Raw genomic sequence first — 230,686 nt, forward strand, 5'->3', positions numbered from 1 at the left:
GACACCGGTCCGCACCCCCGGCGCGCGGACCGGTGTCCGGGCCCTCCGGTGCGCCCCGGCCGCCGGCTCCGGCCTCGGCCTCGGCCTCGGCCGCCGGCCAGGCGTCGACCGCGCTCGGCCGGGTGCCGACCCAGAGCCGCCGCCCGCCCGTCGCCGTCGAGCCGCCGTACACCGACCCGGCCCGCGAACAGCGCCCGGCGCTGCGGGTCGGCCGTGGCGACATCGCCGCCATCCGCGCCGTCGGGGACCTCTTCCGCGCCCTGGACCACGCCTACGGCGGCGGCCACGCCCGCCAGGCGCTGGTCCGCTACCTGGAGAGCGAGGCCGAGCCGATGCTGCGCGGCCGCTACGGCGAGCAGATCGGCCGGGCGCTGTTCGGCGCCGTCGCCGACCTGACCAGGCTGGCAGGCTGGACGTCCTTCGACATCGCCGCGCACGGCCTGGCCCAGCGCTACTTCGTCCAGGCGCTGCGGCTCTCCCAGGCCGCGGGGGACCGCCCGCTCGGCGGCTACGTCCTGGTGACGATGAGCCAGCAGGCGGTGCACCTCGGCCACGGCCGGGAGGCCGTCCAGCTGGCCCGGGTCGCCCAGCAGGGCGTCGGCACCGCGGTGCCGGCCACCGTGCAGGCGCTGCTGCACGCCGCCGAGGCGCGCGGGCACGGCCTGCTCGGCGACGTCCGGGCCTGCACCACCGCGCTGGTCCGCTCCGAACGGTCGCTGGCCGCGGCCCGGGGCGGTGACGAACTGCCCTCCTGGGCACGCTACTTCGACGAGGCGCAGCTCTCCGACGAGTTCGCCCACTGCTACCGGGACCTCCAGCAGTGGCGGACGTCCGCCCAGCACGCCGAGAAGTCGCTGCGGCTGCGCTCGCCCGCCTACGCCCGGAGCCGGATCTTCTGCCGGCTGGTCCTGGCCACCGCCCGGCTCGGCATGGGCGACCTCGACGAGGCGTGCACCATGGCCACCGACGCCCTGCGGGCCGCCGGCGAGATGCGCTCGGCCCGCTCGCTGGAGTACCTGCGGGACTTCCACCGCCGGCTGACCCCGTACCGGGGCAGCCCGGTGGCCCGCGCCTTCGAGGAGACGGCCCGCCAGGCGGGGGTGATCTGAGGCGGGCGCGGCGGTCCGACGGACGACTACCAGCTCTCGGCGTTCACCCGCGGCCGGTCGCCCTCGGCGGCCGGCGGGCGGACGTCGCCGCGCAGCCGCTGGGCCAGCAGCGGGAAGAACAGCACCGAGAGCATGCCCGCGCCGACCAGCGCCGCCGCGGTGGACGAGGGCAGGTGTCCGGCGTCCACCTCGATCGTGGTGATCACCACGACCAGCGGCAGCGCCGTCGCGGCGTAGAGGCCGAGCGCGCCCCGGTCGCGCCGGCCGAGCCCGGCCGGGGCGAGGAACGCGGCGGGCGCCCCGCGCACCGCGAGGAACAGCAGCAGGAAACCCGGGACGAGCAGCAGGGTGCCGGGGCCGCCCAGCAGCGCGTCCAGGTCGAACTTCATCCCGCTGACCACGAAGAACACCGGGACGAGGAAGCCGAAGCCGATGGCCTCCAGCTTGGCCTCGATCACCTCCTCCTCGGCCTCGGGCACACCGGAGAGCATCAGGTGGGCGACGATCCCCGCGGTGAAAGCGCCGAGCAGCATGTCGAGGTCGAGCCGGAGTGCGGCGGCCACCATCGTGCCCAGCACCAGGATCACGGTGCGGATGGCGAACTGGCCGGAGGTGCGCAGGGTCCGGCGCATCAGCCCGGTCACCCAGCCGGGCCGGGGCCGCCGGGCACAGGCCACGGCGACCGCCGTGATGACCGCGAACACGCCGAGGATCAGCGCACTCCTGGCCGGGGCGTTGCCGCTGAGCAGGAGGGCGATCGCGACGATCGGCGCGAACTCGCCGACCGCGCCGGTGGCCATCACCAGCGAGCCGAAGGGGGTCGGCAGTTCCCCCGCGTCCCGCAGGATCGGCAGGATGGTGCCGAGCGCGGTGGTGGTGAGCGCGAGCCCGGCGAAGGTGCCGTCCAGCGGGACGCGGTTGGCCAGCGAACCGATGCCCAGTGCCACCACCAGGGTCACCAGCCACGCGGCGCCCGCCCGTTTGAGCGGGCCGCCGCGCAGCTTGGCGAAGTCGATCTCGTACCCGGCCAGGAACATCAGCATGGCCAGGCCGAACCGGGAGATCGCGTCGACCAGGCCGTCGACGTGCACCCAGGCCAGGCTGTCCGGGCCGATCAGTACGCCGAGCAGGATCTCGAACACCACGGTGGGGACGGCGATCCATCGCAGCAGCCGGTCGGCGATCAGCGGTGCGGCCACCGCGGCGGCCGGGATGAGGACCAGGGAGAGCGGCTCGACCTGGAAGTCGGCGCTCACCGGGCGGCCGGCCCCTGGCGGGGGACGGAAACCCTCCGAATAGCGGTCATATCGGCATACTGGCACGCGTTCGGTCACCGTCGCGGCAGCCGGTCCGCGTGTTCACGCCCTCACGGGCCGCGCCCCGGGCGCCCCTGCGACGAGCCCGCGGCCCTTGCGGCGGCGACCTCGCGGCGCCCCGGGAGGGGCCCGCACGCCCGCCCCCACGAGGAGCCCGCGAGCGTCCGGCGTCAGGCGGCCGCCTCGGCCTCCCGGGCGCCGGACGGCAGTCCGAGGTCGCGCACGACGGCCTGCGCCGCCCGCCGGCCCGAGACCAGCGCGCCCTGGGCGGTGCTGGTGTCCCGGTGGTCCCCGCAGACGTACAGCCCGGCCAGCAGCCGCACCGGGCGCCGGCTGTTGTGCGGCGGCGGCATGGCCGGCACCGCGTCGGGGACGTGGCGCACGCTGAGGAACTGCCAGCCCCGGGTCGGCGCGCCGTACAGCTCCGCCAGCCGCGCACGCACCGCCGGTTCGAGCGCGGCCGGCCCGCCGGCGTCGAAGGAGCGCCGCCCGAGCACCGTGGTGGCGACCAGTGCCTGGCCGGCCGGGGCGTACGAGGGGTGCAGCTCGCTGAGCACCACCGAGTGCGAGACCAACGGCGGCTGCCCGCCCGGCAGGTCGCCGTCCAGCAGCAGGACGGCCTCGCCGATCGGTGCCCGGTCGGCCGCGTGGTAGAAGGTCGTGACGGGGTGGAAGCCGGGCAGCCGCAGGCCCGGCAGCAGTCCGGCGGCGGACCGCGCACCCGTCGCCACCACCACGGCCTGGGCACCGATCCGGCCGTGCCCGGCGGTCTCCACACCGTCGGCCGCGATCGAGGTGACCTGCACCCCGGTGCGTACGGTCCCGGCGGGCAGGCCGGCCGCCAGCTGGGCCGGCACGGCCGCGATCCCGCCGGCGGGCAGACAGAGCCGGCCGCGCGCGTAGCTGCGCAGCACCAGGTCGGCGATCCGGCTGGAGGTGCCCAGGGCCGGGTCGCTGAGCAGGGCGGCGAGCAGCGGCCGCAGGAAGCCGTCGACGGTGCGCGGGGCGAGGCCGCGTTCCGCGAGCGCACGGGCGGCGGTGGTCTCCGGCCGGGCCTGGAGCCGGCCGGCCGGGGTGGCGGCCAGCCGGCCGAGCCAGCTGCCCAGCCGGGCCTTGTCCAGCGGACTGCCCAGCGGTGCGCGGGTGGTGGCCTGCCGGGCGGTGGTCAGTTGTGGGTCCCCGGCGCGGTACCGGCGGCCGCCGCTGTGCACGAGTACGCCGGGCGCGAGCGGGCGCAGTTCGAGGCGGTCCAGGTCGAGGACGCGGCGCAGTTCGGGGTAGGCGGTGTTGAGCAGCTGGCTGCCGTGGTCGAGCCGGAAGCCGTCCAGTTCGCGGGTGGCCATCCGGCCGCCGATGCGGTCCGTGGCCTCCAGGACGTGGACGGTCAGTCCGTGGCCGGTCAGCACGCGGGCGGCGGTCAGGCCCGCGAGTCCGGCGCCGACCACGACGACGTCCGGGTCGGACTGCCGGCGGGCGCGGCGAGTGAAGTCGTACGTGGGCACTGGCGTGCTCCCTCCCTGGTCCCGGAGCTTCGGCCGACGTAGGCAGCGGGGTGCCGGGACACGGTCCGACGATGTGATGCCCAGTCAGTAAGAGCATCAGACAAGTGCATCGGGCCGTATCCGGGGCCCGGGGAGGGTGTGGCCGCACGGGGTGGGGCGCCGTCACGGACTGTGTGCCCCAGCGGCCGGGATCGGGGGTCGGCGGGCGCGTACGGTCACCGGGGGCGTGCGACGCGCCCGCTTCATGCTCCCGTGCGCCCCCTGTCGGAGCCCCGACCGCCCCCTGTTCGGCATATGCCCCTGGCCGGGGCCGTCGCCGGGGCGGGCGTACGCGGGCCCACAACGGCCCGCCGGCACAGCAGGACCGGCAGGACCGGCGGAGCCCTCAGGACCCGCAGGCCCCGCAGACCCCGCAGACCCGCGGATCCTCGCAGACCCGCAGGACCCGCCGATCCGTGCAGAGCCCTCAGGACCCGCGGACCCCGAAGGACCAGCCCCCGCCCCGCTACAGCGCCGCCCGTACCGCCGAGTCCACGTCCGGGTGCTCGAAGCGGAAGCCCGCCTCCAGCAGCCGCTTCGGCACCACCCGGTGGCTGCCCACCACCTCGATCGCCAGCTCGCCCAGCACCGCCTTCAGCACGGCCGTCGGCACCGGGAAGGGCGTCGGCCGCTTCAGCACCCGTCCGAGCGCCGCCGTCAGCTCGGCGTTGGTCACCGGGTCCGGCGCGCTGAGGTTGAACGCGCCGCTCAGGTCGTCACGGTCGATCAGGAACCGCAGCGCCGCGACCTCGTCCGCCAGCGAGATGAAGCTCCAGTACTGCCGGCCGTCGCCGAGCCGCCCGCCGAGGCCCAGTCTGAAGAGCGGGAACAGCCGCTCGCCGGCCCCGCCCTTGGCCGAGAGCACCAGCCCGGTGCGCGGGTGGACCACCCGGATCCCGGCCCGCTCGGCCGGCCGGGCGGCGGCCTCCCACTCGACGCAGACCTCGGCCAGGAAGTCGTCCCCGGCGGGGGAGGCCTCGTCGATCACCGCGTCCCCGGTCTGCCCGTACAGGCCGACGGCCGAGCCGCTGACGAGGACCCGCGGCGGCTCCTTCAGCCCGGCCAGTGCGACGGCCAGCGTCTCGGTGCCGAGCACCCGGCTCTCCCGGATCTCCCGCTTGTAGGCGTCCGTCCACCGGTGGTCGCCGACCCCGGCGCCCGCCAGGTGCACCACCGCCTCGACCCCGGCCAGCCCGTCCAAGTCCACCTGACCGAGCAGTGGGTTCCAGCCGATCGCCGTCGTCCCGTCCGGCTGCGGGCCTGTCCGGGAGCGGTGCCGGACCAGCCGGACCACCTCGTGGCCGTCCGCCAGCAGTGAGCGGACGAGTGCCGAGCCGATCAATCCCGTGGAGCCTGTGACCGCGATTCGCATGGGGTCATCCTCGCAGTTCCCGGCGGCTGCAACTCCGTGTACAGCCCGCAGGTCGCTGATTAGCATGACGCGCATGCCCGACGAAGATCTGATCATCCGTCCCGCGCAGTCCGAGGACGAGAAGGAGCTCTCCGAGCTCAACCGCGCGGCCTGGTCCTGGCTGAGCGAGGTCGCCCCGCAGCCGCCGGAGGGTGACGGGGTGTTCGACGAGCGCCACACCCCGGACCAGTTCACGCTCGCGCTGCTCGGCGGCCGGATCGTCGGCTACATCCGGGTGGTCCGGCCCACCCCGCTGGTCAGCAACCAGCACGTGCGCCAGATCCAGGGCCTGGCGGTCGACGCCTCGGTCCGCGGCCGGGGCCTCGGCCGGGCGCTGGTGGAGGCGGCCTGCACGGCCGCCCGGGAGCAGGGCGCCCGCCGGATCACCCTGCGCGTGCTCGGGCACAACACCCCGGCCCGCCGCCTCTACGAGGTCTGCGGCTTCGTCGTCGAGGGCTCGCTGACCGAGGAGTTCCTGATCGACGGCCAGTACGTGGACGACGTCTGGATGGCCCGCTCGCTCACGGCCTGAACCTCCCGGCCCCGGGCCGCCGGCCGGGCCCGGGGCGCCGCGCCGCCGGTCACGCGCAGGCCCGCCCCGGACGGCCCGCACGGGGCGATCCGCACCGTGCGCACCACCCGTGCCACGGCCCTGACGACCCGCCGGAACCCGGGTACGGGTGGTAGCAGAGTCGTGACACACCCAACCTGTCTGGAGTAGCGCCACGCCGGGTACCGTACGGCCGTGAGCAACTCGACGCCTCCCGGGTGGTACCCGGTACCGGGTGCGGACGGCACGGCCGGTCATGAGCGCTGGTGGGACGGCGCCGCCTGGACCAGCGACGTCCGCCCCGTTCAGGCGGGCGGCGGCGGGCTCGCCGACGCCCCGACGCAGGTCTCCTGGCAGACCCCGCAGCAGTCGGCCCCCGCGCAGCCGCCCGCGTACGGCTACGGCGCCCCGCAGCAGGGCACGCCCGGGTACGGCTACCCGGCGCAGAGCCAGCCCGGCTACGGCTATCCGCAGGGTGGCTACCCGCCGCCCCCGAGTCCCGGGGGGACCAAGCCCGGCGTGGTCATCGGGATCGTGGCCGGGGTGCTGGTCGTGGTCGGCATCGTGGTCGCGCTCGTGGTCGGCAGCGGCGACGACACCCCGCAGGCGGACCCGACGCCGACGCCGACGGTCACCGTCACGGACACCCCGACCCCGACCCCGACCAAGCGCCCGTCCACCCCGACGCCGACCCCGACGCCCCCGCCGAGCCTGCCTCCGGTGCCGGTGGTCAAGGACACCGCCGCCGACACCCAGCACTCCATCACCGTGCCGATATTCCAGGGCTGGGACGCGCAGACCGACACCTCGCACTCGACGGTGTTCCTGGGCAGCGGCCGGTACACCTGCCCGACCGGCGGCTCCTGCATCCGCGGCCAGTTCTCGGTCGAGAAGGACACCATCCCCGGGAGCACGGCCAGGGCCGCCGCCGAGGCGGCGATGCCCACCTACGCGGGTGCGATCTTCACGGGGATCACCTCGCACACCGACGCAGGCTCCTCCAACACCACGGTGGCGGGCGTCTCCGGGTACGCGGTCCGCTGGCACATCACCACCTCGGACGGCACCAAGGGCTACGTGCTGATGGTGGCCGTCCCGGCCAAGGGCGGCGGCTACGTGGCCTTCGAGGGCGGCGTGGACGACGCCGCGGGCGCGCCGGACCCGGGCGTCCTCGACCAGATCCTCAAGGGCATCAAGCAGGACGGCAGCGCCTCCGGCTCCGGCACCTGAGGCACGGCCGTCCCGGCCCGGGGGTCAGTCCCCGTAGCGCTCCCAGAGCTTGGGGAAGCGTTTCGCCATCGCGTCCGGGTCGTCGAAGTCCAGGGCCGCACCGGACGGCCGCGCGGGCTGCCGACCGCCCACCTCGGGCAGCGGCAGCCCGGTCAGCTGCTCGTACGCCTCGTCGGCGGCGTAGCCGAGGTCCTCCGCCTCGCCGTCCTCCTCCTCGTCGAAGTCGGGGAGCAGGTCGGCGAGGTCGTCCGGCTCGTGGAGCCCGCCCTCGAAGACGTCCCGTCCCTGGCCGATCAGCCAGCAGCGGAAGTAGTCGAAGCTGTCCTCGGAGGCGCCGTCCAGCAGCAGGTACGCCGCGGCCCAGAGGTCGGTGCGGTAGGCGCGCTGGAACCGCGCCTCGAAGAGCCGGGCGAAGTCGATGACGTCGTCCGGGGTCAGTTGGACGAGCCGCTCCACCAGCCGTTCCGCCTGCTCGTCCGGGTCGCCGTCGGCGGCCTCCCGGGTGTCGTCGATGATCTGCCAGAAGTCGGTCTCGTCCATCACGGCTCCAGCATCCCCGTTCGCCCGCGCCCGCGCATGCGATGGGCCCGCGAAACGCCCGTTCTTCCGAAGCCCGGACCGCCGGGCGGTGACCGCACCGCCCGTCCACCCGCGGCCCGGGCCCGCCGGCCCCACGTCGGGAAGCGGGACCCGCCCGTGTCGGGAGGCGCGGAACCCCCCGCGCCGGGAAGCGCGGAACCCCGCGCCGTCCGGGGACGACGCGGGGTTCCGGGGTGTTGCCGGTGTTGCCGGGAGCCTTACAGGCCGAGCTCGACCTCGAACTCGCCGGCCTCCAGGATCTCCTTCACGGCCACCAGGTAGCGGGCGGCGTCCGCGCCGTCCACCAGGCGGTGGTCGTAGGAGAGCGACAGGTAGGTCATGTCGCGGATGCCGATGGCGGTGCCGCCGTCGGACTCGATGACCACCGGGCGCTTGACGGTCGCGCCGATGCCCAGGATGGCGACCTGGTTCGGCGGAACGATCACGGTGTCGAACAGCGCACCGCGCGAACCGGTGTTGCTGATGGTGAAGGTGGCGCCGGACAGCTCGTCCGGGGTGATCTTGTTGCCGCGCACCTTGCTGGCCAGCTCCGCGGTCTTCTTGGAGATGCCGGCGATGTTGAGGTCGCCCGCACCCTTGATGACCGGGGTCATCAGACCCTTCTCGGAGTCCACCGCGATACCGATGTTCTCGGTGTCGAAGTAGGTGATGGTGCCCTCGGCCTCGTTGATCCGGGCGTTGACGACCGGGTTGGTCTTCAGCGCCTGGGCCGCGGCCTTGACGAAGAACGGCATCGGGGACAGCTTGACGCCCTCGCGGGCGAGGAAGGCGTCCTTGGCCTTGCCGCGCAGCGACATGATCTTGGTGACGTCCACCTCGACCACGCTGGTCAGCTGGGCCTGCTCGTGCAGGGCCTTCAGCATGTTGTCGCCGATGACCTTGCGCATGCGGGTCATCTTGACCGTCTCGCCGCGCAGCGGGGACGGCGCGGCGGCGGCCTTCGGCGCTGCGGCCGGGGCGGCGGCGACGGGGGCCGGCGCGGCCTTGGCGGCCTCGGCGGCGGCGATGACGTCCTGCTTGCGGATCCGGCCGCCGACACCGGTGCCGGTGACGGAGGCCAGGGCGACGCCCTGCTCGGCGGCGAGCTTGCGCACCAGCGGGGTGACGTAGGCGTCCCCGCTGTCGGCCACCGGGGCGGCCGGCGCGACCGGGGCCGGGGCAACCGGAGCGGCGACGGGGGCCGGGGCAGCGACCGGAGCCGGGGCGGCGACCGGAGCCGGAGCAGCCGGGGCCACCGGAGCGGCCGGGGCGACCGGAGCCGGAGCGGCCACCGGGGCGGCCGGGGCGACGGGGGCCGGAGCCGGGGCGGGAGTGGCCGGGGCGGCCGGAGCCGGGGCGGCGACCGGGGCCGGAGCGGCCACGACGGCGCCCGCGGCGCCGATCAGCGCGAGCTGGGCGCCGACCTCGGCGGTCTCGTCCTCGCCGACCAGGATCTTCACCACGGTGCCCGCGACCGGCGACGGGATCTCGGTGTCGACCTTGTCGGTGGAGACCTCGAGCAGCGGCTCGTCGACCTCGACGGTGTCACCCTCGGCCTTCAGCCAACGGGTGACGGTGCCCTCGGTGACGGACTCGCCGAGCGCGGGCAGCAGCACCGGGGTGGCGTCGCCGGCCGGGGCGGCAGCCGGCGCGGCCGGGGCCTCGGCGACCGGGGCGGCGGCGACGGGCGCCTCCACGACCGGGGCCGGGGCGGCGGCCGGGGCCGGGGCGGCCTCGACGGCCGGGGCCGGAGCGGCGACCGGGGCGCCCGAGCCGTCGTCGATGACCGCCAGCTCGGCGCCCACCTCGACGGTCTCGTCCTCGCCGACCTTGATCGAGGCCAGGATGCCCGAGGCCGGGGCCGGGATCTCGGTGTCGACCTTGTCGGTGGAGACCTCGAGCAGCGGCTCGTCGACCTCCACGCGCTCACCCTCGGCCTTCAGCCAACGGGTGACGGTGCCCTCGGAAACGCTCTCGCCCAGCGCGGGCAGTGTTACTGAGACCGCCATGGTTTCAGCGACTCCTATCAAGTCTTGCGTACTGGAATGGGGGAAGGTGGGGCGCGATCAGTCGTGCGCGTGCAGCGGCTTGCCGGCCAGCGCCAGGTGCGCCTCGCCCAGGGCCTCGGACTGGGTCGGGTGCGCGTGGATGAGCTGCGCGACCTCGGCGGGCAGCGCCTCCCAGTTGTAGATCAGCTGGGCTTCGCCGACCTGCTCGCCCATGCGGGCGCCGACCATGTGGACGCCGACCACGGCGCCGTCCTTGACCTGGACGAGCTTGATCTCGCCGGCGGTCTTCAGGATCTTGCTCTTGCCGTTGCCGGCCAGGTTGTACTTGAGGGTGACGACCTTCTCCTTGCCGTACAGCTCGACGGCCTTCGCCTCGGAGATGCCGACGGAGGCGACCTCGGGGTTGGAGTAGGTCACGCGCGGGACGCCGTCGTAGTCGATCGGCACCGGCTTGAGGCCGGCCAGGCGCTCGGCGACCAGGATGCCCTCGGCGAAGCCGACGTGGGCCAGCTGCAGGGTCGGGGCGAGGTCGCCGACGGCGGAGATGGTGGGCACGTTGGTGCGCATGTACTCGTCGACGAGCACGTAGCCGCGGTCCATCGCGACGCCGTTCTCCTCGTAGCCGAGGCCGGCCGAGACCGGGCCGCGGCCGATGGCGACGAGCAGCAGGTCGGCGTCGATCTGCTTGCCGTTCTCGGTGGAGACGCGGACACCGGTCTCGGTGTACTCGACGCCCGAGAAGCGGGCCTTCAGCTCGAACTTGATGCCGCGCTTGCGGAACGCGCGCTCCAGCAGCTTGGAGGAGTTCTCGTCCTCCAGCGGGACGAGGTGCGGCAGCGCCTCGACGATGGTGACCTCGACGCCGAAGGACTTCCAGACCGAGGCGAACTCGACGCCGATCACGCCGCCGCCGAGGATGACGGCCGACTTCGGGATGAAGCCGAGCTTGAGGGCGTGGTCCGAGGAGATCACGCGGTCGCCGTCGATCTCCAGGCCCGGGATCGAGCGCGGAACCGAGCCGGTCGCCAGGACGATGTGGCGGCCCTCGATGCGCTGGCCGTTGACGTCCACCGAGGTCTGCGAGGAGAGCTTGCCCTCGCCCTGGATGAAGGTCACCTTGCGGGAGGCCACCAGGCCCTGCAGGCCCTTGTACAGGCCGGCGATGACGTCGTCCTTGTACTTGTGGACGCCGTTGATGTCGATGCCCTGGAAGGTGGCCAGAACGCCGAACTCGGCGGCCTCCTTCGTCTCGTCCGCGATCTCGGCGGCGTGCAGCAGCGCCTTGGTCGGGATGCAGCCGCGGTGGAGGCAGGTGCCGCCCAGCTCACCCTTCTCGATCAGGGCGACGCTCAGGCCCAGCTGAGCGGCGCGGAGCGCCGCGGCGTAACCGCCGCTTCCGCCTCCGAGAATGACTACGTCGAAAACGGTGCTGGCGTCGTTCGCCACGTCACGTCCTCCATGCAATGGGGTGGGTCGCCGGGCCGGTCGCGGTCCGGTGGGTCGGAAGCCTTTGTGGGGCGCCCAGTCGTGCCGGAAATACATCTTCGCACTTGTTCAAGGCGGCTGATGTCCGGGTCCACCCCGGGGGTGTCCCACAGGGTGGTCACCGGGGCGGGAACACCCCCGACCGAAGGGCATCGTCGCAGCTCAGGGCGGGGTTGACAGCGGCGCCAAGGGTGCTCGCGACGGGCTTCGGGCAGGCTGGTTCCGCACAGTGGAACAAAGTTTCGCCCGCAGCGAACAAGGGTGCGGGGTGGGGTTCCGTTCCTTACTCGCAGGTAACAGGGCCGCGGGTGTCCGGTGGCGTCCCGCCGGAGGCGCCGGCCGGGCACCCGGGAACGAGGACGGGGCCCGGCGCACACACGCGCCGGGCCCCGTCCGTCCGTTCCGGATCCCGGATCAGGCCTTGCCGCCCGCAGCGGTCTGCTCGGCGAAGCGGACCAGGGTGCGCACCGCGCTCGCGGTGCCGCCCTTGGGGGTGTAGCCGAACGGCGCGCCCTCGTGGAAGGCCGGGCCGGCGATGTCCAGGTGGGCCCAGTCGATGCCCTCGGCCACGAACTCCTTCAGGAACAGGCCGGCCACCAGGCCGCCGCCCATCCGGTCGCCCATGTTGGCCAGGTCGGCGATGGTCGACTCGGTCATGCCCTTGCGCAGCTCGGCCGGCAGCGGCATCGGCCAGGACTGCTCGCCGGTCTCGCCCGCGACGGTGTGCAGCGTCTCGCGCAGCTCGTCGTTGTTGGCCATCACGCCGAAGGTGCGGCTGCCCAGCGCCATCATCATCGCGCCGGTCAGCGTCGCGACGTCGACGATCACGTCCGGGTTCTCCTCGCCGGCCCGCACGATGGCGTCGGCCAGCACCAGACGGCCCTCGGCGTCGGTGTTCAGCACCTCGACGGTCTTGCCGCCGTACATCCGCAGCACGTCACCCGGGCGGGTGGCCGAGCCGGACGGCATGTTCTCCGCCAGCGCCAGCCAGGCGGTGACGTTGACGACCAGGCCGAGCCGCTTGGCGGCGACCACGGCGGCGAACACGGCGGCGGCGCCGGCCATGTCGCACTTCATGGTCTCGTTGTGGCCGGCCGGCTTCAGCGAGATGCCGCCCGAGTCGTAGGTGATGCCCTTGCCGACGAACGCCAGGCTGGCCTTGGCCTTCGGGTGGGTGTAAGCCACCTTCACCAGCCGCGGCGGGTTCGCCGAGCCGTTGCCGACGCCCAGCAGGCCGCCGAAGCCGCCCTTGAGGAGCGCCTTCTCGTCCAGCACCTCGACCTTGAGGCCGTGCTCCTTGCCGGCCGCCTGGGCGATCGCGGCGAAGCCCTTCGGGTTCAGGTCGTTCGGGGCGGTGTTGACCAGGTCGCGGGCCCGGTTCATCTCCTCGCCGACGACCAGGGCGCGCTCGACGGCGGCCTTGGCCTCCTTGCTGCCCTTGCGGGCGGCCAGCAGGACCAGCTCGCCGACCGGCTCCTTGCCGTTGCCGTTGCCCTTGTAGGCGCCGAAGGCGTACGAGCCGAGCAGGCCGCCCAGCGCGACCGCCTCGATCTCGTCGGCGGACTCGGCCGGCAGCGCCAGCGCGGCCTTCTTGCTGCCGGCCAGGGCGCGGGCGGCGACACCGGCGGCGCGGCGCAGCGCCTCCAGCTCGTAGCCGGCGTCGGCGGCCTCGCCGAGGCCGACCGCGAGGACGAGCGCGGCCTTCAGGCCGGCGGCGGAGGGCACCTTGACGGTCTCGCCCTCGGCGCCGGTCGCGCCCAGGGTGGTGAGGACCTCGGCCAGCTTGCCGTCGAACGCCTCGCTCACGGCCTCGGCGCCGGGGGCCAGCACAATGCCCTTGGGGCCCTTCGCGACACCGATCACCAGGGCGTCCGCGCGCAGCGAGGCGGCGGAGGAGGTGCTCACAGACAATGCAGTCACGTAATGCGTCCTGTTCTTTCGCGGTCACGACCGGTCGCGGCGTGGCTGCCGCACCGGTGCAGCCGACGCCGGCGCGGCGGGCCGCCCGGCCGGGCGGGCCGGGTCCGGGGCCCCTGGCGCGTGCGCCCGCCGGTCGCGGCGGCCGCACACATCAGAAGCCCCGGCTCCTCGACGCGCGTCGGCCGGGCAGGACCTGCGACGGTGCAGGGCTGCGGTGCTCCACGCATGGTAGTCCGCATGCTGGGATCACGCGCCGCCCGGTGTCCCACCGTTCGGTACGGGTACCGCCGGTGTGCGTCAGCCCAGCAGGGCGAGCGTCACCAGAGTGCCGGTCGCGGCGGTCTCCGCCATCGCGCCGAGGACGTCCCCGGTGATCCCGTCCAGCCGCCGGACGCAGCGCCGGAGCAGCAGCCAGGCGCATCCGAGTCCGGCCGCAACGGCCAGCGGGAGACGCAGAGCTGACCATCCGTCCGCCCAGCCGAGGGCGGCCGTCAGCAGCATCGACCCGGCCGTGGCCGCGACCGCCGCGGCGGGCGGTACCGTGCCCGCGACCACCGCCCCGAGCCCGCCCGGCCGGGCGGCCGGCACCGACCGCAGGCACCCCCAGGCGAGCGCGCACCGCGCGGCCGTCGCCGAGGCCAGCACCGCGAGCGCTCCGCGCAGCACCGAGCCGTCGAACTGCCCGGCCAGCGCGGCGATCTGGGCCAGCAGCACGAGGACCAGGGTCAGCACGCCGAACGGCCCGATGTCCGACTGCTTCATGATGCGCAGCGCGTCCTCGGCCGGCTTGCCGCTGCCCAGGCCGTCGGCGACGTCGGCCAGTCCGTCCAGGTGCAGCCCCCGGGTCAGCGCGGCCAGTGCCCCGGCCGCGGCCACCGCGCCGAGCAGTCCGCCCGCACGCCACGCGACCAGCGCCCCCACGCCCGCCGCCACCGCGCCGAGCACCAGCCCGACCACCGGTGCGGCCGTCATCGCCCGCCCCGCCGCCGCCCGGTCCCACCGCTCGACCCGCACCCGCAGCACGGACAGCGTCCCGAACCCGAAGCGCAGCCCGTCCGCCCAGGACGCGGGCACGGTCGAAGGCCCCTCCTGCACCCGCCGCTCCTTCGTCCTGATCACCGAGGTGCCCGTCAGGGCACGGGCACCGTGTACTGCCGGGTTGCCGCCGCTGCCCGGCCCGGGGGCCCGTCCGGGCACCCCGTCGGGCCTGCGCTACACCCGGCCCAGCAGCTCCGCCGCGGACGGCAGCTTCGGCTGCTCCTTCGGCACCGGCGCCGCGGTCGGCGCGGGCTTGTGCTCGGCCAGGGAGTCCGCCGCGGCCTGGAGCAGCGGCAGGGCCATCAGCGCGCCGACGCCCTCGCCCATGGTGATCCCCTGCTCCTGGAGCGGCGTCAGGGTGAGCCGGTCGTAGGCCTTCGCCTGGGCCGGCTCGCCGCTGGACTGCCCGGCCCGCCACCACTCGGGCGCCCGGAACGCGATCCGCTGGGCGACCAGCGCGCAGGCCGAGGAGACCACTCCGTCCAGGACGACCGGCAGCCTGCGGACCGCGGCCTGGAGCAGGAAGCCGGTGATCGCCGCGAAGTCGGCCCCGCCGGTGGCGCCGAGCAGCGCCAGCTGGTCGCCGAGCACCGGCCGGGCCCGCCGCAGCGAGTCCCTGATGGTCGCGCACTTGACCATCCACACCTTGTCGTCGATGCCCGAGCCGCGCCCGGTCACCGCGGCCGCGTCCGTTCCGCAGAGCGCGCCGACCAGCACCGCGGCCACCGTGGTCGAGCCGACCCCGAGGTCACCCAGCACCACCAGGTCGGTGCCGGCGTCGGCCTCCTCGTCGGCGACGGCCATCCCGGCGCGGAAGGCCTTGACGGTCTCCTCCGGGGTCAGCGCGTCCTCGCGGTCGATCCGGCCGGAGCCGCGCCGCACGCGGTGCGCGACCACCTCGTCGGGGAAGTCGGACGGGTCCGCGTCCACCGCGACGTCCACCACCCGCACCCCGGCGCCGAAGCGCCGGGCGAGCAGCGCGACCGGCGCGGTGCCGTCCAGGACCGCCCGGACCCGGGCGGCCGTGCCGCCCTGGGCGGGCAGCCGGGACACGCCGAGGGCCGCCACCCCGTGGTCGGCGGCGAACAGCAGCACCTTGGGCGCCGACAGCGGCTGCACCGGGGAACACCCCTGAACGGACGACAGCCAGCTGCCGAGCTCCTCCAGCCGGCCGAGCCCGCCGCGCGGCCGGTCCAGTGTGCGCCAGCGCTCCTCGGCGGCCCGCCGGGCGCTCTCGTCGGGGCGCTCGACGAGCGAGGAGAACGTGTCGAGATCCACGGTCGTGTCCATTTATCCGTTTCTCGCTCACACCGCGGGGCGCGGCGTACATTCGAGGTCTGCCCCAGGCAGCGGTCAGGGCTTGGCCGTCATGGGACTGCGCAAGCGGTCGAGTGAGAAACCGCCTCATCACCGAGGCGGAGGAGTCACCGCTCGGAAGGCTACACGCCAACCGATTTGATGGTCAGGGCTTGCCCCGCCACGACCAGCAGCACACGCTCCGAGGCGTCCGCCACGGCCATGTTCAGCCTTCCGAGCGTGTCCCGGAAGCGACGCCCGGCGGCGGTCGCCGGGACGACGCCCATGCCGACCTCGTTGCTGACCGCGATCACCTGACGGCCCGTCCCGGCCCACGCGGCGGCGAGCGCCTCGCAGCGGGCCTGCACCGCCGCCTCGCCGCCGTCCGTCCACACCGCGTCGTCCCAGGCGCCGCACTCGTCCATCACGGCGGTCAGCCAGAGCGCCAGGCAGTCGATCAGCACCGGTGCCGGGTCGGCGTCGTCGGCCAGGACGGCCTCCAGCGCGCAGGTCTCGGCGGTGCGCCAGCCCGCCGGGCGCCGGTCGCGGTGCAGGGCGACCCGCTGCGCCCAGTCGCTGTCGCCGTCCCGGGTGCCGCTGGTGGCCACGTACAGCACGTCCTCGTACCGGGCGAGCAGCCGCTCGGCCGTAGTGGACTTGCCGGAGCGCGCACCGCCGAGGACCAGCGTGCGGGGGAGTGCGGGATCGGTTGCCATGCCGCTCATCCTGCCGGACGAGGCATACGGAAGATCCCACCGGGCAGGCTAAGGTGCGCAGCACACAGGGTCTTACCGGGCAGGGCAGCACACAGGAGGAGCCGGGCATGGTGTGGACGTGGCGGTACGAGAAGGCGGACGGCACCGTGGTGGCCCCGGCCGGTGGCCAGGAGGAGGAGTTCGCCGGCCAGGGGGACGCCGAGACCTGGATCGGGGAGTCCTGGAAGGAGCTGGCCGAGGGCGGGGTGGACACCGCGGTCCTGCTCGACGACGGCCGGGAGGTCTACTCGATGAGCCTGCACGAGGCCTGAGTCCGCGTGGTCCCGTCCGTGACGGGGCCGCGCGACGGGGCTACTTGGCCCCGAACACGTGCAGCAGCGCGGCGACCTGCCGGTACGGGTCGGTGCGGCCGGCCCGTTCCTCGGCCTCCAGCAGCTGGGCCAGCTGCCGCCCGTCCACCGGCGGCGCCGCGTCGTCGGGCGCGTTGTCGGTGAAGACCCGGACGCCGTACCAGTGCCGCAGCGGCACGGACACCTCGGAGAGGGTGACGGCGAGGTCGGCGATCCGGTCGGCGCGGGCGGCCAGCCCCAGCCGGTTGTAGTAGCGGTCGCTCTCGAAGGCGTGCAGGGCGGCCCGCCAGTCGTCGGCGGCGGCGGGCCGCAGGGCCAGCGAGTCGCGGTTGCGGACGAGCAGGGAGAGCAGTCCGCCGGGGGCCAGCAGCCGGGCCAGCGAGGCGATCATGGGATCCGGGTCCGGCAGGTACATCAGGACGCCGTGGCAGAGCACGACGTCGAAGCTGCGGGGCCCGAACCAGCGCCCGCACTGGTGGCCGTCGCCGCTGAGCAGCTGGAGCCTGCCGCGGACCTCGGGCGGCTCCTCGGCCAGCGCCCCCTGGGCGACGCCGAGCGCCACCGGGTCGGAGTCGATGCCGGTGACGTAGTGGCCGGCCCGGGCCAGGCGCAGCGCCTGGGTGCCCTGGCCGCAGCCGATGTCGAGTACGCGCTGGGCGCTGCGTCCGGTGAGCTGCTCGGCGAGCTGCCGGGCGACCAGCTCCTGCCGGACGAGGTTGCGCAGGCTGCCGAGGCGGTCGAGCCACGGGCCGGTGCCGCCGGCGAAGGAGCCGCTGCGCGAGGGCAGCCGGCGCTCCTGGGCGATCCGGTCGTGGCCGCCGTCCCCCTGGCCCGGAAGCGCGTACAGGCCGGGCCCCTCCCAGGACGGAGGGGCCCAGCCGGAGTCCACCGGCTCGGCGGTCAGGGCTTCTCCCCGCGCCGCACCTGCGGCTTGGGCAGCCGCAGCCGGCGCATCTGGAGGATGCGCATCAGGCCGTAGGCGACCGCGCCGCGGGTGTTCTGGCCGGCGAAGCGCTCGCCGAGCTGCTTGCGCAGACCGAGGCCGAGGCGGACGAAGTCCAGGATCACCAGCACGAAGAAGAGCAGGAACAGCACGGTGGAGAGCAGCTGGAGGGCCGGCACCTTCACGATGCTGAGCACCAGGATGACCACCGCGGCGGGGAGGAAGAACTCGGCGAGCGACCAGCGGGCGTCCACGTAGTCGCGGGCGAACTTGCGCACCGGGCCCTTGTCACGGGCCGGGAGGTGGCGCTCGTCGCCCTCGAGCAGCGCGGTGCGCTGCTTCTCGCGCTCGGCCCGCATGCGCTCGCGCGCCTGCCGGGAGGCCTCCTTGCGGTCCTTGGGCACGGTCACCCGGGTACGCCGGTTGGCCTCGGCCTCACTGCGCTTGGGCGTGGGGCGGCCCTTCTTCGCCTGCGGGTCGCGGGCCTGGGTCGTCTCGTCCTGCTTCTCCAGCACAGCGGCGGAGGCGGCGGCATCATCTGAACGGCGTCGGAACACACCACCAGCGTACGGGGTGCGCGACCGCTTCTTCGGGTGTCCTTGGACCCAAACGCATATCGATCGCGTGCGGCCGGGCCGGTGCCGGGCTCCCGGGGGTCTTCCCGTAGGGGATCACCGCGGGGAACCGTGGAGGGGATGAGGGCCGGATCCACCCCGGGGATGAGGCAGTCGGGGGTGTCGCTGTAGCAGTCTTGTTGCAGGCAGGTGCACTGCGGCGAAGGGCTCGCTGCACATACACTCGTCGTGTCTGGTAACGAGATAGAGACCGCAGGCCGGAGAAGGGGGCACCCGAGGCCCATGAGCGACGGAATCATGAAGCGTATGGGGCTGATCTTCCGCTCCAAGGCGAACAAGGCCTTGGACCGGGCGGAGGATCCGCGTGAGACGCTGGACTATTCGTACCAGAAGCAGCTCGAACTGCTGCAGAAGGTACGTCGCGGTGTCGCGGACGTGGCCACCTCGCGCAAGCGGCTGGAACTCCAGCTGACCCAGCTCCAGCAGCAGTCCGCGAAGTACGAGGACCAGGGCCGCAAGGCGCTCTCGCTCGGCCGGGAGGACCTCGCGCGCGAGGCGCTGACCCGCAAGGCGAACATGCAGTCCCAGATCACCGACCTGGAGACGCAGTACCAGCAGCTCCAGGCCGAGGAGGAGAAGCTCACGCTCGCCTCCCAGCGGCTGCAGGCCAAGGTGGACGCCTTCCGCACCAAGAAGGAGACCATCAAGGCCACCTACACCGCGGCCCAGGCGCAGACCCGGATCGCCGAATCGTTCTCCGGCATCTCGGAGGAGATGGGCGACGTCGGTCTGGCGATCCAGCGGGCCGAGGACAAGACCGCGCAGATGCAGGCCCGGGCCGGTGCGATCGACGAGCTGCTGGCCTCCGGCGCGCTCGACGACGCCAGCGGGCTCGGCCGCAAGGACGACATCGAGGCCGAGCTGGAGCGCGTGGCGGGCGGCTCGGACGTCGAGTTGGAGCTGGCCCGGATGAAGGCCGAGCTGACGGGCGGTTCGCCGTCCTCCGGCCCGCAGGCGATCGAGCAGGGCGGTGCGCAGCCGCACGACGCCTCGCAGCAGGACACCCCGCGCATCAACTACAACAAGTGATCTGAGCTTCACCCCACCAACCAGGGAGACGCACGGCATGATCATGAGGGTCATGGGGGAGGGCCAGTTCGAGGTGGGCGAAGCCCATCTGAACCGGCTCAACGAGCTGGACGAGGAGCTCCTCGCCGCACTGGAGTCGGGGGACGACGATCACTTCAGGCGGGCGCTCGGTGAGCTGCTGGGCGCCGTCAAGAAGTTCGGGACCCCGCTGGCGGACGACTCGCTGGAGCCGTCCGACCTGATCCTCCCGGATGCCGACGCGACGATCGACGAGGTCCGGCAGCTGCTGCGGGCCGAGGGTGACGGCCTGATCCCCGGCATCCCGGAGTAGCCACCGTCTCGCGCCGGACGCCAGACGCGACAAGGGCGGGCCCCCTCCACTGCGGAGGGGGCCCGCCCTTTCGCGTCCGTGCGGTGCCGGCTACGGCAGGGCGAGCATCCGGTCCAGCGCCGCCTTGGCGTACTTCTCGGTCTCCGGGTCGACGCTGATCACGTTCGGCACCCGGCCCTCGACCAGCGACTCCAGCGCCCAGACCAGGTGCGGCAGGTCGATCCGGTTCATGGTGGAGCAGAAGCAGACCGCCCGGTCCAGGAAGACGATCTCCTTGTCCGGGTGCGCCTTGGCCAGTCGGCGGACGAGGTTCAGCTCGGTGCCGATGGCCCACTTGGAGCCGGGCTCGGCGGCGTCCAGCGCCTTGATGATGTACTCGGTCGAGCCCACCATGTCGGCGGCCGCGACGACCTCGTGGCGGCACTCGGGGTGCACCAGCACGGTGACGCCGGGGATGCGCGCGCGGACGTCGTTCACCGAGTCCAGCGAGAACCGCCCGTGCACCGAGCAGTGGCCGCGCCAGAGGATCATCTTGGCGTTGCGCAGCTCCTCGGCGGTCAGCCCGCCGTTCGGCTTGTGCGGGTTGTAGAGCACGCAGTCGTCGAGCGAGAAGCCCATCTCGCGCACCGCGGTGTTGCGGCCCAGGTGCTGGTCCGGCAGGAAGAGCACCTTCTGGCCCTGCTCGAAGGCCCACTCCAGCGCCCGCTTGGCGTTGGACGAGGTGCAGATGGTGCCGCCGTGCCGGCCGGTGAAGGCCTTGATGTCGGCGGAGGAGTTCATGTACGAGACCGGGACGGTCACGTCGGCTATGCCGGCGTCGGTCAGCACGTCCCAGCACTCGGCGACCTGCTCGGCGGTGGCCATGTCGGCCATCGAACAGCCGGCCGCGAGGTCCGGGAGGACGACCTGCTGGGCGTCGGTGGTGAGGATGTCCGCGGACTCGGCCATGAAGTGCACGCCGCAGAAGACGATGTACTCGGCCTCCGGGCGGGCGGCCGCGTCGCGGGCGAGCTTGAAGGAGTCGCCGGTGACGTCGGCGAACTCGATCACCTCGTCACGCTGGTAGTGGTGGCCGAGGATGAAGACGCGGTCGCCGAGTGCGGCCTTGGCCGCCCGTGCGCGCTCGACGAGGTCCGGGTCCGAGGCGGCCGGGAGGTCGCCGGGGCACTCGACGCCACGCTCGCTGTTCGGGTCGGCCTCACGGCCGAGCAGCAGCAGAGCGAGCGGCGTCGGGGTGGGGTCGACGCCGTAGGTCTCGGTGATGGTGGTGGTCACGGGCGGGTGCCCTTCTGTGCGGCCGATCAGTCGGTGCAGCCTTCTCGTCTATCTGACGCTATCTATGATAACCGGTTAGCGTCACAGTGACGATGGCCGTCCTGTCGATGTGACGAGAACCGCTCGCCGGTTCGGACGCTTCCCTGCGTGGCCGAATCGATATCCGGGGGCGTCCGGGTGAGGCTGGGCGCATGAAGGCAATCGCGATCCGCCGTTACGGCGGCCCCGAGGTGGTCGAGTACACCGAGCTGCCGGACCCGAAGGTCGGGCCGGACTCCGTACTGGTGCAGGTCCGGGCGGCGGGGGTGAACCCGGTGGACCGGCACCTCCGGGAGGGGCACCTGGACGGGCTGCTGGACGCCCGCTTCCCGCTGGTGATGGGCTGGGACGTGGCCGGCTTGGTCCGGGCGGTCGGCGGCGGCGTCACCGAGTTCGCCCCCGGGGACGAGGTCTTCGGCTACGTCCGCAAGGACTGGGCCGAGCACGGCACCTACGCCGAACTCGTCGCCGCGCCCGTGCGCACACTGGCCCGCAGGCCGGCCGCGCTGGACTGGACGCAGAGCGGCGGGCTGCCGCTGGCCGGGCTGACCGCGCTCCAGGGCCTGAAGGCGCTGCGGATCCGCCCGGGCGACACCGTGCTGGTGCACGCCGCGGCCGGCGGGGTCGGCCACCTGGCCGTCCAGCTCGCCAGGGCCTTCGGGGCCCGGGTGATCGGCACCGCGGGGGAGCGCAACCACGACTACCTGCGGGGGCTGGGCGCCGAGCCGGTGCGGTACGGCGACGGCCTGGCCGAGCGGGTCCGGGCGCTGGCCCCCGACGGGGTGGACGCCGCCCTGGACCTGGTCGGCGGCGGCGCCGCCGAGCTCTCGGCCGCGCTGGTCGCGGACCCGGGCCGGATCGTCTCGGTCGCCGACTACCGGGTGAAGGAGCTCGGCGGCCGCTACCTCTGGGCCCGTCCGGACGCCGCCGGACTGGCCGAGCTGGCCGCCCTGGCCGACGCCGGCCGGCTCACCGTCACCGTCGCCTCCACCTTCCCGCTCGCCCAGGCCGCGTCCGCGCAGGAGCTGAGCGCCGAGGGCCGCACCCGCGGCAAGATCGTCCTGCTCGTGGAGTGACGCCGCGGCGCCCGGCGGGCAGGTGACCCGCGCCGTACCCCGGGCCGTCATCCGCCAGAGGTGGACTCGGTCCTGTCATCCGCCAGAATGGAGCCGAACCGTTTCGGCGGCCGCCGCCTCCCCGCTGCCCGCCCGCCGATCCCGTACGACCCGTGGAGCCCCGCACCGATGAGCACCAGCCGAGCGCACGAGACGGTCGGGGCCGACCTGGACGAGACCGACCGTCTGCTGCTCGCCCGGCTGGCCAGCGACGGCCGCGCCTCCTACGCCGAGATCGGCCTCCAGGTGAACCTCTCCGCCACCGCCGTCCGCCGCCGGATCGACCGGCTGCGGGCGCGCGGGGTGGTCCGCGGCTTCACCGTCGTCCTCGACCCGTCCGTGCTCGGCTGGCAGACCGAGGCCTTCGTCGAGGTCTACTGCCGGGAGCGGACCGCCCCCGAGGAGATCCTGGCCAGCCTGCGGCAGTTCCCCGAGGTGGTGGCCGCCTGGACGGTCACCGGGGACCCGGACGCCCTGGTCCACCTGCGCGCCACCGACATGCACCACCTCCAGGCGGTGATCGAGCGGATCCGCAAGGAGCCCGGCGTCCAGCGCAGCCGCTCGTCCGTCGTCCTTTCCCAGCTCATCGGCTGATCGCCCGGAGGGCCCAACCCGGCCGACGGGCTCCACCGGGCCCGATCACGGGGCCCGGCCGGGGCAGGCGCAGGATTCCTGCGCGGACCGGGCCGAAGACGCCCGAATCCTGCCTCGCCGGCCGCGTTCCGACGCGCGGCGCCGGCCCCCCGCTGCCTAGGCTGATGAGGTCCGGCAACGCGGTGAGACGCCCCGCGCCGCCGGTCCTCCCCCCGACACCCCACAGCCGAGAGGGACCCCCGTGTCCGCAGCCCCCGACCGCATGCACCGGCCCGACAACGAGCTGGTCGACCTGGTATTCGACTACATGCGGGAGCGGCTGCAGTACGACCCAGTCCCGCTCGACCACCCCGGTGACGGCGAGCACCTGCGCGCCCAGCTGGCCGGCCTGCTCAACCCGGACGGCAACAACCCGGCCGACGTGCTCAAGCTCTACGACCACGAGCTGTCCCGCGCGGTGATCTCCGCCGACAGCCCGCGCTACCTGTCGTTCATCCCGTGCGCCCCCACCAAGGCCGCGCTCCTCTTCGACATGGTCGTCTCCTGCGCCTCGCTCCAGGGCATCTCCTGGCTGGAGGCGGCCGGCGCCATCGCCGCCGAGAACCAGGTGCTGCGCCTGATCGCGGACCGCGCCGGCCTGCCCGCCTCGGCCGGCGGCACCTTCGTCTCCGGCGGCTCGGCCGGCAACCTCTCCGCGCTCGTCGTCGCCCGCGACACCGCCCGCCGCAGGCTCGGCGTCGGCCCGGAGGCCCGGCTGCGGATAGCCGTCGCCGACCAGGTGCACTCCTCGGTCAAGAACACCTTCAACATCATCGGGGTCGAGGCCTTCAAGGTCCCGACCGTCGACCGCCGCTTCACCGGCGAGGCGCTGCGCGCCGCCCTGGCCGCCGATCCCCACCCGGAGACGGTGATCGCCGTCGTCGGCACCGCCGGCACCACCAACGAGGGCATCGTCGACGACCTCCAGGGCCTCTCCGAGGTCGCCCGCGAGCGCGACATGTGGTTCCACGTGGACGGCGCCTACGGCGGCGCCGGCCTCTTCGCCCCCTCGGTGCGCGAGCGCTACAACGGCATCGAGCACGCCGACTCGTTCGTGGTGGACCCGCACAAGTGGCTGTTCGCCCCGTTCGACTGCGCCGCGCTGGTCTACCGCAACCCCCAGCTGGCCCGCGCCGTGCACACCCAGGACGCCTCCTACCTGGACGTGCTGCACACCGAGGGCGACGAGTGGAACCCCACCGACTACGCCTACCACCTGACCCGGCGCGCCCGCGGCCTGCCGCTCTGGTTCTCGCTGGCCGTGCACGGCACCCAGGCGTACACCGACGCCATCGAGACCGGCCTCCAGCTGGCCCGCGACACCGCGCAGCTGATCCGCGACACCGAGCACCTGGAGCTGCTGTTCGACCCGCAGCTCTCCGCGGTCTGCTTCAAGCGCACCGGCTGGACCAACGAGGACTACTACCGCTGGTCGCAGCAGCTGCTCGCGGACCAGATCGGCTTCGTCACCCCGACCGGGTGGGACGGCGAGACGGTCGCCCGCTTCGCCTTCCTGCACCCGGGCACCACCATGGAGATGGTCAGGGAGATCCTCGACACCATGGTGTGACCGGTACGCCGAGGACCCCGCCGGAACCGCCCGGCGGGGTCCTCCGCCGTTCCTACAGCAGCCCGCCGTTCGGCACGTACGGCGCGGGCGGGCGCATCCCGCGCAGTCCCAGGTAGCCGCGGGTCTCCACGGTCAGGCCGACCTCCAGCCCGACGTCCAGCGCCCACTCCTGCTCCGCGGTCAGGGCCTCCACCCGTGCCTCCGTGCCCTCCGGGACCCGGGCCAGCGCCTCGCGCAGCAGCCGGGCGGCGATCCGCTTGGAGGTGGCGGCCAGCAGCTTCACCTCCCCGCCGTCCCGGTAGCAGTAGCCGCTGCCGGCCAGCGCGTCCGCGATCAGCAGTTCCTCGCAGTGGGCGAGCATCAGCTCGTGGTCCGGCCCGTGCGCGGCGCCGCGCAGCCGCCGGTCCACCGAGTCCAGCAGGTGCCGGTGGGTGGCGTTGCCCGGGTGGACCGGGATGTCCCCCGGATCGACCAGCCCGGCCCGGACCACCTGCCCGGTCAGCTGCATCGCCGGGTACAGGGTGAACCCGGCCAGCCGGTAGCGGCGGACGGCCGCGGGCGAAGGCGAGGCGCAGAGCATCCCGCGCAGGCACCCCCGCCCGTACGCGGTGGCCCGCTCCAGCAGCAGCCGCCCGACGCCCTTGCCCTGCACCCGGGGCAGCACCACGAGCAGCGCCAGCACCCAGGTGCCCTCACGGCGCAGCGAGAGCACCGCGCCGACCGGCTCGCCGTCCAGCTCGGCCAGCCAGCAGCCCTGCGGGTCGGTGCGCGCCAGGTGCCTCGTGCGGGCCAGCTGGTAGACGGGCGGCCGGGGCGGACCGGCGGGGGGCCGGGCGTCGGGGAGCGAGGCGAACGCGTCGCGGGCGATGAGCTGGACGGCCTCCGCATCGGCGGCGGAGTCCCTGACCTGTCGCAGGATCATGCCCTCCATCCTGGCCGCCGAGGGGCCCGCGCGAGGCCGGTTCGTCCGGATCGGCGGGCCGCGGCGGTGCCCGACCCGCGCCGGTTGTGCGAGCATGGGGAGCGTAGGGGAGCGGGTGGTACACCCGGCCCACGGAAATTCCGCCGCAGAAGACCGCCGAAACACAACGCCGTACCGGAAATGAAACCGGACGGCCGTCGGTTGGCACTGGCGGCAGACCGTCGTCAAGACCGGGAGAAAGCAGATGACCGTCCAGGACGAGACCACCGTCGAGAGTGGCATCCTCCTTACCGATGCCGCCGCGGCCAAGGTCAAGGGCCTGCTGGAGCAGGAGGGCCGCGAAGACCTCGCTCTGCGCGTCGCCGTCCAGCCCGGTGGCTGCTCGGGCCTGCGTTACCAGCTGTTCTTCGACGAGCGTTCGCTCGACGGCGACGTGATCAAGGACTTCGACGGTGTGAAGGTCGTCACCGACCGGATGAGCGCCCCGTACCTCGGTGGCGCCACCGTCGACTTCGTGGACACCATCGAGAAGCAGGGCTTCACGATCGACAACCCGAACGCCACCGGCTCCTGCGCCTGCGGCGACTCGTTCAGCTAGTCGGCAGACGGCGAAGGCGGCCCCGGGAGTTCCCGGGGCCGCCTTCGCCGTTTCCGCGGGCGTGCCCGCCGGCCGCTACCGGCCGCTGACGTCCGGGGTCGCCGGGTCGGGCCCGACGTGCGGGTCCGTCTCCAGCGGCACCTCCTGGCCGGTCGCGAGGTCGCTCACTCCCCGGCCCGCCAGCGGCTGCTTCAGGTCCACGGACACCGTCTGCCGCTTGGCCAGCTCGGCGCAGGCCTGCCCGGCCGGAACCGGCGCCGCCAGCGTGACCCGGACGTCCACCCGGCCCGGCTTGGACTCGTCGGCCTTCAGCGCGTACCGCTCGCAGACCCCGCCGTAGAACCAGACCGTCAGCTTGTTGCCGTCCGCCCGGTAGGAGATCGCGGGGCGGACCGCCTTCCCGGCCCCCTGCCCGTTCGGGTCCGGCTCACCGACCGCGATGCCGTTGCCCTGGGGACTGGCCGAGGGCGGCTGCGGGTCGGCCGGCTGCGCGGTCGACGAGGGCCCGGGGCCGGGCGTGAACGTCGACGGGCCGGACGACGGGGGCGTGGCCGGCGTGGTGGCGGCGGCGGAGGGCGCCGCGGGGGAGGACGGCGAGGACGGGCTGCCGGAGGACGGCGTCACAGCCGCCGCCGCGGGCTGCGCCGACCCGGTGGCCGAGTCGGAGGCCGACTTGCCGCTCCCGTCGCACCCGGCCACCGTGACCGCCGCCGCCAGCACCAGACCCGCCAGGGCCGCCGCCCGCCGCCCGCGCGACCGGACGGCGGGTGCACCGCCGGTGCGCCGGGGCGTCGGCTCCAGATCCAACAGATCCATCTGAACATCCTCCCGAGGGCTCAGCGGCACCGCCTCCTCGGCCGTACCGCGCGGATGTGACGTGCCCCGGACCAATCCGGTTCCCGTCCGTCCGCCGCTCCGTTCCGGCCCTTGCGCCGGCCCGTCCACGGGGCCGCCCCCCGGGGCGGTTCAGATGCCGTATTCGGCCATCCCGGCGACCAGCCGCTGCGCCCCGGAGGAGACCCGGAAGCCGGCCCGGGCGGGGGCGATCGGCTCGGGACCGGTGGCCAGCAGCGGCCAGAACCGCCGCAGCTGCCGGGAGGAGTCCACCAGCGCGTCCAGGGTCTCGCCGTCCGCGTCGCCCTTCAGGGCAGGCGGAACGCGCAGGTGGGAGTGGCCGGGCTGCAAGTGGTCACTGGGCATCATCGGCGATCGCTCCGATCCACGTGCCGCGGCCGCACTGCCACGGCTCGGACAGGGCCGGACCCGGCCCCTGGCAGCGACCCTAGGCCGACCACCCGGCCCCCACCAGAGCTACCCGGGGGTAGTACACGTTCGACGGTGGCCGGTGCCAATCCCGCCGGTCTTGCCGCCGCCCGCCCCCAGCCGGGTACCGTGGGTGGGTTCACCCCCTGCTTTCCGTGGCCACGCCGCCATCCTGAGGAGACCTTCCGTGCGTATCGCCGTCGCCGGCTCGATCGCCACCGACCACCTGATGACGTTCCCCGGCCGGTTCGCCGAGCAGCTCGTCGCCGAGCAGCTGCACACCGTGTCGCTGTCGTTCCTGGTCGACACCCTCGACATCCGCCGGGGCGGTGTCGCACCGAACATCGCCTTCGGCATGGGTGTGCTCGGGCTGCGTCCGATCCTGGTCGGGGCCGCCGGTGCGGACTTCGCCGAGTACCGCAGCTGGCTGGAGCGCAACAACGTCGACTGCCAGTCGGTCCACATCTCCGAGACGCGGCACACCGCCCGTTTCATGTGCACCACGGACGAGGACCACAACCAGATCGCCTCGTTCTACACCGGGGCGATGGCCGAGGCCCGCAACATCGAGCTGAAGCCGATCGCCGACCGCGTCGGCGGCCTGGACCTCGTGCTGATCGGTGCCGACGACCCGCAGGGCATGGTCCGCCACACCCAGGAGTGCCGCACCCGCGGCTACGCCTTCGCGGCCGACCCCTCCCAGCAGCTGGCCCGCCTGGACGGCGAGGACATCCGGGAGATCGTCGACGGCGCCGCCTACCTCTTCACCAACGAGTACGAGGCCGCGCTGATCGAGAGCAAGACCGGCTGGGACGCCGACGAGCTGCTCACCCGGGTCGGCACCCGGGTCACCACCCTCGGCAGCAAGGGCGTGCGGATCGACCGCAAGGGCGAGCCCCCGGTGATCGTCGGCTGCGCCCCCGAGGACTCCAAGGTCGACCCGACCGGTGTCGGCGACGCCTTCCGCGCCGGCTTCCTCGCGGGCCTCTCCTGGGAGCTGGACCTGGAGCGCTCGGCCCAGCTCGGCTGCATGCTCGCCACCCTGGTGATCGAGACCGTCGGCACCCAGGAGTACGAGCTGCGCCCCGCCACCTTCCTGGAGCGCTTCGAGGGCGCCTACGGCGCCGAGGCCGCCGCCGAGATCCGCGCGCACCTGGTCAAGTAGTCCGCGGGCCCGTGCGGCAGGCCGGCCGGCAGGCTCAGGCCGTGCGCCGCACCAGGTAGGCCGAGCCCCGGTCGCCGCCGTACCCGGCGGCCGGGGCCTCGCCCAGGTACTCCTGCCCGCGCATCCCGCACCAGGCCGGGATGTCCAGCCGGGCGGCCTCGTCGTCCGCCAGCACGGCGACCGTCCCGCCCGGCGGCACCTCGCCGATCCGCCTGGCCAGCTCGATGACGGGCAGCGGGCACCGCTTGCCGAGCGCGTCGACGACGAGCGTCGGCGCCTCCTCCTCCTCCGGCCGTGCGGCCGCCGCCGGGGCGGACAGGTCCAGCCCGAGCGGGGCGCGGACCCGGGCCACCACGTCCGGCAGGACGGCGAGGAAGCGCTCGACGTCCGCCTCGGCCGCGCCGAACGGCAGCGAGACCCGGACGTTGCCCTCGGTGAGGACGCCCATCGCCGCCAGCACATGGCTCGGCGTCAGGGTGGAGGAGGTGCAGGACGAGCCCGAGGAGACCGCGAAGCCGGCCCTGTCCAGCTCGGTCAGCAGCACCTCGCCGTCCACGTACAGGCAGGAGAAGGTGACGAGGTGCGGCAGCCGCCGTACCGGGTCGCCGACCACCTCCACCTCCGGCACCAGCCGGGGCACCCGGGCCCGGATCCGTTCGACGAGGGCGTGCAGCCGGGCGTTCTCCCGGTCGGCCTCGGCCCGGACGGCCCGCAGCGAGGCGGCCGCGGCCACGATCGCCGGGACGTTGACGTAGCCCGGTACCCGGCCGCTCTCGCGCTCGTCGGCCGGCAGCGGCGAGGCGTACCGGACGCCCTTGCGCACCGCCAGCACCCCGACCCCGGCGGGCCCGCCCCACTTGTGGGCACTGGCCGTCAGCACGGACCAGCCCGCCGGGACGTCCAGCCGCCCGGCGCTCTGCGCGGCGTCGACCAGCAGCGGCACGTCGCCGCAGAGCGCGGCCGTCTCGGCCACCGGCTGAACCGTGCCGACCTCGTGGTTGGCCGACTGCAGCACGGCGAGCGCGGTGTCCGGCCGCAGCGCCGCCGCGAACTCCCCGGGGGTGACCCGCCCGTGGCGGTCCACCGGGACCACCGAGACGGTGCCGCCGGCGGCCTCGTGCCGCTCGGCGGTGTGCAGCACGCTGGAGTGCTCGACGGCGGAGTGCACCAGGTGCCCGCCCCGCCGCCGGTGCCCGGCCAGCGCGCCGAGCACGCCCAGCTGCACCGCCTGCGTGCCGCTCGCCGTGAACGCGATCTCGTCCGGCCGGGCGCCGAGCACCCCGGCGACCGTCTCGCGGGCGGCGTCCAGCAGCATCCGGGCCTGCCGGCCGGAGCGGTAGAGCCGTGCGGGGTCGGCCCAGCCCTCGTCCAGGGCGGCGGTCAGCGCCTGCCGTGCGACGGGGTGGAGCGGTGCGGTGGAGGCCACATCGAAGTACACGGTCACATTTAACGACACACCCGGGTGTATTCCAGGCGCCTTCCCGCGCTCACCGGCCGTCAGTCGATCAACCCGAATGTCCGATTCGTCCGCATCCGACGGACCGTCACCCACGTTGCCCGAGGTCATCCCCCGGTCGGGTGTACGGACCTCGAATGCCTACGATGACCTGCGGCGCAGCCCTTGCCGGGCCTGATCGGGCGACCGGGCGGCGCGTTACCGGGACCTGCCCGTCAGCAGCGCATAAGGCTGGAGTAGGGTTTGGCCCGCATAAGCATTCAAACCGTGCCCGTGGACGGGTCGCCGGGGAGGCTCACAATCCTCCGCGGGGCGACGCGAAGGCGGGCGAGACTTCGGGAAGGCGCTACGTGAGTCCCAACGGCTCCGACCGCTCGCCGCGGCGCACGATGCGGCGGAAGCTGCCTCAGGCGCTGGCACTGGGCCTCGTCATCGCGACCGCCACCGGCTGCTCGGCCAACGACCTCCCCAGGCTTGGCATGCCAAGCCCCGTCACCGTGGAAGGACCCCTGGTCCTCCACATGTGGCAGGGGTCCTGGATCGCGGCACTGGTGGTCGGCGCACTGATGTGGGGTCTGATCATCTGGAGCGTGATCTTCCACCGGCGCAGCCGCACCGGCGTGGAGATCCCCCCGCAGACCCGGTACAACGTGCCCATCGAGGCGCTTTACACCGCGGTCCCCATCATCATCGTCTCGGTTCTGTTCTACTTCGTCGCCCGCGACGAGTCGAGGCTGACCTCCGTCTCCGAGAAGCCCCAGCACACGGTCAACGTGGTGGGCTTCCAGTGGAGCTGGGCGTTCAACTACGAGAACACCGAGAACCCCGACCCGGCCAACAAGGACGCCGCGTACGACGTGGGCACTCCCGCGGAGATGCCGACGCTGTGGCTGCCGGTCAACGAGTCGGTGCAGTTCCGGCTGACCTCGCGTGATGTCATCCACGACTTCTGGCCCATCAACTTCCTGATGAAGATGGACGTCGTGCCGGGCGTGGTGAACACGTTCGAGGTCACCCCGAACGTCAAGGGCGAGTACGACGGCAAGTGCGCCGAGCTCTGCGGCGTCGACCACTCGCGCATGCTGTTCAAGGTCAAGGTCGTCGACCGCGCCGACTACGACAAGCACCTGGCGGACCTGCGGGCCAAGGGCCAGACCGGCGCGTTGCCCTCCGGCATCACGACCATGGGAAGTGAAGAGAAGTGACCATCCTCAACGAGCCCGCCGCGGCCGGCGGGGGCGCCGGGGCCGTCACGGTCGGGGCGCAGCGGACCCGGAAGCCGGGTTCGACCATCATCAAGTGGCTGACCACCACTGACCACAAGACGATCGGCACGCTCTACCTGGGCACGTCGTTCGCCTTCTTCCTGATCGGCGGCATCCTCGCGCTGGTCATGCGCGCCGAGCTGGCTCGTCCCGGGACCCAGATCCTGTCGAACGAGCAGTTCAACCAGGCGTTCACGATGCACGGCACGATCATGCTGCTGATGTTCGCGACGCCGCTCTTCGCCGGCTTCGCGAACTGGATCATGCCGCTTCAGATCGGCGCCCCGGACGTGGCGTTCCCGCGTCTGAACATGTTCGCGTACTGGCTGTACCTCTTCGGCTCGACCATCGCGGTGGCCGGCTTCGTCACCCCGCAGGGTGCGGCCGACTTCGGCTGGTTCGCCTACTCCCCGCTGTCGGACGCCGTCCGCTCGCCGGGTGTCGGCGCCGACATGTGGATCATGGGTCTGGCCTTCTCCGGCTTCGGCACGATCCTCGGTGCGGTCAACTTCATCACCACGATCATCTGCATGCGCGCGCCCGGCATGACGATGTTCCGGATGTCGATCTTCGTCTGGAACGTCCTGCTGACCGCCGTGCTGGTCCTGCTGGCCTTCCCGGTGCTGGCCGCCGCGCTGTTCGCCCTGGAGGCGGACCGCAAATTCGGGGCACACGTCTTCGACCCGGCCAACGGAGGGGCGCTGCTCTGGCAGCACCTGTTCTGGTTCTTCGGCCACCCCGAGGTGTACATCATCGCGCTGCCGTTCTTCGGCATCGTGTCGGAGATCATCCCGGTCTTCAGCCGCAAGCCGATGTTCGGTTACTCCGGCCTGATCGCGGCCACCATCGCGATCGCCGGTCTGTCCGTCACCGTGTGGGCCCACCACATGTACGTGACCGGACAGGTGCTGCTGCCGTTCTTCTCCTTCATGACCTTCCTGATCGCGGTCCCGACCGGTGTGAAGTTCTTCAACTGGGTCGGCACCATGTGGAAGGGCTCGCTGAGCTTCGAGACGCCGATGCTGTGGACGGTCGGCTTCCTGGTCACCTTCCTCTTCGGTGGTCTGACGGGTGTTCTGCTCGCCTCCCCGCCGATCGACTTCCACGTCTCGGACTCGTACTTCGTCGTCGCCCACTTCCACTACGTGGTCTTCGGCACCGTCGTCTTCGCGATGTTCGCCGGCTTCCACTTCTGGTGGCCGAAGATGACCGGCAAGCTGCTGGACGAGCGCCTCGGCAAGATCACCTTCTGGACGCTGTTCATCGGCTTCCACACCACCTTCCTGGTGCAGCACTGGCTCGGCGCGGAGGGCATGCCCCGCCGCTACGCCGACTACCTGGCCGCCGACGGTTTCACCACCCTGAACACCGTCTCGACCATCGGCTCGTTCCTGCTCGGCCTGTCGATCCTGCCGTTCCTCTACAACGTCTGGAAGACCGCCAAGTACGGCGAGAAGGTCGAGGTCGACGACCCGTGGGGCTACGGCCGCTCGCTGGAGTGGGCGACCTCCTGCCCGCCGCCGCGGCACAACTTCCTCACGCTGCCCCGGATCCGCTCCGAATCCCCGGCCTTCGACCTCCACTACCCGGAGATCGCCGCGCTGGACTACCTGGAGAACCACGGTGAGCCGGCCAAGCACCTCGCCGGCGTGACCCCGGCCAAGTACGACGCCCCGAAGCTGGGCAAGGGCAAGAAGGAAGGCGACGCCTGATGAAGGAACAGGGCAAGATCTTCCTCGGCTTCGCGGTCTTCATCCTCGTGATGGCGATCACCTACGGCCTCTGGACGAACCACTCCGAGCACGGGATCGAGGCGGCCGGCACCACCGCGCTGTTCCTCGCCTTCGGGCTCTGCGCCTTCATCGGGTACTACCTCGCCTTCACCGCCCGCCGGGTGGACAGCGGCGCCGGTGACAACCCCGAGGCCGAGGTCGCGGACGACTCCGGTGAGCTGGGCTTCTTCGCCCCGCACAGCTGGCAGCCGCTCTCGCTCGCCATCGGTGGCGCGCTCGCCTTCATGGGCGTGATCTTCGGCTGGTGGCTGCTGTACTGGTCGATCCCGGTCATCCTGATCGGCCTCTTCGGCTGGGTCTTCGAGTTCTACCGGGGCGAGAACCAGAACCAGTAGTTCCCCCCTCTCGCACAGGGCCGGGCTTCCCGCACGGGATGCCCGGCCCTGTTGCGTCCCCGGAGTGAGGCCCTCACTCCGGTGGGTCAACGGCGGGTCCCCCGGATGTCGCTCTTCCGCCCCTCGTTCCTACGATCTGATCAATCGTGCGAACCCTCGGAGGCGGTCATGGCCGACAGGCGCGGAATCGCAGGCATAGGCAGCATCTCGCTGGCCCTCGCAGTGCTGGCCCCGCTGGCCGCCTGCACATCCGGCGGGGACGGCGCCGTGGGCACCGTCCACAAGGTCGACGCGGCCCCGCTGGTGCACCTCTCCGCCGAGGGCAAGGTGGACCCGTCCCAGCCCGTCACGGTGACCGCCGTGCCCGGCAGCCGGCTCACCGACGTCACGGTGCTCGGCCCGGACGGCCGGGTGGTGGCCGGGAAGCTCTCGGAGGACCAGCGCAGCTGGCAGACCACCGGGCGCCTCAAGGCGGCCACCGACTACACCGTCAGGATCGCCGCCGACGACGGCAACGGCGGCCGCGGCGAGACCACCGCGGGCTTCTCCACCCTCGCCGCCCAGCGGCTGCTCACGGCCAAGCTCGGCCCGGACTCCTCCGGCAGCGGCCTCTACGGTGTCGGCCAGCCGCTCACCGTGCAGCTCTCCGAGGCGGTGAAGGACCCGCAGGCCCGCCAGGAGGTCGAGCGCGCGCTGACCGTCACCTCGCAGCCCGCCGTCACCGGCGGCTGGTACTGGGTGGACGACAAGAACGTGCACTTCCGCCCCGAGGAGTACTGGCCGGCCGGGACGACGGTCAGCCTGGCCTTCGACGCCACCGGCAGCCGGATATCCGACGGCCTGTACGGCGGCGACCGTGCCGCCCTGGCGCTGCGGATCGGCGAGCGGGTCGAGTCGGTGGTGGACGCCGCCGCCCACGAGCTCACCCTGAAGCGCGCCGGCGAGGTCGTCCGGACGATCCCGGTGACCACCGGCAAGCCCGGCTTCGACACCCGCAACGGCATCAAGGTGGTGCTCGGCCAGGAGCGCCAGGTGCGGATGAGCGGCGAGACGATCGGCATAGCCGCCGGCAGCTCGGAGTCCTACGACCTCAACGTGGAGTGGGCCACCCGGGTGACCTGGAGCGGCGAGTACGTGCACGCCGCGCCCTGGTCGGTGGGTTCGCAGGGCGTCGCGAACGTCAGCCACGGGTGTACCGGCATGAGCACCGAGAACGCCAAGTGGTTCTACGACAACACCCGGGTCGGTGACCTGGTGACGGTGGTCAACAGCCAGGGCGCGAGCATGGAGCCGTTCGGCAACGGCTTCGGGGACTGGAACGTCACCTGGACCGACTGGGTCAAGCACAGCGCCCTCGGACAGCCCGTCAGCACGACCCCGCCGGCCTCCCGGGCCCCCGCCAGCGGGATCATCCGCCCGGAGATCTGACGGCCCCCGCGGGGGCGTTCAGCCCTCCCGGCCCGGCGCCTCCTGGTAGGCCAGTCGCAGCGCGGTCTCCACGGCCGCCAGGGCGTCCGCGTACGGCACCCCGAGGCGCCGGGTCCGCCCGGCGTACTCGGCGGCGGCCGCGGCGGCCAGCCGGTGGCCCGTGTCGCCGACGGCGGCGATCAGGGTGCCGCGCCGGCCGTGGGTCTCCACCACCCCGTCGCCCTCCAGCTCCCGGTAGGCCTTGGCGACCGTCCCCGCCGCCAGCCCCAGCTGCTCGGCCAGGGCCCGGACGGTGGGCAGCCGCAGCCCGGTCGGCAGCTCACCACTGCGGGCCTGCTCGGCGATCTGGGCCCGGATCTGCTCGAACGGGGGAGTGGCGGAGGCGGGGTCGACGAACAGCTCCACGAGGGCTCCTGACGATGGGGTGAGGGACGGGACGGATACGGCAAAGCCCGAGGGCCGCCGACCAGAACGGATTCTGGTCGGCGGCCCTCGGGGTGACGCGGGGTGCGTACGGGATCAGTGGTGGCCGTGGCCGCTGGTGATCTCGTGGTGCTCCTCGGCGGTCGGCTTGGGGATCTGGCTGCCCTCGCCGAAGTAGCCGCGGGAGAGCTTCGCCCGGGTGCGGGTGAGGACGCCGGCCTTGCGGGCCACGCCGTTCTCGTCCGTCTCGGACGGCAGCTCGAACGGCTGCTGCTGCTCGTGCGAGGTGAGCTTGTGCAGGTCGCCCTGCGGCAGCTGCGCGTGCACCTCGATGAACTCGCCGTGCGGCAGGCGCTTGATGACGCCGGTCTCGCGGCCGTGCAGCACCTTCTCCTTGTCACGGCGCTGGAGGCCGAGGCACCAGCGCTTGGTGATGATGAAGGTGAGGACCGGCACCACGAAGAAGCCGACCCGGACGAAGTACGTGACGTCGTTGAGCGACAGGTGCAGGTGGGTCGCGAAGAGGTCGTTGCCACCGGCGACCAGCAGCACCAGGTACAGGCTGATCCAGGCGGCACCCAGCGCGGTGCGGACCGGGGCGTTGCGCGGGCGGTCCAGGATGTGGTGCTCGCGCTTGTCGCCGGTGATCCAGCCCTCGATGAAGGGGTAGGCGGCGATCGAGACCAGGACCAGCGGGAAGACCACCATCAGCGGGATGAAGACACCCAGGTTCAGGGTGTGGCCCCAGAGGCTGATCTCCCAGCCCGGCATGATGCGGATCAGGCCCTCGGAGAAGCCCATGTACCAGTCCGGCTGGGCGTCCGTGGACACCTGGTCGGGGCGGTACGGGCCGTACGCCCAGATCGGGTTGATCGAGCAGACGGCCGAGATGACCGCGATCAGACCGAAGACCAGGAAGAAGAAGCCACCGGCCTTGGCCATGTAGACCGGCATCAGCGGCATGCCGACGACGTTCTTCTCGGTCTTGCCCGGGCCCGCCCACTGGGTGTGCTTGTGGTAGAAGACCAGGATCAGGTGCGCGACCAGCAGGCCGAGCATGATGCCCGGGATCAGCAGGACGTGGATGGTGAAGAACCGCGGCACGATGTCGTGGCCGGGGAACTCGCCCCCGAACAGGAACATCTGGATGTAGGTGCCGATCAGCGGGGTCGCCAGGACGGCGCCCTCCATGAACCGGATGCCGGTGCCGGAGAGCAGGTCGTCGGGCAGCGAGTAGCCGAAGAAGCCGTCGAACATGCCCAGGACCAGCAGCAGGAAGCCGAAGACCCAGTTGATCTCACGCGGCTTGCGGAACGCGCCGGTGAAGAAGACGCGCAGCATGTGCACGAGCATCGCGGCCACGAAGACCAGCGCGGCCCAGTGGTGGATCTGACGGACCAGCAGACCGCCGCGGACCTCGAAGCTGATGTCCATCGTCGACGCGTACGCCTCGGACATCGGGATGCCCTTGAGCGGGACGTACGAGCCGTCGTAGATGACCTCGCCCATCGAGGGCTTGAAGAAGAGCGTCAGGTAGACGCCCGTCAGGATGATGATGATGAACGTGTAGAGGCAGATCTCGCCCAGCATGAAGGACCAGTGGTCCGGGAAGATCTTCCGCAGGTTGGCCTTGGCGAGGGAGTAGATCCCCAGCCGGCCGTCCGTCCAGTCAGCGGCCTGCTCCCACTTGTTGGCGGGCTTGGCGCGCGTGCTGGCCGGCTTGGAGGCACCGGAGGTGGTGCTGCTCGCGCTACTCATCGAGCACGCTCCCAGTAGCTCGGGCCGACGGGCTCGTCGAAGTCGCCGTTGGCGACCAGGAAGCCCTTCTCGTCAGTGGTGATCTTCAGCTGCGGCAGCGGGTGGCCCGCCGGGCCGAAGATGACGCGCGCGCCGTCCGCCAGGTCGAAGGTCGACTGGTGGCAGGGGCAGAGCGCGTGGTGGGTCTGCTGCTCGTAGAGGCTGATCGGGCAGCCGACGTGGGTGCAGATCTTCGAGTAGGCGAGGATGCCCTCGAAGCCCAGCTCCGCGGACTTCTCGTCCTTGATGTCCTCCGGCGCGATGCGCACCAGCATCAGGGCGTCCTTGGCGATGCGCTGCTGGAAGTCCTCGTCGTGGGTGTGCAGGCCCTCCGGCATCGCGAAGGTCAGCGACCCCTGGATGACGTCCTCGGCCTTCATCGGCAGGTTGGTGTTCATGTTGATCAGCTGCAGCGGCTTGGCCGGGGTGGCCTCGATCCAGCCGGTGTGCTCCAGCTTGTCCTCGGGCAGCGGGCCCAGGTCGCGCAGCAGCACGACGCCGGAGAGCGGCACCAGGGCCATCGAGCCGATCAGGGTGTTGCGGATCATCTTGCGGCGGCCGAAGCCGGACTCGGCGGCACCGGTCTTGAACTGCTCGATGACGTCGTTGCGGACCTCGTCGTCGGCCTCGATCGGGTGGCGCTCGGCCGGGATCTCGTGGTCCGACATCAGGGTGCGGGCCCAGTGGACCGCGCCCGCGCCGATCATGAACAGCGCCACGCCCAGGGTCAGGCCCAGCGCGAAGTTCATCGCGCTGATGTGACCCAGCGGGAAGACGTAGATGATCTTGTCCGGGTCGATGGCCACGTAGGAGGCGATGAAGCCGATCGTGGCGAGCATCGAGACCACGAACATCAGCGAGACCTGGCGCTCCGCGCGCTTGGCGGCCCGCTCGTCGATGTCGGTGCGACGCGGTTCGTGGGCCGGCAGGCCCGGGTCGGCGAACGGATCGCCGTGGGCGGCCACCTCGTGGTGCCCTGCGGAGCCGTGCGACTCCGGGAGGTTCTCTGACATGTCGTGGCTCATGACTTCTTGGCCTTGGTGGTGTGGGCGGCGACCCAGATCGCGACCGCGATGAGCGCGCCGAGACCGAAGATCCAGCCGAACAGGCCCTCGGTCACCGGACCGAGGCTGCCGAGCGTGAGACCACCGGGGTTCGGCTCATCGTTGGTGGTGTGGCGGACGAAGGCCACGATCTGCTTCTTCTGCTCCTCGGGCATGGTGGTGTCCGGGAACGACGGCATGTTCTGCGGGCCGGTCTGCATGGCCTCGTAGATGTGCTTGGCGTCCACACCCTCCAGCGACGGGGCGTACTTGCCCTTGGTCAGGGCACCGCCCTGGCCGGCGAAGTTGTGGCACTGGGCGCAGTTGGTGCGGAACAGCTCGCCACCCTTGGACAGGTCCTCGGGGTTGGTCGAGGTGTACTGCTCCTCCCTCGGAATCACCGGGCCGGGGCCGAGCGAGGCCACGAAGGCGGCGAGCTGGTCGATCTCCGCCTGCGAGTAGATGTCCTTCTTGCGCGGCACCTGGGCGCCGGGCTGCTGGGCCGGCATGCGGCCGGTGCCGACCTGGAAGTCGACCGCGGCGGAGCCGACGCCGACCAGGCTGGGACCGTCGCTGCTGCCCTGGCCGTTCAGGCCGTGGCAGGAGGAGCAGCCCACGGCGAAGAGCTTCTTGCCCTCATCGATCGCGAGCGACTGCGCGGCGACGTCGGCCTGCGCCTTGTCGGCGGGCGCGAACGCGGCGTACAGCCCCCCGGTTGCCGCCAGGGCGAGAAGTAGGACGACCAGCGCCGCCAATGGGTGGCGCCGTCGTGCGGAGAGCTTTTTCACGGAATAACCCCGGTGTCAGGATCTGGTCGACTGGTGGGTGCACCCGGCGGCCGGTCTGGCCGGCACGAGGCTGCCTGTCTAGGGCTGCGCGCGCGGTCGGTCGGTGGGAGCGTCGGCACCGGCAAAGAGGCCCGTCGCCGGTGAGGGCGGGGGCCCGGCCGGTGGCCAGCGACCTGATCAGCTGGTTACTTGATCAGGTAGATGGTCGCGAACAGGCCGATCCACACGACGTCGACGAAGTGCCAGTAGTACGACACCACGATCGCGGCGGTGGCCTGCTCGTGAGTGAAGCGCTTGGCTGCGTACGTCCGTCCCAGGACCAGCAGGAAGGCGATCAGACCACCCGTCACGTGCATACCGTGGAAGCCGGTGGTGAGGTAGAACACCGTGCCGTACGGGTCGGAGGACAGCGAGAGGCCGTCCTTCTTGACCAGCTCGGTGTACTCGAAGATCTGGCCGCCGATGAAGATCGCGCCCATCACGAACGTGATGACGAACCACGAGCGGAGCTTCTTCACGTCCCCGCGCTCGGCGGCGAAGACGCCGAGCTGGCAGGTGAGCGAGGAGAGCACCAGGATCGTGGTGTTGACCGAGGAGAAGGGCACGTTGAGGGCGTGCGCCTTCTCGCTCCAGAACTCGGCTCCCTTGACGGAGCGGAGCGTGAAGTACATCGCGAAGAGGGCCGCGAAGAACATCAACTCGGAACTGAGCCAGACGATCGTTCCGACGCTGACCATGTTCGGCCGGTTGACCGATCCGTGCGCGTGCCCGGTTTCTACTGCTGTTGCTGTCGCCACGACGGACATTATGTCGGTCCCTTATTCCGTCTTCACGCCGGGGGGTGTCCCTCGGAGTGTCCGGTGCGTGCGGTATGCCCCAGTGGGACCCGACGGGGCGTCCGGATGGGGGCTGAGCAGCGGCGTGTCCCTTTTCTGACGGTTCCTCGAAGGCCCCTTCGACCCCGTTGCCCTGCGTGTCGCTGCACGGCCGCCGGGGCCGCGGGGGGTAAGGGGACCGGCCGTTGCGTCGGCCGTACGGGTGGACTGCACCGTCGGGGGTGACGCGAGGTCCTCCGGGCGGGTGAGTCCTGGGCGCGGCGGCTTGAGAACGATCGCGCGGGACGGCCTCGGCGGCCGGTGATCGGGAGTAGCATCCGGTGCAGGCGAACGTGGTCCGGATCACACTTTGAGGGAGCAGGGCCCATGGCGTACACGACCGACGAGACGCTGACCGTTCTCGTTTACAGCCACGACCGCAACACGCGCGAGCAGGTGCTGACGGCGCTCGGCCGCCGGCCCGCCGCGGATCTGCCGGAACTGACCTACCTGGAGTGCGCGACGACCCCCGCGGTGCTGAAGGCGCTGGAGAAGGGGGGCGTGGACCTCTGCGTGCTGGACGGCGAGGCGGTGCCGGCCGGCGGGCTGGGACTCGGACGGCAGCTGAAGGACGAGATCTACGGCTGCCCGCCGGTGCTGGTGCTGATCGGCCGGCCGCAGGACTCCTGGCTGGCCGCCTGGAGCCGGGCCGATGCGGCGATCTCCCGCCCGGTGGATCCGGTGGCGCTGGCCGAGGCCGCCGCCACACTGCTCCGGGCCCGGCTGGCGAAGCGGGCGCCGGCCACCCGGTAGCGACGGCCGACCCGCCGGCTCCGGCCACCCGTAAGAGGGGTCGCGGCACGGCGCGCATCTCACCAGGAGAGAAGAAGGGTCGCGGCGGGACGGCGGCGTCCCGCCGCTCGATAGGCTGGCTCCAACCCTACGGAGATCCCTTTCCGGGAAGCGACGAGAGCTGGAGTCAGCCATGGTGAACGTGAACCCTGCGAACGGCGGCAAGGACCCCGTGCAGGTGGTCCGCACCTGGCCGGACATCCTGTCCGCACTGCTGCGGGGCGAGGACCTGGCCCAGGCGGACGCCGCCTGGGCGATGGACCGGATCATGAGCGGCGAGGCCTCCCCGGCCCAGGTGGCCGGCTTCATGGTCGCGCTGCGGGCCAAGGGCGAGACGGTCGGCGAGATCGCCGGTCTGGTGGACGCGATGTACGCGCACGCCGAGCCGCTCTCCATCCCCGGCCCGGCGGTGGACGTCGTCGGCACCGGTGGCGACCGCGCCAAGACCGTCAACATCTCGACCATGTCGGCGATCGTCGCGGCGGCGGCCGGCGCCAAGGTGGTCAAGCACGGCAACCGGGCCGCCTCCTCGGCGAGCGGCTCCTCCGACGTGCTGGAGAAGCTGGGCATCGCCCTCGACCTGTCCGCCCGGCGGGTGGCCGAGGTGGCCGAGGAGATCGGGCTCACCTTCTGTTCCGCCGCCATGTTCCACCCGTCGATGCGGCACGCCGCGACGGCCCGGCGCGACCTCGGGGTACCGACCGCGTTCAACATCCTCGGTCCGCTGACCAACCCCGCCAGAGTGACGGCCCACGCGATCGGCTGCTTCGACACCCGGCTGGCCGGGCTGATCGCCGGCGTGCTGGCCCGGCGCGGCTCCAGCGCGCTGGTCTTCCGCGGCGACGACGGCCTCGACGAGCTGACCATCACCACCACCTCGCGGGTCTGGATCGTGCGCGGCGGCGAGGTCACCGAGACCACCTTCGACCCGCGCGAGCTCGGCATCGAGCTGGTCGGCATCGAGGCGCTGCGCGGAGCGGACCCGGCGTACAACGCGGACGTCGCCCGCCGGCTGCTGGCCGGGGAGCGCGGGCCGGTGCGGGACGCCGTCCTGCTGAACACGGCGGCGGCGCTGGTCGCGTTGGAGCTCACCGACGCGCCGCTCGCCGGGCAGCTGGCGGCGGGCATGGAGCGGGCCGCGGCGGCCGTCGACTCGGGCGCCGCGCTGGAGCTGCTCAAGCGCTGGTCGGAGGCGACCGGCAAGGCCTGACGGGTTGTCGGGGGCCCGCGGGAGGCTGCTCCCGCGGGCCCCTTCGCACGCTCCCGGCACCCGGGAACGGCGCTGTCCGGATGGTGGAACCCTGTTTGACCCCCCGACGGACGCGACCTAGAGTCGTCGCCAGGTCATGAGTGACAGCGTCAAGCCCCAGCTTGCTGTCCGGCAACCCTCCGTCCGTGGCGGGGTGCCCTGGGTGAGGACCGGGTCCCGCGGCAATCCGTCCGCGTGACAAGCGCGGACGCCGGCTGACACGCACTCCCGGGGTCCTCTCCCCAGAAGGAGTGCATCCTCATGTCCCTCGCCACCGAGATCTGCGCCCCCCTCGCCGTCCTGGGCCACGACGTCCAGGTCCCGCTCGCCAGCGGCGAGAAGGTCGGCTACGCGGCCCTCGACTACGCCGCCAGCTCCCCGGCGCTCCAGCGGGTCTGGGACGACGTCGCCGCCTACGCCCCCTACTACGGCAGCGTGCACCGCGGCGCCGGCTACCTCTCGCAGCTCTCCACCGACCTGTTCGAGCAGAGCCGCCGCACCGTCGCCGAGTTCCTCGACCTGCGCGAGGGCGACCAGGTGGTCTTCACCCGGGCCACCACCGACTCGCTGAACCTGCTGGCCGGCGCCGTCCCGGCCGGCACCCGGGTCTTCGCCTTCGAGACCGAGCACCACGCCTCGCTGCTGCCCTGGGCGCACGCCGGGCTGGACGTCACCTACCTGCGCGCCCCGCGGTCGCGGGCGGAGGCCGTCGCCGCCCTGGACGCCGCGCTCGCCGGGGCCCCCGAGGGCCCCAGGCTGCTCTGCGTCACGGGTGCCTCCAACGTCACCGGTGAGCTCTGGCCGGTCGCCGAACTGACCGCGACCGCCCACCGCCACGGCGCCCGGGTGGTGCTGGACGCCGCCCAGCTCGCCCCGCACCACCGGGTCTCGGTGCGCGAGCTGGACGTGGACTGGATCGCCTTCTCCGGGCACAAGATCTACGCGCCCTTCGGCGCCGGGGTGCTGGCCGGGCGCGCCGACTGGCTGGACGCGGCCGAGCCGTACCTGGCCGGCGGCGGCGCCACCCGTACGGTGGCCCGGGAGACCGACGGCTCGGTGGCCGTCCAGTGGCACACCGGCCCGGCGCGGCACGAGGCGGGCTCGCCGAACGTGATCGGCGCCTACGCCGTCGCCTCGGCCTGCCGGGCGCTGACCGAGGCCGGCTTCGACGCGCTGGAGGCCCGCGAGCAGCAGCTGATCGCGCGGCTGACGGCCGGCCTGGCGGAGGTCCCGCAGGTCAAGGTGCTGAACCTGTTCGGCGCCGGCTCCGCCCGGGTGGGCGTTCTCTCCTTCGTCGTCCAGGGCTGGAACAGCTCGCACTTCTCGGCCGCGCTCTCCGCCGAGTACGGCATCGGGGTGCGCGACGGCCTGTTCTGCGCGCACCCGCTGGTGCGCACCCTGCTCGGCGAGGAGTCCGGCGTTGCTCCCGGTCCGGTTTCCGCGTGCGGTGCGCCCGAGCCGTCGCTGCCGGGCGAGCGGAGCCTGAACGCGATCCGGGTCAGCTTCGGTGCCGGTACCCCGGACGAGCACATCGAGCGCTTCCTGACCGCAGTCCGCGAGCTGGTCACGGACGGCGCGGCCTGGAACTACCGCAACGAGGGCGGCCGGTGCGTCGTGGACACCCGCCGGGAGGGCTGAGGACCCGTCGGGAGGGGCTGAGCACCCGTCGGCCGGCCGGGCCCTACTCGTCGAGGCCGAGCGCGAAGGCGGCCTCCAGGTCGTGCTGGGAGTAGGTGCGGAAGGCGATCTGGGTCTCGGTGTGGGCCACGCCCGGGACCTTGTTCAGCCGGCCGGGGATCACCTCGGCCAGGTCGTCGTGCCGGCGCACCCGCACCATCGCCACCAGGTCGTAGCCGCCGGTGACCGAGTAGACCTCGCTGACGCCCTCGATGGCCGCGATCGCCTCGGCGATCTCCGGGATGCGGTCGACGCTGGTCTTGATGAGGACGATGGCGGTGATCACTGTTCGCGCTCCTTTGTGAGGTGCGGCCAGGGTATCGGGCGTCAGCCGGGCGGGCGCGGGGGGCGGGTGGCCAGCGTGCAGGCGTAGAGGAAGCCGGCCGAGAAGCCGATCACGTGGACCAGGTAGGCCACGCCCGGCCCGGCCGAGTGCACCGACCACCACTGCAGGGCGAACCAGAGGCCGAGCACCAGCCAGGCCGGGAACCGCAGCGGAAGGAGGAGCAGGAGCGGGACGAGCGTGGTGACCCGGGCGCGCGGGTGCAGCCGCAGGTAGGCGCCGAGGACGGCCGAGATCGCCCCCGAGGCGCCGATCAGCACCCGGGTCGCGTCCGGCGAGTGCGCCTCGGCCAGCGCGAAGCCGTACGTCGCCAGTGAGCCGGCGGCCAGGTAGAAGAGGGCGAAGCGGGCCCGGCCGAACCGTTCCTCGACGGTGGGTCCGAACACGTACAGGAAGAGCAGGTTGCCCAGCAGGTGCAGCCAGCCGGCGTGCAGGAACAGCGCGCTGAGCACGGTGAGCGCCGGGTGCTTGCCGGGGGTCGGGCGGGCCGGGCATCCGGGCACCGGGTCGGGGGCCTCGGCGAGCTGTCCGGCGGTCAGCGGGCGCCCGGCCAGCAGCTCGGCCGGGACGGCGCCCCAGCGCTGCTCGTACCGCTGCTCCGCGCAGACCCGGTCCTGGCCGCGCCCGTACAGCGGGTTGAGCCCGGCGGCCGGGCCGAGCAGGAACACCAGGGTGTTGAGCGCGATCAGCGCGTAGCAGACGGCCGGGACGGCGGCGGCCGGGCGCTCGCCCGGCGCACCGGTGTGGTCGAGGACCGGGATCGCCATGCAGCCAAGCATCCCTCCGCCCGGCCCGGGCGGCACGGGGCTTACGGCAGGTGGGCTAGGGGGTGTCCGGTACCCGCCGGGCAGGGGGTTCGCGGTCCTGCCGAGGGGGTCCAATGGTCGAAACCGGTGGCCGGGACGGTTGCCCCAGGCAATAGGCTTGGGGCGGGCATTCCCGCCTCCCGCCGCCGATGCCGGGGCTCCGGGGGGAGCGCCTGAGCCCACCCAGGGACCACCCGAGAGGACCCCCGATGACCGTCCCCGCCCTGACCGCCGAGACGCGCTGGCGCTGCACCCTGTGCGGCAACCTGACCCGCTTCGACGTGACCCGTTCCGCCCGGCTGACCGAGTTCCTCCACTTCGACCTGGCCGGCGAGTCCAAGGTCGAGGAGACCGAGGTGCTCAGCGAGACCATCGAGTCGGTGCGCTGCCGCTGGTGCAACGCGGTGGACCAGGTCGAGTTGGTGGCCCGCCCGGGGGCCGAGGAGAACGAGGCCTCGGAGCAGGGTTGATGCCCGGCCCGTGCGGCGGGCGGCGGTGCGGGGCACGGCCGCCCGCCGCACGGGACAATACAGACAGAGCGCACGGAGCGTGACGACGAGGACGGCCGCCGTTGGCCGTGCCGATGGACCAGGATCGGAGCCGAGGACGTGGTGGACGCAGCGAAGGAGCCCGCCGGGCCGCAGGGGCGGCAGCCCGCTGTGGACGCGCAGGCGCCGGACGCGGCCGAGACAGCCCCGGCAGGCGCCCCGGTGTCGGACGGGACGGCCGGTGCCGAGGAGCCCGGCGGCGACGAGCCGGCGGCAGAGCAGGCCGACGGGGGGGTCGCGGAGCGGGCGGCGGAGCGGCTCGACCGGCCGCTGCCCGAGGGCGTGCGCCGCCGGGTGGTCGGCCTCGCCGCGGACGCGCTCGGCGGGCTGCCGCCCGGCGAGCTGCCGCAGACGCTGCGCCAGTACGCCAAGTTCACCCCGGCCCGGCGGGCCAAGTACGCGGCCACCGCGCTGGCCGCCGCCCTGGAGTCCGAGCCGGCCTTCCGGGTGCGGATAGCGGAGCGGCTGCGGCTGGGCCAGCCCGATCTGGTCAAGGCGCTGGAGTCGGGCAGCGTGCCCGGGGCCGCCGATCCGCTGGACGTCGCCGCCGCCGCCTACCTGGTGCGCTCCGCGGGCTGGAGCCGGCTGGTCGCCGAGGCCGGCGAGGAGGCGGAACGGGCCGGTGCCGAGGGCGCCGCCGCCGAGGCGGCCCGGCTGGTGGAGAAGCTGCAGGCGGAGCTGGCCGAGGTGCGCTCCGCCGCCCGGGCCGATCTGGACCGGCAGCGGACCGAGTCCGAGGACGTCCGCAAGGAGGCGGACTCGCTGCGCCGCAAGCTCCGCTCGCTGGAGAGCGACACCCGCCGCGCGCAGGCCGAGACCCGCCGGCTCGGCGCCGAACTGGAGGCGCTGAAGGCGCAGTCCGCCGCCGAGCGCAGCGCGGGCGAGAGCGAGGCGCGCCGGCTGCGGCACCGGATCTCCGAGCTGGAGAACGCCGTCGAGCAGGGCCGCCGGTCCGCCCGCGAGGGGCGCAGCGTCGAGGACATGCGGCTGCGGCTGCTGCTGGACACGGTGCTGCAGTCGGCGCAGGGCATCCAGCGGGAGCTGGCGCTGCCGGTGTCACAGATCCGCCCGGCCGACCTGGTGGAGGCCGTGGTGCCGGGGTCGGCGTCGCCGCACGACGTGGCCCGGCGCGGGCTGGCGGAGGACGATCCGGCGCTGCTGGACCAGCTGCTGGCGATCCCGCAGGTCCACCTGGTGGTGGACGGCTACAACGTGACCAAGACCGGCTATCCGGCACTGCCGCTGGAGCAGCAGCGGATCCGGCTGCTGGGCGGGCTGGCGATGCTGGCCCAGCGCACCCAGGCGGAGGTCACCTGCGTGTTCGACGGGCAGGACCTGGACGTGCCGGTGATCATGGCGCCGCCGCGCGGGGTCCGGGTCCGCTTCAGCCGGACCGGGGAGACCGCGGACGAGCTGATCCGCCGCCTGGTGCGGGCCGAGCCGCAGGGCCGTCCGGTCGTGGTGGTCTCCACGGACCGGGAGGTCGCCGACGGCGTGCGGAAGGCGGGCGCGCGCCCCGTGGCCTCGATTCTGCTGCTGAACCGGCTGGCCCGGCCGTAGGCTGTTGCAGGCCCTTCGCGACGGGGATGACGCCTGGTCAGCGCCCGGTTTGCGGTGGTGTGGGGATCTTGTGAAGTCAGGGCGGCGGGCCGGAGTTCACGCCATCGGGGGAGTGGCGCAAAGCCTGGATCTTCACTAGGGTCTGGCGTCAAACCTATTTTCCGGATTCTCACTCGATCGGGTGAGTCCGTTGGAAGAAGGAGCCGGTCCTTGGCCTCCCACCGCCGTCCCAAGCAGCCGAGCCGCGCGCGGGTCTCCGTGCTCACCGCTGCCGCGGCGACCGCGGTCGCCCTGTCCGCCCAGGTCGCCGCCCACGCGGCGCCCAGCCCGTCCCCCAAGAAGGAGGACGTGAAGGCGCAGATCGACCAGCTCCAGGAAGAGGCGGAGCAGGCGACCGAGAAGTACAACGGCGCCAAGGAGCGGGCCGACCAGCTCCGCAAGCAGTCCGACCAGCTCCAGGACCAGGTGGCACGCGGCCAGGACCAGATGACCCAGCTTCAGGGCGGTCTGGCGGCGGTGGCCGGCGAGCAGTACCGCTCCGGCGGCATCGACCCGTCCGTGCAGCTGATGCTCACCTCCGACCCGTCCGGCTACCTGGACAAGGCCTCCAGCGTGGAGCAGGCCAGCTCCAGCCAGGCCGACGCGCTCAAGGGCCTCCAGGACCAGCAGCGCCGGCTGGACCAGCAGAAGGCCGAGGCGGCCGCGATCCTCGCCTCGCTGGACAGCACGACCAAGGACCTCAACCAGTCCAAGGCCGACGTCAACCAGAAGCTCAAGGCCGCCCAGGACCTGCTGAACTCGCTCAGCGCGGCGGACCGGGCCGCCCTGAAGGCCGCCCAGCAGCAGGAGGACCGGGCCTCGCGCGGCAGCGAGCGGGCCGACCTGGGCAGCCTGCCGCAGGGCAGCGGCATGGCCGGTGCCGCCGTCGCCAACGCGATGAGCAAGCAGGGTTCGCCGTATGTCTGGGGTGCCACGGGGCCGAGCGGCTTCGACTGCTCCGGCCTGATGGTCTGGGCGTACGGGAAGGCCGGCGTCTCGCTGCCGCGCACCTCGCAGGCCCAGGGCAACTACGGCACCCGGGTGCCCTCGCTCGCCGAGGCCCAGCCCGGCGACCTGATCATCTACCGCGACGACCGCAGCCACGTCGGGATGTACATCGGCAACGGCATGGTCGTGCACGCCCCGCACACCGGCGACGTGGTGAAGGTGATGAAGGCCGACGCGATGAAGATCAACACCATCCGCCGGGTCTGACGGACCGGCACGCCCGAGGGCCGGGATGCGGCCCTGTGATCCGCGCCACCTCCGGACGGGGGTGGCGTCGGCGTTTCCGGCCGCACGGTGACAAGCGATCAGCTCCGTGTGCGGCGCTGGTCACGCCCGGTCATATTCACAAATGAACTTGGGTATTCTCCCGTCTTTTTTCTGACAAGGATTTGAACGGATCACGGTTCTGTTACTAGGGTCGTGTCTCGAACCACCGCACAGTCGATCACCCAGCCTGGGTGGCGGCGGGGGTTTACCGCCGAGTTCGTCGAAGCAGCGGGACGGGTCGCACGACTCGTCCGACGGGGAGCCCCGTAGTCGGGGCGCTGTGGAGCGGAGCCGGGGAACCATGTTCCTCCGGGGTGAATCGGCGCCAGGTCGGCCGCTGGAGCGGCCGGTGAGGCGTCGTAGGGCATGCTTCCGGCCCGAACCCGTCAGCTCACCCGGTAGGCGGGCGTTGGAAGAAGGAGTCCGCCTTCGTGGCGTCCCATCGTCGTCCCAAGCCTGCCGGCCGCGCCCGGGTCTCGATCATGACCGGTGTCGCCGCGGCAGCCGTCGCCCTCTCCGCGCAGTCCGGCGCCCACGCCGACCCGACGCCGACCAAGGACCAGGTCAAGGAGCAGGTCGACCAGCTCAACGAGCAGGCCGAGCAGGCGACCGAGAAGTACAACGGCGCGCAGGCCAAGCAGCAGGAGCTGCAGAAGCAGGTCGGCGAGCTCCAGGACAAGGTGGCCCGTCAGCAGGCGTCGGTGATCGAGGCCCAGGGCGGCCTCGCCGAGATCGCGGGCGAGCAGTACCGCAACGGCGGCATATCGTCCACCGTCCAGCTGATGCTCTCGTCCAGCCCCGACAACTTCCTGAACCAGGCCGGCGCCCTGACCCAGGCCAGCAGCACCCAGTCCGGCGCGCTGAAGGACCTCCAGGAGCAGCAGCGCAAGCTCGACCAGGACCGCAACGAGGCCCAGGCGAAGCTCGGCGAGCTGGAGTCGACGACCCAGCAGCTGAAGGCGTCCAAGGAGGACGTCCAGGCGAAGCTGGCCAAGGCCCAGGACCTGCTCAACACGCTGACCGAGCAGGAGCGCCAGGCGCTGCGCGCGGCCGAGGAGAAGGCCGCCGCCGAGGCGAAGGCGAAGGCGGACGCCGCGAAGGCCGACGCCAAGGCCAAGGCCGACGCCGACCGCGCCTCCCGCGACAACGCCCGCACCGACCTCAGCGGTTCGTCGTCCTCGACGCCGGCGGCGAGCAAGCCCGCCGCGCCGTCCGCGCCCGCCGCCAACGGCTCGCGCGCCGCCGCCGCGATCGCCGCCGCCGAGAGCAAGCTCGGTGCGCCGTACGTCTACGGTGCCACCGGCCCGAGCTCCTTCGACTGCTCCGGCCTGACCGGCTGGGCCTACGCCCAGGCGGGCGTGTCGCTGCCGCGCACCTCGCAGCAGCAGGCCGGCGCCGGGACCAACATCGGCACCAACATCGCCAACGCCCAGCCCGGCGACCTCATCATCTACCGCGCGGACGCCAGCCACGTCGCCCTGTACGTGGGCGGCGGGCAGGTCATCCACGCGCCGAAGCCCGGCGCGGTGGTCCGGTACGAGACCGCCACCATGCTGCCGATCTCGGCCATCGTGCGCGTCTGATCCGCATCAGCCCCGGCAGGCCCGGTCTCCCTTCGCGGGAGGCCGGGCCTGCGGCTTTTCCGGTGGATCGGCCAAATATCCGATTGGGAGTCAAATATTCGGGTTGGGAGGGGTTTGGACTCGATCGCCCGGACTCGCTAACGTCTGCCACCGGACTCCCGCTCCAGAGCCGCCCGCCCCCGGTGCGGCGGCGGGGCCGGGCCGCAGGACAGGAGCCACCGTCGCATGGCCGTGCACCGCCGTTCCCCGCTGTCAGGTGCGCACGCGCTCGCCCGTGCGCTGGTGCTGACCGCGGCGGCCACCACCGTGCTCGGCATGGCCACCGGCGGCACGGCCCAGGCCGCGCCGGGCTCGCCCGACGCACCGTCCGGCCTCAAGGACGTCAGGACACAGGTCGAGCAGCTCTACGACGAGGCCGAACAGGCCTCGGAGCGGTACAACGCTGCGCTCGACGCACAGCAGCGGCTCCAGCACCAGACCGGCGACCTCCAGCAGCAGGTCGCCGTCGCCCAGGACGAGCTCAACCAGCTGCGCGGCGACCTCGCCACGGTGGCCGGAGCCGAGTACCGCGGCGGCGGCATGGCGCAGACCGCCCAGCTGATGCTCTCCGCCGACCCCGAGGGCTACCTCTCCAAGGCCCGCACGCTGGACCAGGCGGCCGAGCGGCAGAACGAGACGCTGCACGAGGTGGTGGCCCGTCAGCGCCGGCTCGACCAGCGCCGCGCCGAGACCTCCGCCAGGCTCGTCGAACTGGACCAGACCCGCCGCGCCCTCGCCGAGAGCAAGCAGCAGATCCAGCAGCGGCTGGCCAAGGCGCAGAAGCTGCTCAACAGCCTGGGCGCCGGCGAACGGGCCCGGATGGCCGCCCAGGACGCCCGCGAGGCCGAGCAGCGTGCCACCCGGGGCACCGACCGGCTCGACCTGGGCACCGCCCCGCCCGCGTCCGAACGCGGCGCCGCCGCGCTGGCCGCCGCCGTGAGGATGATCGGCTCGCCCTATGTGTACGGATCCACCGGGCCCCGCGCGTTCGACTGTTCCGGTCTGATGTACTGGAGCTGGCGGCAGGCCGGAGTGACCCTGCCGCGCACCTCGCAGGCCCAGGCGTACGCCGGCCGGCGGGTCGGCATCTCCGACGCACGACCGGGAGACCTGGTGATCTTCTACCGGGACATGCACCACGTCGGCATGTACGCCGGCGGCGGGGTGATCGTGCACGCCCCGTACCCGGGGGCGAAGGTCCGGTACGAGAGCGTCAACGCGATGCCCGTCGCGGGGGTGATCCGGCTCTGAGCCGGTCCGGCCCGACCCCCTCCTCCGCCGACGCCGGGGCACGCCGCTGCGCGCTGTCCCGGCGCGGTGCGCTGCTGCTCGCCGCCGGCGGGCTGGCGCAGCTCTCGCTGCCCGGGGCCGCCCCGGCGGCACCCGCCCGGGTGGCGGACCACCGGGCCGAGGTGGAGGCGCTGCTGGCCGCACGGGCCCGGGCGCTGGCCGCCGGGCCGCCCGCGCTGCCGCTGGCCGAGGCGGTCTACCGCAACCTCGTGCTCGGCCCGGCCGGCACGCCGGACCGGCTCACCGTCACCGCCGAGCTCGCCGTGCGGGTGGCCGGGTACGACGAGTACCCCGTGGTCCACCCCCGCCGGCTCACGCTGCTGCGCGCCGCCGACGGCTGGCGGGTCGAGCGGGAGGAGGGCGCGGGCGGACCGCCGCCGCTCTGGGACCTCGGCACCGTCACGGCGGTCCGCGGCGAGCGCGCCCTGGTGCTCGGCGTGGCCGGCGGGCCGGACCCGGCCGGCCCGGCCGCCGTCGCCGACCGGGCCGTCGTGGCCGTCGCCGGGCTCTGGGGCACGGGCTGGGCGAACCGGCTGCTGCTGGAGGTGCCCGCCACCGAGGCGCAGTTCGCCCGGCTGCTGGAGGCCGAACCGGCCGCCTGGAGCGCCATGGCGGCCGTCACCACCGCGGCGCCGGGCGCGCCCTGGCACACCCCGGCCGATCGGGTCGTGCTCAACCCGCAGGCGTACGGCGGGCTCAGCGACTTCGGCCGCCAGGTGGTGATCACCCACGAGGCCGTGCACGTGGCGACCCGGGCCGACACCCGCGCCTGGACGCCGCTCTGGCTCTCCGAGGGCGTCGCCGACTGGACCGGCTACCGGGGCTCCGGCCGCTCCCCGCGGCAGATCGCCCCCGAGCTGGCCCGCGACGTCTCCGCCGGGAGGCTGCCCTCGGCGCTGCCCGCCGACCAGGACTTCACGGCGGGGGCGGCCGGCATCGCCCAGGCCTACGAGCAGGCCTGGCTGGCCTGTGAGCTGATCGCCCGCCGGTACGGGCCCGAGCGGCTGGCCGCCCTCTACCGCGCGGTCGGGGCGGCGGGCCGGGGCGCCGACCGGGAGCAGCTGCTGGACCGTGTGTTCCGGGCCGAACTGGGCCTCGGCCTGGCCGAGTTCACCGGCCTCTGGCTCGCCGAGGTCCGGCGGCTGGGGGAGTAGGGTCCGTCTTCAGACTCCCGCCTGCCTGGCGGGCGGACGACGGGAGTTTGAAGACGGACCCTAGCGGCGCTCGCCGGCCGTCGGCCGGTCGATGCCGTCGAGGAGGTCCTGCTCGTACGCGATCCCGGGTCGCACCGGGTAGGAGGAGGCCGGCTCGGGGCGGGCCAGCACCACGGTGGGCGGCAGCTGCTCGGACCCGCGGGTGGAGCGCCAGAGCCGGACGCAGGACACCGCGGTGGCCGCCACCAGCAGCAGGTTGCGCAGGGTCAGCCAGGTGATCGCCCACGGCTCGCTGCCGACCACCTCGCTGAACATCAGCGGGAACTCCACCAGGGTCAGCGGCGTCGCCGCGAGGATCAGCAGCGCCACCGGCCGCTGGCTGCTCCCGCGCACGGTCAGGCAGACCGCCGCCACGCCGACCAGCCACACCAGGTACTGCGGGCTGATCACCCGGCTGGTCACGGTGAAGATCAGCAGCGCGGTCAGCGCCGCGTCGTACATGGTGGCGGCGTTGCGGCGCTTGGCGGTGAAGCGCCACAGCAGCAGCCAGCCGAAGCCCAGCAGGGTGCCGGCCATCATCACCTTGCCGACCACGTCGACCCACGGCCCGAGCATCTCCACCGAGCCGTAGTTCATCATCACCTTGCCGTCCCAGGACCCGGCGATCCGGGCGAAGTGCAGCGGCAGCGCGCCGACCGACTCCACCTCGACGCCGCGGTCCTTCTGGAAGGTCAGGAACTCGAACGCGCCGTTCATCCCGGCCGCGAGCAGGAAGCCGACCGAGACGGCGGTGGCCGCCGCCGACGTCCAGGCGCGGCGGGTGCGCCGGCCGGACGGGGTGCCGATGAGGCCGAGCAGCGGCCAGATCTTGATGATCCCGCCCAGGCCCAGCAGCAGCCCGCCGATCGCCGGGCGGCGGATCAGCGCCAGCAGGCCCGCCACCGCGACCGCGGTGACGATGACGTCGTACCGGTTGTAGATCATCGGGCCGAGCAGCGGGACGCCGGCCACCCAGACCCAGGCACCGGTCAGCGCCCGGCCCTTGCGCAGCCCGGTCCGCACCAGCAGGGCCATCGCGGCGGCGTCCGCGATCCCGCAGATCACCCAGAAGGAGACCAGGTAGGACCAGGGCAGCAGGCCCGGCAGCATGATGACCAGGGCGGCGCCGGGCGGGTACTGCCAGGTGACGTCGTCCAGCGGGAAGGTGCCGGTCTGCAGGACGCCGTACCAGCCGTGGTAGATCAGCCAGACGTCGGTGGTGACGTCCCCGCCGGGCATCCGCAGCACGCCGGTCACCAGCAGCAGCAGCAGGGCCCGGGTGGCCAGCCAGGTCCCGCCGAGGGCACAGAGCGCCCCGGTGCGCCCGGAGGGGCGGGCGGGGGCCTGGACGGGCTCCTGGCGGACGGCCAGTGCCGTGCCGGGGCCGTCGGCGCCGACGGGGTTACCGGACTCGGTGGCCGGGGCCAACTCCACTGCGCTCCCTCGTTCGTCTCGGACGTCCCACCGGAGGCGTCGCGGGACGGACGCCCGGGCGGTCGGTGTCGGCCACTGCGCCGTCGATCGGGCGGGCCCCACCGGCTGCCTAGGTACTAGGACAGACCCGGGGGTGAAACGGTTGCCGTGCACGGATCCGTTCCCTGCGGGTCGTGGTGTTGACCTATCGTACGGATCACCCAGCGGTACACCGAGCACCCCCCGACCGAGCGAGCCGTGGCCTGATGCACAAGACCTTGATCGTCACCAACGACTTCCCGCCGCGCCCCGGCGGCATCCAGGCCTTCGTCCACAACATGGCTGTCCGTCAGCCCGCCGGGAGCATCGTGGTGTACGCCTCGACCTGGCGCGACGGCACCGAGGTGGCCCGGTTCGACGCCGAGCAGCCGTTCCCGGTGATCCGGGACCGGACGAAGGTGATGGTTCCCACACCGCGGGTCACCCGGCGGGCCGCCGAGATCCTCCGCGCCGAGAAGTGCGACTCCGTCTGGTTCGGCGCGGCCGCCCCGCTCGGGCTGATGGCGCCCGCGCTGCGGCGCGCCGGGGCCAGCCGGCTGCTCGGCATGACGCACGGGCACGAGGCCGCCTGGGCCCAGCTCCCGGCGGCCCGGCAGCTGCTGCGCCGGATCGGCGCGGGCACCGACACCCTCACCTACCTGGGCGAGTACACCCGCTCCCGGATCGCGGACGCGGTCGGCCCGGAGGCGGCCGCGCGGATGGTGCAGCTGCCGCCGGGCGTGGACGAGCAGACCTTCCACCCGGAGTCGGGCGGCGCCGAGCTGCGCCGGCGGCTCGGCCTGGCGGACCGGCCGGTGGTGGTCTGCGTCTCCCGGCTGGTGCCGCGCAAGGGCCAGGACACCCTGATCGAGGCGATGCCGCAGATCCTCGCGGACGTGCCGGACGCCGTGCTGCTGATCGTCGGCGGCGGCCCGTACCGGGCGGACCTGGAGAAGCTCGCCGACGCCCGGGGCGTGCGCGCCTCGGTGCGCTTCACCGGCTCGGTGCCGTGGGAGGAGCTGCCCGCGCACTACGGCGCCGGGGACGTCTTCGCGATGCCCTGCCGCACCCGCCGGGGCGGGCTGGACGTCGAGGGCCTGGGCATCGTCTACCTGGAGGCCTCGGCGACCGGGCTGCCGGTGGTGGCCGGCGACTCCGGCGGAGCACCGGACGCGGTTCTGGAGGGCGAGACCGGGTACGTGGTGCCGGGCGGCTCGCCGGCCGCGGCGGCCGAGCGGATCGTCCGGCTGCTGAACGACGAGGAGCTGCGCCGGCGGATGGGCGAGGCCGGGCGGCGCTGGGTGGACCGCTCCTGGCGGTGGGACCTGCTGGCCGGCCGGCTCACCTCGCTGCTGGCCGGCTGATGGCCAGTGCGGCCCGCCCCGGCGTGCAGGGGGCGGGCCGTACAAGGCCTCAGCGCTGGTAGATGGCCTCGACGTCGGCCGCGAAGTCCTTCAGCACGACGTTGCGCTTGAGCTTGAGCGAGGGCGTGAGGTGCCCGCTCTCCTCGGAGAAGACGGTGTCCAGCAGGCGGAACTTCTTGACCGCCTCGGCGTGCGAGACGGCGGCGTTGCCGTCGTCCACCGCGGTCTGGACCGCGGCGAGCAGGTCCGCGTCCTCGCGCAGCTCGGCGATGGTGGCGGTGGCCGGCTTGCCGTTCAGCTCCTTCCACTTGGGGAAGAAGTCCTCGTCGATGGTGACCAGGCAGCCGATGAACGGCTTGCGGTCGCCGACCACCATCACCTCGCCGATCAGGGCGTGCGCCCGGATGCGGTCCTCGATCACCGCCGGGGCGACGTTCTTGCCGCCGGCGGTGACGATGATCTCCTTCTTCCGGCCGGTGATGGTGAGGTAGCCCTCGTCGTCCAGCGAGCCGAGGTCGCCGGTGGCGAACCAGCCGTCCCGCAGGGCGTCCTCGGTGGCCTGCGGGTTGTTCCAGTAGCCGGTGAAGATCTGCGGGCCCTTCAGGAGCACCTCGCCGTCCTCGGCGATCCGCACGGCCGAGCCGGGCAGCGGCTGGCCGACGGTGCCGATCTTCGGCTTGTCGTTCGGGTTGAACGCGGTGGCCGCGCAGGTCTCGGTCAGGCCGTAGCCCTCCAGGACGGTGAAGCCGATACCCCGGTAGAAGTGGCCGAGGCGCTCGCCGAGCGGCGCGCCGCCGGAGATCGCGTGGGTGGCCCGTCCGCCGAGGGCGGCGCGCAGCTTGCTGTAGACCAGCTTGTCGAAGACGGCGTGCTTGATCCGCAGGACCAGGCCCGCGCCGCCGGCGTCCAGCGCCCGGCTGTACGCGATCGCGGTGTCGGCGGCCTTGTCGAAGATCTTGCCCTTGCCGTCGGCCTGGGCCTTGGCACGGGCGGTGTTGTAGACCTTCTCGAAGACTCTGGGCACGCCCAGGATCAGCGTGGGCCGGAACGACGCGAGCTCGGCCGTGACGTCCTTGATGTCCGACACGTGGCCGAGCTTGATGGGCGCGATCGCGGCGGCGATCTCGGCGATCCGGCCGAGCACGTGCGCGAGCGGGAGGAACAGCAGGACGGAGCCCTCGCCGGTCCGGAACAGCGACTCCATGCGGGCCGTCACGTTGCCGAGCTCGGCGAGGAAGTTGCCGTGGGTGAGCTGACAGCCCTTGGGGCGGCCGGTGGTGCCCGAGGTGTAGACGATGGTCGCGACCGAGTCGGAGCCGGCCGTCGAGCGGCGCTCGTCGACGGTGGCGTCGGAGACCTGCTGCCCGGCCTCGGCCAGCGCGGCCAGGGCGCCGGCCTCGATCTGCCAGGTGTGCTTCAGCTCCGGCAGGCGCTCGCGGACCTGCTCGACCACCTCGGCGTGCCGGTCGGTCTCGGTGAGGACGGCGACCGCGCCGGAGTCGCCGAGGATCCACTCGACCTGCTCGGGGGAGGAGGTCTCGTACACCGGCACGGTGATCGCGCCGGCCGTCCAGATCGCGAAGTCCAGCAGCGTCCACTCGTACCGGGTGCGGGACATGATGCCCACCCGGTCGCCGGGGCCGATGCCGGCGGCGATCAGGCCCTTCGCGGCGGAGTGCACCTCCGCCAGGAACTGGGTGGCGGTCAACTCCTGCCACTGGCCGTCCACCTTACGGCTGAGCACCGCGACGTTCGGGTGCCGCTCGGCGTTCTGGTGCACGAGGTCGGAGAGGTTACCGCCGCTCGGTACCTGGTAGAGGGCCGGAAGGCTGAAGTCGAGCAAGACTGCTCCTCGTTCGCGACGCTGCGGGACGGCAGGACGTTACTGCCCGGTAGGCAGCTTCGACCAGGGGGGTCGGCTCCGGTGTTCGAAGTGTCACACCTTTACCCGGTCCGACCAGGCCGTGACCGGGTCGTTCGAATGGCACCCTACGGCAGCGCCGGGGTGACCGACCGGTAGCCCGTCACGGCACCGGAGCGCGGGCCCCGGTGCCGCGGCGGCCCACCGAGCCCCGGGCCTGACGGCGTCCCCGGGCGCGATAGCCTGCTCCGGGCGCACCCGACCGAGCAGGCTCGGCCGGGCCGGCAGCAAGGGACGACGCGGAGGGCCATTTCCATGGCGGAGCACACCAGGTCGAGCATCACCATCGACGCGACCCCGGAGACGGTCATGGCCGTGATCGCCGACTTCGCCGCCTACCCGGCCTGGACCGGTGAGGTCAAGGAGATCGAGGTGCTGGAGACCGCCGGGGACGGCCGCGCCTCCCAGGTGCGCCTGCTGCTCGACGCCGGCGCCATCCGCGACGAGCACGTCCTCGCCTACACCTGGGACGACGACCGCGAGGTCAGCTGGACGCTGGTGCGCAGTCAGATGCTCCGCTCGCTGGACGGCTCCTACGCGCTCGCCCCGCTCGGCGGCGGCCGGACCGAGGTCACCTACCAGCTCGCCGTCGACGTCAAGATCCCGATGCTCGGCATGATCAAGCGCAAGGCCGAGAAGGTCATCATCGACCGGGCGCTGGCCGGCCTGAAGAAGCGCGTCGAGGGCTGACGCCCGGAAAGCGGGGGCAGGACGGCATGACGGCCACACGCACCATCCTGGTCAGCGGCGATGCCGCGGCGCCCGTGGTGGCCGCCGCCACCGCGCTGCACGCCGCCCGGCAGGGCCGCCGCACCCTGCTGCTGGCCGCCGACGACCCCCACCGCGCCCTCGACGCCGTCCTCGGCACCCGGCTGGAACCCGGACCGGCCGTCTACGAGCCGGGGCTGACCGTGGCCCGGATCGACGAGCAGGCCGCCTTCCGGCGCGCGCTCGGCGAGATCGGCGGCAGGCTGGCGCCCGCCCTCGACCTGCTCGGCGCCGAGCCGCTCGACCCCGAGGAGCTCACCGCCCTCCCCGGCACCGCCCGGCTCGCCCTGCTGCGCGCCCTGCCCGCCGCCGAGGCCGACGTCCTGGTGGTGCTCGCCCCTGCGCCCGCCGAGCTGATCGGCACGCTCGCCCTGCCCGAGCAGCTGGAGCGCTACCTGGCACGCCTCGTGCCCGGGCAGCGCCAGGCCGCCCGGGCGCTGCGCCCGCTGCTGGCCGGCCTGGCCGGCGTCCCGATGCCCGCCGACTGGCTCTACGAGGGCCGGGCCAAGGCGGCCGCCGCGCTCGCCGAGGCCCGCGCCGCGATCACCGCGCCCGGCACCAGCGTCCGCCTGGTGACCGCCGCCGACGGCCACCCCTTCGACGAACTGGGCCGGATCCGCGCCGGGCTGGCGCTGCACGGGCACCGGCCGGACGCCGTGGTGGTGCACGGGGCGCTGCCGGACGCGGCCGCCGACTCGCCCGACCCGTGGCTGGCCGGGCTGGCCCGCCGCCGGCAGGAGGAGCTGGCCGCCCTGGCCGCCGCCGGCGACGTGCCGGTGCTGGTCACCGGCCTCGCCGAGGTCACCCTGGAGGCCGTCGCCGACCGCCTCTACGGCACCGGGCCGGGCCCGGCACCGCTCGCCGCCGGGCCGTGGCCGGTCGAGGACCGGCTGGCCGAGGACGGCCTCCTGGTCTGGCACCTCGCCCTGCCCGGTGCCGACCGGGCCGACCTGGACCTGGTGCGCCGCGGGGACGAGCTGGTGGTCGGCCTCGGTGCCCACCGGCGGGTGCTCACCCTGCCGTCGGCGCTGCGCCGCTGCACCGTCGCGGGCGCCGCCCTGCACGACGGGGTGCTCGCCGTCCGTTTCGCGCCGGACCCGGCGCTCTGGCCGCGCGGCTGAGCCGCCCGGACGCCTCCGGGACCGCGTCCCGGGTCGGGTAGCGTCGGGTCCAGTGGCCGCAGGGGCGGCCGGAGCCGAGGAGACGCCCGCGATGAGCACTGCCGACGACCGCACCGAGCAGGCCGCCGAGCACCCCTTCGGCCCGGAGCTGGGCCCCCTGGTGGACGAGGTACGCCGGTTCGCCACCGCCGCCGGCCGGAAGGCCCAGGAGGCCGGCGCCGAAACCCTGATCTCGCTGGCCGGCCTCGCCGACCGCCTCCGCGAGAACCAGCCCGACGTGTACGGGCACCTGGCCAACGCGGGCAGCGGGCTGGCCGCGGCCGGTGGCGAGCTGCTGGCCGCCTACCGGGCCGCCGTGGCCGGTCACGAGCGCCGCTGGACCGCCGGCGAGAGCGCCCGCAGCGAGCGGATCGACCTCGACACGCCTGACGGACCGTCCGACAAGCAGTGAAGCCCTGATCCCGAGAGAGTGACGGTCTGGCTCCATGCTGCGACGGAGCGGGTAGGAATGTACGACTTTTGAAGGGGATCGGCGAGCTCGGCCACAAATTGTCTTCGGTTAATGTATGCGACGGTGTGTACGGGGGCCGGGTTGGGCGGTACGGTTCCGTCCAGCGGGAACGAGTGAATAGCTGAGGGACACATGGCTCTGACCATCGGCGTCGACGTCGGCGGGACCAAGATCGCGGCAGGCGTGGTCAACGAGGCGGGCGAGATCCTGGCCCGGACCAGGGTGCCCACCCCGGCCGACCCGCAGTGGGCGGTCGACGCCATCGCGCAGGCCGTCCGCGAGCTCAAGGAGCAGTACCCCGACGTGGTCGCGGCCGGCGTCGGTGCTCCCGGGTTCGTCGACCGCAACCGCTCCACGGTGATCTTCGCCCCCAACATCGACTGGGAGGACGAGCCGCTGCGCACCCGGATCGAGGAGCTCACCGGCCTGGATACCGTGGTCGAGAACGACGCCAACTGCGCGGCCTGGGCCGAGTTCCGCTTCGGCGCGGCCGCCGAGTACGAGGACATGGTGCTGATCACCGTCGGCACCGGCATCGGCGGAGGGATCGTCCTGGACGGCCGGCTGCACCGCGGCCGGTTCGGCGTGGCCGGCGAGATCGGCCACCTCAACATGGTCCCCGACGGCCTCGCCTGCGGCTGCGGCGGCAAGGGCTGCTGGGAGCAGTACGGCTCGGGCCGGGCGCTGCGCCGCTACGGCCGGGAGAAGGCCGCCGCCAACCCGATCCACGGCAAGCGGATGCTGGAGCTCAACGACGGCGTCGCCGAGACCATCCGCGGCATCCACATCACCCAGGCCGCCGAGGAGGGCGACCCGCTCGCCCTGGAGTGCTACGCCGAGCTGGCCGACTGGCTGGGCCGGGGCATGGCCGACCTCGCCGCGCTCTTCGATCCGGGCGTCTTCGTGCTCGGCGGCGGCGTCTCCGACTCCGGCCGGCTGCTGCTCGACCCGGTCGCCAAGGCCTTCGAGCACTACCTCACCGGCGGGGTGCACCGCCCGCGCGCCGAGGTGGTGCTCGCCTCGATGGGCTCGGCGGCCGGCATCTCCGGCGCGGCCGACCTGGCCCGCACCATCTGATCCCCACCACGCGCACGCCGGCGGCGGCGCGGCCAGGGCCTGCGGGCCCCGGCCGCGCCGCCGTCGTGTTCCCCCGCCGCGCGGCGGCCCCGCTGCCGTACGGTCGTCAGCGGAGCACCACCGGACGCAGGGGAGGACCGCCATGACCAGTGGACCGGCGAACGCCGGACCGGCCGAGCTGCCGCCGCCCGGGCCGGGGCGGCTGCGGCTGCTCGGCTACAACGTCCGCTCGCTGCGCGACGACCGGCACGCCCTGGTCCGGGTGATCCGGGCCTGCGCGCCGGACGTGGTCTGCGTCCAGGAGTCGCCGCGGTACTGGCGCCCGGAGGGCCAGGCCGCCTGGCTCGCCCGGCGGACCGGCACCGTCGTCCTGGCCGGCGGCGGCCGGACCGCCGCCGGCCCGCTGCTGCTCGGCCGGCCCGGGGTGGAGGTGCTCGCCGTCCACGACCGGCTGCTGCCCAAGACCCGCGGCCTGCACGCCCGCGGCTTCGCCAGTGCCGTCGTCAGGGTGGCCGGCTCGGTGCCGTTCTCCGTCACCGCCTGCCACCTGAGCCTGGACCCGGCGGAGCGGTACGGGCAGTTCGAGCTGCTGCTCGACCAGCTGCGGATCGCCGGACCCGGCGTGGTCGCGGGGGACTTCAACGAGCACCCGGACGGCCCGGGCTGGCGGCTGCTGGCGGGCCGGCTCCAGGACGGGTACGTGGCCGCGCCCTGGGGCGGCGAGTTCACGTCCGTCCCGGAGAACCCCTACCAGCGGATCGACGCCGTCTTCGCCACCCCCGGCGTGCGCGTCCTCGCCTGCGGCGTCCCGCACGGGCTGCCCGGCGTCACCGAGGCCGACCTGCGGGCCGCCACCGACCACCTGCCGGTGCTCGCCGTCCTGGAACTCCCGACCGGTTGACGAGGGGTCAGACGACCGCGCCGCCGTGCGGGTCCTCGGGCTCGTCCTCGTCACGGTCCTTCATCCGGACCACCAGGGTCACGAAGCCGCCGAGGAAGGCCGACACCCCGATCCAGGCCGGCCAGCCGGAGACCTCGCGCCAGACCACCGCGTCGAACAGCAGCAGCGCCGGGCCGCCGAGGACGGCCAGCCAGGCGAACTTGGCGGTGACGTCGGCGGCGGGCAGCGGCGGCGGCTCCGGCGGGACGAAATGGCCCTCGTCGGCCTCCTCGGCCAGCTCGAAGTCGCGCGGGCCGGGGGAGGCGGCCGGCATCACCGGCCTGCCGGAGCGCGGTCGCGGCTGCGGCGCGAGGTCCGAGAGGTCGTCCGGGCCGTCGCGGCGCTCGGCGGCGTCCTTGAACCCGCCCTTCAGCCCGCCGCGCGCCCGGAGGTCCTCGATCTCCGGCCAGTCCGGGTTGTTGAGGTCGACGGGGTCGTCGAACTGGGCGACCAGCGCGGCGAAGATCTCGTCCTGTTCGGCCTGGCTGCGCTCGGGCGCGCGCCGCACCCGGGGCGGCTCGGCGGCGGCCTCCTTGCGGACGTCCGCGCCGGGGCCGGAGCCCGCGCCGTCGCCCCCGTTCCCCGCGGCGTCGTCGGCCTCGGGACCCTCGGTCCCGGCCTCGGCGGCCTTCGTGTTCTCCGCGTCCTCGCGGGGCGCCTCGTCCTCGCCGCCCGCCGTGCTGCTCTCGTGCACTTCCGGCCCTTCAGCCTTGGTGATCGTCGGATTCGACCCGGGTGACGCCCGCCGTGTGCGCGGGAGCCAGCCGTCGGATGAAGTCCTGGCTGGCCGCGAATATTTCCGGCGCGTCGTGGTCCAGCGTCGCGACGTGGTAGCTGCGCTGGCACAGCCGCTCCGTCACGTCGGTCGAGGATATCCGCGCCAGCACCAGCTCCGAGTTGGCCGCGGAGACGACGTGGTCCTGCGGGCTGCGGAAGAGCAGCACCGGCTGGGTCACCTGCGGCAGCCGGCCCTGGACGTCCTTCCAGAGCCTGGTCAGAGACCAGGCGGCGTGCAGCGGAGTCCGGTCGTAGCCGAGCTCCACCGAGCCCGGCCGGGCGATGTCGTCGGCGATCCCCGGCAGGCTCGGCACCAGGTGACGCAGTACCGGCAGCAGCACGCTCGCGGGGTTGTCGGAGCGCACCGACGGGTTGACCAGCACCAGCCCGGAGACGGCCAGCCCGTGCAGCGCGGCCAGCCGCAGCGCCAGCGAGGAGCCCATCGACAGGGCGAGGACGAAGACCTGCTCGCACTCGGCGGACAGCGCGAGCAGCTCGCGCTCCACCTCGGCGTACCAGTCCTCCCAGCGCGTCACCTGCATGTCCTGCCAACGGGTTCCGTGCCCCGGCAGCAACGGCAGCGAGACGGTGAATCCGGCCGCCGCGAGGTCCTCGGCCCACGGCCGCAGCGACTGCGGCGAGCCGGTGAAGCCGTGGCAGAGCAGGACGCCCACCGGACCGCCCCGGTGGCGGTAGGGTTCGGCACCGGGCAGCGGCGGCATGACGGGCTCCTTCGCGGGCGGGGACGCTGGAGGACGAGGACGCGGGGCCCGACGGGGTCGGCCGGGGGCGGCGCAGGAACGGCAGGCTGCGGGAACCCGATCGTCCCACGGGCCCGCCCACGTCGTACAGCCCCACCGGACGCCCCGCCGGGGCGGGGCGGGGCGCGGGCGGCCGCCGCGGGGCATTAGGATCGACCGGTCCGCATAACAGGAGGCCCGGGTTGTTCTACCGACTGATGAAGATGATCGTCGCGCCACTGCTTCGGATCTTCTTCCGGCCGTGGATCGAGGGTGAGGAGAACATCCCCGCCGAGGGTGCCGCGATCATCGCGAGCAACCACCTCTCCTTCTCGGACTCCTTCTTCTTCCCCGCGCTGATCAAGCGCCGGGTGACCTTCATCGCCAAGGCCGAGTACTTCAACACGCCCGGCGTGAAGGGCAAGCTGACGGCCGCCTTCTTCAAGGGCGTCGGCCAGCTGCCGGTGGACCGCTCCGGCGTGCGCGGCGCCGGTGAGGCGGCGATCCGCTCCGCGATCGCGGTGCTGGACCGCGGCGAGCTCTTCGGCGTCTACCCGGAGGGCACCCGCTCGCCCGACGGCAAGCTGTACCGCGGCAAGGTCGGCGGCCTGGCCCGCGTCGCGCTGGCCACCGGTGCGCCGGTGATCCCGGTCGCGATGATCGACACCGAGAAGGTGCAGCCGCCCGGCCAGGTGATCCCCAACTTCGGCATCCGCCCGGGCATCCGGATCGGCCGGCCGCTGGACTTCTCCCGCTACCACGGCATGGAGAACGACCGCTTCATCCTCCGTTCGGTGACGGACGAGGTGATGTACGAGATCATGCGGCTCTCCGGCCAGGAGTACGTCGACATCTACGCGACCGCCGCCAAGCGGCAGATCGCCGACGACAAGAAGCGCGCGGACGCCGAGCGCAAGGCGGTCCAGAAGGCCGAACAGGCCGCCGCCAAGGCCGAGAAGGCCGAGGCGGAGAAGGCCCAGAAGGCCCTGGAGCAGGAGCAGAAGGCCGCGGAGCAGGAACAGAAGGACAACGGGCCGGCCTGAGGCCCGCCGCCGGGGGAGGGGCAGGGACGATGACGGACGGCAGTAGGACCGGCGCGGTGGGCGGGGCGGTCGCGGCCGGCGGCATGTCCGTCGAACTGCCGCTCTGGCGCGCCATCTCCTTCTTCCGGGTCCTGGCGCTCGGCTACGCCCTGCTGCGCTTCCTCAACTCCTACCTGGAGTTCCTGCACCCCGTCGCGGGCTGGATCTACCTCGGTGCGCTGACGCTCTGGACGCTGGCCAGCACCCGCGCCTTCGCCGGGCCGCAGCGCTGCACCTGGTACGTGCTCGGCACCGACCTCACGCTCGTCGTCACCGGCATCGTGATGAGCGGCCTCACCGACTCCCCGGCCAGAATCAGCCACGGCGCGCCCACCCTGCCCACCATCTGGGCGGCCGGCACCGTGCTCGGCTTCGCGGGCAAGGGCGGCTGGCGCTGGGCGGCGGCGGCCGGTTCGGTGATCGGGGTGGCCAACATCCTCGGCCACGGCGGTCCGACCGGCGACAACATCCACAACATCGTGCTGCTGATGGTGACCGGCTGCGCGATCGGCTACGTGATCGAGCTCGCCCGGGCCAGTGAGGCGACCCTCACCCGGGCCCTCCAGGTGGAGGCGGCCACCCGGGAGCGCGAGCGGCTCTCCCGGGACATCCACGACGGCGTGCTCCAGGTGCTGGCGCTGGTCCAGCGCCGGGGCGGCGAGCAGGGCGCGGGCCGGGGCGGCGACTTCGCCGAGCTCGGCCGGCTGGCCGGCGAGCAGGAGCGCGCGCTGCGGGCGCTGATGAGCGGCGGCCCGCTGCCGGCCCAGCGCGCGGCCCTGGAGCCGCAGGACCTGCGAACCCTGCTCGGCCCGTACACGGACGAGCGGATCACGCTCTCCGCCCCCGGCACGCCGGTGCTGCTGCCCGCCCCGGCCGCCGGTGAGCTGGCCGCCGCCGTCGGTGCCGCCGTGGACAACGTCCGCAAGCACGCCGGCGCCGGGGCCCGCGCCTGGATCCTGGTCGAGGACGAGCCGGAGGCCGTGACGGTGAGCATCCGCGACGACGGCCCGGGCTTCGTCCCCGGGCGGCTCGGCGAGGCGGAGCAGGCCGGCCGGCTCGGCGTCTCCCAGTCCATCCGCGGCCGGCTGCTGGACCTCGGCGGCACGGCCGAGCTGTACTCGGTGCCCGGGGAGGGCGTCGAGGTGGAACTCCGCGTCCCGCGTCCCGAGGAAGGCCCCCGATGACCGACCAGCCGATGACCGACCAGCCGACGACCGGCACGCAGGCCGAGCAGCCGGTGCGCGTCATGGTCGTCGACGACCACCCGATGTGGCGCGACGCCGTCTCCCGCGACCTCGCCGAGGCCGGGCTGGACGTGGTGGCGACCGCGGGCGACGGCGAGGAGGCCGTCCGCCGGGCCCGCGCCTGCGCCCCGCAGGTGGTCGTGCTGGACCTCAACCTGCCCGGGCTCTCCGGCGCCGAGGCCTGCCGTCAGGTGGTGGCCCAGGACCCGTCGGTGCGCGTCCTGGTGCTCTCGGCGAGCGGCGAGCACGCGGACGTGCTGGAGGCGGTGAAGTCCGGCGCGACCGGGTACCTGGTGAAGTCGGCCGGCCGGGACGAGCTGCTGGACGCGGTGCGCCGCACCGCCGTCGGCGACGCCGTCTTCACCCCCGGCCTGGCCGGCCTGGTGCTCGGCGAGTTCCGCCGGCTGGCCGCCGAGCCCGCCGCGCCGACCGCCCCCGCCGTCCCGCAGCTGACCGCGCGGGAGACCGAGGTGCTGCGGCTGGTCGCCAAGGGCCTGTCCTACCGGCAGATCGCCGACCGGCTGGTGCTCTCCCACCGCACGGTGCAGAACCACGTCCAGAACACCCTGGGCAAGCTCCAGCTGCACAACCGGGTCGAGCTGGTCCGGTACGCGATCGAGCAGGGGCTGGACGACGAGATCTGAGCGGTGCGCCGCCGCCCGGGCGGCGGCGCACCGGCCGGGGGGCCTCAGCCGCGTACCGCCGCCGCCTCCCGGAGCAGCCCGGCGACGATGTCCACCCCGTCCCGGGTGAGGACCGACTCCGGGTGGAACTGCAGTCCGGCGAAGCCCGGGCCGCGCAGTGCGTGGACGTCGCCGGTCAGCGGGTCGCGGGAGACCTCGACGCCCCCGGCGGCCAGTTGGGCGGCGTCCTCGTCCGAGCAGCGCGCGGTGAACGTGTTGTAGAAGCCGACGGTGCGCTTCGTCCCGAACAGGTCGACGCTCTCCTGGGCGCCCTGGAACGGCACGGCCTTGCGGGCCAGCGGCAGCCCGAGGGCGTCCGAGAGCAGCTGGTGGCTGAGGCAGACGGCCAGCAGCGGCGCGGTGCGGGCGCCGGAGCGGACGGCGGCCAGCGCGTCGGCGACGACCGGGCGGAGCACGGCCATCTTGGGGTCGTCCGCCGCGGCCGGGTCGCCCGGGCCGGGGCCGAGCACCAGCGGGCCGCGGTGGGCGGTGACGCGCTCCCGCAGGCCGGGCTCGTCGAAGCGGGCGACCGTGACCCGGTGGCCGAGCGAGGTCAGCAGGTGGGCGAGCATCGAGGTGAAGGTGTCCTCGCCGTCCACGACCAGGGTCGGCTCGGCCTCGGTGACCCGGGCCGGCTCCTGCATCCGCAGCCAGAACGGGGCCAGGTTGGCGCGCCGGGCGTCCAGCGCCGCCTGGACGCGGTGGTCGTCGGCGAGCCGCGGGCCGGACCGCTGCGGGTGCCGGGCGGGCGCCGGCCGGGCGCCGATCGCGGTGAGCACCCCGGCGGCCTTGGCGTGGGTCTCGGCCACCTCCGACTCCGGGTCGGAGTGGCGGACCAGGGTCGCGCCGACCCGGACCACCAGCCGGCCGGTGGCCGGGTCGATGTCGGCGGCGCGGATGCAGATCGGGGAGTCCAGCTGCTGGCCGCCGCTGGCGGAGCGGCCGATCAGGGCGAGCGCACCGGCGTAGTAGCCGCGCCCGCCGCGCTCGTACCGGCTGATCACCCGGGTGGCGTTCTGCACCGGGCTGCCGGTGACGGTGGCGGCGAACATCGTCTCCTTCAGCACCTCGCGGACGTCCAGCGAGGTGCGCCCGCGCAGCTCGTACTCGGTGTGCGCGAGGTGGGACATCTCCTTGAGGCGCGGGCCGAGGACCTGGCCGCCGAGGTCGCCGACGGTGCACATCATCTTGAGCTCCTCGTCGACCACCATGGTGAGCTCCTCCAGCTCCTTGGGGTCGTGCAGGAAGTCGATCAGCGAGTCGAGGTCGGCTCCGGCGGCCGGATAGCGGTAGGTGCCGGAGATCGGGTTCATCACCACGGTCCCGCCGCTCTGCCGGACGTGGACCTCGGGGGAGGCGCCGACCAGGACGCGGTCGCCGGTGTGCACCAGGAAGGTCCAGTAGGCGCCGCGCTCCTGCTCCAGCAGCCGGCGGAAGAGCGAGAGCGCGAGCTCCGGCGAGAACCGGTCGAGCGTGGCGGTGAAGTCCCGCCGGATCACGAAGTTGGCGCCCTCGCCGCGCCCGATCTCGTCCTCGATCACCCGGCGGACGATGCCGGCGTACTCCTGGTCGTCGATGTCGAACGCACCGCCGGCGAGTGAGACCGGCAACTGCGGCAGTACGGGCATCAGTTCGGACAGCGGGAGGGCGTACTGCGAGGTGACGGAGAGGGCCTGCAGCGGGGTGGCGTCGTCGTGCGCCTCGAAGCCGCGCTCGCGGATCTGGCGGTAGGGGACCAGTGCGAGCAGGTCGTGCACCGGGCCGTCGGCCGGCACGCCCTCGCGGACCGGCAGGTCGGCCAGCCGCTCGTACGCGCCGACGGTGCCCAGCAGGACCTCGACGGTGTCGGGGGCGAGGCGCGGGGTGCGGCGGTGCAGCAGGGCGAAGGCGGGGGCGTCCGGGCCGGTCAGTCGGGCGAGCAGGTCGGTGGCGGTGGTCACGGTGGCGGCTTCCTTCCGGGTGGAGGCGGGGTGCGGTGCTGTGGTTCCGCTCCCGGGAGGGCCGTCTGCTCATACGCCGACGGCCGCCCCGAGGGGCGGCCGTCGTGTTCGCTCAGGAACGCGCGATCTGTGGGCCACCCGAGGGGTCGGCCCACCACCAGGAGAAGGTGTGCGGCGTGTTCACGCGTCGAGAGTAGCGGATGCGGCGGACCGGGTGAGGCCGGTCAAGCGATTGTCCGGCATGTGTCTCACCCATCGGGCATCGGTCACAAATCGGTTGTCGCACCCCGTAGCCTTGGCCGTGTGACCGTGACGAATCCCCACCCCTGGCAGTCCCTGCCCGCGGCGCAGCAGCCTGAATGGCCGGACCAAGAGGCTCTGCGCAAGACCCTTGCGGAGCTCGCCTCCTATCCGCCGCTCGTCTTCGCCGGCGAGTGCGACCAGCTGCGCGCCCGGCTCGCTGCCGTGGCGCGTGGTGAGGCGTTCCTGCTGCAGGGCGGCGACTGCGCCGAGGCCTTCGACGGCGTGTCGGCCGAGCACATCCGCAACAAGCTGAAGACCCTGCTCCAGATGGCGGCCGTGCTGACGTACGCCGCCTCCGTGCCCGTGGTGAAGGTCGGCCGCATCGCCGGCCAGTACTCCAAGCCGCGTTCCAAGTCGACCGAGACCCGCGACGGCGTCACCCTTCCGGTCTACCGGGGCGACTCGGTGAACGGCTTCGAGTTCACCCCCGAGTCCCGCATCCCGGACCCGGAGCGCCTGAAGCGGATGTACAACGCGTCCGCCGCGACGCTCAACCTGGTGCGCGCCTTCACCACCGGTGGTTACGCGGACCTGCGCCAGGTGCACGCCTGGAACCAGGACTTCGTGCGCAACTCGCCGGCCGGCCAGCGCTACGAGCAGCTCGCCCGCGAGATCGACAACGCGCTGGCGTTCATGAACGCCTGTGGTGTCGCGCCGGAGGAGTTCAAGACGGTCGAGTTCTTCTCCTCGCACGAGGCGCTGATCCTCGACTACGAGACCGCGCTGACCCGCGTGGACTCGCGCACCGGCGAGCTGTACGACGTCTCCGGCCACATGGTGTGGATCGGCGAGCGCACCCGGCAGCTGGACCACGCGCACATCGAGTTCGCCTCCCGGATCCGCAACCCGATCGGCGTGAAGCTCGGCCCGACCACCTCGGTCGACGAGGCGCTCACCCTGATCGAGAAGCTGGACCCGGAGCGCGAGCCCGGCCGGCTCACCTTCATCACCCGGATGGGCGCGGGCAAGATCCGCGAGCACCTGCCCGCCCTGGTGGAGAAGGTCACCGCCTCCGGCGCGCAGCCGGTCTGGATCTGCGACCCGATGCACGGCAACACCTTCGAGGCCTCCAGCGGCCACAAGACCCGCCGCTTCGACGACGTGCTCGACGAGGTCAAGGGTTTCTTCGAGGTGCACCGCGCGCTCGGCACCCACCCGGGCGGCATCCACGTGGAGCTGACCGGCGACGACGTCACCGAGTGCGTCGGCGGCGGCGACGAGGTGCTGGTCGACGACCTGCACCAGCGCTACGAGACGGCCTGCGACCCGCGGCTCAACCGCAGCCAGTCGCTGGACCTCGCGTTCCTGGTGGCCGAGATGTACCGCGGCGGCCAGTGAGCCGCCGGGCCGCCGCGGCCCCGGCCCGGCCCGGTCGGGCCTGATCGGCGCTGGTCGGCCCTGATGTGACGAAGGCCCCTCCGGATTCGGGATTCCCGAGCCCGGAGGGGCTTTTTCACGCCAGGTTTGCCGGGTAAGGTGAGGCTTAGTGAGCTAAGGCAAGCCTTAGTCAAGATCCACTCCGCTGCACCCCCCGGGAGAGACCGCGATGTACGTGTGCATGTGTCATGCGGTCACCGAGGCCCAGGTGAAGAGCGAGATCGACGCGGGTGCCAACTCCCCGCGCCAGATCGCCAAGGGGTGCAAGGCCGGGACCGACTGCGGCTCCTGCGTCCGGCGCATCCAGGCCCTGCTGGGCGAGCACGGCGCGCGGCCCTGCCCGACCGCCCGGCTGGCCGCGAAGCTGGGGCTCGCCGACTCGGAGGCCGCGCCGTCGGAAGCGGTGCCGCTGGCCCCGGTCGCCCCGCTGCGCGCGGCCTGAGCGCCCGGGCGTCCGGCGGGGTCCGGAGCGCGGGACGGGCTCAGGACTCCGGCTGCTCGATCAGCTGGGCGAGGTAGAGCGCCTCCCCGAGCTTCTCCAGCAGTTCCAGCTGGGTGTCGAGGTAGTCGATGTGGTGCTCCTCGTCCTCCAGGATGGCCTCGAAGATGTTGGCCGAGGTGACGTCGTTCTTGGCGCGCATCACCACGATCCCGCGCTTGAGCCGGTCGATCGCCTCGACCTCGACCTGGCGGTCGGCCTCGAACATCTCCTTGACGGTCTGGCCGATCCGGACGTGGAAGAGCCGCTGGTAGTTGGGCAGTCCGTCCAGGAAGAGGATCCGGTCGGTGAGCACCTCGGCGTGCTTCATCTCGTCGAAGGACTCGTGCCGGGTGTACTTGGCGAGCTTGGTCCAGCCGAAGTTCTCCTGCATCTTGGCGTGCAGGAAGTACTGGTTGATGGCGGTCAGCTCGGCGGTGAGCTGCTCGTTGAGGAATTCGATGACCTCTGCGTCGCCCTTCATGGCGCTGCCTTCCTGCTGTGCGTCGGGGAACCCCGGCCGTGCCCGTGGCTGGAACGCATCCTGGCACCGCGATGGGAAGAAATTCCAGTAAGTTCACACTCACTACGACATGTGCCCGAATATCCGATTTGGCCGGCTATTGGCCCGTACGGGCGGGCGCACGGCACCGGAAAGGGGCGCGCGCCGGGCGTTGTCCGCCGTCTGTCACCATGGACCCATGGGTCAGCCCGAACAAGAACCGATCCCGCCGTCTGACCCGAGGCTCCCTCCGGGACAGCGCCCGCAACGCGGCTGGCCCGCTCTGCACTACGGACCGGTGCCCCGCTTCAAGCCGCTGGCCTGGGAATTCCAGGTGTTCGGCGCGACCGCCTCGGCGGAGAAGCACAGCTGGGACTTCGCCGGCTTCAACGCCCTGCCGCGCACCACCGTCCGGGCCGACCTGCACTGCGTCACCAAGTTCTCGATGCTCGGCAACGACTGGACGGGCGTGTCGGCCGCGGCCGTGCTGGCGCAGGTGCCCCCGGCCCCCGACGTCACCCACGTGATGGTCTGGGCCGAGTACGGCTACAGCGCCAACCTGCGGCTGGCCGACTTCGCCGACCCGCGGACCGTCTTCGCCACCCACCGCAACGGCGAGCCGCTCACCGCCGAGCACGGCTTCCCCGTCCGCCTCGTCGTCCCGCAGCTCTACGCCTGGAAGGGGCCCAAGTGGGTCCGGGCGGTGGAGTACATGCGGGCCGACCGGCGCGGCTTCTGGGAGGAGCGCGGGTACCACAACCTCGCCGACCCCTGGCGGGAGCAGCGCTACTCCTACCAGGAGGAGCCGGGCGACGGGCCGCTGCGGTAGCCGTCAGCCCTTGATGTTCTGGTTGAGGTGGAACAGGTTGCCGGGGTCGTAGCGCTGCTTCAGCTCCACCAGGCGGTCGTAGTTGCCCCGGTAGTTGGCCTCGATCCGGTGCTGGTCGTCGTGGTCCATGAAGCCGATGTAGCCGGCCTCGTCGGAGTGCGGGGCGAGCGCGGCGTAGTAGTCGCGCACCCAGGCCGTGTTCCGCTCGTTGTCGGCCGGGTCCGGCCAGACGCCGGCGATCACGGTGGCGAAGGTCGCGTCCCGGTGGGAGAAGGCCGTCGCGTCGGCGGGCACGCGGTGGCAGGCGCCGTTGATCGGGTAGAGGTGCACCGCCGAGTTGACCGTCGGCACCCGCGGCCCGTACTCCACGTGCGCGGCGATCGCCCCGTCGGTGAGCTCGGTCGCGAAGACGCCCTTCCAGTACTGCTGGAGTCCGGGCGGCAGCAGCGGGTCGAAGGCGGCGGCGAACGCCGGGTACGGTGCCGGGCCGACGCCCTCGGCCACCACCGGCGCCGCGTCCCGCAGCGCGGCGAGCACCTTCTCCGCCTCGGCCGGCGGCCCGGCCCAGCACGGGACCAGCAGGATGAAGGGGTCGCCGACCCGGTCCTCCGGCACGAACGGCAGCGGTGGGGCGAGGTGGAAGCCGGGGAAGAGGCCCAGCTGCTCGGGGGCGTCCCGGATGTACTCGCGGTAGAAGCGCAACACGTCGGCCGCATGCTCCAGCTCGTAGACGAACGGCCCGGCGACCACGTCGGCGACCGGGCTCAGCCGGAACTCGAAGGACGTCACCGCGCCGAAGTTGCCGCCGCCGCCGCGCAGCGCCCAGAAGAGGTCCGGCTCCTGCTCGGCGCTCACCGTGCGGAACCGGCCGTCGGCGGTGACCACGTCGGCCGAGATCAGGTTGTCGCAGCTCAGACCCAGTCCGCGGGCCAGGTGGCCGAAGCCGCCGTTGAGGGTCAGCCCGGCGATGCCGGTGGTGGAGATGATCCCCCCGGTGACGCCGAGGCCGAAGGCGTACCCCGCGGTGTTGAGGTCGCCCCAGGTGACGCCGCCCTCGCACTGCGCGGTCCGGCGCTCCGGGTCGATCCGCACGCCCCGTCGCGCGGAGAAGTCGATCACCACGCCGTCGTCGCAGGTGCCGAAGCCGGGCGCGCTGTGGGCGCCGCCGCGGACCGCCAGATCCAGCGTGTTGTCCCGGGCGAAGTCGACGGTGGCCATCACGTCGCCCGCGTTGGCCACCCGGACGATCACGGCCGGCCGGCGGTCCACCATGCCGTTGTAGACCCGGCGCGCCTCGTCGTAGCCCTCGTCCGCGGGGGTGATCACCGCGCCCCGCACGCGCTCCCTCAAGCCGTCGACGGTGGGTCCGCCCATGACGACCACATCCTCGTGGTACCGGCCGCCGCGCAGCCCCGTCCGGAGGTCCCGGTGCCGCAGCCTTCCCGGCTGTGGCGGGCGGGGCCGGGCAGGCCTGGTTCCACGCTACGCCGGGTGCGACCCGAGGGCCTGTCCGTCGGATCCGCCCCAGGGCCGGAAAACCCTCAGAGGAAGGGGAAGTTGACCGTCACCACGGTGTGCTGCGGCCGGCGTTCGCCGGCGGCGGGGGACTGGCTGGAGACCTTGCCGGTGCCGAACAGGTTGACACCGCTGCTCTGCATCGCGAACCCGGCGGCCTGGAGCGCCTTGGCGGCGTCGTCCTTGGACATCCCGGTGACGTCCGGGACGGCCACCATGCCCTTGCTGACCACCAGCGCGACCGGCGAGTTCTCCGGCAGCTGCTGCCCGGCCGCCGGGGAGGTGCTGATCACCGCGCCCTCCGGCACGGTGTCGCTGTACGTCTGGGTGACGTTGCCGCCGGCCAGCTGGGCGGCGGCCAGCGCGGCGACGGCCTGGTCGGCGGGCTTGCCGGCCAGCTCCGGCACGGCGATCCGCTTCGGGCCGCGGGAGACGGTGACGGCGACCGCGTCGCTCTTGCGGGCCCGGGCGCCGACCCCCGGGTCGGTCGAGACCACCTGGCCGGCCGGGACGGTCTCGCTGTACACCTCGCTGAACCGCCCGTGCATGCCCACGCCGTCCAGGATCCGCTGCGCCTCGGCGCGGTCCTTGCCGAGCACGCCCGGCACCGTCGTGTACAGGGCGCCGGAGAGCGCGTACGTGGTGCCGCCGACCAGCAGCACCAGGGCGGCCAGCACGCAGGCCCAGACCAGCGGCTTGCGGGGGAGGCGGCTCCACGGGCCGGGGCGGCGGGCGCGCGCCGGCGGCGGCTCGTCGTAGGGGCGCGGCTCGGTGAGCAGCTGCTCCATCACGTCCGGCGGGACGTCCAGCACGCTGGTCCGCTCGACCGGCGGCGCGGCGTCCGGGCCGGGGGCCGCCGCGGAGACGGCCGCGTCGGTGACGCCGGGCCGGAGCACCGAGGTCGGCTCGTTGACCGGGTACCGCGGGCTGTCCAGGGTGGAGGCGGGCGGTTCGGCGTCCAGCTGGGCCGGGGTGAGCGTGCGGCGCACCCGCTGGAGGGCGGCCAGCAGCTCGACCGCGTCGTACGGGCGGGCCTGCGGGTCGCGCGCGCAGGCACCGGCCACTATGGCGTCGAGCCCGGGGACGATGCCCGGCACGGTCAGCGAGGGCGCGGGGACGTCCTCGTGCAGGTGGCGGTACATCACCTGGACGGGGTTCTCGCCGGTGTGCGGGCGGTGGCCGGTGAGCATCTCGTACAGCAGGATGCCGGCGGCGTAGACGTCCACCCGCTGGTCGGTCTCGTCGCCGGGGCGGATCTGCTCGGGGGCGAGGTAGGAGACGGTGCCGAGGACGGTGCCGGAGGTCGCCGTGCCGGAGGTGGCCGCGCCGTCGGCGGCGTTCAGGACCCGGACCAGTCCGAAGTCGGCGACCTTGACCAGGCCGCCGTCGGTGATCAGCACGTTCTCGGGCTTCACGTCGCGGTGGACGAGCCCGGCCCGGTGGGCGGCGCCGAGCGCGGCGAGCACCGGCTCCAGGACGTCCAGGGCGGCGCGGATGGAGAGCGCGCCGCGGTCGCGCAGCAGGTCGCGCAGGGTCCGGCCGGGGACGTACTCCATGGCGAGGAAGACGACTCCGCCGTCCGCACCCTGGTCGAAGACGTTGACCACGTTGGGGTGCGCGAGCCGGGCGACGGCCTTGGCCTCGCGGATGAACCGGCCGGTGAAGCCCTCGTCGCCGGCCAGCGAGGGGTGCATCACCTTGAGCGCCACGACCCGGTCGAGCCGGGTGTCGGTGCCGCGGTAGACGGTGGACATCCCGCCGGCGGCGATGCGCTGCCCGACCCGGTACCGGCCGTCGAGCAGGGTACCGATCAGGGGGTCGTGCAATGCCATGTCCGCCTTGTCCACCCGGCGAGTCTAGTGGCGCGTACGGGTGAGGGCCCCGGGAGACACCGCTCCCGGGGCCCTCTGTGCCCGGCTTGTGACAAGCCCCCCGGGGGCTCAGAACGCCGGGCGCTCGCGGGTGTCGAGGTCGGCCCGGCCGGCCATCGCGGAGGAGGCCTCGGCGTGGAAGCGGCGCGGGATGCGGCCGGCCCGGTGCGCGAGCCGCCCGGCCTCGGCGGCGTACCGCATCGCCTCGGCCATCAGCACCGGGTCCTGGGCGCGGGTCACCGCCGAGGCGAGCATGACGGCGGCGCAGCCCAGCTCCATCGCCAGCGCGACGTCCGAGGCGGTGCCGGCGCCCGCGTCCAGGATCACCGGGACGTTCGCGCTCTCCACGATCAGCTGGAAGTTGTGCGGGTTGCGGATGCCCAGGCCGGAGCCGATCGGCGAGCCGAGCGGCATGATCGCCGCACAGCCGGCGTCCTCCAGCTTCCGGGCCAGCACCGGGTCGTCGTTGGTGTAGGGCAGGACGGTGAAGCCGTCGTCGACCAGCGTCTCGGCGGCGTCCAGCAGCTCGATCGGGTCGGGCAGCAGCGTCCGCTCGTCGGCGATGACCTCCAGCTTCACCCAGTCGGTGCCGAGCGCCTCGCGGGCCAGCCGGGCCGTCAGCACGGCCTCCCCGGCGGTGAAGCAGCCGGCCGTGTTGGGCAGGATCCGGATGCCGTTGCGGGTGAGCACGTCCAGGACGGAGCCCTGGGTGGTGGTGTTGACCCGGCGCATCGCCACGGTGGTCAGCTCGGTGCCGGAGACCCGCAGCGCCTGCTCCAGGACCTCCAGGCTGGGGGCGCCGCCGGTGCCCATGATCAGGCGCGAGCCGAAGGTGGTGCCGGCGATGGTGAGCAGGTCGTCAGCCATGGTCAGCCCCCCTGTACGGCGGTGAGGATCTCGATCCGGTCGCCCGCCGAGAGCTGCGTGAGCGGCCACGAACCACGGGGCACCACGGTCTCGTTGAGCGCGGCGGCGACGCCCGAGGCGGACCGGCTCAGGGTGGCCACCACCTCGGCGAGGGTGGTCGCGGCGGGCACCTGGCGGGGCTCGCCGTTGACGGTGAGGGGGATGTCGCTCATGCGGGGACCTTCGTCGTGGAGCCGGTGGGGGCGAAGCGGGTGGGGGAGAACGGCGCGGCGAGGTCCGGCGTCGTGCCGGTGGCCAGGTACCCGGCGACCAGGTCGGCGGTCACCGGGGTGAGCAGCACGCCGTTGCGGTAGTGGCCGGTGGCGGCGACCAGGCCGGGCAGGGCGGTCGGCCCGAGCAGCGGCGCGTTGTCCGGCGAGCCCGGGCGCAGCCCGGCGGAGGTCTCCACCAGCGGCAGTTCGGTGATGCCGGGGACCAGCTCGTGGGCGTCGCGCAGCAGCTCGTACACGCCGCCGGCGGTGACGGTGGTGTCGTACCCCTGCTCCTCGGTGGTCGCGCCGATCACCAGCTCGCCGTCCTCGCGGGGCACCAGGTAGAGGTGCTGGCCGCGGACCACCGCACGGACGTTGCGGGACAGGAAGGGCCGGTACGCGGGCGGGACGTGCAGCCGCAGGATCTGGCCCTTGACCGGGCGGATCGCCGGCAGCACGCCCTCGGGCAGCCCGGGCAGCAGATGGCTCTGCGGCCCGGCGGCCAGCACGACCTGATCGGCGGTCACGGTCGCGCCGGTGGCGAGCCGGGCGCCGGTGGCGCGGCCGCCGTCGACCACCAGGGCGGTGGCCTCGGTGCGGTGCAGCCGGACGCCGGCCCGCTCGCATGCGAGGACGAGGGCCTTGGCGAGCCGTCGGCCGTCGACCTGGTGGTCGTCGGTGACGTGCAGGCCGCCGCGGACGCCCGGGGCGAGCATCGGTTCGAGCCTGCGGGCCTCGCGGCCGGTGAGCCACCGCGAGTCCAGACCGAGCCGCTGGTGGAAGGCGTGCAGCTCGCGGAGCTCCTCGCGGTCGTCCGAGTCGAGGGCGACGGCGATCGTGCCGCACTGGCGGTAACCGGTGTCCTGGCCGCCGCTGGCCTCGGTCAGTTCGGCGGCGAAGGCCGCGTACCGCTCGTTGGAGGCCATGCCGAGGCGCAGCAGCGGCTCCTCGCCGTACTGGAGTTCGGTGACGGGCGCGAGCATTCCGGCCGCGACCTGGGCGGCGCCGCCGCCGGGCCGGGGGTCCGCCACCACGATGTCCTTCAGCCCGTGCTGGGCGGCGCGCCAGGCGACGGCGAGGCCGATGATGCCCCCGCCGATCACCAGCACGCCGGCGTGGGCGTCCGGTGCCGAGCGTGTCAAAGTCGCTGCTCTCCCTTCGCCGGTATGACCCGGATCAGGTTCGGACGGTCGCAGGCCGTGTCAGCCCGCCTCTCAGCCCGGTCCGCCGGGCTCCCGTGATGGTGCCCCCACCTTAACGCCGGGGGTCGGCGCCGCCGAAGGCGTGTACGAGGGGTGGGACGGCGCCCGGCGCCCCCGGCGGGCGCCAGTACAGTGACCGCGTGGCAGAGCTGAGCGGGACGGATCAGGTGGTCGTGGTCGGGGCCGGGCTGGCCGGGGCGCAGTGCGCCTCGGGCCTGCGGCGGGGCGGCTGGCAGGGGCGCATCGTGCTGGTGGGCGACGAGCCGCACGCGCCGTACGACCGGCCGCCGCTCTCCAAGGAGGTGCTGCTCGGCAAGGCCGACGCCACCACCCTGGACATCGACTTCCCGCACCTGGGCATCGAACTGCTCGCCGGCCGCCGCGCCACCGGCCTCACCCCCGGCGTGCTGCACACCGACGGCGGCGACCTGCCGTACGGCGCCCTGGTGATCGCCACCGGCGCCGTCCCGCGCGTCCTGCCCGGCGCCGAGCGCGCGCACCTGCTGCACACCCTGGACGACGCCCTGGCCCTGCGCGCCCTGCTCCGCCCGGGCCTGCGCCTGGTGCTGGTCGGCGCGGGCTGGATCGGCGCCGAGGTGGCCACCGCCGCCCGCGCGGCCGGCTGCGAGGTGACCGTGGTCGAGGCGGGCCCGGCGCCGGTCCCCGGCGCGCTGCCCGCCGAGGTCGGCCGGGCGATGGCCGCCTGGTACGCCGAGGCCGGGGTCGGGTTGCGCTGCGGCGCCGCCGTCGAGGCCGTCGAGCCCGGCGCGGTGCTGCTGGCGGACGGCTCGCGCCTGCCCGCGGACGAGGTGGTGGTCGGCATCGGCGCCCGCCCGGCGACCGACTGGCTGGCCGGCTCCGGCGTCGGGCTGGACGCGGCCGGCGCCGTCCTGGTGGACGAGGGGCTGCGCACCGCCCTGCCCGGCGTCTACGCGGCCGGCGACTGCGCGAGCTACCCCTCCGCCCGGACGGGCGCCCGGCTGACCGTCCAGCACTGGGACCACGCGCTGCAGTCCGGCGAGGCGGCGGCCGCCGCCGTCCTCGGCGCGGACCTGCCGTACGACCCGGTGCCGTACTTCTGGTCGGAGCAGTTCGGCCGGATGGTGCAGTACGCCGGGCGCCACGGCGACGGCGACGAGCTGCTCTGGCGCGGATCGCCGGCGGACGCCTCCTGGGCGGTGCTCTGGCTGCGCGACGGGGTGCTGCGCGCCCTGCTCGCCGTCGACCGCCCGCGCGACCTCACCCAGGGCCGCCGGCTGGTCGAGCGCGGCGCGGTGCTGGATCCGGCCCGGGCGGCGGACCCGTCGGTGCCGCTGAAGTCGGCCGTCGCGGGCTGACGGGCCGTCCCTTTGGTGCGCGGCGGGCCGCGGAGGTGGCAGTCTGGTGACGTGAGTGAGATCGAGAACAAGATTGAAGCCCTGGTCACCGACTGGATGTACCTGCCCGACATCTCGGAGCAGTGGGGGGTCCGGGTCACCGAGGTGCGTGACCTGGTCAAGAACGGCGGCCTGATCGCCGTCCGGCGCGGCCCGAACAGGTCGCTCCAGGTCCCGGCCGCGTTCATCGACGGTCAGGGGCTGGTCAAGCACCTGTCCGGCACCCTGACCGTGCTGCGCGACTGCGGGTACAACGACGAAGAGATCCTGGAGTGGCTCTTCACCGAGGACCCGTCGCTGCCGGGCAGCCCGATCCAGGCGCTCCAGGAGAACCGCGGCACCGAGGTGAAGCGCCGCGCCCAGGCGATGCTGATCTGATGGCCGCGGACACGCTGCGCCGGCGCCTCGCCGACGCCCGGCTCTACCTGTGCACCGACGCCCGGCGGGAGCAGGGCGACCTCGCCGAGTTCCTGGACGCCGCGCTGGCGGGCGGGGTGGACATCGTCCAGCTCCGCGACAAGGGGCTGGAGGCCAGGCAGGAGCTGGAGGCGCTGGAGGTCTTCGCCGACGCCTGCCGCCGGCACGGGAAGCTGCTGTCGGTCAACGACCGCGCCGACGTCGCGCACGCCGCCCGCCCCGAGGTGCTCCACCTCGGCCAGGACGACCTGCCGGTGTCGGCGGCCCGGGCGATCCTGGGCGAGGACGTGCTGATCGGCCGTTCCTGCCACGCCGAGTCCGAGGTGGACGCGGCGGTCGCCGAGACCGGCGTCGACTACTTCTGCACCGGGCCGGTCTGGCCCACCCCGACCAAGCCCGGCCGGCACGCGCCCGGCCTCGGCCTGGTCTCGTACGCGGCGAAGCAGGTCACCGACCGGCCGTGGTTCGCCATCGGCGGCATCGACCTGGGCAACCTGGACGAGGTGCTGGCGGCCGGGGCGAGCCGGGTCGTGGTGGTGCGCGCCATCACGGCCGCGGACGACCCGCAGGCCGCCGCCGCGGCGCTGTCCCGGCGGCTGCGCCGGGGCTGACGCCGCGCGGGGCCGCCGCCGTTCCCGGGCTCGTCTCAGTACTTCCGGACGGTGGCGGCCTCGGCCAGCGCCAGCAGCACCTCGCGGGCCCGCGCGTCGGCCAGCGGCGCCGCGTCCAGTGCGGCCAGCGACTGCCGCATCAGCTCCTCGATGCGCAGCTCCACCAGCTCGGGCGCGCCGCTGCGCTCGACCAGCCCGCGCAGCCGGGCCACCTCCTCGGGCGCGAGGTCCGGCGCGCCGAGCCGCTCGTCCAGGTGGCGGGCGTCGGCGGCCGGGAGCCCGCGCATCGCGTGCGCGACCAGCAGGGTCCGCTTGCCCTCGCGCAGGTCGTCCCCGGCGGGCTTGCCGGTGACCGCCGGGTCGCCGAAGACGCCGAGCAGGTCGTCCCGGAGCTGGAACGCCTCGCCCAGCGGCAGGCCGAACGCCCCGTACGCCTCGACCAGTTCCGGCCGGGCGCCCGCGAGCAGCGCGCCGACCTGGAGCGGCCGCTCGATCGTGTACTTGGCCGACTTGTAGTGCAGCACCGTCTGCGCCCGGTCCAGTGCGCCCTCGTCGGTGGAGTCGCCGGCGACCGGCTCCAGCACGTCCAGGTACTGGCCGACCATGACCTCGGTGCGCATCAGGTCGAACACCGGCTTGGCGGCCAGCACCGCCGCCGGGTCCAGGCCCGAGCGCAGGAACAGCTCGTCGCACCAGATCAGCAGCAGGTCGCCGAGCAGCACCGCGGCCGAGGCGCCGTACTGCTCGCGGTCGCCGCGCCAGCCGCTGTCGCGGTGCAGGGCCTCGAAGCGGCGGTGCACCGAGGGCAGGCCGCGCCGGGTGTCGCTGCGGTCCATCAGGTCGTCGTGGACCAGCGCGCTCGCCTGGAGCAGTTCCAGGGCCGCCGCCGCGTTGGCGATGCCCTCGCCGGCCGCCGCGCCGCCGGCGCCGCGCCAGCCCCAGTAGCAGAACGCCGGGCGCAGCCGCTTGCCGCCGTCCAGCAGGAAGTCGCGCAGCGCCTCGGCCGCGGGCGCCAGCTGCGGGGAGATCTTCCCGAGCAGGGCCGCCTGGCCGTCCATGAAGCCGGCGAGGGCCGCGTTGACGCGCCCGCGCACGTCCTCCACGTCAATGGGGTTGGCCGGCCGGTTGCTGGACGAGGTCACGATGAGGCTCCGGGGGTTTGGCTGGGGGTGGGGCAAGCGTAGCCGGGCGGCCGGGAACAGCTGTACGGGCGAGGCCGCGGGCCCTCCCGGGAGCGGTCGTGGACGGAACCGGAATCCCGTCCACCATTTGTCTCAATAAATGGGACCGAGTTGTCCGTGCCCTTCGACCGACGGTTAACCTGCCAGCATGGCACTCGGAATCGCTTCCACCAGAACTGACCGCGCGCTGACGGTCCGCGAGCTTCTGGCGGCCGGCAAGCGATCCTTCTCCTTCGAGTTCATGCCCCCGCGCACCGAGGTCGGCGAGCAGCGTCTCTGGGACGCCATCCGCCGGCTCGAACCGCTCGACCCCAACTTCGTCTGCATGACGTACGGGGCCGGCGGCTCCTCGCGCGAGCGCACCGTCAACATGGTCGGCCGGATCGCCACCGAGACCACCCTGACGCCGGTCGCCCACCTGACCGCCGTCGACCACTCGGTCGCCGAGCTGCGCAACATCATCGGCCAGTACGCCGACCAGGGCGTGCGCAACGTCCTCGCGGTGCGCGGCGACCCGCCCGGCGACCCGATGGGCGAGTGGGTGAAGCACCCGCAGGGGGTCACCTACGCGTACGAGCTGGTCGAGCTGATCAAGGGCATCGGCGACTTCTGCGTGGGCGTGGCCGCCTCGCCGAACATGCACCCGCGCTCGACCGACTGGGACGAGGACATCCGGCACTTCGTGGCGAAGATCCGCTCCGGGGCCGACTACGCGATCACCCAGATGTTCTTCGAGGTCGACGACTACCTGCGGCTGCGCGACCGGGTCGCGGCGGCCGGCTGCGAGACGCCGATCATCCCGGAGATCATGCCGGTGACCAACGCCAAGCAGCTCGACCGCTTCCCGCAGCTGAGCGGTTCGGCCTTCCCGGCCGAGCTGGAGGCCCGGCTGCGCGCCGCCATCGACGACCCGGCGGCACTGCGCGAGGTCGGCATGGAGCACGCGACCGCGATGTCCGAGCGCTTGCTTGCCGAGGGCGCCCCCGGCCTGCACTTCATCACGCTCAACCACTCGACGGCGACCCTGGAGATCTACCAGAACCTCGGCCTGCACCGGCGCTGAGCAGCGCCGCCGGCCCGGCCGGGTAGGCGGCCGCAGCGGCCCGGAAGCGGTCGCCCCGGGCGGGAACGCGATGCGGTACCCGGGCCGTTGAACGGGTACAGTCGCCGCACACGCGCGGCGCGCGCGGGCACGCGACTGGAGGTAGCGCGCGGATGGGCATCGGATACCTGCTGCTGTACGCCGCGTTGGCGGTGGTGGCGCTCTGGCTGGTGGCCGAGCTGCTGCTGCAGAACCGGGCCCCGGTGCACTGGCGCGCCCTCGCCCTGGCCGGCTTCCTCGGGGTGCCCGCCGGGATGGCGGCCGGCTCCGTCGTGGTGATCGGTGCGGGCGCGGCCCTGTTCGCGGTCGGCCAGACCCTCGTCACCCTCTCCGTGAAGCGCGGCTACGCGGCCGGCTGGTCGCTGCGCACCGCCGACGGCGGCCTGCCCGGCCCGCTCGCCAAGGTGCCGCTGCTCGGCGCGCTGACCGGCGGCGCGGTGGTGGCCACCGCGGTGGCGGCCGACCGGATCGGCACGGTCAGCGCGGTCGAGGAGAGCCCCGAGCCGGGGCCCGCGGACGAGGACGTCCCGGCCGTCGAGCAGACCGCGGCCTTCGAGATGCAGGAGATCGCCGCGGACGACGGCGTCTACGCGCCCGGCTACTACGAGCAGCAGCAGCCCCAGCAGGTCCAGCAGGCCCAGCCGGACCCGTACGCCGAGGCCTACCAGGCCGGCTACGACCCCGCCCAGCAGCAGGCCGCCTGGGACCACAACGCCCAGCAGCAGCAGCAACAGCAGCAGTGGCAGACCCAGCAGCAGCCGGCCTTCGCCTACGACCAGGGCTACGGCGGCTACCAGCAGCAGGCCGTCCAGCCGGACCAGTACGCGGCCTACCAGCAGCAGCCCGACGCCTACGGCAGCTACCAGCAGCAGGCCGTCCAGCAGCAGTACGGCTACGACCAGCAGGCCCAGCAGCAGTGGCAGCCGCAGCAGGACCAGCAGCAGGGCATCCCGCAGCAGCCGCAGTACGACCAGTACGGCTACCAGCAGCAGAACACCTGGCAGCAGCAGGGCTGAGCCCCCGCGGCCCGGCCGGCCCGCGTGCGGCCGGCCACCCCGGTCAGGCCGGGCCGATGAGGTTGGCCGCGATGCAGGCCGACATGCCGACCCGGGCCAGCCCGCCACCGGGGTGGGCGGCGCCGCCCACCAGGTAGAGGCCGGGGACGGGGGACTCGTTGGCGGACTGCAGCCAGCGCCCGTCGCCGCCGGCCAGGGCGGGGAGGGTGACGGCACCCATGAACGCACCGGTCTCCCGGCGGGTGTCCTCGGGAGTGCGGACCACCCGCCACAGGACGCGCTCGCGCAGGCCGAGCCCGGCCGCGTCGACGTGCTCCAGCAGGCGGTCCGCATAGCGCTCGGCCAGGCCGGGCTCCGTCCAGTCGACGTCGCCCTGGGCCGGCACCGTCACGGTCAGCACCACGCTCTCGTGCCCGTCGTCCGGTCGCAGCGACGGGTCGTCGGGGCGCAGGACCTCGACCGTCGGGCGCTCGCAGAGGCCGGTGCTGAGCGTCAGGGCGTTCCACTCGGCCGCGGGGTCGGCGGCGTGCACCACGGTGCGGTGCACGGTGCCCTCCGGCCGGGCCCCGCGCAGGGCCAGCAGCACGCGGAACCGCCCCTTGGGCTCCTCGTTCTGCCGCGCCCACTCGTTCGGGTCGCCGCCGCCCGGCCACTCGGCGACGCGCCGGCGGAACAGCTCCCAGGCGTCCATCGAGGAGACCACCAGGTCGGCGTCGATCCGGCCGTCGGCGGTGTCGACACCCACGGCGCGGCCGTCCTCGACCGCCACGGAGGTGACCTCGGTGCCGAAGCGGAACTCCACCTTGCGCTGCTCGCAGCGCCGGTACACCGCGTCGGCCAGCGCGCGGACGCCGCCCCTGACGTACCAGACGCCGAAGGACTGCTCCATGTACGGCAGCACGGTGGCGCTCGCCGGGGCGGTGTCCGGGTGGAGGCCGTAGCGCAGCGCGTACTCGTTCAGCAGCGCGGTCAGGCCCGGGTGTCCGTCGAGACCGTGGGCGGCCACGCCGGTGAGCGTCCAGGGCGCGGGCCGGAACAGCCGGGACAGCAGGCCCTTGCGGGGCGGCGCCGGGTACGGGTCGGTGTGCAGCTGCGTCGGGTCGGCCGGGAGCGGCTCCTCCAGCAGCGGGCGGCGGGTGGCCTCCCAGACCGTGCGGCCGTGGTTCATCACCTCGGCCCAGCGCGCGCCCGAGCCCGCGCCGAAGGCGGCGTCCAGCGCCTGGACCACGCCGCCACGGGAGGCGTTGGGCAGCACCAGGTCGGTGCCGTCGGGGAACAGGTGCCGGCTCTCCGGGTCGACCGGCGCCAGCCCGACCAACTGCTCCAACGGCTCCTTGCCGGTCTTCAGCGCGAGGTCGCGGTAGACGGCGGGGAGGGTGAGCAGCCCGGGGCCGGTGTCGAAGGCGAAACCGTCCCGTTCGTACCGGCCGACCATGCCCCCGTACGTCCCGCCCGCCTCGCAGACCGTCACCCGGTGTCCGAGGGTCGCCAGCCGGGAGGCCGCCGCGAGCCCGCTCATTCCTGCGCCGATGATGACGATCCGTGCCATGGCCCGATCCTATGGCTGCGCGGAGTACGCCCCCGCCGCCGGCTGTGCCCGGCCCGCCAGGCGGGCCGCCCTGCGCTCGCGGCGGCGGGCGCGGAAGCGGCGGATGCGGTTGACCGCGAACCGGACCAGCAGCAGGCCGGCGATCAGCAGGGCGGCGGCGATCGAGGCGGCCAGCCACGGGTGGAAGATCGCCAGGGTGACCAGGCCGGCCACCGAGAGGTCCTCGGCGAGGCTGACCGCGATGTTGCTGGCCGGCTCGGGCGAGGTGTTGACCGCCATCCGCAGCGAGGCCTTCACCAGATGGCTGACCAGCGCCGTGGTGCCGCCCACCGCGCCCGCGGCGACCTCGGGCAGCGAACCCGGCTCGGCGCTCGCGATCAGCGCGCCCACCGTGGCCCCGGCGATCGGGCGGATCACCGTGTGGACGGCGTCCCAGACGCTGTCCACGTACGGGATCTTGTCGGCCACCGCCTCCAGCAGGAAGAGCACGGCCGCCACGACCAGCACGTCGGTGCGCTCCAGCGCGGGCGGAACCGAGCCGGCCCCGGCGAACCGGCCCAGCAGGCCGAGCAGCAGCACCACCGCGTACGCGTTGATCCCGCTCGCCAGTCCGCTGGTGAAGATCAGCGGAAGGATGGTCATCCGTTCCTCCTCGGAGTGCCCGCCGGGACCGCCCGGCTCGCCGTACCGTACCGGGACGCCCGCGGCCCGCCCTCCGGTTCCCGGCCCGGGCGGACTGAGTACGGATACTCAGAAACACGGTTGAGTACCTGAGCGGATGGCCTCCGACCTGCGGAGACGGGAGAGTGGTGGCACCGGGACGGCGGCGCGTCGGGCGCTGCCGGACCGGTACGGCGGACAGGTGGGGTCCGCGCCGGTCACGGGGGGCCGGCGGACGCCACCGGCGGGTCCGCACCGGAGCCGGCCGTAGGCCGCGCACCGCCGACACGGGGCGGCGGAGCGGGGCCAGGGGGGACCGGCCACCGGGGACTGGGGGCGCCGACCACGGGGGACGGCGCTCCGGCGGGTGCGGGGCGGTGAGCGCGGGCCGACGGGGGAGCGGCCGGTGAGCGCCGCCCGCACGCATGTCCGGCGCCCGGGCGGACGGTCGACGCCTCCGGGCCGCGTTGTCAGTGGCTCCGTTCACGATGGAGACGCACGGACCGTCCGGCCCGTGCACTGCCTCGGAACGGGGGAGACCATGACCGTCAGCCGTCCTGAGCCCGTCACCGCCCGCCTCCACCACGCCGCCCACCGGCCGACGCCACAGCGGTCGGACGGCCACCAGGCCGGCGCCCACGCCCCCGCCGCCGGGGACGTCCACCCGGTGCTGCGCCGGGGCGCCGCCCCGCCCGCCGCGCTCGACCTGCTCGCCGACGCACACCGCACGCTCACCCGGTCCCGCTCCCTGGAGGACCCGGTGGAGCGCTACGCCGCCGCCCACCTCGCCGCGCTGCGCACCGTGGCGGCGGTGCTCGCCGTCCGGGGCCGGCCGGAGAAGAGCCCCCGGCGGCGCCGGGCGATCCGCAGCGCCTGGGAGGTGCTCCCCGAGGTGGCGCCCGAGCTCGCCGAGTGGGCGGTCTACTTCGCGGCCGGCGCCCGCCGCCGTGCCGCCGCCGAGGCCGGGATCAGGGGCGCCGCCTCGGCCCGCGACGCCGACGACCTGATCCGCAACTCCGCGCTCTTCCTCCGCCTGGTCGAGCGGCTGCTCGGCCTGCACCCGGTGCCGCCCGCGCCGCGGCTCCCGCCGGACGACGGTGGCGCCGGCCACGCCCCCGGTCCCGGCGGCGGCCGGGGGAGGGCCTGAGGCGGCCGGGGCGGGGCGGTCCGGCGGCCCGCAGTGGCCCGCCCGCCGGCCCGGTCTAAGGTGGAGGCATCCTGATCGATCTGCACGTGCCGAGGAGTCCCGCCTTGTACCCGACGCGTCCCCGCAGCGCCCTGCGTACCGCCGTGGTCTGGGAGGTGGTGCGGGCAGCCCTGGAGAAGCGGGCGGCCGAGCTCGACCGGCCGGTGCTCGACGTGGTCGACACCGGCGGCGGCACCGGCAACTTCGCCGTGCCGGTGGCCCGGCTCGGCCACCGCGTCACCGTGGTCGACCCGAGCCCCGACGCGCTGTTCGCGCTGGAGCGCCGGGCCGCCGAGGCCGGGGTGACCGACCTGGTCCGCGCCGTCCAGGGCGACACCCAGACGCTGCCCGAGCTGGTCGCGCCCGGCACCGTCGACGCGGTGCTCTGCCACGGCGTGCTGGAGGTCGTGGACGACCCGGCCGAGGCGCTCGGCAGCCTGGCCTGCACCCTGCGCCGCGGCGGTTTCGTCAGCCTGCTGGCCGCCAACCGCAACGGCGCCGTGCTGGCCCGCGCGCTCGGGGGGCACTTCAACGACGCCCGGACGGTGCTGGAGGCCGCCGACGGCCGCTGGGGCGACACCGACCCGATGCCGCGCCGCTTCACCGGTGAGGAGCTCGACCGGCTTGCCGTCGCCGCCGGGCTGCGGGTGGACTCGGTGCACGGCGTACGGGTCTTCGCCGACCTGGTGCCGGGCGTCCTGGTGGACGCCGAGCCGGGTGCGCTGGACGCGCTGCTCAAGCTGGAGGAGGCGGCCGCCGAGCAGCCCGCCTTCCACGCCGTCGCGACCCAGCTCCACCTGCTGGCCACCCTGGCCTGACCGGGCGGTCCGCCGCCGTTCTCCGGCGGTCCTCCTCCCCCTCTCCTCCGAAGCTCCCCAGGTCCCGGCCGATTCCACCCGGTCGGGCACTTGTCCGGACCCCGCCGCGTTGAGCCCAGTGCGGCCGGGGACGGCCCGGAGTGGCCCGGCCCGTGCGTGGCCGACCACCCCGTAACGGGCCCGTGGACCGTATGATCTGGGTAAAGCCGGAAAGCATGACAGCCGGACGCTTGGGGCATATGGACGACACGGGCCCGGGCCCCGCACAGGCGTCCGACCGCGTGTTCTCAAGGCTGATTGGACTTGCCTCCCCGACCGGGGCGGCGGACCGGTCGCACCCGCGACCGACGAGTAGGAGGACTCCGTGCCGCTCTCGGAGCACGAGCAGCGACTGCTCGACCAGATGGAGCGAGCGCTGTATGCCGAAGATCCCAAATTCGCGTCGGCGCTCGAGGGAACCGGGCTGCGCACCTACACCCGTCGCCGGGTCTATCTGGCCGTCGGCGGCTTCGTGGTGGGCATCGGCCTGTTGATGGGCGGCATGGTCGTCCCCGACCAGATCTGGGTCAGCGTCGTCGGCTTCCTGGTGATGCTGGGGTGCGCGGTCTTCGCCGTGACGGGCTGGCGCCGTGGACCGGCCGGCCAGGCGTCCGGGCCCCGTCCGGCCGCCGCCCCGCGCCGCAAGGCCGGGATGATGGACCGGGTCGAGCAGCGCTGGCAGCGCCGCCGGGACGAGCAGACCGGCGGGTTCTGAGCCTGCGGCACGAAGGCTCAGGGCAACACGCCTCCGGGCACGGGGCCTGCGGGTCCCATCGCATGAACGCCGAGAGGGCGGGCAGTCGATCCGACTGCCCGCCCTCGGCGCATCCCGTCTCAGGACGCCGGGATCAGGACTCCGTCCCGTCCGTGCCGCCCCGGCGCCGCAGCCGGTCCCAGGCCCGGCGGACCGGACCGGTGACCGCGCCGGCCACCCGGGCCGCCCGCCGGCGGGCCGCGAGCCGCACGCCCAGCACCGCGTCGGAGAGCTTCCACCAGAGCTTGGCCGAGGACGGCGGCAGCAGCACCGCCCTGGTCCGCCCGGCCCGGCCCGCGCCGGCCCGCAGGCCGTCCCGGGCGGTCCGGACGTCCGCCGCCAGCGGCGCCGACACCTGGGCGGACCGGGCGTAGAGCACCCGCTCGGTGGCCAGCGCCACCCGGCCGGCGGCGGCCGCCGACGCCTCGTCCAGCTCGGCGGTCTCGGAGATCCGGCGGGCGGCGGCGCGCGGGGTGCGCGACTCGTCCGGCGGGATGCCGAGGTCCCAGGCGGAGTCGATCAGCTCGTCCCAGGCGGCCAGCACCTGCTCGTCGGTCAGCTCCGCCGGGCCGTCACCGCCGGGCCGGCGCCGCCCGCCCGCGCCGAGCCGCCGGCGGCGCAGCAGCGTCCGCCAGAGCATCGGGGTGAGCAGCAGCGCGATCACCACCAGGACCGCGGCCAGGGTGGACAGCACCTGCCAGGAGAGCAGCCAGGAATCCTCGTGGGCGCCGGCGGCCCCCTTCCGCTGGTCCCCGCAGTCGCCCGTCCGGCGCAGCTTCGGGTCGCAGTCGCTGCTGCTGGAGGGCACCGCGACCGGCGCGGTGCTCTGCGCGGCGGCGGTGGGCGCGGTGGTCGGCGCGCTGGTGGGCGCGGCGACCGGCTCGGTGTAGCGGGGAGCCACCCCGACGCCCTTGGTGGGCTCGAAGCGGGTCCAGCCGAAGCCCTCGAAGTACAGCTCGGGCCACGCGTGGTACATCAGCCCGTTGACCGAGTACAGGTCGCCGCCCTTGGCGTTGCCCGGCGTGAAGCCGACCGCGACGCGGGAGGGGATGCCCAGGGTGCGGGCCATCGCCGCCATGGTGGAGGCGAAGTGCACGCAGAAGCCCTTGCGGTTGCGCAGGAACTCCACGATCGCGTCGTTGCCGGTGCCGGACTTGATCTGGGTGGTGTAGGTGAAGTCGGGGCCGGTGAACCAGTCCTGGAGCGCCAGCGCCTTGTCGTACGCGGTGGACGCCTTGCTGGTGACCGCCTGGGCCTGCTGGCGGACGACGGACGGCAGGTCCCCGGGCAGGCCGGTGTAGTGCCCGGCGATCTGCGGCCGGGCGGGCAGCGCCTGGCGCAGCTCCTCGGCGGTGGGCCGGACGTCGTACGCGGTGACCTGGTAGTGCAGGCCCTTGATCGCCTTCTCCTTGCCGGCGGCCGGTTGGACGGTGCCGGTGAGGGTGTCCACCTTCCAGCTGCCGGGGTTCGGGACGGTGGCGTTCTTGGCCGGGTAGGGCATCGGCAGCCAGGCGGAGTCCAGGTTGTTGGTGACCTGGAAGTCGCCCGGGACCGTCGGGACGCCGAGGTCGCGCAGCCCCTCCGGGGGCGCGAAGGTGCCCTTGAAGTCGGTCGTGGCGGGGCTGCCCAGCTTCCACGCGGCGCCGTCGAACACGTCCAGCGAACCGGTGCGCAGGTAGGCGGTGTCCGCGAGGGTGCTGTCCATCCGGTAGGTGAGCAGCTCGATGTCGCTGGGCTTGGTCAGCGCGGACTCCAGGGTCACCAGCGGGTCGAGGCTGGTGACGCCCCCGGCGCCGGTGCCGGCCGCGGCGCCCTTGGGGCCGGTGTGGATCAGGCCGCCGTCCCAGCGCGGCAGGAACGCCGGCACCAGCAGCGCCAGCGCCAGCGCCAGGACGCCGACGCGCTGGCCGCTGAGGCTGAGCGTGCCGCCCTCGGCGCCGCGCGAGGTGCCGCGGAAGACCCGGCCCCAGCGGGAGACGCGGTCCTGGCCCTCGGCGAAGAGCAGGACCAGGTAGCCGACGGAGGCGAGCCCGAACCAGACCCAGCTGCCCCGGTCGCCCGCCAGTCCGTTTCCGACGGAGTAGAGCGCCAGCAGCGGCAGGCCGGCCAGCGCCGAGCGCCGGTAGGTCACCGCGACGGCGTCCACGGCGATGGCGATCAGCCCGACGGAGGAGACCAGGATCAGCCGCAGGCCCGGGTTGGGCGGGGCCGGGATGGCGTACTCCCGGATGTCGTCCAGCCCGTTGCCGAGGACCTGGCCGAGGGTGCGCACCGACTCGGGGCCGGGCAGCATGCCGCCGAAGCGGTTGGTGGCGCTCGCGAAGCCGACCAGCAGCAGGACGAAGAGGACGAGCAGCTGCCCGAGCGGCACCGTCCAGCGGTAGAAGGGCGTCCGGCGCAGGCCCGCGCCGGACCCGGCGACCGCGACGACCACCAGCAGGGCGTAGACGATCCAGCTCTTGCCGGTGAGCAGCGGGGTCAGGCAGAGCGAGGCCAGGGCGGTTGCCAGCGCCGAGTACACGGTCAGTTTGGCCCGGGTGGTCACGCGCCGGCCTCTTCTCGGTAGGGGGAGGACGACCCGGCCGCGTCGGCGGCCTGCCACAGGTCGGGGACGGAGTCACCGGCGCGGACCGGTAGGACCGTCCAGCCGGCCTCGCGCAGCTGGCGGACGCGGGAGCGGAACTCGTCGCCGCCGGTGTCCGGGGCGAGCATCCGCAGGCCGGTCCAGGTGCCGGAGTCGAGCAGGAAGACCACGGCGCCGCCGGTGCGGTTGCGCAGCCGTGCCAGCCGGGCGGTCTGCGCCTCGTCGAGGTCGCCCAGGACGGCGACCAGCAGGCCTTCGCCGGCGGTCCGCAGGGGCTCCTCGGCACGGGAGAGCCCGCCGCCGTCGGAGAGGTCGACCACCGCGAGCGCGTCCAGGATCAGGCCGGAGGCGTCGGCCGCGGTGTTGCCGCCGCCGGCGTCCGGGCCGGGGACGCAGTGGCCGGTGTCGGTGAGCAGCCGGGTCTGGTAGCCGCGCTCCAGGAGGTGCACGGCGACCGAGGCGGCGCAGCCGACCGCCCACTCGAAGGAGGAGGCGGGGCCGCTGCCGCGGTGGCCGGTCTCGCGGGTGTCGAGCAGCACGGTGGCGCGGGCCTTCTGCGGCTGCTCCTCGCGGCGGACCATCAGCTCGCCGTACCGGGCGGTGGACTTCCAGTGCACCCGGCGCAGGTCGTCGCCGTGCCGGTACTCGCGCAGGATGACGTCGTCGTCCCCGGCCAGGGCCAGGGTGCGGGTGCGGCTCTCGCCCTGGCCGACCCACTCGCCGCTGAGCCGCACCTGCGGCAGGGCCTGGACCTGCGGCACCACGGTGAGCACGTCGGAGGCGGAGAACGAGCGGTTCAGCTCGCACATCCCGAACGGGTCGGAGAGCCGCAGCTGGAGCGGCCCGAGCGGGTAGCGGCCGCGCAGGTCGGAGCGGACCCGGTAGGACACCTCGCGGTTGCCGCGCGGCTCGATCCGGTCCAGCACGAACCGCGGGCGCGGCCCGAGCACGTACGGGACCTTGTCCTCCAGCAGCAGCAGGCCGGTCGGCACCCGGGAGACGTTGTCCACCCGCAGGTGGACCCGGGCCTCCTGGCCGGCCACGGCCCGCCGGGGGGAGAGCCGCCGGCCGCTGGCCACCCGGTAGCGGGTGTTGGCCAGCAGCACCGCGGCGGCCAGCGGCAGGGCCGCGAGCAGCACGCCGACGCGCAGCAGCGCGTCCTGGTCCAGCACGTAGGAGCAGACCACCGCGGTGACCCCGGCGGCGAGGAAGGAGCGGCCCCGGGTGGTGAGGCCGCGCAGGCCGGCGCGCAGGCCCGACGGTGCGTCGGACGGCCCCACCTCAGCCCCTCCGGACGGCCGGGCCGCCCTGCGGGCGCGGCAGCGGCAGACGGGCGACGAGGTCGGCCACGATCTGCTCGGACGTGCGGCGGCTGAGCTGGGTCTCGGCGGTCGGCATCAGACGGTGGGCGAGCACCGGGACGGCGAGGCGCTGGATGTCGTCCGGGGTGACGTAGTCGCGTCCGTCCAGCGCGGCGGCGGCGCGGGCGGCCCGCACCAGGTGCAGGGTGGCGCGCGGCGAGGCGCCCAGGCGCAGCTCGTGGCTGGTGCGGGTGGCGCCGACCAGGTCGACGGCGTAGCGGCGGACCGGGTCGGCGATGTGGACGGTGCGCACCAGGTCGACCAGCTTGAGGATGTCGGCGGCGTGCGCGACCGGCTGGAGGTCCTCCAGCGGGCTGGCGCCGGCGTGCACGTCGAGCATGGCGAGCTCGGCCTCGGGGCTCGGGTAGCCCATCGAGATCCGCGCCATGAAGCGGTCCCGCTGGGCCTCCGGGAGGGCGTAGGTGCCCTCCATCTCGACCGGGTTCTGGGTGGCCACCACCATGAACGGCGAGGGCAGCTCGTAGCTGGTGCCGTCGATGGTGACCTGGCGCTCCTCCATCGACTCCAGCAGCGCGGACTGGGTCTTCGGCGAGGCGCGGTTGATCTCGTCGCCGACCACGATCTGGGCGAAGATCGCGCCCGGGCGGAACTCGAAGTCGCGCTGGTGCTGGTCGAAGATGTTGGTGCCGGTGACGTCCGAGGGCAGCAGGTCGGGCGTGAACTGGATGCGTCGCACGGTGCAGTCGACGGACCGGGCCAGCGCCTTGGCCAGCATCGTCTTGCCGACGCCGGGCACGTCCTCCAGCAGCAGATGGCCCTCGGCGAGCAGCACGGTCAGGGCGATCCGGACGGCCTCGGGCTTGCCCTCGATCACGCTCTCGATGTTGGCCCGCACCCGGTCCACGACGGCGGCGAGCTCCGGCAGGCCGACCGGGTGGTGGTAGCCGGGCGTCGGCTGATCGCCTCCCGTACGACCTTCGAGACCGGCCTGATCGTTGTAGCTCGTCACCCGTACGCTCCCTGGCACGCTGCGCCCACCTCACCCCGAGGCCGGCCCCCACCCCTGCTTGACGCGGCCCCTCCAGGAGCGGTTCCGCGCGGGAACCGGTGCCGGGGGACGGCCTGCGGCCTGGCCGCCCCAGGTGGTTCGGGGTCAGACCGGCAGGCGCATTCTCCCCCGGGCGGTGGCCAGAAGTCACCATCCGGCGGGGAAGCGCCGGGGGAAGGGGGAGGGATGCGCCGGGGAGGCGGCACCCGGGTGCGACGGGAACGCCGCGGCGTGGCCCGGACGGCGCTGGCCGGGCCGGCGGCGGTGCCGGGGAGCGGGGACGGGGTCAGGAGATCTCGCGGAGCAGTCCGGTGTGGACGTCGAAGACGAAGCCGCGCACGTCGTCGGTGTGCAGCAGGAACGGCGAGGTGCGCACCCGCTGCATGGACTGCCGGACGTCGCCGTCCAGGTCGACGAAGGCCTCCACCGCCCACTGCGGGCGCTGGCCGACCTCCAGCTCCAGCTCGCGCCGGAAGTCCTCGGTGAGGCCGAGCAGGCCGCAGCCGGTGTGGTGGATCAGTGCGACGGAGCGGGTGCCGAGGGCGCGCTGGCTGATGGTGAGCGAGCGGATGGTGTCGTCGGTCACGACGCCGCCGGCGTTGCGGATGACGTGGGCGTCGCCCAGTTCGAGGCCGAGTGCCGCGAACAGGTCGAGGCGGGCGTCCATGCAGGCGACCACGGCGATCTGCTGGACCGGGCGGGCGTCCATGCCGCCGTCGCGGAAGGTCACCGCGTACTCGCGGTTGGACGCGACGAAGCGGTCGATGATGGTCGGGTGGGTGGCGTCGGCAGCGGCGGTCGGCGTGGGCCGGTCGGGAGTCACTGTCATACCGGAGACGTTAGTGCGATTCTCCCGTCCGTGGTGGGGTCAGTGGCTACAGAGCGGGTGGCTGTGATCGAGTGCATATCCACAACCCGACGGCCCCGGAGGTCGTTCCGTCCGGATATGTCCGCCCCGTGCGGATGCCGGGAGGGCCGGGCCCGGGTACCGGGACGACGGGGCGGGGGTGCCGGGAGGGCCACGGGGGCACTGCCGGGACGAACGGGGCGCGCGAGGCCGCCGCGCGACCCCGGGAGACGGTGCCGGCGGGCTGGCGGGAAGGCCGCGACCTGCGGTGATCCGTACCGCCGCCCGGGTGGTGCGCCGGAGCGGGCCATTGACTGGCGGGGTCCGCGCGATAGAGTTGCGGCGCAGTGGAGCACACCCGCCGGAGCCCGTCAACCGGGCCTTTCCGGCCGGTGCGGCGGCCGACGCGGCCCGTGGCCTCCACCCGCTCCGTGCCACCTGGCGCACCTTCCCCGGTGCCGGGCGGTCACGACCTTCCCCAGAGCGGGCGGGGACCACGGGCCGCGTCCCGGCCCGGGCTGCTCCCCCCAGGCGCCGGTTCCGGTGCGCAGTGGGCCAAAATGGTCGGAGCTCCCGGACATCGGGCTGCTCCGCACCGAGGAAGGGCGCCACCGCGCATGACCACCAATGATCCGGCCCCCAAGCACGTCCCCGTGATGTTGCAGCGGTGCATGGACGCGCTGGCCCCGGCCATCTCGCAGCCGGGGGCCGTGGTGGTGGACGCCACCCTCGGCCTCGGCGGGCACAGCGAGGCCCTGCTGACCCAGTTCCCGGAGGTCCGGCTGGTCGCGGTGGACCGCGACCCGGCGGCGCTGAAGCTCTCCGGCGAGCGGCTCGCCCGGTTCGGCGACCGGGCGACCCTGGTGCACGCCGTCTACGACGAGATCCCCGAGGTGCTGGAGCGCCTCGGCATCCCCGAGGTGCAGGGCGTCCTGTTCGACCTCGGCGTCTCCTCGATGCAGCTGGACGAGGCCGAGCGCGGCTTCGCCTACTCCCAGGACGCCCCGCTCGACATGCGGATGGACCAGACCCGCGGCCTGAGCGCGGCCGAGGTGCTGAACACCTACACCCACGGCCAGCTGGCCCGGATCCTCAAGGTCTACGGCGAGGAGCGGTTCGCCGGGAAGATCGCCTCGGTGATCGTGCGCGAGCGCGAGAAGGAACCGTTCACCACCAGTGCGCGTCTGGTCGAGTTGGTGCGCAACGCCATTCCGGCCGCCACCCGCCGCACCGGCGGGAACCCGGCCAAGCGCACCTTCCAGGCGCTGCGGATCGAGGTCAACGGCGAGCTGGAGGTCCTGGACCGGGCGATCCCGGGCGCACTGGACGCCCTGGCGCTGGGCGGTCGGATCGTCGTGATGTCCTACCAGTCGCTGGAGGACCGCCTGGTCAAGCAGTACCTCGCCGCCGGGGCGACCAGCACCGCCCCGCCGGGGCTGCCGTTCGTCCCCGAGGAGCACCAGCCCTGGCTGAAGCTGATCACCCGCGGTGCCGAGCTGGCCACCGAGGAGGAGATCGAGGAGAACCGGCGCGCCGCGCCCGTGCGGCTGCGGGTGGCGGAGAGGATCAGGGACCGAAGCACCACCCGGGGCTGACCAGGCCGGGGCGGTCCGAAGGGCGGAGGAGACAGCGTGGGGCCGGTGGCCGGAGGCGGGGCGGGGGGCGCGGTGCTCCCCGGGCAGGGCGGCAGGGCGCGGATCACGGTCCGCCCCGGGCGGCGCCCGGTACGGGGGCGGACGCCGTTCGCGGTCCTGGTGGTGGTCCTGCTCGCGGCCGGGCTGCTCGGCCTGCTGGCGCTGAACACCGCGCTCAACGAGGGCTCCTTCGAACTCTCCAGGCTCCAGCGGCAGACCACCGTGCTCACCGACGAGCAGCAGGGCCTCCAGCACCAGATCGACCAGAACTCCGCGCCGGACGCGCTGGCGCGCCGGGCCGCCGAGCTGGGCATGGTGCCGGCCGGCGGGATGGCCTTCCTGGACGTCCCGAACGGGGGCAAGGTGCTCGGCACGCCCGCCCCGGCGCAGGACGGCCAGCCGGTGAAACGGTCCACCGCGGAGCCGTGGCCGGGGAAGCCGCAGCCCTCGCCGAGCGCCCAGCCGAGCGCCGCCGCGCCGACGGCCCCCGCGGGCGGCGGCGACACCACCGTCCAGATCAACCCCGCCGTCCCCGCGCCGCGGCCGGCGCCGACCGCGACCGGGGGTGCGGGCCGATGAGCCAACGGAACGAGCGGACCGGGCAGGGGGCGTACGACGCGCCCGCCGGGCGCAGCGAGGTGGGGGCATGAGCACGCCACGACAGCCGTCAGGCGGAGGCGGTGGCGGCACCGGCCGCCCCAGGCCCGCCGCCAAGGGCGCCGCGCCGCGCCAGGCCGCGCGCGGCCAGTCCGGCAAGGCGCAGCCCGGCAGGCAGCAGCCCGCCAAACCGCAGCCCGCGCGCTCGCAGCAGCCGCCCAAGGCCCAGCCGGGGAAGGCACCGGCGGCGAAGGCCCAGTCCGCGAAGGCCCAGCCCGCGAAGCAGCCGGCCGCGGACCGGGCGGTCCGCAGCCGGCAGGGCGAGGCCCCCCGGACGCCGCAGCAGCGCCGCCCGGCCGCCCGCCCGCCGGTCCACGGCCAGGCGTCCGGCCGGCCGCGCCCGAAATCCCGCCCGCCGCAGCGCCCGCAGTCCAAGGCGATCCGGCTGGCCGATCCACGCCGCCGGCTCCGGGTGGTCACCGTGGCGCTCTCCCTGGTGTTCTCGGTCTTCGCCGGCCGCCTGGTCCAGCTCCAGCTGCTGGACTCCGACGCGCTGGCCGCCGACGCCAACACCAACCGCTACCTGGACATCCCGATCACCGCCGAACGCGGCTCGATAACGTCCGCCGACGGCGTGGCCCTGGCCACCACCGTCGACGCGTACGACATCACCGCCGACCCGGCGATGTTCACCCCCGGCGCGGCCGGCATCCCGGACGCGCCCGAGCAGGCGGCCGCGCTGCTCGCACCGATCCTCGGCCTGCCCAAGGAGCGGATCGCCGCCGACCTGCACACCCCCAAGAGCCGCTACAAGCGGCTCGCCGCCCAGCAGACCCCGGACGTCAAGAACCAGATCAGCGACCTCAAGTCGACCCTGGAGAAGCAGGCCAACTCCCGCTCCTGCGTGGCCCAGCGGCGCCTGCTGAACAAGCCCGTGGACGAGGGCGGGCGGACCAGGCTGGACAACGAGTGCTTCAACCCGCTGGCCGGGGTCTTCAACCGGGACACCCAGAAGCGGGTCTACCCCTCGGACGGGCTGGCCGCCAACCTGGTCGGCTTCGTCAACGCCGAGGGCGAGGGCGCCGGCGGCCTGGAGTCGCAGTACCAGAAGGTGCTGGCCGGCAAGGAGGGCCACAGCAGCTACGCCCAGTCCGGCGGCCGGCTGGTGCCCACCGCCGGGGGCTCGCTGGACCCGGCCGTGCCAGGCACCGACCTGCGGCTGACCATCAACCGGGACATCCAGTGGGCCGCCCAGCGCGCCATCACCGACCAGGTCGCCAACGCCGGGGCGGAGAAGGGCTACGTCGTCGTCCAGGACGTGAAGACCGGCCAGGTGCTGGCGATGGCCACCTCGCCCGGCTTCAACCCCAACGACCTCAGCACGGCCAAGTCCTCCCAGCTCGGGAACGCGGCCCTGCAGGACGCCTACGAGCCCGGCTCCACCGCCAAGCTGATGACCATGGCCGCCGTGCTGGACACCGGCAAGGCCACCTGGGACACCAAGGTGACGGTGCCGGGCCGGCTCCAGCGCGCGGACGTCAACTTCCAGGACGACGTCGACCACGACACCTGGTACCTGACCCTCGCCGGGGTGCTCGCCAAGTCCTCCAACATCGGCACCATCGAGGCCTTCGAGACGCTCGGCGCCGACCAGCCGGAGGCCAACCGGGTGCTCGACGGCTACCTCCACAAGTTCGGCGTCGCCCAGCCCTCGGGCCTCGGCTTCCCCGGCGAGACCGCCGGGAAGCTGAAGAAGCCGGAGGACCTGGTGGCCTCGGAGAAGTACAACATCACCTTCGGCCAGGGCCCGATGACCCTCAACGCCCTGCAGGCCACCTCGGTCTACTCCACCATCGCCAACGGGGGCGTCCGGGTGGCGCCGAGCGTCGTCCAGGGCACCACCTCGCCGGACGGCAAGTACACCCCGGCCGCACCCGGGGCGCAGACCCGGGTGGTCAGCGAGCAGACCGCCAAGACCCTCACCGAGATGCTGGAGTCGGTGGTCACCGACGAGCAGGGCACCGGCGGCAAGGCCGCGGTCCCCGGCTACCGGGTGGCCGGAAAGACCGGTACCGCCAACCGGGCGGCGGCGAACGGGAAGGGCTACGACGGCTACACCGCGTCCTTCATCGGGTTCGCGCCCGCCGACGCACCCCGGGTCACCGTCTCCTGCGTGATCCAGAAACCGGTCAACGGCCACTTCGGCGGCCAGCTCTGCGGTCCGGTGTTCAAACAGGTGATGGAGTTCACCCTGAAGACCCTGCAGGTCCCGCCGAGCGGCAGCGAGGCACCCAACCTGCCCGTCGACTGGAAGCCGTGATCGACCATGAGCCACCAGCACACCGGGCGGGACGACGGCACGGCACGGGCCCGGTTTGGCCCTGGGCACCCTTCGGCGGATAGCCTTCCCGCCGTGCCGAAACCCGATCAAACCACCGTGACTCCGCCCCGGCCCGCCCGGGCCCAGGCCCAGCCGCTCGCCGGGCTGGCCCGTCTGCTCGGCCTCGCGCCGGTCGAGGGGGGCCCGGTCACCGGTGTCACCCACGACTCCCGCGCGGTGCGCCCGGGCGATGTGTACGTGGCCTTCCCGGGCGCCAACCACCACGGCGCGGCCTTCGCGGCCCAGGCCGCGGCGGCGGGCGCGGTGGCGATGCTCACCGACCCCGCCGGCGCCGAGCTGGCGGCCGGCACCGGCCTGCCGCTGCTGGTGGTCGACCGGCCGCGGGCCCGGATGGGCGAGCTGGCCGCCGCCGTCTACGGCCGGCCCTCCGAGCGGCTGCTGATGATCGGGCTGACCGGGACCAACGGCAAGACCACCACCTCCTACCTGGTCGAGGGCGGCCTGCGCGGCGCCGGGCGCAACCCCGGGGTGATCGGCACCGTCGAGATGCGGGTCGGCAGCGAGCGGATCAAGAGCGAGCGGACCACCCCCGAGGCCACCGACCTGCACGCGATCCTCGCCGTGATGGGCGAGGCCGGCGCGGACGCGGTGACCATGGAGGTCTCCAGCCACGCGCTGGTCTTCGGCCGCACCGACGGCGTGGTCTACGACGTCGCGCTGTTCAACAACCTCACCCCCGAGCACCTCGACTTCCACCCGGACATGGAGGACTACTTCCAGGCGAAGGCCCGGCTCTTCCAGCCCGGCAAGTCCCGCCTCGGGGTGGCCAACCTGGACGACCAGTACGGGCGTCGGCTGGTCGCCGAGGCGGAGATCCCGGTCACCTCCTTCTCCGCCACCGGCGCGCCCGAGGCCGACTGGCGGGCGGTCGACGTCCAGCTCGGCCCGGTCGGCTCGACCTTCCGGGTGCTCGGCCCTGACGGCGCCGAGGCCGACGCGGCCGTCCCGCTGCCCGGCCCGTTCAACGTGGCCAACGCGCTGGCCGCGATCACCCTGCTGGTCACCGCCGGGCTGCCGCTGGAGCAGGCCGTCGCCGGGATCGCCGCGGTGCCCGGTGTGCCGGGCCGGCTGGAGCGGGTCGACGCCGGACAGCCGTACGTCGCGGTGGTCGACTACGCCCACAAGCCGGACGCCCTGCAGGCCGTCCTCGGCTCGCTGCGCGAGGTCACCAAGGGCCGGCTGCACGTGGTGATCGGCTGCGGCGGGGACCGCGACCCGCACAAGCGCGCCCCGATGGGCGCCATCGCCGCCCGCCTGGCCGACACCGCCCTGCTGACGAGCGACAACCCGCGCAGCGAGGACCCGCTGGCGATCCTCGCCACCATGCTGACCGGCGCCGCCTCGGTGCCGGAGTCCGAGCGCGGCGCCGTCCTGGTGGTGCCCGACCGTGCCGAGGCGATCCACCTCGCGGTGGCGCGCGCCCAGGCCGGGGACACCGTGCTGGTGGCCGGCAAGGGCCACGAGCTCGGCCAGTACGTACGAGACGAGATCCGCCCCTTCGACGACCGGGAGGTGCTGCGCGAATCCATCACGCAGACCACGGCCGCCCGGGGCGACCGAGGAGTAGAGCAGCAGTGATCGCACTGACCCTCGCCGAGGTGGCCGCAGCAGTCGGGGGCACCCTGGACGGCGCCGACCCCGGAACCCAGGTGACCGGTCCGGTCGAGGTCGACTCGCGGAAGGTGCGCCCCGGCGGCCTCTTCGCGGCCTTCGTCGGCGAGCACGTGGACGGCCACGAGTACGCGACCACCGCGGTCGCGGCGGGCGCCGTCGCGGTGCTCGCCTCCCGCCCGGTCGGCGTTCCCGCCGTCCTGGTCGACAGCGTGGTGGACGCGCTCGGCAAGCTGGCCCGCGCCGTGGTCGCCCGGGCCGAGGCCACCACCGTGGTCGCGCTGACCGGCTCGGCCGGCAAGACCAGCACCAAGGACCTGATCGCCCAGCTGCTCCAGCGCCACGGCGAGACCGTCTACCCGCCCGGGTCGCTCAACAACGAGATCGGCCACCCGATGACCGCGCTGCGGGTCGAGGCCGGCACCCGGCACCTGGTGATGGAGATGGGCGCCCGGCACAAGGGCGACATCGAGTACCTCACCTCGATCACCCCGCCCCGGATCGGCCTGGTGCTGAACGTCGGCACCGCGCACGTCGGCGAGTTCGGCTCGAAGGAGGCGATCGCCGAGGCCAAGGGCGAGCTGGTCGAGTCGCTGCCGGCGGACGGTGCGGCGATCCTCAACGCCGACGACCCGCTGGTGCGCGCGATGGCCTCCCGGACGAAGGCGAGGGTGGTCCTCTTCGGGGAGTCGAAGGAGGCCCACGTCCGGGCACAGGATGTTCGCCTGGACTCCACCGGACGGCCATCGTTCACGCTGACCACCCCAGCCGGTTCCGCACCGGTGAACCTGCGCCTGTACGGTGAGCACCACGTCTCGAACGCCCTCGCCGCCGCTGCGGTGGCGGTGGAGCTCGGGATGTCCGTCGACGACACCGCCGAAGCACTGAGCGAGGCGGGTGCGCTGTCCCGCTGGCGCATGGAGGTCGTCGACCGGGCCGATGGTGTCACCGTCGTCAACGACGCCTACAACGCGAACCCCGACTCGATGCGGGCCGCGCTGCGGGCGCTGGTCTCGATGGGGGGCCGCGGCCCGGAGCGCCGCCGGACCTGGGCGGTGCTCGGCGAGATGCGGGAGCTCGGCGAGGAGAGCCTGGCCGAGCACGACGCCATCGGGCGGCTCGCGGTACGGCTGGACGTCACCAAGCTGGTGGCGGTCGGCGGTCGCGAGGCGGCCTGCATGGAACTGGGCGCGAGGAACGAAGGTTCGTGGGGTGAGGAGTCGGTGCTGGTGTCCGACGCGGACGCGGCGGTCGAGCTGCTGCGCAGTCAGCTGCTGCCGGGGGATGTGGTCCTGGTGAAGGCCTCCCGCTCGGTGGGGCTGGAGAAGGTTGCCGAGGCGCTGCTCGCGGACGGTGCGGCCGCCTGATGAAGCAGATCCTCTTCTCCGGCATGATCGGCCTGGTCCTGTCGCTGCTCGGCACCCCGGCCCTGATCAAGCTGCTCGCCAAGCACGGCTACGGCCAGTACATCCGCGACGACGGCCCCAAGGCGCACCACAGCAAGAAGGGCACGCCCACCATGGGCGGCATCGCCTTCATCCTGGCGACGGTCATCGCCTACTTCGCCACCAAGGCGATAACGGGCGAGACCCCGACCGCCTCCGGGCTGCTGGTGCTCTTCCTGACGGTGGGTCTGGGCCTGGTCGGCTTCCTCGACGACTACATCAAGGTCGTCAAGCGCCGCTCGCTCGGCCTGCGGGCGAAGGCCAAGCTCGTCGGCCAGTCCGCCGTCGCCCTCATCTTCGCGGGGCTGGCGATGCAGTTCGCCGACGACCGCGGTCTCACCCCGGCCTCCCAGCACCTGTCGTTCGTCCGGGACTTCAAGTGGTCCATCGGGCCGGTGCTGTTCGTGATCTTCGCCTACTTCATGATCGCCGCGATGTCGAACGGCGTGAACCTGACGGACGGTCTGGACGGTCTGGCGACCGGCGCCTCGGTGATGGTCTTCGGCGCCTACACCTTCATCGGCGTCTGGGAGTACGGCCAGAGCTGCGCCTACGCCATCTCGGCCACCGCCAACTGCTACGACGTGCGCGACCCGCTGGACCTCGCGGTGGTCGCCGCCGCCCTGATGGGCTCCTGCTTCGGCTTCCTCTGGTGGAACACCTCGCCCGCCAAGATCTTCATGGGTGACACCGGCTCGCTCGCCCTCGGCGGCGCCCTGGCCGGCCTGGCGATCTGCTCCCGCACCGAGCTGCTGCTCGCGCTGCTCGGCGGCCTCTACGTGATCATCACCCTCTCGGTGATCATCCAGGTCGGCTCCTTCCGGATGACCGGCAAGCGCGTCTTCAAGATGGCCCCGCTGCAGCACCACTTCGAACTCAAGGGCTGGACCGAGGTCCTGATCGTGGTCCGCTTCTGGATCATCCAGGGCCTCTGCGTGGCCGTCGGCCTCGGCCTCTTCTACGCGGGATGGGTGACCGGATGACCAACCCCGACTGGGCCGCACTGCCGGTCACCGTCGCCGGCCTCGGCGTCTCCGGGATCAGCGCCGCCCGCGTGCTGCACGGCCTCGGCGCCCACGTCACCGTCGTGGACGGCGGTTCGAGCGAGGGCCTGAAGGCCCGCGCCGCCGAGCTGACGGCCCAGGGCATCACCGTGCGCCTCGGCGACGGCGACAGCCTGCCCGAGGGCACCCGGCTGATCGTCACCTCGCCCGGCTGGCCGCCCAACAGCCCGCTGTTCGCCGCCGCCGACGCGGCCGGCATCGAGGTCTGGGGCGACGTCGAACTCGCCTGGCGGCTGCGCAGGCCGCTGCCGGCCACCGGCGAGCCCGCCCCCTGGCTGGCCGTCACCGGCACCAACGGCAAGACCACCACCGTCCAGATGCTCGCCTCGATCCTCACCGCCGCGGGCCGGCGCACCGCCGCCGTCGGCAACGTCGGGGTCTCGGTGCTGGACGCGGTGCTCGCCGACGAGCCGTACGACGTGCTCGCGGTCGAACTCTCCAGCTACCAGCTGCACTGGGCGCCCTCGCTGCGCCCGTACTCGGCGGCCGTCCTCAACCTGGCGCCGGACCACCTGGACTGGCACGGCTCGATGGAGGCGTACGCCGCCGACAAGGGCCGGATCTACGAGGGCAACGTCGTCGCCTGCGTCTACAACCTGGCCGACCCGGCCACCGAGGCGCTGGTCCGCGAGGCCGACGTCGAGGAGGGGTGCCGGGCGGTCGGCTTCGGCCTCGGGGCGCCCGGCCTGTCGAACTTCGGCGTGGTCGACGGCCTGCTGGTGGACCGCGCCTTCGTGCTGGACCGGGCCAAGAGCGCCGCCGAGCTGGGGTCCGTCGAGGACGTCAACCCGCCGGCGCCGCACAACATCGCCAACGCGCTCGCCGCCGCCGCCCTCGCCCGGGCGTACGGGGTCGACCCCAAGGCCGTCCGCGAGGGCCTGCGGGCCTTCCGCCCGGACGCCCACCGGATCGCCGAGGTCGGCGTGGTCGACGGCGTCACCTACATCGACGACTCCAAGGCCACCAACACGCACGCCGCCGCGGCCTCGCTGGCCGCGTACCGGCCGATCGTCTGGATCGCCGGCGGCCTGGCCAAGGGCGCCACCTTCGACGACCTCGTCCAGGGCGCGGCCGAGCGGCTGCGCGGCGCGGTGCTGATCGGCGAGGACCGCGCGCTGGTCCGGGAGGCCCTGGCGCGACACGCGCCGGATGTCCCGGTCATCGAGGCCGCCGAGGGCCAGACTGGCGCGGTGGCGATGACGGAGGTGGTCCGCGCGGCCGCCTCACTCGCCCGATCGGGGGACACGGTGCTGCTGGCCCCGGCCTGCGCCTCGATGGACATGTTCACCAACTACGGCGAGCGCGGCGACCTCTTCGCGGCGGCGGTCCGGGGGCTGGCGGGCAGCTGACGGCCCCCGGCCGAGCGGGCCCCGGGGCCGCGGCCGGGAGGCGGGCGGGGCGAGGACGGAGGAGAGCGGGGCGTGGTGGCGGGGCAGGGCAGGGCGGGCGGTACCGGTGCGCCGGAGAAGGGCCCGGCCGATCCGTGGCGGGTGATCTCGGCCACCACGACCTCCTACAAGTCGGCCGGGCCGGTGGCCCGCGTGCAGGCCTTCCGGGCCCGCCTGCGGTACACGCTGGACCGGCCGCTCACGCCCTATCTGCTGATCATCGGCTCGACGCTGCTGCTGGTGGTGCTCGGCCTGCTGATGGTCTTCTCCGCCTCGCAGATCCTCGCCCTGGGCCAGCACCGCTCGGCACAGTTCTACTTCCTCAAACAGCTGGTCGCGGCCATGCTCGGCCTCGTCCTGCTGATCGGCTTCGCGTCCGTCCCGGTCGCGGTGCTGCGGGTGATCGTCTACCCGGTGATGCTCGGGGTGATCGGCGCGCTGGCGCTGGTCGCCATCCCCGGCGTCGGGGTGGAGGTCAACGGCAACCGGAACTGGCTGGACCTGGGCTTCTTCCAGTTCCAGCCGTCCGAGTTCGCCAAACTCGCACTGGTGCTCTGGGGCGCCGACCTGCTCGCCCGCAAGCAGCGCAACGGCACCCTCGACCAGTGGAAGCACCTGCTCGTGCCGCTGGTGCCCGGCGCCCTGCTGCTGCTCGCGATGATCATGCTCGGCGGTGACATGGGCACCTCGATGATCCTGGTGGCCATGCTGTTCGGCCTGCTCTGGATGGTCGGCGCCCCGCTGCGGCTCTTCGTGGCCACCCTCGGCGTCGCCGTCGTGGTGTGCACCGCCCTGGTGGTGACCGTCCCGCACCGGGCCGAACGGCTCTCCTGCATCGGCGTCACCAAGCTCGACCCGGCCGGCGCCTGTTTCCAGGCCCTGCACGGGGTCTACTCGTTCGGGCTCGGCGGTCTCTTCGGCTCCGGACTCGGCGCCGGCGTCGAGAAATGGGGCCAGCTCCCGGAGGCGCACACCGACTTCATCTTCGCCGCGACCGGCGAGGAACTGGGCCTGGTGGGGACGCTGTCGGTGATCGGTCTCTTTGCGGCACTAGGCTACGCGGGTATCCGTGTGGCCATCGGTACGAAGGACCCCTTCGTCAGGTACGCCGCGGGAGCCGCCACCACGTGGATCATGGCGCAGGCCGTGATCAACCTCGGGTCGGCGCTGGGACTGCTGCCCATCGCGGGCGTCCCGCTCCCGCTGTTCTCCTACGGCGGTTCCGCCATGCTGTCGGCCATGTCCGCGATCGGTGTGCTGCTCTGCCTCGCACGCAGCACCTCGGGCGCGAAGGCGGCCCTGGCCGCCCGGAGCAAGAACTCCCGGATCAGGAGACGACTGGCCCGGGTGCTGCCACGACGACGAACCACAGCGCGCCCGGCCCCGGTGCCGGCGCGCAGGGAGCGGTGAATTTCGGTGCATGTCGTACTCGCCGGCGGGGGGACCGCCGGTCACATCGAGCCGGCCCTCGCCCTCGCGGACGCCCTCCGCAGGCACGACCCGTCCATCGGGATCACCGCCCTGGGCACCGAACGCGGCCTGGAGACCCGGCTGGTACCCGAGCGCGGCTACCAGCTGGAGCTGATCCCGGCCGTCCCGCTGCCCCGCAAGCCCACCCCCGAGCTGATCACCGTCCCGGGCCGGCTGCGCGGCACCGTCCGGGCCGCCCAGGAGATCATCGAGCGGGTCAACGCGGACGTGGTGGTCGGCTTCGGCGGCTACGTCGCGATGCCGGCCTACCTGGCCGCCAAGCGGGCCGGCGTGCCGATCGTGGTGCACGAGGCCAACGCCCGGCCCGGCCTGGCCAACAAGATCGGCGCCCGGTACAGCGACTTCGTCGCCGTCTCCACGCCGGACAGCAAGCTGCGCGACTCCCGGTACATCGGCATCCCGCTGCGCCGGACCATCGCGACGCTGGACCGCAACGCGGCCCGCCCGGAGGCCCGGCACTACTTCGGCCTCGACCAGCGCCTGCCCACCCTGCTGGTCTCCGGCGGTTCGCAGGGCGCCCGCCGCCTCAACGAGACCGTCACCGCGATCGCGCCGCGGCTCCAGCAGTACGGCGTGCAGATCCTGCACGCGGTCGGCCCGAAGAACGAGCTGCCGCAGGTGGACGACATCCCCGGGATGCCGCCGTACCGCCCGGTCCCGTACGTCGACCGGATGGACCTCGCGTACGCCGCCGCCGACCTGATGCTCTGCCGGGCCGGTGCCATGACGGTGGCCGAGCTGGCCGCGGTCGGCCTGCCCGCCGCCTTCGTCCCGCTGCCGATCGGCAACGGCGAGCAGCGGCTGAACGCCCAGCCGATGGTCAAGGCCGGCGGCGGCCTGCTCGTCGACGACGCGGAGCTGACCCCGGACTGGGTGCTGCAGAACGTCCTGCCGGTCCTCACCGACCCGCAGAAGCTCTGGGACATGAGCCGGTCCGCCGCCGAGTTCGGCCGCCGGGACGCCGACGAGCTGCTGGTCGGCATGGTGTACGAGGCGATCGAGGCAGCCCGGGGCGGCCGCCGTCGTGGCTGACGGCCGGCTCGCCGACCCCCTGGACGAGGAGCTGGAGGCCGGGGAGTACGCTCCCCGGCTCCGGCTCTCCCGGCGGGGCGTCGTGGTGCTGGGTGCGCTCGGCGCCCTGGTGCTCGGCGGGCTGGCCTGGCTGGTGTTCCTCTCGTCGGTGCTGGACGTGCGCAGCGTCTCGGTGCAGGGCGTGCAGGACGACAAGCTGACGGCCGACCAGGTCCGCGCGGCGATCGGCACGGTCGGCGACGGCCCGCTGGCCCGGGTGGACCTGGCCGGCGTCGAGCGGCGGGTGAAGGCGATCCCGCGGGTGGCCGGGGCCGAGGTCTGGCGCGGCTGGCCGCACACCCTCCAGGTGAAGATCGTCCAGCGCAGGCCGGTCGCCGTCGTCAAGGAGGAGGACGGCCGGTTCACCCAGGTCGACGCGGGGGGCGTGAGCTTCGCCACCGAGTCGGCCGCCCCCGAGGGGGTGCCGGTGGTGGAGCTGCGGCTCGGTCAGCCGGCCCGGGACGCGGACCAGGTGATCTCCCGTTCGCAGCTGGTGCAGGGCGCGGTGGCGGTGGCCGCCGGCCTGCCCGACGAGGTCCGGCAGCGGGCCGGGTCGATGCTGGTGCACTCCTACGACGACATCCAGTTGCAGCTCAGCGGGGGTGCGACGGTGCGCTGGGGGAGTCCGGAGCAGACCGATCGCAAGGCCCGGGTCCTGGTGGCGCTGCTGCATCAGAAGGGTACGAACTTCGATGTGAGCGCTCCGGAGGCGCCGGCGGTGTCCGGATGATCCGGTAGGTTCTCTGTCTGGGGGAGGGGTTGACGCGGGTTTCGTGTCGGCCCGACCCTTGGTGGTCACCCCGGTTTCATAAGCCGGTTGATGATCACATAGGCTCAAAAGAAAAAGGGAAGCTCGGCGTGTTCGTTGAAACACGTGCCCGGGGCCACCTAGTGTCCTGTGTCACCAGACTGTGCTTCCTGGTGATGTGACGGGGGCACAGGACTAACCCTAAAGGTCAAGTTTAGGGTTGGGGTCGGCGGTCGGCATTTCAGACATTCAGTCAGAAACCAGGCTCCCTACCCATCGACATCCGTCGGAACGGCACCCCACCGGGAGCCGGGCCGACCCGGAAATTCGAGGCGAGAGGCCTTCGACGTGGCAGCACCGCAGAACTACCTCGCAGTCATCAAGGTCGTCGGTATCGGCGGCGGTGGTGTCAACGCCATCAACCGGATGATCGAGGTCGGTCTCAAGGGCGTCGAGTTCATCGCGATCAACACCGATGCGCAGGCCCTCCTGATGAGCGACGCCGACGTCAAGCTCGATGTGGGCCGTGAACTCACCCGGGGCCTCGGCGCCGGCGCCAACCCCGAGGTCGGCCGCAAGGCCGCCGAGGACCACCGCGAGGAGATCGAGGAGGTCCTCAAGGGGGCCGACATGGTCTTCGTGACGGCCGGCGAGGGCGGTGGTACCGGCACGGGCGGCGCGCCGGTCGTCGCCAACATCGCCCGCTCGCTCGGCGCGCTGACCATCGGCGTGGTCACCCGCCCGTTCACCTTCGAGGGCCGCCGCCGGGCGAACCAGGCGGAGGACGGCATCGCCGGCCTGCGCGAAGAGGTCGACACCCTGATCGTGATCCCCAACGACCGGCTGCTGTCCATCTCGGACCGCCAGGTCAGCGTGCTGGACGCGTTCCGCTCCGCCGACCAGGTGCTGCTCTCGGGCGTCCAGGGCATCACCGACCTGATCACCACCCCGGGTCTGATCAACCTCGACTTCGCCGACGTCAAGTCCGTGATGTCGGACGCCGGCTCGGCGCTGATGGGAATCGGTTCGGCCCGCGGGGAGGACCGCGCCAAGGCGGCCGCCGTGATGGCGATCTCCTCGCCGCTGCTGGAGGCCTCGATCGACGGCGCCCGCGGTGTCCTGCTCTCCATCTCCGGCGGCTCCGACCTCGGCCTGTTCGAGATCAACGAGTCCGCCCAGCTGGTCAGCGAGGCCGCGCACCCCGAGGCCAACATCATCTTCGGTGCGGTCATCGACGACGCGCTCGGCGACGAGGTCCGCGTCACCGTGATCGCCGCGGGCTTCGACGGCGGCCAGCCGCCGGCCATCGTCCGCGACCCGGTGGTCAAGGCCGGCCAGACGGCCCCGGCCGCGGCGCCGGCCCCCGCCCCCGAGCGTCCGGCGAGCCGGCCCTCGTACGGGAGCATCGGCTCGGTGACGGCCCGCCCGGAGGGTGAGACGGCCGGCGCGCCGCGCCCGTCCGAGGCCCCGGCCACCGCGACCGCCGCCCCGGTGCCTCCGCAGGTGCAGCCCGCGCGGCAGCCGTTCGTGGAGAGCCCCGCCGAGGAGCTCGACGTCCCGGACTTCCTTAAGTGATCGATCGCACGTCCCGCAACGGTGCTCACTTCGCCTTCACCACCCGGTGGGGCGGGGTGAGCACTTCGCCGTACGGGGAGCTGAACCTCGGCGGTGCGGTGGGGGACGACCCGGCCGCCGTCCGGGAGAACCGGGCGGTCGCGGCCCGCTCGCTGGGCCTCGACCCGGCGGACGTGGTCTGGATGAACCAGGTCCACGGCGCGGACGTCGCCGTGGTCACGGAGCGCCAGCCGGCCGGGGAGGCCCCGGTCGTGGACGCGGTGGTCACCGACCGGCCGCTGGCGCTGGCGGTGCTGACCGCCGACTGCACCCCGGTCCTGCTGGCCGACCCGGTGGCGGGCGTGGCGGGGGCGGCCCACGCGGGCCGGCCCGGGCTCGCCGCGGGCGTGGTGCCGGCGGTGGTCGCGGCCATGGTCGGGCTGGGCGCCGAGCCGGGGCGGATCACCGCCGCGATCGGGCCCGCGGTCTGCGGCCGCTGCTACGAGGTGCCGGCCGCACTGCGCGCCGAGGTCGCCGGGCTGGTGCCGGCCGCGTACGCCGAGACGTCCTGGGGCACTCCGGCCCTGGACCTGCCGGAGGGAGTGGCGGCCCAGCTGGCCGCTGCGGGAGTCACCGAGTTGGTGCGATCATCGGTCTGCACCCTCGAATCTTCCGATCACTACTCCTACCGCCGCGAGCAGCGCACGGGCCGGCTCGCGAGCTACGTCTGGTTGGGCTCTGACATCTCATGACGAACGACATCTACGGACCGTTCCCGGGCAGCCCCGAGTTCCTCGACGCCCTGACGGAGGGCCAGCGGGCCAGGTACGAGCAGCTCGGCACCAACCTCGACGTCGTCGAGCGGCGGATCTCCGACGCCTGCGCGGCGGCCGGGCGGGCGCGTGACGAGGTGAAGCTGGTCGTCGTCACCAAGACGTACCCGGCCGAGGACACCGCGCTGCTGGCCGCGCTGGGCGTCACCGACGTCGCGGAGAACCGCGACCAGGACGCCGCCCCCAAGGCGGAGCTGTGCGGAAACCTTCCGCTGGCCTGGCACTTCGTCGGCCAGCTGCAGACCAACAAGGTCCGTTCGGTGGTCCGGTACGCGAACCACGTGCACTCGGTCGACCGGCTGCGGCTGGTCGGGTCGCTCTCCGCGGCGGTGGGGGCGTCCGGGCGGCCGGAGCTGGGCTGCCTGGTGCAGGTCGCGCTGGAGAAGGAGCACGGCGAGGGCGAGGGCCGGGCCGGGGTCGCCCCGGCGGACGTCGAGGCGCTGGCCGAGGCGATCGCCGACGCGCCCGGGCTGCGGCTGGACGGTGTGATGACCGTCGCCCCGCTCGCCGGACCGCTCGCCGGAGACCCGGCCCGGGCGTTCGGGCGGCTGGCGGAAATCGCAACCGCCGTACGGGCGGCCCATCCGGCTGCCACCATGGTCTCCGCAGGAATGAGCGGCGACCTGGAGCAGGCCGTTGCCGCCGGGGCGACACACGTGCGCGTCGGAACGGCGGTACTCGGAGTGCGGTCACCCCTCGGGTAACGTCACCGGGTAGTAGATCAGACTGCAGGACAAAATAGGACAGAAACTAGCAGCTTTCCAGAGCGCTAGCCAACCGTGGATCGCAGCTCCGCGGCCCCCACCCACGACTTCTGACCGGCCGTCGGCCTGACGGGCGGTCGTGGGCGGACCGCGGAATCCGCAGGCGGGGCCGTACGGCCTGGCCGCCGGTGAGGAGCGGGTCCACCACAAGCGGAGGAGACAGGAGCATGGCCGGCGCAATGCGCAAGATGGCGGTCTACCTCGGCCTCGTGGAGGACGAGACGTACGACGGTCAGGGGTACGACCCCGACGACGACTACGACGCGGACCCCGAGCCGATCCGCACCGGGCGGACGGAGGACATTCCCCGGCCCGCCGCTCCGGCGCCCGCCCCGGTCTCCTCGATCACGCCGCAGCCCGTATCGGCCGCGGTCCCGATCCGGCAGGAGACTCCGAGGATGGCCCCAGTGTCGTCCATCACACCCGAACGCCGCCACAACCTGGAGAAGAGCGCCCCGGTGATCATGCCCAAGGTAGTGAACGAACGAGAGCCCTACCGCATCACCACGCTGCACCCGCGGACCTACAACGAGGCCCGTACCATCGGGGAACAGTTCCGTGGCGGGACGCCGGTGATCATGAATCTGACCGAGATGGACGACACCGACGCGAAGCGCCTCGTAGACTTCGCCGCTGGACTCGTCTTCGGTCTGCACGGCAGTATCGAGCGCGTGACGCAGAAGGTGTTCCTGCTGTCGCCTGCTAACGTCGATGTCACGGCGGAGGACAAGGCTCGGATCGCCGAGGGTGGGTTCTTCAACCAGAGCTGACCCGGCCACGACTTTACGTGTGGATCTGATCGACAGTGAGTTAACGACAGGCAGCAGGGCCCAAGGGCCGGGATGACAGGGGAGAGGGAAGCGCGATGGGGATCGTGTGGGCGGTGCTCTACTACGCGCTGACCGTCTTCCTGGTGTTCCTGCTTGTGCGGCTGGTGATGGACTGGGTGTTCCAGTTCGCGCGTTCGTGGCGGCCCGGCAAGGCCATGGTCCTGGTCCTGGAGGCCACGTACACTGTCACGGATCCGCCGCTCAAGCTTCTTCGGCGGTTCATCCCGCCGTTGCGTCTCGGGGGCGTGGCGCTCGACCTGTCCTTCTTCGTACTGATGATCATTGTGTATGTCCTGATCTCGCTTGTGCGGCCCTAGTCGTAGGTGAGCGATGCGACAGGATGCCGGTGTGCCGACGATCACGTTGAGGTGAAGAGATGCCATTGACCCCCGAGGACGTTCGGAACAAGCAGTTCACGACCGTCCGCCTGCGCGAAGGCTATGACGAGGACGAGGTCGATGCCTTCCTCGACGAGGTCGAGGCGGAGCTGACCCGCCTTCTCCGCGAGAACGAGGACCTGCGCGCCAAGCTGGCCGCCGCGACCCGTGCCGCCGCGCAGAACCAGGCCAACATGCGCAAGGAGCCGCCGCAGGACTCGCGTCCCGGCGCCCCCGTGCCGGCCGCCATATCCGGCCCGCCGGTCCCCGGGCAGCAGCAGGGCCCCGGTCCGCAGCAGATGGGCGGCCCCGGCGGCCCGCAGCAGATGGGCGGCCCGCAGCAGCAGCAGCAGATGGGCAACCAGCCCCTCGGCCTGCCGTCCGGCGCCCCGCAGCTCCCGGCCGGCCCCGGCGGCCCGCAGCAGATGGGCGGCCCGCAGCAGCAGATGAACCAGACCATGGGCGGCCAGCAGCAGCTGGTCCAGCCGATGGGCGGCCAGATGCTCCAGCCCATGGGCGGCCCCGGTGGCCCGCAGCAGATGGGCAACCCGATGGGCCAGGGCATGGGCCAGCAGCAGATGCAGCAGATGGGCGGCCCCATGGGCGGCCCGCAGCAGCAGATGGGCGGCCCGCTCGGCGGCCCGATGCAGCAGCAGCAGGGTCCCGGTGGCGACAGCGCCGCCCGCGTCCTGGCGCTCGCCCAGCAGACCGCCGACCAGGCGATCTCCGAGGCCCGTTCCGAGGCCAACAAGATCGTCGGCGAGGCGCGCAGCCGGGCCGAGGGTCTGGAGCGCGACGCCCGGGCCAAGGCCGACGCCCTGGAGCGGGACGCGCAGGAGAAGCACCGCGTCGCGATGGGCTCGCTGGAGTCCGCGCGTGCCACGCTGGAGCGCAAGGTCGAGGACCTGCGGGCGTTCGAGCGTGAGTACCGCACGCGTCTGAAGTCGTACCTGGAGACCCAGCTGCGCCAGCTGGAGTCGCAGGCGGACGACTCGCTCGCACCGCCGCGCATCCCGGCCACCGCGTCGCTGCCGCCGGCCGCGTCGTCGATGGCTCCGGCCGGTGCGTCCACGATGGGCAGCGGTGCGCCGAGCTTCGGTGGCAACCAGCCGTCCTTCGGTGGCAACCAGCCGTCGTTCGGCGGGCAGAGCTCCTTCGGCGGCAACTCCGGTGCGCCGAGCTTCGGCGGGCAGGCGTCGGGCGGCAACTCCGGTGCCCCGCAGATGCAGCCGGCCGGGATGACGCAGCCGATGGCCGCCGTCCGTCCGCAGCCTCCGCAGCCGATGCAGCAGGCGCCGGCGCCGATGCGCGGGTTCCTGATCGACGAGGACGGCGACAACTGAGGTTGTAGCCGGGCATTTCGAGGGCGCCCCCTCTGTGACCTCCGGGTCACGGTGGGGGCGCCCTCGTTCGTGCGTGCGGGGCAACGGCGAAGCCGCCGCCACCCCGGGCGGGGTGGCGGCGGCTTCGGTCGTCCGGTCAGGCCTTGCGGAGCTGGAAGGCGAGGCCGAGGCCCTCGTCGGTGAAGGTCTCGGACTCCCAGTCGGCGGCACCGGCGGCGAAGTCGGTGGCCAGGACCTCCTCGGCGACCAGGGGGCCGTGCTCGGCGATGGCCTCCGCGGTCTCCTCGCCGCTGGCGCGCCAGCGCAGGACGATCCGGTCGGCGACGTCCAGGCCGGAGTTCTTCCGGGCCTCCTGGATCTGGCGGATCGCGTCGCGGGCGATGCCCAGGCGCTTGAGCTCCGGGGTGATGGCCAGGTCGAGGGCGACGGTGGCGCCGGACTCGTTGGCGACGGCCCAGCCCTCGCGCGGGGTCTCGGTGATGATCACCTCGTCGGGCGAGAGGGGGATCCGCTCGCCGTCCAGCTCCACCGAGGCGGAGCCGGTGGCCCGCAGGTCGGCGGCGAGGCGGGCGGCGTCGGCGGCGGCGACCGCCTTCGCGACGTCCTGCACGCCCTTGCCGAAACGCTTGCCCAGCGCGCGGAAGTTGGCCTTGGCGGTGGTGTCGACCAGCGAGCCCCCGACCTCCGCCAGCGACTCCAGGGCGGAGACGTTGAGCTCCTCGGCGATCTGCGCGCGCAGGTCGGCCGGCAGCTCCTCCCAGCCCTGGGCCGCGACCAGCGCCCGGGAGAGCGGCTGACGGGTCTTCACGCCGGACTCGGCGCGGGTGGCCCGGCCCAGCTCGACCAGGCGGCGGACCAGCGCCATGTGGCGGGAGAGGTCCGCGTCGATCAGCGCCTCGTCCGCCTCCGGCCAGGTGGCCAGGTGGACCGAGGCCGGGGCGTCCGGGGCGACCGGGACGACCAGGTCCTGCCAGACCTGCTCGGTGATGAACGGGGTGAGCGGGGCCATCAGGCGGGTGACCGTCTCCAGCGCCTCGTGCAGCGTGGCGAGCGCGGCGGCGTCGCCCTGCCAGAAGCGGCGGCGGCCGCGGCGGACGTACCAGTTGGAGAGGTCGTCGACGAAGCCGGAGAGCAGCTTGCCGGCGCGCTGGGTGTCGTACGCCTCGAAGGCCGCGTCGACCTCGCGGACCAGGGTGTTCAGCTCGGAGAGCACCCAGCGGTCCAGCTGCGGGCGGTCGGCCGGGGCCGGGTCGTTCGCCGAGGGGGCCCAGCCGGAGGTGCGGGCGTACAGGGCCTGGAAGGCGACGGTGTTCCAGTAGGTGAGGAGGGTCTTGCGGACCACCTCCTGGATGGTGCCGTGGCCGACCCGGCGGGCCGACCAGGGCGAGCCGCCGGCCGCCATGAACCAGCGGACCGCGTCGGCGCCGTGCTGGTCCATCAGCGGGATCGGCTGCAGGATGTTGCCCAGGTGCTTGGACATCTTGCGGCCGTCCTCGGCCAGGATGTGGCCCAGGCAGACGACGTTCTCGTAGCTGTTCCTGTCGAACACCAGCGTGCCGACGGCCATCAGCGTGTAGAACCAGCCACGGGTCTGGTCGATCGCCTCGGAGATGAACTGCGCCGGGTAGCGCTTCTCGAACAGCTCCTTGTTCTGGTACGGGTAGCCGTACTGGGCGAACGGCATCGAGCCCGAGTCGTACCAGGCGTCGATCACCTCGGGCACCCGGGTGGAGGTGCCGCCGCAGTCGCGGCAGGCGAAGGTGACGTCGTCGATGTACGGGCGGTGCGGGTCGAGGCCGCTCTGGTCGGTGCCGGTCAGCTCGGAGAGCTCGGCCAGCGAGCCGACGCAGGTGAGGTGGCCCTCCTCGCAGCGCCAGATCGGCAGCGGGGTGCCCCAGTAGCGGTTGCGGCTCAGCGCCCAGTCGATGTTGTTGTTCAGCCAGTCGCCGAAGCGGCCGTGCTTGACCGTCTCCGGGAACCAGTTGGTGGCCTCGTTCTCGCGGATCAGCGCGTCCTTGACGGCGGTGGTCCGGATGTACCAGGACGGCTGCGCGTAGTAGAGGAGCGCGGTGTGGCAGCGCCAGCAGTGCGGGTAGCTGTGCTCGTACGGGAGGTGGCGGAAGAGCAGGCCGCGCTCCTTGAGGTCCGCGACCAGGGCCTCGTCGGCCTTCTTGAAGAACTGGCCGCCGACCAGCGGGACCTCGGGGGCGAAGGTGCCGTCGGCCAGCACCGGGTTGACCACCGGCAGACCGTACTTGCGGCAGGTCGCGAGGTCGTCGGCGCCGAAGGCGGGCGACTGGTGGACGATGCCGGTGCCGTCCTCGGTGGTGACGTAGTCGGCGTTGAGGACGTAGTGCGCGTTCTCGATCTCGACCAGGTCGAACGGCCGGCGGTAGGCCCAGCGCTCCATCTCGGCGCCGGTGAAGGACTGGCCGGTGGGCTCCCAGCCCTCGCCGAGGGCCTTGGCCAGCAGCGGCTCGGCGACGACCAGCCGCTCCTCGCCGTCGGTGGCGACCACGTAGGTCACCTCGGGGTGGACGGCGGCGGCGGTGTTGGAGACCAGGGTCCACGGGGTGGTCGTCCAGACCAGCAGCGAGGCCTGGCCGGCCAGCGGGCCGCTGGTCAGCGGGAACCGGACGAAGACCGAGGGGTCGACCACGGTCTCGTAGCCCTGGGCCAGCTCGTGGTCGGAGAGGCCGGTGCCGCAGCGCGGGCACCAGGGGGCGACGCGGTGGTCCTGGACCAGCAGGCCCTTGTCGAAGATCTGCTTGAGCGACCACCACACGGACTGGACGTAGGACGGGTCCATCGTCCGGTAGGCCTCGTCGAGGTCGACCCAGTACCCCATGCGGGTGGTGAGCTCGGTGAAGGCGTCGGTGTGGCGGGTCACCGACTCGCGGCACTTGGCGTTGAACTCGGCGATGCCGTACGCCTCGATGTCCTGCTTGCCGGAGAAGCCGAGCTCCTTCTCGACGGCCAGCTCCACCGGGAGGCCGTGACAGTCCCAGCCGGCCTTGCGGGCGACGTGGTAGCCCTTCATCGTCCGGTAGCGGGGGAAGACGTCCTTGAAGACGCGGGCCTCGATGTGGTGGGCGCCGGGCATGCCGTTGGCGGTCGGCGGGCCCTCGTAGAAGACCCACTCGGGGCGGCCCTCGGACTGTTCGAGGCTGCGCTGGAAGACCTTGTTGTCCTGCCAGAAGGACAGGATCCGGTGCTCCAGGGCGGGCAGGTCGACCTGCGCGGGAACGGGGTTGTAGGTGGTCATCGCGGGCGTCTACCTCCGGCGGATGCGTGGACTGGATCCGACGGAGGGACGAGACGGCGAGCCGCCCCGCGGTACCACCCTCCTTGGCCGCGATGCTGCCTGCGGCCCTCTTGTTTGGGCTTGCTGCCGGGTCTAGTGGGCCGCTGCGTGCTGCCTGGGCCGTTCTTCCGGCGGCTCCGGGGTGATCTTCCCGCCGTGCACGCCCCCGGGCTCACACCGTCCCCGGGTCGCTGGTGGCTGCGTACGTCGGTACTCGTCCCATCTGCGCCTTGCAGGCCCAGTGTATCGGCCGCCGCAAGTCGGTTCTTCCCGTCGCGGGGCCCGCGTTCCGCCGGTGCCCCGCCCGTGCCCCGCCAGCGTGCCGACCGCCCCTTCGACCGCCGTCCGACCGTTCTGCGGCCGGTGCCGGAGCGGCTCGTCAGGGTGGTCGGCGAGGTGGTTAGGAGGGGGTGATCTGGGCACAACACTGGTCAGCGCGCGGGGCGGGGCGGCTGTGGCGGCTGCCTGGGTGGGATCATGATGAGGTGCCGGTATGTCATGTTGTGACCGGTTTTGATGGGGATTATCGTTCCGGCACTGGAGGCCGCCGGGAACCGGCGGCTCAATTCGTTCGTAAATGGGGTCGAAGCCATGGCTGAGAAGGCAACCGGCGCGGGTACCGCCACCAAGCGGGCACGCAAGGCCGTGGCAGGCGAACCAGGGGAGGGGACCGTGACCACTACCGCACGGCACAAGACCAGCAACGACACCACGCTCGTGGCCCCCGGCCGCACCCGCACCCCGGCCGCCGCCGCGGCCCGCGGCGGCGGTGCGGAATCGGTGGACCCGGCCGAGCTTCCGGTCCGCCCGGGCGAGGACCCGTGGACCTCCGAGGAGGTCCACGAGCTGCACGCCGAGCTGATCGGCGAACTGGAGCGGCTGCAGAACGAGATCGACGCCGCCGAGGCCGCCATCACCGGTCTGATGCGTGACTCCAACGACGGAGCCGGCGACGACCAGGTGGACGCCGGTACGAAGAACATCTCGCGGGAGAGCGAGCTGGCCCTCGCCAACAACGCCCGGGACAGCCTCGCCCAGACCGAGCACGCCCTGGTCAGGCTGGAGGGCGTCGGCTTTGGCATCTGCGAGTCCTGCGGCCAGGCCGTCGGAAAGGCCCGCCTCCAGGCCTTCCCCCGGGCGACGCTCTGCGTCCAGTGCAAGGCCAAGCAGGAACGCCGCTGACCGGGACGACGCGGGGGGTCGGGCTTGCCGTACGCTCGACCCCGTAACGTCGCCCGACCGGCCCGTCCCGGCGACCAGCGGCCCACTCTCCCCCCCCGCCTTCGACCGGGGGGACTCCCATCGGCAGCGGAGCGGATCATCAGTACGCAAGGTTCCCCCCAGACGCGGGACGAAGCCGTCCCCATCCCCGCGGAAGCCGTGGAGGAGGCCGTGGCCGAGCCCGGTGAGGTGACCGCCACCCCGGCGGAGCAGGAGACGCCCAGGGGCCGGCGCCGGATCGGCGTCCTGATGACCGTCGCGCTCGTCGCCTTCCTGATCGACCTGGGCACCAAGCTGCTGGTCGTCGCCAGGCTGGAGAACCACGCGGCGATCAAGGTGGTCGGCGACGTGGTGACCTTCCAGGTGATCCGCAACTCCGGGGCCGCCTTCGGCATGGGGCAGGCGCTGACCATCGTCTTCACGGTGATCGCCGCCTCCGTCATCGTGGTGATCTGGCGGATCGCCCGCCGGCTGTACAGCCTCCCGTGGGCGATCGCGCTCGGGCTGCTGCTCGGCGGCGCCCTGGGCAACCTCACCGACCGGCTGTTCCGGGCGCCGAGCGCCTTCCGCGGCCACGTGGTGGACTTCATCTCCGTCCAGCACTTCGCGGTCTTCAACCTCGCCGACTCGGCGATCGTCTGCGGCGGCATCCTCGTCGTCCTGCTCTCCTTCCGCGGCAGCAACCCGGACGGCACCGTCCACCAGCAGGCGGAGAAGAGCGGGAAGGCCGGCGGCCGGGGCGAGTAGGCCCGGCCGGGGGGAGCGCGGGCCGGGCCGCAGGGGCGAGGGGCGGCGTCCGCGTCCGGCATACTCGTACGGGTGAGTACCGCAGCGCAGATCCGCAGCCTCCCCGTTCCCGACGGCCTGGAGGGCGAGCGCCTCGACGCCGCCCTCGCCCGGATGTTCGGCTTCTCCCGGACGAAGGCCGCCGAACTGGCCGCCGACGGCAAGGTGACGCTCGACGGCGCCGTGGCCGGCAAGTCGGACCGGGTGACCGCCGGCTCCTGGCTGGAGGTCGAGATCCCCGCCCCCGCCGCGCCCGTGCAGATCGTCGCCGAGCACGTCGAGGGCATGCGCATCGTCCACGACGACGAGGACATCGTGCTCGTCGACAAGCCGGTCGGCGTCGCCGCGCACCCCAGCCCCGGCTGGACCGGCCCCACCGTGATCGGCGGCCTGGCCGCGGCCGGCTACCGCATCTCCACCTCGGGCGCCGCCGAGCGCCAGGGCATCGTGCACCGCCTCGACGTCGGCACCTCCGGCCTGATGGTGGTGGCGAAGTCGGAGCGCGCGTACACCGACCTCAAGCGGCAGTTCCACGACCGGGTGACCGAGAAGAAGTACCACACCCTCGTGCAGGGTCACCCGGACCCGATGAGCGGCACCGTCGACGCGCCGATCGGGCGCCACCCCAGCTCGGACTGGAAGTGGGCGGTCACCCGCGACGGCAAGGCGTCCGTCACCCACTACGACCTGATCGAGGCCTACCGGGCCGCCTCGCTGCTGGACATCAAGCTGGAGACCGGGCGCACCCACCAGATCCGGGTCCACATGTCCGCGCTGCGCCACCCCTGCGTGGGCGACCTCACCTACGGCGCCGACCCGACGCTGGCCAAGCGGCTCGGCCTGACCCGGCAGTGGCTGCACGCGGTCTCGCTGGGCTTCGAGCACCCGTCGGACGGCGAGTGGGTGCAGTTCGCCAGCGAGTACCCGGCGGACCTGCGCAAGGCGCTCGACATCATCGCTTCCGAGAGCTGAGAGAACCGGGGACGGGGGAGGACCAGGATGGGCACGGTCATCAGGGTGGCCGAGGGCGAGGCGGACCTCGCGCTGGTGCACGGCGTCCGGCGCGAGGTGTTCATCGTCGAGCAGGGGATCGCCGAGGAGGAGGAGTGGGACGACCTCGACCCGACCTCGGAGCACCTGCTGGCGGTCGGACCGGCGGGTGAGCCGCTCGGCACCGCCCGGCTGATCCACGGCGAGCAGGCGCTGAAGCTGACCGGCGGGATCGGGGGGCGGGTGCTGCTCGGGCGGCTCGCGGTCGTGAAGGCGGCGCGCGGGACGGGGCTGGGCGCCGACCTGGTGCGGGCGGTCGAGGCGGCCGGCCGGGACCGCGGTGCGCGCGATGTCGAGCTCCACGCGCAGGTGCAGGCCCTCGGGTTCTACGAGCGGCTCGGGTACGCGGCGGAGGGGCCGGTCTACGACGACGCGGGGATCCCGCACCGGACGATGACGCGGCTTCTCTAGGACTCCGGACGGTCCGCGCGGACGGTCGGCCGGTGCTCCGGACGCGGGCCGTTCGGGGATTCCCGGCGCCGACGGTCGGGAGCGGATGATGGGTGACGGCGGTGTGCCTCGATTCGAGGCACACCGCCGTTCGCGCGTCCGAAGGCCGGGGCGCTCCCGCCACGGACCGGCTCGCCGAGACCTGCGGTCGGCTGCGGAGCTGCTCGCCGCGGAGGCGGTGGAACCGCCTCGGCGTTGACCGGGCGCGTCGTGGAGCCGCCTGGGCGAGCTCCGCCCACAAACCGCTTATCGAGCGGTTACGCGCGTGAGGGATGGTCAGTCACCAGCGTCAGTGGTCCAGTCGAGATGGTGAGTGTGAGTCCGATGAGCAGCGGGTCGTTCCGGATCGATCTTGCGGAGGTCGAGGCGGCCGCCAGGAGGATCCGGGCCTTCGTCCAGGAACTGGAACCGCATGCCGCCAAGGTCGAGGCCGCCGCCCGGCGCGTCTCCCCGGCCTCCTACGGAACCGACCCGGTGGGCAGGGCGCTCGGAGGCGGTGGGACGGAGAGCGGCGGGCTGATCGAGTGCCAGGAGCAGGCGCTCCAGGGTGTGCGCCGCTACCTGCGGAACTCCGGCACGATGGCCGAGAACCTGCTGTTGATGTGCCGGCACTACCGCGAGGCCGAGGGCAGTCACGCGGCCGGTCTGAAGGAGCTTCTCGCGGGCTCCGCGGCGCCCCTCCCCGCAGTGCTGGAGGCCGCGCCCGACGGCCGTGGTCCGTCCACGTCGGCCCGGCCCGGGGCCTCCCCGGCGGGGGCTGCCGGTACCGCCGACGTCTGATCGTCCGCGGCTCCACGCGCCGGTTCCTCCACCCGACCGCCCGGTTCCTCCGCCGACTGTCCGTCGAGCCGCCCGCACACGCCCGGTTCGGCCGCTATGGCCGCTTCGGTCGGTTCGGCGGGTTTCCAGTCGCCCGGTTCGCCCGAGAAAGTGACCATTTTCATGATCGAGCTGCCCGCCGACCTGGCCGCGGTGCTCACGATAGTCAAGAGCAACGACAACGGGGCGGCGATAGCCTTCCCCGAAGCCGATGAGGACCAGCTCGCGGCGCTCGCCCGGGCGTGGGACGCCTGGAACACCGCGGCCGAGCCACGGGCGCGCGGCATCGTGGCGGCTGCGCAGCAGGCCGCGGCGCACATGTCGGGGGCGGCCGCCGACGGCTTCCGGCAGTACCTGGAGAAGTACGCCGGTCGCGACGACGCCCATGCCGTCACCGTGCTGGAGACCGGGCTCGCGATGGCCCGCTGTCTCCACGAGGCCGCCGGCACCGTCACCCGTACCAAGACGGCCATGGTGCAGCAGCTCAGGTCCACCAAGGAGTACCTCGACGGCAGTATGGCCGGAGCCGCGCCCGAGGCCGCCGCGCAGTCCGAGGGCGTGAAACTGACGGTGGACTCGTGCCGGCACCACGTCGGGCAGGCGAGCGCGGCCGTCGACTCGATGCTCCGTCAGGCCGCCGGTTCGGTGGAACGGATGGACAGTGCCGGACTGGCGTGCGCACTCGGGGGCGCCGGAGGTCCGGGCGGTGGCGCCGGGGGGCCCGATGCCGGTGCCCGCTGCGCGGGTGTCGGAGGGGGGACGGGCGGTGCGGCTCTGCCGGGTCTGAGCCTGGCCGGGTTCACCGGCCCTGTCGCGGGCACCGGTGCGCAGAGTGGGCTGTCCTCCGGTGGTGTCGGCGACCTCACCGGTGCGGGGGGCTGGTCCTCGGGCGCGCTCGGTGCGGCCGGTGCGCTCGGTTCGGGGGGTGCTGCGGGGAATGCCGGTGGCGTGGGCGGGCGCAAGGCCGCCGGCGGCGGCTCGGCGGGCCGGGCACGGGCGGGTGTCACGCCCTCCTTCGCGGGCGCGGGCCTCGGTATGCCGCCCGGTACGGCGTCGGCCGCCGCAGGGGCGGGCCGCCCGGTTGCCGGAACGGTCGGGCGCGGCGCGCCCGGGATGACGCGGCAGACGTTGGGTCCGGGTACGGCCGGTACCGGCGCGAGAGCGGGCGCGGCCGCCGGCGCCGGAGCGGGTGCCGCCGGACGGGGCCCCGGAACCGGTGGCATGCACGGCATGGGCCATGGCGGGGGCAGGAAGGGAACACCCGGCAAGCGCAGGCCCGGCCTGGTCGTCGCGCAGGCACCGGAGGAGGACGAGGCACTCGCCGACCCCGGCGTTCACGGCCGGCCCGCCGAGGCCCAGGCCGGCGACCGGCGGGCGCAGCGGGCGCACCGGCGGTGGCTGGACGGCGCCCGTACCGAGGCCGCCGAACAGCACCGGGCGGGATCCCCGCAGGCCGCGGCTGCGGGGGAGGAGCATCCGCCGGAGCCCGGAGGTGATCTCCTCACGCAGCTGACCAGCGTGGTGCTGGGACCCGACGCGGCGGGCGGGGGCCGGCCGGAGGCGGGGGCGGCGGGGACGGGTGGTGGTGCCGCCGGCGCGGACGGTGCTGCTGGGAGCCGGCCGTCCGTCAGGGCCGCGCACCCGGAGCAGGCCGGGGCGGCGGCCGGGCACGGCCAGGGCGCCGCGGGCACCGCGGGAGCGGTGCCGACCGGGCCGGACGCCGGGGGGAAGCCCGCACGGCTCCGGGAGGAGGGGGGCTATCAGGTGCCGAGCCCCCAGCTGCGTGCCGCCCTGGCGAAGCTGGCGGCCGCCGGGGAGTTCGACAGGCCCGCACCCGCCAGGGCGGCGCGGCAGCCGGCCGCCCAGGAGGAGAGCCCCGGCGGTGGCCGGCCCGGGAACAACGAGTAACGCGTGCTGTCGGCCGTCGGCCACCGCCCGCAGCAATTCCGCTGACAGGTCACCGGACCGGCAGCGGTACATCGGGGAGAAAGCGTCATGGAAGATCTGTTTCGTACGAAGGTGCATCGACCCGGCGAGGTGCGAACGCCGACGCCGGTCCCCGCGATGGGGGTCGAGACGGCGACGAGGGCGGCCGGTTCGCCCGGGTCCGGTTCGGCGACGACGGTTGCGGGTGGGCCGGCGACGCCGAGCTCGACGGCGACGGGTGCGGCGGGGCTTGCCACGGAGACGGCAGTGGTCGCCCGGCCGGCGGCGTCCCCGTCGCCGTCCCCGTCCCCGTCCGCGGACGCGGCTCCGGCGAAGGCGGCAGGGACGGGCTTCGATGTCCGCCCCGAGCAGTACCGGGCGGCGGTCTCCCCGATGCTCGCCGCCTCGGACCGGGTCTCCACCGCGTACCTCGCCCTTGACAGCTTCCTGACCAGCATGAACGCCACCCACCCCTGGGGAAACGACCACGCGGGGCACCAGTTCGCCGAGGGTGAGAAGGGCTACCTCGCGTACAGCTCCGGCACGCTCAAGGGCCTCAAGGGCCTCCCGGCCGCGCTGCGCCGGGTCGCGGAGGGTCTGAAGCGCATGGCGGAGAACTACGAGAACACCGAGCGGCGCGTCGTCGCCACCCTCACGGGCCGCAACGAGAACGTCGACACGTCCCGCCCCGTGGACCCGTTCCCGGCGGCGGCCGCGCCGCCGCAGGCGCCCGCACCCGTGACGCCGACCCTGCCCGCACCCCACGTCGGCCCGATGGCGCACACCGGCGGGAGGCGCTGACCATGGCCACCGAGCTTCCCGAACCCCTCCAGTGGGTCCTGCTGCTGCTGTCCGGTACGCGCTGGCCCGAGGCCGACGAGGACAACCTGCGGAACATGGCCGGGCACTGGCGCACCATGGCCCAGACCCTCAACGATGTCGAGGAGTCCGCCGACGCGGCCGTCAAGCGCGCGCTGACCGGGCAGGTCGGCGTGGCTGCCACCGGACTGTCCCAGTACTGGGACAAGTTCACCGTCGGCCAGGGCGAGGACCAGCCCGGCGCTCTCCCCGGCCTCGCCAAGGCCTGCGAAGGCATGGGCGACATGCTGGAGTCGATGGCCAACTCCGCAGAGACGGCGAAGATCCAGATCATCGCCCAGCTGGGGATTCTCGCGGTCGAGATCGCCACGGCCGAGGTGGAGGCGCCGTTCACCGCGGGCCTGTCACTGGCCCAGATCCCGGTCATGGTCGGCATCAGCCGGACGGCCGTCCAGCAGATCCTGAAGAAGCTCGCCATGGAGGCGATGAAGTTCGCCGCCAAGCAGGCGGTCCAGATGGCGGCCATCAACCTGCTCGCCCAGAGCATCCAGGTCCTGGAGGGGCACCGCAAGGGCCTCGACCTGAAGGAGCTCGGCGACAACGCGGTGGGCGGCGCGGTGGCGGGCGCCTCGGGCAACCTGCTGGGCAAGGGCATCGGCGCGGCCGGCTCGAAGCTGGGCCTCGGCAAGGCCATGGGGACGGTCCCCGGCAAGATGGTGACGGCAGGCGCGGCCGGCGTCGGGGCGGACGTCGTCACCCAGGCCGTGACCACCGGGACGGTGGACAGTCACAGCCTGCTCGGTTCCGGCCTGAGCGGAGCGAGCGCCGCCGGGCTGCATGCCGCGGGCGCCGCGGTCAACGAGCACTTCAGAGCACCGACGGTGGACGTGCCGCACAGCGGGGTCCCGGGCGCCGGGGGGTCGGAGATCCCCGCCGGGGCGCACGTTCCCGAGCACTCGCCGACGACGGTCCCGGGCGACCCGGCCGGGGCGGCGAGCACAGCGGGCACCGGCGGCAGCCGTGGTCTGCCGGCGGCGTCCGAGCACGTGGCCGCGGCGGAGGCGCCCGCGGCGGCCGCTCACGGCGCACCGGCGGGCGGCACGCACGAGGGCGTGCCCACGGGCGGCCAGCACCCGGCGGCGGAGCCGGCCGGAGGCGCGGCCCATTCGGCGCAGCACCCGGCGGCGGACGGTGCGGGCACCGCGCAGTCCCAGCCCCATGCGGCGGCTCCGGCGGCGGAGCACGGCACCACGGGCGGCGGCACGCCGTCGCAGGGCCCCGGTCATGGTGTTGAGGGCGGCACGCCCGGGCACGGCCCGGCGGCCGCGGCGGAGGGAGGGGCCCCCGGGCACGCCGAGGGCTCGCCCGCCCATGGCGGTGGCACGCACACGGCGGTCACGGAGGCCGCGGCGCCGACGGCCGCGGGCTCGCACCCACCGGTGTCCGAGGGGACGCCGGTGCAGCACGTCGGTCCCGCCTCGACGCACGAGCCGGCGCCCGCGGCGGCCACCGTTCCCCACGAGGGCACGGCCACGCCCACGGCGAGCCACGCCCCTTCCCTGCCGCCGCTGCACGAGGGCGGCGTGGTCGGCGCGCCGACCACGGCGGCGCACGAGACTCCGCTGCCGGCCCTCGGCAGCCATCACGGGCCGGAGGTGCCGCAGTTGCATCTGCCGCCGGAGGGGGTGGCGGGTCCGGTGCATCCGGTGGGGGAGGGTCCCCTGTCGATGCGGCACGGGCCGGAGGTGCCGGAGCTGCATCTGCCGCCGGAGGGGGTGGCGGGTCCGGTGCATCCGGTGGGGGAGGGTCCCCTGTCGATGCGGCACGCGCCGGAGGTGCCCGAGCTGAACCTGTTGCACACCGAGGCCGCGGTCCACACCGCACCGGAGGCGCTGGTCCGTCCGCTCGGGTCCGGGGCCGACGAGATCCGGCTCGCGCCGGGCCCGGCCGAAGGGGCGCCGCTCGGCGCCGGTCGGCCGGTGGGCCTGTCGGACCTCCACGGGACGCCGGTCCTGCACGGCAGCGCCACCGCGCCCGTCGCCGGTACGTCGGCCTCGGCGGCCGCGCATCCCTCCGCGCACCTGGGCGGTCCGGGCGTTCACGTCCCGCCGCTCCCGGCGGAGTTCCGTACCGGCCCGGTCCGTCCCGCGGGGGAGCCGCACCTTCCGGGGGTCCGCACCGAGCCGGTGCCCGGTCGGGGCGAGGCGGTCCGGCCGGGCCGCTCACTGCACGAGCATCCGGCGGGGATGACCGCCCTGGCCTTCCCGCTCCAGCCGTCCGCGACGCAGAAGGCGCTCCACAAGGTGCGCACGCTGTTGCGGCCGACCGCTGAGCCGGGGGGCATTCAGAACATGATGTACGCCCTGCCGCACGCGAGCCCCGGGGGCAAGTACCTCCACCCGGAGACGCTGAGTGGGGCACCCGTCGACGCGGTCCACTTCAACCAGCACACGAAGACGCTGAAGAGCCGTCTCGACCCGACGACACTCAACGACCTCTCACCGCTCGCGTTCAACGGGATCAAGGACCTCGCCGCCGATCCCGTCGCACGCTGGGCCCCCGAGAAGATGGTCGCGAAGACCCAGGAGCGGGTCGAGGCGATGGCACGCATGGATTACCGGACCGCAGACTACTGGGCGGCCCAGGACGCCCGTCGTGAGCAGCTCGACTCCATGGTGGCGGCCAACACCCTTCGCCAGCCCCCGGGGCTACCCGAGCATGCCGTGGCCCGCGTGGACTCGGTGCTGCGGGACGCTCCGGACGCCATCACCGCCGCCGGCCGGATTCTTCAGGACCACCCGGGGATCGTCCTGGGTGAGAAGCACGGGGAGCCGCAGAGTTTCGACTTCCTGAAGAACAACATGGCCGCCCTCCGGGAGGCGGGGGTCCGGACGATCTATCTGGAGGCGCTGCGCGGCGACTCCTTCCAGTCCCACGTGGACACCCATTTGCGGGCTCCGGCGAACGCGGAGATGCCGCCACTGCTGGACGCGATGGTCTCGCGCTACGAAAGCAGCCACGGCCAGGGCCTGCGGGCGACGATCGAGAACGCCAAGGCCGAAGGAATCGGAATCCGGGCGGTCGACGGGCACCCCGCACGCCGTGAGGGGGACGGACCCTGGGTGCTCTACGACCGTGCCGCCCGGTTCAACACCTACGTGGCCGACGCCGTCGGACTGGGTCAGGCCGGATCCGACGGGAAGTTCGTGCTGCTGGTCGGCAAGGCGCACGTCGGCCTGCACGACGCTCCGACCATGCCCGACCCGGCCAACCCGGACCAGGTCATCACCCCGCCCCCCGAGCACAGGATCCACTCGGAGCTGCCGGCACCCGGCCTCTCCCAGTTGCTGGACGTACCCGGGCTGGAGGTGAAGAACACACCCGAGGGCGAGCACTCCCTGCACCGGCTCTAGCCGCGAGCGGCCGCCGGTGGTACCGACCTCCCGGCGGCCGGCGATTCGTCTCTCCCCACCCCTGACCGCCCGGTCGTGCGCGCCTCTCCCCGCGCGCGGCCGGGCTCCCGGCTGCCGGCGCGCCGGTCCGCTCCTCGCCGGGGTGCAGGCGAGCGAGGCCGCCGGGCGCTCGTCGCGCAAGGTGCCTTATCAGGCCCCTACTCGACGGGCCGATACGATCGCTGCCCATGAGGCTCGCAGGAGCAGGGCGCCGCTGGCGCGAGAGGTTGACGACCCGCAGGCTGCCGGCGGCCGTCCTCGCACTGGTGGTGCTCGCCGGGGCCGGCACATGGACGGTGGCCGCTGCGGACGGCGGGCAGCCGGTCCGGCAGGAGGACCGTTTCCTCGCCATGCCGGAGACCCCCGGCAGCGACCGGCAGGTCCAGCTGGACACCTCCTTCTTCACCACCGGGACGAGCCCGCGCCCGGCCGTCCTGCTCGGCCACGGCTTCGGCGGATCCAAGGAGGGCGAGCGCGACCGCGCCCGGGAGCTGGCCCGGCAGGGCTACGCGGTGCTGACCTGGTCGGCGCGCGGCTTCGGGCACTCCGGCGGCAGGATCGGCCTCAACGCGCCCGACCGCGAGGTGCAGGACGTCAGGCACCTGGTCGACTGGCTGGCCCAGCGGCCGGAGGTGCAGCTGGACGGGCCCGGCGACCCGCGGGTGGGCATCACCGGCGCCTCCTACGGCGGCGCGGTGGCCCTGCTCGGCTCCGCGTACGACAGCCGGATCGACGCGGTGGCCAGCCAGATCACCTGGTGGAACCTGGCCGACGCGCTGTTCCCGCAGGGGGTGCAGGGCTCGGGCGCGGTGGACGGGGTGTTCAAGCGGCTCTGGGCCGGGATCTTCTTCACCACCGGATCGGCGGCCCCCGGTTCACCGGGCGGCCTCGGTCCGTCCGGCGGCGCGCCGCGCGCGACGGCGGGGGCCACCGCCGGGCCGGTCGACGGGACGGTCGGCTGCGGGCGGTTCCTGGACGAGCTCTGCCGGATGTACGACCGGGTCGCGACCGCCGGGCACGCCGACCCGGAGGCCGTCGCGCTGCTGGAGCGCTCCAGCCCGTCCTCGGTCGCGGACCGGCTCAAGGCGCCCACCCTGGTCGTCCAGGGCCAGCAGGACTCGCTGTTCCCGCTCGACCAGGGCGACGCGATCGCCCGCGCGGTCGCGGCCAACGGCGCCCCGGTGGCGGTCGACTGGTTCGCCGGCGGGCACGACGGCGGCACCGACACCAGCGCCCGGGTCGACGACCGGGTGGGCGCCTGGTTCGACCACTACCTGAAGAACCCCGGCCTGAAGAACCCCGGCCCGAAGAACCCCGGCCCGAAGAACCCCGGCCCGGAGCACCCGGGGAACGGCACCGGACCGGCGTTCCGGGTCACCCGCACCGGCGGCGTCGACTCCACCGGCTTCCAGGCCGTGCTGCGCGGCGCCTCCGCCGACGCCTACCCGGGCCTCGGCGGCACGGGCTCGCGCACCGTCGAGCTGAACGGCGGCACGGCCGGCGCCGAACAGACCTTCGCCAACCCGCCCGGCGGCGCCCCGCCGAACATCTCCGCCCTGCCCGGCATCGGCGCGCTCAGCCAGGCCGCCGCCCTGGGCGCCGGGCTCTCGCTGGACTTCCCCGGGCAGTACGCCACCTTCGACAGTGCGCCGCTGGACGGCCCCCTGCACCTGACCGGACAGCCCACCGTGCCGGTCCGGGTGCAGGCCGACAAGCCGGACGCGGTGCTCTTCGCCAAGCTCTACGACGTCGCCCCGGACGGCAAGCAGAGCCTGCCGCAGCAGCTCGCCGCCCCGCTCCGGGTGACCGGCGCCGACGCGGCCGGCGGCAGGACCGTCACGGTGGCGCTGCCCGCCGTCGACCACACCTTCTCCGCCGGGCACCGCCTGCGGCTGGTACTGGCCTCGACCGACCTGGCGTACGCCTCGCCCGCCGAGCCCGCCACCTACCGTGCGGCCGCCGCCGGGGCGCTCACCGTGCCGACCGTCGACGGGCTGGTCACCGAGGCGGCGCCGCTGCCCGCCCGGACCTGGGTCCTGCCGCTGGTCGCCGTCGCCGTCGCGGCCGCACTGCTCCTGCTGCCGCGGCTGCGCCGGCGCGGCCGGGTGGCCCGCGGACCGGCGTACGACCCGGCGCTGGCCGGGGTGCCGTTGCAGATCACCGGCCTGAGCAAGCGCTACAAGGGGTCCGCCGACCGCTACGCCGTCCGGGAGCTGGGCTTCCGGCTGGAGCAGGGCCAGGTGCTCGGCCTGCTCGGGCCCAACGGCGCGGGCAAGACCACCACGCTGCGGATGCTGATGGGCCTGATCCGGCCCGACGAGGGCGAGATCCGGATCTTCGGCCACCTGGTGCGCCCGGGCACGCCGGTGCTCTCCCGGGTCGGCGCCTTCGTCGAGGGGGCCGGGTTCCTGCCGCACCTCAGCGGCCGGGCCAACCTGCGGCTCTACTGGCAGGCCACCGGCCGCCCGGAGGCCGACGCCCACCTGGAGGAGGCGCTGGCCATCGCCGGGCTCGGCGAGGCGCTGGACCGGGCGGTGCGCACCTACTCACAGGGCATGCGGCAGCGCCTCGCGATCGCCCAGGCCATGCTCGGGCTGCCGGACCTGCTGATCCTGGACGAGCCGACCAACGGGCTGGACCCGCCGCAGATCCGCGAGATGCGCGAGGTGATGATCCGGTACGCGGCCGCCGGGCGGACCGTCATCGTCTCCAGCCACCTGCTCTCGGAGGTGGAGCAGAGCTGCACCGACCTGGTGGTGATGGACCGCGGCCGGCTGGTCACCGCCGGAGCCGTCGCCGAGATCGTCGGCGCGGGCGAGCTGCTGCTGGTCGGCACCCCGGCCTCGTACGGGCCCCAGGAGCTGGCGGCGGCCGCCGACAAGGCGCAGGCGCTGGACGGGGTCGGCTCGGTCGAGCCGGTCGAGGGCGGGCTGCTGGTGAGGCTGGACGGCATGACGGCCAGCCGGCTGCTGGCCGAGCTGGTGCGCCTCGGCGTGCCGGTGGAACGGGCCGGTCCGCACCGCCGCCTGGAGGACGCGTTCCTGTCACTGATCGGAGGCCCGGCATGAGTGCCGTCGTTTCACCGGACCACGCCGCCGGGTACCGGGCGGGCCGGACGCTGCCGCTGCGGGTCGAGGCGATGCGCCAGCTGCGGCGCCGCCGGACCATGGTGATCGGCGGGGTGCTGGCGGCGCTGCCGTTCGTCATCCTGGCCGCGTTCCAGATCGGTGGCACGCCCGGCCGGGCCGACCGGACCACCTTCATCGAGCTGGCCACCGCCTCGGGGCCCAACTTCGCGACCACCATGCTCTTCATGGGCACCGGCTTCCTGCTGGTGATCCCGGTCGCGCTGTTCTGCGGTGACACGGTGGCCTCGGAGGCGAGCTGGTCCTCGCTGCGCTACCTGCTGGCGGCGCCGGTGCCCCGGGCCCGGCTGCTGGCCCGCAAGTTCGCGGTGGGGCTGGCGTTCTCGGCCGCCGCCGTGGTGCTGCTGCCGGCGATCGGGCTGCTGGTGGGCACCGCCGCGTACGGGTGGGGGGACCTGAAGCTGCCGGCCGGGGTGAGCCTGTCGGCGGGGGAGGCGCTGCCGAGGCTGGCGATCGCGGTGGCGTACGTCTTCCTGGCCGAGGTGGTGATCGCGGCGCTGGCGTTCTGGCTCTCGACCGCCACCGACGCCCCGCTCGGCGCGGTCGGCGGGGCGGTGTTCGCCTCGATCGTCACCGGGGTGCTGGACGCCGTCACCGCACTCGGCGGCCTGCGCGAGTGGCTTCCCGCGCACTGGCAGTACGCCTGGGCGGACGCCCTGCAGCCGCAGCTGGAGTGGGGCGGCATGGTGCAGGGCGTCTCGCTGTCGCTCTCGTACGCGGTGGTGCTGCTGGCGCTGGCGTTCCGCGGGTTCGCCCGCAAGGACGTGGTGTCCTGAGGGGTGCGCCCGCGCGGGCGCACCCCTCAGGGCCGGCGGCTCACTTGACGGGGGAGTAGACCCGCTCGATCTGCTGGGTGCCGGACTTGGTGCGGTAGGAGCGCGTCCACGAGGAGGTGGCGTCCTTGCGGGTCCGGTCCGAGAGCACGTAGTAGTCCATCTGCGTCTGGCCCGGGGTGATGTCCAGGACGCCGTAGCCGTGCGAGTCCAGGTCGACCCACTTGATGTGGCGGTTGCCCGCCTTGATCGCGGCGGCGGCGGCCAGCGAGACGGTCTGCGGAGCCACCTTGAGGATGTCGTCGATGTTGTCCGAGGTGACCGAGGTGACCACGAACTCGGTGGCGGCGCTGCCGGAGAGCGGGTACGTGGCGGCCTCGTTCGGGACGTCCGCGGCCCAGGCGGAGTGGATGTCGCCGGTGAGGAAGACGGTGTTGGTGATGCCGTTCGACGTGAGGTGGCCGAGCAGCTCGCGGCGGTCGTGGGTGTAGCCGTCCCACTGGTCGGTGTTGACGGCCAGGCCCTCGCCGGGCAGGCCGAGCAGCTTGGCCAGCGGCCGCAGGATGTAGTCGGGCAGCGAGAAGAAGGCGACCGGCGAGATCATCACCTCGTTGCCGATCAGCCGCCATGTGGTGTCGGAGGCGCTGAGACCGGCCTTCAGCCAGTCCATCTGGGCCCGGCCGGTGATGGTGCGGTCGGCCGAGTCGACGTCGCCGTTGCCGACCTTGACCTGCTGGGAGCGGAACGAGCGCTGGTCCATCAGGTGCAGGTCGGCCAGCTTGCCGTAGCGCAGGCGGCGGTAGGTGGTGCCGGCGACGGACGGGCGGACCGGCATCCACTCGAAGTAGGCCTGCTTGGCGGCGGCCATGCGGTCGGCCCAGTCGCCCTCGGTGCCCGGGGTGTGGTTCTCGGCGCCGCCGGACCAGGCGTCGTTGGCGAACTCGTGGTCGTCCCAGATCGCGATCGTCGGGATCTGCGCGTGCAGCGTCTGGAGGTCCTCGTCGGTCTTGTAACGGCCGTGCCGGGTACGGTAGTCGGCCAGGTTGAGGATCTCGTGCGCCGGGGCGTGCGGGCGCACCACGGTGCCGCGGGCGCAGAACTCGCCGCTCTTGTACTCGTAGATGTAGTCGCCGAGGAAGAGGAAGGCGTCGAGGTCGCCGCGGGCCGCGAGGTGGCGGTAGGCGGAGAAGTAGCCGGCCTCCCAGTTGGCGCAGGAGGCCACGCCGAAGCGGAGGCGGTCGAGGGCGGCGTCGGTGGCCGGGGTGGTGTGGGTGCGGCCGACGGGGGAGACGGTGGCGCCGGCGGTGAAGCGGTACCAGAAGGTGGTGTCCGCGGTCAGGCCGCGGACGTCGGCCTTGACGGTGTGGTCGGAGGCTGCGGTGGCGGTCACCGTGCCGCTGGCCGCGATCCGGGTGAAGGCCTTGTCGGTGGCCAGCTCCCAACGCACCTCGGTGTCGGGGCCGGTGGCGGAGCCGGGGACGGCCTCGGGGGTCGGGGTGACCCGGGTCCAGAGCAGGATGCCGTCGGGGAGGGGGTCGCCGGAGGCGACGCCGTGGAGGAACTGCGGGGCGGTCGCGGCCTCGGCCGCGGTGCCGAGGGCCAGCGGCACGGCGGCGGCACCGGCCACGATGGCGGTGGCCTTCAGCACCTGGCGGCGGCGCGGGCGGGCGGCGGTCATGTCATCGACAAGGTCAGTCACGGCCGACAGGCTACCGGTCGGTAATGGTCCGTTCCATACGTTGAACTGACTGTTTGTCGCCGATTCACCGCGACGTGACGTCCCGCCACCGGCTCGGCCGCACGCGGCCACCCCGCGGCCATGCGCGATGATGGTGAACGATCCGCCCTCTGTCGCAAGGAAGTTCCCCGTGGCCCAGATCCTGCTTCTGCACTCCGTGTACGGCCTGCGCCCCGCCGTCCACGCCGCCGCCGACCGGCTGCGCGCCGCCGGGCACACCGTGCACACCCCCGACCTGTTCGAGGGCCGCACCTTCGACGACGTCGAGGAGGGCATGGCGTACAAGGAGGAGCTCGGCAGCGACGAACTGCTGCGCCGGGCCGTGGGTGCGGCCGCCCCGCTGCTCGGCTCGGGCGACGCGCTCGTCTACGCGGGCTTCTCGCTCGGCGGCTCGCTCGCGCAGAACCTCGCCCTGGCCGACGAGAAGGCGCTCGGCCTGCTGCTCCTGCACGGCACCTCCGACATCCGCGAGGACGCGGCCACCTCCATCCCCGTCCAGCTGCACATCGCCGAGCCGGACCCGTTCGAGCCCGAGGACTGGCTGAACGCCTGGTACCTGGGGATGCGGCGGGCCGGCGCCGACATCGAGATCCACCGCTACCGGGGCGCCGGGCACGTCTACACCGACCCGGAGCTGCCCGACTACGACGCCGAGGCGGCGGAGCAGACCTGGGCGGTGGCGCTGGACTTCCTGGCCGAGCTGGACGAGCAGGAGGGCTGAGGGCCGCGGTGGCCCGACAGCCGGGGGCGCCGCCGGGCGGCGTCCCGCGCGGATCCTCGGGTTCCGGGACGGTCGCCGCGGGGGCTGGGCAGACTGGGGGCATGGCGAACTCTTCGGTGGGGCTTGGTGGGGACGAGGACGAGGACGAGGACGCGGTGCCGCTGGCGGCGTTGCTGAGGCGCACGGCGGAGGAGCTCGGGGTCGGGCTGCCGGAGCCGGCGGGGGCGTGGGAGCGGATCGTCGAGTTCAAGGACGACGAGACCGGTCGGCGGGTGGTCGTGTACCCGCCACGGTCGGGCCACCCCTACCAGGCGCGTTTCAACGGCCACGGCGCCCCGCTGGCCGGCGGGCTGACCGGGGACGTGGCCGAGGTGGTCGGCGCGACGGCGGCGTGGATGGGGGGCGCGGGCCTGGAGGCGACCGCGGCGGCCGCGCCGTTCGTGCGGTTCCGGGAGTGGGCCCTCGCCCAGGAGCGGGCGCCGCTCGACCCGGTCGAGCTGATGTGGATGATCAAGCTGGACCGCGTCCACCTGCCGCCCTACGACCGGCACCCCCGCCCCCACGCGTTGCTGGCGGCCGCGTACGCCCAGCCGGTGCTCCGGCGGCTGATGCCGGTCAACAGCCACTTCAACCTCTGGTTCTCCACCGGCGTCGAGACGCCGTGGAAGGCGAAGGTCGGGGGCACGGTCGACCCGAACCACGAGGGCCGGTACGCCGTGTGGCACGACGGGGAGCCCGTCGCGTGCTTCGACACCGCGGAGGAGGCCGTCGCCCTCGTGGTGGCGCGCCTGCCGGAGGGCACCGGCCCCGCGCGCTGACCGGCGGCGCTTACGCAGGCCGGCCCGGCGCGGCACCGGACGCCGCCCCCGGACCTGTCCCCGGCCCCCGGGGCCCGTGCGTGCCGGGGGCTGGGGGACGATGGAGCCGTGGCAGAGCGGAGATACGAGCACGCGCCGGCGCACACCCTGCCCGGGCTGTTGCAGCGGGGGCGGGGGCTGGGCGCGCGGATGGCGGCGGAGGACCCGGCGGCGGCCGCCGGGCTGGTGTACGGGTGCCTGCGGTGGGACTGGCGGTGGGACCGGCAGACGGACGACCGGCACCTGTACCTGGCCAGGCTGCTGCGGGACCTGGAGCTGCCGCTCGGGCCCGTGATCGAGCTGCTGGCCCACGGCGAGGACGCCTGCGAGCGGGCCGCCCGGGTGCTGGAGCTGCTGGCCCTCGACGGCTCGGTGGAGGCCCGGGAGGCCCTGCGGGCCCACGTCCGGGAGGGCGAGCACTGGGCGGCCGTGCTGGAGTCCGTGGCCGGGGCCTGGCCGGTGGAGTGGTGGGACGACCTCGCGGGCCCGGCGCGGGAGCGGCTGAAGGGGCACCCGGAGGACCGGTGGGGTGAACCGTGGGACCGCTGGGGCTCCGCCGCGCCGCGGCCCGGGCGCGCGGTGGGCTTGCGGGACCCGATGCCGGAGGTGGCGAGCGCGCGACTGCTGGAGCTGCTCGCCGATCCGGCCGCGCCGGAGAACCGCAAGGTGACCGCGCTCGGCGCACTGGCCGCCCGGGCGCCGGAGCCGGGCCTCGTCCCGCTGGTGCCGTCGCTGGGGGCGGCGGACGGTGCGCTCGCACTGCCGCGGCTGCCCGCCGTGGTTCGCGGGCTCGGGGCGCCGGCCGTGCCCGCCGCCCGGGAGTGGGCGGGCACCGGGAAGCCGTGGCTGGTCGCGCTCGGGTGCCAGGTGCTGGCCGAGCACGGGGAGGCCGAGGACGTTCCCATGCTGGTGGCCGCTCTGGAGCGGGACTGGGTGGCGCGCACCTGGGCCGGGCCGATGTACACGGCGCGCGGGCTGGCCCGGTTCGGGCCCGGGGCGGCGGAGGCGGTGTCGCTGCTGCGGCGGTTCTGGCTGTGGACGCCGCACTCCTACGAGCGGGCGGCCTACCTGGAGGCGTTGGCGGAGATCGGCCCGGCGGGGCTGGAGTCGGTCCACGTGGAGTGCCTCTGGGACTGCGAGGAGGACGCCCGGCTGCTCGGGGTGGCGCACGCTCCGGACCGGCCCGAGGTGCGGGAGCGGCTGGCCTACCTGCGGGACGACCCGATGGAGGAGGCCGGGGTCAGGGCCGCCGCCGGGGAGCGGCTGGCGGCCCTGACCCCCTGAGCCCGTCGGGCCTGAGCCCGTCGGGCGAGCCCTACAGGCCGGGACCCGTCAGGCCGGTGGGCCCTACAGGCCGGGGATCCGGCCGTTGCGGTAGAGGTCCACGAACAGCTGGTGGTCGGCGCGGGCCCGGGCCCCGTACGCGTGCGCGAAGTCGACCAGCATCCGGGTGAACCCGGCCTCGTCGCGCGCGATCGCCTCGTGGATGGCGTGCTCGGTGGAGAACGGCACCAGGGTGTGGCCGCTGGAGGACTCGTCGGCCGCCGCGTGCATGGTGGCGGTGGCCCGGCCGAGGTACTCGGTGACGGCGAGCAGGTCGGACAGCTCGTTGAGGTCCGTCCAGTCGAGGTCGGTGGCGTACGGGGAGACCTCGGCGACCAGCTGGCCGCGGCCGTGCAGGGTGGTGTACCCGAGCCACGGGTCGCTGTGCGCCTGGAGGGCGCGCTGGGAGATGACCGTGCGGTGGCCCTCGTGCTCGAAGTAGCCGGCGATCGCCGGGTCGGTGACGTGACGCGACACGGCAGGGGTCTGGCCCTGCTTCATGTAGATGATCACGTCGTTCTCGAGGGCGTCGGTGTGGCCCTCCAGCAGCAGGTTGTACGAGGGCAGACCCGCCGAGCCGATGCCGATGCCCCGGCGGCCGACCACGTCCTTGACCTTGAGCGACTCCGGGCGGGTCCGGGAGGCCGGCGGCAGGGTGGCCAGGTAGGCGTCGAAGGCGGCCAGCACCTCGGCCTTGGTGGGCTCGTCGAGCTCGATCGCGCCGCCGCCGAGGCGGAAGCGGCGGTCGTAGCCCTCGACGACGGTGTCGCCGTCGAGGAGCGCGACCCGAGTCTGGAGGCGGGCCTCGCGCAGGGTCTCCAGGACCGGGCCGGTGGCGGTGTCAAGGGTGTACGGATCGGCGTCGCCGGAGGTGACGTGGGCGGCGATGCGCGACCGGTACGCGTCGGCGAAGGCGGTGACCAGCTGGGTGATCGTCCCGTCGGAGAGCGCCTTGGCGTAGCCGATCAGGGCGAGCGAGGCGGCCAGGCGCTGGACGTCCCAGGTGAAGGCGCCGACGTAGGCCTCGTCGAAGTCGTTGACGTTGAAGACCAGGCGGCCCTCGGAGTTCAGGTAGGTGCCGAAGTTCTCCGCGTGCAGGTCGCCGTGGATCCAGACCCGGCTGGTGCGCTCGTCCAGGAACGGCGTCCCGTAGGCGTCGAAGGGCGAGGAGGTGAGGTCCGCGTAGTAGAGCCCGGCGGTGCCCCGGTAGAAGGCGAAGGCGGAGGCGGCCATCTTCCGGAACTTGACCCGGAAGGCCGCCGGATCCTTGGCGAGCAGGTCGCCGAAGGCCGTGTCGAAGACGCCGAGTATGGTCTCGGCGCGGTCGGTGGCGGTGGGCTGCGGGAGGGGCATGAAGGGCGTCCTCTTGGAGCGGGTGGAGGGCCTGGCTCGAAGCGATCCGGGCTTGGGCGAAGGCTAGAGTAGGACCGTGAACGTGTGAGAGCGGGTCCGGGCCCCTGGTGAGGCGGCTCGGACCTCATATGTTTCCAGGGCCCTTCGTGACCTGCGCGTTCGCCGGCCAGCCAGACAGCACGAGCCTCCGGAGGCCCCGCCTTGAGCGACCAGCCGTACGCGCACCTGCACGTCCACACCGAGTACTCGATGCTGGACGGTGCCGCCCGGCTGAAGCAGTTGTTCAAGGAGGTCGAACGGCTGGGCCAGACCCATGTCGCGATGACCGACCACGGCAACATGTACGGCGCCGCCGAGTTCCACAAGCAGGCCACCGCCGCGGGCATCACCCCGGTGATCGGCATCGAGGCGTACGTCGCGCCGGAGTCCCGCTCCAACACCAAGCGCATCCTCTGGGGCCAGCCGCACCAGAAGAAGGACGACGTCTCCGCGTCCGGCGCCTACACCCACAAGACCATCTGGGCCCGGAACAAGGAGGGCCTGCACAACCTCTTCAAGCTGACCTCGCGCTCCTACGCCGAGGGCTGGCTGGTGAAGTGGCCCCGGATGGACAAGGAGATCATCTCCGAGCACGCGGCCGGCCTGATGGCCACCACCGGCTGCCCCTCCGGCGAGGTGCAGACCCGGCTCCGGCTCGGCCAGTTCGACGAGGCGCTGCGGTCCGCCGCCGACTACCAGGAGATCTTCGGCAAGGAGAACTACTTCCTGGAGCTGATGGACCACGGCCTCGACATCGAGAAGCGGGTCCGCGACGGGCTGATCGAGATCGGCCGGAAGCTGGACATCCCGCCGGTGGTCACCAACGACTCGCACTACACCACCGAGTCCGACGCCGGCGCCCACGACCTGCTGCTCTGCGTGCAGACCGGCAAGAACCTCTCCGACCCGGACCGCTTCCGCTTCGACGGCACCGGCTACTACATCAAGTCGGCCGCCGAGATGTACGCGCTGGACTCCTCGGACGCCTGGCAGGAGGGCTGCCGTAACAGCCAACTGCTGGTGGCGCAGCGGGTCGACACCACCGGCATGTTCGAGTTCAAGAACCTGATGCCGCGCTTCCCGATCCCGGAGGGCTACGAGTCCGAGGCGGACTTCTTCAGGGCCCAGGTGTGGAAGGGCATGGACTGGCGCTTCCCGAACGGGTACGACGACGAGCACAGGAAGCTCGCCGAGTACGAGATGGACACCATCATCCAGATGGGGTTCCCGGCGTACTTCCTCGTGGTCGCCGACTTCATCATGTGGGCGAAGAGCCAGGGCATCGCGGTGGGCCCCGGACGTGGTTCGGCGGCCGGCTCGCTGGTCGCGTACGCGATGGGCATCACCGACCTCGACCCCATCCCGCACGGCCTGATCTTCGAGCGCTTCCTCAACCCCGAGCGCATCTCCATGCCCGACGTCGACATCGACTTCGACGAGCGCCGGCGCGGTGACGTGATCCGGTACGTGACGGAGAAGTGGGGCTCCGACAAGGTCGCCATGATCGTCACGTACGGCACCATCAAGGCGAAGGCCGCCATCAAGGACTCCTCCCGCGTCCTCGGCTACCCGTACGCGATGGGCGACCGGATCACCAAGGCGATGCCGCCGGACGTCATGGGCAAGGGCATCCCGCTCTCCGGCATCACCGACTCCTCGCACCCGCGCTACGGCGAGGCCGGCGAGATCCGCGGGCTCTACGAGAACGACCCGGACGTCCGCAAGGTGATCGACACCGCCCGCGGCATCGAGGGCCTGATCCGCCAGCCCGGCGTGCACGCGGCCGGCGTCATCATGTCCGCCGAGCCGCTGACCGACCACATCCCGGTGTGGACCCGGCACACCGACGGCGTCACCATCACGCAGTTCGACTACCCCACCTGCGAGGGCCTCGGCCTTCTCAAGATGGACTTCCTCGGCCTGCGCAACCTGACGATCATGGACGACGCCGTCAAGGCGATCGAGCGGAACAAGGGCGTCAAGATCAACCTCCTTGATCTGCCCCTCGACGACAAGCCCACCTACGAACTGCTCGCCCGCGGCGACACGCTCGGCGTCTTCCAGCTCGACGGCGGGCCGATGCGCTCGCTGCTGCGCCTGATGAAGCCCGACAACTTCGAGGACATCTCCGCCGTCCTCGCGCTGTACCGGCCGGGCCCGATGGGCGTCAACTCGCACACCAACTACGCGCTGCGCAAGAACGGCCAGCAGGAGATCACCCCGATCCACCCGGAGCTGGAGAAGCCCCTGGAGGAGATCCTCAAGCCGACCTACGGCCTGATCGTCTACCAGGAGCAGGTGCAGAAGGCCGCGCAGATCCTGGCCGGCTACTCGCTCGGCCAGGCCGACCTGCTGCGCCGGGCCATGGGCAAGAAGAAGAAGGAGATCCTGGAGGCCGAGTTCGTCCCGTTCCAGAAGGGCTGCCGGGAGCACGGCTACTCGGACGCGGCGATCCAGGCGGTGTGGGACGTGCTCGTCCCCTTCTCCGGCTACGCGTTCAACAAGGCGCACACCGCCGGGTACGGGCTGGTCTCGTACTGGACGGCCTACCTCAAGGCCAACTACCCGGCCGAGTACATGTCCGGTCTGCTCACCTCCGTGAAGGACGACAAGGACAAGTCGGCGGTCTACCTCAACGAGTGCCGCAAGATGGGCATCCAGGTGCTGCCGCCGGACGTCAACGAGTCGGACTCCGACTTCACCCCGCACGGCGACGAGCTGGTGCGGTTCGGCCTCACCGCCATCCGCAACGTCGGCGGGCCGGTGGTGGAGTCGATGATCCGCACCCGGAAGTCCAAGGGGAGGTTCGGCTCCTTCCCGGACTTCCTGGAGAAGGTGGAGTCGGTGGTCTGCAACAAGCGGACCGTCGAATCCCTCATCAAGGCGGGCGCGTTCGACTCGCTCGGGCACACCCGCAAGGGCCTCACCGCGCAGTTCGAGCCGATGATCGACAACGTCGTCGGGGTCAAGCGCAAGGAGGCCGAAGGCCAGTTCGACCTCTTCGGTGGCGACGCGGTCAGCGACGAGCCGAGCTTCGGGCTGGACGTCGTCTTCTCCGAGGAGGAGTGGGACAAGTCCTTCCTGCTCACCCAGGAACGGGAGATGCTCGGCCTCTACGTCTCCTCGCACCCGCTGCACGGCATCGAGCACCTCCTCGCCGACAAGGCGGACTGCGCGGTGGCCGACCTCGCGGAGCGGCCGGACGGCTCGATCGTCACCATCGGCGGCATCATCTCGGGCCTCCAGCGGAAGATGACCAAGCAGGGCAACGCCTGGGCGATCGCCACCGTCGAGGACCTGGCCGGCTCGATCGACTGCATGTTCTTCCCGGCCAGCTACCAGCTCGTCTCCTCCCAACTCGTCGAGGACTCCGTGGTGTTCGTCCGCGGCAAGCTGGACAAGCGGGAGGACGTGCCGCGGCTGATGGGCATGGAGCTGGCCATCCCGGACCTGACCAACGTCGCCGCCCAGCTGCCGATCACCCTCACCATCGCCGAGAGCCGGCTCAACCCGGCGGTGGTGACCCGGCTCGGTGAGGTGCTGGCCCACCACAAGGGGACCACCGAGGTGCACGTCCACCTCCGGCGCGGTGACAGCACCACCGTGCTGCGGCTGGACCGGCACCGGGTGAAGTCCGACCCGGCGCTGTTCGGGGACCTCAAGCAGCTGCTCGGGCCGAGCTGCCTGGCGGGCTGAGACCGCCCGCGGCGGCGGGTCGTCGACGGCTACGCCGGGCCCCGACGGCTACGACCCGCCGCCGAGGCCCGGCGGCACCGCGGTATGGAGGGCCGAGACGAACGCCGAGATCGCCGGGTGGGAGCCCGCGCCCGCGCGGAAGGCGGCCCGGGTGCGGCGGTACATCGGCAGGCGGGTGAGGACGACGCCGGGCGGTGGCTGCGCGGTGCCCAGGTGGGGGACCAGCGCCACGCCCTGGCCGGCCGCGACCAGGGCGAGCACGGTGGCGAAGTCGTCGATCTGGTGCCGGATGCGCGGTGCGAACCCGGCGCTCTCGCAGGCCCGGACGGCCATGCTGTGGCAGAGCGTGCCCGGCGGCGCCATGATCCACGGCGCCGAGCGCTGCGCGGCGATCGTGCCCGCGCCGAGCGCCGCCAGGTACATCGGCTCGGTGAAGACCGGGCGGGTCACCGCCAGGCCGGGCTCCGGGTCGGCCGGCACCAGGTCGTACTCGTGCACCAGCGCCACGTCGAGCTCGCCCGCGCGCAGCGCCGCGGCGACGGCGGCCGGGTCCACCTCCGTCACCATCGGCTCCAGGCCGGGGTGCCAGCCGGCCAGTTCGGCGAGGAGGGCGGGGAGGATCGCCCGGGCCGCCGAGGGGTAGGTGCCGATCCGCAGCGGCCCGGCCAACCCCTGCCGCGCATGGGCGAGTTCGGCGTCCGCCTGCTCCAGGCGCTCCAGCACGGCCTCGGCGTGGCGGACCAGGCCCAGCCCGGCCGGCGTCAGCGCGACCCGCCGGCCGGTGCGCTCCAGCAGCGGGACGCCGGCCTCCTTCTCCAGGACGGACAGCTGCTGGGATACCGCCGAAGGGCTGAACGAGAGCGCCTCGGCGACGGCGGCGATGGTGCCGAGGTGGGCGAGTTCGCGCAGCAGGCGCAGGCGTCGGACGTCGAGCATCGGCCCAGCTTACGAGAAGCCTCGGAAATGTGAACTGGACCTGCGGGATCGGCGCCCGCAGGATCGGAGCCATGGAACACACCACTCTCAAGGGCATCTACGTCCCGCTGGTCACTCCCTTCGCCGCTGACGGCTCGGTGGCCCTGGACGCGCTGGAGAAGCTGGCCGCCTCGCTGCTGGACGACGGCGCGGCCGGACTGGTGGCGCTCGGCACCACCGGCGAGCCGGCCACGCTGAGCGCGGACGAGCGGCGTGCGGTGACCGAGGTCTGCGCGGCCGTCTGCGCCGAGCGCGGCGGGCGGCTGGTGGTCGGCGCGGGCGGGCCGGGCACCCGGGCCGCCGCCGAGGAGCTCGCCGGGCTGCGCGAACGGGTACCGGGGGTGGCGGCCGCACTGGTCACCGTGCCCTCCTTCGTGCGGGCGGGCGAGGCCGGTACGGTCGCGCACTTCCGGGCGCTGGCCGAGGCGAGCCCGGTGCCGCTGATCGTCTACCACATCCCGTACCGCACCGGGCAGCCGCTCTCCGCCGCCGCGATGCTGGAGCTGGCCGCCGTCCCCGGCGTGGCGGGCGTCAAGTACGCGACCGGCGGGCTGGACCAGGACGCGGTGGAGCTGCTCGCCGCCCGGCCCGCGGGCTTCGCCGTCCTGACCGGCGAGGACGTCTTCCTCGCGCCGATGCTGGCGCTGGGCGCCGCCGGCGGCATCCTGGCCTCCGCCCACCTGGCCACCGCGCGGTTCGTCGAGCTGGCCGACGCCTGGGAGGCCGGGGACGCCGGGCGGGCCCGCGCGCTGGGCCACCGGCTCGCCGCCCTGGCGGCCGCCGCCTTCGCCGCGCCGAACCCCGCCGTCGTCAAGGGCGTGCTGCACGCCCAGGGCCGGATCCCCACCCCGGACGTCCGGCTGCCGCTGCTGCCGGCCGGCCCGGCGGAGGTGGCCGCGGCACTGGAACTGGCGAGTGGTCTCGACCGGTAGACGAGGCACGGCCTCTCACACCGTGGAATACCAGGCCGCCCCTCCCGCGTGACAAGGCATGATGGGCGGAGTGCGGCTGTGACCAGCAACATCAAGAGGAGTAGTCGGAATGAAGATCGGCATTGTGGGGGCCACCGGTCAGGTCGGCGGCGTGGTCCGCGAGATCCTGGCGGAGCGCGCAGACCTCCCCGGCGGGGTGGGCCCGGTCGAGCAGCTGCGGCTGTTCGCCTCCGCCCGTTCGGCCGGGCGCACGCTGCCCTGGCAGGGCACCGAGATCACCGTCGAGGACGCCGCCACGGCCGACTACTCCGGCCTGGACATCGTGATCTTCTCGGCCGGCGGCGCCACCTCCAAGGCCCTCGCCCCGAAGGCCGCCGCGGCCGGCGCCGTCGTGATCGACAACTCCTCCGCCTGGCGCCGCGACCCCGAGGTCCCGCTGGTCGTCTCCGAGGTCAACCCGCAGGCGATCGCCGACCGTCCCAAGGGCATCATCGCCAACCCGAACTGCACCACCATGGCCGCCATGCCGGTGCTGCGCCCGCTGCACGACGAGGCCGGCCTCGCCGCGCTGGTCGTCTCCACCTACCAGGCCGTCTCCGGCAGCGGCGTCGCCGGCGTGGCCGAGCTCCAGGACCAGGCCGCCAAGGTCGTGGACGGCGCCTCCGCGCTCGCCCACGACGGCTCCGCGGTGGAGTTCCCCGAGCCCAAGGTCTACAAGCGCCCGATCGCCTTCAACGTGCTGCCGCTGGCCGGCTCCATCGTCGAGGACGGCTCCAACGAGACCGACGAGGAGCAGAAGCTCCGCCACGAGAGCCGCAAGATCCTCGGCATCCCCGGGCTGAAGGTGGCCGGCACCTGCGTGCGCGTCCCGGTCTTCTCCGGCCACTCGCTCCAGATCAACGCCCGCTTCGAGCGCCCGATCAGCCCCGAGCGCGCGGTCGAGCTGCTCTCCGGCGCCCCCGGCGTCGAGCTGAGCGACATCCCCACCCCGCTCCAGGCCGCCGGCCGGGACCCGAGCTACGTCGGCCGCATCCGGGCGGACGAGACGGTCGAGAACGGCCTGTCGCTGTTCGTCTCCAACGACAACCTGCGCAAGGGCGCCGCGCTCAACGCCGTCCAGCTGGCCGAGCTGGTCGCCGCGGAGCTGAAGGGCTGACACCCCGGCCGCACCCGGCCGCACCCTGGCGGGACCCCGTCCGCGGACGGGGTCCCGCCGTGCGTTCACGGGGCGCCGCGCCCCGGCCGCCCGTTGCCGGACCGCGACACACGCCGAGGTTCGGCGCGCGAACCAGGGGTAAAGGTGACCCAACGATCGGGCGGCCACGGGCTCCCCCTCACCCCACGCGGGCCCGAACGCCGGGCGGACCGCGCCCATCCGGTACCGCCGGCCGTGGCGGCGCCTGACCCCGAGGGCGAGCGAAAAGAGGTGCGCGATGGACCGCTGCGTCGTCCTGGTGGACGCCGGATACCTGCTGGGCGCCGCCGCCAGCCTGCTCGCCGGGGATCCGTCCCGCTCCAAGGTCACCGTCGACCACACCGCGCTGATCACCGCCCTGCGTGAGCGCGCCGAGGCCGAGACCGGCCTGCCGCTGCTGCGGATCTACTGGTTCGACGCGGCGCCCGACCGCCGCCCGATGCCCGAGCACCGCCGCCTGCGGGTCCTGCCGCGGGTGACCGTCCGGCTCGGCGCCCTCACCCGGGCCGAGGGCCGCTGGGTGCAGAAGGGCGTGGACGCCGCGATGCACGCCGAGCTCTCCGAACTCGCCCGCAACCGCGCCTGCGCCGACGTCGTGCTGATCACCGGCGACGGCGACCTGCTGCCCGGCATGATGTCCGCCAAGGAGCACGGCGTGGTCGTCCACCTCTGGGCGCTCCAGGCCGCCGACGGCGACTTCAACCAGTCCGAGGACCTGGTCGGCGAGGCCGACGAGCGGCGGGTCCTGGACCGGGAGTGGATCGAGGGCTCGTTCAGCCTGCGCGAGACCTCCATGGTCTTCCCCGCGCCCGGGCCGCGCCACGAGATCGCCAAGATCCTCGCCGCCCCGCCCGCAGCCCCGCACAGCGTCGTCCCGGCGGCCGGCCCGGTGTCCGCGGCCGGTCCGCTGCCCGCCGCCGGGCCGGGGACCAACGGCCGCCAGGCGGCGGCCGCCACCGCACTCAAGGTCGTCCCCACCCCCAAGGACATCGCCGGGCGGGCCACCGCCCCGCAGCCCGCCGCCGCCCACCACCCGAGCGGCCCGGTACTGCGCTGGTCCTCCGACCGGGGCTGGGTCGAGCGGCCGGCCGCCGAGCAGGCCGTCACCGCCGGCGACAGCCTGCCCACCCTGGCTCAGCTCACCACCGCCGAACAGCGCTGGGCCGACCGGGAGGAGGACATCACCACCATCGGCGGCGACGCCCACGAGGTCGGCCAGGTCTTCGCCCGCCGCTGGACCGAGCGGCTCGGCGACGTCGAACGGCTCACCGCGCTCTGGCCCGACTACCCGCGCATCCCGCACCGGGTCGACGGCGAACTGCTCCGCTACGCCGCCCGGTTCGGCCTGCTCGCGCACAAGGACGACCAGATCGACGAGCACGACCGGTACGCGATCCGGGCCGGCTTCTGGAAGGAGCTGGCCGGACGGGTCCCCGGCGGGGACCTGGTGGTGGAGGACTAGCGCCCGGCCGAGGGCCAGGCCCTGGCGGGCGACGCGGGCCGTACCGGTTGCGGGGGATCGGGCCCCCTTGTCCGGTTCGCGGGCTCCACGGCGTAAAGTCTTCGCTCGTGGACGAGACGGCCGGGCGGGCGCCCCAGGAGACCTCGCCGTGCTGTGCCGTACGCGACCTGGTCAAGACGTACCGCTCCGGGCGCGGCGGCCCCATCGCCCCGATCCGGGCGAACGACGGCATCACGCTGACCGTCCGGCAGGGCGAGATCTTCGGGCTGCTCGGACCCAACGGCGCCGGCAAGTCCACCCTGGTCCGCCAGCTCACCGGACTGCTGCGCCCCGACTCCGGCTCCGTCGAGATCCTCGGCCACGACGTCGTCCGCCACCCCGAGCGGGCCGCCCGGCTGCTCGGCTACCTCGGCCAGGAGTCGACCGCGCTGGACGAGCTGACCGTCGCGCTCGCCGCCGAGACCACCGGCCGGCTGCGCGGCCTCGGCCGGGCACAGGCCCGGGCCGCCGCCGACGAGGTGCTCACCGAGCTGGCCCTGGAGCCGCTCGCCCACCGGCCGCTCGCCAAGCTCTCCGGCGGCCAGCGCCGGCTCGCCTGCTTCGCCGCCACCCTGGTCGGGGACCGGCCGCTGCTCGTCCTGGACGAGCCGACCACCGGCATGGACCCGGTCGCCCGGCGCGCCGTCTGGAGCGCCGTCGAGCGGCGCCGGGCCGAGCGGCGGACCACCGTGCTGCTGGTCACCCACAACGTGATCGAGGCGGAGACCGTGCTGGACCGCGTCGCGGTGATCGACGAGGGCCGGGTGATCGCCTGCGACACGCCCGGCGGGCTCAAGGCGCTGGTCGACGGCGACGTCCGGCTCGACCTGGTCTGGCGGGACGAGGCGCCGCTGGCGGTGCCCGCCGTCGCGGCCCTGGCCGAACGGGCCGAGCGCACGGGCCGCCGCTGGACCGTGCGCACCACCCCCGAGCAGGCCCGCGAACTGGTCGCCGCCGTCACCACCGGCCCGGCCTTCGCCGCCCTGGACGACTTCACCCTGGCCACCCCGAGCCTTGAGGACGCCTACCTCAAGCTGGGCGGCCGCCATGGAGGACTGGCCAAGTGACGCTGCTCTCCGCGCCGCCGCAGACCGTTCCGGCCGAGGACGCCGGGCCCGCCCCGCTGGCCCCCGCCGCCCGGCTGCTGCCCGCGCTGGCCGCCGTCTACCGGGCGCAGCTGGCCCGGGCCAAGGTGGCCCGCATCCCGCTGCTGTTCGTGGCCACCTTCCAGTCGCTCGGCATCCTGGTGATGATGCGCGGCGTCGTGGACGCCGGGCAGACCCCGGCCGCGCGCTCGGTGGTGGCCGGCTCCAGCGTGCTGGTGGTCGCCTTCGTCGCGCTCAACCTGCTCGCCCAGTACTTCGGCCGGCTGCGGGCCACCGGCGGCCTCGACCACTACGCCACGCTGCCCGTCCCCGCCGCCTCCGTGGTGCTCGGCACGGCCGCCGCGTACGCCTCGTTCACGCTGCCCGGCGCGCTGGTGACGGCCGCCGTGGGGGCCGTGATGTTCGGGCTGCCGCTGGGGCAGCTCTGGGTGCTGCTCGCCGTGGTGCCGCTGGCCGGTGCGGCGCTCTCCGGGATCGGCGCGGCCTTCGGGCTGCTCGCGCCGAAGCAGGAGATCGCCACCATGCTGGGGCAGCTCGGCATGTCCGCGGCGCTGCTGCTGGGCGTGCTCCCGGTGGACCACCTGCCGCAGCCGGTGCTCTGGCTGCGTGACCTGATGCCCTCCACGTACGGCGTCGAGGCCTTCGCCCGGAGCTTCGCGGCCGACCCGGACTGGGCGGCGGTGGCGGGTGACCTCGCGGTCTGCGCCGGGGTGGGCGTGGCGTCGCTGGCCGTCGCCACCTGGGCGTACCGGCGGGCCACCACCCGGTAGGGCGCCGCGGGGCCGGCGTCCGCGGTGCGGGTGGCGGGTCCGTTCGGGCGGCCGTCGTGAAACGATGGGCCCGTGACCGTACCGAACACACCTCCGGATCCTCTGCGCGCGGCCGCGGGCACCGACGCGGACACCACCGGCCAGGGCCCGGCCGCCGCCCCGGACCCGTACGCGCCGCCGCCGGCGCCGGGCTCCGCGGGCGTCCCGCCCCTGCCGGGCGGCGTGCTCGCCGGGCCGCCGCGCCGGCCCGCGCTGGAGCGGCTGCGGCCGGAGCTGAAGGTCGGTGCGATCACGCTGCTGGTCTGCCTGGTGCTGGGCGTGGTGATGGCCGGGCTCTGGGTCTGGCTGGCGCCCAAGGTGCCGCTGGTGGTCGACGGCAACAAGATCCTCTACGCCGACCCGGAGGGCGAGCAGCGGGCCGGCGCCGACAGCGTCTTCGTGCTGATCGGGCTGGGCATGGGCATCCTGACCGCGCTCGGGGCCTTCCTGGTCACCCGCCGCCGCGGTGGCGGGATCGCGGTCGCGGTCGGCCTCGCCGTCGGCGGCCTGCTGGCCTCGCTGGGCGCGTGGTCGCTGGGCCGCCGGCTCGGCCCCGGCAGCGACCTGGTCGCGGAGGCCCGGCGGGTCGGCAACGGCGGGCACTTCAACGCCGACATCGACCTCGGGGCGTACGGGGCGCTGCTGGCCTGGCCGATGGCGGCGATGGTGGTGCTGCTGGCGCTCTCGGCGGCGTTCGGAAAGCGCGAGGAGGACCCGCCGCCGTACTGGGCCGGGCCCTACGGCGCGCCGCAGCCGCAGGACGAGGCGGTCCTGCGCCAGGACGATGCGGCCCCGCGCCACGACGCGGCGGCTCCGCGCCACGACGGGGCGGCTCCGCGGCAGGAGGGCTGAGGTCCCGGCGCCGGGCGGCGGGCCCTCAGCCCGGTGCCGTCGCCTGGGCGGCGACCAGCTCGCGGTAGGGCGGGCAGCGTTGGAGCAGGGTGCGGTGGTCCGCGGCGTCGACGACGGTGCCGTCGCGCATCATGATGACGTGCTCGGCGTGCTGGACCGTGGACAGCCGGTGGGCGACCACGATCACGGCGCGTGAGGCGGCCAGGCCGGCCACCACGCTGCGGAACCGCTGTTCGTTGATGCCGTCGAGCTGGCTGGTGGGCTCGTCCAGCAGGACGATGTCGGCGTCGGAGAGCAGCGCGCGGGCCAGTGCCATGCGCTGCCGCTGGCCGCCGGACAGGTCGGTCTCGCGGCCGAGCGGCGTGTCCAGCCCCTGCGGCAGCCGCGCTATGTCCTCGGTGAGGCCGACGGCGTCCAGCGCCGCCGCGAGCTCCTCCTCGCCGGCCTGGTCGGCCCGGCCGAGCTGGAGGTTCTCCCGGGCGGTGGCCTCCAGCAGGGTGAACGCCTGGTCGACGTAGGCGACCCGGGCGCGCAGGGCGTCCAGGGGCCAGTGCCGGGAGTCGTGGCCGAGTACCGAGATGGAACCGGAGGAGGGCCGCACGAAGCGGTCGATCAGCGCGAGCGCGGTGCTCTTCCCCGCGCCGGAGGGCCCCACCACGGCCGTGAGGCCGGTGCGGGCCGTGCTGAAGGAGATGTCCCGCAGCGCGGCGCGGCGCGCCCCCGCGTGGGTGTACGAGACGGACCGGAAGATCACGGCGGGGGCGTCCCGGAGCGGGGTGGGAGCGGGCCGTTCGTCCTCCGGGCCGGCCTCCCCGGGCAGCTCCAGCAGCTCGTTGCAGCGGTCGCGGGCGGCCAGGCCCGCCTGGAGCCGGCCGGAGCCGGTGGCGAGGGTGCTGACCGAGGGGATCGTCTGCAGCAGGTAGAGCAGGAAGGCGGCGAAGGCGGCCACGTCGAGGTCGCCGGCCGCGAGCCTGGCGCCGCCGGTCAGGATCACGGCGATCATCGCGAACTGGTTGCCCAGGGCCAGCACGGCCGGCACCAGGGCGGTGAGCCGGGCACCCTCCAGGGAGACGGTGCGCAGCTGCTCGGCGTCGGCCGCCAGCGCGCGGGCGGCGAACGGCTCGGCCCGCCAGGCCTTGACCGTGGTCAGTGCTTCGAGGTCGGCGGTGAACCGCTGGGCGATGCGCCCCACGGCGTCCTGCTGGCCCGCCACGTTGGTTCTCATCCGGCGCAGGATCAGCAGGACCAGCACCGCCAGTACGGCGAGGGAGAGCACGGTGACCACCGTGAGCACCCAGTCGATCCAGACCATCACCCCGAGGGTCGCCGCGACGGTCAGCACGGCCAGCGGCAGCTGGGCGGCGACCTCGACGACCTGGCGCAGCAGCAGCGCGTCGGAGGTGATCCGGGCGGCGAGCTCCCCGGTGCCCCGGGCCCGGACCACCGTGAGCGGCAGGTGCAGCGCGTGCTCCATGATGCGGGTCCGCAGGCGGTAGGCCAGCTGTTCGCCGAGCCGGGCGAGAAGGAACCCGGAGAGCGCCTGGGCGAGTGCGCCGCCGACGGCGGCGGCGCACATCAGCAGGACGTCGGGGGTCAGCGGCCGGTGTGCGGCGAAGTCGGTGACGATCTCGCGGACGAGCAGCGGCAGGGCCAGCGCGGCGGCCGTGGCGGCCAGCGCGAGCACCAGCGCGGCGGCGAGCCGGAGCGGGTCGGCGGCGAGTTCGTCGCGGAGCCGGATCGCGCCCGGGGCCCCGGGGGAGGTGGGAGGCGGCTGGTCGGCCACGGGGAGCCTTTCTGGTGATGGGTCGGACCGTGCCGCCGCCGGGGCCGTACGTGGCGTGCACCCCGGCGCGGCCGTCCCCGGCCACGCCCGGCCCTCAGCGGGCCGTGCCGCGGATCAGAGGCACAGCAGGGTGCTGACCGTGCTGGTGCCGCAGTTGAGGACGCTCAGCGAGCTGGTGCTGGCGAGGGTGTCGTCGATCGGGGCCGCCTCGGTCTCGGGCAGCTCCATGGTCTGGAGGTCGAGGATCGCCATGACTGTTCTCCTAACGGTGGTGAGGGGTGGAACCACCCGGCCGGGAGGCCGGGAGCAGGTGGGGCGCCTGGGCGCCGGGGTGGACCTGGCGGGCCGTCAGCGGCCCGCGGAGGCGGCCGCGGTGCGCGGGTGGCCGGTCCAGGGCAGGAACGGGGTGCCGGCCAGTGCGGTGCCGAGCGCGAGCAGCACGCCGGCGGAGCCGGTGGCGAGGTCGGTCGAAAGCCGGAGCAACTGGTCTCCGGGGAAGGCGAGTTCGCCGCGGTAGGTGACCTGGTGCAGGGCGAGCAGGCGGCGCTGCCGGTCGAGTTCGGCCGTGCCGGGGCCCCGCCCGGTGAGCGCGAGGTAGCCGAGCAGGCCGGCCCGGCCGTTGAACAGGCCCGGCTGGATCACGAACTCCGGCTCGGCGGCCCGCCGGATGCGGGGCACGGCGGAGGCCACGGGGCTGTCGGGCCGGTGGGCCAGCAGGGCGTCCAGGACCAGGCCGATCCCGGTGCTGCCGGTCTCGACGTACGGGAGCACGCGTCGCCCGTCGACCACCTGCAGCGTGCCGTCCGCGACGTCCGTGCACCGGTCGAGGTCGAGCTCCAGCAGGGACTCGGCCTGGTCGAGCAGACTCCACTCTCCCGTGTGCTCGTGGAGCCTGATCAGCGCGAGGGCGGCGCCGGAGGCCCCGGCCAGCAGGCCGGCCCGCCGCCGGGAGTCGCCGCGGCCGGCCTTCTCCAGGGCGTCGGCCGAGGCGCGCGCCAGCCCGACGGCCTGGTCCAGCAGGCCGGGTTCACCGGTGGTGGCGAAGTGCAGCAGGGCCAGCGCGATGCCGGGGCCGCCGGAGGCCAGTCCCGGGCCGGGGCTCTCGGCCGCCGGGTCGGGCAGGCGTCGCAGCAGGCCGAGCGCGGCCTCCCGCTCCCCGAGCAGGTCGAGCGCGTAGGCCACGCCGTGTCCGCCGTGGTACAGCCCGGCCGTGAGGGGACGGGTGCGGGCGGCCCGGACGAGCCACCGGACGTGCCCGGGGTCGATCTTGGAGCCGGTGGCGCGCAGGGCGTACAGGACGCCCGCCGCGCCGTGCGCGAGGCCGAGTCCGCCGTGGGTGAACTGTGCGACGTCGCCGGGGAAGAGCCGGTCGGGGCGGTCCGGGGTGGCCGTCCCGGCGATGCCCCGGGCCAGCGAGTCCCGGATCCGCGGCCAGTCGGGGACGGGCGCGGTGAGGAGGGCGCAGGCCTCGGCGCGGCGCCGGCCGACGTCGGGCCGGGGGGTGCGGCCGGCCTCGGCCGAGGGGCCGAGGAACCGCCGGATGTCGTCGGTGTAGCCGGGCGGTACGGGGAAGCGCCGTTCGATGGCGTCGGCGAGTTCGTCGGCCTTGCCGGGGTCGAGGGCCGGCAGCTGGGCCAGCGGGAGGAAGAGCCAGAGCCTGATGGCGGCCAGCGCGTACCGGTCGATGTCGGGCCCGGTGTAGCCGGCCGGTGCCGTGAAGCCGGCCGCGCCGAGCGCGGGGCGGACGAACGCGTCGGCGGGGCTGGCGAGTTCGAAGTCGATGAAGCAGACCTCGCCGGTCGGCCGGACGATCAGGTTGCGCGGGTGGAGGTCGCCGAAGACGATCCCGCGGGCGTGGATCGCGGCCAGCGACTCCTCGATCCGCCCGACGACGTCCAGCGCCTCCGAGGTGTACGTCGCGACCGCGGCCTCGTCGCTGTCCGGGTGGATGAGCGGGTAGCGGGCGGTGAGCCACTCGGTGAGCGACCGGCCGGTCACGAACTCCTCGGCCAGGAAGTGGTGTTCCCAGGCGGTCAGCATCCCGTGCAGGGCGGGCACCCCGGGGACGCCGGCCAGGCGGGCCAGCACGTCGTGCTCGTGGTGCAGCCGGGTGACCGCGTCGACACCGCGCTGGTCCAGGCCGGCGAACGGCCGCGCCTCCTTCAGGACGACCTGCGTGCCGTCGGGGCCTCCGCCCGCCAGGTAGACGCCGCCGGCGTTGGAGAAGTGCAGGACGCGTTCCACGGTGTAGGGCAGCCCGGAGTCCTGCTGGGCGGAGCGGGCGGCGAGGGCCGGGGCCAGGCAGTCCGGGACGGGCGCCCAGGGCGGGACGGCGAACCCGGCCCCCCGGACGTCGGGGACGAGCCGCCCGTCCGGTCCGGCGAGGGCGAGGACCCGCTCGCCGGCCTCGTTGCGGCAGTACCGCTCCGAGAACCCGCCGTAGCGCAGGAACAGTGGTCCGTCGCCCCACCGCAGGTCGCTGAGGATGTACGGCGCCCGGCGCCCGGCCAGCAGGTGGCCCAGGCCGTCGAGACATCGCTCCAGCTCGTCGTCGCCCACCGGATAGAGGGTGCAGAACTTCCCGCTGGATCCGCGCGGTGCGTACTTGGAGTTCTGCACCTGGAGGATGGGCAGGCCGCGCAGGAACTTGAAGGTGACGCGGGTGTCCAGGCAGTAGCCGTGGACCAGTTCCAGCACCTCCTCGGCGTCCTCGACGCGGGCCGACACGTGGATCTTCCAGCCCTGCTCCGGCAGCCGGACCCCGGTCGGGCGGACGACGGACCACATCTCCAGGTCGCCGCGCTCCCAGCCGTCGGGCAGCGGCCGGGTGACGGCCTCGAACTCCTCGTGTGCGCCCCAGCGGCGGGGCGAGTCGTAGAACAGCGGGTCGGCGTAGGCGTAGGCCTCGTACCGGTTGTCCAACGGAGTCCTCCTCGGCATCGGGCCGGCCGGGAACCACCGCGGTCGCGGGGGCGGGATCAGGGGGCGGCTGGTAACGGGCGAGGTCCTCGGCAGCCGGCTGGAAAACCGGCGGTCGATGTGACGATCCGAAGTATTGAGGTGCGACAAGTACCCCGGCAATGGCGCGAATTTCAGCGTACCCGTCACCTCGATGCGCCGGTGCGTACGGCACCCCGGACTTTCGAGCCGGCGCGAAGACGCGAGCCGCACGGCTCCGGGGCCCGGCCGTCGCCCGGTGCTCCGCCGGGTGCGGTGCGCCGGGCGCCGCCGTCCGGCGCGCCGGAGGGCGACCGGGTCTGTGCAGGTCGGGAGCCCCGTCCGGGTGCGGCCGTCCCCGAGGGGGCGGTGGAGGTGCGGGGAAGTGCGCTCCGCGGGAGCCCGGCGCACAGTGGGGAAACGTTTCCCTGCTCGATGCCGCCGCGTCGGCGGTGCGATACGTGGAATCGGGCCTGGCGGGCCCGGACAATCCCTTCGTACGCACGGGACGACTATTACGGGAGTATTTCAACGAGGGGTGGGTGTGACGCCTGGGTCGAACAGGAAATGCGTGGTCGATGGTGAATTCGACAAAGGGTTCGCAGCGGTCCGGAAAAGCGTCTCGCGTCCGCACCGCCAACCCGACCGATCCGGCGGGTCCGGCCGGTCGGGCGGGTCCGCGCGGCTCAGCGGCCGATGGGGGCGGTGCGGGCGCCGGTCAGCGCGACCAGGTCGGCGGGGGCGAGTTCGACCTCCAGGCCGCGGCGGCCGGCCGAGACGTACACCGTGGCGTGGGCGAGGGCGCTGTCGTCCACCACGGTGCGCAGCGGGCGCCGCTGGCCGAGCGGGGAGATGCCCCCGAGGACGTAGCCACTGCTGCGCTCGGCCGCGGCGGGGTCGGCCATCGCGGCCCGCTTGCCGCCGACCGCCGCGGCGAGCGCCTTGAGGTCGAGCTGACCGGCCACCGGGACGACGCCCACGGTGAGGACGCCGTCGACGTCGGCGACCAGGGTCTTGAACACCCGGTCGGCCGGGACGCCGAGCGCCTCGGCGGCCTCGCCGCCGTAGGACGCGGCGGCCGGGTCGTGCTCGTAGGCGTGCACGGTGAACGCGACGGCGGCGCTCTCCAGGGCGACCGTGGCGGGCGTGCCCTGGCCGCCCTTCTTCGCTTTCCTGGCCATGGTGGAGGTCTCCGGGACGGGGCTTCGGCGCGCGGCCGGGTCAGTTCGGGCTGAAGGACTGGCGGGTGAGGTCGACCGCCGGGAGCGAGGGCAGCCAGCTGAGCACGGCCGTCTCGCGGCGCAGCAGCTCCAGCTCGGTGCGCAGCCGCTGCGCGGTGTCGGGGCAGGCGAGCAGCTGCTGCTTCACCGGGGTCTCGAACACCGAGGCCGCGGCCACCAGGTAGGAGAGCACCTGCGGGTCGTCCGGCAGCTCCTGGCGGCCGACCGTGCTGGCCTCCCGGGCGCCGGCCAACCGCTTCTGGTAGGCGCGGAAGGCCCGTTCGACGCCGGAGGCGAGCGCGCCCGCGCCCTCGCCGGGCTCCTCGTCGATCGGCTCGATCTCACCGGTCAGGTACGGGCCCGCGGTGTCCACCGAGCGGAGCCGGAACCGGGTGGTACCGGTGACCAGCAGCTCGTACCGGCCGTCGGGCTGCTCCTGGGCGGAGGCGACGTCGGCCACGCAGCCGACGTGGTGCAGAGCCTCCAGCGGGTCGCCGGTGGCGGTGCCGAGGCCGTCGAGCGGGCCGGCCGGGCCGTCGTCGGCGCGGACCGGCGCGACCTCGCGGCCGTCCTTGATGGCGAGCACGCCGAACCGGCGCGGCTCGTCCTCGGGGAGGGCGAGCAGGTCGGCCAGCAGACGGCGGTAGCGCTCCTCGAAGACGTTCAGGGGCAGCACCAGGCCCGGGTAGAGCACGGTGTTCAGCGGGAAGAGCGGCAGCCGTTCTGTCACGGCCGACAGCGTAGTTCCCCGGGTGCCCGCCGTGCGCCCGGGTTTGCGCACGGGGAGTCCGGGCGGCCCGGGCCGCAGCCCGCGGCTATCCGCGCTGGAGCATCCGGCTGGCCCCGGCGGCGACGGTGGTGGCGAGGATCCAGCCGACGACGACCAGGCCGGAGGTCACCCACTGGTCGGCCCCGCCGGGGTTCCAGCCCTGCTGGCCGAGGTCGATGACGGGCAGCAGCTGGCCGAGCGCGTACAGCACCGGGTTCCAGTGCGGCCGCTCGTCGGCCTTGAGCGGCTGGAGCTCGTGCGTGGCGAAGTAGACGCTGCCGAGCGCCCAGGCGAGCAGCAGCCAGAGCGCCGCCCGGCCGGGGCGGAAGCCGTAGCCGACGGTGACGTCCTGGATCCGGCCCCAGACCCGGGCGGGCAGCGGCAGGGTCTGCCGGCGGCGGCGCTGCTTGGCGTAGAGCACCTCGCGGGCGTCGTCGTCGGCGCCGTCGCGGCGCAGGGCGGCGGCCAGCTGCTCGTAGGACTCGGGCTGGAACTCCACCGACGAGCCCTCCAGCCACGCGATCCGCTGCTGGACGGTGAACGGGGCGGCCGGGCGCAGGCACTCGTAGGTGAAGCCGGTGAGGCCCAGGTGCTTGCCCTGAGGCCAGGAGCCGGGGGCGTCGACGAGGTTGCCGACCTTGGCGCGGGAGAGCGAGACGGTGCCGCCCGCCGGGAAGCGGCAGGTGAACCGAAGCTCCGGGGTGTGGACGCGGCGCAGCGAGAGCTCCTGCTCCGGGCCGAGGTGGAACTCGGCGTCGGAGAGCAGGCAGGCGGCCTCGAACCGGGCGTCGGAGAGCCGGACCTCGCCGTGGGACCGGAACGGCGTGCTGGGGGCGCCGGCCGGCGGGATCTCGCCGTAGCCGGAGCCGTAGTACGTCTGCGAGCCGTACCAGCCGCCGTCCACCGAGCCGCTCAGGTAGAGGGTGTGGCCGACGGTGATCCGGACCAGGTTGAGGGCGCAGCGGTTGGCGGGGACGGCGTGCAGCTGGGCGCCGCGCAGCGAGAGCCGGCCGCCTATCCGGGCGGTGCGCAGGCTGACCTCGCCGCGGGACTCCAGCCGGTCGGCCTCGAAGTCCTGGTTGACGGCCATGCCGTCGGCGGACAGCGCCCGGCCGAACCGGTCGCCGCCCAGCACGGTCTGGTTGAGCAGCAGGTCGGTGCCGATCCGGGCGTCGGTGAGCCGGACGCCCTCGGGTATCCGGCAGCGGGCCAGGTGCAGGTCGCCCGAGGTGGCGAGGCGGGAGGCCTCCAGGCGCGGGATCAGGCAGCCGACGAAGCGCAGCGTGCCCGCCTCGGCCTCGGACATCAGGATCTTCTGTTCGAAGCGGCAGTCGTGCATCTCGACGTAGTGGTCGATGGTGCCGCCGGCCAGCCGCAGCGGGCCGGTGACCCGGACGCCGCTCAGCTTGAGCGAGGCGACCCGGCCGGGGGCGGCGGCCGGCCCGGCCAGCAGCAGCCGGGAGAGCACCTCGGCGCGGACGGTGCGCTCCGGGCCCCAGGCGACACCGCCGAACGGGTCGTCCTGCTCGGCGTCGCCCGTCCGCAGGTCGTGCACCCCGCCCTGCCGGAACGCCTCCCACAGGCCCTGCTCCACCGCGGTCCAGCCGTCCGGTGCCCGTTCCGCCATCGTTCCCCCGTCTCCCCCGGCCGTCTCGCCTTTCGTATCACGGACTGAAATGCCGGGGCGGCCAGATCCGGCCACTCCTTACACTGGGCTGCGTGATCTCACGAATCGACCTGCGCGGATCCCTCGACGACCCGCGCGACCTGCTGCCCCGTGCCGACTTCGACGTCGCGGCCGCCCTGGAGAAGGTGCGGCCGATCGCCGAGGACGTACGCCATCGCGGGGTCGCGGCGCTGATCGAGATCACCGAGCGGTTCGACGGCGTGCGGCTGGAGTCCACCCGGGTGCCCGCCGAGCAGCTCGCCGAGGCCCTGGAGACGCTGGACCCGAAGGTCCGCGCCGCGCTGGAGGAGTCGATCCGCCGCGCCCGCATCGTCCACGCCGACCAGCGCCGCACCGGCCACACCACCCAGGTGGTGCCGGGCGGCACGGTCACCCAGCGCTGGGTGCCGGTGGACCGGGTCGGCCTGTACGTGCCGGGCGGCCTGGCCGTCTACCCGTCCTCCGTCGTGATGAACGTGGTGCCGGCCCAGGAGGCGGGCGTCCGGGGCATCGCCGTGACCTCGCCCCCGCAGAAGGCCTTCGGCGGCCGGGTGCACCCGACCATCCTGGCGGCCTGCGCGCTGCTCGGCGTCACCGAGGTGTACGCGGTCGGCGGCGCCCAGGCGGTCGCCATGTTCGCGCTCGGCACCGAGGAGTGCGAGCCGGTCACCATGGTCACCGGCCCGGGCAACATCTACGTCGCCGCGGCCAAGCGCTACTTCGCCGGCCGGATCGGCATCGACTCCGAGGCCGGCCCGACCGAGATCGCCGTCCTCGCCGACGACAGCGCCGACCCGGTGGACGTCGCCGCCGACCTCATCAGCCAGGCCGAGCACGGCCCGACCTCCGGCTCGGTGCTGGTCACCGACTCGGCCGCGCTGGCCGACGCGGTGGAGGCCGAGCTGAAGACGCAGGTCGCCCGGACGAAGCACGCCGAGCGGGTGGCCGAGGCGCTGGGCGGCCGCCAGTCCGGCATCATCCTGGTCGACGACCTCGACCAGGGCCTGGTCGTCGTCAACGCGTACGCCGCCGAGCACCTGGAGATCCAGACCCGGGACGCGCACGCCGTCGCCGCCAGGGTCCGCAACGCGGGCGCGATCTTCATCGGCCGGTGGACCCCGGTCTCGCTGGGCGACTACGCGGCCGGCTCCAACCACGTGCTGCCGACCGGCGGCTGCGCCTGCCACTCCTCGGGGCTCTCCGTGCAGACCTTCCTGCGCGGCGTCCAGGTCGTCGAGTACGACCGCGAGGCGCTGGCCGGCATCGCCGCGCACGTCGTCAACCTCGCCGACGCCGAGGACCTGCCCGGTCACGGTGACGCGATCAAGGCCCGCTTCGACTGGACGGTACCCGGCACGTGACGAAGATCGACGACCTCCCCATCCGCGACGAGCTGCGCGGGCAGTCCCCGTACGGTGCCCCGCAGCTGGACGTCCCCGTCCAGCTGAACACCAACGAGAACCCGTACCGGCTCCCCGAGGAGCTGGTGGCCCGGATCGCCGAGCGCGTCGCCGAGGCCGCCCGCACCCTCAACCGCTACCCCGACCGGGACGCGGTCGAGCTGCGCACCGGCCTGGCCGCCTACCTGACCGCCACCACCGGCTTCGCCCGCACCCGCGAGCAGGTCTGGGCCGCCAACGGCTCCAACGAGATCCTCCAGCAGCTGCTCCAGACCTTCGGCGGCCCCGGCCGCACCGCGATCGGCTTCGAGCCCTCGTACTCGATGCACGCCCTGATCTCCCGGGGCACCGGCACCGACTGGATCTCCGGTCCGCGCAACGAGGACTTCACCATCGACGTGGAGGCCGCCGTCGAGGCCATCGCCGAGCACCGGCCGAACGTCGTCTTCGTCTGCTCGCCGAACAACCCGACCGGCACCGCCGTCGACGCCGACACCGTGCTGCGGCTGTACGAGGCCGCGCAGGCGGCCCGGCCCAGCCTGGTCGTCGTCGACGAGGCGTACGTCGAGTTCTCGCACCGCGCCTCGCTGCTGCCGCTGCTGGAGGGCCGCCCCAACCTGGTGGTCACCCGCACCATGTCCAAGGCCTTCGGTGCGGCCGGCCTGCGCCTGGGCTACCTGGCCGCCGACGCCGCCGTGGTGGACGCGGTGCAGCTGGTCCGGCTGCCCTACCACCTGTCGGCCGTCACCCAGGCCACCGCGCTGGCCTGCCTGGAGCACACCGACACCCTGCTCGGCTACGTCGGCCGGCTCAAGGACGAGCGCGACCGGCTGGTCGCCGCGCTGCGCGCACTGGGCCTGGAGGTGACCGACTCGGACGCCAACTTCGTCCAGTTCGGCCGCTTCGCCGACACCCACGCCGTCTGGCAGGCCATCCTCGACCGCGGCGTCCTCGTCCGGGACAACGGTGTCCCCGGGTGGCTGCGCGTCACCGCCGGCACCCCCGCCGAGAACGACGCCTTCCTGGACGCCGTCAGCACTGTGATCAAGGAGCTGTAACCCCGTATGTCCCGTATCGGACGCATCGAGCGCACCACCAAGGAGACCTCGGTCCTGGTCGAGATAGACCTCGACGGCACCGGCAGGACCGACATCTCCACGGGCGTCGGGTTCTACGACCACATGCTCGACCAGCTCGGCCGCCACGGCCTCTTCGACCTCACCGTGAAGACCGACGGCGACCTGCACATCGACACCCACCACACCATCGAGGACACCGCCCTCGCGCTGGGCGCCGCCTTCAAGCAGGCCCTCGGCGACAAGGTCGGCATCTACCGCTTCGGCAACTGCACCGTGCCGCTGGACGAGTCGCTCGCCCAGGTCACCGTCGACCTCTCCGGCCGCCCCTACCTGGTGCACACCGAGCCGGAGAACATGGCGCCGATGATCGGCGCCTACGACACCACCATGACCCGGCACATCCTGGAGTCGTTCGTGGCCCAGGCGCAGATCGCGCTGCACGTCCACGTACCCTACGGACGCAACGCCCACCACATCGTGGAGTGCCAGTTCAAGGCTCTGGCCCGGGCGCTGCGCTACGCCGCCGAGCGCGACCCGCGCGCGGCCGGCATCCTCCCCTCGACCAAGGGTGCGCTGTGAGCAAGGCCGCGATCGTCCTCATCTTCGTCGGACTCTTCCTGGCGGGCGGGGTGATCTCCTTCTGGAAGCAGAAGATCCCGAAGGGCGTCATCGCCGTGCTCGCCATAGGCTCGGTGCTCTGCCTGGCCTCCGGCGTCATGCGTCTCTGACGCCGCCGCGCCTCTGACGCCCGTGCCCCGGCCGCCGCCGCGGCGCAACGCCGCCGTACAGAGCCGCTCCGGAAACCGCCGAGCAGCCACCGAGAAAGTGGACACCTGAACATGGGCAAGAACGTCGTCGTACTCGACTACGGGTCGGGCAACCTCCGCTCGGCCCAGCGCGCCCTGGAGCGCACCGGCGCGAACGTCACCGTCACCTCCGACTTCCAGACCGCCATGGACGCGGACGGCCTGCTCGTCCCCGGCGTCGGCGCCTTCGAGGCCTGCATGCGCGGGCTGAAGGCCGTCCGCGGCGACTGGATCATCGGCCGCCGCCTCGCCGGGGGCCGTCCGGTCATGGGCATCTGCGTCGGCATGCAGATCCTCTTCGAGAAGGGGGTCGAGCACGGCGTCGAGACCGCCGGCTGCGACGAGTGGCCCGGCACCGTCGAGCCGCTGAACGCGCCGGTCGTGCCGCACATGGGCTGGAACACCGTGGACGCCCCCGAGGGCGGCCGGATGTTCGCCGGCATGGACGCCGACACCCGCTTCTACTTCGTGCACTCCTACGCGGTGCGCAGCTGGGAGCTGGAGGTGCACAGCGCGCGGATCAACCCCCCGCTCGTCACCTGGTCCACCCACGGGGAGCCGTTCGTCGCGGCCGTCGAGAACGGCCCGCTGTGGGCCACCCAGTTCCACCCCGAGAAGTCCGGCGACGCCGGCGCCGCCCTGCTGACCAACTGGGTCGACACCCTCTGACCGGGCCGACCCCCTCTGACGATCTGAGAGTTGCAACGATGAGCCGCCTCGAACTGCTCCCCGCCGTCGACGTCCGCGACGGCCAGGCCGTCCGCCTGGTCAAGGGCGCCTCCGGCACCGAGACCTCCTTCGGCGAGCCGCTCGCCGCAGCCCTCGCCTGGCAGAACGCCGGCGCCGAGTGGCTCCACCTGGTCGACCTCGACGCCGCCTTCGGGACGGGCTCCAACCGCGACCTGCTCCGCGAGGTCACCGGCGCGCTGGACATCAAGGTCGAGCTGTCCGGCGGCATCCGCGACGACGAGTCGCTGGCCGCCGCCCTCGCCACCGGCTGCACCCGGGTCAACCTGGGCACCGCCGCCCTGGAGAGCCCCGAGTGGGTCGCCAAGGTCATCGCCGAGCACGGCGACAAGATCGCGGTCGGCCTGGACGTGGTCGGCACCACCCTGCGCGGCCGCGGCTGGACCCGCGACGGCGGCCAGCTCTTCGACGTGCTGGCCCGCCTGGACGCCGAGGGCTGCGCCCGCTACGTCGTCACCGACGTCAACCGCGACGGCACCCTGACCGGCCCCAACCTCCAGCTGCTGCGCGATGTCTGCGCCGCCACCGACAAGCCGGTCGTCGCCTCCGGCGGCGTCTCCTCGCTGGACGACCTGCGGGCGATCGCCACGCTGGTCGGCGAGGGAGTCGAGGGCGCCATCGTCGGCAAGGCACTCTACGAGCAGAAGTTCACCCTCGAAGAGGCCCTGGAGGCGGTTTCAGGATGACGGAATGTCAGGTCGTGCGCGGCCGGGTCGCCGGATTCTCCCCCTGGGAGGGCGAGTTCGGCTACTCGCGGGCGGTCGCGGCCGGGGACCACGTGCACGTGGCCGGCTCCACCGCCTGGGTCGACGGGAAGATCGAGCACGAGGGCGACCCGTACGGGCAGACCCTCGCCGCCTTCGGCGTCGGCCTCCAGGCCCTGGCCGCGTACGGACTGACCGCGGACGACGTGGTCCGCACCCGGATGTACATCACCCACGTCCGCGACGCCGACGAGGTGGGCCGCGCCCACCGCGCCCTCTTCGAGGCCGCCCGCCCGGTCGCCACCATGGTGGTGGTCGCCGGGCTGATCGACACCCGGATGATGGTCGAGGTCGAGATCGACGCCTACCGCGCCGGGCTCGCAAGCACCATGGAAGCTCTGGAAGGCAAACAGCCGTGACCCTCGCAGTACGAGTCATCCCCTGCCTGGACGTCGACGCCGGCCGAGTGGTCAAGGGCGTCAACTTCCAGAACCTGCGCGACGCCGGCGACCCGGTCGAGATGGCCAAGCTCTACGACGCCGAGGGCGCCGACGAGCTGACCTTCCTCGACATCACCGCCTCCTCGGGGGACCGCGAGACCACCTACGACGTGGTGCGCCGCACCGCCGAGCAGGTCTTCATCCCGCTCACCGTCGGCGGCGGCATCCGCGCCGTCGAGGACGTCGACAAGCTGCTGCGGGCCGGCGCCGACAAGGTCGGCGTCAACACCGCGGCGATCGCCCGCCCGGAGCTGATCCGCGAGATCGCGCAGCGCTTCGGCCGCCAGGTGCTGGTGCTCTCGGTGGACGCCCGGCGCTGCCCGGAGGGCACCGAGACGCCGTCCGGCTTCGAGGTCACCACCCACGGAGGGCGCCAGGGCACCGGCCTGGACGCCGTCGAGTGGGCCGGCCGGGCGGCCGAGCTGGGCGCGGGCGAGATCCTGCTCAACTCGATGGACGCGGACGGCACCAAGGACGGCTACGACCTGGACATGATCCGGGCGGTCCGCAAGGCCGTCGCCGTCCCGGTGATCGCCTCCGGGGGCGCCGGCAAGCTGGGCGACTTCGCCCCGGCGGTGGAGGCCGGCGCGGACGCCGTGCTCGCCGCCAGCGTCTTCCACTTCGGCGACCTGCGGATCGGCGAGGTCAAGAACGCGCTGCGCGAGGCCGGGCAGCTCGTCCGCTGAACTCCGGCCGGTGCCGTCCACGTCCTCGCCGGACGCGGACGGCACCGGCGGACGCGCTCAGGACTCCTTCGGCGGCTCGCCCTTGATCAGGGCGAACGGCGCGCCGAACGGGTCCGCCAGCCAGGCGATCCGGCCGACGTCCGGGACCTGCTCGGGGCCCATCAGCACCGTGCCCCCGGCCGTCTGGCCCCGGCCGACCAGCTCGTCCACCTGCTCGGTGGCGAAGTACGGCGTCCAGGAGGGCGGCTGGCCCTCGCCCATGATCGGTGCGATGCCGCCGAAGCTCGTCGCCCGCTGGTCGCCGTCGGCGGTGGAGACCACCAGGTACTCCATCCCCGGGGCCGGGAACTTCTCCGAGCGCCACCCGAACAGCGTCCGGTAGAAGCCGAAGCCGGCCTGCTGGTCACTGGTGTGCAGCTCGGCCCAGACCAGCGCGTTGTCGGTGGACACCGCGTCCAGGCCCTTGGTGGTGCCGGCCTGCCAGAGCGCGAACTGCGCCCCCTGCGGGTCGGTGATCTGGGCCATCCGCCCGGCGTCCATGACGTCGAACGGCGCGACCCGGACGGTTCCGCCGGCCTGCTCGACGGCCTTGGCGGTGGCATCCGCGTCGGGCGTCCTGAAGTACGTCGTCCAGCTGGACCGCGCGCCCTCCTCGGTGAGCGGCCCGATCGCGGCCACGGTCTTGCCGTCGGCCTGCAGGAATCCGTAGCCGCCGGCCTCCGGGCCGAGGCCCTGGTACGTCCAGCCGAACACCGCGCCGTAGAACGCCGCGGCCGCGGCCGGGTCCGGGGTGCCGAGGTCGATCCAGCAGGGCGCGCCGGTGGGGAAGTCGGTAGTGAGCATGGGGGTGGTGCTCCTTCGACGGGAAAGGGCGGCCGGGCGGTTTCGCGGGGGCGCGCACGCACCCCACCCCGGCCATCTGCGAGTCTGCACCCCGCCACCCACATCCGCAGCCGGACGCAGCCGAGCCGCCGGTCCCGAGTCGCCCGGCGGCCCTACGGCGTCGCCGGGGGCAGCGGGAGGACGTGCCGCAGGGCGGTGACGGCGTCCGGCGGGCCGTCGACGGACAGCTCCGTCCGCTCGCCGCGGCCGTAGACGAAGAGCAGCAGCTCGCCCGGCTCGCCGGTGATCCGGACGGTCGGCGCGCCCGCCGGGCCGACCGTCAGGCTCCGTCCGTCGGGGTGGCGCAGCTCCAGCCGGGCGGGGGAGCGGCGGCCCGCCTCCAGCCGGGCGAGCAGCGGCAGCCGGCGCCAGAGCGCCTCGGCCCGCCCCGGCGGCACCGGCTGCGGCCGCCACTGCGTGCCCGCCCGGCGGACGTCCTCGGCGTGCACGAAGTACTCGACGGTGTTGCCGGCCTCGTCGGCGCCGGGCAGCGCGAACAGCGAGAGCAGCGGCGGGCCGGAGCGGAACCGCCGCACCAGCTCCTCGTAGGGGCGCTCGGCGTACCCGTCCTGCACCCGGTGGGTCCAGCCGGCCAGCGGGCCGAGCCGGATGCCCGCCGCGGCGTCCGGCCGGCCCTCCCGGATCACCAGGTGGGCGGCGAGGTCGCGGGTGGACCACCCGGCACAGAGGGTGGGGGCGTCCGGCCCGGCGGCGGCCAGCAGTTCGGCCAGCCGGTGGCGCTCGGCGAGGGCGTGGTTCGACATGGTCAGAAGCGTAGGGCCCGGGTGCCCCGGGGGTGTGCGGACGGGGGCTACTTCAGGTGCCCGGTGAGCCTGGTGCCGCCCGGGTGGTTGCTGGCCGTCAGGGTGCAGGTGTAGTCCCGCCAGCCCTGCTGGTAGAAGGTCATCGACGGGCCGACCGGGTACCCGTAGTACGGCCCGCCGCCGCCCTGGCGGGTTTCCGCCGCGGCCTGCGGGTCCTTGCACCCGTCCCGCATCGCCTTGCTGATCTGGCTGTCACCGGTCAGCCCGTCCGGCAGCAGCAGGGTGCCGATCGCCTCGCCGTCGTGCGCGCCCTCGCAGGGACGCGCCTCCGGCTTGGTGACCGACTTGTTCAGCTGCGGGTGGTCGAAGCAGGAGCCGGCCGTGAAGAAGGTGTACGGCACCGCCTTGGTGGGCGTCGGCGTCGGCGTGGGCGTCGGGGTGGGTGTGGGGGTCGGGCTCGGGGTGGTGGCGGCGGGGGCGGGCGGGGGAGGCAGCGCGGCCGGCTTCCTCTCCGGCCAGAGCAGCACGGTGGCCACCACCGCGAGCAGTACGGCCAGCACGGCCGAGACGGCGAGGACCAGGCCCCGCGACGGGCGGGCGGCGGCTTCGTCCGGCCGCGCGGGGACCGGCGGCTCGGGGGACGGCTGCTCGGAGGTCATGGCCACGAGGATGGCCCAAGCCGGGGCCGCCCGGCAGGCGGTTGGCACAACTCGTACGAACAGACCGGCGCGCCGGGGCGGGCGGCCGGCGTTCGGATAGGCTCGCCCCGGCACGGCACGATCCCAGGAGCATGCGGATGCGCGTCGGAATCACCGGTCACCGGGGCCTGTCGGGTGGCATCACCGAGATGCTGGTCCGCGGGGACCTCTGGAAGCTGGTCACCACCTTCGGCCCGTACGAACTGGTCGGCGTCACCTGCGCCGACGAGGGCCCGGAGACCTGGTTCGCCAGGTCGGTACTGGAGCACGGCGGCAAGCTCGAGGTCATCGTCCCCGCGGGGGCGCCCGTCGTGGGCCGCGCCGACGACGCGCACCGGGGCACCCGGATGCGGCTGATGAACGAGGCCAACGCCGTCCACCGGCTGGCCGCGCCCGAGCACGGCGGTCTCGGTGACGACACCGGGCGGGCCATGGTCGGCATGATCGACGAACTGATCGCGGTCTGGGACGGCGGGCCCGGCAGCGAGCCCGCCCGGGTCGCTGCACTGGCGCAGCGGGCCGGGCTCTTCGTCCACCGGATCTGGCCCGCCGGCTGCGAGCGGCCGCTCTGAACGGCCGGGCCCCGACGGGAGGTCCGCCCGCCCGCCGGTCCCCCGTCCACGCGCGCCCGCCGGCCCGGCCGCGATCCGGACGGGGGACCGGCGGGCCGGGCCGGGCTGACACAATGGCCCCATGTCCACCCCCACCACGCCCGCCGCCCCCGGCTCCACCGCCCTGGACCCCGCGATCGCCGCCCGGCTCAAGCGCACCGACGACGGCCTGCTCCCGGCCGTCGCGCAGCAGTACGACACCGGTGAGGTCCTGATGCTGGGCTGGATGGACGACGAGGCGCTGCACCGCACCCTCACCACCGGCCGCTGCACCTACTGGAGCCGCAGCCGCCGCGAGTACTGGGTCAAGGGCGACACCTCCGGCCACGTCCAGAAGGTCAAGTCGGTCGCGCTGGACTGCGACGGCGACACCCTGCTGGTCCGGGTGGACCAGACCGGCGCCGCCTGCCACACCGGCGACCGCACCTGCTTCGACGCCGACGTGCTCCCGCTCTCCTGACCCGTTCCTACCCTTTAAGGTGCCGCCCGCCATGGACCTCGAAGCCTTCCGCAAGCTCGCCGTCGACACCCGGGTCATCCCGGTCACCCGCAGGCTCCTCGCGGACGGCCTCACCCCGATCGGCCTCTACCGCAGCCTCGGCGGCGAGCGCCCCGGCACCTTCCTGCTGGAGTCCGCCGAGCAGGGCCGCAGCTGGTCCCGGTACTCCTTCGTCGGCGTCCGCAGCGCGGCCGTGCTCACCGCCGGCGAGGACGGCGAGGCCCGCTGGCACGGCACCCCGCCGGTCGGCATCCCCACCACCGGCGACCCGCTGGAGGTGCTGCGCGCCACCCTGGTGGCGCTGCACACCCCGCGCCACACCGACGACGGCCTGCCCCCGCTCACCGGCGGCCTGGTCGGCTACCTCGGCTACGACGTCGTCCGCCGGCTGGAGAAGCTGCCCGACCTCAACCCGGACGACCTGAAGCTCCCCGAGCTGACCATGCTGCTGGCCACCGACCTCGCGGTCCTGGACCACGCCGACGGCACCGTGCTGCTGATCGCCAACGCGGTCAACCACAACGACCTGGCCAGCGGCGTCGACGAGGCCTACGCGGACGCGGTGGCCCGGCTCGACGCGATGGAGGCCGACCTGCTGCAGCCGGTCGACCCGGGCCTGGCCACCTTCACCCCGTCCGGCCCCGGCGAGGTCCGCTCGCCGTTCGGCGGCGAGCCGTACCGGGCCGCCGTCGAGGAGGTCAAGGAGCGGATCAGGGCCGGCGAGGCGTTCCAGGTGGTGCCCTCGCAGCGGTTCGAGGCCCCCTGCCCCGCCTCCGCGCTGGACGTCTACCGCGTGCTGCGCACCACCAACCCCAGCCCGTACATGTACCTCTTCCGGTTCCCCGGCCCGGACGGCGGGGCCGAGGGCGGCTTCGACGTGGTCGGCTCCAGCCCGGAGGCCCTGGTCAAGGTCACCGAGGGCGAGGCGATGCTGCACCCGATCGCCGGCACCCGGCACCGCGGCGCCACCCCGCACGAGGACGCCGGGCTGGCCGCCGAGCTGCTCGCCGACCCCAAGGAGCGGGCCGAGCACCTGATGCTGGTCGACCTCGGCCGCAACGACCTCGGGCGGGTCTGCGAGCCGGGCAGCGTCGAGGTGGTCGACTTCATGCAGATCGAGCGGTACAGCCACGTCATGCACATCGTCTCCACGGTCACCGGCAAGGTCGCCGAGGGGCGGACCGCCTTCGACGTGCTGACCGCCTGCTTCCCCGCGGGCACCCTCTCCGGCGCGCCGAAGCCGCGCGCCATGCGCATCATCGAGGAACTGGAGCCCACCCGCCGGGGCCTGTACGGCGGCTGCGTCGGCTACCTGGACTTCGCCGGGGACTCCGACACCGCGATCGCCATCCGCACCGCCGTCCTGCGCGACGGCACCGCGTACGTGCAGGCGGGTGCGGGCGTGGTCGCCGACTCGGACCCGCACGGCGAGGACACCGAGTGCCGCAACAAGGCCGCGGCCGTCCTGCGGGCGGTGGCCACCGCGAATACGCTGCGCACGCCGACGCTGTGAGCCGCGGCAAGGAGGCGGGATGTCGGAGGAGCAAAACGCCGGATCGGCCTGGGACGCCCTGGAGGGTGTGAGGATCCCGCGCGGGTACCAGGTGGAGATCACCGCAGGGAAGATCATCATGACGCCGCGGACGGCGGAGCAGCCGGGCGTCGTCCGGGGCGCCGAACAGCAGGTCCGCGAGCAGCTCGCCGGGCACGGCACCGTGCTCTCCGGCGTCGTCGTGGACTTCCCGTCCCCGCAGTACGGCTACGCGCCGGACCTCGCCCTGGTCGCGCCCGGCGCGCGGCGCAACGCCCGGCAGCGGTTCGAGGCGCGTGACCTGGAGGCGGTGCTGGAGGTCGTCCCGCGCTCGCGCCAGGACGACGACTTCGTCCGCAAACAGCGGTACCTCGCCGCCTCCGGGATCCCGCTGTACGTGGTGGTCGACCCGGCCGCGGCGGTCTGCACGGTGCACAGCCACCCGCTGCAGGGCGGGACGTACCGGGAGGCGGAGCGGGTGCCGTTCGGCAACGACCTGTTCCTGCCGCTGCCGGGACGGACGCTCGTGCTGCGCACCGACGACTTTCCCGCCGGGCCGCCGACCCCGGGTGCGGGCCCGGGGGCCGGGCGGGGGATAGTGGACGGGTGAGCGTTCCTACCCAGTCCCGTGCCGAAGCCGATCCCGCCGCCCCCGCCAAGGCCGGGCGGCGCACGCTCGGCCTGATGCTGCTGCTGACCGTGCTGGGCGCGGTGCTGGTGCTGACCGCCGTCGGCCGGGTCTGGGCCGAGGGCGTGGCCGGCACCCTGAAGGTGTCCGTCACCGGCGGGAGGATCTCCGAGCTGCCCGGCGGGCTGGCGCTGGTGGCGCTGGCGGCGGCCGTCGCGGTGTTCGCGGTGCGCGGCGCCGGTCGGGTCGCGGTCGGGGCGCTGACGCTCCTCGCCGGTCTCGGGGCGGCGGCCGCCGCCGCGGCCGGGGCGGGCGACACCGCCGCGCTGGACGGCGAGGCGGCCCGCAAGCTCGCCCTCTCCGGCACCACGGCGGCCGGGATCACCCACACCGCCTGGCCCTGGGTGGCCCTGCTCGGCGGGGTGCTGCTGGCGCTGGCCGGGCTGCTCACCACCTGGTACGGGCGCGGCTGGCCGGCCATGGGCAGCCGCTACGAGGCCCCCACCCGCAAGGCGCCGGCGAAGGCCGCGGAGTCCCCGGCCGACCTCTGGAAGGCGCTGGACCGCGGCGAGGACCCGACCGCGCTCTGAGGCGTCGCGCCGCGGCGCGACGGTGCCCGCCGCCCGGTGGCCGCGGTGCGGGCGCAGTGTGACCCGATAGACGAGTACCCGCCTTGGGGCGCCGGTGTGTGGCCCGGCACAATGGAACACGTCAACCCGCCAGGGGCCGGCAGGCCCGGCCGGGCCCCGGAGAACCAAGGAGCAGCATCAGATGGCAGCAGCAGCACACGGCCACAACCCCGCCGCCTGGACCGGCGTGACCATCGCCTTCGTCGGTTTTGCGATCGCGGGTGTCGCGATGATCCTGCCGTCGGTGCTGCTGGTCTGTGCCGGCCTGGCGGTCGTCCTGATCGGTGGCGTGGTCGGCAAGGCCATGTCGATGGCGGGCATGGGCAAGCAGCCCAGCACCATGGTGTACACCCCGGAGGAGCAGGCCGCGCTGGCCGCCGCCTGACCTCCCCGGAACCCTGTGAACGGCGGGCGCCTGCCCGCCGTTTCCGTTTCCCGCCCGGGCGCGGTCTGCCGCCCCGCTGTGTCACGGTGCCCGCCGACCGCACCGGACGGGCAGAATCAGGGGCGTGACCGCCTCCTCCGCCGCCCCTGCCCGGCCGCCCGTCCTGCGCCGGCTGGGCGCGCCGCTGACCGCCCTGGCCGCGGTGGCCGCCCCCACCGTGTACGTCGCCGCGGTGGACCCGAACGCCCCCGGCCACTACCCGACCTGCCCGTTCCTGATGCTCACCGGCTGGTGGTGCCCGGGCTGCGGCGGACTGCGCTGCGTCCACGCGCTCACCCATGGGGACCTCAGCGGCGCGCTGCACGACAACGCGCCCGCGGTGCTGCTGTTCGCGGTGCTGGCGGTGCTCTGGCTGCGCTGGGTGTGGGCGGCGGTGCGCGGCGGGCCGGCGCCGCGGCTCGCGCTCGGTGCGCGGCGCTGGGTGCTGGTGGCGCTGCTCCTGCTGGTCTTCACGGTGGTGCGCAACCTGCCGGTCGGGGCGGGGCTGGCGCCGGCGTCGGTCTGAGCTGGACACTCGGTGTGAATACGGTGAAACCGCAGTTCGGAGCCGCCGTTGGGGGCGTCCGTTCCGCGAGACGCGCGCCGGGCGGATGCGCCCCGCGCCCCCGGGTGCCGATACCATCGAAGGGCCGGTGGCCCTCATGGCCCCCCGGCTCATCGCTAGAACGACTAGCAGATTAATGATGGGGGCGCTCGCGTGAGTGTGCTCGACACGATCATCGACGGGGTCCGCGAGGACCTCGCCGAACGGCAGGCCCGGGTCTCCCTGGACGAGCTCAAGGAGCTCGCCGCCAAGGCCCCGGACGCCAAGGACGGCGTCGCCGCCCTCAAGGGCGACGGCGTGCGGGTGATCTGCGAGGTCAAGCGCTCCAGCCCGTCCAAGGGTGCACTGGCCGCGATCGCCGACCCGGCCGCCCTGGCGGCCGACTACGCGGCCGGCGGTGCCGCCGCGATCAGCGTCCTGACCGAGCAGCGCCGCTTCGGCGGGTCGCTCGCCGACCTGGACGCCGTCCGCGCCGCGGTGGACACCCCGCTGCTGCGCAAGGACTTCATCGTCACCGCCTACCAGCTGTGGGAGGCCCGCGCCCACGGCGCCGACCTCGCGCTGCTGATCGTCGCCGCCCTCGACCAGCCGGCCCTCGTGTCGCTGATCGAGCGCGCCGAGTCGATCGGCCTCACCCCGCTGGTCGAGGTGCACGACGAGGAGGAGATCGCCCGCGCGGTGGACGCCGGCGCGAGGATCATCGGCGTCAACGCCCGCAACCTGAAGACCCTCGAAGTGGACCGCAACACCTTCGGCAACGTCGTCCACGCGATCCCGGACGGCATCGTCAAGGTCGCCGAGTCCGGCGTGCGGGGCCCGCTGGACGTGATCTCCTACGCCAACCTCGGCGCCGACGCGGTGCTGGTCGGCGAGTCGCTGGTGACCGGCAAGGACCCGCGCGCCGCCGTGGCCGACCTGGTCGCGGCCGGTGCCCACCCCGCCCTGCGGCACAAGGACTGACCCCGCCGCCATGAAACTCGCCTCCCGTCTCGCCCCCGGCTGCCGCCCGCGCGGCTGCCGCGCGCCCGCACGCCGGGTGCTGGGCAGGCGGGTGCGCTACGTGATCGGCTGCGAGCCCGGGCAGGTGCAGGGCCGGCGATGGCGCAGGACGCGCGGCTGAACCAGCCGTTCCGACGTCACTGCCGTCATCTTCCAGAAGGACTTCACCATGTCCGAGAAGGACTACCTGCCCGGCGCCGAGGTGCCGGACGCCCGCGGCTACTTCGGCGCCTACGGGGGCCGCTTCATCCCGGAGGCGCTGGTCGCCGCCGTGGAGCAGGTCGCCGAGGAGTACGAGAAGGCCAAGGCCGACCCGGCCTTCGCCGCCGAGCTGGACGCGCTGCTCAAGGACTACACCGGCCGTCCCAGCCCGCTCACCGACGTGCACCGCTTCTCCGCGGAGGCGGGCGGCGCGCGCGTCCTGCTCAAGCGCGAGGACCTCAACCACACCGGCTCGCACAAGATCAACAACGTGCTGGGCCAGGCGCTGCTCACCCGGCGGATGGGCAAGACCCGGATCATCGCCGAGACCGGCGCCGGCCAGCACGGCGTGGCCACCGCCACCGCCTGCGCGCTGTTCGGCTTCGACTGCACCATCTACATGGGCGAGGTCGACACGCAGCGCCAGGCGCTGAACGTCGCCCGGATGCGGATGCTCGGCGCCGAGGTCGTCTCGGTGAAGTCCGGCAGCCGCACCCTCAAGGACGCCATCAACGAGGCCTTCCGCGACTGGGTCGCCAACGTCGACTCCACCCACTACCTGTTCGGCACGGTGGCCGGCCCGCACCCGTTCCCGATGATGGTCCGGGACTTCCACCGGGTCATCGGCGTCGAGGCCAGGCAGCAGGTCCTCGACCGGACCGGCAGGCTGCCGGACGCCGTCGTCGCCTGCGTCGGCGGCGGCTCCAACGCGATGGGCATCTTCCACGAGTTCATCCCGGACGCGGACGTGCGCCTGATCGGCTGCGAGGCGGCCGGCGAGGGCGCCGAGACCCCGAAGCACGCCGCCACCCTGACCAAGGGCGACCCGGGCGTGCTGCACGGCTCCCGCACCTACGTCCTCCAGGACGAGGACGGCCAGACCATCGAGTCGCACTCCATCTCGGCCGGCCTCGACTACCCCGGCGTCGGCCCGGAGCACGCCTGGCTGAAGGACACCGGCCGGGCCGAGTACCGCCCGGTCACCGACGACGCCGCCATGCAGGCACTGCGGCTGCTGTCCCGCACCGAGGGCATCATCCCGGCCATCGAGAGCGCCCACGCGCTGGCCGGCGCGCTGGAGCTGGGCCGCGAGCTCGGGCCCGGGGCCACCATCCTGGTCTCGCTCTCCGGACGCGGCGACAAGGACATGCACACCGCGGCCGAGTACTTCGGCCTGTACGACGGGGCCGGCGACAAGCCGGCCGACGGCGCCGGCAACGGGGGTAAGTGACCATGGCTTCGAAGCTCAGCGGCATCCTGGCCGCCGCCAAGGCGGAGAACCGCGCCGCGCTGATCGGCTACCTGCCGGCCGGCTTCCCGAGCGTGGACGGCGGCGTGCGCGCCGTCAACGCGCTGGTCGAGGGCGGCTGCGACGTCGTCGAGGTCGGCCTGCCGCACTCCGACCCGGTGCTGGACGGCCCGACCATCCAGACCGCCGACGACATCGCGCTGCGGGCCGGCGTGCGGATCAAGGACGTGCTGCGCACCGTCCAGGAGGTGGCCGGCGCCCACCCCGGGGCGGCGGTGCTGGTCATGACCTACTGGAACCCGGTGGAGCGCTACGGCACCGCGCGGTTCGCGGCCGACCTGGCCGCCGCCGGCGGCACCGGCTGCATCCTGCCGGACCTGCCGGTGGAGGAGTCCGAGGAGTGGCGCAAGGCGGCGGACGAGCACGGTCTCGACACCGTCTTCGTGGTCGCCCCGAGCAGCAAGGACAAGCGCCTCGCCGAGGTCACCGCGGCGGGCTCCGGCTTCGTCTACGCGGCCGCGGTGATGGGCGTGACCGGCTCCCGGGCCCAGGTCGGCGACCTCGCCGAGGACCTGGTCGCCCGGACCCGGGCCACCACCGACCTGCCGGTCTGCGTCGGCCTCGGCGTCTCGACGGCCGACCAGGCCGCCCAGGTGGCCGGCTTCGCCGACGGCGTCATCGTCGGCTCCGCCTTCGTCCAGCGGATCCTGGACGCCGACGGTGACGAACAGGCCGCGCTGGCGGCCGTCCGTACCCTGGCCGGCGAGCTGGCGGAGGGCGTCCGCCGCAGGTAGGCACCGCTCCACGACGGCCCGTCGCCCCCGTTCGCCGGGGGCGGCGGGCCGTCGTCGTGCCCGCGGGAACCCGAACGGGTGAACAGTGCGCTCCGTCGCATCAGCGGGGGTTGACGGGCGTTGAGTGGAGGGACGAGTGCACGAACGACGTGCGCGGCACGTGGAGCGAACGGAAGGGGTCCGCCGGTGCCTGGTCTCCAGCGAGCGGTTCTGCTGCGGGCGGCCGCGGCCGTGCTGGTGCTGGGGGCCGCGGTCGGGGCGGACCACACCGTGGTGGGGGAGGCGCTGGCCAAGCGGGGTGCGGAGCGCGCCGAGCGGGAGGCGTACGTCTGCGCGCAGGCGGCCCGGGTGGAGGCGCTGGCCAGGGCCGCCAGGTCGCGTCCGCAGGGGCGGCCGGGGCTGGAGGACCGGGGGCGGCCGCCCGGATGCGGTACGAACGGCCGCTAGCCGGGAACAGGACAGAACCTCACAAGGTGTCACTCATTCGGCTTAATTCCTGAATATGGAGGAACCACCCTTCAGTCCTTACGGTTCATCAGGGCGTGAAGGTGTTTTCCGAGGGGGTTACCTCTATGGCGGCCGGACCGGCGTCGCGCAGCGGTGCGGTGTGGACGGAGTGGGTCAGTACGGCGGCGCGGCTGGGCCTCGCGGTGGTCTGGGGCTGGGCCGGGCTGGCCAAGATCGCCGACCCGGCGGAGGCCGCCCAGGCCGTGCGGGCGTACGAGATCCTGCCCGAGTCGCTGGTGAAACCGGTGGGGTACGCCCTGCCCTTCCTGGAGCTGGCGCTCGCGCTGCTGCTGCTGATCGGCCTGGGGGTGCGGCTGGTGGCCGCGGTCTCCGCGGTGCTGCTGCTCGCGTTCATCGGGGGGATCGCCTCCGCCTGGGCGCGCGGCATCTCGATCGACTGCGGCTGCTTCGGCGGCGGCGGGGCGGTGGACGCCTCGAAGACCGAGTACCTCCAGGAGATCCTGCGCGACACCGGCTTCCTGGTGCTGGCCGGCCGGCTGATCTGGCGGCCCCGCACCAGGTTCTCCGTGGACGGCTGGCTGGCGACCTGACCGGCGGGCACCCCGCACCCACCCCGACCAGTCCCCCGATTGTGGATGTCAATGCAGATGAGCGAGAAGAACCGAGAAGGCAAGCGCACCGCCCGCGAGCGGATGCTGGCGGAGCGGGCGGCCGACGAGGCCCGCGGCAGGCGGAAGAAGAAGCTGGTGGTCGGCGGGGTGGTGCTGGCGGTGATCGCCGCCGCCGTGATCACCGGCGTGGTGGTGCAGAACGAGCGGTCCAAGCCGGAGACCCCGACCGCGGCCCCGGCCGGCACGACCGGTGACAAGAACCTGGTCATCCCGGTCGGCGCGGCCGACGCGCCGTCCGTGCTCACCGTCTACGAGGACCCGCGCTGCCCCGCCTGCGGCAGCTTCGAGCGCGAGTTCTCGCCGACGGTCGACCAGCTGGAGGACGCCGGCAAGATCGCCACCAACTACCACATCGTGTCGTTCATCGACCGGGCCGTGCCGGGCAAGGGCTCGAAGTACGCGGCCAACGCGCTGGCCTGCGCCCAGGACGCCGGGCACTTCCGCGACTACCACGACGTGCTCTACCGCAACCAGCCGGACGAGACCAGCGACGCCTTCGGCAACAAGGCCGTGCTGATCAACCTGGCCAAGCAGGTCGAGGGCCTGGACACCCCCGCCTTCGAGGCCTGCGTCAACGACAACAAGTTCGGCGGGTGGGTCTCGGCCGTCCAGCAGGACTTCGACAAGTCCACCTACAAGTCGACGCCGACGGTGCTGCTCAACGGCCAGCCGATCTACCCGAAGAACGGCACCGAGGAGATCACCCCGCAGGACCTGGTGAAGTGGGTGGACGCCGCCAACCAGGGCAAGCAGCCCGCCGCGGCCGGCTCGCACGGCCAGTCCCCGGCGCCGACGAGCACCGCCTCGGAGAGCAACAACCCCTCGCCGTCCGCCGGCTGAGAAACCGCCCGCCCGGCCGCCCGCCGCCGCCCCCTCCCCGTCCGGAGGGGGCGGCGCGCCGCCGCGGGTACCGCGTTGTTCGGGATCTGTGACCCCTGGGGTGCCCGGGGCGGGCCGCCGACCCTGTAGCGTCGGAGCTGCCATGGATATCGCCTACATTCCCAGCCCGTCGCGGGGCGTCCTGTACCTCGGACCGATCCCGCTGCGCGCCTACGCCTTCTGCATCATCCTCGGTGTCGTCGTGGCCGTCTGGCTCGGCAGCAAGCGCTGGGTCGCCCGGGGCGGTGGCAAGCACACGGTCGGCGACATCGCCGTCTGGGCTGTGCCGTTCGGCCTGGTCGGCGGCCGGCTGTACCACGTGATCACCGACAACCAGCTGTACTTCGGCGAGGGCAGGAACCCCTGGAACGCCTTCAAGATCTGGGAGGGCGGCCTCGGGATCTGGGGCGCGATCGCGCTGGGCGCGGTCGGCGCCTGGATCGGCGCCCGCCGCCGGGGCGTGCCGCTGCCCGCGTACGCCGACGCGATCGCGCCGGGCATCGCGCTGGCGCAGGCCCTCGGCCGCTGGGGCAACTGGTTCAACCAGGAGCTGTACGGCCGGGAGACCACGCTGCCGTGGGGCCTGGAGATCCACAAGACGCTGCCGAACGGCCAGGTCGTCACGGGGACCTACCACCCGACCTTCCTCTACGAGTCGATCTGGTGCGTCGGGGTCGCGCTGCTGGTGATCTGGGCGGACCGCCGGTTCACCCTCGGCCACGGCCGGGCCTTCGCGCTGTACGTGGCCGCGTACACGGTGGGCCGGTTCTGGACCGAGTGGCTGCGCATCGACGAGGCGCACACCTTCTTCGGGCTGCGGCTCAACGACTGGGTGGCGATCGTGGTCTTCCTGGGCGCCGTCGCGTACCTCGTGATCGTGGGGAAGAAGCGGCCCGGCCGCGAGGACCCGGCGAGCATCGACCCGATGGCGCACGACCTCGAGGCCGCCGCCGACGCGGGCCCGGAGGCCCCCGCGGCGGCGCAGGAGACCCCCGCGGACGGGAAGCCGTCCCGGCCCGTGGACAAAAAGACGGACGCGGAGCCCGCCGCGGTGGCCGCCGACAAGACCGGCAAGGACGCCGAGAACCTCACCTGACCTGCGACTTTCCCGTTCCTCCGGCCGCCCCCGCGATCCTCGCGAAGGGCGGCCGGAGTGCTGTTCGGACAGCCTTACTTTGCTGGAAATGCCCAGGTCAGGAGGGCTACGTTCGAGGCAGACCAATCGAACGGAGGGGACCCCCGTGAGCGTGACCACCCTGGAACCCGAGGCCGTGAGCCACCCCCGCATACCCGCGGCCGGGCACCACCGCGACGTGAACGGCGGGTGGCTGCGGCCGGCCGTGTTCGGCGCGATGGACGGCCTGGTCTCCAACTTCGCGCTGATGACCGGCGTGGTCGGCGGCGCGGTCTCCAGCGGCACGGTGGTGCTCACCGGCCTCGCCGGGCTGGCGGCCGGTGCCTGCTCGATGGCGGCGGGGGAGTACACCTCGGTGGCCTCGCAGCGCGAGCTGGTCCAGGCCGAGATCGAGGCCGAGCGGCTGGAGCTGAGCCGCAACCCGCAGGGCGAGCTGGCCGAGCTGGCCCAGCTCTACGTGGCGCGCGGGGTGGAGCCCGAGCTGGCGCACGAGGTGGCCCGCCAGCTCTCCGCCGACCCGAACCGGACGCTGGAGGTCCACGTCCGGGAGGAGCTGGGCGTCGACCCCCACGACCTGCCCTCGCCGTGGGTCGCGGCCGGTTCCTCGTTCGTCTGCTTCGCGGTCGGCGCGCTGCTGCCGCTGCTGCCGTACCTGCTGGGCGCGACCTCGCTGCTGCCGGCGCTGCTGCTCTCCGTGGCCGGCCTCTTCGCCTGCGGCGCGGTGGTGGCCAGGGTGACGGCCCGCTCCTGGTGGTTCAGCGGGCTGCGGCAGCTGGTGCTGGGCGGCGCGGCGGCCGGGGTGACGTTCCTGCTGGGGTGGCTGATCGGCGGACAGGTCGGCTGACCGGCGGGCAGGCCGCCGGGCGGCGGAAGCCGGCCGGGCGGCCCGCCGGCGGCGTCGTGGGATGGTACAGCACGGTGCATGATTATGCGGCGGAACGCGTGACGTTCCGCACATGGTGTGGGGAGGCCGCCTGGCCTAGTCTCATCATCCGGGCTCCGGAGCCGCGAATTCGCATCCCGGGGCCGACTCCGGGAATGGAATCGCAGGAGACCTTGATCGGCTTCTGTGGCCGGGGGATTTCGCCCCTGTTTCGAACGGCCCCACGCCGGGCACAATCGTCGGGACGTGCACTGTGGCACGTCCTCTCACTGCGCCCTTGACCTGCGCATCCGTCCGCGATGTGGACGCGATATTCCGCTTCCCGGGATCTTGGGCATCATGTAACTTGCACGAAATCGCATCAGGGCCAACGTCGTCCCTACTGCAACAAGCACCTCGAATGACGACGACGGGAGAGCCGATGCTGTCTGCATCCATGCACTCCGCCAACGAGCCCCAGGCCGGCGCAGCGCGCCCGCCGTACGCGCTCGTTCCGGATGCGCGACCTGCTGCTCAGGGCCTGTACGACCCGCGAAACGAGCACGACGCCTGCGGCGTCGGTTTCGTCGCCACGCTGACCGGCATCGCCGACCACAAGATCGTCGAGCAGGCGCTGACCGTCCTGCGCAACCTGGAGCACCGCGGCGCCACCGGCGCCGAGCCGGACTCCGGTGACGGCGCGGGCATCCTGACCCAGGTCCCGGACGCGTTCCTGCGCACCAAGGTCTCCTTCGAGCTGCCCGCCGCCGGCTCGTACGCGGTCGGCATCGCCTTCCTGCCCGACGAGGACGCGGCCTCCGCCGCCGCCGTCGCGCAGATCGAGGCCATCGCCGCCGAGGAGGGCCTCACCGTCCTCGGCTGGCGCGACGTCCCGGTCAGCCCGGACCTGCTGGGCGCCACCGCCCGCAGCGTGATGCCGCGCTTCCGCCAGGTCTTCCTGTCGCAGGGGGAGACCAGCGGGATAGCCCTGGACCGGCTCGCCTTCGTCGTCCGCAAGCGCTCCGAGCGCGAGGCCGGTGTCTACTTCCCGTCGCTCTCCGCGCGCACCATCGTCTACAAGGGCATGCTGACCACCGGCCAGCTGGAGCCCTTCTTCCCCGACCTGTCGGACCGGCTCTACGCCTCCGCGCTCGGTCTGGTGCACTCGCGGTTCTCCACCAACACCTTCCCGAGCTGGCCGCTCGCCCACCCGTACCGCTTCGTCGCGCACAACGGCGAGATCAACACGGTCAAGGGCAACCGGAACTGGATGACCGCCCGGGAGTCCCAGCTCGCCACCGACCTGATCCCCGGCGACCTGAGCCGCATCTTCCCGGTCTGCACCCCGGACCACTCCGACTCGGCCTCCTTCGACGAGGTCCTGGAGCTGCTCCACCTCGGCGGCCGCTCGCTGCCGCACTCGGTGCTGATGATGATCCCGGAGGCGTGGGAGAACCACGCCACCATGGACCCGGCCCGCCGCGCGTTCTACCAGTACCACTCCAACCTGATGGAGCCCTGGGACGGTCCGGCCTGCGTCACCTTCACCGACGGCACCCAGATCGGCGCCGTGCTCGACCGCAACGGCCTGCGCCCGGCCCGCTACTGGATCACCGAGGACGGCCTGGTCGTCCTCTCCTCCGAGGTCGGCGTGCTCGACATCGAGCAGGAGAAGGTCGCCAGGAAGGGCCGCCTCCAGCCCGGCCGGATGTTCCTCATCGACACCGCGGAGCACCGCATCGTCGAGGACGAGGAGATCAAGTCGGCGCTGGCCTCCGAGCACCCCTACGAGGAGTGGGTCGCCGGCGGTCAGATCCAGCTCGCCAAGCTGCCCGAGCGCGAGCACATCGCGCACACCCACGCCTCGGTGACGCGCCGTCAGCAGACCTTCGGCTACACCGAGGAGGAGCTGCGGGTCATCCTGGCGCCGATGGCGAAGACCGGCGGCGAGGCGCTCGGTTCGATGGGCACCGACAGCCCGATCGCCGCGCTCTCCGAGAAGCCGCGCCTGCTGTTCGACTACTTCGTGCAGCTCTTCGCGCAGGTCACCAACCCGCCGCTGGACGCCATCCGCGAGGAGCTCGTCACCTCGCTGCTGTCCAACCTCGGCCCCGAGGGCAACCTGCTGGCCGCCGAGGCCGCCGCCTGCCGTTCCGTCGGCATCACCTTCCCGGTGATCGACAACGACGAGCTGGCCAAGCTGGTCCACATCAACGCCGACGGCGACCAGCCCGGCCTCAAGGCCGTCACCCTGTCCGGCCTGTACAAGGTCTCCACCGGCGGCGAGGGCCTGGCCGCCCGGCTGGCCGAGATCGCCGCCGAGGCCGACGCCGCGATCGCCGACGGCGCCCGGATCGTCGTGCTCTCCGACCGGCACTCCGACGCCGAGCACGCCCCGATCCCCTCGCTGCTGCTCACCTCCGCGATCCACCACCACCTGATCCGCACCAAGCAGCGCACCCAGGTGTCGCTGCTGGTCGAGGCCGGCGACGTCCGCGAGGTGCACCACGTCGCGCTGCTCATCGGCTACGGCGCCGGCGCGGTCAACCCCTACCTGGCCATGGAGTCCGTCGAGGACCTCGTCGCCCAGGGCGTCTTCATCCAGGGCGTCGAGCCCGAGAAGGCCATCAAGAACCTGATCAAGGCGCTCGGCAAGGGCGTGCTCAAGGTCATGTCCAAGATGGGCATCTCCACCGTCGCCTCCTACCGCGGCGCGCAGGTCTTCGAGGCGATCGGCCTCTCCCGGGAGCTGGTCGGCGCCTACTTCGCCGGCACCACCACCAAGCTCGGCGGCATCGGCCTGGACGAGATCGCCAAGGAGGTGGCCGCCCGCCACGCCAAGGCGTACCCGGCCTCCGGCATCCCCGCCGCGCACCGCGCGCTGGACATCGGCGGCGAGTACCAGTGGCGCCGCGAGGGCGAGCCGCACCTGTTCGACCCGGACACCGTCTTCCGCCTCCAGCACTCCACCCGCAACCGCCGGTACGACATCTTCAAGCAGTACACGGACCGGGTGAACGAGCAGTCCGAGCGGCTGATGACGCTGCGCGGCCTGTTCCAGCTGGACGGCCTCGGCCGTACCCCGGTCCCCGTCGACGAGGTCGAGCCGGTCTCCGAGATCGTCAAGCGCTTCTCCACCGGCGCCATGTCGTACGGCTCGATCTCCCGCGAGGCGCACGAGACCCTGGCCATCGCGATGAACCGCCTCGGCGGCAAGTCCAACACCGGTGAGGGCGGCGAGGACCCGGACCGTCTGTACGACCCCGAGCGCCGCTCGGCGATCAAGCAGGTCGCCTCCGGCCGGTTCGGCGTCACCTCCGAGTACCTGGTCAACGCGGACGACATCCAGATCAAGATGGCCCAGGGCGCCAAGCCCGGCGAGGGCGGCCAGCTGCCCGGCCACAAGGTCTACCCGTGGGTCGCCAAGACCCGTCACTCCACCCCGGGCGTCGGCCTGATCTCCCCGCCGCCGCACCACGACATCTACTCCATCGAGGATCTCGCCCAGCTGATCCACGACCTGAAGAACGCCAACCCGGCGGCCCGCATCCACGTGAAGCTGGTCTCCGAGGTCGGCGTCGGCACCGTCGCCGCGGGCGTCTCCAAGGCGCACGCCGACGTGGTGCTGGTCTCCGGTCACGACGGCGGCACCGGCGCCTCGCCGCTGACCTCGCTGAAGCACGCGGGCGGCCCCTGGGAGCTCGGTCTCGCCGAGACCCAGCAGACCCTGCTGCTCAACGGCCTGCGCGACCGCATCGTCGTCCAGACCGACGGCCAGCTCAAGACCGGCCGCGACGTCGTCATCGCCGCGCTGCTGGGCGCCGAGGAGTTCGGCTTCGCGACCGCCCCGCTGGTCGTCTCCGGCTGCATCATGATGCGCGTCTGCCACCTCGACACCTGCCCGGTCGGCGTCGCCACCCAGAACCCGGTGCTGCGCGACCGCTTCTCCGGCAAGCCCGAGTTCGTGGTCAACTTCTTCGAGTTCATCGCGGAGGAGGTCCGGGAGATCCTGGCGGAGCTGGGCTTCCGCTCGATCGAGGAGGCCGTCGGCCACGCCGAGCACATCAACGCCCAGGCCGCGATCGACCACTGGAAGGCCGCCGGGCTCGACCTGGCCCCGCTCTTCCACGTCCCCGAGCTGCCCGAGGGCGCGGCCCTGCACTGCACCACCACGCAGGACCACGCGCTCGACAAGGCCCTGGACAACCAGCTGATCGAGCTCGCCGAGGACGCCCTGGAGCGCGGCGACGCCGTCCGCATCCAGCTGCCGATCCGCAACGTCAACCGCACGGTCGGCACCATGCTCGGCCACGAGGTGACCAAGCGGTACCGCGGCGAGGGCCTGCCCGAGGGCACCATCGACGTCACCTTCACCGGCTCGGCCGGCCAGTCGTTCGGCGCCTTCGTGCCGCGCGGTGTGACGCTGCGCCTGGAGGGCGACGCCAACGACTACGTCGGCAAGGGCCTCTCCGGCGGCGTGGTCGTCGTCCGGCCGGCCCGCGACGCCGCCGCGATCGGCGCCGACGCGCAGAACCACGTCATCGCCGGCAACACCATCGGCTACGGCGCCACCAGCGGCCGCGTCCACCTGCGCGGCAAGGCCGGCGAGCGTTTCGCCGTCCGCAACTCCGGTGCGACCCTGGTGGTCGAGGGCGTGGGCGACCACGGCCTGGAGTACATGACCGGCGGCCGGGTCGTCATCCTCGGCGAGACCGGCCGCAACCTGGCGGCGGGCATGTCCGGCGGCATCGCCTACGTGCTGGACCTGCGCCCCGCCAACGTGAACGACGGCATGGTGGGCATCGAGGCCCCGACCGCCGCCGACCGCGACTGGCTGCGCGAGACCGTGCAGCAGCACTACGAGGAGACCGGCTCCACCGTGGCCGCCGAGCTCCTGGCCGACTGGGGCGGCGGGGTCTCCCGCTTCTCCAAGATCATGCCGACCGACTACAAGGCAGTGCTCGCCGCCAAGGACGCCGCTGAGCGCGATGGCCTCTCCGAGGCCGAGACCACTCGCAAGATGATGGAGGCGGCACGTGGCTGACCCCAAGGGCTTCCTGACCACCGGCAAGCAGCTGGCCGAGCGCCGGCCCGTGGACGTCCGTCTGCGGGACTGGAACGAGGTCTACGTCGAGCGCAGCCTCCTGCCGATCATCACCAAGCAGGCCGGCCGCTGCATGGACTGCGGCATCCCGTTCTGCCACAACGGCTGCCCGCTCGGGAACCTCATCCCCGAGTGGAACGACCTCGCCTACCGGGACGACTTCGCCGGCGCCATCGAGCGCCTGCACGCGACGAACAACTTCCCGGAGTTCACCGGGCGGCTCTGCCCGGCGCCCTGCGAGTCCGCGTGCGTCCTCGGCATCAACCAGGACGCGGTGACCATCAAGAACGTCGAGGTCACCATCATCGACAAGGCCTGGGACAACGGCGGCGTCACGCCGCAGGTCCCGGAGCGCCTCTCCGGCAAGACCGTGGCCGTCGTCGGCTCCGGCCCGGCCGGCCTGGCGGTCGCCCAGCAGCTCACCCGGGCCGGGCACACCGTCGTGGTGTACGAGCGCGCCGACCGCGTCGGCGGCCTGCTGCGCTACGGCATCCCCGAGTTCAAGATGGAGAAGCGCCACATCAACCGCCGCATCGAGCAGATGCGCGCGGAGGGCACCCGGTTCCGCACCGGCGTCCACGTGGGCGAGGACATCACCGGGCAGCAGCTGCGCGAGCGCTTCGACGCCGTCGTCGTCGCCGCCGGCGCCACCACCGCCCGCGACCTGCCGGTGCCCGGGCGTGAGCTCAAGGGCATCCACCAGGCCATGGAGTACCTGCCGCTGGCCAACAAGGTGCAGGAGGGCGACTTCGTCGAGCCGCCGATCAGCGCCAAGGGCAAGCACGTCATCGTCATCGGCGGCGGCGACACCGGTGCCGACTGCCTCGGCACCGCGCTGCGCCAGGGGGCGGCCTCGGTCACCCAGCTGGAGATCATGCCGCGTCCGGGCGACTCGCGCCCCGGCCACCAGCCCTGGCCGACCATGCCGATGACCTACAAGGTCACCTCGGCCCACGAGGAGGGCGGTGAGCGGGTTTACTCCGTCAACACCACCCACTTCAGCGGCGACGAGGACGGCAACGTCCAGGAGCTGCACCTCGTCGAGGTCGAGTTCAAGGACGGCCGCTTCGAGCCGGTGCCCGGCACCGAGCGCGCCATCCCGGCGCAGCTGGTCACCCTGGCGATGGGCTTCACCGGCACGGACGTGAAGAACGGCCTGGTCGAGCAGCTGGGCGTCGAGCTGGACGCCCGGGGTAATGTGGCCCGGGACGGAAAGTTCGCCACCAACGTCGATGGCGTCTACGTCTGCGGCGACGCCGGCCGAGGCCAGTCGCTGATCGTCTGGGCCATCGCGGAGGGCCGTTCGGCCGCCGCCGCGGTGGACCGCTACCTGGGCGGCAAGACCCCGCTGCCCGCCCCGATCCGTCCGACGGACCGCCCGCTGGTGGTCTGACGTACACCCGAGCCCGCCGGCGGCCCCACCGCCGGCGGGTCCGGACCCCCTGATCGCCCGGTGCCGCATCACCGGGAGTTCGAGCCGCTGCCCCCGCCAGCGTCGCCGGGCCTGCACGGTGCCATGGCGCCTGCCCTCTCCCCGACCAGTGGAGGGCGGGCGCCGTTTCGCGTTCCCGGAGAGCCGGGCCTTCGGGGACGGAGCCGCACGGGCCCGGTCCGGCCGTGCGCCCGCTCGCCGGCGCGCCCCTACGGCTCAGCCGCGGAGCAGCAGCTCGGCCGCCTCGGTACGGGCGTAGAGCACCGTGCGCCCGGTGCGGTGGCGGGCCAGCAGGCCGGCCTCGCGCAGGGCGGTGAGGTGGTGCGAGACGTTCGCCGGGGAGCCGCCGGTGCGGGCGGCGAGCTCACTGGTCGAGGCCGGCGACTCCAGCTCGGCGAGCAGCCGGGCCCGGGTGCGGCCCAGCACGCCGGCCAGCCCGTCCGGAGCGGTGGCGCCGGCGCTCTCCCAGAGCGTGGCCACCCCGCGCGGCGGATAGACCAGCCCGGGCTGTCCCTCGGGCTCCACCTGCCAGACCATGCCCGGCCAGATGAACACCGACGGCACCAGCACCAGGCCGCGTCCGCCGTCCAGCCGCCGCTCGATCTCGTACCGCCGCTGCGCCACCGTCATCCGGCCGTCCTGCCACCGCACCTTCGGGTGCAGGCCGTCGAAGAGCGCCGCCGGGCCGTCGGCCGCCATCCGCCGTGCCCGGTAGAGGATCTCGCCCTCGACCAGCCGGACGATCCGGCCCCAGTACGGCTCCACGGCCGCCGACCAGTACGCCCGGACCTCACCGGCCAGCCGCTCCAGCCCGGGCCCCGGATCGGCGTACAGCCCGGCCACCAGCGGCGGCAACGGCTGCCCGACCAGGTCCAGTTCGGCCCGGACGACGTCCGGCGCGGTGGCCGTCAGCGCGGCGAGCTCGGCCTCGATGCCGGGCGCGGTGGCGGCCGGCAGGGCGGTCAGGAACTGCGGCAGGTGCCAGGCCGGCATCGGCACCAGCTGCGACAGCAGCTCGTAGCGGACCCCGCCGGCCGCCAGCCGCTCGCGGGCCCGGCGCACCCACGGCAGGTGGACGGCCTTGGCGCCGGGGTCCTTGAGCACCTGGACGCTCATCACCACCTCGACCACGCGCGAGCCGGCGAAGCGGGTGGCGGCGAGGTCCTGGGCCGAGAAGTCCAAGGTGAGCACGGGTGTCTCCGGTACGGAAGCGGTCGGGATCCGGTCGGGGGCCGATAGGGATCCGGCCGGATTCGGCTGAGATTCGATCATGATGGAATCTCTGGGCGCAGCATCCCATCGCCGGGAGGCTCGGTCCATGACCACCGCCACGCTCCCCCCGCTCCGGGACCGGCTCGGCCTCCCGGAGACCGCCGGCCGCCACCGCCTGATCGGGGCCCACCTCGTCGACAGCCTCGGCACCGGGCTGATCCTCGCCTTCACCCTCGTCTACTTCGCCCGCACCACCAGCCTGACCCTGGCCGCCATCGGCGCCGCGGTCACCACCGCCCGGCTGGTCGCCCTGCCCACCGCGATCGCCGTCGGCCCGCTCATCGACCGGTACGGCGCCCGCCCGGTGGCGGCCTGCGGCAACGCGCTCTCCGCGCTCGCCTACGGCGGCTTCCTGCTCGCCGGGCAGGTCTGGCAGATCGTGCTGGTCTGCCTGCTCGCCCAGATCGGGCACGTCTCCTACTGGACCTCCAGCACCGGCCTGGTGGTGCTGGCCTCCGCCGAGGGCGAGCGGACCCGCTGGTTCGCGCTGGTGCAGACGCTGCGCAACACCGGGATGGGGCTCGGCGGGGCGCTCGGCGCCGTCCTGGTGGCCGGAGACGGGACGGGCGGGCTGCGGGCGCTGGTGGTCCTCAACGCGGCCAGCTACGCGGTGGCGGCGGGCCTGCTGGCCTCCTGGCGGCCGGCCGCCGCGGAGCCCACGGCGTCCGCGGCATCCGCAGCCTCCGCGGGGCGGACGGCGCCGGGGGCGGAGGGGCAACGGGACGGCGGCTACCGGGCGGTGCTGCGGGACCGGCGCTACCTGCTGCTGGTCGTCGTCCACCTGGCCTTCGTCTTCGGCTCGATGATCATCAGCATGCTGCTCGCCGTCTACCTCACCGAGGGCCTGCACCGCGAGGCCTGGCTGGCCGGATCGCTGCTCGTCCTCAACGGCGTCCAGGTGGTGCTCACCCAGAACGCGGTGGCCCGCCGGCTGGAACGGTTCCGGCCGACCCGGGTGGTCGCCGCCGGCGCCCTGCTCAACGCGCTCTCCTTCGGCCTCTTCGCCCTGATGGCCGCCGCACCCGGCTGGATCGTGACCGCCGGCCTGTTCACCGCGATGGCGGTCTTCAACCTCGCCGAGACCGTCGCCACCCCCTACGCCGAGGAGCTCAGCGTCTCGCTCGCCGACCCCGCCCGCCGCGGCCGCTACCTCGCCGTCTACCAGCTCTCCTGGAACACCGGCCAGGCCGTCGCCCCCGCCCTGCTCACCCTCCTCCTCTCCCACGGCGCCGCCTGGCCCTGGCTGTTCCTGCTGGTGCTGAGCCTGGCCGCGGTGCCCGGATTGCTGCGCCTCGAACGCCTCGGCTGACGGACTGTTGTTTGTCGGTGCCAGGTGGCAGACTGCGGCCGACGGCCGGGGGGCTGCGCGAGGTGCGGAGGTTGACGGGATGAGCATGACCCAGGCGGGCGGGGGCGCCACAGTACGGCGCCTCCTGCTGGGCTCCCAGCTGCGAAGGCTGCGGGAGGCCAGGGGCGTCAGCCGCGAGGAGGCCGGCTACTCGATCCGCGCCTCGGAGTCGAAGATCAGCCGCATGGAACTCGGCCGGGTCGGCTTCAAGGAGCGCGACGTCGCCGACCTCCTCACCCTGTACGGCGTCGAGGCCGAGCAGGAGCGGGCCGGTGTCCTCGGCCTGGTCCGCGACGCCAACGCGACGTCCTGGTGGCACGCGTACGGCGACGTGCTGCCCGGCTGGTTCCAGACCTACCTCGGGCTGGAGGAGGCCGCCTCCGACATCCGCAGCTACGAGGTCCAGTTCGTCCACGGGCTGCTGCAGACCGCCGACTACGCCCGGGCCGTCATCACGCACGGCGGGCACGTCACCGAGGCGGACGAGGTCGAGCGGCGGGTCGACGTCCGGCTGAGGCGCCAGAAGGTGCTCACCGCGGAGCGGGCGCCACGACTGCTCGCCGTCCTCGACGAGGCCGCGCTGCGCCGCCCCTGGGGCGGCCCGGAGGCGATGCGGGCCCAGATCGACCGGCTGCTGGAGCTGACCGAACTGCCCAACGTGGTCCTCCAGGTGATGCCGCTCGGCTTCGGCGGGCTGCGCGCGGAGGGCGGCGCCTTCTCGGTGCTCGGCTTCGCCGAGCCGGAGCTCGCGGACGTCGTCTACCTGGAGCAGTTCACCACCGCGCTGTACCTGGACAAGCCCGCCGAGGTGGCCGAGTACGCGGGCGCGATGGACGGCCTGGCGGCCGACGGACTCTCCCCCGAGCGGACCCGGGAACTTCTCCGCTCCGTACGCCAAGAGCTGTGAAGCATAAGTACGATGAGGCCTGATCAGATCTGATCGGGGGAGGGCCTGGCCGTCTTCCCGAATCGGCACGAGAGGGATCAGATGTCGTACCTTTCCGAGTTGGCGCTGCAGTACATCGACGGCGAATGGCGGGCGGGCAGCGGCTCCTGGGACATCGTCGACGTCGACCCCTACACCGGCGACAAGCTCGCCGGCATCACCGTCGCCACCGTCGAAGAGGTCGACCAGGCCTACCGGGCCGCCGAGCGGGCGCAGAAGGAGTGGGCCGCCACCAACCCCTACGCCCGCCGCCTGGTCTTCGAGCGCGCGCTGCGCATCATCGAGGAGCGCGAGCAGGAGATCACCGAGGCGATCACGGCCGAGCTGGGCGGCACCGCCCTCAAGGCCGGCTTCGAACTCGCCCTCACCAAGGACATGCTGCGCGAGTCGATGCAGCTCTCGCTGCGCGCCGAGGGCCGGCTGCTGCCCTCGCCGGTGGACGGCAAGGAGAACCGCCTCTACCGCCTGCCGGTCGGCGTGGTCGGGGTGATCAGCCCGTTCAACTTCCCGCTGTTCCTGTCGGTCAAGGCGGTCGCCCCGGCGCTGGCGCTCGGCAACGGCGTCGTGCTCAAGCCGCACCAGGAGACCCCGGTCGTCGGCGGCACCCTCATCGCCAGGATCTTCGAGGAGGCGGGCCTGCCGGCCGGCCTGCTCAACGTCGTGATCACCGACATCGCCGAGATCGGCGACGCCTTCATCGAGCACCCCGTGCCCAAGGTGATCTCCTTCACCGGCTCCGACAAGGTCGGCCGGCACGTCGCCACCGTCGCCGCCTCGCACTTCAAGCGGACCGTGCTCGAACTCGGCGGCAACAGCGCACTGATCGTCCTCGACGACGCCGACCTCGACTACGCGGTGGACGCCGCCGTGTTCAGCCGCTTCGTCCACCAGGGCCAGGTCTGCATGGCCGCCAACCGGGTGCTGGTCGACCGCAGCGTCGCCGACGAGTTCACCGAGAAGTTCGTCGCCAAGGTCGCCACCCTGCGGGTCGGCGACCCCAGGGACCCGGCCACCCAGCTCGGCCCGCTGATCAACCCCGTCCAGGTCGACTCCATCACCGCCCAGGTCGACCAGGCGATCGCCGCCGGCGCCACCGCCCTGCTGCGCGGCGAGACCAACGGCAGCCTGATGGCCCCGGTCGTCCTCGGCGACCTGCCGGCCGACGCGCCCATCCTCCGGCGCGAACTCTTCGGCCCCGTCGTCCTGGTGGTGCCCTTCGACGGCGAGGACGAGGCCGTCCGGATCGCCAACGACACCCCCTTCGGCCTCAGCGGCGCCGTCCACACCGCGGACGTCGAGCGCGGCGTGCGGGTGGCGCAGCGGATCGAGACCGGCATGATCCACGTCAACGACGGCACGATCGCCGACGAGGCCGTGGTGCCCTTCGGCGGCGAGAAGAACTCGGGCGTGGGCCGGCTGAACGGCGAGTCCACGGTGGACGCCTTCACCACGGTGAAGTGGATCTCCATCCAGCACGGGCGCAGCCGCTTCCCGTTCTGACGGACGGCGGTGCGCCGCAGCCCCCGGCGGTGGGGCCCTGGCGGCGGGGGAGCCCCCGGTGGCCGGGGCCCCGGCGTCGGCGGGGGGCTCCGCCGCACCGGTCCCGGTGCCGGTCCCGCCGGGTGGCTGCCCCATCGGGCCGCTTTCCGGAAGTGGCGGGTACGGTTCCCGCCCGGCGCCTAGGCTGCCCGGGGAACGACCGGAACGGCCCGATGGGGGACCGAGGATGACCGAACGTCAGAACATCGTCGCAAACTGGGCGGACGGCGGGGCCGACGGCCCGCGCATGCCCACCGACCTGCGCCCGGACGTCCCGCACCCCGCCCGGATGTACGACTACTACCTCGGCGGCAAGGACAACTTCCCCGCCGACCGGGCGGCCGCCGAGAAGGTCCTCGCGCTCAGCCCGCTGGTGCGGATCAGCGCCCTCGCCAACCGGGCCTTCCTCGGCCGGGCCGTCCACCACCTCGCGGCCGACGGCATCCGGCAGTTCATCGACATCGGTACCGGCATCCCCACGGCCGGCAACACCCACGAGGTCGCCCAGCGCGTCCACCCCGACGCCCGGGTCGTCTACCTCGACAACGACCCGATCGTGCTGGTGCACAGCCGCGCCCTGCTCAGCGGGACCACCCCGGAGAGCACCGCCGTCGTCCGGGCCGACCTGCGCGACCCGGCCGCGATCCTCCGGACCCCCGAGGTGCGCGCGCTCCTCGACTCCGGGCGGCCCGTGGGCCTGCTGCTCTTCGCCGTCCTGCACTTCATCGACGACCAGGACGACCCGCACGGCATCGTGCGCACCCTCGTCGACGCCCTGCCCGCCGGCAGCCGGCTCGCGCTCTCGCACGCCACCGGCGACTTCACCGCCCCCGCCGACGCGGCCAAGGGCCCGGCCGTCTACCGCAACGCCTCCGCCCGGCTCACCATGCGCACCCGCGAACAGGTGCTGCGCTTCTTCGACGGCCTGGAGCTGGCCGAACCCGGCCTCGTCACCGCCCCCCTCTGGCGGCCCGACCAGCCCGCCCAGCCCACCGACGCCGAGGTCGCCTTCTGGGCCGGCGTGGGCCACAAGCCCTAGCCGCCACGGCCGCCGCCGGCCCGCGGGAAGGTCAGGCGGCCGGGTAGCGGATCAGATCACCGGTGACGAGGTCGAAGGCGAACGGGTGCGGGACCGGCCGTCATGACGATCTCGTCGCCGGACACCTCGATCTTCCATCCCGAGGGCGGCGTCAGGCTCCGTGCGTAGGCCAGGAGCCGGGCGTGCCGCGCGGGGACGTGGAACCCGGTCATGCCGCCATCCTCGCACCGCGGCGCCGTTCTCCGGCGGTCGGCCGGACGCGAACGGCCCCGGACCGTCGAGAGCGGTCCGGGGCCGGTCGGTGCGTGCGTCGGGTCAGAACACCGGCTGGCCGGCGCGGACCAGGCGCCAGGACTCACCGGCGAAGTCGGCCGGGTCGATGACGCCCTTGGCCTTCACCCAGGCGATCATCGCGTTGCGGATCTCGTCCGAGTTGGCCCACACCTTCTGGGCCTTCGCGACGTGCGGGAAGTTGCCACCGCCGTTGGCGCGGTAGTTGTTGACGGCCAGGACGAACTGGGCGGCCGGGTCGATCGGCTTGCCGTCGAACGACAGGTTGACGATCCGCGAGCCGACCGGCTGCGAGATGTCGATGTCGTACGAGACGCCGTACACCGCGTCGTAGTTGTAGTCCGGGGTGGTCTGCGCGTTGGTCAGGGTGTCCTTGTCGATCGGCGCACCGGGGGCGACCTGGGCGTAGTACTTCGCCGAGTACTCCAGGTAGTCCTTGATCTGGGCGCCCGTCAGGATGCGGGCCTCCAGGGTGTTCTCGTAGATGTACAGCCCGGCGGCGTCCCGCAGCTTGACCTGCCCGGCCGGGATCAGGGCGGTGCGGTTGAACGGCGCGGCCTGCGCCAGCACCGGGAGCTTGGCGTACTGGCCGCCGGCCAGCGCCTCCCGCACGACGTCGGCCTGGACGCGGCCGATCAGGTCGATGATCGGGGTGTCCTTGAACCGCGACTCGGCGATCGACAGCTCGGCCTTGCAGGTGCCGATCGGCTGGTTGACGTACGCGACGACCTTCTTGTGCTGGTCCGCCAGCGCGTTCGCGATCTCCGGGTCCTCCGGCACGGTGTTGGAGTTCAGCACCCGGGAGGAGAGCGAGACCAGCTTCCACGCGCCCCGGTCGAACTCCACCTCGAAGTCGAAGCAGGTCAGCCGCTGGCCCCAGCAGAGCGGCTCGGAGAGCACCACCGTCTTCCCGGTCTGCTTGTTGACGATCAGCCGCTGCGCCACCTCCTTGTGGGTGTGGCCCACCAGCACCGCGTCGATGTCCGGGACGGTCTCGGCCATCTCGCCCGAGGCGTCCTCCGGCCAGGGAAGCTGGTCGCCGTACGTGGTCGGCTCGTCGATGCCCGAGTGGGCGGAGACCACGATGATGTCGGCGCCCGCCGCCTTCATCCGGGGCACGTACTTCTTCGCCATCTCCACGATGCCGGGGAACACCATCTTGCCGGCGACGTTGGCCTTGTCCCAGATCGCGATGCCGGGGTTGGTCAGCCCGAGGATGCCCACCTTCAGCGGCCGGCCGCCGCCCAGGTGCAGCTCCTTGATGACGAACGGCTTGAAGGCGGGCTTCTCGTCCTTCGCGTGCAGCGCGTTGGCGCCCAGCAGCGGGAAGTCCAGCTGCTCCTCGAAGGCCCGCAGGGTCGGGATGCCGTAGTTGAACTCGTGGTTGCCGAGCGCCGCCGCGTCGTACTCCATGAGGTTCATGGCGAGCGCCATCGGGTGCTCGGGTGCGGTGTCAGCGTCGGTGGCGATCGGCTCAACGCGGGCGAAGTAGTAGGTCAGCTGGGTGCCCTGGATGATGTCGCCCGCGTCGATGAGCAGGCAGCGGTCCCAGCCCTTCTCCTCGCGGACCTGCTTGGCCAGGCTGGAGATCTTGGCGAGGCCGACCTCGTTGTGCGCCTTGTCGGCGTACACCGCGTCGGTGAAGTAGTCCCAGTTGAGCACCCGGCCGTGCAGGTCGGTGGTGCCCATGACGGTGAAGGCCTGCTTCTTGGCGGGCTTGCCCTTGGCGCGGGCGTCGTCCGGGCCGGCCGCCGCGGCGGGGGAGGCGGCGGCGAGCGAGGCACCGCCGGCGAGGGCCGCACCGGCGGCGGTGGCGGCGGACCGGGTGACGAAGTCACGGCGGTTCAGGGACATGGACGGCTCTCCCGGGTGGGGACTGCGGACGCATCGTCAACGATGCGTCCGCGGAGGTAATGGTGACGCGCGTAGAGGTACGCGCGTAGAAGTGTGCCGTGCAGTCAGGCGGATTGATAGCCCCGGGACGTTTCCAGCAGGTGAGATCTTGGCGACTCGTTCGTGACGCGGCCGGGCGGGTGCTGCGCGGTTCGGGCCCGACCGGACGAAGCGGGCGGACGGGCCCGCGGCCCACCTCCGCGGCCCACCTCCGCAGCCCCCGTCCGGGGCGCGTCCGGACCGCGTCCGGACCTCGACCGGGCAGGCCCCGGGCGGACACGCCCGGAAAACGCGCCACCCGCCGCGCCGTGCGGACACGGCGGGCGGGTGGAACGGCTGCCCGGAAACGGACCCGGAGGTCCTAGATGTAGCCCTCGCGCACGGCGTGGGCGACCGCGTGGGCCCGGTTGCGCAGCTGCAGACGGGTGGTCAGACCGTGCAGCACGTTCTTGACGGTGCGCTCCGAGTACGACAGCCGGGCCGCGATCTCCCCGGTGTCCCACCCCTCGGCGACCAGCCGCAGCACGTCCGACTCACGCTCCGACAGCCCCGTCGGCGCGTGCCCGGGCATCCCCTGGACACTGCGCTGCAACCGGCCCACCTGGCTGATCAGGCGGCCCAGCAGATCGGCCGGCAGGTCCCCGTCGCCGCGCGCCGCGGCGAGCACCGCCCGGCCCAGCCGTTCGGCGGTCGCCTCCCGGCGCCAGAGGATCGCGGCCACCCCGCACTCCACCGCCTCCAGCAGCTCGGCCTCGCGCATCCGCTCGACGACCAGCACCACCTTCTGGTCCGCGCCGCGCACCAGCCGGCGCAGCGTCGCCACCACGGCGGCGTCCGCCGACTCGGCGAGCAGCACGGTGACCGCGCCGGGCGTCACCGCAGCGTCGTCCGCCATCAGCTCCAGGCCCGGGTGGCGGCGCAGCTGCGCCTCCGCGCCGGCCCGCGAGATCGGGTCCGCGGCCCGCACCACCACGCCGGTGCGCAGGCCGCCGGCCGGGGCCGCCGAGGCCGCGGCGGCATGGCGCACGGGCGCGGGACGCTGGGGCGGCACGGCACGAGTCGGCGTCGCCGTCGCCGGCAGCCGCCGGGCGGCGCCGCGGTGGTCGGGCTCGGTGTGCAGGACAGTCAATCTGGCCCCCTCCTGGAGAATCCCGGCCCGCCACCCGGACATCCGGGCATGCCGCGCGCTGGGGGGGCGTTGCATGAACCCGACCGGGCGGGGGACCGTGCAGTGATGCGTCCCGGGGCAGGGGTGCCCCCGGGAGCCCGGGGCTGCGGTGCCCCCGTGGCTCCATGCTTTCCCGCGGCGGGCGGCCACGGCCATCGTGGTCCACCACGAGATCGGGCCGCCCGCCGGCGCCCTCACGGCACCGCGGGAGCGCCCTCCGGAGCGGCCGAACCTGCCCCAGGAGGCAGCCCGGAGGTAAGGTGCGAAGCGGCGTCGGCCTACGGGTTGTGCGGACAAGCGAGGCCGCGCCGGGCCCCGGGGAGACGGCCGCCGCACCCGCCGGGCAGGGGTGCGACGAGAATCACACCGCTAGCCCAGGCGCTGATACCCCGTCAAGCCGTTTCCCTGAATGACGGCGAAGAGTGCCCGACCGGCCGCGCCGGAGGGAACGACGGGGAGGGGAAACAGATGAGCACCGTCAGGATCCGCGGACCGCAGCAGGCCGCACCCGTGCACCTCACCGCCCGCGACCGCCAGCTCGGCCGGATCACCGCCCTCGCCGACCGCGCCCGGGCCGGCACCGGCGGCGTCCTCCTGCTCACCGGCGCGGCCGGCACCGGCCGCAGCACCCTGCTCGCCGAGGCCGCCCGCCGCGCGGCCGCCGAGGGCACCACCGTGCTGTGGGCCCGCTGCTCCGCCGACGAGGCCGGCACCCCGTACGCGGCCGCCCGCCAGCTGTTCGAGACCGGCCCCGACGAGCACCCCGTGCGCGCCGACGGCGGCGAACGGGCCCGCTCCGACGGGCCCCACAGCGCTGAACGGGCCCGCTTCGACGACGCCGACCGCGGCGAACGGACCGACCGCGGCGAACGGACCGACCGCGGCCGGTGGGCCGGACAGGCCGGACAGGCCGGACAGGCCGGACAGGCCGGACGGACCGGGACGGGCGGCCCGACGGACCCGGCCGAGCGGCCCGCAGACCCCGCCACCACCGACCTCTGGGCCCTGCTGCGCCTGCACGCCGCCCACAGCCCCGTCCTGCTCGCCGTCGACGACATCCACCACGCCGACCGGCCCACCTGCGACTGGCTGCTCCAGGTCGCCCGCCGGATCGACCGCCTGCCCGTCCTCCTGCTCGCCACCGAACGCCGCCAGTCCGTCCTCGGCACCCCGCCCACCCGCTTCGGCCGCGGCCTGCCCCCCGGGCTGGCCGAGACCGTCCCGCTCGGCCCGCTCGACACCCCCGCCGCCGCCCGCCTCGCCGCACACCACCTCGGCCCCGCCACCCCGACCGCCCTCACCGCCGACTGCGTCCGCGCCACCGGCGGCAACCCGCTGCTGCTCACCGCCCTCCTCGGCGACCTGCACCACCACCCCGCACCCGCCCCGCAGGCCCTCCCCGACCACTGCACCCGCCTGCCCGGCGACGCCTTCCCCGAAGCCGTCGAGGCCTGGCTGCGCGGCGGCGGCGACCGCGCCCTCACCGCGGCCCGCGTCATCGCCCGGATGCACGAACACCCCGCCGCCCGCACCGCACCACTGCCCGTCGCCGGCCACGACGACCCCGCGGCCATGCTCGCCGAACTCGCCGACGCCGACCCCGACCAGCTCGCCGGCTGGCTCGCCGACCTCACCGCCCAGGGCCTGCTCGACGACCCCGGCCCCGGCCGCTGGCCCCGCTTCGCCCACCCGCTGCTCGCCGACGCCGTCCTCGCCGGCCACGAGCCGGGCCACCGCGCCCGCGTCCACCGCGCCGCCGCCACCTTCCTGCACCGCGTCGGCGCCCCCGACGAACGCGTCGCCGGACACCTCCTCTTCACCCCCGCCCCCGGCCCCCGCTGGGCCGTCGACACCCTCCGCCACGCCGCCCGCAAGGCCGCCGACGCCGACCGCCCAGCCGACGCCGTCACCCTGCTGCGCCGCGTCCTCGCCGAACCGCTCGGCGACCGCCGGCGCGCCCTGGTGCTCACCGAACTCGGCAGCCTGGAGGTGACCCTCGGCCCCGACGAGCGCACCGCGGGCGTCCGCCGCCTCGCCGAGGCCGTCCACCTCCAGCAGTCCGACGAGGGCGTCTTCCGCACCGCCAACACGCTCGGCGCCGTCCTCGCCGCCCGCGGCGACGCCCCCGCCGCACTGGAGCTGATGGAGGAGCTGGCCGAGCGCTTCGCCGACCGCGACGACCTCGTCCACGCCGTGCAGGCCGCCGCCGCACTGATCGCCGCACACGACGGGCGCAGCTGGATCCAGGTGGTCGAGCGCGTCCAGGGGTTCGCCGCCCGCTCCTCCCAGCGGCTCGCACCGCCCGCCTACGCGCTGCTCACCGAGTTCGACTCGACCAGCGGGGTGCTCTCCGCCGCCGAGGTCGGCGGGCGGATCGAGGAACTGCTCGCCGCCCCGGTCGACCCGCTCTGCCGCTCCTACGTCCTGGTCTCCGCCGCCACCCTGGCCCAGTGGGCCGACCTGCTCCCCGAGGCCGACCGGCTGGTCGAGCGCGGCCTCGCCGCGTACCGGGGGCCGTCGCTCGACCCGGGCTACCAGTGCCTGCTGAGCGTCCGGGCCGAGGCGCGGGTGATGCGGGGGGAGTACCAGGCGCTGCTGGACGACCTCGCCCTCACCGGGCCGGCACCCTCCGGGCCGCGCGGCCCGGGCGAGTCCGGACGGGGCGAGTCCGGACGGGGCGAGACCGGGTGGGACGAGTCCGGACGGGCCGCGGGCGAGACCGGCGCCCGGGCCGGCCGGTCGCTGCCGGCCCGGGCCGAGCGGTCGGTCTGGTCCTGGTGGTGCGGCGCCCAGCCGGAGGACGGGCCAGGCCCGAACAGGTACGGCCCGAACGGGCAGGCACCTCACGGCGACGGACCCGGCGGGCACGGACCCGGCGGGCACGGACCGGACGGTCCCGAGGGCACCGAGGCCGCCCGCGCCCGCTACGCCGGGCTGCTCGGCCAGCAGAACGCCCACCTGGTCGCCCAGGCCGTCCTCGCCCTCACCGAGACCGGCCGGTACTGGCAGGCCCACGGCCTGGCCCGGGCCGTCGCCGCCGACCGCGCCCAGGGCTCCTGGGAGTGGAACGAGTACCTGTACGCCCGCGGCATGCTCCGGCTGGCCACCGGCGAGCCTGCCGCGGCCCTCGCCGACCTGCTGGAGTGCGGGCGCCGGCAGGACGAACGACAGGTCCTCAGCCCGATCGTCACCCCCTGGCGCTCCGCCGCCGCCGACTGCCACACCCTGCTCGGCGAACCCGGCCCCGCCGTCGCCCTCGCCGAGGAGGAGCTGCGGCTCGCCCGCGTCTGGGGCACCCCGCGCACCGTCGGCCGCGCCCTGCGCGCCCTCGCCGCCGCCACCGGCGGCCGGCACGGGCTCGACCTCGCCGCCGAGGCCGTCGACCTCCTGCGCGGCGCCGGGGTGGAGACCGAACTGATCCCCGCACTGATCACCTACGGCCGGCTGCTCGCCGACGGCGGCCGGCGCGGCGCCGCCCGCCGGGCCCTGCGGGACGCCGCCGTCCGGGCCGAACAGCTCGGCGCCGTCCGGCTGCGGGCGGTCGCCGTGGAGTCGCTGCGCGCCTCCGGCGCCCGGCTCGGCCGCGGCGAACACGCCGGGACGGAGGCCCTGACCGACAGCGAACTGCGGATCTGCCGGATGGCGGCGGCCGGGAGCTCCAACGCGGAGATCGCCGGGATGCTGCACCTCGCCGTACGGACGGTGGAGACCCATCTGACCAACAGCTTCCGCAAGCTCGGCGTCCGGCGCCGGGCGGAGCTGGCGGGCGTGCTGGAGGGCTGAGACCGCCCGCGGCGGGCACGGCCGACCGGACCACGGCCGGCCGCGCCCGCCCAGGGGTCAGACCGTGAGGCCCGCCGCCATCAGCTCCACCTCGTGCGCGAGTTCGGCGCCCGGGTCACCCGCACCCGGCCGCCAGCGCTCCCACGTCAGGGCCCGCAGGTAGCCGTCCACCGCCACCGGCAGCCGCAGGCCGACGACCGGCTCCGTGCCCGGCCCCGGCCCCAGCTCCGCGAGCCGGTCCAGCAGCCCCTCCAGCAGCGCGTCCAGCTTCGCCGGGTCCGGCGGCCGCGGAACGCCGCGCAGGTAGACCCGCAGCTCCTCCAACTCCGTCCAGACCGGACGGGGTTGCGGCGGAACCGGCCCGCCCGCACCGCCCCGGCCGCCCGACCCGCCCTGACCCCCCGCGCCGCCCCGGCCACCCGCGCCGCCCTGCCCGCCGGGCCAGAGCAGCACCCCCGCCCCGTACAACGCCGCCACGATCCCCGGCCACCAGGCACCGCCCAGCCCCGCGAGGTGCAACCCCAGCCCACCCGCACCGGCCGCGCAACCCACCAGGTTCCGGGTCGACTCCAGATACCCCAGCACCCGCCGCCCGCCCGAACCCCCGCCGCCCCCACGGCCGTTCGGGCCGGCCGGACCGCCGGCGCCGCCGGAGCCGGTACCGCTACTGGTAACCACGGATCTCCTCGAACGCCCCGTCCAACGAGCCCGTCCCGTCGAACAACTTCCCCCCGGTCAGGTCCGCGATCCCCTGCAACTGCGTCTTCGCCGCGTCACCGAACAGGATCGGGAACACCGGCACCGCCTTCTGCGCCGACGAGAGCCCGTTGTAGAAGTCCTTGAAGTCCCGGTCCGACGCACCCTCGTTGCTCTCGCCGTCCGTCATCACCACGATCGACGTGAACCGGTCGTCCTTGGCCTCGGCCTGCTGCCGCTCGATCAGCTTGTACGCCTCCTCCACCGAGCTGTACACCGCCGTACCGCCGTCCGCCGACAACGCCTGCACGTCCGCGTTGATCGACGTCAGCTCCTGCTGCGCGTCCGCCGCCGGCACCGCATGCGTCTTCGTCGACTTCACCTTCGAGGCGAAGGACATCAACGTCACCTCCTCGCGGTTGCGGAACCGCCGCACCCCCCGCGTGTCGTCCGCCCCCGTCAACCGCCCCAGCGCCCTCTTCAACGACGCCAACCGGTCACCCGCCATCGAACCCGACGTGTCCAGCACGTACACCGTCCGCGACGGCCGCCGCAGCTCGTTCTGGTACGACGCCAGCAACCCGTCCGCCACCGACTTCGACCCCGGGAACGGCAGCTCACGCCGCCGGTCGCCCGGCAACGACGACGCCGGGGCCGCACCCGCCGCCACCGGACGGCGCAGCGTCAGCTCCGAGATCCGCTTCTGCACGTCGTCCTTGAGCAGGTACGCCGTCAACCGCTGGAACGAGTCCCGCTCACGCTGCGCCGACGACCCCAGCAGGGTCAACGGGTAGTCCGCCGACACCACCCCGTCCGTCGGCCGCACCACCGTCAGCCGCTGCCCCTCCGCCAGCGTCCTGTTCATCGACAACAGCACCGACTCGTAGTTCACCAACGCCCCGACCCGGCCCTGCTCGGCCCGGCCGTACGCCTGCGCCAGCCAGCCCGACGAACCCGACGTCAGCTTCTGCCCCGTGAAGAACCTCTTCAGCGACGGCGTCGCCTTCTGCACGTCCGCGTCCGTCAGCGCCGACTCCGCCCCCGAGAACGCCGAGGCCACCGCGACCAGCGCCGAGAAGCCCGAGTTCGACCGCGACGGATCCGCCATCCCGTACGACAGCTTCCCGGCCGAGGCCGCATCCGCCACCTGCGCCCAGCTCACCTTCGAACCGTCGCCCCAGCCGAGCTCGTTGAGCGTCGCCGACCGCACGCCCACCGCCACCGGCGACACCATCACCGGCGTCTCCGACAGCAGCTTCGACCGGCCCGAGTCGTCCAGCCGCAGGTAGTGGTTGGACGGAAACCACACCGCGTCGTACTTCCCGTCCGCCCGCCCCGACGACACGGCGTCCGCCCCGTCCAGCGACCCCGTCCACACGAACTGGACCGTCACCCCGGTGGCCTTCTGCGCCTCCTCCAACACCGGTGCCATGTCCTGCAGTTCACTGCCGGCCAGCACCCGCAGCACACCCGCCTGCGCGGTCGGGGCCGGCGCGTCGCTCGGCCTCGGGGCCGGGGACGAACCGGAGGAGGAGGTGCACGCCGTCGCCACCAGCAGGGCCACCCCCGCCGCGATCACCCGGCCGCCCTGCACCACCGCGGTCTTCGCACGCATACCCGTCGCCATCCCCCGTCACTTCCCCTTGGCCGCGTTGATCAGTTTGTTCAGGACCGCCACCGTCGGCACCTGCGCCTGTTGCACGCCGGCCGCCGCCAGGTCGGAGGCGTACGCCGGTCCCTGCCGGCCCTGGACGGCCTTGCCGAGCGCCCCCGGGTCCGCCTGCGGACGGAAGCCGTACTTGGCCTCCAGGTCCCGCAGGACCTGGTCGTCCCGCAGCACCGCGGCGAGCTTCTCGGCGCCCGGCTTGAGCGCCACCAGGGTGTGGTCGCTGAACACCGTGGTGTCCGGGTACAGCACCACCAGGTCGCCCGCCGAACCACCGGGCGTGGACACGCCCTTGGCGGTCAGCGCCGCCATCTGCGACTCGTACGCCAGCACCGGCCCGTTGCCCACCCCGGACAGGAAGTCCTTGAACGGGCCGTCGCTGCTGGTCTTCTGGTCGCCCTGGACCGAGGTCACCTGCCGGACCACGTCCTTGACCGCGCCCACGCCGGCGTCGTCCGACACCACCTGGTGGCCGTTGGCCAGGTACGAGACGGTCGCCAGGTACAGCGCCCCGGAGGAGGACGTGGACGGGTCGGTGGTGGTCAGGAAGAGCAGCCCCCTCAACTCGTTGTGACTGCCGGCCCCCTTGAGGTCCTGCCACTTCCGGCCCTCCTGCACGGCCTTCAGGTAGGCGTCCATCTTGAGCGTCCAGACCGCCGGCTCCGAGCTGCTCTGGCCGGCCAGGCCGTTCTCCTTGAGCACCTCCGCCATCGACCGGTGGGCGAGCACCACCAGCGGCGAGTAGAACGGCCGCACCGGCTCGCTCTTGATCTGCCGCTGCTTGCGGATCTCCTCCGCCGGCGAGAGGCTCGCCGGGAAGGCGAAGTCGTACTTCGCGAGATCGCTCTCGCCCATCAGCCAGGAGCCGGTGGTGTCGGTGGTGACCTTCAGGCCCTGCTTCTGCAACTCCGCGACGACATCCGGGTCCGCGAAGAACTCCCTCTTCTCCGAGCCGATCAGGCCGGAAATGGTGACGACCTCGTCCGAGCCGTCGGGCTCGTCACCCGGCCAGAGCAGTGCGACTCCCACCCCGGCAAGCAGCGCCAGCGCCGCCAGTACCCCGAACACACGCCTCATGCCGAACGTTTCCCCCTCGCCCACTCCGTGCCCGGGCGGTACACCCGGGTGACGAGCGTCCCGCCGGGGCGGGAGCGGAGGCCGAAGGGGTGGTGAACCGGGGGTGAACACCCCTTCACGGAATCGCATCGGGGAGCGGGCCGACGACGACCGCGCGCACACCTGTCCGACCATGTGTCAGATTGTTCAACTCGCCTTCCGGCAAAGGTCATCCCGCTGTCCGGACGCACGTCGATGTTACGCGCCGGTAATCCGTACTCTCAGCACTATGCGCCGAGCAAAAATCGTCTGTACCCTCGGGCCCGCCACCGACTCGTACGACCAGATCAAGGCACTGGTCGTCGCCGGGATGGACATCGCCCGATTCAACCTGAGCCACGGCTCCCACATCGAGCACGAGGAACGCTACCGCCGGGTCCGCAAGGCCGCGGACGAGACCGGCCGCAGCGTCGGCGTGCTCGCCGACCTTCAAGGCCCGAAGATCCGGCTCGACACCTTCGCCGAAGGACCCGTACTTCTCGAACGCGGCGACGAGTTCACCATCTCCACCGACAAGGACGTCGTCGGAGACCAGCACATCTGCGGCACCACCTACGCCGGCCTCGCCGGCGACGTCACCCGCGGCGAGCGGATCCTCGTCGACGACGGCCGCGTCACCCTCGAAGTCGTCGACGTCGACGGACCCCTCGTCCGCTGCACCGTCATCGAGGGCGGCCTCGTCTCCGACCACAAGGGCCTCAACCTCCCCGGCGTCGCCGTCTCCGTGCCCGCGCTCAGCGACAAGGACGTCGACGACCTGCGCTGGGCCCTGCGGACCGGCGCCGACCTCGTCGCCCTCTCCTTCGTCCGCAGCGGCCGCGACATCGAGGACGTCCACCGCGTCATGGCCGAGGAGGGGCGCTTCGTCCCCGTCATCGCCAAGGTGGAGAAGCCGCAGGCGGTCGACAACCTGGACTCCATCGTGGACGCCTTCGACGGCATCATGGTGGCCCGCGGCGACCTGGGCGTGGAGATGCCCCTCGAACAGGTCCCGATGGTCCAGAAGCGCGCCGTCAAGCTGGCCAGGCGCAACGCCAAGCCCGTCATCGTCGCCACCCAGATGCTCGACTCGATGATCAACGCCTCCCGCCCGACCCGCGCCGAGGCCTCCGACGTCGCCAACGCCGTCCTCGACGGCACCGACGCGGTGATGCTCTCCGGCGAGACGTCGGTCGGCAAGTACCCCGTCGAGACGGTCCGGACGATGGGCCGCATCATCGAGGCGGCGGAGGGCGACGCCCTCGCCGCCGGCCTGCCCCCGCTCACCCCCAGCAACAAGCCCCGCACCCAGGGCGGCGCCGTCGCCCGCGCCGCCGCCGAGATCGGCGACTTCCTCGGCGCCAAGTACCTCATCGCCTTCACCCAGTCCGGAGACACCGCCCGCCGCCTCACCCGCTACCGCTCGCCCATCCCCGTCCTCGCCTTCACCTACGAACCCGCCGTCCGCAGCCAACTCGCCCTCACCTGGGGCGTCGAGACCTTCCTCGGCCCCTTCGCCCCCACCACGGACGAGATGGTCGAACAGGTCGACGCGGCACTGCTCTCCCTGGGCCGCTGCCAGAAGGGCGACATCGTCGTCATCACCGCCGGCTCGCCCCCCGGCCTCGCCGGCTCCACCAACCTCGTCCGCGTCCACCACGTGGGGGCGTTGGACAACTGACCGCGCCCCCGGGTGCGGTCGGGGCGGCGCCCCTCCGAGGGGTGCCGCCCGCCCGGCCGGTCAGGGCGTGTAGACGTCGACGTCCGTGGTGGAGGTCTGCTCGGTGTCACCCTCCGTGCCCCCGACCAGGTAGATCCGTCCGTCGCCGCCGACCGCCGCCGCCGCGCAGTCCCTGGCGTGCGGCATGCTCTCGGCGGGCTCCCAGTAGTCCGTCCCCGGCGAGTACGCGTAGGTCACCGCCGTCGGCGTGTCCCCGGGCTCGGAGTCGCCCCCGAACACGAAGATCCGCCCGTCCGGGGCCGTCACCCCCGCGGCCCGGGCCTTCGGCCCCGGCATGGGCGCCGCCTGGCTCCACTCCCGGGTGCTCGGTGTGAAGACCTCCACCGTGCTCGTGGGAACGGCGGGCGCCGCGGTGGCGTACCCGCCGATCACGTAGACCCTCCCGTCCGCACCGGTCGTGGCCACCGCGCCTTCGCGGGGCGTCGGCATCGGGGGCCCGGTCTGCCAGGTCCTGGAAACCGCGTCGAAGACCGCGGTTTCGTCGCCGTCGAAGACGTAGACGTTCCCCGCGGCGTCTGAAGCGGCCGAGGGGAACGGCATCTCCACGGGCAGACTGGGCATCGCCTGCCATGCTCCGTAACCGGGCGTGTACACCTCGACGGCCGTGCCCGAGTAGGCGTCGTCGCCGCCGATGGCCAGGATCCGGCCGTCCCCGTCGGTGACGGCCGCCAGCCTGTCCCGCGCGCTCAACAATGCGGGCATCGTTGTCCAGGAGCCGCTGCTCGGGTCGTAGTTCTCCACCAGATCGCTGCGCGCGAAGTCCGACGGCCCCGGGTTCGGCGTCGTGGCCGCCCGTCCGCCGACGGCGTAGACCGTTCCGTCACAGTCGGTCGCCGCGGCGAGGAAGTAGCGCTGCGTGGAGATCGGCGCCGCCGACGACCAGCTGTCGTGCGGGCCGCCCGGATCGGGGCTCACGGTCAGGCAGGCCGGCACGAGCGCCGGACGTGCGGCGGCGGCACCGTCCGGCAGCGCCGCGCCCGCGGCGGCCAGCATGAACGCGCCGAGCAGGGCCGGCCACCGTCGCGGGTTGACTCCCGCCATCGGTATCACCGGTTCCACGTGGAGGTGACTGTCGGTCAAGTAGGGCGCCGGTGTGGCGCGCAAGCGGCATCGGGACCCTGCGCCGCCCCTTGGTCCCGGAACTCCAGCGCACCACGGGCCGCCGTGCCACGCACGCCGGAGGCGGGGTCTAACCGAGGTTGCACCTCCTCCACGGCCGCCACATGCTGAAAGGGGAGCCTCGGCACCCGACCGTGCGGCTCCCGCAATCCCCTCCCCGGAAACGAGTGCGACGTCACGCACGGACGGAGGAGCCATGGCCCACGAGGATCCCCCGCAGCGCGGAGGCGGGGGCATCGCACCCCGGCTGTCCCGCGACTGGCCGCTGGTGGCGGCCGCAGGCACGGCAGTGCTGAGCTTCTTCATGCTCTTCGCCCCCTGGGTCTCGGACACGTACACCACCGTCGACGCCTTCGGGGAGGGCATGCAGGCGGCCGGACCGGCGTTGATCATCGTGATGGTCCTGGCCTTCCTCGGCCTCGTCGGCGCGGCATTCGCACGGGACGACCGGAGATTCGCCGTGATCGCGCTGATCCCGGCGTCCGTTCTGCTGGTCCTCTACATCGTCAAAGTGGCCGACGTCTCCGACCTGGTGGACCTGAACAACCAGCTGACCGAGACCTCGGCCTCGACCGGAGCCGGCCTCTGGATCGGTCTGCTCGCCGCCATCGCCACAGCGGCCTTCACCGTGGTGGCGGCCGTCCGGCGGGACCGGCCCCCGACACAGGACGAGGCCGAGTGGCACGTCGGTGCGAAGCCACCGGTGAATGTGCCGCCCCCGCCGCCCTACGACCCGCCCAAGCCGCCGGCGACCTAGGAGCTGAGGGACATGGGCAGAACACCCGGGACGCCGCTTCGGGGGTACCGGCGGGCGAATCGGCTCCTGGCCGCCGCCGCGACGGCCGGCCTGACCGCCGTCGCGGTCGCCGCGTGCGGCTCCGGCGGTTCGTCGCCCGCCGCCTCCACCACGGCCGCGACGGCGACCCGGACCGTCACCGTGACGGCCACCGCCCCGTCCGCCACCGACCTCTCCGCGTCGCCCACGCCGGGCTCGCCCACCTCCGGTTCGCCCGGCTCCGGCTCGCCCACGACGTCCTTCACGGCCGGAACGCAGTACCTCAGCGACAACGACCCGTTCTCCTCCACCTACGGCGTCGAGAACGGCGCGGCACTCGTGAACGGCACGAACTACGCCCACAGCGTCTCCCTCAGGACGGATCTCACCTCCATCCCGTCCAACGCGGCCGAGTACAACCTCGAACGCTCCTGGCAGACGTTCAGCGCCACGATCGGGGCCCGCGACGACTCGCCCACGGGCACGGTCCTGACCTTCGAAGTCCTCGTCGACGGCAGGTCCGTGGCCCAGCAGACCCTCTCGCTCGGGCAGTCGCAGCAGCTCACCGTCGACGTCAGGAACGCGTTGCGCCTGAAGATCGTGGTCACCTACGCCACGACGGCGGACCTGTCCCCCTACAGCTACGGGGTCTGGGGCGACGCCAGGCTCGGGGCGTAGCTCCCCGAGCCGAGCCGTGGTCAGTACTTGGGGCCGATGTGGGCGTCCATGAGGGCGACCGACGCCTTGCGGGCTACGGAGATGTTCACCTGGCCGGTGGGGCGGGGGATCGAGGCCTTCCATTGCACGCCGACGGCGTCGAGGGTGGCGGTGAAGAGGCGGATGATGTCGGTCGAGGTGTTGGTGAAGAAGTACCGCGGGTACTCGTAGCGCTTCTGGACGCCGCCGACCGTCCGCGTCGTCCAGTTGGTGATCCGGCAGCCGTCGGAGTGGACCAGGCCGCGCAGGAACTCCCAGGGGTTGGCGTCGACGATGTCCTGCTGCCAGGGCTCCAGGGCTATCGGGCGCTCGTGCTTCTTTCCGGGGCCGTGCTGGGGGAAGTAGCAGGTCAGGTGATTCGAGTAGACCTTGATGTCGTGGCAGCCGGTACGTCTCACCCGGCAGGGCTTGTTGTTGGGGAGAACCTGGCGGATGGCACGTTCGACGGAATCGGTGATTCCGGGCCAGCGGTCGTCACAGGTGATCTGGAGGCTCTGGGTTCTGCGGTACTTGTTGGGCAGCAGGATGTGGCCGTCGCCGAGGTAGAGGCCCAGCAGATAGGAGTAGGCGGGGCGGTCCAGCTCGTCGCCGAAGCAGTGCAGGCAGGCGGAGTGTTTGCGGCCGGGGAGTGTGCCGTGTTTGGCGAGATCCTCGTGCTTCCACCAGGAGACCGTGCCGGGCGGGACGCCGAGGCGTCGGGCCACTTCGACATTGCGGAGGCCGCGGCGCAGGAGGAGGACTGCTTGTTCGCGCACAGAAGGGGTGGTCATGTGCGCCAGCATGAGAGGGCGGGGACCGTGTGGTGGCGGTTCGCGCATGGTCCATCAGATGTGATGAACTTCCCATTACCTGGGAATATAAGGGAAAATCTGGTGCCGAGTGTGGGATTCGAACCCACACGCCCTTTCGAGCAATCGCTTTTGAGGCGATCGTGTCTGCCCTTCCACCAACCCGGCAAGTTCGCGCCCGTGAAGGATACCCTGCGCACGTTGTCCGGCGCAGCTAGGTACCCTCGTGCATGCAGTACCCCGCCGGAACTAGGAGCCCCGTGAGCACCGCCGACGAGCAGCCCGAGCCGCTTGAGACCGACATGCCCCAGATCACCCGGATTGTGATCGCCGAGGACGAGGCTTTGATCCGCCTCGACCTGAAGGAGATGCTCGAAGAGGAGGGGTACACCGTCGTCGGCGAGGCCGGCGATGGGGCTACGGCGGTGCGGCTGGTCGAGGAGCTCCGCCCCGACCTGGCGATCCTGGACGTGAAGATGCCGGTCCTGGACGGGCTCTCCGCCGCCGAGCAGATCCACGAGGCGCACCTGGCGCCGGTCCTGATGCTGACCGCGTTCTCGCAGCGGGAGCTGGTGGACCGGGCGCGGGACGCCGGTGCGATGGCGTACATCGTGAAGCCGTTCTCCAAGAGCGACCTCGTGCCCGCGATCGAGATGGCCGTCTCGCGGTACACGGAGATGCGGACGCTGGAGGAGGAGATCGCGGATCTCACCCAGCGGCTGGAGACCCGGAAGCTGGTGGACCGGGCGAAGAGCGTGCTGCAGACGAAGTTCGGGCTGAACGAGCCGGCCGCGTTCCGGTGGATCCAGAAGACCTCGATGGACCGCCGGATGACGATGGCCGCGGTCGCGGAGGCCGTGATCGAAGAGGGCGAGGCCCAGGACAAGAAGAAGGCCGAGGAGGCCAAGGGCGAGTAGCGCGACGACGAGGGGCCCGGCGGCTGGACGCAGCCGCCGGGCCCCTTCGTCGTACCGGGGGTGGGTCAGTCCTCGCCGAGGTACGCCTTGCGGACGGACTCGTCGTGCAGCAGGTCGGCGCCGGTGCCCTGGAGGACGATGCGGCCGGTCTCCATCACGTAGCCCTGGTCGGAGAGCGACAGGGCGGCCTGGGCGTTCTGCTCGACCAGGAGGATGGTCGTCCCGCTCGCCTTGAGCTCCACGATGGTCGCCATGATCTTCTGCATCATCAGTGGCGAGAGGCCCATGGACGGCTCGTCCAGCATGAGCAGCTTGGGCTGGGACATCAGCGCGCGGCCCATGGCGAGCATCTGCTGCTCGCCGCCGGACAGCGTGCCGGCGGCCTGCTTGCGGCGTTCCCCGAGGATGGGGAAGAGCCCGTAGGCCCGCTCGACGTCCGCCGTGATGCCGGCGCTGTCGTTGCGCAGGAAGGCGCCGAGGAGGAGGTTCTCCTCGATGGTCATGCGGGGGAAGATGTGCCGGCCTTCGGGGGAGTGGGCGAGTCCGAGGGCGACGATCTTGTGGGCGGGGACGGTGGTCAGCGGCTGTCCGTCGAACAGGACCTTTCCGGAGGTCGGCTTGAGCAGGCCGGAGAGGGTGCGCAGGGTGGTGGTCTTGCCGGCGCCGTTGGTGCCGATGAGGGTGGTGACCTCGCCCTGGTTGACGGTGAAGCTGATGCCCTTGACGGCTTCGATCTTGCCGTAGGAGACGCGGAGGTCCTCGACCTCAAGGAGTGCGGTCACTGGGTGTCCTCCGGTGCTGCGGTGGTGCCTTCGAGCGGGGCGCCGAGGTAGGCGGTGATGACGCGTTCGTCGTTCTGGACGGTTTCGCGGTCGCCTTCGACGATCTTCTGGCCCTGCACGAGGACGGCGGTGCGGTCGCAGAGGTTGAAGATGAACCGCATGTCGTGCTCGATGACGAGGATGGAGACGCCGCGGTCGCGGATGGCGAAGACGAGCTCCTCGGCGGCCCTGGTCTCCTGGGGGTTCATGCCGGCGGTGGGCTCGTCGAGGAGGAGCAGGCCGGGGTCGGAGGCGAGGGCGCGGGCGATTTCGAGCTTGCGCTGTTCGCCGTAGGGGAGGTTGCGGGCGAGGTGCTCGGCCTTGTCGGCGAGGCCGGTGAACTCCAGGAGTTCCATGGCGCGGGCGCGGCTCTCGGCTTCGGCCCGGTGGTAGCCGGGGCCGCGGAGGATGGCCGAGAAGAGTCCTTCGCGGGTGCGGCTGTGGCGGCCGACGAGGACGTTCTCCAGGACGGTCATGTTGGCGAAGAGCCGGATGTTCTGGAAGGTGCGGGCGATGCCGGCCTGGGTGACGAGGTGGGGCTTGGGGGGCAGGACCGTCCCCTTGTAGGCGACCCGTCCCTCGGTGGGGACGTAGAGCCCGGTGAGGCAGTTGAAGAAGGTGGTCTTGCCGGCGCCGTTGGGGCCGATGAGGCCGATGATCTCGCCCTCGCCGACGGTGAGGGAGACGTCGTTGACGGCGGTGAGGCCGCCGAACCTCATGGTGACGCCGGAGACTTCGAGGATGGGCCTGGCCACGGCGGGGGCGCTGGGGGCGGTGGTGGTGGTCATCTGGCTGGTCACGCCCCTGCCTTGGTGAGGGTGGCCGCGTCGCCGGTCGACTGCGCCGGGATCGCCGCCTCGTGGAACTCCAGCTGCTGCCGGCGGTTGGGGATGAGGCCTTCGGGGCGGACCCGCATCAGGATGATGAGGGCGATGCCGAAGGCGAGCAGCTGGTAGTCGGAGAGGAATTCGAGCTTCTTCGGGACGAGGAAGAGGAGGGTGGCGCCGGCCAGGGGGCCGCTGATGGTGCCCATGCCGCCGAGGATGACGGCGGCGAGCAGGAAGGCGGAGTTGGGCGGCAGGGCCTCGGCGAAGGTGTACTGGTCGGGGGTGACGGTGTAGCTGACGTGGGCCTGGACGGTGCCGGCGAGGCCGGCGAGGCAGGCGCCGAGGGCGAAGGCGAGGAGCTTGAGGCGGAAGCCGTTGATGCCCATGGCCTCGGCGGCGGTCTCGTCCTCGCGGATGGCGACCCAGGCGCGGCCGATGCGGGAGTTGCCGACGCGGGCGAAGACCAGCACGACGATGGCGGTGACCACCAGCATCAGCAGGTAGTAGTTGGAGAAGCGGCCGAGTTCGACGCCGAGCACGGTGTGCGGCTTGCCGAGGTCGAAGCCGAGGATCTCCAGGTCGGGGATGCGCGGGATGCCGTTGGAGCCGTTGGTGATCTTGGGGCCGGTGGTCCCGTTGAGGTTGAGCATGGTGATGCGGAAGATCTCGCCGAACCCGAGGGTGACGATGGCGAGGTAGTCGCCGCGCAGTCGCAGGGTCGGGGCGCCGATGATGACGCCGAAGACCATGGAGACGACGGCGCCGGTGAGCATCGCGGCCCAGAACGGGAACTGGACGTGGATCGGCGAGGCGGGGGAGCCGGAGACCAGGGCGGCGGCGTAGGCGCCGACGCCGAGGAAGGCGACGTACCCGAGGTCGAGCAGGCCGGCCAGGCCGACGACGATGTTGAGGCCGAGCGCGACGGTGGCGAAGATCAGGATGTTGGCGGCGACCGAGGTGTACTGGTCGCTGGTCTGGGTGAAGGGGAAGCTGGCGGCGGCGGCGAAGGCGGCGCCGGTGGTGACCGAGCGGTACTTGACGGTCAGGGAGCGCAGCCGGGGCAGCAGTCCGGACTTGGTGATCGCGGGGACGACGGTGCCGGCCAGCAGCAGGTAGCCGATGAAGAGCTCGCCGTACTCGGTGTCGATGCCGAAGGTGATCGCGAACAGGCCGGTGGCGAAGGCCGCGACGATGAGGAGGACCTCGGCCCAGGAGGGGAGTTCGCGGGGGGCGGGCAGCGGCCGGGTGATGTTGGCGATGCGCAGCCAGTGGTTGGCGAGGTGGCCGAGCTGGACGGCGAGGACGGCCGCGGCGGCGATGACGAGGCCGCCGGCGAGGGCGGTCAGCACGGGGGCGACCGGCTTGTCCTCGGGGATGGCGTGGGTGGCGAACCAGACGACGGCGGCGGCCGGCACGAGCAGGAAGAGCCGTCGGTCGAGGACGCGCAGGGTGACGCCGGTGCGCCGGTCGAGGGGGAGGCCGAGGGCGCCGGCGAGGGTGAGCAGTGACCCGGCGCCGAGGACCCAGCCGCCGGGTTCGAGGTTGGCGAGGCCGCCGAGGTCGGTGGCGATGGCGGTGATGGAGAACCAGCCGACGACGAAGGCGCCGGCGGCGGCGAGGAGGACGGCGTTGTTGCTGCGGGAGGGGGCGGCCCAGCGCAGGCCGGGGACGCCCTGGGTGGCGAGGAGGAGGACGAGGGTGAGCAGTCCGGCGGTGAGGGCGAGCCACTGGAGTCCGGCGGGGGAGCCGAAGTAGGTGAGGTCGCCGGGGAACTCGGAGGTCCAGGTCCAGGACATCAGGGCGGAGCCGGCGGTGGCGGCGGCGCCGAGGCCGGTGAGGAGGGTGGCGGCGCGGGCCGGCAGGGGGAGGACCGGGCTGGTCTCGGTGGTGGTGGTCATGGTGCTCACGCCCTGTCCGCGACGCGCTCGCCGAGCAGGCCCTGGGGCCGGACGAGCAGCACGACGATGAGGAGTACGAAGGCCCAGACGTCCTTCCAGGCGCCGCCTCCGAAGAGGTGCATGCCGGGGAGGTGCTGGATGTATCCGGTGGCGAGGGCTTCGGCGAGGCCGAGGGCGACGCCGCCGAGCATGGCGCCGTAGATGTTGCCGATGCCGCCGAGGACGGCGGCGGTGAAGGCCTTGAGGCCGAGGATGAAGCCCATGCGGAAGTCGACCTGGCCGCTGCGCAGGCCGTAGGCGACGGCGGCGACGGCGGCGAACGCGGCGCCGATGGCGAAGGCCATGACGATGATGCGGTCGGTGTCGATGCCCATGAGCTTGGCGGTGTCGGGGTCCTGGCTGGTGGCCTGCATGGCGCGGCCGGAGCGGGTGCGGGTGACGAACCAGCCGAGGGCGAGCATGCAGAGCGGGGCGGCGATGAGCAGGAAGATGTCGCTGCGCTGGATGGTGACGGAGCCGAGCTCGAAGGGGTCACCGGGGATCTTGGGGAAGACGCGGGCCTTCTTGGCGTCGGGGTAGAAGGAGAAGACCAGCTGCTGGAGGACGATCGAGAGGCCGATCGCGGTGATGAGGGGGGCGAGCCGGGGGGCGGTGCGCAGCGGCCGGTAGGCGAAGCGCTCGGCGGCGACGGCGGTGAGGGTGGAGACCAGGATGCCGGCGATCAGCATCAGCGGTAGGGCCAGCCAGAGTGTGGTGCCGCCGGGGAGGGCGAGGTAGGCGGTCAGGGCGCCGAAGCCGCCGACCATGACGATCTCGCCGTGGGCGAAGTTGATGAGCTGGACGATGCCGTAGACCATCGTGTAGCCGATCGCGACGAGCCCGTAGAGGGCGCCGAGGATCAGGCCGTTGGCCAGCTGCTGCGGTAGGTCGTGCACCGCTGGGCCTCCGTTGTGCGTGGGGTGGGTCCGCGTGGGTGGTGGATGTGGGTGCGCGGGGGCACTCGTGGCGCCCCCGCGCTGGTAGTTCCGACGTTCTGTGGTTCTGCTGACTCTGGGTCAGGTTCAGCCGTTGAAGGTGCCGGACTTCTCCACGGCCCACTTGCCGTCCTTGACGGCGTAGACGGTGAGCTGCTTGTTGGTGGTGTCGCCGAACTCGTCGAAGGAGACCTTGCCGGTGACGCCGTCGAAGGAGACCTTCTGGACGGCCTCGACGACCTTGGCGCGGGGGTTGTCGGGGAGCTTGCCGTTGTTGGCGCTCACGACGGCCTTGACGGCCTGGATGATGGCCCAGCCGCTGTCGTAGGAGTAGCCGCCGTAGGTCTCGTAGGCGTCCTTGTAGCCGGCGGCCTTGTAGTCGGCGATGAACTTGGCGGCGGTGGGGAGCTGCTCGACGGGGAGGCCGACGGCGGTGGCGTAGTCGCCCTGGCTCTTGGGGTTGAGCTTGATGAAGTCGCCGCTCTGGATGCCGTCGCCGCCCATGAGCGGGATGTTGACGCCGGCGTCCTTGAGCTGGAGGGAGAGCGGGCCGGCGGCGGGGTACTCGCCGCCGTAGTAGACGGCTTCGGCGCCGGAGTTCCTGACCTTGGTGACGACGGCGGCGAAGTCGCGGTCGTCGGGGTTGACGTGCTCCTCGCCGACGATGGTGCCGCCCTGCTTGGTGAACTCGCCCTTGAAGGTGGCGGCGAGGCCGGCGCCGTAGGTCTTCTGGTCGTCGATGAGGAAGACCTTGGTCTTCTTCGCGTCCTTGGCGAGGAACTGGGCGGCGAACGGGCCCTGGACGGCGTCGGTGGTGGAGGTGCGGAAGTAGGACTTGAAGGGGCGGGCCTTGGTGCCGCTGGCCCACTTCTCGCCCTGGCTGAGGGCGACGCCGGTGTTGGCGGGGGAGATCTGGGCGAGGTTGGCGTCGTTGAAGATCTGCTGCATCGACTGGGCGACGCTGGAGTTGAGGGGGCCGACGACGCCGATGACGTCCTTGTCGGCGACCAGCTGGGTGGCGTTCTGCTGGCCGGGGGCGGGCTTGGCGGTGTCGTCGAGGGCCTTGATCTGGAACTTGACGCCCGGGACCTCGTTCTTCTCGTTGGCCTGCTTGACCGCGAGCTCGACGGAGTTGCGGATGCCGAGGCCGAGGGCGGAGAGGTCGCCGGTGAGGGGGGCGTCGACGCCGATGGTGACGGTGGTGCTGGACCCGGCGTTGTTGCCGTCCCCGGACTTCTTCTCGTCGCGGGAGCCGCAGGCGCTGAGGCTGAGGGCGCCGATCACGGCAATGCTCACGACAACTGCTGAACGATGACGCACGAGGGTCCCCTTCGGTTCGGGAGGCGCCGCACCTGAGTGGCGGGAGCCGGATGCGCGGTGGGCCTGGCCCAATCCGGTGGCGCGGTGACTGGCCGTGACTCTAGATGCCCCTGGGCGGCTCGGGCAGTGGTGTGGCGAGGCTGTGATTCTCTTGTTATGAGCACACGGAGCGCCCGTCTCACTATGTGGTCGTTTCGGCTCGACCGGTCCTGTACTTCCGGGGCGTCTGCTAGCAGTCGGGGGCATGTAAGGCCCAGAAATGCAGGTGACTCCTGGCCTCGCCGATAATCGGACACGACCGTCCGCCATGTTGGTTTCGGTCGTTTGCGTCCGAATATCGGACATATGAGGGGTTGACGCCACGCTCCCGGGTGGTCGTGAGGTCCGGGGGGCGCTGGATCTTCGGATTTCCTAGCTGTTACGCGCTGTTACATTCTGAAAGTCTGACAACATGCAACCGCCCCCTTGTATAGACCAACGCCTGCCCAGGGCAGGTGGAGGTCAAACAAGGGGGCGGGCAAGGGAATTGACGGCCGGCCGGACCGGCCGGGAGGGTCCGTCCGGCCGACGGGCCGTCAGAGGTCGCGGAGCATGCACGTCAGCCGGCAGCTGGTGACCCGCCTGCCGGTGTCGTCGGTGATCGCGATCTCGTAGGTGGCGGCGGTGCGCCCCTTGAACACGGCGGTCGCCACCCCGGTGACCAGCCCGGAGGTGGCCGAGCGGTGGTGGGTGGCGTTGAGGTCGACGCCCACCGCGTACCGGCCCGGGCCGGCGTGCAGCATCGCGCCGACCGAGCCGAGGGTCTCGGCCAGCGCCGCCGAGGCGCCGCCGTGCAGCAGCCCGTACGGCTGCTGGTTGCCCTCGACCGGCATGGTGCCGACCACGCGGTCGCCCGAGGCCTCGACGATCCGGATGCCGAGCTTCTCGCCGAGGTGCCCGCCGGAGAAGGTCGCCGGGTCGACGCCGAGCTTGGCGAAGTGGTCCAGCACCTCCTGCGGGACCTTCAGGACGGGGGCCGCGTCGGGGGCAGCTTCGGTCATGGGGGAGCTCCTGCCGCTTGGGGTCACGTCATCGTGCTGCCTGTGATCGTACGACCGTCCTACTCGGCGGTAGCGGTCGCGTCGAGGGGCTGGCGTGGCGGGAGGCGCGCCGTGGCGGGCCCGCCGTCGCGGGGGCGGGCCCGGGCTCCGGCGCGCCCCTTTTGTCGGTGCCGGGCCATAGGATCGGTGACCGGCAGTGGAATCGGCAGGAACGGACGTTGACGTGGCTACGCAGAGTACGGACAAGAGCGCGGCGGGTGGCGGCGGGGCCCGGCCCCGGCTGATGCTGCTCGACGGGCACTCGATGGCCTACCGGGCGTTCTACGCGCTGCCCGTGGAGAACTTCAACACCTCCACCGGCCAGCCCACCAACGCGGTGTACGGCTTCGCCTCGATGCTCGCCAACACCGTCCGCGACGAGCAGCCCACCCACCTCGCGGTCGCCTTCGACCTCTCCCGGCAGACGTTCCGCTCCGCCGAGTTCCCCGACTACAAGGCCAACCGCGCCAAGACGCCGGACGAGTTCCGCAGCCAGGTCCCGCTGATCGGCGAGCTGCTCGACGCCATGAACGTCCCGCGGATGACCGTCGAGGGCTTCGAGGCCGACGACATCATCGCCACCCTGGCCACCGCGGCCGAGGCCGCCGGCTTCGACGTCGACATCGTCACCGGCGACCGGGACTCGCTCCAGCTGGTCACCGAGCACGTCACCGTCCTCTACCCGACCAAGGGCGTCTCCGAACTCACCCGCTACACCCCGGAGAAGGTCGCCGAGAAGTACGGCGTCACCCCCCGCCAGTACCCCGACCTCGCGGCGCTGCGCGGCGACCCGTCCGACAACCTGCCCGGCATCCCCGGCGTCGGCGAGAAGACCGCCGCCAAGTGGGTCAACCAGTTCGGCTCCTTCGACGAGCTCGTCACCCGCGCCGACGAGGTGAAGGGCAAGATCGGCGAGAAGCTGCGCGAGCACCTCGACTCGGTCAAGCGCAACCGCATCCTCACCGAGCTGGTCCGCGACGTCGAACTCCCGCTCGGCGTCGGCGACCTGGGCCGCGCCGCGTTCGACCGCGAGGCCGTCGCCACCCTGATGGAGTCGCTGGAGTTCCGCAACGCCAACTTCCGCGACCGCGTCTTCGGCATCGACCCGGCCGGCGCCGAGCCCGAGGCCGCCGCCGAGCTCGCCCCCGGCGTCGAGGTCGACGGCGAGCTGCTCACCGACCCGGGCACCCTGGCCGCCTGGCTCCGGGAGCACGCCGCCGACGGCAAGACCCCGGTCGCCGTCGCCGCCGTCTACCGGTGGGCGCTCGGCACCGGCGAGGTCACCGAGGTCGCGCTCGCCGAAGGGGAGGCCGCCGCCTGGTTCGACCCGGCGCTGCTCGCCGAGGAGGACGAGCGCGCCTTCGCCGCCTGGCTCGCCGACCCGGCCGCCCCCAAGGCCCTGCACATCGCCAAGCAGGTCATGCGCGCCTTCGCCGAGCGCGGCTGGCGGATCGAGGGCGTCGTCGCCGACACCGCCCTCGCCGCCTACCTGGAGAAGCCCGGCCGCCGCACCTTCACCCTGGAGGTGCTCGCCGAGGAGTACCTCGCCCGCTCGCTCGCCCCGGCCCCCGCCGCCGAGAGCGGCCAGCTCGCCTTCGACGCCCCCGACGAGGACGCGACGGCCGCCGCCCAGGCCCTGATGCTCCAGGCCCGCGCCGTCCTCGACCTCGCCGCGCTCTTCGACACCCGGCTCGCCGAGGTCGGCGCCACCGGGCTGCTGCGCGACATGGAGCTGCCGATCGCCGCCCTGCTGGCCCGGATGGAGCGCACCGGCATCGCCGCCGACCGCCCCTGGCTCACCAGCCTGGAGAACCAGTTCGCCGCCGAGATCCAGCGCGTGGTCGAGGAGGCGCACGCCGCCGCCGGCCACGAGTTCAACCTCGGCTCGCCCAAGCAGCTCCAGGAGATCCTCTTCGGCGAGCTGGCGCTGCCCAAGACCAAGAAGATCAAGACCGGCTACACCACCGACGCCGACGCCCTCACCTGGCTCGCCACCCAGACCGACAACGAGCTGCCGGTCATCCTGCTCCGCCACCGCGACCAGGCCAAGCTGCGCACCACCGTCGAGGGCCTGCTCAAGACGGTCTCCCCGGCCGGGCGGATCCACACCACCTTCAACCAGATGGTCGCGGCCACCGGCCGGCTCTCCTCGCAGGACCCGAACCTGCAGAACATCCCCGTCCGCACCGAGGAGGGCCGGATGATCCGCCGGGCCTTCGTCGTCGGCGACGGCTACGAGGCGCTGCTCACCGCCGACTACTCGCAGATCGAGCTGCGCATCATGGCCCACCTCTCCGAGGACGAGGCCCTGATCGAGGCCTTCGCCACCGGTGAGGACCTGCACACCACCGTCGCCTCCCAGGTCTTCGAGGTCCCGGGCGACGCGGTCGACGCCGAGATGCGCCGAAAGATCAAGGCGATGTCCTACGGCCTCGCCTACGGCCTCTCCGCCTACGGGCTCTCGCAGCAGCTCGGCATCAAGCCCGGCGAGGCCCAGGGCCTGATGGACACCTACTTCGAGCGGTTCGGCGGCGTGCGCGACTACCTGCGCCGGGTCGTCGACGAGGCCCGTGCCACCGGCTACACCGAGACCCTGCTCGGCCGCCGCCGCTACCTGCCCGACCTCAACAGCGACAACCGCCAGCGCCGCGAGATGGCCGAGCGGATGGCCCTCAACGCCCCGATCCAGGGTTCGGCCGCCGACATCGTCAAGATCGCCATGCTGCGGGTGGACGAGGCGCTGACCGCCGCCGGCCTCACCTCCCGGATGCTGCTCCAGGTGCACGACGAAATCGTGCTGGAGCTCGCCCCCGGCGAGCGCGAGCAGGTCGAGGCGATCGTCCGCGAGCAGATGGCCGGGGCCTACCCGCTGCGCGCCCCGCTGGACGTCTCGGTCGGCGTCGGCGCCAACTGGGAGTCCGCCGCGCACTGACGACACCACCGGCCCGCGTGGGCGCCGACCCGACCGGCCGGCGCCCACGCGGGCCGCTGCTGTTCGCGCCGCCGTCAGCGCCGACGCCGTACCCGCCGACGCCGTGCCGCAGGGCCGGTCCTGAGCGTGCGCGGGGCCGGCGCAGTGCGCCCCGGGGGTTGATCCGGCGTCAGGGAACCACTTCACTTGTCATGGCACCGACGCTCTTGATCGCGATGCGGTGCCGCTCCACCGCTCCACCCGCTCCACCGCTCCACCCGCTTCACCGCTCCACTGCTCCGACGCCTCACCCGACGAGTCTGGAGATCCCTCATGTCCCTGCCCCGACTGCGGCGCGCCACCGCGGCGCTCGCGGCCCTTCCCCTGCTCGCGCTCGGCGCGGGCCAGGCCGTGGCCGCCCCCGCACCGGCCGCCCCGGCGCCCGCCACCCGTGCCTCCACCTCCCAGGTGGCGGCGATAGAGGACGGCATCGCCCGCACCCTGGCCGCCTCCCTCACCGACTCCGCCGTGCGTGAGCGGCTGCGGTCCGCCACCGCCGGCGCCGGCGCCGCCGAACTCGCCCCGCTGGCCGCCGCCGCGCCGGGCCAGGCCGGCCGCGGGCTCGCGACCGCCACCGAGCGGGCCGACCACGCCGTCGCCGCCGCCAAGGGCCTCGGCGACCTCGGCCCGTTGCTGCGCGTCCAGTTGGCCGACCCGTCGATGCGGGCCGCCCTGGACGCGGGCGCGGCGCCGCTGGTGGCCGTCGCCGCCGCGGACGACCACGCCCGCACCCTCCGGGCGTACGACACCGCCGGCCGGGCCCGCGCGCTCGACACGGGCTCGCTCCCCGGGCAGCCCGTCTACCTGGTCGACATCGACACCGGCAAGACCCTGGCCGCCGGAATCGCGCTCCTCCAGCGGGAGTTCGCCGCGCGCGGCCTGGACGCCACGGGTCTGGACGCCAAGGGTGCGCAGGCCCCGGGCGCGGTGCAGGCCGCCGGCGGCTGGTGGGCCACGAAGATCAGCGGCATCGAGGTGGCCGACGACGAGGAGCCCTGGTTCAAGGGCGCCGCCGAGATGTTCAGCCTGGTCACCGGGTTCGGCCAGGACGGCAAGGTCCGGGTCGACTCGGTCGCCATGCCCTACCTCCAGTACGACGGCACGGTGTACTACCCGAACCAGATCCTGGTGAACTGGTCGAACTACAAGTACAACCTGGCCGACGTCGTCCTGATGGAGGACGACGGCGACACCAACTACCTCGCCCTCGCCCAGGCCGTCGCGGCCGTGCTGCTCACCATCGCCGACCAGGGTGCCTACATACCGCTGGTCAACGCCGTCCTGGCGGCACTGCCCTCCTCGTGGTGGACCGACGACCCGGACTACGTCGAGTCCTGGTACACCCTCGCCCGTGGCAGCTCGGGCCGCCTCAACGGGGCCCGCGGCAACGGCTGGATGACCGTCGAGCCGTACTTCGTGCAGCAGTTCTGATCCGGTCGCGGCCCCGGCCGCCGGTGGGGCAGGGTCCCGCGGCGGCCGGGGTCGCACGTCTCGACCACGGGTGACCGTCCGTCAGGCGGACCGTCCTCCCGGCGCGGACGCCCGGTGAGCCGGGGCCCGTCCGGGCCGGCCGCCCCGGTCCCGCGCGGCCGCTCGCCGGCGGGTCCACCGTCGGCGGGGTGACGGGGGCCGCCGGAACCTCATGCGGCGGCGGTTCCCGACGACCTGGCGTCCCCGTCGGCGTCCTCACCGCCGGCCGGTTACCGGCGGGCGTTGGTGCGCTTCGTCGGCTCGGCCGTGGTCGGGTCCTCCGGCCACGGGTGGCGGGGGTAGCGGCCGCGCAGGTCGGCGCGGACGGCGCGGTAGCCGTCGCGCCAGAAGGAGGCGAGGTCGCCGGTGACGGCGGCCGGGCGCCCGGCGGGGGAGAGCAGGTGGACGGTCAGCGGCACCCGCCCGCCGGCCAGCGCCGGGGCCGCCGCCCAGCCGAACAGCTCCTGCAGCTTCACGGCCAGCACCGGGCGTTCGCCGCCGTAGTCGACCCGGATCCGGGAGCCGGACGGCACCGTGATCCGCTCCGGCGCCAGCTCCTCCAGCCGCCCGGCCTCGCCGCCCGCCCACGGCAGCAGCCGTTGCAGGGCGGCGGTCGTGTCGATCCGGGCGAGGTCGCCGCGGCGGCGCGCGCGGGAGAGCTCGGGCTCCAGCCACTCCCCGGCCCGCTCCAGCAGCGCCGCGTCGCCGACGTCGGGCCAGGGCTCGCCGATGGCCGTGTGCAGGAAGGCCAGGCGCTCGCGCAGGCCGACGGAGGGCCAGGTGAGGAGGGTGCTCACGCCCTCGCGGGCCAGCCCCTCCAGGAGGGCGGTCCGGACGAGGGCGGGGTCGGGGCGGTCGAGGGCGGCCGCGGACAGCTCGACCGCGCCGAGGGATTCCACCCGCCGGGAGACGACCTCGCCGCGGCGGGTGTCCCAGTGCACCTCCTCCCGGGAGGCCAGCAGTGGCGCGCCCGCCAGCCGGGCGGTCTCCTCGTCCAGGGCGGCCGCGTGCAGCACCCGGGCGGACGGTGACCCGGCCGGCCGGTCGGCCACCGCGACGGCCAGCCACGGCACGGCGCCCAGCGCGGTGCCGGGGGCGAGTTCGGCGGCCGTCCCCGAGGCCATCAGGTACGGGCTGCGCTCGCCGGGCGCGGGCTTGTCGACCCGGGCCCGGGCGATCCGCTCGGGGAAGCCCAGCGCGACGACGAGGCCGACGGCCGAGGCGTCGGGCAGCGCGGTGGCGGGGGTGTCGCCGGCCGCGCGCAGCAGCCGCCGGACCTCCTCCCGCCAGCGGCCCGCGTACGGGTCGCGGCCGTCGCGGACGGTGCGCAGCACGGCGCCGAGGTCGTCGCCGAGGGCGCGCGGCGGTTCCTCGGAGAGCAGGGCGACGACCTCGGCGGCCCGGCGTGCGCCGACGGCCGGGGCGCCGTCGGCGAGGGCGCGGGCGAGCCGAGGGTGCAGCCCGGTGCGGGCGAGGCGGACGCCGCGCGCGGTGGCCCGGCCGTCCTCGTCCACCGCGCCGAGTGCGTGCAGGGTCTGCCGGGCGGCGGCCATGGCGCCGGCCGGGGGCCGGTCGGGCAGGGCGAGGCCGGTGGCGTCCGGGTCGCCCCAGCAGGCGGCCTGGAGGGCGAAGGGGGTGAGGTCGGCGAGGGCGATCTCGGGGGTGGGGTAGCGGGCGGCGAGGGCGTCCTCGGCCTCCGCCCAGCAGCGGTAGACGGTGCCGGGGGCCTCGCGGCCGGCGCGGCCGGCGCGCTGGCGGGCGGCGGCCAGCGAGGCGCGGACGGTGACCAGCGCGGCCAGGCCGCGGGCGTGGTCGGTGCGCGGCTCGCGGGCCAGGCCGGCGTCGACCACGACGCGCACGCCCGGCACGGTGAGCGAGGACTCGGCGACGGCGGTGGCCAGCACCACCCGTCGTCCGTCGCCCGGGGCGAGCGCAGCGTCCTGCACCGCCTGCGGTGCGCGGCCGTGCAGTTGCAGCACCTCGGCCGGCGCTCCGGCGAGCAGCCCGGCGACCCGGGCGATCTCGCCGACGCCGGGCAGGAAGCAGAGCACGTCGCCGTCGCGCTCGGCGAGGGCCCGCCGGACGGTGGCGGCGACGTGGTCGAGCAGCGCCGGGTCGACCCGGGTGCCGTGTGCGGGGCGGACGGCGCGCGGCGGCGGGGCCCAGACGGTCTCGACCGGGTGGGTCACGCCGTGGGCCTCGACGACGGGCGCGCCGCCGAGGAGTTCGGCCCAGGCCGCGGTGTCGGAGGTGGCCGAGGCGCAGACGATGCCGAGCTCGGGCCGGAGCGTGGCGCGGACGTCGAGCAGGAAGGCGAGCGCGGTGTCGGCGTCGAGGTGCCGCTCGTGGCACTCGTCCAGTACCACCACGTCCACGCCGGGCAGCTCCTGGTCGCGTTGGAGCCGCTGGAGCAGGACGCCGGTGGTGACCACCTCGACCACGGTGTCCGGTCCGGCCCGCCGCTCGCCGCGCACGGTGAGGCCGACCTCGGCCCCGACGGCCGAGCCGAGCAGCCAAGCCATCCGCCGGGCCGCCGCCCGGACGGCCAGCCGGCGCGGTTCGGCGACCAGCACCCGGCGGGGCGGGCGGGCGTCCTCGCCGAGCAGCCCGGCCAGCGCGAGCGGGACCAGCGTGGTCTTGCCGGTGCCGGGCGGGGCGGCGAGGACGGCGACGCCGTCCGTGTCGAGCGCGCGGTGCAGGGCGGGCAGGGCGGTACGGACGGGCAGTTCGCGCCAGGCGGGGTTCACGCGGACAGTCTCCCCGATGGCCCGGCCCGGCGGCCCGGCCCGGCTGGGCCACCCCCGGCCCCGAGCCGGTCCTCCGCCGGGTCAGTCCCGCTCGGCGACGAAGATCGCCGTGCCCGGGATCAGCCGGCCGCGCAGCGGGGACCAGCCGCCCCACTCCTGCTCGTGCCCCTCCGGCCACTCCGGCTCGACCAGGTCCACCAGCCGGAAGCCGGCTCCGACCAGCTCGCGGACCCGGTCCCCGACCGTACGGTGGTGCTCGACGTAGGTGGCCCGCCCGTGTTCGTCCTGTTCGACGTACGGGGTGCGGTCGAAGTAGGAGGCGACGGCGGTGAGCCCCTCGACGCCGGGCTCGTCGGGGAAGGCCCAGCGGATGGGGTGGGTCACCGAGAACACCCAGCGCCCGCCGGGGCGCAGCACCCGGTGCACCTCGCGCATCAGCGCGCCGGTGTCGGCGCTGAACGGCACCGCGCCGTAGGCGGAGCAGGCGGCGTCGAAGGAGCCGTCGGCGAACGGCAGCACGGCCGCGTCGGCCTGGACGACCGGGACCGGCGGGGTGTCGCGGGCGAGGTCGATCCGCAGGGAGTGCTGGAGCTGGCGGAAGGAGATGTCCAGCGCGACCGGCCGGGCGCCCTGCCGGGCGAGCCAGCGCGAGCACTGGGCGGCGCCGGCGCCGATCTCCAGCACGGTCAGGCCCTCGACCTCGCCGAGCAGCCGGGCGTCGGCCTCGTCCAGGCCCTCGGGGCACCAGGTGAACCGGTCGTCGCCGAGGAACTCGCCGTGCTCGTCCTGGTACTCGTCGGCGTTGCGGTCCCACCAGTGGCGGCTGGCGTGGCTGCTCTCGCCGGCCTGCGCGTCGCGCCTTACCGCGTCGTCGCCGTCGTCGTCAAGATCGTGGACGTCGGACTGGGGGGTGGTGGCCACGGTGATAATGCCTATCGCGTAGGGTGTGGTCTGCGGAAGCGCCGCTGCCGCGAACCGGCCCGCAAGGGTCCGGGTCCTGGCGGTGGCATCCGGGGAAAGGCTTCCTGCGGCCGCCACTGTGAGGTGCGCAATCGGAGGATATGGCCTGATCCATACCGGCCTCCACCGTCTTGGCGCCCTTGGCGTTGACCGTGCCTGGCCGTCCCCGTATGCTACAAGTTGCGCTGCGGGCCTGCGCGCCTCGGACGGAGCAGGTCGCGCTCGCATCTGTCGAAGACCCCACGGTCGCAAGACGGACGCCGGATTCTCGCTGTTGCGGGATGTTCCGGTGGGCCGTGCTCTTGGCTGTCCGGCTTTCGGTGGGAGCGATACGGGCCCTCCGCGTGGCATTACCTACGACTTCATGTCCGTACCGGAGCCCTTTTCCTAATGACGAGCCCCACCGACTCCTCCACCAGCACCACCCCGCAGGTCGCGGTCAACGACATCGGCGACGCTGAGGCCTTCCTCGCCGCCATCGACGAGACCATCAAGTACTTCAACGATGGCGACATCGTCGAGGGCGTCATCGTGAAGGTCGACCGTGACGAGGTGCTCCTCGACATCGGTTACAAGACCGAGGGCGTCATCCCGTCCCGTGAGCTCTCGATCAAGCACGACGTTGACCCGCACGAGGTCGTCTCCGTCGGTGACAACATCGAGGCCCTGGTTCTCCAGAAGGAGGACAAGGAGGGTCGTCTCATCCTGTCCAAGAAGCGCGCTCAGTACGAGCGTGCCTGGGGCACGATCGAGAAGATCAAGGAAGAGGACGGCATCGTCACCGGTACCGTCATCGAGGTCGTCAAGGGTGGTCTCATCCTCGACATCGGCCTCCGTGGCTTCCTGCCGGCCTCGCTCGTCGAGATGCGTCGTGTCCGCGACCTCCAGCCCTACGTGGGCAAGGAGCTCGAGGCCAAGATCATCGAGCTGGACAAGAACCGCAACAACGTGGTCCTGTCCCGCCGTGCCTGGCTGGAGCAGACCCAGAGCGAGGTCCGCCAGACCTTCCTCACCACCCTGCAGAAGGGTCAGGTGCGCTCCGGCGTCGTTTCCTCGATCGTCAACTTCGGTGCGTTCGTGGACCTCGGCGGCGTCGACGGTCTGGTTCACGTCTCCGAGCTGTCCTGGAAGCACATCGACCACCCGTCCGAGGTTGTCGAGGTCGGCCAGGAGGTCACCGTCGAGGTTCTCGACGTTGACATGGACCGCGAGCGCGTCTCCCTGTCGCTGAAGGCGACCCAGGAGGACCCGTGGCAGCAGTTCGCCCGTACCCACCAGATCGGCCAGGTCGTTCCGGGTAAGGTCACCAAGCTGGTTCCGTTCGGTGCGTTCGTCCGCGTGGACGAGGGCATCGAGGGTCTGGTCCACATCTCCGAGCTGGCCGAGCGCCACGTCGAGATCCCGGAGCAGGTCGTCCAGGTCGGCGACGAGATCTTCGTCAAGGTCATCGACATCGACCTCGAGCGTCGTCGCATCAGCCTCTCGCTGAAGCAGGCCAACGAGGCCCTCGGTGCCAACCCGGCCGAGGTCGAGTTCGACCCGACCCTGTACGGCATGGCCGCTTCGTACGACGACCAGGGCAACTACATCTACCCGGAGGGCTTCGACCCCGAGGCGAACGACTGGCTGCCCGGCTTCGAGAAGCAGCGTGAGGAGTGGGAGCGCCAGTACGCCGAGGCGCAGGCCCGCTTCGAGCAGCACCAGGCCCAGGTCATCAAGAGCCGTGAGGCCGACGCCGAGGCCGCTGCCGAGGGTGGCGACGCCGTCGCCGCCGCCGCCGGTGGCTCGTACTCCTCCAGCAGCGACGAGGGCTCCGGCGCTCTCGCTTCGGACGAGGCCCTGGCTGCCCTGCGCGAGAAGCTGGCGGGTGGCCAGAGCTGAGGCTCTGACCCTGCTGGTGCTCGGCGCATAGCGTCATAGCGTCACCGATGGACCCCACCCGGTATTCCGGGTGGGGTCCATTGTTTTCCCCATTCACTTATTTGTTCCTTATGTGAAGGATTTTTGTGATAAGGGGCTCATCAGACGGCTATGGGCGATTCGGGACCTAGGACCTACCTTGGGATGAGTTGCCCGATGGGTGGCTCCCCCCGGCCCCGCACGCTAGGCACCCCCCGCACATGCGCCGTAGCACCGCAGTGACCTCCCCCGCCTGTTCGTCCGCCGACCCCAAGGTCGACGGACGCCTTGCCGCCCTCGGCCGGTTCTGCTTCCGGCACCGGCGCTGGGTGCTCGGCTTCTGGGCCGTGGTCCTGGTCATAGGCGTGCTGATCGGCGGCCGGGTCTTCGCCGGCTCGGTCGCCGGCGCCTCCTCGGCCAGCTCCGAGGCGGACCGCGGAAGCGCCGTGGTCACCGCGGCCGACCCGTCCCGGGGCACCGTCACCGCCGTCGTGGACGGGAAACCGGTCGACGACCAGGCCGTACGGGAGGCCGTCACCAAGGCCACCGCCGACATCGCCGCCCTGCCCGGGGTCTCGTCGGCCACCGACGCCTACGGCTCCGGCCCCGCCGGCGCCGCGCTCCGCTCCGCCGACGGCAACGCGAGCCTGGTCTCCGTCCGGATGGCCGACGCCAGTACCGACGCGCAGACCGCCGCCGTCACCGAGCGCCTCGCGGACATCAAGGCCGACGGCGCCCACGTCACCGTCGGCGGGGACCTGGTGCTCCAGGACGAGGTCAAGAAGCAGACCGAGAAGGACACCCGGTTCGGCGAGATCGTCACCCTTCCGCTGACCCTGGTCGTCATGGTGCTGGTCTTCGGCGGCCTCGCCGCCGCCAGCCTGCCGGTGATCGGCGCCGTCGCCTCGGTGGGCGGCGCGCTGCTGGCCATGTTCGGCTTCAGCAAGATCATGGACATCGACACCAGCGTGCTGCCGATCGCCACCGTGCTGGGGCTCGGCCTCTCGATCGACTACGCGCTGCTCATGGTCAACCGCTTCCGGGAGGAACGCGGCCACGGCGCGGGCATCGCCGCCGCCGTCGAACGGACCGCAGCCACCGCGGGCCGCACCGTCGCCTTCTCCGGGCTGACCGTCGCCGTCGCGCTCTCCGGCCTCTTCGTCTTCACCAGCCCCGTCCTGGCCGCGGTCGCCGCCGCCGGCGTGAGCGTCGTGGTGATCGCCGTCGCGGCCGCGCTCACCCTCGTCCCGGCACTGCTCGGCTTCGCCGGCAGCCGGGTCAAGGCACCCACCGCACCCGTGCCCGACGAGGGCTTCTTCAGCCGCACCGTCCGCCGGGTGCGCAAGCGCGCGGTCCCCGTCGCACTCGCCTGCGTCGCCCTGCTGATGGCCGCCGGGGCGCCGTTCCTCCACGCCGACATGCGCAGCTCCGGCGCCGCCGTGCTGCCCGCGTCCTCGGCCGGCCGCCAGGTCGCCGACACGGTCGACCAGCGGTTCCCGATGGCCTCGCAGGCCCCGATCACCGTGGTGGTCGAGGGCGGCGCGACCGTCGCCCAGGCGTACGCCGACGACGTGGTGGCCAAGCTGCCCGGCGTCAGCGGGGTCCGCGCGGTCACCCCGGTGGGCGACAAGGTCTCCACCATCGACGTGCTGGTGCACGGCGACCCGCAGGGCGGGGAGGCCAAGAAGGTCGTCGAGGAGCTGCGCGCCGACCGGGGCGGGCTCACCACCCAGGTCACCGGCGGAGCCGCCTCGGTCGTCGACTTCCAGCACGAACTGCTCACCCGGGGGCCGATCGCGCTCGGCCTGGTGGCGCTCGGCACGCTGGTGCTGCTCTTCCTGATGACCGGGTCGGTGGTGATGCCGGTCAAGGCCCTGCTGATGAACCTGCTCTCGCTGGGCGCCTCGCTCGGCGCGCTGACCCTGGTCTTCCAGGACGGCTGGTTCAGCGGCCTGCTCGGCTTCAGCCCCGCCGGCGGGCTGGAGACCTTCATCCCGGTGCTGGTCTTCGCCTTCGCGTTCGGGCTCTCGATGGACTACGAGGTCTTCCTGCTCGCCCGGATCAAGGAGCTGCGCGACAAGGGCCACAGCTGTACGAAGGCCGTGGAGCTGGGCGTGCAGCGCAGCGGGAAGATCATCACCTCGGCGGCGCTGCTGATGGTCATCGTCTTCGCGGGCTTCGCGCTCGGCGACATGCTCATGGTGAAGCAGATGGGCATCGCGCTGGCCGTGGCGGTGGCCGTGGACGCGACGCTGGTCCGCTGCCTGCTCGTCCCCGCCGCGATGAGCCTCTTCGGCGAGTTCAACTGGTGGGCGCCGGCCCCGCTGCGCCGCCTGCACAACCGGTTCGGGCTGAGCGAGCACGTCGACCTGCCGACCATCGCGCCGGCGGTGATCCCCGGCCAGCGCCCGGAGGCCAAGGAGCTCGTGATCACGCCCTGAGGCTCAGGGGGTGACCTCCGCGGCCGGCTGCCGGAGGAGGGCGAGGCGGCTGGCGGTGCGGTCGAGGTCGCGCTGCAGGGTGGAGCCGGCGGGGAGGCCGGCCAGTGGGTCGGCGCCGATCAGGACCAGCCGGACGTCGCGGTCGCAGCAGACGTCCACCAGGTTGGCGAAGCGCTGGCGGGCGTCGGGGGAGGCCTCGGTGAGGGGCGGGACGCCGTCGAGGACGAGGGCGGGGAAGCGGTCGGCCAGCGCGAGGTAGTCGGGGACGGCGGTGCGGCCCTCGCACAGTTCGGCGAAGCCGAACCAGACCAGGCCGTCGCGGACGGCCCTGGCCGGCAGCTCGTGGTGGGGCAGGGCCACCGGGCCGGCCTCCTCGGGCCGGGGAGGGGTGAGCCCGGCCGCGGACTCGTCGCCGGGGTGCAGGCGGGCGCCGAGGGCGAAGCCGTGGGTGCCCTCCGGCCGGGGCTGCCGCCGGAAGTCGACCGGCCCGGAGACGTCGACGACGTCCATCCGCTCCTCGATCAGCCGGATCGTCGGCTCGAAGAGGTGGTGGTACAGCGGGTCGGGCATCAGGCCGGCGGGCGGGTAGTTGGACGTGGTGACGAGGGTGATCCGCCGGTCCAGCAGGGTGTGGAAGAGCCGGGCGACCAGCATCGCGTCGCCCGCGTCATGGGCGTGGAACTCGTCGAAGACCAGGATCCGGCAGTCGCCGAGCAGCTCGTCGACGGCCCGGTCCACCGCGGTGCCGTCGTGGTGGCCGTCGGTGTGGTGGCTGTCGGCATGGTGGGCGACGCCCTCGTGCAGCCGGCGGAAGAAGTCGTGGAAGTGCAGCCGCCGCTTGCGCGGGGTCGCCAGGCCGTCGAGGAAGGTGTCGACCAGCCAGCTCTTGCCGCGGCCGACCGGGCCCCAGAGGTAGAGGTGGCGCGGCGGGCGCCGCAGCCGCCAGGCCGGGTGGGCCAGCTCGCCGGCGAGCCGGCTGAGCCGTTCGACCGGCGCCTCCTGGGCGGGGTCGAGCGTGAACCCGCGCTGTTCGGCGGCGCGCAGGAAGTGCGCGCGCATCGACTCGTACTGCTTCCCCGCCCTGTCCGTCACGGCTCTGGACCCTAGCAGGGCGTCAGAAACTCCATGATCGCGGGGAGTTGCCCTGCCGCCCGGGTGGTCAGTGCAGGCGGCGCAGCAGCTCGACGGCCGTGCGCAGGGTCTCCCGCTCCTCCGGCGTGAGGCGGGCCTCGATGGCGCCGGCGATCACCGCCTCGCGGCGGGCGCGCTGTTCGTGCAGGGCGGCGCGGCCGGCGTCGGTGGCGGCGACCAGGAGCTTGCGGCCGTCGGTGGGGTGCGGCTGCTGGGTGACCAGCCCGGTCTCGGTGAGCAGGGCGACGGTACGGGCCATCGACTGGTGCCGGACGCGCTGGTGGGCGGCGAGCTCGGCGACGGTGCAGGTGCGGTCGTCGCGGACCAGCAGGCCGAGGACGCCGACCTGGTTCTGCGGCAGTTCGTCGCCGGGGCGCAGGGCGCGGACCAGTTCACCGATGGCGGAGCGCAGGTCGGCGGCGAGTTCGAGGGTGTCGGGGCCCGGGCTGTTCATGGGAGAAGCGTACCGGGATTTTGTCCAGCAAAACTGTGCAGCCTTGCTGTATGTTTTGGCGCATGCGAATCACGAAGTTCGGACACGCCTGCGTACGCCTGGAGCACGACGGCACCACCGTCGTCGTCGACCCGGGGATGTTCGCCGACCCGGCGGCCTTCGCGGGTGCGGATGCCGTCCTGATCACCCACGAGCACTTCGACCACTTCGAGGAGGCCCGGCTCCGTGAGGCCCTGGAGGCCGACCCGGCCCTGCGGGTCTGGACCAACAGTGCGGTGGCCGCCCGGCTGGACGGGGTGGCGCAGCGGGTGACGGTGGTCGGCGAGGGCGACGCCTTCGAGGTGGGCGGGATCGGGGTGAGCGTGCACGGGGAGTGGCACGCGGTGATCCATCCCGACATCCCGCTGGTGCGGAACATCGGCTTCCTCTTCGACGGCCGGCTCTTCCACCCCGGGGACGCGCTGACCGTGCCGCCGCACGCGGTGGAGACACTGCTGCTGCCGATCGCCGGGCCGTGGACCAAGGTCTCCGAGCTGATCGACTACGTCCGGGAGGCGGGCCCGCGGCAGGCGGTGCCGGTCCACGACGCGGTGCTCAGCCCGGTGGGGTTGGCGGTGCACACCAACCTGGTCGGCCCGGGCGGGCCGGGGACGGGGGCGGAGCTGACGGCCCTGGGTGATGGCGAGAGCCTGGACCTGGGCTGACCGGAGGCCTCGGGCGCCGGTAGCCTGGCGCCATGCTGAAGATCGGACTGACGGGCGGCATCGGCGCCGGCAAGAGCGAGGTGTCGCGGCTGTTCGCCGCCCACGGCGCGGTGCTCGTGGACTCGGACGTGATCGCCCGCGAGGTGGTCGCCCCCGGAACGGACGGGCTGGAGGCCGTGGTGGCCGAGTTCGGCCCGCAGGTGCTCCAGGCCGACGGCTCACTGGACCGCCCGGCGCTCGGCGCGATCGTCTTCGCCGACCCCGGGCGGCTCAAGGCGCTGAACGCGATCGTCCACCCGCTCGTCCGGGCCCGCTCCGCCGAGCTGGAGGGGGCGGCCGCCCCGGACGCGGTCGTGGTGCACGACGTCCCGCTGCTGACCGAGAACGGGCTCGCCCCGCTCTTCGACCTGGTGGTCGTCGTCGACGCGTCGGACGAGGTGCGGATCGACCGGCTGGTCCGGCTGCGCGGCATGGCGGAGGAGGAGGCCCGCGCCCGGATGGCCGCGCAGGCCACCCGGGCCGACCGGCTGGCCCTCGCGGACCTCGTCATCGACAACAGCGGGCCGCTGGAGGAGCTGGCACCCCGGGTCGCCGAGGTATGGGAGCAACTGAAGTCGCGTCAGGTGTGAGTGGTTCCGGCCTGTTCAAGGCCGGTCCGAAAGAGGATCATCATCAGGTGACTGATCATCCTGTTTCCGTACCGCCCGCCGTGGTGCGCATGGCCGACTACACCAAGGCCGACATCGAAGAGATATTCGGCGTCGGCAAGGACCACTTCGGCGTCGCCTACACCGGCTTGAGCTGGCTCCCCAAGGACATCCACTTCGGCATCCGCGACGAGGCCGGCCGCCTGGTGGCCCACACCGGCCTGCTGCGGCTGCCGCTGACGGTGGGCGGCCACGACCTGGACGTGATGGGCGTCGGCGGCGTCGCCGTCGCCCCCGACGTCCGGGGGCGCGGCCTGGCGCGCACGGTGGTCGGCGCGGCCCTGGACCACGCGCGGACGCTCGGCCCGCGGCACGCGCTGCTGTTCTGCCGGCCTCAGGTGGCCGGGCTCTACCGGCGGCTCGGCTTCCGGGAGTTGCTGGGGGACGTCCACGTGGAGCAGCCCGAGGGGCGGGTCGTGGTCATGCCCATCTGCACGATGTGGGCGCCGTTGCACGAGGGTGCCGCCTGGCCCGAGGGGCCGGTGCGGCTGCGCTCGCTCCCCATGTGAGCCGGGCTCCGCGGTGAGTCGGGGTCTGAGGGGAGCCGGGCTCCGCGGTGAGCCGGGCTCGGCGGTGAGTCGGGCTCGGCGGTGAGCCGGGGTCCGCGTGAGTCGGGCTCTGCGGCGGTTCGGACTCCGCGCGTCACTCCGGCCAGGCGGAGTTCTCGATCACCTCGACGAAGTCGGTCCGCTCGAAGCCCGGCTCGAACCGGGCCAGGACGTCGGCCTTGACGTTGCCGAAGGTGGTCCCGGGCCTGGAGGCGATGCCCTCGTGGAAGGCGCGCAGGATGCCGCGCTTGAAGTCCGGCCGGGGGTGGGCGGCGACCACGGCCGTCCGCTCCTCGCCGGTCAGGTCGTGGTAGCCGATGCCGAGGACGTCCAGCTCGACGCCGGCCGTGGTGAGGGCGATCTCCGGCTCCAGGTACTCCGGGATGCCGGGCGTGGTGTGCAGGGCGATCGCCTCCCACACCACGCGGACGCGCTGCTCCGGAACCTGGTGGGAGCGGAGGAACGCGGCGGCCGCCTCGGCCCCGTCGATCTCGAACCGCCGCCCGGAGGAACGGTGTTCGGGGGCGAGACCGAGGTCGTGGAACATCGCGGCCAGGTAGAGCAGTTCGGCGTCGAAGGCGAGCCCGCGGCGCCGTCCCTGGAGGGCACCGAAGAGGTGGACCCGGCGCGAGTGGTGGTAGAGCAGCTCGGTGGAGGTGTCCCGCACCAGCTCGGTGGCCTCGCGGGCGAGCCTGCTGTCGGGGATGCCCACCCCGGCGGTTTCGCTGGCTCCGGCGTTCACGCGGCGGCTCCTTCGGCGGTCCTGTCGGGTGCGGGTGCGGGTGCGGGTGCGGGTGCGGCTGCGGGTGTGCTGGCGCTGGTGGTGGTGCCGGTGTGCCGGGAGGCCGCGTGCCCGACCGCGGCCGTGGCGAGTGCGCGGATGACGGGGTGGACGCGGGTGCCGTCGCCGGCCAGCTCCGGCTGGAACAGGGTGGCGAGGAAGAAGGGGTGACCGGGCAGTTCGAGCACCCGCAGGTCGCCCTCGTCGTCCATGCCGCTGAACCGCAGCCCGTGCTCGCGCAGTTGGTCCAGGTAGACGGAGTTCAGCCCGTACGCGCAGTGGTACCGCTCGACCGTTCGGGTCGTCCCGAGGACGCGCTCGGCGAGTGACCCGGGGGCGATCTCCACCGCGCCCTCGTGCCCGACCAGCGAGCAGCTGAGCGGCACGATCACCAGGTCGTCCTCCCCGGGGTGGCTCTCGCCGTGCGCGGCGCCGCCGATCCCGCAGACGGTGCGCGCGTACTCCAGGACGGCGTGCTGGAAGCCGGCGCAGGTGCCGAGGAACGGGATGCCCTGCTCGCGGGCCGTGCGGACGGCGGCCACCGCGCCCGCCTCGCTGCGGTACGGACTGCCGGGGAGCAGCCAGATCGCGTCGAAGCCGTCGAGGGCGGTGGCCGACCCGGCGTCCTCGGTGGGGATCCAGTAGGCGTCCAGCACGAGCTGGTCGCGGGTGGCGAGCGCGTCGAGCAGCCCGGGGATGCGGGCGTGCGAGCGGACGGCGGGGGAGCGGTCGCCGACCAGGGCGATGCGGGGGGTGCGGTAGGTCATGCGGCTATCCTGACCCCGCGTTGGGCATCAGCGCCAACGATGATTTGTGACCCTTCGATCAGAGGCTCTGATAAGCGTGGATCCGCACCAGCTGCGCACCTTCGTCACCGTGGCCCGGCTGGGCTCCTTCTCCGAGGCGGCCCGCGAGCTCGGCTACACCCAGTCCGCCGTCTCCCAGCAGATCGCGGCCCTGGAGGCGGACCTTGGCAGCAGCCTGCTGCTCCGCCGTCCCGTCGGCCCGACGGAGGCAGGCGTGCGGCTGCTGGAGCACGCCGGTCCGCTGCTGCTGCGGCTCGACGCGGCGCGCGCCGATGTCGCGCGCCTGGCCGGCACCCCGAGCACCCGGCTGCTGCTCGGCACCACCGCGCTGGCGGCCGGAGCAACCCTGGGGAACGCGCTCGCCGAGGTGCGCCGGGTGTACCCGCGGATGGACCTCGCGGTCCGGGTCGTGGCCCCGGAGACCCTGCCGGCCCTGGTCGCCACCGGCGAGGTGGACCTCGCCCTGATCGACGGCCTCGCCGCCCTCAGCGACCCGCTCCCGCTGCCGGACGTCGGCCCGCTCACCACCGTCGCCGTCGACGAGCAGCCGCTCGCCGTCGCCCTGCCCGCCGGCCACCCGCTGGCCGGCCACCGGGGCGTGTCCCTGGCCGACCTCTCCGCCGCCCGCTGGCTGGACGCCCCCGACATCGCGCCCGCTGCCGCCCGGCTGCGCGCCGCCACCGCCGTCGACGGCTTCCGGCCGGCCGCCCGCTACCAGGGCACCGACGTGCGCGGGCTGCTCGCCCTGGTCGCGGCCGGGCACGGGCTGGCCGTGCTTCCTGCGGCGGCGCTCGACGGTGTGGTGGGCGTCGCCGCGGTGCCCGTCCGGGAGCCGAGGCTGGTCCACCGGACGGAACTGGTGCACGGCAGCCTGCCCGAGGGGCCGGCGGCGCTGCTGGCGCAGCTGCTGGAGGGGTGAGGGCCGGGGCCGTGCCGCCCCGGCCGGGCTGTCCCGAGTCGTTCGAGCCGGGGCTGTCCCGGCCGGGCCGTCCGAACTGTCCCGCTGCCCGGGCTATCCGACGATCTCCGCGCCGGCGCAGCACGGCCCG

General features: G+C 73.5%; 199 protein-coding genes, 1 tRNA gene and 3 riboswitches (1 of these 203 cut by a window edge). Of the genes, 123 read left to right on the plus strand and 77 right to left on the minus strand.

Annotated elements, in window-relative coordinates; genetic code table 11:
* A partial coding sequence (locus J5Y04_RS11515) for a regulator (RefSeq protein WP_245204673.1) occupies positions 1–1,109 on the plus strand: 1,109 nt, incomplete at its 5' end.
* A 26-nt stretch (positions 1,110–1,135) separates the two neighbouring features.
* On the opposite strand, the gene J5Y04_RS11520 is transcribed toward J5Y04_RS11515, so the two are convergent.
* The 3 genes from J5Y04_RS11520 to J5Y04_RS11530 form a co-directional block, all read right to left on the minus strand.
* Positions 1,136–2,365, minus strand: coding sequence for a cation:proton antiporter (locus J5Y04_RS11520; protein ID WP_209411883.1), 1,230 nt, complete (start codon positions 2,363–2,365; stop codon positions 1,136–1,138).
* A gap of 230 nt (positions 2,366–2,595) precedes the next feature.
* Positions 2,596–3,927, minus strand: a complete 1,332-nt coding sequence (locus tag J5Y04_RS11525; protein WP_209411884.1) for an NAD(P)/FAD-dependent oxidoreductase — start codon at positions 3,925–3,927, stop codon at positions 2,596–2,598.
* Between the two features lie 505 nt (positions 3,928–4,432).
* Positions 4,433–5,338 (minus strand): TIGR01777 family oxidoreductase, encoded by a 906-nt coding sequence (locus J5Y04_RS11530; protein WP_209411885.1) that lies wholly within the window; start codon positions 5,336–5,338, stop codon positions 4,433–4,435.
* Between the two features lie 64 nt (positions 5,339–5,402).
* On the opposite strand from J5Y04_RS11530, the gene J5Y04_RS11535 reads away from it, so the two are divergent.
* Together J5Y04_RS11535 and J5Y04_RS11540 are read left to right on the plus strand one after the other, a co-directional pair.
* Entirely contained in the window at positions 5,403–5,909 is a 507-nt protein-coding gene (locus tag J5Y04_RS11535; RefSeq protein WP_209411886.1) for a GNAT family N-acetyltransferase, read from the plus strand.
* Positions 5,910–6,122: 213 nt separating this feature from the next.
* On the plus strand, positions 6,123–7,157 hold the full coding sequence (locus tag J5Y04_RS11540; protein ID WP_209411887.1) for a DUF2510 domain-containing protein: 1,035 nt from the start codon (positions 6,123–6,125) through the stop codon (positions 7,155–7,157).
* Positions 7,158–7,181: 24 nt separating this feature from the next.
* Here the strand turns inward: J5Y04_RS11540 and J5Y04_RS11545 are convergent, their stop codons facing one another.
* From J5Y04_RS11545 to cobU, 7 genes are all read right to left on the minus strand, one after another.
* Positions 7,182–7,697 carry a DUF4240 domain-containing protein gene (locus J5Y04_RS11545; protein ID WP_209411888.1) on the minus strand — a complete coding sequence of 172 codons (516 nt, stop codon included), beginning with the start codon at positions 7,695–7,697 and terminating at the stop codon, positions 7,182–7,184.
* Between the two features lie 257 nt (positions 7,698–7,954).
* Entirely contained in the window at positions 7,955–9,745 is a 1,791-nt protein-coding gene (sucB, locus tag J5Y04_RS11550) for a 2-oxoglutarate dehydrogenase, E2 component, dihydrolipoamide succinyltransferase (RefSeq protein WP_209411889.1), read from the minus strand.
* A 57-nt stretch (positions 9,746–9,802) separates the two neighbouring features.
* Positions 9,803–11,191 carry a dihydrolipoyl dehydrogenase gene (lpdA, locus tag J5Y04_RS11555; RefSeq protein WP_209411890.1) on the minus strand — a complete coding sequence of 463 codons (1,389 nt, stop codon included), beginning with the start codon at positions 11,189–11,191 and terminating at the stop codon, positions 9,803–9,805.
* 453 nt (positions 11,192–11,644) lie between these two features.
* Positions 11,645–13,150, minus strand: a complete 1,506-nt coding sequence (locus tag J5Y04_RS11560; protein WP_209411891.1) for a leucyl aminopeptidase — start codon at positions 13,148–13,150, stop codon at positions 11,645–11,647.
* A gap of 297 nt (positions 13,151–13,447) precedes the next feature.
* Entirely contained in the window at positions 13,448–14,245 is a 798-nt protein-coding gene (locus tag J5Y04_RS11565) for an adenosylcobinamide-GDP ribazoletransferase (protein WP_374105990.1), read from the minus strand.
* Positions 14,246–14,362: 117 nt separating this feature from the next.
* The gene (gene cobT, locus J5Y04_RS11570; RefSeq protein ID WP_209411892.1) at positions 14,363–15,478 is read right to left on the minus strand and encodes a nicotinate-nucleotide--dimethylbenzimidazole phosphoribosyltransferase; all 1,116 of its coding nucleotides are present in this window, start codon (positions 15,476–15,478) and stop codon (positions 14,363–14,365) included.
* A gap of 149 nt (positions 15,479–15,627) precedes the next feature.
* Positions 15,628–16,200 carry a bifunctional adenosylcobinamide kinase/adenosylcobinamide-phosphate guanylyltransferase gene (gene cobU, locus J5Y04_RS11575; RefSeq protein WP_209411893.1) on the minus strand — a complete coding sequence of 191 codons (573 nt, stop codon included), beginning with the start codon at positions 16,198–16,200 and terminating at the stop codon, positions 15,628–15,630.
* 107 nt (positions 16,201–16,307) lie between these two features.
* On the opposite strand from cobU, the gene J5Y04_RS11580 reads away from it, so the two are divergent.
* Positions 16,308–16,511 carry a hypothetical protein gene (locus J5Y04_RS11580; RefSeq protein WP_148645455.1) on the plus strand — a complete coding sequence of 68 codons (204 nt, stop codon included), beginning with the start codon at positions 16,308–16,310 and terminating at the stop codon, positions 16,509–16,511.
* A 40-nt stretch (positions 16,512–16,551) separates the two neighbouring features.
* Here the strand turns inward: J5Y04_RS11580 and J5Y04_RS11585 are convergent, their stop codons facing one another.
* Both J5Y04_RS11585 and J5Y04_RS11590 read right to left on the minus strand, forming a co-directional pair.
* Positions 16,552–17,337: a methyltransferase domain-containing protein gene (locus tag J5Y04_RS11585; RefSeq protein WP_374106009.1), complete on the minus strand. Its 786-nt coding sequence runs from the start codon at positions 17,335–17,337 to the stop codon at positions 16,552–16,554.
* A 113-nt stretch (positions 17,338–17,450) separates the two neighbouring features.
* Positions 17,451–18,050, minus strand: a complete 600-nt coding sequence (locus J5Y04_RS11590) for a DUF3043 domain-containing protein (protein WP_209411894.1) — start codon at positions 18,048–18,050, stop codon at positions 17,451–17,453.
* Positions 18,051–18,350: 300 nt separating this feature from the next.
* On the opposite strand from J5Y04_RS11590, the gene J5Y04_RS11595 reads away from it, so the two are divergent.
* Positions 18,351–19,157, plus strand: a complete 807-nt coding sequence (locus J5Y04_RS11595) for a PspA/IM30 family protein (RefSeq protein ID WP_209411895.1) — start codon at positions 18,351–18,353, stop codon at positions 19,155–19,157.
* 37 nt (positions 19,158–19,194) lie between these two features.
* Entirely contained in the window at positions 19,195–19,488 is a 294-nt protein-coding gene (locus tag J5Y04_RS11600) for a hypothetical protein (RefSeq protein ID WP_209411896.1), read from the plus strand.
* Positions 19,489–19,578: 90 nt separating this feature from the next.
* Here the strand turns inward: J5Y04_RS11600 and nadA are convergent, their stop codons facing one another.
* A complete protein-coding gene (nadA, locus tag J5Y04_RS11605; protein ID WP_374105992.1) occupies positions 19,579–20,763 on the minus strand; it encodes a quinolinate synthase NadA in 1,185 nt (394 codons plus the stop codon).
* Between the two features lie 191 nt (positions 20,764–20,954).
* Between nadA and J5Y04_RS11610 the strand changes: the two genes are divergently transcribed.
* The 3 genes from J5Y04_RS11610 (at position 20,955) to J5Y04_RS11620 (ending at position 24,120) form a co-directional block, all read left to right on the plus strand.
* On the plus strand, positions 20,955–21,878 hold the full coding sequence (locus tag J5Y04_RS11610; RefSeq protein WP_209411897.1) for an NADP-dependent oxidoreductase: 924 nt from the start codon (positions 20,955–20,957) through the stop codon (positions 21,876–21,878).
* Between the two features lie 168 nt (positions 21,879–22,046).
* Positions 22,047–22,511: an Lrp/AsnC family transcriptional regulator gene (locus J5Y04_RS11615; protein WP_148645460.1), complete on the plus strand. Its 465-nt coding sequence runs from the start codon at positions 22,047–22,049 to the stop codon at positions 22,509–22,511.
* A gap of 241 nt (positions 22,512–22,752) precedes the next feature.
* A complete protein-coding gene (locus J5Y04_RS11620) occupies positions 22,753–24,120 on the plus strand; it encodes a pyridoxal-dependent decarboxylase (protein ID WP_307853065.1) in 1,368 nt (455 codons plus the stop codon).
* Positions 24,121–24,172: 52 nt separating this feature from the next.
* Here the strand turns inward: J5Y04_RS11620 and J5Y04_RS11625 are convergent, their stop codons facing one another.
* On the minus strand, positions 24,173–25,042 hold the full coding sequence (locus J5Y04_RS11625; protein WP_209411898.1) for a GNAT family N-acetyltransferase: 870 nt from the start codon (positions 25,040–25,042) through the stop codon (positions 24,173–24,175).
* Between the two features lie 244 nt (positions 25,043–25,286).
* On the opposite strand from J5Y04_RS11625, the gene erpA reads away from it, so the two are divergent.
* Positions 25,287–25,640: an iron-sulfur cluster insertion protein ErpA gene (erpA, locus tag J5Y04_RS11630; protein WP_209411899.1), complete on the plus strand. Its 354-nt coding sequence runs from the start codon at positions 25,287–25,289 to the stop codon at positions 25,638–25,640.
* 75 nt (positions 25,641–25,715) lie between these two features.
* Here erpA and J5Y04_RS11635 read toward each other — a convergent pair whose 3' ends face one another.
* Both J5Y04_RS11635 and J5Y04_RS11640 read right to left on the minus strand, forming a co-directional pair.
* Positions 25,716–26,456 (minus strand): hypothetical protein, encoded by a 741-nt coding sequence (locus tag J5Y04_RS11635; protein WP_209411900.1) that lies wholly within the window; start codon positions 26,454–26,456, stop codon positions 25,716–25,718.
* A gap of 150 nt (positions 26,457–26,606) precedes the next feature.
* A complete protein-coding gene (locus J5Y04_RS11640) occupies positions 26,607–26,843 on the minus strand; it encodes a hypothetical protein (RefSeq protein ID WP_209411901.1) in 237 nt (78 codons plus the stop codon).
* 247 nt (positions 26,844–27,090) lie between these two features.
* On the opposite strand from J5Y04_RS11640, the gene J5Y04_RS11645 reads away from it, so the two are divergent.
* Positions 27,091–28,068, plus strand: coding sequence for a carbohydrate kinase family protein (locus J5Y04_RS11645; protein ID WP_209411902.1), 978 nt, complete (start codon positions 27,091–27,093; stop codon positions 28,066–28,068).
* Between the two features lie 34 nt (positions 28,069–28,102).
* On the opposite strand, the gene J5Y04_RS11650 is transcribed toward J5Y04_RS11645, so the two are convergent.
* Complete coding sequence (locus tag J5Y04_RS11650; RefSeq protein ID WP_307853066.1) at positions 28,103–29,506, minus strand: aminotransferase class V-fold PLP-dependent enzyme; 1,404 nt, start codon at positions 29,504–29,506, stop codon at positions 28,103–28,105.
* 368 nt (positions 29,507–29,874) lie between these two features.
* On the opposite strand from J5Y04_RS11650, the gene coxB reads away from it, so the two are divergent.
* The 4 genes from coxB (at position 29,875) to J5Y04_RS11670 (ending at position 34,345) form a co-directional block, all read left to right on the plus strand.
* A complete protein-coding gene (gene coxB / locus J5Y04_RS11655; RefSeq protein WP_209411904.1) occupies positions 29,875–30,729 on the plus strand; it encodes a cytochrome c oxidase subunit II in 855 nt (284 codons plus the stop codon).
* Positions 30,726–32,501 carry a cytochrome c oxidase subunit I gene (gene ctaD, locus J5Y04_RS11660; RefSeq protein WP_209411905.1) on the plus strand — a complete coding sequence of 592 codons (1,776 nt, stop codon included), beginning with the start codon at positions 30,726–30,728 and terminating at the stop codon, positions 32,499–32,501. The genes coxB and ctaD overlap by 4 nt, the downstream gene beginning before the upstream one ends.
* The gene (locus tag J5Y04_RS11665) at positions 32,501–32,917 is read left to right on the plus strand and encodes a cytochrome c oxidase subunit 4 (RefSeq protein ID WP_209411906.1); all 417 of its coding nucleotides are present in this window, start codon (positions 32,501–32,503) and stop codon (positions 32,915–32,917) included. The genes ctaD and J5Y04_RS11665 overlap by 1 nt, the downstream gene beginning before the upstream one ends.
* A gap of 168 nt (positions 32,918–33,085) precedes the next feature.
* Complete coding sequence (locus tag J5Y04_RS11670; protein ID WP_209411907.1) at positions 33,086–34,345, plus strand: Ig-like domain-containing protein; 1,260 nt, start codon at positions 33,086–33,088, stop codon at positions 34,343–34,345.
* An 18-nt stretch (positions 34,346–34,363) separates the two neighbouring features.
* Here J5Y04_RS11670 and J5Y04_RS11675 read toward each other — a convergent pair whose 3' ends face one another.
* The 5 genes from J5Y04_RS11675 to J5Y04_RS11695 form a co-directional block, all read right to left on the minus strand.
* Complete coding sequence (locus J5Y04_RS11675; protein ID WP_209411908.1) at positions 34,364–34,750, minus strand: GntR family transcriptional regulator; 387 nt, start codon at positions 34,748–34,750, stop codon at positions 34,364–34,366.
* 114 nt (positions 34,751–34,864) lie between these two features.
* A complete protein-coding gene (locus tag J5Y04_RS11680; RefSeq protein WP_209411909.1) occupies positions 34,865–36,526 on the minus strand; it encodes a ubiquinol-cytochrome c reductase cytochrome b subunit in 1,662 nt (553 codons plus the stop codon).
* On the minus strand, positions 36,523–37,578 hold the full coding sequence (locus J5Y04_RS11685; RefSeq protein ID WP_245204677.1) for a ubiquinol-cytochrome c reductase iron-sulfur subunit: 1,056 nt from the start codon (positions 37,576–37,578) through the stop codon (positions 36,523–36,525). The genes J5Y04_RS11680 and J5Y04_RS11685 overlap by 4 nt, the downstream gene beginning before the upstream one ends.
* Before the next feature lie 8 nt (positions 37,579–37,586).
* Positions 37,587–38,396 carry a c-type cytochrome gene (locus tag J5Y04_RS11690; protein ID WP_209411911.1) on the minus strand — a complete coding sequence of 270 codons (810 nt, stop codon included), beginning with the start codon at positions 38,394–38,396 and terminating at the stop codon, positions 37,587–37,589.
* Between the two features lie 185 nt (positions 38,397–38,581).
* Positions 38,582–39,202 carry a heme-copper oxidase subunit III gene (locus J5Y04_RS11695; protein WP_073923280.1) on the minus strand — a complete coding sequence of 207 codons (621 nt, stop codon included), beginning with the start codon at positions 39,200–39,202 and terminating at the stop codon, positions 38,582–38,584.
* A 396-nt stretch (positions 39,203–39,598) separates the two neighbouring features.
* Here J5Y04_RS11695 and J5Y04_RS11700 point away from each other — a divergent pair, with 396 nt between their 5' ends.
* From J5Y04_RS11700 to J5Y04_RS11710, 3 genes are all read left to right on the plus strand, one after another.
* Positions 39,599–40,024: a hypothetical protein gene (locus tag J5Y04_RS11700; RefSeq protein WP_209411912.1), complete on the plus strand. Its 426-nt coding sequence runs from the start codon at positions 39,599–39,601 to the stop codon at positions 40,022–40,024.
* Between the two features lie 172 nt (positions 40,025–40,196).
* Positions 40,197–41,273, plus strand: coding sequence for an anthranilate phosphoribosyltransferase (trpD, locus tag J5Y04_RS11705; RefSeq protein ID WP_209411913.1), 1,077 nt, complete (start codon positions 40,197–40,199; stop codon positions 41,271–41,273).
* Positions 41,274–41,405: 132 nt separating this feature from the next.
* Positions 41,406–41,523, plus strand: a riboswitch (SAM riboswitch).
* 50 nt (positions 41,524–41,573) lie between these two features.
* Positions 41,574–42,950 carry an aminotransferase class V-fold PLP-dependent enzyme gene (locus J5Y04_RS11710; RefSeq protein ID WP_209411914.1) on the plus strand — a complete coding sequence of 459 codons (1,377 nt, stop codon included), beginning with the start codon at positions 41,574–41,576 and terminating at the stop codon, positions 42,948–42,950.
* Positions 42,951–42,993: 43 nt separating this feature from the next.
* On the opposite strand, the gene J5Y04_RS11715 is transcribed toward J5Y04_RS11710, so the two are convergent.
* Both J5Y04_RS11715 and J5Y04_RS11720 read right to left on the minus strand, forming a co-directional pair.
* On the minus strand, positions 42,994–43,275 hold the full coding sequence (locus tag J5Y04_RS11715; protein ID WP_030240061.1) for an Lrp/AsnC ligand binding domain-containing protein: 282 nt from the start codon (positions 43,273–43,275) through the stop codon (positions 42,994–42,996).
* A gap of 41 nt (positions 43,276–43,316) precedes the next feature.
* On the minus strand, positions 43,317–44,099 hold the full coding sequence (locus tag J5Y04_RS11720) for a rhomboid family intramembrane serine protease (protein WP_209411915.1): 783 nt from the start codon (positions 44,097–44,099) through the stop codon (positions 43,317–43,319).
* A 248-nt stretch (positions 44,100–44,347) separates the two neighbouring features.
* Here J5Y04_RS11720 and J5Y04_RS11725 point away from each other — a divergent pair, with 248 nt between their 5' ends.
* From J5Y04_RS11725 to J5Y04_RS11750, 6 genes are all read left to right on the plus strand, one after another.
* Complete coding sequence (locus J5Y04_RS11725; RefSeq protein WP_148645478.1) at positions 44,348–44,608, plus strand: hypothetical protein; 261 nt, start codon at positions 44,348–44,350, stop codon at positions 44,606–44,608.
* 240 nt (positions 44,609–44,848) lie between these two features.
* Positions 44,849–46,246, plus strand: coding sequence for an NYN domain-containing protein (locus tag J5Y04_RS11730; RefSeq protein ID WP_209412098.1), 1,398 nt, complete (start codon positions 44,849–44,851; stop codon positions 46,244–46,246).
* A 210-nt stretch (positions 46,247–46,456) separates the two neighbouring features.
* On the plus strand, positions 46,457–47,500 hold the full coding sequence (locus tag J5Y04_RS11735) for a C40 family peptidase (protein WP_209411916.1): 1,044 nt from the start codon (positions 46,457–46,459) through the stop codon (positions 47,498–47,500).
* 326 nt (positions 47,501–47,826) lie between these two features.
* Positions 47,827–47,981, plus strand: a riboswitch (cyclic di-AMP (ydaO/yuaA leader).
* 10 nt (positions 47,982–47,991) lie between these two features.
* Positions 47,992–49,143 (plus strand): NlpC/P60 family protein, encoded by a 1,152-nt coding sequence (locus J5Y04_RS11740; protein ID WP_209411917.1) that lies wholly within the window; start codon positions 47,992–47,994, stop codon positions 49,141–49,143.
* A 225-nt stretch (positions 49,144–49,368) separates the two neighbouring features.
* Positions 49,369–50,433 (plus strand): NlpC/P60 family protein, encoded by a 1,065-nt coding sequence (locus J5Y04_RS11745; RefSeq protein ID WP_209411918.1) that lies wholly within the window; start codon positions 49,369–49,371, stop codon positions 50,431–50,433.
* 140 nt (positions 50,434–50,573) lie between these two features.
* The gene (locus tag J5Y04_RS11750) at positions 50,574–51,626 is read left to right on the plus strand and encodes a hypothetical protein (protein ID WP_209411919.1); all 1,053 of its coding nucleotides are present in this window, start codon (positions 50,574–50,576) and stop codon (positions 51,624–51,626) included.
* 60 nt (positions 51,627–51,686) lie between these two features.
* Here the strand turns inward: J5Y04_RS11750 and J5Y04_RS11755 are convergent, their stop codons facing one another.
* Positions 51,687–53,099, minus strand: coding sequence for a glycosyltransferase family 87 protein (locus tag J5Y04_RS11755; protein ID WP_307853068.1), 1,413 nt, complete (start codon positions 53,097–53,099; stop codon positions 51,687–51,689).
* A gap of 245 nt (positions 53,100–53,344) precedes the next feature.
* On the opposite strand from J5Y04_RS11755, the gene J5Y04_RS11760 reads away from it, so the two are divergent.
* A complete protein-coding gene (locus J5Y04_RS11760; protein WP_209411920.1) occupies positions 53,345–54,481 on the plus strand; it encodes a glycosyltransferase family 4 protein in 1,137 nt (378 codons plus the stop codon).
* Positions 54,482–54,530: 49 nt separating this feature from the next.
* Here the strand turns inward: J5Y04_RS11760 and J5Y04_RS11765 are convergent, their stop codons facing one another.
* Positions 54,531–56,324: a long-chain fatty acid--CoA ligase gene (locus J5Y04_RS11765; RefSeq protein ID WP_209411921.1), complete on the minus strand. Its 1,794-nt coding sequence runs from the start codon at positions 56,322–56,324 to the stop codon at positions 54,531–54,533.
* A gap of 333 nt (positions 56,325–56,657) precedes the next feature.
* On the opposite strand from J5Y04_RS11765, the gene J5Y04_RS11770 reads away from it, so the two are divergent.
* The 5 genes from J5Y04_RS11770 (at position 56,658) to J5Y04_RS11790 (ending at position 60,780) form a co-directional block, all read left to right on the plus strand.
* A complete protein-coding gene (locus J5Y04_RS11770; protein WP_209411922.1) occupies positions 56,658–57,092 on the plus strand; it encodes an SRPBCC family protein in 435 nt (144 codons plus the stop codon).
* A 26-nt stretch (positions 57,093–57,118) separates the two neighbouring features.
* A complete protein-coding gene (locus tag J5Y04_RS11775; protein ID WP_209411923.1) occupies positions 57,119–58,291 on the plus strand; it encodes an ArsA family ATPase in 1,173 nt (390 codons plus the stop codon).
* Between the two features lie 91 nt (positions 58,292–58,382).
* Positions 58,383–58,742: a DUF5304 family protein gene (locus J5Y04_RS42845; RefSeq protein WP_148645486.1), complete on the plus strand. Its 360-nt coding sequence runs from the start codon at positions 58,383–58,385 to the stop codon at positions 58,740–58,742.
* A gap of 192 nt (positions 58,743–58,934) precedes the next feature.
* On the plus strand, positions 58,935–59,879 hold the full coding sequence (locus tag J5Y04_RS11785; RefSeq protein ID WP_209411924.1) for an ROK family glucokinase: 945 nt from the start codon (positions 58,935–58,937) through the stop codon (positions 59,877–59,879).
* 142 nt (positions 59,880–60,021) lie between these two features.
* On the plus strand, positions 60,022–60,780 hold the full coding sequence (locus J5Y04_RS11790) for an endonuclease/exonuclease/phosphatase family protein (RefSeq protein ID WP_209411925.1): 759 nt from the start codon (positions 60,022–60,024) through the stop codon (positions 60,778–60,780).
* 7 nt (positions 60,781–60,787) lie between these two features.
* Here J5Y04_RS11790 and J5Y04_RS11795 read toward each other — a convergent pair whose 3' ends face one another.
* A complete protein-coding gene (locus J5Y04_RS11795; RefSeq protein ID WP_245204678.1) occupies positions 60,788–61,513 on the minus strand; it encodes a hypothetical protein in 726 nt (241 codons plus the stop codon).
* A gap of 10 nt (positions 61,514–61,523) precedes the next feature.
* Positions 61,524–62,318 (minus strand): carboxylesterase, encoded by a 795-nt coding sequence (locus J5Y04_RS11800; protein WP_209411926.1) that lies wholly within the window; start codon positions 62,316–62,318, stop codon positions 61,524–61,526.
* 236 nt (positions 62,319–62,554) lie between these two features.
* On the opposite strand from J5Y04_RS11800, the gene J5Y04_RS11805 reads away from it, so the two are divergent.
* Genes J5Y04_RS11805 through J5Y04_RS11815 form a run of 3 tightly spaced genes read left to right on the plus strand, consistent with a single transcriptional unit; the run spans position 62,555 to position 65,306 of the window.
* Positions 62,555–63,379 (plus strand): 1-acyl-sn-glycerol-3-phosphate acyltransferase, encoded by an 825-nt coding sequence (locus J5Y04_RS11805; protein ID WP_209412101.1) that lies wholly within the window; start codon positions 62,555–62,557, stop codon positions 63,377–63,379.
* Between the two features lie 29 nt (positions 63,380–63,408).
* Positions 63,409–64,602, plus strand: a complete 1,194-nt coding sequence (macS, locus tag J5Y04_RS11810; RefSeq protein ID WP_245204679.1) for a MacS family sensor histidine kinase — start codon at positions 63,409–63,411, stop codon at positions 64,600–64,602.
* Positions 64,599–65,306, plus strand: coding sequence for a response regulator (locus tag J5Y04_RS11815; RefSeq protein WP_374105993.1), 708 nt, complete (start codon positions 64,599–64,601; stop codon positions 65,304–65,306). Before macS ends, J5Y04_RS11815 begins: the two co-directional genes overlap by 4 nt.
* 44 nt (positions 65,307–65,350) lie before the next feature.
* On the opposite strand, the gene J5Y04_RS11820 is transcribed toward J5Y04_RS11815, so the two are convergent.
* Positions 65,351–67,285: an anthranilate synthase family protein gene (locus tag J5Y04_RS11820; RefSeq protein ID WP_209411927.1), complete on the minus strand. Its 1,935-nt coding sequence runs from the start codon at positions 67,283–67,285 to the stop codon at positions 65,351–65,353.
* 303 nt (positions 67,286–67,588) lie between these two features.
* Here J5Y04_RS11820 and J5Y04_RS11825 point away from each other — a divergent pair, with 303 nt between their 5' ends.
* Both J5Y04_RS11825 and J5Y04_RS11830 read left to right on the plus strand, forming a co-directional pair.
* Positions 67,589–68,926, plus strand: a complete 1,338-nt coding sequence (locus J5Y04_RS11825; RefSeq protein ID WP_209411928.1) for a class II 3-deoxy-7-phosphoheptulonate synthase — start codon at positions 67,589–67,591, stop codon at positions 68,924–68,926.
* A gap of 220 nt (positions 68,927–69,146) precedes the next feature.
* The gene (locus tag J5Y04_RS11830; RefSeq protein WP_374105994.1) at positions 69,147–69,407 is read left to right on the plus strand and encodes a bacterioferritin-associated ferredoxin; all 261 of its coding nucleotides are present in this window, start codon (positions 69,147–69,149) and stop codon (positions 69,405–69,407) included.
* Between the two features lie 40 nt (positions 69,408–69,447).
* On the opposite strand, the gene bfr is transcribed toward J5Y04_RS11830, so the two are convergent.
* Positions 69,448–69,927, minus strand: coding sequence for a bacterioferritin (gene bfr / locus J5Y04_RS11835; protein WP_148645493.1), 480 nt, complete (start codon positions 69,925–69,927; stop codon positions 69,448–69,450).
* 217 nt (positions 69,928–70,144) lie between these two features.
* On the opposite strand from bfr, the gene J5Y04_RS11840 reads away from it, so the two are divergent.
* Positions 70,145–70,774: a sulfite oxidase-like oxidoreductase gene (locus tag J5Y04_RS11840; protein ID WP_209411930.1), complete on the plus strand. Its 630-nt coding sequence runs from the start codon at positions 70,145–70,147 to the stop codon at positions 70,772–70,774.
* Positions 70,775–70,777: 3 nt separating this feature from the next.
* Here J5Y04_RS11840 and J5Y04_RS11845 read toward each other — a convergent pair whose 3' ends face one another.
* From J5Y04_RS11845 to thiO, 5 genes are all read right to left on the minus strand, one after another.
* Positions 70,778–72,148 (minus strand): FAD-binding oxidoreductase, encoded by a 1,371-nt coding sequence (locus J5Y04_RS11845; RefSeq protein WP_209411931.1) that lies wholly within the window; start codon positions 72,146–72,148, stop codon positions 70,778–70,780.
* A 167-nt stretch (positions 72,149–72,315) separates the two neighbouring features.
* The gene (gene pknB / locus J5Y04_RS11850; RefSeq protein WP_209411932.1) at positions 72,316–74,136 is read right to left on the minus strand and encodes a Stk1 family PASTA domain-containing Ser/Thr kinase; all 1,821 of its coding nucleotides are present in this window, start codon (positions 74,134–74,136) and stop codon (positions 72,316–72,318) included.
* Positions 74,137–74,229: 93 nt separating this feature from the next.
* Complete coding sequence (locus tag J5Y04_RS11855; protein ID WP_209411933.1) at positions 74,230–75,027, minus strand: thiazole synthase; 798 nt, start codon at positions 75,025–75,027, stop codon at positions 74,230–74,232.
* A 2-nt stretch (positions 75,028–75,029) separates the two neighbouring features.
* Positions 75,030–75,239, minus strand: a complete 210-nt coding sequence (gene thiS / locus J5Y04_RS11860; protein ID WP_209411934.1) for a sulfur carrier protein ThiS — start codon at positions 75,237–75,239, stop codon at positions 75,030–75,032.
* On the minus strand, positions 75,236–76,420 hold the full coding sequence (gene thiO, locus J5Y04_RS11865) for a glycine oxidase ThiO (protein ID WP_245204680.1): 1,185 nt from the start codon (positions 76,418–76,420) through the stop codon (positions 75,236–75,238). Before thiO ends, thiS begins: the two co-directional genes overlap by 4 nt.
* Positions 76,415–76,527, minus strand: a riboswitch (TPP riboswitch). Its footprint overlaps the gene before it by 6 nt.
* Before the next feature lie 93 nt (positions 76,528–76,620).
* On the opposite strand from thiO, the gene J5Y04_RS11870 reads away from it, so the two are divergent.
* The 3 genes from J5Y04_RS11870 to thiE are packed head-to-tail and all read left to right on the plus strand — an operon-like array spanning position 76,621 to position 78,884.
* Positions 76,621–77,817, plus strand: coding sequence for an NAD(P)/FAD-dependent oxidoreductase (locus tag J5Y04_RS11870; RefSeq protein ID WP_209411935.1), 1,197 nt, complete (start codon positions 76,621–76,623; stop codon positions 77,815–77,817).
* A gap of 51 nt (positions 77,818–77,868) precedes the next feature.
* A complete protein-coding gene (locus J5Y04_RS11875) occupies positions 77,869–78,234 on the plus strand; it encodes an Rv2175c family DNA-binding protein (RefSeq protein WP_209411936.1) in 366 nt (121 codons plus the stop codon).
* A complete protein-coding gene (gene thiE, locus J5Y04_RS11880; RefSeq protein ID WP_209411937.1) occupies positions 78,234–78,884 on the plus strand; it encodes a thiamine phosphate synthase in 651 nt (216 codons plus the stop codon). The genes J5Y04_RS11875 and thiE overlap by 1 nt, the downstream gene beginning before the upstream one ends.
* Positions 78,885–78,919: 35 nt before the next feature.
* On the opposite strand, the gene J5Y04_RS11885 is transcribed toward thiE, so the two are convergent.
* On the minus strand, positions 78,920–80,026 hold the full coding sequence (locus J5Y04_RS11885) for a polyprenyl synthetase family protein (protein WP_307853069.1): 1,107 nt from the start codon (positions 80,024–80,026) through the stop codon (positions 78,920–78,922).
* Positions 80,027–80,213: 187 nt separating this feature from the next.
* On the opposite strand from J5Y04_RS11885, the gene metF reads away from it, so the two are divergent.
* On the plus strand, positions 80,214–81,128 hold the full coding sequence (gene metF / locus J5Y04_RS11890; RefSeq protein WP_209411938.1) for a methylenetetrahydrofolate reductase [NAD(P)H]: 915 nt from the start codon (positions 80,214–80,216) through the stop codon (positions 81,126–81,128).
* A gap of 152 nt (positions 81,129–81,280) precedes the next feature.
* Positions 81,281–82,183, plus strand: a complete 903-nt coding sequence (locus tag J5Y04_RS11895; RefSeq protein WP_209411939.1) for a hypothetical protein — start codon at positions 81,281–81,283, stop codon at positions 82,181–82,183.
* 43 nt (positions 82,184–82,226) lie between these two features.
* Here J5Y04_RS11895 and J5Y04_RS11900 read toward each other — a convergent pair whose 3' ends face one another.
* Positions 82,227–83,732: an NAD(P)/FAD-dependent oxidoreductase gene (locus J5Y04_RS11900; RefSeq protein WP_209411940.1), complete on the minus strand. Its 1,506-nt coding sequence runs from the start codon at positions 83,730–83,732 to the stop codon at positions 82,227–82,229.
* 9 nt (positions 83,733–83,741) lie between these two features.
* A complete protein-coding gene (locus J5Y04_RS11905) occupies positions 83,742–84,374 on the minus strand; it encodes a DUF4126 domain-containing protein (RefSeq protein ID WP_209411941.1) in 633 nt (210 codons plus the stop codon).
* Positions 84,375–84,933: 559 nt separating this feature from the next.
* Between J5Y04_RS11905 and J5Y04_RS11910 the strand changes: the two genes are divergently transcribed.
* The 3 genes from J5Y04_RS11910 (at position 84,934) to J5Y04_RS11920 (ending at position 87,150) form a co-directional block, all read left to right on the plus strand.
* Positions 84,934–85,539 (plus strand): SAV_6107 family HEPN domain-containing protein, encoded by a 606-nt coding sequence (locus J5Y04_RS11910; RefSeq protein ID WP_209411942.1) that lies wholly within the window; start codon positions 84,934–84,936, stop codon positions 85,537–85,539.
* Between the two features lie 104 nt (positions 85,540–85,643).
* The gene (locus J5Y04_RS11915) at positions 85,644–86,396 is read left to right on the plus strand and encodes a methyltransferase domain-containing protein (protein ID WP_245204681.1); all 753 of its coding nucleotides are present in this window, start codon (positions 85,644–85,646) and stop codon (positions 86,394–86,396) included.
* A gap of 364 nt (positions 86,397–86,760) precedes the next feature.
* Positions 86,761–87,150 (plus strand): DUF3040 domain-containing protein, encoded by a 390-nt coding sequence (locus J5Y04_RS11920; protein WP_209411943.1) that lies wholly within the window; start codon positions 86,761–86,763, stop codon positions 87,148–87,150.
* Positions 87,151–87,283: 133 nt separating this feature from the next.
* Here the strand turns inward: J5Y04_RS11920 and J5Y04_RS11925 are convergent, their stop codons facing one another.
* The 4 genes from J5Y04_RS11925 to J5Y04_RS11940 form a co-directional block, all read right to left on the minus strand.
* A complete protein-coding gene (locus tag J5Y04_RS11925; protein WP_209411944.1) occupies positions 87,284–89,734 on the minus strand; it encodes a DUF3488 and transglutaminase-like domain-containing protein in 2,451 nt (816 codons plus the stop codon).
* Entirely contained in the window at positions 89,731–91,053 is a 1,323-nt protein-coding gene (locus tag J5Y04_RS11930) for a DUF58 domain-containing protein (RefSeq protein ID WP_307853070.1), read from the minus strand. Before J5Y04_RS11930 ends, J5Y04_RS11925 begins: the two co-directional genes overlap by 4 nt.
* Before the next feature lies 1 nt (position 91,054).
* Positions 91,055–92,020, minus strand: coding sequence for a MoxR family ATPase (locus tag J5Y04_RS11935; protein ID WP_209412108.1), 966 nt, complete (start codon positions 92,018–92,020; stop codon positions 91,055–91,057).
* 409 nt (positions 92,021–92,429) lie between these two features.
* Positions 92,430–92,972, minus strand: a complete 543-nt coding sequence (locus J5Y04_RS11940) for a carbonic anhydrase (protein WP_209411945.1) — start codon at positions 92,970–92,972, stop codon at positions 92,430–92,432.
* A 635-nt stretch (positions 92,973–93,607) separates the two neighbouring features.
* On the opposite strand from J5Y04_RS11940, the gene rsmH reads away from it, so the two are divergent.
* The 16 genes from rsmH (at position 93,608) to J5Y04_RS12020 (ending at position 112,141) form a co-directional block, all read left to right on the plus strand.
* Complete coding sequence (gene rsmH, locus J5Y04_RS11945) at positions 93,608–94,585, plus strand: 16S rRNA (cytosine(1402)-N(4))-methyltransferase RsmH (protein WP_209411946.1); 978 nt, start codon at positions 93,608–93,610, stop codon at positions 94,583–94,585.
* A gap of 36 nt (positions 94,586–94,621) precedes the next feature.
* Positions 94,622–95,203, plus strand: a complete 582-nt coding sequence (locus J5Y04_RS11950; RefSeq protein WP_374105996.1) for a cell division protein FtsL — start codon at positions 94,622–94,624, stop codon at positions 95,201–95,203.
* Positions 95,204–95,270: 67 nt separating this feature from the next.
* Complete coding sequence (locus J5Y04_RS11955) at positions 95,271–97,541, plus strand: penicillin-binding protein 2 (protein ID WP_209411947.1); 2,271 nt, start codon at positions 95,271–95,273, stop codon at positions 97,539–97,541.
* A 6-nt stretch (positions 97,542–97,547) separates the two neighbouring features.
* Positions 97,548–99,200 (plus strand): UDP-N-acetylmuramoyl-L-alanyl-D-glutamate--2,6-diaminopimelate ligase, encoded by a 1,653-nt coding sequence (locus J5Y04_RS11960; RefSeq protein WP_209411948.1) that lies wholly within the window; start codon positions 97,548–97,550, stop codon positions 99,198–99,200.
* Positions 99,197–100,600: a UDP-N-acetylmuramoyl-tripeptide--D-alanyl-D-alanine ligase gene (murF, locus tag J5Y04_RS11965; protein ID WP_209411949.1), complete on the plus strand. Its 1,404-nt coding sequence runs from the start codon at positions 99,197–99,199 to the stop codon at positions 100,598–100,600. Before J5Y04_RS11960 ends, murF begins: the two co-directional genes overlap by 4 nt.
* The gene (gene mraY / locus J5Y04_RS11970; protein WP_209411950.1) at positions 100,600–101,661 is read left to right on the plus strand and encodes a phospho-N-acetylmuramoyl-pentapeptide-transferase; all 1,062 of its coding nucleotides are present in this window, start codon (positions 100,600–100,602) and stop codon (positions 101,659–101,661) included. Before murF ends, mraY begins: the two co-directional genes overlap by 1 nt.
* Positions 101,658–103,091, plus strand: a complete 1,434-nt coding sequence (gene murD / locus J5Y04_RS11975) for a UDP-N-acetylmuramoyl-L-alanine--D-glutamate ligase (RefSeq protein WP_209411951.1) — start codon at positions 101,658–101,660, stop codon at positions 103,089–103,091. The genes mraY and murD overlap by 4 nt, the downstream gene beginning before the upstream one ends.
* Positions 103,092–103,232: 141 nt before the next feature.
* Positions 103,233–104,540, plus strand: coding sequence for a putative lipid II flippase FtsW (gene ftsW / locus J5Y04_RS11980; protein WP_209412110.1), 1,308 nt, complete (start codon positions 103,233–103,235; stop codon positions 104,538–104,540).
* A 6-nt stretch (positions 104,541–104,546) separates the two neighbouring features.
* Positions 104,547–105,653 carry an undecaprenyldiphospho-muramoylpentapeptide beta-N-acetylglucosaminyltransferase gene (murG, locus tag J5Y04_RS11985; RefSeq protein WP_148645515.1) on the plus strand — a complete coding sequence of 369 codons (1,107 nt, stop codon included), beginning with the start codon at positions 104,547–104,549 and terminating at the stop codon, positions 105,651–105,653.
* Positions 105,646–106,422 (plus strand): FtsQ-type POTRA domain-containing protein, encoded by a 777-nt coding sequence (locus tag J5Y04_RS11990; RefSeq protein ID WP_209411952.1) that lies wholly within the window; start codon positions 105,646–105,648, stop codon positions 106,420–106,422. The genes murG and J5Y04_RS11990 overlap by 8 nt, the downstream gene beginning before the upstream one ends.
* Positions 106,423–106,788: 366 nt before the next feature.
* Positions 106,789–108,015 (plus strand): cell division protein FtsZ, encoded by a 1,227-nt coding sequence (ftsZ, locus tag J5Y04_RS11995; RefSeq protein ID WP_209411953.1) that lies wholly within the window; start codon positions 106,789–106,791, stop codon positions 108,013–108,015.
* On the plus strand, positions 108,012–108,746 hold the full coding sequence (gene pgeF / locus J5Y04_RS12000; protein WP_209411954.1) for a peptidoglycan editing factor PgeF: 735 nt from the start codon (positions 108,012–108,014) through the stop codon (positions 108,744–108,746). Before ftsZ ends, pgeF begins: the two co-directional genes overlap by 4 nt.
* Positions 108,743–109,531, plus strand: a complete 789-nt coding sequence (locus J5Y04_RS12005; RefSeq protein WP_209411955.1) for a YggS family pyridoxal phosphate-dependent enzyme — start codon at positions 108,743–108,745, stop codon at positions 109,529–109,531. The genes pgeF and J5Y04_RS12005 overlap by 4 nt, the downstream gene beginning before the upstream one ends.
* 227 nt (positions 109,532–109,758) lie before the next feature.
* Positions 109,759–110,361: a cell division protein SepF gene (locus J5Y04_RS12010; RefSeq protein ID WP_209411956.1), complete on the plus strand. Its 603-nt coding sequence runs from the start codon at positions 109,759–109,761 to the stop codon at positions 110,359–110,361.
* 95 nt (positions 110,362–110,456) lie between these two features.
* Positions 110,457–110,738: a YggT family protein gene (locus J5Y04_RS12015; protein WP_148645520.1), complete on the plus strand. Its 282-nt coding sequence runs from the start codon at positions 110,457–110,459 to the stop codon at positions 110,736–110,738.
* A 59-nt stretch (positions 110,739–110,797) separates the two neighbouring features.
* Positions 110,798–112,141: a DivIVA domain-containing protein gene (locus J5Y04_RS12020; RefSeq protein WP_209411957.1), complete on the plus strand. Its 1,344-nt coding sequence runs from the start codon at positions 110,798–110,800 to the stop codon at positions 112,139–112,141.
* A 136-nt stretch (positions 112,142–112,277) separates the two neighbouring features.
* Here J5Y04_RS12020 and ileS read toward each other — a convergent pair whose 3' ends face one another.
* On the minus strand, positions 112,278–115,406 hold the full coding sequence (gene ileS, locus J5Y04_RS12025) for an isoleucine--tRNA ligase (RefSeq protein ID WP_209411958.1): 3,129 nt from the start codon (positions 115,404–115,406) through the stop codon (positions 112,278–112,280).
* Between the two features lie 711 nt (positions 115,407–116,117).
* Between ileS and J5Y04_RS12030 the strand changes: the two genes are divergently transcribed.
* The 10 genes from J5Y04_RS12030 to J5Y04_RS12075 all read left to right on the plus strand — a co-directional run bounded on the left by J5Y04_RS12030 (position 116,118) and on the right by J5Y04_RS12075 (position 129,890).
* A complete protein-coding gene (locus tag J5Y04_RS12030; protein WP_307853072.1) occupies positions 116,118–116,627 on the plus strand; it encodes a TraR/DksA family transcriptional regulator in 510 nt (169 codons plus the stop codon).
* A gap of 210 nt (positions 116,628–116,837) precedes the next feature.
* Complete coding sequence (gene lspA / locus J5Y04_RS12035; RefSeq protein WP_374105997.1) at positions 116,838–117,413, plus strand: signal peptidase II; 576 nt, start codon at positions 116,838–116,840, stop codon at positions 117,411–117,413.
* 72 nt (positions 117,414–117,485) lie between these two features.
* Positions 117,486–118,424, plus strand: coding sequence for an RluA family pseudouridine synthase (locus J5Y04_RS12040; RefSeq protein WP_209411961.1), 939 nt, complete (start codon positions 117,486–117,488; stop codon positions 118,422–118,424).
* 27 nt (positions 118,425–118,451) lie between these two features.
* A complete protein-coding gene (locus tag J5Y04_RS12045) occupies positions 118,452–118,913 on the plus strand; it encodes a GNAT family N-acetyltransferase (protein ID WP_209411962.1) in 462 nt (153 codons plus the stop codon).
* 363 nt (positions 118,914–119,276) lie between these two features.
* Positions 119,277–119,732 carry a hypothetical protein gene (locus J5Y04_RS12050; protein WP_209411963.1) on the plus strand — a complete coding sequence of 152 codons (456 nt, stop codon included), beginning with the start codon at positions 119,277–119,279 and terminating at the stop codon, positions 119,730–119,732.
* Positions 119,733–119,894: 162 nt separating this feature from the next.
* Positions 119,895–121,679, plus strand: coding sequence for a hypothetical protein (locus J5Y04_RS12055; RefSeq protein ID WP_209411964.1), 1,785 nt, complete (start codon positions 119,895–119,897; stop codon positions 121,677–121,679).
* A gap of 285 nt (positions 121,680–121,964) precedes the next feature.
* Positions 121,965–122,498 carry a hypothetical protein gene (locus J5Y04_RS12060; RefSeq protein ID WP_209411965.1) on the plus strand — a complete coding sequence of 178 codons (534 nt, stop codon included), beginning with the start codon at positions 121,965–121,967 and terminating at the stop codon, positions 122,496–122,498.
* Positions 122,499–122,500: 2 nt separating this feature from the next.
* Complete coding sequence (locus tag J5Y04_RS12065) at positions 122,501–125,929, plus strand: hypothetical protein (protein ID WP_209411966.1); 3,429 nt, start codon at positions 122,501–122,503, stop codon at positions 125,927–125,929.
* Between the two features lie 227 nt (positions 125,930–126,156).
* Positions 126,157–129,036, plus strand: a complete 2,880-nt coding sequence (locus J5Y04_RS12070; RefSeq protein ID WP_209411967.1) for an alpha/beta fold hydrolase — start codon at positions 126,157–126,159, stop codon at positions 129,034–129,036.
* Positions 129,033–129,890: an ABC transporter permease gene (locus J5Y04_RS12075; protein WP_209411968.1), complete on the plus strand. Its 858-nt coding sequence runs from the start codon at positions 129,033–129,035 to the stop codon at positions 129,888–129,890. Before J5Y04_RS12070 ends, J5Y04_RS12075 begins: the two co-directional genes overlap by 4 nt.
* Before the next feature lie 40 nt (positions 129,891–129,930).
* On the opposite strand, the gene J5Y04_RS12080 is transcribed toward J5Y04_RS12075, so the two are convergent.
* Complete coding sequence (locus tag J5Y04_RS12080) at positions 129,931–131,565, minus strand: alkaline phosphatase (RefSeq protein ID WP_209412111.1); 1,635 nt, start codon at positions 131,563–131,565, stop codon at positions 129,931–129,933.
* A gap of 151 nt (positions 131,566–131,716) precedes the next feature.
* On the opposite strand from J5Y04_RS12080, the gene J5Y04_RS12085 reads away from it, so the two are divergent.
* From J5Y04_RS12085 to J5Y04_RS12095, 3 genes are all read left to right on the plus strand, one after another.
* Positions 131,717–132,346: a dienelactone hydrolase family protein gene (locus tag J5Y04_RS12085; RefSeq protein ID WP_209412112.1), complete on the plus strand. Its 630-nt coding sequence runs from the start codon at positions 131,717–131,719 to the stop codon at positions 132,344–132,346.
* Positions 132,347–132,447: 101 nt separating this feature from the next.
* Complete coding sequence (locus tag J5Y04_RS12090; protein ID WP_209411969.1) at positions 132,448–133,164, plus strand: DUF6193 family natural product biosynthesis protein; 717 nt, start codon at positions 132,448–132,450, stop codon at positions 133,162–133,164.
* Positions 133,165–133,272: 108 nt separating this feature from the next.
* Positions 133,273–134,487: a hypothetical protein gene (locus J5Y04_RS12095; protein ID WP_209411970.1), complete on the plus strand. Its 1,215-nt coding sequence runs from the start codon at positions 133,273–133,275 to the stop codon at positions 134,485–134,487.
* A 63-nt stretch (positions 134,488–134,550) separates the two neighbouring features.
* On the opposite strand, the gene J5Y04_RS12100 is transcribed toward J5Y04_RS12095, so the two are convergent.
* The gene (locus tag J5Y04_RS12100; protein ID WP_209411971.1) at positions 134,551–135,879 is read right to left on the minus strand and encodes a DUF2252 domain-containing protein; all 1,329 of its coding nucleotides are present in this window, start codon (positions 135,877–135,879) and stop codon (positions 134,551–134,553) included.
* Positions 135,880–136,080: 201 nt separating this feature from the next.
* On the opposite strand from J5Y04_RS12100, the gene dnaE reads away from it, so the two are divergent.
* A complete protein-coding gene (dnaE, locus tag J5Y04_RS12105) occupies positions 136,081–139,614 on the plus strand; it encodes a DNA polymerase III subunit alpha (protein ID WP_209411972.1) in 3,534 nt (1,177 codons plus the stop codon).
* Between the two features lie 48 nt (positions 139,615–139,662).
* Here dnaE and J5Y04_RS12110 read toward each other — a convergent pair whose 3' ends face one another.
* Positions 139,663–140,550 (minus strand): LysR family transcriptional regulator, encoded by an 888-nt coding sequence (locus J5Y04_RS12110; RefSeq protein WP_209411973.1) that lies wholly within the window; start codon positions 140,548–140,550, stop codon positions 139,663–139,665.
* Between the two features lie 71 nt (positions 140,551–140,621).
* Here J5Y04_RS12110 and J5Y04_RS12115 point away from each other — a divergent pair, with 71 nt between their 5' ends.
* From J5Y04_RS12115 to J5Y04_RS12140, 6 genes are all read left to right on the plus strand, one after another.
* Positions 140,622–141,521 (plus strand): dihydrodipicolinate synthase family protein, encoded by a 900-nt coding sequence (locus J5Y04_RS12115; protein WP_209411974.1) that lies wholly within the window; start codon positions 140,622–140,624, stop codon positions 141,519–141,521.
* Between the two features lie 109 nt (positions 141,522–141,630).
* The gene (locus tag J5Y04_RS12120; RefSeq protein ID WP_209411975.1) at positions 141,631–142,677 is read left to right on the plus strand and encodes an aspartate-semialdehyde dehydrogenase; all 1,047 of its coding nucleotides are present in this window, start codon (positions 141,631–141,633) and stop codon (positions 142,675–142,677) included.
* 277 nt (positions 142,678–142,954) lie between these two features.
* Positions 142,955–144,178, plus strand: a complete 1,224-nt coding sequence (locus J5Y04_RS12125; protein ID WP_209411976.1) for an NYN domain-containing protein — start codon at positions 142,955–142,957, stop codon at positions 144,176–144,178.
* A 107-nt stretch (positions 144,179–144,285) separates the two neighbouring features.
* On the plus strand, positions 144,286–145,284 hold the full coding sequence (locus tag J5Y04_RS12130; protein WP_209411977.1) for an ABC transporter ATP-binding protein: 999 nt from the start codon (positions 144,286–144,288) through the stop codon (positions 145,282–145,284).
* Entirely contained in the window at positions 145,281–146,093 is an 813-nt protein-coding gene (locus J5Y04_RS12135) for an ABC transporter permease (RefSeq protein ID WP_209411978.1), read from the plus strand. The genes J5Y04_RS12130 and J5Y04_RS12135 overlap by 4 nt, the downstream gene beginning before the upstream one ends.
* A gap of 72 nt (positions 146,094–146,165) precedes the next feature.
* Complete coding sequence (locus J5Y04_RS12140) at positions 146,166–146,984, plus strand: hypothetical protein (protein WP_209411979.1); 819 nt, start codon at positions 146,166–146,168, stop codon at positions 146,982–146,984.
* 25 nt (positions 146,985–147,009) lie between these two features.
* On the opposite strand, the gene J5Y04_RS12145 is transcribed toward J5Y04_RS12140, so the two are convergent.
* From J5Y04_RS12145 to J5Y04_RS12170, 6 genes are all read right to left on the minus strand, one after another.
* Entirely contained in the window at positions 147,010–148,767 is a 1,758-nt protein-coding gene (locus tag J5Y04_RS12145; protein WP_209411980.1) for an ABC transporter ATP-binding protein, read from the minus strand.
* A 114-nt stretch (positions 148,768–148,881) separates the two neighbouring features.
* Complete coding sequence (locus J5Y04_RS12150) at positions 148,882–149,019, minus strand: SapB/AmfS family lanthipeptide (RefSeq protein WP_176189324.1); 138 nt, start codon at positions 149,017–149,019, stop codon at positions 148,882–148,884.
* A gap of 96 nt (positions 149,020–149,115) precedes the next feature.
* Positions 149,116–151,689 carry a class III lanthionine synthetase LanKC gene (gene lanKC / locus J5Y04_RS12155; RefSeq protein ID WP_209411981.1) on the minus strand — a complete coding sequence of 858 codons (2,574 nt, stop codon included), beginning with the start codon at positions 151,687–151,689 and terminating at the stop codon, positions 149,116–149,118.
* Positions 151,690–152,390: 701 nt separating this feature from the next.
* Positions 152,391–152,885: a Cys-tRNA(Pro) deacylase gene (gene ybaK, locus J5Y04_RS12160; protein ID WP_148645540.1), complete on the minus strand. Its 495-nt coding sequence runs from the start codon at positions 152,883–152,885 to the stop codon at positions 152,391–152,393.
* Between the two features lie 40 nt (positions 152,886–152,925).
* Positions 152,926–153,654: an LON peptidase substrate-binding domain-containing protein gene (locus tag J5Y04_RS12165; protein WP_209411982.1), complete on the minus strand. Its 729-nt coding sequence runs from the start codon at positions 153,652–153,654 to the stop codon at positions 152,926–152,928.
* Between the two features lie 85 nt (positions 153,655–153,739).
* Positions 153,740–155,320, minus strand: coding sequence for an oxidoreductase (locus tag J5Y04_RS12170; RefSeq protein WP_209411983.1), 1,581 nt, complete (start codon positions 155,318–155,320; stop codon positions 153,740–153,742).
* A gap of 92 nt (positions 155,321–155,412) precedes the next feature.
* On the opposite strand from J5Y04_RS12170, the gene hisD reads away from it, so the two are divergent.
* From hisD to hisF, 8 genes are all read left to right on the plus strand, one after another.
* Complete coding sequence (gene hisD, locus J5Y04_RS12175; protein ID WP_209411984.1) at positions 155,413–156,720, plus strand: histidinol dehydrogenase; 1,308 nt, start codon at positions 155,413–155,415, stop codon at positions 156,718–156,720.
* The gene (locus J5Y04_RS12180; protein ID WP_209411985.1) at positions 156,717–157,817 is read left to right on the plus strand and encodes a histidinol-phosphate transaminase; all 1,101 of its coding nucleotides are present in this window, start codon (positions 156,717–156,719) and stop codon (positions 157,815–157,817) included. Before hisD ends, J5Y04_RS12180 begins: the two co-directional genes overlap by 4 nt.
* Before the next feature lie 6 nt (positions 157,818–157,823).
* Positions 157,824–158,417 carry an imidazoleglycerol-phosphate dehydratase HisB gene (gene hisB / locus J5Y04_RS12185; protein WP_209411986.1) on the plus strand — a complete coding sequence of 198 codons (594 nt, stop codon included), beginning with the start codon at positions 157,824–157,826 and terminating at the stop codon, positions 158,415–158,417.
* Positions 158,414–158,566 (plus strand): hypothetical protein, encoded by a 153-nt coding sequence (locus J5Y04_RS12190; RefSeq protein WP_174315760.1) that lies wholly within the window; start codon positions 158,414–158,416, stop codon positions 158,564–158,566. The genes hisB and J5Y04_RS12190 overlap by 4 nt, the downstream gene beginning before the upstream one ends.
* 111 nt (positions 158,567–158,677) lie before the next feature.
* Positions 158,678–159,313, plus strand: a complete 636-nt coding sequence (gene hisH / locus J5Y04_RS12195) for an imidazole glycerol phosphate synthase subunit HisH (protein ID WP_148645546.1) — start codon at positions 158,678–158,680, stop codon at positions 159,311–159,313.
* A 38-nt stretch (positions 159,314–159,351) separates the two neighbouring features.
* A complete protein-coding gene (gene priA, locus J5Y04_RS12200; RefSeq protein WP_148645547.1) occupies positions 159,352–160,077 on the plus strand; it encodes a bifunctional 1-(5-phosphoribosyl)-5-((5-phosphoribosylamino)methylideneamino)imidazole-4-carboxamide isomerase/phosphoribosylanthranilate isomerase PriA in 726 nt (241 codons plus the stop codon).
* Positions 160,074–160,514 carry a Rid family hydrolase gene (locus J5Y04_RS12205; RefSeq protein WP_209411987.1) on the plus strand — a complete coding sequence of 147 codons (441 nt, stop codon included), beginning with the start codon at positions 160,074–160,076 and terminating at the stop codon, positions 160,512–160,514. Before priA ends, J5Y04_RS12205 begins: the two co-directional genes overlap by 4 nt.
* Positions 160,511–161,281, plus strand: a complete 771-nt coding sequence (gene hisF, locus J5Y04_RS12210; protein WP_209411988.1) for an imidazole glycerol phosphate synthase subunit HisF — start codon at positions 160,511–160,513, stop codon at positions 161,279–161,281. Before J5Y04_RS12205 ends, hisF begins: the two co-directional genes overlap by 4 nt.
* 57 nt (positions 161,282–161,338) lie before the next feature.
* Here the strand turns inward: hisF and J5Y04_RS12215 are convergent, their stop codons facing one another.
* The 3 genes from J5Y04_RS12215 to J5Y04_RS12225 all read right to left on the minus strand — a co-directional run bounded on the left by J5Y04_RS12215 (position 161,339) and on the right by J5Y04_RS12225 (position 163,586).
* A complete protein-coding gene (locus J5Y04_RS12215; protein ID WP_209411989.1) occupies positions 161,339–162,124 on the minus strand; it encodes a VOC family protein in 786 nt (261 codons plus the stop codon).
* Between the two features lie 152 nt (positions 162,125–162,276).
* Positions 162,277–162,927, minus strand: a complete 651-nt coding sequence (locus tag J5Y04_RS12220) for a TIGR03085 family metal-binding protein (RefSeq protein ID WP_209411990.1) — start codon at positions 162,925–162,927, stop codon at positions 162,277–162,279.
* Positions 162,928–162,974: 47 nt separating this feature from the next.
* On the minus strand, positions 162,975–163,586 hold the full coding sequence (locus tag J5Y04_RS12225) for a hypothetical protein (RefSeq protein ID WP_209412130.1): 612 nt from the start codon (positions 163,584–163,586) through the stop codon (positions 162,975–162,977).
* Positions 163,587–163,723: 137 nt separating this feature from the next.
* On the opposite strand from J5Y04_RS12225, the gene J5Y04_RS12230 reads away from it, so the two are divergent.
* The 18 genes from J5Y04_RS12230 (at position 163,724) to J5Y04_RS12315 (ending at position 182,267) form a co-directional block, all read left to right on the plus strand.
* Positions 163,724–164,197, plus strand: a complete 474-nt coding sequence (locus tag J5Y04_RS12230; RefSeq protein ID WP_209411991.1) for a hypothetical protein — start codon at positions 163,724–163,726, stop codon at positions 164,195–164,197.
* A gap of 121 nt (positions 164,198–164,318) precedes the next feature.
* Positions 164,319–164,696: a phosphoribosyl-AMP cyclohydrolase gene (gene hisI, locus J5Y04_RS12235; RefSeq protein WP_209411992.1), complete on the plus strand. Its 378-nt coding sequence runs from the start codon at positions 164,319–164,321 to the stop codon at positions 164,694–164,696.
* A 31-nt stretch (positions 164,697–164,727) separates the two neighbouring features.
* A complete protein-coding gene (locus J5Y04_RS12240; RefSeq protein WP_209411993.1) occupies positions 164,728–166,248 on the plus strand; it encodes an anthranilate synthase component I in 1,521 nt (506 codons plus the stop codon).
* Between the two features lie 19 nt (positions 166,249–166,267).
* On the plus strand, positions 166,268–166,876 hold the full coding sequence (locus J5Y04_RS12245; RefSeq protein WP_209411994.1) for a Uma2 family endonuclease: 609 nt from the start codon (positions 166,268–166,270) through the stop codon (positions 166,874–166,876).
* Positions 166,873–167,484 carry a TIGR02234 family membrane protein gene (locus tag J5Y04_RS12250; RefSeq protein ID WP_209411995.1) on the plus strand — a complete coding sequence of 204 codons (612 nt, stop codon included), beginning with the start codon at positions 166,873–166,875 and terminating at the stop codon, positions 167,482–167,484. Before J5Y04_RS12245 ends, J5Y04_RS12250 begins: the two co-directional genes overlap by 4 nt.
* A 181-nt stretch (positions 167,485–167,665) precedes the next feature.
* Positions 167,666–167,908: an HGxxPAAW family protein gene (locus J5Y04_RS12255; protein ID WP_209411996.1), complete on the plus strand. Its 243-nt coding sequence runs from the start codon at positions 167,666–167,668 to the stop codon at positions 167,906–167,908.
* Between the two features lie 124 nt (positions 167,909–168,032).
* Positions 168,033–168,473, plus strand: coding sequence for a DUF2752 domain-containing protein (locus J5Y04_RS12260; protein ID WP_209411997.1), 441 nt, complete (start codon positions 168,033–168,035; stop codon positions 168,471–168,473).
* Between the two features lie 192 nt (positions 168,474–168,665).
* Entirely contained in the window at positions 168,666–169,472 is an 807-nt protein-coding gene (gene trpC / locus J5Y04_RS12265) for an indole-3-glycerol phosphate synthase TrpC (RefSeq protein ID WP_209411998.1), read from the plus strand.
* A gap of 10 nt (positions 169,473–169,482) precedes the next feature.
* Complete coding sequence (gene trpM, locus J5Y04_RS12270) at positions 169,483–169,632, plus strand: tryptophan biosynthesis modulator TrpM (protein WP_174315761.1); 150 nt, start codon at positions 169,483–169,485, stop codon at positions 169,630–169,632.
* A gap of 48 nt (positions 169,633–169,680) precedes the next feature.
* On the plus strand, positions 169,681–170,943 hold the full coding sequence (trpB, locus tag J5Y04_RS12275; RefSeq protein ID WP_209411999.1) for a tryptophan synthase subunit beta: 1,263 nt from the start codon (positions 169,681–169,683) through the stop codon (positions 170,941–170,943).
* A 2-nt stretch (positions 170,944–170,945) separates the two neighbouring features.
* Positions 170,946–171,755, plus strand: coding sequence for a tryptophan synthase subunit alpha (trpA, locus tag J5Y04_RS12280; RefSeq protein ID WP_209412000.1), 810 nt, complete (start codon positions 170,946–170,948; stop codon positions 171,753–171,755).
* 186 nt (positions 171,756–171,941) lie between these two features.
* Positions 171,942–172,202 (plus strand): hypothetical protein, encoded by a 261-nt coding sequence (locus J5Y04_RS12285; protein WP_209412001.1) that lies wholly within the window; start codon positions 171,942–171,944, stop codon positions 172,200–172,202.
* Between the two features lie 125 nt (positions 172,203–172,327).
* A complete protein-coding gene (locus J5Y04_RS12290; RefSeq protein ID WP_209412002.1) occupies positions 172,328–172,813 on the plus strand; it encodes a MauE/DoxX family redox-associated membrane protein in 486 nt (161 codons plus the stop codon).
* A 57-nt stretch (positions 172,814–172,870) separates the two neighbouring features.
* Entirely contained in the window at positions 172,871–173,734 is an 864-nt protein-coding gene (locus tag J5Y04_RS12295) for a thioredoxin domain-containing protein (RefSeq protein WP_209412003.1), read from the plus strand.
* Between the two features lie 142 nt (positions 173,735–173,876).
* Entirely contained in the window at positions 173,877–174,869 is a 993-nt protein-coding gene (gene lgt / locus J5Y04_RS12300; RefSeq protein WP_209412004.1) for a prolipoprotein diacylglyceryl transferase, read from the plus strand.
* 151 nt (positions 174,870–175,020) lie between these two features.
* Complete coding sequence (locus tag J5Y04_RS12305; protein WP_374106010.1) at positions 175,021–175,752, plus strand: VIT1/CCC1 transporter family protein; 732 nt, start codon at positions 175,021–175,023, stop codon at positions 175,750–175,752.
* 475 nt (positions 175,753–176,227) lie between these two features.
* Entirely contained in the window at positions 176,228–180,814 is a 4,587-nt protein-coding gene (gene gltB / locus J5Y04_RS12310; RefSeq protein ID WP_209412113.1) for a glutamate synthase large subunit, read from the plus strand.
* Positions 180,807–182,267 (plus strand): glutamate synthase subunit beta, encoded by a 1,461-nt coding sequence (locus J5Y04_RS12315; RefSeq protein WP_209412005.1) that lies wholly within the window; start codon positions 180,807–180,809, stop codon positions 182,265–182,267. Before gltB ends, J5Y04_RS12315 begins: the two co-directional genes overlap by 8 nt.
* Positions 182,268–182,522: 255 nt before the next feature.
* Here the strand turns inward: J5Y04_RS12315 and J5Y04_RS12320 are convergent, their stop codons facing one another.
* Positions 182,523–183,497, minus strand: coding sequence for a winged helix-turn-helix domain-containing protein (locus J5Y04_RS12320; RefSeq protein WP_307853075.1), 975 nt, complete (start codon positions 183,495–183,497; stop codon positions 182,523–182,525).
* Between the two features lie 127 nt (positions 183,498–183,624).
* On the opposite strand from J5Y04_RS12320, the gene J5Y04_RS12325 reads away from it, so the two are divergent.
* The 4 genes from J5Y04_RS12325 (at position 183,625) to J5Y04_RS12340 (ending at position 188,450) form a co-directional block, all read left to right on the plus strand.
* Positions 183,625–184,887: an MFS transporter gene (locus J5Y04_RS12325; protein WP_209412007.1), complete on the plus strand. Its 1,263-nt coding sequence runs from the start codon at positions 183,625–183,627 to the stop codon at positions 184,885–184,887.
* A gap of 79 nt (positions 184,888–184,966) precedes the next feature.
* Positions 184,967–185,833 carry a helix-turn-helix transcriptional regulator gene (locus tag J5Y04_RS12330; RefSeq protein WP_209412008.1) on the plus strand — a complete coding sequence of 289 codons (867 nt, stop codon included), beginning with the start codon at positions 184,967–184,969 and terminating at the stop codon, positions 185,831–185,833.
* 81 nt (positions 185,834–185,914) lie between these two features.
* Positions 185,915–187,372 carry an aldehyde dehydrogenase family protein gene (locus J5Y04_RS12335; protein WP_209412009.1) on the plus strand — a complete coding sequence of 486 codons (1,458 nt, stop codon included), beginning with the start codon at positions 185,915–185,917 and terminating at the stop codon, positions 187,370–187,372.
* A 226-nt stretch (positions 187,373–187,598) separates the two neighbouring features.
* Entirely contained in the window at positions 187,599–188,450 is an 852-nt protein-coding gene (locus J5Y04_RS12340) for an SAM-dependent methyltransferase (RefSeq protein WP_209412010.1), read from the plus strand.
* A gap of 315 nt (positions 188,451–188,765) precedes the next feature.
* Here J5Y04_RS12340 and J5Y04_RS12345 read toward each other — a convergent pair whose 3' ends face one another.
* Both J5Y04_RS12345 and J5Y04_RS12350 read right to left on the minus strand, forming a co-directional pair.
* Positions 188,766–190,595 carry a bifunctional UDP-sugar hydrolase/5'-nucleotidase gene (locus J5Y04_RS12345; RefSeq protein WP_209412011.1) on the minus strand — a complete coding sequence of 610 codons (1,830 nt, stop codon included), beginning with the start codon at positions 190,593–190,595 and terminating at the stop codon, positions 188,766–188,768.
* Between the two features lie 400 nt (positions 190,596–190,995).
* Entirely contained in the window at positions 190,996–191,661 is a 666-nt protein-coding gene (locus J5Y04_RS12350) for a response regulator transcription factor (protein WP_307853086.1), read from the minus strand.
* A gap of 609 nt (positions 191,662–192,270) precedes the next feature.
* Between J5Y04_RS12350 and J5Y04_RS12355 the strand changes: the two genes are divergently transcribed.
* Entirely contained in the window at positions 192,271–195,585 is a 3,315-nt protein-coding gene (locus tag J5Y04_RS12355; RefSeq protein ID WP_209412012.1) for a LuxR family transcriptional regulator, read from the plus strand.
* A 57-nt stretch (positions 195,586–195,642) separates the two neighbouring features.
* On the opposite strand, the gene J5Y04_RS12360 is transcribed toward J5Y04_RS12355, so the two are convergent.
* Genes J5Y04_RS12360 through J5Y04_RS12370 form a run of 3 tightly spaced genes read right to left on the minus strand, consistent with a single transcriptional unit; the run spans position 195,643 to position 199,024 of the window.
* Positions 195,643–196,263 (minus strand): hypothetical protein, encoded by a 621-nt coding sequence (locus J5Y04_RS12360; RefSeq protein WP_209412013.1) that lies wholly within the window; start codon positions 196,261–196,263, stop codon positions 195,643–195,645.
* Positions 196,250–197,896, minus strand: a complete 1,647-nt coding sequence (locus tag J5Y04_RS12365) for a VWA domain-containing protein (protein WP_245204683.1) — start codon at positions 197,894–197,896, stop codon at positions 196,250–196,252. The genes J5Y04_RS12360 and J5Y04_RS12365 overlap by 14 nt, the downstream gene beginning before the upstream one ends.
* 18 nt (positions 197,897–197,914) lie before the next feature.
* A complete protein-coding gene (locus tag J5Y04_RS12370) occupies positions 197,915–199,024 on the minus strand; it encodes a substrate-binding domain-containing protein (RefSeq protein WP_209412015.1) in 1,110 nt (369 codons plus the stop codon).
* Positions 199,025–199,292: 268 nt separating this feature from the next.
* Here J5Y04_RS12370 and pyk point away from each other — a divergent pair, with 268 nt between their 5' ends.
* Complete coding sequence (gene pyk, locus J5Y04_RS12375; protein ID WP_209412016.1) at positions 199,293–200,723, plus strand: pyruvate kinase; 1,431 nt, start codon at positions 199,293–199,295, stop codon at positions 200,721–200,723.
* 60 nt (positions 200,724–200,783) lie between these two features.
* Here pyk and J5Y04_RS12380 read toward each other — a convergent pair whose 3' ends face one another.
* Entirely contained in the window at positions 200,784–201,824 is a 1,041-nt protein-coding gene (locus tag J5Y04_RS12380; RefSeq protein ID WP_209412017.1) for a kelch repeat-containing protein, read from the minus strand.
* Positions 201,825–202,098: 274 nt separating this feature from the next.
* On the opposite strand from J5Y04_RS12380, the gene J5Y04_RS12385 reads away from it, so the two are divergent.
* Positions 202,099–202,659, plus strand: a complete 561-nt coding sequence (locus tag J5Y04_RS12385) for a hypothetical protein (protein ID WP_209412018.1) — start codon at positions 202,099–202,101, stop codon at positions 202,657–202,659.
* A 12-nt stretch (positions 202,660–202,671) separates the two neighbouring features.
* Complete coding sequence (locus tag J5Y04_RS12390) at positions 202,672–203,355, plus strand: NPCBM/NEW2 domain-containing protein (RefSeq protein WP_209412019.1); 684 nt, start codon at positions 202,672–202,674, stop codon at positions 203,353–203,355.
* Between the two features lie 20 nt (positions 203,356–203,375).
* Here the strand turns inward: J5Y04_RS12390 and J5Y04_RS12395 are convergent, their stop codons facing one another.
* Positions 203,376–204,164 carry a helix-turn-helix domain-containing protein gene (locus tag J5Y04_RS12395; RefSeq protein ID WP_374105999.1) on the minus strand — a complete coding sequence of 263 codons (789 nt, stop codon included), beginning with the start codon at positions 204,162–204,164 and terminating at the stop codon, positions 203,376–203,378.
* Between the two features lie 100 nt (positions 204,165–204,264).
* Positions 204,265–204,350 (minus strand) — tRNA-Leu (locus tag J5Y04_RS12400).
* A gap of 62 nt (positions 204,351–204,412) precedes the next feature.
* On the opposite strand from J5Y04_RS12400, the gene J5Y04_RS12405 reads away from it, so the two are divergent.
* Positions 204,413–205,099, plus strand: a complete 687-nt coding sequence (locus J5Y04_RS12405; protein ID WP_374106000.1) for an ANTAR domain-containing response regulator — start codon at positions 204,413–204,415, stop codon at positions 205,097–205,099.
* Positions 205,100–205,164: 65 nt separating this feature from the next.
* Here J5Y04_RS12405 and J5Y04_RS12410 read toward each other — a convergent pair whose 3' ends face one another.
* The 6 genes from J5Y04_RS12410 to J5Y04_RS12435 form a co-directional block, all read right to left on the minus strand.
* Positions 205,165–205,881 (minus strand): ABC transporter ATP-binding protein, encoded by a 717-nt coding sequence (locus J5Y04_RS12410; RefSeq protein ID WP_209412021.1) that lies wholly within the window; start codon positions 205,879–205,881, stop codon positions 205,165–205,167.
* Positions 205,878–206,708 (minus strand): ABC transporter ATP-binding protein, encoded by an 831-nt coding sequence (locus tag J5Y04_RS12415; protein ID WP_209412115.1) that lies wholly within the window; start codon positions 206,706–206,708, stop codon positions 205,878–205,880. The genes J5Y04_RS12410 and J5Y04_RS12415 overlap by 4 nt, the downstream gene beginning before the upstream one ends.
* An 8-nt stretch (positions 206,709–206,716) precedes the next feature.
* On the minus strand, positions 206,717–208,645 hold the full coding sequence (locus J5Y04_RS12420; protein WP_209412116.1) for a branched-chain amino acid ABC transporter permease: 1,929 nt from the start codon (positions 208,643–208,645) through the stop codon (positions 206,717–206,719).
* Between the two features lie 5 nt (positions 208,646–208,650).
* Complete coding sequence (locus J5Y04_RS12425) at positions 208,651–209,580, minus strand: branched-chain amino acid ABC transporter permease (protein ID WP_148645590.1); 930 nt, start codon at positions 209,578–209,580, stop codon at positions 208,651–208,653.
* 126 nt (positions 209,581–209,706) lie between these two features.
* Positions 209,707–210,939 carry a branched-chain amino acid ABC transporter substrate-binding protein gene (locus J5Y04_RS12430; RefSeq protein ID WP_209412022.1) on the minus strand — a complete coding sequence of 411 codons (1,233 nt, stop codon included), beginning with the start codon at positions 210,937–210,939 and terminating at the stop codon, positions 209,707–209,709.
* 575 nt (positions 210,940–211,514) lie between these two features.
* Positions 211,515–211,979, minus strand: a complete 465-nt coding sequence (locus tag J5Y04_RS12435; RefSeq protein WP_148645592.1) for a PaaI family thioesterase — start codon at positions 211,977–211,979, stop codon at positions 211,515–211,517.
* Between the two features lie 283 nt (positions 211,980–212,262).
* On the opposite strand from J5Y04_RS12435, the gene polA reads away from it, so the two are divergent.
* Together polA and J5Y04_RS12445 are read left to right on the plus strand one after the other, a co-directional pair.
* The gene (gene polA / locus J5Y04_RS12440) at positions 212,263–214,950 is read left to right on the plus strand and encodes a DNA polymerase I (protein WP_209412117.1); all 2,688 of its coding nucleotides are present in this window, start codon (positions 212,263–212,265) and stop codon (positions 214,948–214,950) included.
* 312 nt (positions 214,951–215,262) lie between these two features.
* Positions 215,263–216,420, plus strand: a complete 1,158-nt coding sequence (locus J5Y04_RS12445) for a DUF3103 family protein (RefSeq protein WP_209412023.1) — start codon at positions 215,263–215,265, stop codon at positions 216,418–216,420.
* A gap of 269 nt (positions 216,421–216,689) precedes the next feature.
* Here J5Y04_RS12445 and hrpB read toward each other — a convergent pair whose 3' ends face one another.
* Together hrpB and J5Y04_RS12455 are read right to left on the minus strand one after the other, a co-directional pair.
* Positions 216,690–219,206: an ATP-dependent helicase HrpB gene (gene hrpB, locus J5Y04_RS12450; protein WP_209412024.1), complete on the minus strand. Its 2,517-nt coding sequence runs from the start codon at positions 219,204–219,206 to the stop codon at positions 216,690–216,692.
* An 81-nt stretch (positions 219,207–219,287) separates the two neighbouring features.
* Positions 219,288–220,127 carry a class I SAM-dependent methyltransferase gene (locus tag J5Y04_RS12455; RefSeq protein ID WP_209412025.1) on the minus strand — a complete coding sequence of 280 codons (840 nt, stop codon included), beginning with the start codon at positions 220,125–220,127 and terminating at the stop codon, positions 219,288–219,290.
* A gap of 429 nt (positions 220,128–220,556) precedes the next feature.
* Here J5Y04_RS12455 and rpsA point away from each other — a divergent pair, with 429 nt between their 5' ends.
* Both rpsA and J5Y04_RS12465 read left to right on the plus strand, forming a co-directional pair.
* Complete coding sequence (gene rpsA / locus J5Y04_RS12460) at positions 220,557–222,047, plus strand: 30S ribosomal protein S1 (RefSeq protein ID WP_209412026.1); 1,491 nt, start codon at positions 220,557–220,559, stop codon at positions 222,045–222,047.
* A gap of 239 nt (positions 222,048–222,286) precedes the next feature.
* Positions 222,287–224,506 carry an MMPL family transporter gene (locus tag J5Y04_RS12465; protein ID WP_209412027.1) on the plus strand — a complete coding sequence of 740 codons (2,220 nt, stop codon included), beginning with the start codon at positions 222,287–222,289 and terminating at the stop codon, positions 224,504–224,506.
* Positions 224,507–224,509: 3 nt separating this feature from the next.
* On the opposite strand, the gene zapE is transcribed toward J5Y04_RS12465, so the two are convergent.
* Positions 224,510–225,598: a cell division protein ZapE gene (gene zapE, locus J5Y04_RS12470; RefSeq protein WP_307853076.1), complete on the minus strand. Its 1,089-nt coding sequence runs from the start codon at positions 225,596–225,598 to the stop codon at positions 224,510–224,512.
* A gap of 67 nt (positions 225,599–225,665) precedes the next feature.
* A complete protein-coding gene (locus J5Y04_RS12475) occupies positions 225,666–226,091 on the minus strand; it encodes a MarR family winged helix-turn-helix transcriptional regulator (protein ID WP_209412028.1) in 426 nt (141 codons plus the stop codon).
* A gap of 62 nt (positions 226,092–226,153) precedes the next feature.
* On the opposite strand from J5Y04_RS12475, the gene J5Y04_RS12480 reads away from it, so the two are divergent.
* From J5Y04_RS12480 to J5Y04_RS12490, 3 genes are read left to right on the plus strand one after another with little or no spacing between them, the layout of a single operon-like run.
* Positions 226,154–226,795 carry an MBL fold metallo-hydrolase gene (locus J5Y04_RS12480; RefSeq protein ID WP_209412029.1) on the plus strand — a complete coding sequence of 214 codons (642 nt, stop codon included), beginning with the start codon at positions 226,154–226,156 and terminating at the stop codon, positions 226,793–226,795.
* Positions 226,796–226,827: 32 nt separating this feature from the next.
* Entirely contained in the window at positions 226,828–227,424 is a 597-nt protein-coding gene (coaE, locus tag J5Y04_RS12485) for a dephospho-CoA kinase (RefSeq protein ID WP_209412030.1), read from the plus strand.
* Positions 227,425–227,471: 47 nt separating this feature from the next.
* Positions 227,472–228,011, plus strand: coding sequence for a GNAT family N-acetyltransferase (locus tag J5Y04_RS12490; protein ID WP_374106001.1), 540 nt, complete (start codon positions 227,472–227,474; stop codon positions 228,009–228,011).
* A gap of 133 nt (positions 228,012–228,144) precedes the next feature.
* Here J5Y04_RS12490 and J5Y04_RS12495 read toward each other — a convergent pair whose 3' ends face one another.
* Both J5Y04_RS12495 and J5Y04_RS12500 read right to left on the minus strand, forming a co-directional pair.
* Complete coding sequence (locus tag J5Y04_RS12495; RefSeq protein WP_209412032.1) at positions 228,145–228,792, minus strand: HD domain-containing protein; 648 nt, start codon at positions 228,790–228,792, stop codon at positions 228,145–228,147.
* Positions 228,789–229,598 carry a hypothetical protein gene (locus J5Y04_RS12500; RefSeq protein WP_209412033.1) on the minus strand — a complete coding sequence of 270 codons (810 nt, stop codon included), beginning with the start codon at positions 229,596–229,598 and terminating at the stop codon, positions 228,789–228,791. Before J5Y04_RS12500 ends, J5Y04_RS12495 begins: the two co-directional genes overlap by 4 nt.
* Positions 229,599–229,674: 76 nt before the next feature.
* On the opposite strand from J5Y04_RS12500, the gene J5Y04_RS12505 reads away from it, so the two are divergent.
* Entirely contained in the window at positions 229,675–230,556 is an 882-nt protein-coding gene (locus J5Y04_RS12505; protein ID WP_209412034.1) for a LysR family transcriptional regulator, read from the plus strand.
* 93 nt (positions 230,557–230,649) lie between these two features.
* On the opposite strand, the gene J5Y04_RS12510 is transcribed toward J5Y04_RS12505, so the two are convergent.
* Positions 230,650–230,686: the 3' portion of a hypothetical protein gene (locus J5Y04_RS12510; protein ID WP_209412035.1), read on the minus strand. Its footprint extends 386 nt past the window's final position; only the last 37 of its 423 coding nucleotides appear in the window; its start codon lies off the right edge, out of view; its stop codon occupies positions 230,650–230,652.

This window comes from Kitasatospora sp. RG8, from assembly GCF_017813315.1.
Classification (GTDB): Bacteria; Actinomycetota; Actinomycetes; order Streptomycetales; family Streptomycetaceae; genus Kitasatospora.

Coding starts and splice junctions, on each gene's coding strand:
- J5Y04_RS11530 (WP_209411885.1), bottom strand. CDS start 5,338: ATGCGAATCGCGGTCACAGGCTCCACGGGATTGATCGGCTCGGCACTC.
- J5Y04_RS11535 (WP_209411886.1), top strand. CDS start 5,403: ATGACGCGCATGCCCGACGAAGATCTGATCATCCGTCCCGCGCAGTCC.
- J5Y04_RS11545 (WP_209411888.1), bottom strand. CDS start 7,697: ATGGACGAGACCGACTTCTGGCAGATCATCGACGACACCCGGGAGGCC.
- sucB (WP_209411889.1), bottom strand. CDS start 9,745: ATGGCGGTCTCAGTAACACTGCCCGCGCTGGGCGAGAGCGTTTCCGAG.
- cobT (WP_209411892.1), bottom strand. CDS start 15,478: ATGGACACGACCGTGGATCTCGACACGTTCTCCTCGCTCGTCGAGCGC.
- cobU (WP_209411893.1), bottom strand. CDS start 16,200: ATGGCAACCGATCCCGCACTCCCCCGCACGCTGGTCCTCGGCGGTGCG.
- J5Y04_RS11580 (WP_148645455.1), top strand. CDS start 16,308: ATGGTGTGGACGTGGCGGTACGAGAAGGCGGACGGCACCGTGGTGGCC.
- J5Y04_RS11595 (WP_209411895.1), top strand. CDS start 18,351: ATGAGCGACGGAATCATGAAGCGTATGGGGCTGATCTTCCGCTCCAAG.
- J5Y04_RS11600 (WP_209411896.1), top strand. CDS start 19,195: ATGATCATGAGGGTCATGGGGGAGGGCCAGTTCGAGGTGGGCGAAGCC.
- J5Y04_RS11610 (WP_209411897.1), top strand. CDS start 20,955: ATGAAGGCAATCGCGATCCGCCGTTACGGCGGCCCCGAGGTGGTCGAG.
- J5Y04_RS11615 (WP_148645460.1), top strand. CDS start 22,047: ATGAGCACCAGCCGAGCGCACGAGACGGTCGGGGCCGACCTGGACGAG.
- J5Y04_RS11625 (WP_209411898.1), bottom strand. CDS start 25,042: ATGATCCTGCGACAGGTCAGGGACTCCGCCGCCGATGCGGAGGCCGTC.
- erpA (WP_209411899.1), top strand. CDS start 25,287: ATGACCGTCCAGGACGAGACCACCGTCGAGAGTGGCATCCTCCTTACC.
- J5Y04_RS11635 (WP_209411900.1), bottom strand. CDS start 26,456: ATGGATCTGTTGGATCTGGAGCCGACGCCCCGGCGCACCGGCGGTGCA.
- J5Y04_RS11640 (WP_209411901.1), bottom strand. CDS start 26,843: ATGATGCCCAGTGACCACTTGCAGCCCGGCCACTCCCACCTGCGCGTT.
- J5Y04_RS11665 (WP_209411906.1), top strand. CDS start 32,501: ATGAAGGAACAGGGCAAGATCTTCCTCGGCTTCGCGGTCTTCATCCTC.
- J5Y04_RS11670 (WP_209411907.1), top strand. CDS start 33,086: ATGGCCGACAGGCGCGGAATCGCAGGCATAGGCAGCATCTCGCTGGCC.
- J5Y04_RS11680 (WP_209411909.1), bottom strand. CDS start 36,526: ATGAGTAGCGCGAGCAGCACCACCTCCGGTGCCTCCAAGCCGGCCAGC.
- J5Y04_RS11685 (WP_245204677.1), bottom strand. CDS start 37,578: ATGTCAGAGAACCTCCCGGAGTCGCACGGCTCCGCAGGGCACCACGAG.
- J5Y04_RS11695 (WP_073923280.1), bottom strand. CDS start 39,202: ATGTCCGTCGTGGCGACAGCAACAGCAGTAGAAACCGGGCACGCGCAC.
- J5Y04_RS11700 (WP_209411912.1), top strand. CDS start 39,599: ATGGCGTACACGACCGACGAGACGCTGACCGTTCTCGTTTACAGCCAC.
- trpD (WP_209411913.1), top strand. CDS start 40,197: ATGGTGAACGTGAACCCTGCGAACGGCGGCAAGGACCCCGTGCAGGTG.
- J5Y04_RS11710 (WP_209411914.1), top strand. CDS start 41,574: ATGTCCCTCGCCACCGAGATCTGCGCCCCCCTCGCCGTCCTGGGCCAC.
- J5Y04_RS11720 (WP_209411915.1), bottom strand. CDS start 44,099: ATGGCGATCCCGGTCCTCGACCACACCGGTGCGCCGGGCGAGCGCCCG.
- J5Y04_RS11725 (WP_148645478.1), top strand. CDS start 44,348: ATGACCGTCCCCGCCCTGACCGCCGAGACGCGCTGGCGCTGCACCCTG.
- J5Y04_RS11745 (WP_209411918.1), top strand. CDS start 49,369: ATGGCCGTGCACCGCCGTTCCCCGCTGTCAGGTGCGCACGCGCTCGCC.
- J5Y04_RS11760 (WP_209411920.1), top strand. CDS start 53,345: ATGCACAAGACCTTGATCGTCACCAACGACTTCCCGCCGCGCCCCGGC.
- J5Y04_RS11770 (WP_209411922.1), top strand. CDS start 56,658: ATGGCGGAGCACACCAGGTCGAGCATCACCATCGACGCGACCCCGGAG.
- J5Y04_RS11775 (WP_209411923.1), top strand. CDS start 57,119: ATGACGGCCACACGCACCATCCTGGTCAGCGGCGATGCCGCGGCGCCC.
- J5Y04_RS42845 (WP_148645486.1), top strand. CDS start 58,383: ATGAGCACTGCCGACGACCGCACCGAGCAGGCCGCCGAGCACCCCTTC.
- J5Y04_RS11785 (WP_209411924.1), top strand. CDS start 58,935: ATGGCTCTGACCATCGGCGTCGACGTCGGCGGGACCAAGATCGCGGCA.
- J5Y04_RS11790 (WP_209411925.1), top strand. CDS start 60,022: ATGACCAGTGGACCGGCGAACGCCGGACCGGCCGAGCTGCCGCCGCCC.
- J5Y04_RS11800 (WP_209411926.1), bottom strand. CDS start 62,318: ATGCCGCCGCTGCCCGGTGCCGAACCCTACCGCCACCGGGGCGGTCCG.
- J5Y04_RS11805 (WP_209412101.1), top strand. CDS start 62,555: ATGAAGATGATCGTCGCGCCACTGCTTCGGATCTTCTTCCGGCCGTGG.
- macS (WP_245204679.1), top strand. CDS start 63,409: ATGACGGACGGCAGTAGGACCGGCGCGGTGGGCGGGGCGGTCGCGGCC.
- J5Y04_RS11815 (WP_374105993.1), top strand. CDS start 64,599: ATGACCGACCAGCCGATGACCGACCAGCCGACGACCGGCACGCAGGCC.
- J5Y04_RS11830 (WP_374105994.1), top strand. CDS start 69,147: ATGTGTCATGCGGTCACCGAGGCCCAGGTGAAGAGCGAGATCGACGCG.
- bfr (WP_148645493.1), bottom strand. CDS start 69,927: ATGAAGGGCGACGCAGAGGTCATCGAATTCCTCAACGAGCAGCTCACC.
- J5Y04_RS11840 (WP_209411930.1), top strand. CDS start 70,145: ATGGGTCAGCCCGAACAAGAACCGATCCCGCCGTCTGACCCGAGGCTC.
- J5Y04_RS11845 (WP_209411931.1), bottom strand. CDS start 72,148: ATGGGCGGACCCACCGTCGACGGCTTGAGGGAGCGCGTGCGGGGCGCG.
- J5Y04_RS11855 (WP_209411933.1), bottom strand. CDS start 75,027: ATGGCTGACGACCTGCTCACCATCGCCGGCACCACCTTCGGCTCGCGC.
- thiS (WP_209411934.1), bottom strand. CDS start 75,239: ATGAGCGACATCCCCCTCACCGTCAACGGCGAGCCCCGCCAGGTGCCC.
- thiE (WP_209411937.1), top strand. CDS start 78,234: ATGGCCGCGGACACGCTGCGCCGGCGCCTCGCCGACGCCCGGCTCTAC.
- metF (WP_209411938.1), top strand. CDS start 80,214: ATGGCACTCGGAATCGCTTCCACCAGAACTGACCGCGCGCTGACGGTC.
- J5Y04_RS11895 (WP_209411939.1), top strand. CDS start 81,281: ATGGGCATCGGATACCTGCTGCTGTACGCCGCGTTGGCGGTGGTGGCG.
- J5Y04_RS11900 (WP_209411940.1), bottom strand. CDS start 83,732: ATGGCACGGATCGTCATCATCGGCGCAGGAATGAGCGGGCTCGCGGCG.
- J5Y04_RS11905 (WP_209411941.1), bottom strand. CDS start 84,374: ATGACCATCCTTCCGCTGATCTTCACCAGCGGACTGGCGAGCGGGATC.
- J5Y04_RS11910 (WP_209411942.1), top strand. CDS start 84,934: ATGACCGTCAGCCGTCCTGAGCCCGTCACCGCCCGCCTCCACCACGCC.
- J5Y04_RS11940 (WP_209411945.1), bottom strand. CDS start 92,972: ATGACAGTGACTCCCGACCGGCCCACGCCGACCGCCGCTGCCGACGCC.
- rsmH (WP_209411946.1), top strand. CDS start 93,608: ATGACCACCAATGATCCGGCCCCCAAGCACGTCCCCGTGATGTTGCAG.
- J5Y04_RS11955 (WP_209411947.1), top strand. CDS start 95,271: ATGAGCACGCCACGACAGCCGTCAGGCGGAGGCGGTGGCGGCACCGGC.
- J5Y04_RS11960 (WP_209411948.1), top strand. CDS start 97,548: ATGAGCCACCAGCACACCGGGCGGGACGACGGCACGGCACGGGCCCGG.
- mraY (WP_209411950.1), top strand. CDS start 100,600: ATGAAGCAGATCCTCTTCTCCGGCATGATCGGCCTGGTCCTGTCGCTG.
- murD (WP_209411951.1), top strand. CDS start 101,658: ATGACCAACCCCGACTGGGCCGCACTGCCGGTCACCGTCGCCGGCCTC.
- J5Y04_RS12005 (WP_209411955.1), top strand. CDS start 108,743: ATGACGAACGACATCTACGGACCGTTCCCGGGCAGCCCCGAGTTCCTC.
- J5Y04_RS12010 (WP_209411956.1), top strand. CDS start 109,759: ATGGCCGGCGCAATGCGCAAGATGGCGGTCTACCTCGGCCTCGTGGAG.
- J5Y04_RS12015 (WP_148645520.1), top strand. CDS start 110,457: ATGGGGATCGTGTGGGCGGTGCTCTACTACGCGCTGACCGTCTTCCTG.
- J5Y04_RS12020 (WP_209411957.1), top strand. CDS start 110,798: ATGCCATTGACCCCCGAGGACGTTCGGAACAAGCAGTTCACGACCGTC.
- ileS (WP_209411958.1), bottom strand. CDS start 115,406: ATGACCACCTACAACCCCGTTCCCGCGCAGGTCGACCTGCCCGCCCTG.
- J5Y04_RS12045 (WP_209411962.1), top strand. CDS start 118,452: ATGGGCACGGTCATCAGGGTGGCCGAGGGCGAGGCGGACCTCGCGCTG.
- J5Y04_RS12050 (WP_209411963.1), top strand. CDS start 119,277: ATGAGCAGCGGGTCGTTCCGGATCGATCTTGCGGAGGTCGAGGCGGCC.
- J5Y04_RS12055 (WP_209411964.1), top strand. CDS start 119,895: ATGATCGAGCTGCCCGCCGACCTGGCCGCGGTGCTCACGATAGTCAAG.
- J5Y04_RS12065 (WP_209411966.1), top strand. CDS start 122,501: ATGGCCACCGAGCTTCCCGAACCCCTCCAGTGGGTCCTGCTGCTGCTG.
- J5Y04_RS12070 (WP_209411967.1), top strand. CDS start 126,157: ATGAGGCTCGCAGGAGCAGGGCGCCGCTGGCGCGAGAGGTTGACGACC.
- J5Y04_RS12075 (WP_209411968.1), top strand. CDS start 129,033: ATGAGTGCCGTCGTTTCACCGGACCACGCCGCCGGGTACCGGGCGGGC.
- J5Y04_RS12080 (WP_209412111.1), bottom strand. CDS start 131,565: ATGACCGCCGCCCGCCCGCGCCGCCGCCAGGTGCTGAAGGCCACCGCC.
- J5Y04_RS12085 (WP_209412112.1), top strand. CDS start 131,717: ATGGTGAACGATCCGCCCTCTGTCGCAAGGAAGTTCCCCGTGGCCCAG.
- J5Y04_RS12090 (WP_209411969.1), top strand. CDS start 132,448: ATGGCGAACTCTTCGGTGGGGCTTGGTGGGGACGAGGACGAGGACGAG.
- J5Y04_RS12100 (WP_209411971.1), bottom strand. CDS start 135,879: ATGCCCCTCCCGCAGCCCACCGCCACCGACCGCGCCGAGACCATACTC.
- J5Y04_RS12110 (WP_209411973.1), bottom strand. CDS start 140,550: ATGCTCGACGTCCGACGCCTGCGCCTGCTGCGCGAACTCGCCCACCTC.
- J5Y04_RS12115 (WP_209411974.1), top strand. CDS start 140,622: ATGGAACACACCACTCTCAAGGGCATCTACGTCCCGCTGGTCACTCCC.
- J5Y04_RS12120 (WP_209411975.1), top strand. CDS start 141,631: ATGAAGATCGGCATTGTGGGGGCCACCGGTCAGGTCGGCGGCGTGGTC.
- J5Y04_RS12125 (WP_209411976.1), top strand. CDS start 142,955: ATGGACCGCTGCGTCGTCCTGGTGGACGCCGGATACCTGCTGGGCGCC.
- J5Y04_RS12150 (WP_176189324.1), bottom strand. CDS start 149,019: ATGGCGATCCTCGACCTCCAGACCATGGAGCTGCCCGAGACCGAGGCG.
- ybaK (WP_148645540.1), bottom strand. CDS start 152,885: ATGGCCAGGAAAGCGAAGAAGGGCGGCCAGGGCACGCCCGCCACGGTC.
- J5Y04_RS12170 (WP_209411983.1), bottom strand. CDS start 155,320: ATGGCGGAACGGGCACCGGACGGCTGGACCGCGGTGGAGCAGGGCCTG.
- hisB (WP_209411986.1), top strand. CDS start 157,824: ATGTCCCGTATCGGACGCATCGAGCGCACCACCAAGGAGACCTCGGTC.
- hisH (WP_148645546.1), top strand. CDS start 158,678: ATGGGCAAGAACGTCGTCGTACTCGACTACGGGTCGGGCAACCTCCGC.
- priA (WP_148645547.1), top strand. CDS start 159,352: ATGAGCCGCCTCGAACTGCTCCCCGCCGTCGACGTCCGCGACGGCCAG.
- J5Y04_RS12205 (WP_209411987.1), top strand. CDS start 160,074: ATGACGGAATGTCAGGTCGTGCGCGGCCGGGTCGCCGGATTCTCCCCC.
- J5Y04_RS12215 (WP_209411989.1), bottom strand. CDS start 162,124: ATGCTCACTACCGACTTCCCCACCGGCGCGCCCTGCTGGATCGACCTC.
- J5Y04_RS12220 (WP_209411990.1), bottom strand. CDS start 162,927: ATGTCGAACCACGCCCTCGCCGAGCGCCACCGGCTGGCCGAACTGCTG.
- J5Y04_RS12225 (WP_209412130.1), bottom strand. CDS start 163,586: ATGACCTCCGAGCAGCCGTCCCCCGAGCCGCCGGTCCCCGCGCGGCCG.
- J5Y04_RS12230 (WP_209411991.1), top strand. CDS start 163,724: ATGCGCGTCGGAATCACCGGTCACCGGGGCCTGTCGGGTGGCATCACC.
- hisI (WP_209411992.1), top strand. CDS start 164,319: ATGTCCACCCCCACCACGCCCGCCGCCCCCGGCTCCACCGCCCTGGAC.
- J5Y04_RS12240 (WP_209411993.1), top strand. CDS start 164,728: ATGGACCTCGAAGCCTTCCGCAAGCTCGCCGTCGACACCCGGGTCATC.
- J5Y04_RS12245 (WP_209411994.1), top strand. CDS start 166,268: ATGTCGGAGGAGCAAAACGCCGGATCGGCCTGGGACGCCCTGGAGGGT.
- J5Y04_RS12255 (WP_209411996.1), top strand. CDS start 167,666: ATGGCAGCAGCAGCACACGGCCACAACCCCGCCGCCTGGACCGGCGTG.
- trpM (WP_174315761.1), top strand. CDS start 169,483: ATGAAACTCGCCTCCCGTCTCGCCCCCGGCTGCCGCCCGCGCGGCTGC.
- trpB (WP_209411999.1), top strand. CDS start 169,681: ATGTCCGAGAAGGACTACCTGCCCGGCGCCGAGGTGCCGGACGCCCGC.
- trpA (WP_209412000.1), top strand. CDS start 170,946: ATGGCTTCGAAGCTCAGCGGCATCCTGGCCGCCGCCAAGGCGGAGAAC.
- J5Y04_RS12290 (WP_209412002.1), top strand. CDS start 172,328: ATGGCGGCCGGACCGGCGTCGCGCAGCGGTGCGGTGTGGACGGAGTGG.
- J5Y04_RS12295 (WP_209412003.1), top strand. CDS start 172,871: ATGAGCGAGAAGAACCGAGAAGGCAAGCGCACCGCCCGCGAGCGGATG.
- lgt (WP_209412004.1), top strand. CDS start 173,877: ATGGATATCGCCTACATTCCCAGCCCGTCGCGGGGCGTCCTGTACCTC.
- gltB (WP_209412113.1), top strand. CDS start 176,228: ATGCACTCCGCCAACGAGCCCCAGGCCGGCGCAGCGCGCCCGCCGTAC.
- J5Y04_RS12325 (WP_209412007.1), top strand. CDS start 183,625: ATGACCACCGCCACGCTCCCCCCGCTCCGGGACCGGCTCGGCCTCCCG.
- J5Y04_RS12330 (WP_209412008.1), top strand. CDS start 184,967: ATGAGCATGACCCAGGCGGGCGGGGGCGCCACAGTACGGCGCCTCCTG.
- J5Y04_RS12335 (WP_209412009.1), top strand. CDS start 185,915: ATGTCGTACCTTTCCGAGTTGGCGCTGCAGTACATCGACGGCGAATGG.
- J5Y04_RS12340 (WP_209412010.1), top strand. CDS start 187,599: ATGACCGAACGTCAGAACATCGTCGCAAACTGGGCGGACGGCGGGGCC.
- J5Y04_RS12345 (WP_209412011.1), bottom strand. CDS start 190,595: ATGTCCCTGAACCGCCGTGACTTCGTCACCCGGTCCGCCGCCACCGCC.
- J5Y04_RS12355 (WP_209412012.1), top strand. CDS start 192,271: ATGAGCACCGTCAGGATCCGCGGACCGCAGCAGGCCGCACCCGTGCAC.
- J5Y04_RS12365 (WP_245204683.1), bottom strand. CDS start 197,896: ATGCGTGCGAAGACCGCGGTGGTGCAGGGCGGCCGGGTGATCGCGGCG.
- J5Y04_RS12370 (WP_209412015.1), bottom strand. CDS start 199,024: ATGAGGCGTGTGTTCGGGGTACTGGCGGCGCTGGCGCTGCTTGCCGGG.
- pyk (WP_209412016.1), top strand. CDS start 199,293: ATGCGCCGAGCAAAAATCGTCTGTACCCTCGGGCCCGCCACCGACTCG.
- J5Y04_RS12380 (WP_209412017.1), bottom strand. CDS start 201,824: ATGGCGGGAGTCAACCCGCGACGGTGGCCGGCCCTGCTCGGCGCGTTC.
- J5Y04_RS12385 (WP_209412018.1), top strand. CDS start 202,099: ATGGCCCACGAGGATCCCCCGCAGCGCGGAGGCGGGGGCATCGCACCC.
- J5Y04_RS12390 (WP_209412019.1), top strand. CDS start 202,672: ATGGGCAGAACACCCGGGACGCCGCTTCGGGGGTACCGGCGGGCGAAT.
- J5Y04_RS12395 (WP_374105999.1), bottom strand. CDS start 204,164: ATGACCACCCCTTCTGTGCGCGAACAAGCAGTCCTCCTCCTGCGCCGC.
- J5Y04_RS12405 (WP_374106000.1), top strand. CDS start 204,413: ATGCAGTACCCCGCCGGAACTAGGAGCCCCGTGAGCACCGCCGACGAG.
- J5Y04_RS12415 (WP_209412115.1), bottom strand. CDS start 206,708: ATGACCACCACCACCGCCCCCAGCGCCCCCGCCGTGGCCAGGCCCATC.
- J5Y04_RS12420 (WP_209412116.1), bottom strand. CDS start 208,645: ATGACCACCACCACCGAGACCAGCCCGGTCCTCCCCCTGCCGGCCCGC.
- J5Y04_RS12435 (WP_148645592.1), bottom strand. CDS start 211,979: ATGACCGAAGCTGCCCCCGACGCGGCCCCCGTCCTGAAGGTCCCGCAG.
- polA (WP_209412117.1), top strand. CDS start 212,263: ATGCTGCTCGACGGGCACTCGATGGCCTACCGGGCGTTCTACGCGCTG.
- J5Y04_RS12445 (WP_209412023.1), top strand. CDS start 215,263: ATGTCCCTGCCCCGACTGCGGCGCGCCACCGCGGCGCTCGCGGCCCTT.
- rpsA (WP_209412026.1), top strand. CDS start 220,557: ATGACGAGCCCCACCGACTCCTCCACCAGCACCACCCCGCAGGTCGCG.
- J5Y04_RS12465 (WP_209412027.1), top strand. CDS start 222,287: ATGCGCCGTAGCACCGCAGTGACCTCCCCCGCCTGTTCGTCCGCCGAC.
- J5Y04_RS12475 (WP_209412028.1), bottom strand. CDS start 226,091: ATGAACAGCCCGGGCCCCGACACCCTCGAACTCGCCGCCGACCTGCGC.
- J5Y04_RS12480 (WP_209412029.1), top strand. CDS start 226,154: ATGCGAATCACGAAGTTCGGACACGCCTGCGTACGCCTGGAGCACGAC.
- coaE (WP_209412030.1), top strand. CDS start 226,828: ATGCTGAAGATCGGACTGACGGGCGGCATCGGCGCCGGCAAGAGCGAG.
- J5Y04_RS12500 (WP_209412033.1), bottom strand. CDS start 229,598: ATGACCTACCGCACCCCCCGCATCGCCCTGGTCGGCGACCGCTCCCCC.